Here is a 230,686-nt window from a genome sequence, read left to right on the forward strand (position 1 = left end):
ACTGTGGATACTCCGCACGATTCAGGTAGGTGTGGACTGAAATGTAGCTCTGCTCACCAACCTTGTCCAACAGGCTCTGCACTGCAGCGGCCAGCGTGTCACCCTGTACGTCAAAGCCGTAACTGGTCACTGCGACCCCTTCAACCGCAAAGTCCGCTGCCTTGGCAGCGACGGGAGAGTCCAGCAGTGCGCGAGCGGCAATCTTTGCGCTCTCGACGTTTGGCTGGTCAAAGGGATTGATGCCCTGAAGGTAGCCGGCTATTACCGTGGCATACTCCCAAAGCAAAAATAGCTCTCCGAGGGAGCCTTCAAATGCGGCATCCTCAGAACCAGAAATTTCCGCTGCAAAACTGATTGACAGAGTGTCAGCCGGAATATTTGCGAGCTCCGGAGCGCTCTTGGTAACAACAACCGGCAACACACCTTTTTGCTCTTTTCCGGTCGATTCGGCAACCAGCTGCTCGGCCCAGTCACCAAATCCACCAAGCTGATCGGTTTCGATTAGGAACTTGTCCTTGAAGCCCTGAGGGCTTGGTGTTTTAGCCAGCAGCGCTCCCAGCCAGAGGCCGGGGTTGTCCAGTGAATCAGAACCTAGAGTGCTGGAAATTTGCTGGGCAGCTGCAAGCAGTCCCGCAATATCTGCTCCGGCTAATCCCGAGGGGACAATGCCAAATGCAGTCAGCGCGCTGTAACGTCCGCCAACGTTTGGATCTGCATTGAAGACTCGGTAGCCCGCTTCTCGGGAAGCTTGGTCCAGTGGCGAACCGGGATCGGTGACGATGACAATTCGATCCGTTGGTGAGATTCCGTTTGCTCGAAAGGCTGTTTCAAAGGCCCGTTTTTGACTGTCGGTCTCTACCGTCGACCCAGACTTCGAAGAGACTACGACCGCGGTTTTCTCTAGGCTTGTCAGAGCTGCCGCCACCTGATCTGGAGCGGTAGAGTCTAGGACTACGAGCTCGACCCCAGCAGTCTTGGTGATTACCTCTGGCGCGAGAGAGCTTCCACCCATACCGCAAAGCACGAATCTGCTGATGCCCTGGTTCCGAAATTCATCTCTAAGTTCGAGAATTTCTGGTATCAGGGCAACGGAATCCTGTGCGGAGGTTACCCATCCGAGGCGTATTGAGGCCTCGGACTCAGCGGCCGGCCCCCAGAGTGTGTGGTCCTTGGCAGCGATTCTCGAAGCAATGTTTTGCTCGACCAGTGATTCAACGACAGCCGTCAGGGCGGCGTGGTTGCGGGTAGCTAACTCAAACTTCACTTAGCTGCCTCCAGGGCAGCGGCCACGAGGTCCACCAACTCGCCCCAGGAGACAATGAATTTTTCAACGCCCTCTTTTTCCAACAGGGCGGTTACCTCGTTGAAATCAACTCCGGCCGACTCCAGTTCGGCCAAAAACTCGTGGGCCGAAGGGATGTTGGGCGTTATGGAATCCGAAGGCACAACCCCGTGGTCAGCGGTAGCCATGAGAGTCTTCTCCGGCATGGTGTTGACCAGATTGGCAGCCACAAGTTCGGTGACATAAAGCGTGTCTGTAAGAGCAGGGTCCTTCACCCCGGTAGAAGCCATTAGCGGGCGCTGCAAACGTGCTCCCTTAGCTTCAAGTTCTCGCCACTCTTGGGTCGCAAAGCGGTTCAGGAAAAGCTCGTAGGCAAGCCTGGCATTTGCTAGGGCCGCCTTGCTCTTGAGTTCAGGCTTTCCAAGAAGCTCAAGCCTCTTGTCCACTTCGGTGTCTACGCGGGAAACAAAGAATGAGGCGACCGAGTGAATCTTGTTCAGATCATGACCGTTGGCTGCTGCCTGGCGAAGTCCTTCAAAGTAGGAGTCGATAACTTCGTTGTAGCGCTCAACCGAGAAGATTAGGGTCACATTGACGCTGATTCCCATGGCAGTCACGGCGGTGATTGCCGGTAGCCCAGGCTTGGTGGCCGGAATCTTGATCAAGACGTTTTCTTTGCCAACCAAGGCGAAGAGTTCTTTGGCCTGGGCAATCGTTGCTTCGGTGTCAAAAGCGAGAGTCGGCTCGACTTCGATTGACACTCTTCCGTCCACACCATTTGATTCGCGGTAGAGATCTGCAAACAGGTCGCAGGCATCAGAAACATCCTTTGAGGTGATGTTGGCAATAGCCTGACTAGCCGAGGAACCGGCTTTCGCCTCTGCGGCGATCGCCGGGGAGTAGCTCGCACCCTTGAGAGCACCAGCGAAAATGGTCGGGTTAGTAGTTACGCCCCGAACCGAGTAGTTGGAAATTAGATCCTTGAGATTGCCGCTCTGCAGGCGATCGCGTGAGAGGTCATCCAACCATGCCGAGACTCCGGCAGCGGTTAGATTTGAAAGATTTTGGTTCACGTTTACTCCTAGATCAGATTCTTTGCGGCCGCAACAATTGCGTCGGTGGTGATTCCAAATTCGCGGTAGAGCGTTGCGTAGTCTGCGCTTGCTCCATAGTGGTCAATACCGATGGAGACTCCGGCATCGCCAACGTACTGACGCCAGCCCGAGGTAAGCCCGGCCTCAACGGAGACCCTGGCCTTCACGTTCGATGGGAGGACGCTCTCACGGTACTCAGCGGACTGCTCGGCAAACCACTCCAGGCAGGGAGCTGAAACCACGCGGGCAGCAATTCCAGCCGCCTCTAAAGATTCGCTCGCTGAAACAGCCAGTGAGACCTCACTGCCGGTTGCAATCAAAATCACATCCGGGGTCGCTTTCGACCCGGCCTTCAGCACGTAGGCACCCTTAGCAACTTCGGAGGCTGGGGCGAAGACTGAGCGGTCGAATACCGGGAGGTTCTGACGGGTCAAAACAATTCCACTGGGTCCACTCTTGCGCTTTAGCACCTCAAGCCAGGCATAGGCGGTTTCGTTCGCATCCGCTGGCCTGACGACAGAAAGGTTTGGGATAGCCCGAAGAGCGTTCAGGTGCTCAATCGGCTGGTGAGTTGGGCCATCCTCACCCAGGGCAATTGAATCGTGAGTCCAGACGTAAATCGCCGGGACGCCCATCAACGCTGCTAGCCGAACCGCAGGTCGCATGTAGTCCGAGAAGACAAGGAAGGTTCCGCCGAAAACCCGGGTATTTCCGGAGAGGGTGATGCCATTGAGGATTGCTCCCATCGCGTGTTCACGAACACCAAAGTGCAATATCCTGCCGGCCTTGGTTGGAGTCCAGTGGGCAACCTGCCACTTTGCTGGAACAAAGGATCCGCCACCCTCGATGGTGGTGTTATTCGACTCGGCAAGGTCTGCAGAGCCACCCCAAAGCTCGGGCATGACCTTAGCTATGGCATTGATGACCTTGCCGCTGGCTGCACGAGTTGCGATTTCGGTGCCGGATTCAAATTCAGGCAGGGCGCTCTGCAAGTTCTCCGGGAGAACACCTTCTTGGAGGCGCTTTAGGAGTTCAGCCTGCTCCGGGTTAGCGGCCTGCCAAGCACTGAAACGCTGGTCCCAAGCACTTCTAGCCTGTGCTCCGCGCTCCACTAGCTGGCGGGTGTGAGAGATTACCTCGTCAGACACCGCAAAGCTGGTCTCGGGGTCAAAGCCCAGTGCAACTTTGAGACCGGCTAGTTCCTCAGCGCCGAGCTTTGAGCCGTGAATTTTTCCGGTGTTTTGCTTCGAAGGTGAAGGCCACCCAATTATGGTTCTCAAGGTGATTAGCGTGGGCTGATCCGTGTTGGCTTTGGCTGCCTCAATGGCTTGGTGCAGAGCGGCAACGTCTTCTTTGTACTCGCCGCCCGCGCGCCAGTTCACCTCTAGAGTCTGCCAGCCGTAGGCGCGGTAACGCGCTGCCACATCCTCGGTGAAGGAAATGTCAGTGTCGTCCTCGATGGAGATTTGATTCGCATCGTAAATGACTACTAGGTTGCCCAACCCCAGGTGCCCAGCCAGTGACGCAGATTCTCCGCTGACGCCCTCTTGAACATCGCCATCGCCAGCGATGACGTATACAAAGTGGTCAAAAACAGACTCACCCTGCTTCGCCTCTGGGTCAAGCATTTCACGCTCAAAACGAGCGGACATGGCAAAGCCGGTAGCCGAAGCCAAACCCTGCCCCAGTGGGCCAGTGGTAATTTCCACACCCTTGGTGTGTCCAAACTCTGGGTGACCCGGAGTCAGCGAGCCCCAGGTCCTCAGTGCCTTCAGATCCTCAAGTTCGAGCCCAAAACCACCCAGGTAGAGCTGGTTGTAAATGGTCAACGAGGAGTGCCCCGCTGAGAGAATGAAGCGGTCTCGACCGAGCCAACGATCATCTTTAGGATCGTGGCGCATTACCTTTTGGAACAGCAGGTAGGCCGCTGGCGCAAGGGAAATTGCAGTGCCGGGGTGGCCATTGCCAACTTTTTCGACCGCGTCCGCAGCCAAAACTTTGGCGGTTTTTACCGCCAGATCATCAATCTCGTTCCATTCCAACATGAGGTAAATGCCCAATTCTTAATCGTTTTTAGGGGGATTGACGTGGCGGCGGTGCCTACGCGAATTGGGGAAAGTCTACAACGAATTGGGGTTTTCACCCCCGCCGATTACACTTAACCAAGAAATGGCATCAGATACCAAAATCCCCGCAAATCCAAGCTTTGGTTCAAAGCTCAGGGCTTACTTTGCGCTAACCAAACCGCGGGTTATCGAACTGCTGCTGATCGCCACTGTCCCCACCATGATCCTGGCTGCCAATGGCATCCCATCGCTTTGGCTGATATTTGCAACTTTGATTGGCGGTTCACTCTCGGCGGGAAGCGCCAATGCCTTCAACTGCTACATCGACTCAGACATCGACAAGGTGATGGGGCGAACTAAAAACCGACCACTTGTCACCGGAGAACTCACCCAAACTGAGGCATACCGCTTTGCCTGGGCGCTGGCGATTATCAGCACCCTCTGGTTTGGCCTACTCATCAACTGGCTAAGCGCCGCGCTATCGGTTGCGGCAATCCTGTTCTACGTTTTTGTTTACACGCTCGGCCTGAAGCGCCGCACGCCCCAAAACATAGTGTGGGGTGGGGCAGCTGGCGCTATGCCGGCGCTAATCGGATGGGCAGCCGTGACCAACGAGGTTTCGGCTGCTGCGTGGGTGCTTTTCTTGATTGTTTTTCTCTGGACCCCGCCTCACTACTGGCCCCTCTCGATGCGCTATCTCGAGGACTACCGTGATGCCGGAGTTCCGATGCTCCCGGTGGTGGCTAAAAATGAGATCGTAGGCCGCCAAATCATTCTTTACGCCTGGGCGTATTTCGCAGCTTCTCTGCTTTTGATTCCAATTGCCTCGATGGGCCTCATTTACATTGTTGTGGCGGTGATCTCCGGGCTTTGGTTCGCTATCGAGTCACACAGGCTTTACGCCGAGGCTAGAACCTCAATCCCGAAGAATCCGATGAAACTTTTCCACTTGTCAATCACCCACCTGACCCTGCTGTTTTTGGCCATCGCGGTGGATCCGCTAATTCACCTCTAGCGTTTGATCTCGGCCAAACGGGCTAGAGCTTCATCACGCTCTCTGGAGTGATCCAGAATCGGTGCAGGGTAGCCTTGCGAAAGACCGTCAATAAGCTTCCATGGCTCGTGGACCGCGGCTCCCGGAATGTGCGCAAGCTCCGGAATGTACTTTCTGACGTAATTTCCCTCGGGGTCAAATTTCATACCCTGAAGCACGGGGTTGAACACTCTGAAATAGGGGGAGGCGTCTGTTCCGCAACCCGCAGTCCACTGCCATCCGTGAGCATTTGAGGCGGGATCAAAATCAGTAAGCCAGCGCTCGAACCAGCTTGCTCCAACCTGCCACTCGATGTGCAGATCCTTCACCAGGAAACTTGCAACAATCATTCGGGCCCGGTTGTGCATCCAGCCCGTCGTTGCAAGTTGGCGCATCGCTGCATCAACAATTGGGTAACCCGTTCGCCCCTCATACCAAGCCTGAAGCCCGGCATTGGCCTCAGGAGAGTCGTATCGCAGGTTCGCAAAGCGCGGTTCGTAGTAATCGGTGAGAGTGTGGGGGTTGTTGAAAAGCACGTCGGCATAGAACTCTCGCCAGGCTATTTCCTTGCGAAAGACTTCGGTTCCGGGGCCAGACCCGATGCGAGCAAGAATCGTTCTGGGATGAATTTCACCGTGAGCAAGAGCATGGGAAAGGTGTGAGGTTCCCGAGAGGTCGGTCCGGTCTCTCCCAGTGTCGTATCCGGAAAGGGCTCGATTGACAAATCGCTCGAGAGTGCTAAGCGCAAATGCCTCTGAGGCTCGAATCTGAAAAGGTGCAGGGCCCTGGGGCTTAGGAAGATCTCCATCACCTGCCAGCCAGTTCACGGCAGTCACATCCAGTTGCAAGGGCCTAGGGTGAGGCTGCATCAACCACCTTTTGAAAAACGGCGTGTAGACCCTAACCGCTGTTCCGTCATCTTTTCTGATCGTTCCAGGGGGGACCACGTAATTGCTTCCGACCAATTCGAGTGCGATGCCAGCCTCAAACAATTTCTCAGCCACCGCCGACTGTTCCAACATCGAAGTTGTGTCAAAACCCCTTGTGGCGATTACTCGACTAGCACCAACGCTGCGGGCAAACTCCACCACGTTTGCCTCAGCACCACCCAGCCGGATGCTGAGAGACCCGCCAAGGGTTTGGCGAAGGGATTTGACGGATTCGAGGAGTGAGTGCTGGCGAATCGGAGAGAGAGAATCAAAATCCGCTGGGAAGGAAAATACTGCTGCCAGCTGATCCTGACCGGCGAGCTCAACAGCTCGGTTCAGGGCCTCACTGTCCTGTGTTCTCAGATCCCTGCGGAACCAGTAAACGCTGGTCATCGATTAATTCTTCTAGCGCTCAAAAGCTGGAAGGTTAGAAGAGCACTGAGGCTTGCGGCACCAAACATGTGTATGCCAACCAAAAGCGCCGGCACTCCCATCCTCGCCTGCGCAACTCCAATAAGTGCCTGCGCAATGCTGAAAAGGACTGTTAGAAGCAAAATTCGAGTGGCAAGATCCCGCCAAAGAGACCGAGATACCAACCACTGTGAGGCAAGTTGCGCCAAGAGAAGTGCGAGCAGCACGTAGCCGGGCCAAGCGTGATAGTGCTGCCAAACTTCGAGATCCAAGCCGTTTCGAGGCGTATCAATGTTTCCGGCGTGTGGCCCTGCCCCCGTCACCACGACTCCCATCAAAATGGTTACAAAGCCAACAGCGAGCGTTGGAATCGCTAGCCAACGGTTAATGGATGCGATCTCGCCGAGAGGTTTTGGCAAGGCCCGCCACACCAGCAGGGCAGCGATGCCAATCAGAACCGTTGAGATCACGAAGTGCAGTCCAACAATCCAGGAGTTGAGACCGGTTAGCACCGTGATACCTCCCACAACGGCCTGGGCAATGATGCCAAGACCCAGCAGAAACGCTGGGGTTACCAGCCCGCCCAATTCGACCGCCCGGGCGGTGACCACGATACGTAAGGCACTGAGCAGCATTCCGGCGGCTGAAATTGCAAGGACTGAGTTGGTGATCAAACCAAAGCCGAGTGTCGCCTGCAGCCCAAGCCCCACAACAAGCAGAATCGTGAAGCCAAAGAAGCTAAAGGTTGGGAAAATCAATCGGTCTTTGGCCGGGTGCAGGCGAACCAAAGTGGCATAGGTGAGAAGTGCGATAACCAGAAGCACAAATGTCAGCAGCCGATTGCCAAATTCAATGATGCCGTGGAACCCCATCTCCGCTGTGGTTACCAGAGATTCCTCGGTGCATTTTGGCCAGGTGGGGCATCCCAGTCCGGACGCGGTCAGGCGAACGGCCCCGCCGGTGACCACAATAAGAATTTGAGTGACCAGCGAAAGCCAAACGTAGAGCCTGACCCGCTTGTTGCCGGTCAGGACATCGAACCAAAGGGACTTTAGAAGCCGCAATTTCACTCCAACTTAGGTAAACCTAATCAGTTGCCAGCAAGCACCTGCTGATAGCCTGTGCTGGCCAAGCACAATTCTCCCATCGCTTTTGGGTGAGGGAATACCAACTAACCGGCTGGGTTGAATTGTTTGTCGCAGGAGGAACATGTCAGAGAAAATCATTGACCGACCAGAGCTAGATGAGCTGGGAAACTACGAGTTTGGGTGGTCCGACAAGGACGATGCCGGGGCCGCCGCCAAGCGCGGCATCAATGAGGACGTCGTAAAAGACATCTCGGGCAAGAAGGACGAGCCGCAGTGGATGCTCGATCGTCGCCTGAAGGGCTACGACTTCTTCCTAAAGAAGCCAATGCCATCCTGGGGCTCAGACCTAAGCGGCATCGATTTTGACAACATCAAGTACTTTGTTCGCTCAACCGAGCGCCAGGCCCAGAGCTGGGAAGACCTACCGGACGACATTCGCCAGACCTATGAGCGTCTGGGGATTCCCGAGGCTGAACGCCAGCGCCTAGTTGCCGGTGTGGCAGCACAGTATGAATCCGAGGTGGTTTACCACCAGATTCGCGAGGACCTTGAGGAGCAGGGAGTTATCTTCCTAGACACCGACACTGCCCTGCGGGAGCACCCTGAGATTTTCCAGGAGTACTTCGGAACCGTTATTCCTGCCGGAGACAACAAGTTCGCCGCCCTAAACACGGCCGTCTGGTCAGGTGGATCATTTGTTTACGTGCCCAAGGGAGTAAAGGTTGAGATTCCGCTGCAGGCCTACTTCCGCATCAACACCGAGAACATGGGTCAGTTCGAGAGAACTCTGATCATTGCGGACGAGGATTCTTACGTGCACTACATCGAGGGTTGCACCGCGCCGATTTACCAGTCGGATTCGCTGCACTCCGCGGTGGTGGAGATCATCGTGAAGAAAAATGCGCGAGTTCGCTACACAACTATTCAGAACTGGTCGAACAACGTTTACAACCTGGTAACCAAGCGCGCAATCGCTCATGAGGGAGCCACCATGGAGTGGATCGACGGAAACATCGGTTCCAAGGTCACCATGAAGTACCCCTCGGTGATTCTGGCTGGCGAGTACGCGCGCGGCGAAACCCTATCGGTCGCATTCGCGGGAGAGGGTCAGCACCAGGATGCCGGCGCAAAGATGATTCACCTTGCCCCGCACACCACCAGCTCGATTGTCTCCAAGTCAATTGCGCGTGGCGGAGGCCGCACCTCATACCGCGGCGAAATCCGAGTAAACCCGGGAGCACACCACTCAGCGAACACGGTTCGCTGCGATGCGCTTTTGGTCGACACAATTTCGCGCTCAGACACCTACCCAGCCAACGACATTCGCGAGGATGATGTGTCCATGGGCCACGAAGCAACCGTTTCGCAAATCTCGGCCGAGCAGCTGTTTTACCTGCAGTCCCGAGGCATGCCGGAAGACGAGGCCATGGCCATGATTGTTCGAGGATTCATTGAGCCAATTGCCAAGGAGCTCCCTATGGAGTATGCCCTTGAGCTAAACAAGCTCATTGAAATGCAGATGGAAGGGGCTGTGGGTTAATGGCGCAGCACGGAATTAAAGAGCACTCGCACGGCGGAAACATCCCAATCCAAACCCGAAGTGAGCGCCAGCGCTCCACATCCGTTAGTGATTTCGCGGAAGTTTCCAAGCTTGACGAAATCTGGCGCTACCTGCCCGCGGAAAAACTGCGTGGCCTAGGCGATTTGGTCATGGGGGAGCAGTCTGAATCTGGCGTTGAGTTGAACCTTGCCGAAGGTATTTCGGCCAGGTGGGTTGATTCAACGGACGCAGCCGTAGGAACTGGAGGCCTGCCGGAGGACCGTGTTGCAGCAGCAGCCTGGACCAATGCCTCAAAGACTCTTTTGATTGAGGTTCCTGCTGAACTAGAGTGCGCAGAACCCTCTTTCATCACGATTCGTGGCGAAGGCCCTGAAGCTAAGGCGCTTCACCTGGTGATCCGGGTTGGGCACCACGCCCGCGCCACGATCGTATTGGACCACGTTGGTGTCGGAGTCCTCGGCGAGAACGTTGAGCTGGTTCTAGATGCCCAGGCCCAGTTAAACCTGGTCACCATCCAGGAGTGGGAGGCCGGTTCAAGCCACATCTCCGCTCACTTTGCCAAGCTGGGTAGAGACTCCAGCTTGAAGCACACCGTGGTGTCTTTTGGTGGAGACCTAGTCCGGGTTACTCCTTCGGTTGAGCTTTCCAGCCCGGGGGCCGAAGTCAACATGTATGGCGTTTACCTGGCAGACACCGGTAACTTCTTTGAGCACAGACCCTTTGTCGATCACATCGCCGAGAACTGCGTGTCGAACGTTGCTTACAAAGGTGCGCTGCAGGGCAGGGGTGCTCACACCGTATGGGTTGGAGACGTTCTAATTCGTGAGAGCGCAACTGGCACCAGCACCTATGAGCTCAACCGCAACCTGCTGCTAACCGATGGCGCCAGAGCTGATTCAGTGCCAAACCTTGAGATCGAAACTGGAAAGATCGAAGGTGCGGGTCACGCCAGCGCCTCAGGTCGTTTCGATGACGAGCAGCTGTTTTACCTGCAGGCTCGCGGCATCAACGAGACCGCAGCCAAGAAATTGGTGGTCCGCGGCTTCCTCTCCGAGGTGATTCAGAAGATCGAAATCCCAGCCATCGAAGAGCGTCTAGTGAAGATCATCGAGGCTGAACTAGAGAAGGTTGGTGCCTAATGGCCCTCAGAATTTGCGCACTGGAAGACATTAAGCCCGGAAAATCCTTGCGAGTCAGGGTCGGCGAGGAAGCCATCGCCATCGTCCGCACACCAAGCGGTGAGGTTCGAGCCATCAACGACAAGTGCTCGCACGGAGAGATCTCGCTCTCCGAAGGCTTTGTGGATGACAAGACCATCGAGTGCTGGGCACACGGCGCCAAGTTTGACTTGGTGACGGGCCACCCGCTTAGCCTCCCAGCCTATGAGCCGGTAGCTGTTTACGAAGTGCTCATCGAAAACGGCGACATATTTCTAGAAATCGAAGCGTAAGACTTACCAAAGGAATCCCCATGTCAAAACTTGAAATCAAAAACCTCCACGTATCAGTTGCAACCGAGCAGGGCGCCAAGCAGATTCTGCGCGGTGTTGACCTAACCATCCAGTCGGGGGAGACCCACGCTGTTATGGGTCCCAACGGTTCTGGAAAGTCAACCCTGGCCTACTCCGTAGCCGGTCACCCCAAGTATGAGGTCACCGACGGTGAGATTCTGCTCGATGGTGAGAACGTTCTGGAGATGAGCGTTGACGAGCGAGCTCGCGCAGGTTTGTTCCTTGCCATGCAGTATCCGGTTGAGGTTCCTGGAGTATCAGTTTCAAACTTCCTGAGAACTGCCAAGACCGCGCTAAGCGGCGAGGCTCCAGCGCTTCGCCAGTGGGTTGGTGACCTGAAGACCGCCATGAACAACCTGCGCATGGACCCAGACTTCACCGAGCGCAACGTCAACGAGGGTTTCTCCGGTGGCGAGAAAAAGCGCCACGAGATCCTCCAGCTGGAGCTGCTCAAACCCAAGATCGCAATTTTGGACGAGACCGACTCGGGCCTAGACGTTGACGCTCTAAAAATCGTCTCCGAGGGCGTAAACCGGGCAAAGACCAACACCGACCTCGGCGTCCTGCTAATTACTCACTACACCCGAATCTTGCGTTATATCCAGCCAGACTTCGTCCACGTCTTTGTGGCCGGCAAGGTTGCTGAGCAGGGCGGGCCAGAGCTGGCAGAGCGCCTGGAGGCCGAGGGTTACGACCGCTTCTTGAAAGCCAATGTATGAGTGAGCCCAAGGACCTGAGCGCCGAGCAGTTTGATCGCGTCATTGACGCGATGAAGAACATCATTGACCCGGAGATTGGTGTCAACATAGTCGACCTGGGCTTGGTGTATGGGCTTCAAGAGTCCGATGACGGGGCTTTGCTGATCAACATGACCCTGACATCGGCCGGCTGTCCGCTGACCGACGTAATCGAGGAGCAAACCGCCGACGCCCTTGATGGGGTAGTGGAGGCTTTCCGAATCAACTGGGTGTGGATGCCACCCTGGGGTCCTGAGCGAATCACCGAAGATGGCCGCGAAATGATGCGGGCAATCGGATTCTCAATCTAAAAGAAACCCCAGGGCCTAAGGCCCTGGGGTTTTATCTTTAGCTGAACTTATCTAATCAGCTTCCAGGCCAGCGGCAGCAGAGCGGCCGCGGCAATCGCTTTGATGACATCACCAAACACAAATGGCAGGACTCCGCCGACAATGGCCTGGGGGAGAGTTAGGCCAAGGGAAATCATTAGCCCTGATACTCCGAGCGCGTAAATGACGATGGAGGCACCTGCAAACACCAAGGCTAGTTTCCAAGGGCTCTTGGTCAATCCGCGATTAGCCGCAAAACCCACCAGGGCACCGGCCACCACAAAGCCAATCAGGTAACCAGCGGTTGGTAGAACTCCGGAGAGGGTCTTTGCCGCTGCAAACACTGGCAGTCCCGCAGCTCCCATGGCAAGGTAAGTCGCCATTGACAGGGCTCCGCGACCTGCACCCAAAGTGGCGCCCACGAGCAAAACGGCAAAGGTTTGCAGCGTCATTGGCACCGGAATCATTGGAATCTGAATCTGCGCTGCTACGGCTGTCAGGCTAGCCCCGGCCATCACCAGGGCGAAGTTGTTGATCAAAGAGCGCGGAACAAGCCGGTCAGCGAGGGTGGCTGCAATAGTCATTCATTTTCCTTCTGAGTAAGTCATGAAATTCTATTGGTTTGCATCCTCAAACACCGCGTCATCATCCGCCTGGGTTTGCCGCCTAGTCTTTGGTGCTCGCAGACCCTGCTCCTCTTCCCTAATCCGAAGCTCGTTGCGGTAGGTCCAAAACAGAGCCGCGAATGCCATGATTCCAAACAGCAGCCACTGCAGTGCGTAGGAGAGATGGTTACCCTCATCAAGTGAAGGTTTCGGCATGGGAATCGGTAGAGCCTCGCTCGGGGGAGACTCGGTGACGAGGCGACCGTAGAACCTGGTTTCCAGATCCAGGTTGGTATTTAGGTCGGCTATTTCACCCAGGTCAATTGAGGCCAGCTGCCCAGCCACAGCTCCGCGGTTCAGGTCTGCCTCACCAGCCCGAAGCCTCACTTCGATTTCCGTTACCAAGGAGCTGGGCTTGGGATTGGAAACCGGCTCGGTAATTTCAGACCCGGCGGGCAGCCAACCCCGCTCAATCACGAACACTTCGCCCTGAACGCTCTCAAACAGCGCCAGCTGCAGGAAGCCTGGGGAACCAGAAAGCGGACGATTTCTCACCAGCAGGACAGAATCTTCGATGTAGCCTCCGGAGATTTTGGCCCTTCTCCATTCGGCTACCGGGTTGCCCGAGCTGTCAAACTCCCAGCCAAGCTGTTCGATTAATAAGGCGGGGGCGTCGTAATTTTGCATCACTAGTTCGATCTTGGCTACGCGCTCTTCGCGCCTAGAAAACTGCCACCAGCTCAACAGAGTGGTGACCAGGGCAAACACAGTTACGAGGACCACCCACGGGGCCCATCGCCTGAAATTTGCGCTATTCAATCTCTACAACTCCCAAAAAGAACCCTCGGGTCGTTAGATAGTCAACCAGAAAAGATCGGTGCTCATCACAAGCCCCCCAAGACTTCGTTCTGCTCTCGGGGTGGATCTTTGGATTTCTCCAGCTGATTAGGTGCGTAGCACTCTCAGCGCAACCGGCTCGCGAACACTTATTCATCGTCCACGATGCGAATTTGACTTTGGGAAATAGAAAGTTTGGGGGCGGTGATTTCCGTTGATTTCTGGCTCGGAGTTCCACCCTGGGCATTTGCTAGAACAACGGCGAAGTAGGGCAGGAAGATAGCCAGGGCGAAGAAGATCCACATCAGAATGCCGGTGGTGAACACTCCAGCCACGATGCAAACCATCCTCACGCTCATGGCGATGGTGTATTTGCGCATTCTGATCTTGCGCTCATCATCCGGGGAAATGTCGAGCGAGGTGGCACTCTGCCGTTTGGCCATGTGTCTTCGCCTCTTTCTGATTGCCATTGCTAGGCTTTGGTATTCATAACGCGCAAACCTCAATGGTATTCCCGCAAGGAGCAAAGTTGGAGAATCCAAGAACCGTACTTGTTACAGGTGGAAACCGCGGCATTGGATTCGCCATAGCTGAAGAATTTGTAGCCTCTGGTTACAAGGTTGCGGTCACCGCAAGAAGCGGAAGCGGCCCTCAGGGGTCGCTCACCGTCCGTGCGGATGTCACAGACGGTGAATCGCTGGATGCCGCTCTGGCCCAGGTTGAGTCTGAACTGGGGCCAATTGAGGTCTTAGTTGCAAACGCGGGGATCACCAAAGACACCCTGCTGATGCGCATGACCGACGAGGAATTTGAGAGCGTGGTCAACACCAACCTCTCCGGGGTTTTCAGAGTACTCAGGCGGGTCACCAAGGGAATGATCAAGGCTAAATTCGGCCGAGTAATTCTCATTGGCTCAGTAGTTGGGCTTCTCGGAAGCGCAGGCCAGGTTAACTACGCCGCAACTAAGAGTGCACTGGTTGGCATGGCGCGCTCGGTCACTCGCGAGCTCGGTGGTCGAAACATCACGGCAAACGTCGTCGCCCCGGGTTTTATTGACACCGACATGACAGCTGAGCTAACCGAAGAGCTGCAGGCAAGCTACCGGGCAAAGATTCCAGCCGGCCGCTTTGCTGCCCCGAGTGAAGTTGCAAAGGTGGTTCGCTGGCTAGCCTCGGATGAGGCTGCCTACATCTCAGGTGCGGTAATTCCGGTTGACGGTGGCCTAGGAATGGGCCACTAGGTAGTAACTTTTTCCATAATCGAACTAGGAGAGAACAATGGGAATTTTAGAGGGCAAGAAGATTTTGGTTACCGGCGTTCTCACCGAGGCCTCGATTGCATTTTCAGCAGCGAGGCTTGCGCAGCAGGAGGGCGCTGAGGTCCTGCTGAGCTCCTTCGGGCGGATGCTGCCAATCACCCAGAAGATTTCCGAGCGCCTTCCAAAGCCAGTTCAGGTTATTGAGCTTGATGCCACCAACCAGGAGCACCTTGACGCGCTGCCTGGTGCAATCAAGCAGCACCTGGGCTCTCTAGACGGTATCGTCCACGCCATTGCTTTCGCCCCGCAGACCGCTTTGGGGGGAAACTTCCTGGAGACCCCCTGGTCGGATGTTTCGACTGCCGTCGAGGTTTCCGCATACTCCCTGAAGTCCATCACGACTGCCTGCCTGCCAGTTTTGAACAACCCGAGCTCGGTCGTTGGGCTGACTTTTGATGCAACCGTTTCATGGCCGGTTTACGACTGGATGGGAGTCGCTAAGGCGGCTTTTGAATCCACCTCCCGATACTTGGCCCGCTACCTGGGCGATCGTGGGGTTCGCGTGAACCTGATTTCGGCAGGTCCGCTTCGCACCACCGCGGCCAAAGGAATTCCAGGATTTGCAACTATGGAGGAGCTTTGGACTGGTCGGGCCCCACTGGGTTGGGACCTCACCGACACCGAGGCGGCGGCCAAGGGTCTGGTAGCGCTTTTGAGCGATTGGTTCCCGGCCACCACCGGTGAAATGATCCACGTAGACGGCGGTCTCCACTCCACCGGAGCCTAGAGCGGCAACAGCGGAATAAGCTTTGAAAGATCGCGCTCATTGAGCGCGATCTTTGCTTTCTCCTGGACAATCGGCTTTGCGCAGAATGCGACCGATAGAGCAGCAACCTCCATCATTCCCAGGTCATTGGCTCCGTCGCCGACGGCCATAGTTTTTTCGATGGGGACACCTAGCTGCTTGGACCACTCGAGCAAGGCCTCGGCCTTGGCGGCTCGATCAATAATCTTTCCAAGAACTCTTCCGGTTAGCCTTCCCTCCGAAACCTCAAGGGTATTGGCGCGTTCGAAATCGAAATTCAGGGCTTTCTTGACTGGCCCGAGCAGCTGAATAAACCCGCCGGAAACAGCAGCGGCTTTTCCTCCAAGTTCATGAATTGCTTCGATGAGCTCGCGAGCGCCGAGGGTTGGCGTGAGCTCTTGAGCAACCTCTGCCAAAACGGATTCCGAAAGCCCCTGCAGGGTCGCCACGCGCTCTATCAGACTCTGCGCGAAATCTAGCTCCCCGCGCATCGCTCGCTCGGTTACCTCAGCGACCTGATCTCTGGTTCCAGCGCGCTCGGCCAGGAGTTCAATTGCTTCCTCATTGATCAGGGTCGAATCAACGTCGAAGACCACTAAAAACTTTGTCAAGGCTTAACCAAGAGCCCCTTGGCGACAACGGTAATTCCCGAGTCGGTGACGGTGAAACCGCGCTCTAGGTCGCGCTCCTTATTCACTCCAATACTTGCCCCATCGGAAACCACAACATTCTTATCCAGGATTGCCCTGCGGATAGTGCAGTCACGCCCAATCTGAACATCATCCAAAAGGACGGAGTCGGTGATTAGAGACCTGGAGGAGACCCTTACGTTGGGGGAGAGCACCGAGCGGTCCACAACTCCGCCGGAGACCACAACACCAAGGCTCACAATCGAATCCTGAGTCCTGCCCTGGTTGCCCTCTGAGTCGTGAATGAACTTTGCCGGCGGCAGGTTGATTTGCTGGTTGTAGACCGGCCAGTCCGAGTTGTAGAGGTTGAAGATCGGCATGGTGGAGATGAGGTCCATGTGCGCGTCGTAATAAGAATCTATTGTTCCAACATCGCGCCAGTAGGACTTATCCCTGGCAGTAGCACCCGGAATCTCGTTGAAGGTGAAGTCGTATGCACCGGCAGACCCTTTGGCCACGAAATAGGGGATTATGTCTCCACCCATGTCATGAGATGAATCTGCATTCTCACCATCTAACTCAATCGCCTCAATCAGGCTCTGAGCGTTGAAAATGTAGTTTCCCATTGAGACCAGGGCTTGGGTTGGGTCACCAGGAACGGGATGGGGGTCACTGGGCTTTTCTCGGAAGGCGCTGATCTGGGTGGGGTTACCGTCATCCACCTCGATAACACCGAACTGTGTTGCCAGCGAGATTGGCTGCCTAATTGCAGCAACCGTAGCTTCCATGCCAGAGTCGATGTGAGATTGGAGCATCTGGTCAAAATCCATCCGGTATACGTGATCGGCACCCACTACGACAACGTAATCTGGTCGCTCATCGCTCAAAGCGTTCATGGACTGCAAAATTGCATCGGCACTGCCGGTGTACCAGCGCTTTCCCAGTCGCTGCTGAGCAGGAACCGAAGCAACGTACCCACCCAACAGAGGCGACATTCTCCAGGTTTGAGAGACGTGCCTGTCCAGCGAATGCGACTTGTACTGGGTTAGCACCACAATTCGCCGCAATCCTGAGTTGATCAGGTTAGACAGAGCAAAATCAACCAGGCGGTAACTTCCCGCAAAGGGCACTGCAGGTTTTGCGCGATCAGCTGTCAAAGGCATCAAGCGCTTACCCTCGCCCCCAGCGAGAACCATTCCAAAAACTCGAGTGCGTCCCATAGCCAAATGTTAGTTGTTTGCAAGGCGCAGGACACTAGCATTTCGGTATGCGTGTGGATTTCGTTACCAAAGAGTACCCGCCAAACATTTACGGGGGAGCGGGTGTGCATATCACCGAGCTCGTAAGGGTTCTCCGAGGGCAAATCGAAGCAAAAGTCCACGCCTTTGGTGATCCAGTGAGTGAGCATGACACTTTTGGCTACCCGGTTCCCACTGGTTTTCAAAGTTCTAACTCAGCCCTGCAAACTCTTGCCGTTGATCTATCGATGATTGATGCGATTCAAGGTGCGGATTTGGTCCACAGCCACACCTGGTACGCAAATTTTGCGGGCCAACTCAGTTCAATGCTGCATGGAATTCCCCACGTCATAACCGCACACTCGCTGGAGCCGCTGCGCCCGTGGAAAGCAGAACAGCTTGGGGGAGGGTATGCGGTCTCGTCTTTTATCGAGCGCTCCGCCTATGAACAGGCAACGCGAATTGTTGCCGTATCCAACGGCATGCGAAACGACATTTTGAAGGCATACCCAGATCTCGACCCAGACAAAGTTGAGGTGGTCTACAACGGAATTGATTCCCAAAAATGGCAGCCGCTGCAGGACCCGGATTCAGTCCGGGCTCTCGGCGTCGATCCAGACCAGCGCTCAGTGGTGTTTGTGGGCCGAATCACCCGTCAAAAGGGTTTGCCATACTTCCTGCGAGCTGCCAGCAGTCTACCGGCAGATGTTCAACTGGTTTTGTGTGCCGGTGCACCAGACACTCCGGAAATCAAGGCTGAGGTCGAACACTTAGTCTCTGAGCTCTCAAAAACCCGCTCCGGGGTGGTTTGGATCCCCGAGCACTTGCCGCAGGCAAAGCTGGCCGCCCTGCTAAGTGCTGCGGATGTCTTCGTCTGTCCTTCGATCTATGAACCGCTCGGCATTGTGAATCTTGAGGCGATGGCCTGCGGCGCTGCGGTGGTTGCTACCGCAACGGGGGGAATTCCTGAGGTGGTCGTTGAGGGCGAAACTGGCTGGCTAGTTCCGATAGAGCAGCTTCAAGATGGCTCAGGGACACCGGTTGACGAAGCTAAATTTATTGCCGACTGGTCCGAGACACTAAACCGTGCGCTCGAGTCCAATCAGCTGAATAAATTTGGTGAGAGCGGCAGGAAACGCGCTGTGGCGGATTTCAGCTGGGAATCCATTGCGACTCGCACCATCGAGGTCTATAACCGAGCGCTGAAAAGCTAGGCTGTTGGCGATGTCAACTGTTATCGACCTGCAAAATGTGAGCATTGTTCGCTCGGGAAAACCAATTCTTGACTCGGTGACCTTCGCCGCATCTTCCAGTGAGCGCTGGGTGGTTCTCGGTTCAAATGGCGCCGGCAAAACCACCATGCTCCGCGTGTGTGCGGCCCAAATCCACCCCAGCAGCGGTCAAGCGACGATTTTGAACCAGCGCCTGGGTGAGGTCAACGTTTTCGAGCTCAGAACCCGAATCGGTTTTGCCTCTTCCGCGCTAGCGAATCAGATTCCAAACAGCGAGAGCGTGCTCAATGCGGTTATGACCGCCTCTTACGGCGTTACCGGCCGCTGGAACGAGGAGTACGACAGCATTGATGAGCGTCGCGCGATGCGGGTGCTGCGCGAGTGGGAGCTAGAGGATTTTGCCCAGCGGGCGTTTGGCACGCTTTCGGATGGTGAGCGCAAGCGAGTGCAAATTGCTCGCTCGGTCATGACTGATCCCGAAATGATGCTGCTGGATGAGCCGGTTGCCAGCCTTGACCTAGCTGCTCGCGAGCTAACTCTGCGCCTTCTCTCCGGGTATGCCACCTCTGGAGCTGCCCCCGCCATGGTGATGGTCACCCATCACCTGGAAGAGATTCCAGCGGGGTTCACCCACGCGCTTTTGCTGCAGGATGGCAAGATTTTGGCTCGCGGTGAAATTGGAGCGACCCTCACCAGCGAGGCAATCTCTGAGACTTTCCGCTTCCCCCTTCGGGTTAGCTACCAAGACGGTCGCTTTTCGGCGACCGCTGCCTAGACTTCCACAGCAACAACTGCTAAGCTTTCCCGCTGTTGCTCTTTAGCAAGCAGAATTCACCAAGAAGGACATCATGAAGGCTGAGATTCACCCAACCTACGAGCCAATCGTTTTCCGCGACCTGGCATCGGGAGTTTCTTTTCTAACCCGCGCCACCGTCACCAGCAGCAAGACCATCGAGTGGGAAGACGGCAAGACCTACCCGGTTTACGACGTGGAAATTAGCTCAGCGAGCCACCCTTTCTACACCGGAAAGCAGCGCATCATGGATGCCGCAGGTCGCGTAGAGCGCTTCAACGAGCGTTACAAGAACTTCAGCTAATCCTTGATTGGCCAACCCAATTCCGCCTGGTAATCCGGGCGGTTTTGCTTTTTAAGCCACTGGGCAAAATCCAGGCTCTGCTCGTCTGACCAAATCACCTGGGCGCTGTGAAGTGCTGAGATTTCCATGTCTAAATCCGGGAACTTAGTGGCCTGCCGCTGCGCCAGCAAGCCCGCTGCCACCGCATCGGCCGTTGAATTGTGAGCGTCCTTTAGCTCCACGCCGTAGTCCTGACAGAGCGCCGCAAGAGTGCGCTTTCCACTTCGATACTTCATCATGGCCCTATCTAGGACCAGCGGGTCAATAACTGGGGCTGGGTCAAGCGGAGTGATTCCGTGACGAATTGCCTCAGACTTCAAAATGGTGAAGTCAAAGGGGGCGTTGAAGGCAACCAGCGGCATTGATTTATTTAGTTCTCTTAGTTTTTCAACGATTTCGCTGATTGCCGGCCCCGGTGCAACGCCTTGGGCGGCCGCAATTTCATTGGTAACACCGTGAACCGCACTTGCGGCGGCCGGGATGTCTACGCCTGGATTCAAAAGCCATTCATCTAGCGCCGTGGTGAGGCCATTGGAGTCGAGCACTGCAACACAGGCAGTGACGATACGAGACTGTCTTAGATCAAGACCGGTGGTCTCGAGGTCAAAAACCGCCAACTGTTTACTCCAGCTTGGCCGGCTGGGTTCAAAATCAAAATCTAGCAAGGCACTCCTTTCGCTCAGGATACCCCCGGTGACCCAAACTCCTAGACTGGAGACATGCCCCTGTCAAAAACTTCAACCAGACACCTTTTCGGTCTGGCCAAGGCCAGGGGCAAAAGAGAGAACCTGGCCGGCACGGCGCTGTGGCGTTACAGCACATCCAACCCCAAGGGCAAAATCCTGCTCATTCACGGCTTTCGGGGAAATCACCTCGGGCTAAGTGCGATCGCTGCTGCTCTTGAGGAATACGAGGTTCTAATTCCGGACCTACCTGGTTATGGCAAATCCGAGGAGCTTTTAGGTTCGCATGACCTAAAGAACTATGGTCGTTGGTTAGCAGACCTCTATTCAGAACTGGATCCTGAGACCATGGTCCTTGGGCATAGCTTTGGTTCGTTGGTGGTTGGCTCGGCGATTGCCCAGGGCATGAGTCCTGCAGCAGTAATTCTGCAAAATCCAATCACCGCCCGCTCCAGCGAACAGAAGGATTTACCCAATCGAGTGGCCCGCTTCTTTTACCGGGCCGCACTGGGCCTTGGTCCTGTTGGCTCTGCGCTACTGCGGAGCTGGTTGGTTGTGCGGGTGATGTCAATCGCGATGGCAACAACTTCGAATCTTCGCTTGCGGAGCCTGATTCATCAGCAGCATCACCACCACTTCTCGAATTACCGCTCTGACCGGGTCGCTCACGAGGGGTTTATGGCCGCCTCATCGGGAAATGTCTTGGATTACGCGCAGTGGTTGCAAATGCCGGTTTTACTTATTGCGGGTGAAGGGGATTCAATTGCGCCACTGAGAAACCAAGTGTTGGCGCATCAATTAATTGCCGGATCAAAATTGGTGGTTATCCCAAAGGTTGGTCACCTCACGCACTACGAGACCCCGATTGAGGTTGCGGTGGCGGTTGATGAATTCGCGAGCAAGCTGTGACAAAGCTGTGTTTTGACGCTCGTTTCATAAAACCTGAGCACCCGGATGGCATTTCTCGTTTCAGTCTCAATCTGATCGCTGAACTGGCAACGATGTGTGAGCTGACAGTGCTGATTAGCTCCCCGGAAGTTGCGGCCAAGATGCCTGCCGGAGTGAAGATGATTCAGCTTCCAAATCCCACAAGTGCGCTGGAGGTGCTAACCGCACTGAAATTGAATCGAGCAGGGGTGAAGGTTGTTTTCAGCCCGATGCAAACCACCGGGTCGCTTGGCAAAAAATTCAAGTTGATTCTCACCCTGCACGATCTGATTTACTACCGCCACCGCACTCCACCGAAAGAATTCACTTGGGCAATTCGAGTCCTTTGGCGGCTCTACCACCTAACCTTTTGGCCCCAGCGGCTGGTGCTCAACGGTGCTGATCACGTGGTGACGGTCTCAGAGACCACAAAGCGGCAAATGCTTCAGAAACGGCTCACCGAGCGGCCGATTTCGGTCATTTACAACTCCGCCTCCGGAGCGATTGAATCCCGGGCGTCTTCGAATCACGAAAGCCAGCAGCTTAGCTACATGGGAAGTTTCATAGGTTACAAAAACGTTGAGACGCTGATTCGCGGAATGGGTCTCCTGCCCGATCTAACTCTGGTTTGCCTCTCTAGAATTTCCGACCAAAGACGCAATGAATTGCAAAACTTGGCGGATCAGGTCGGTGCCAAAGTCGAATTCCGAAATGGCGTGAGCGACGAGGAATACAACTTTGAGCTTGAACGCTCGCTTGCCTTGGTGAGTGCATCCAGGGATGAGGGTTTTGGAATTCCTGTGGTTGAGGCGCTTGAGCGCGGGATCCCGGCCGTGATATCCGACATTGAAATCTTTGAAGAAATCGGTGGGGCAGCTGCACTGCGTTTTAGTCAAGATTCAGCACAGGAGTTTGCAAGTCAAGTTAGAAAACTCCAGGATCAGCAGGTCTGGATGAAGCGGTCCGCCCTGGCTATTGAGCAGGCCAGAAACTTCTCTTGGAAAAAATCAGCCGAGCAGTTACTTGTAATCGCCCGGCAGCTCGGAGCCTAGAGACTCTGGAGCCCAGCCGTCTACGCTCCATGCTCCAGAGTGCCGGAAAATGTGGAGTGAGGCATTTTGCAGTCGCTCGCCCGCGGGGGGAATCTTGCCCTGGGAAACTTCGTTTAGGACAAAACGAATAAGTGCCCCGTGAGAAACGGCCAGGACACGACTACCCGCGTATCGGATTTGGATTTCTTCAAGCAGCCGTAGCGAGCGTTCCTTCATTACCAACTTCGAATCAGCTCCGGGGATGTCTTCCAACTGGGCGTAATGGTGCTGCCACTGCTCGTAGGTCATTCCCTCGCCGACCCCGAAGGAGCGCTCCAAGAGCAGCGGCTCCTCGATAACTTCGCCATGCCCCAAAACCTCCGCAACTATTTGAGCGGAGTGCTTGGCCCTGCCGAGCGGTGAGCTCAAAATAACGTCCCAAGCGCCCGGAAGGCTGCGAGCCGCTAAAGAAATCTGGGCAATACCGGCCTCGTTCATGGGGATGTCGGTGGTGCCCTGCAGGCGTAGGTCGATGTTCCAATCGGTTTGACCATGGCGCAGCAGCCCTAAAACGGTGTTTGTCATCTGAGGATAAGTTCCAATACTTCTGAGGTTGAGGCGTTGATTTTGACATCTGCCAACAGGTCTGCTCGTGTTTCACCGAGATTGACAATCACGATGGGTAGATTCAGTTTCTTGGCGGCCTTCACCAACCGAAGCCCGGAGTTCACAGTCAGTGATGTCCCGGCAATCAGCAGCCCCTCAGCCTCACTGACCCAGCGGCCAGCTGTTTCGACCCTTGCGGTGGGGACTTGCTCACCGAAAAAAACTACATCCGGCTTGAAGTGCGAGCCACAGCCGGCGCAATTTGGGACTCGAAAGTTCTGCCCCACTTCAACCTCAGCATCGCCGTCGGGCGTGAACTCAACGTTCTGCTCGCGAGTAACATTTGGGTTCAGGTTTGCGATTCGAGCATCAAATTCGGAGCGGGAGAGTATTTCGCCGCACCCGGTGCAAATCACTCGGTCTAGTCGACCGTGAAGCTCCAAAACGGATTTAGAGCCAGCCCGCTGGTGCAGCCCGTCCACATTCTGAGTGATTAGGTTTTCCACCTGGGCGCTTTTGGCAAGGGCGAAATGCCCTTGGTTTGGATTAGCTAGGGCAACTCGACTCCACCCAACAAAGGAGCGAGCCCAATACCTAACTCGATTTTGCTCGGATCCCATAAATTCATCGAAGGTGAGAGGGTGGCGCGCAACTCTGCCGGCTCCGCGATAGTCAGGAATGCCGCTGTCGGTTGATATTCCAGCCCCGGTAAGAACGCAGAGCCTTTTGCCGGCAAGAACTGCCCTGGCGTGCTCGATCCCAAATTCAACTGCGGGGGAGAGGGAAGTGGTCACCGGGCGAGTTTACTCGCCCGGGGCAAATGATTTGGTGTCCGAAAGGGGACTTGAACCCCTACCTCCTAACGGAGACTAGCACCTCAAGCTAGCGCGTCTGCCATTCCGCCACCCGGACCTGAGAATGAAGAAGACCCTGGGGGCTTCCGCATCGAACCCATAATCTAGCACGAACTGTTTGGGCAAACCAGCCTCAGGTGCTTGGTAATCGGTTATTTCGGCGGTAGCGTAAAGCCCATGCAAGAAGACGCAGCCGTAGCACTGAGGCAATTCATCGCCGCTTTAGAGCGTCACCTGGATGCGTGCGCTACCAAGCGCCCGGGTTCCGACCAGGAAATTCAAGAGGCTTACGATCAGGTGGCGTCCACTTTTGAAAAGTATGAGGACCTGCTGGAATCCAGCTACTCCGAATACCTGCCAATTGTTGCCGAGGATGAATGAGCCCCTTTGAGGCTTTGCTCCTAGGACTTATCCAGGGGCTAACTGAGTTTCTACCAATCTCCTCGTCGGCCCACGTTCAAATTGCGCAGGAGCTTTTGGGTCTGAGTTCCCTAACCAAGCCGCAATTGACCGCCTTCATTGCGACCATTCAAATTGGAACCGAACTCGCCGTGGTCACTTACTTTTTCAAGACGATTCTTGAAGTTTTGAGGGCTTTCTTCAAAAGCGGGCTGCAGCCTTTTTCGAAACAGCCCCCCGAGGCCCGCCTCGGTTGGCTGATCATCATCGGAACCCTACCGATTGTGGCGCTGGGACTGGCCTTTCAAGACCTGATTGAAAACCAATTGCGGCAGCTTTGGATTATCGGAACCATGCTGATTGGCTTTGGGCTGTTGCTGGGTGTTGCGGACAGATTTGCAAAAAAGACCAGAACCATTGAGCAACTGGACCTTAGATCCGGTTTGGTTTTTGGGTTGGGCCAAGCATTAGCGCTAATTCCCGGTGTCTCAAGATCGGGCGGAAGCATCACGGTTGGGTTGATGATGGGATTCACTCGTGAGGCAGCAGCCCGCTACAGCTTCTTGCTGGCAATTCCTGCCGTCCTTGCAGCTGGAGGCTACCAATTCGCCAAGTCCTACGCTGACCTGCCCGCTGATCTCCTTTTGGCAACGGCAGCTGCCACAGCAGTGAGCTTTGTGGTCGGTTACGCCGTCATTGCTTGGCTTCTTAGGTACCTGGTAAAGGGCTCCTACCTACCATTTGTCATCTGGCGCGTAGTCGTGGGTTCGCTAATCCTTCTGGGACTCTGGGCCGGGGTGCTCTAACCCTCTCCAGCGCCGTCCTTGCGTTCTTTGAGGTACTTCTCAAATTCCCTTGCCAGCGCATCGCCCGAAGCCTGTTCGCTATCCAGTTCGTCGCGTTGCTTTTCAAGCTGAACCACGTAGCTAGCCATCTCCTCATCACCTTCGGCGGCATCATCGATGGAGCGCTCCCACTCAAAAGCCTGCTCCGCGAGCTTGGAGGTGTCAAAAGACGCTCCAATCAGGGTTTGCAGCTCCGATAGGAAGCCCAGGGCGGCCTTTGGATTGGTGGTGTTGTGGACGTAGTGGGGAACAGAACCCCAGAGTGAAAGGACCGGAATACCCTCTGCCTCAAAGGTCTGTGCCAGCACAGTCAGAATGCCGACCGGACCCTCGTATCGAGAGGGTTCAATGGCAAATAGCTCTTGTAGCTGGGAGTTCTGACTGGACTTGAAAATCGGCATGGGCCTGGTGTGGGGGACATCAGCCAGCATGCAACCGAGCATCACGACCGCGTCAATTTCTCGATCTTGCACCATCTCGAGTATCTCGGCGGCAAAACTCAGCCAGCGCCTAGAAGGCTCGGAACCCATGAGCAGGTAGAGCCGCTCAAGGGTAGGGTTTTTCTCAATGGCCTCAGGTTCGGCCTGCATAAATTCGGCACCGGGCCAGGACAGCACGCGGTTGCCGTCGACATCAAACTCGATCATGGGTCGAGAAAACTGAAAATCGTAGTAATCCTCGGGATCTACTGCGTCCAGGGTCACCGCTGAAATTTGATCGGCAATCGCTTTGAGAGCACCGGATGCACCCTCGGTGGCATCATTCCAGCCCTCAAAAGCAATCAGTAAAACTCGACCGTGCAGCAAATTTCTCCTAAGTGATAATCACAAACTCTATTTCACCCTCGACAACTAGACTTTAGGCCAATGTCGCAAATCAAGTTTCCAAAGGCCGTGCTGTGGGATATGGATGGCACTCTGATCAATTCCGAGCCCTACTGGCTGCTCAGTGAATCAAACCTAGCCAGCGACTACGGAAAATCTTGGACCCAAGAGCACGGGCATGAACTAATTGGAAAGTCTCTGTACGACTCCTCGGCAATACTGAAGGAGAGATTGAACATCCAGGACCTCTCGGTCCAGGAGGTCATTGACCGCCTGACAAACGAGGTCATCTCAAAACTTCAGGGGGCATTGCCGTGGCGACCTGGAGCGCTTGAGGCGCTGATGATGCTTCGTCAGGCTGGCGTAAAGACCGCCTTGGTGACCATGTCGATGCGACGCATGGCCCTAGCTGTGGTTGATCAAATCCCATTTGAAGCATTTGATGTGGTGGTAGCCGGGGATGACGTTAACCTTGGAAAACCGCATCCGGAACCATATCTCAAGGCGGCACAGCTGCTGGGCCTTGAGGCTAGCGATTGCGTGGCAATTGAAGATTCCGTTACAGGCCTCAGGTCCGCTGAGGCAGCGGGATGCATTCCAGTAGGAGTTCCGAATCTGATGGAACTTCCAGAAACTGGACGCAGGGTAATTTTGCCTAGCCTGGTCGGATTAGACCTCAAGTGGTTGGAGTCATTGGCGTGAGTATTTTTCAAATTGGCGACAAGGTCCAGCTAACCGGACCTGGCGGAAGGTTGAACACCATCCAGCTTGAGGCAGGTGGCCGCTTTGGCACTCACAAGGGAGACCTGCTGCACGATGTAATCATCGGGAAACCCGATGGCTCGGTAGTTGCAAACCAAAATGGCGTCGAGTACCTGGCGCTTAAGCCTCTACTGACCGACTATGTGCTTTCCATGCCGCGCGGCGCGGCAATTGTCTATCCGAAAGATGCCGGCCAGATTCTGGTGGAAGGCGACATATTCCCGGGTGCAACTGTGATTGAAGCTGGAGTTGGCTCTGGTGCGCTCTCAAGTTACCTGCTGCGCGCGGTGGGGGATAGCGGCAGGCTGCTGTCTTTTGAGCGAAGAGAGGAATTTGCTCAAATCGCTCAGGCGAACGTCACCAATCAGCTCGGAAAGCGCCCTGAAAATTGGACGGTTACCATCGGAGATCTTCAGGAGGTATTGCCACAGGTGGTTCGCTCAGCAACGGCCGATCGAGCAGTGCTGGACATGTTAGCCCCGTGGGAGTGCGTTGACGCGGTCTCACAGGCTCTGAAGCCGGGCGGTCTGCTAATTTGCTATGTCGCCACCGTCACCCAGCTTTCGCGCACAGTTGAGGAAATCAAGAATCACGGTGGCTTTACCCCGGCAGTAGCCTGGGAATCAATGGTCAGGGGCTGGCACGTCGAAGGCCTGGCGGTTCGGCCGGATCACCGCATGATCGCACACACTGGCTTCCTACTGACGGCCAGAAGGCTCGCTCCGGACACAGTTCTCCCGCAGTTCAAAAACAAACGAGCGTCAAAAACCGATTACTCGGATGAGGATTTTGAAACTTGGTTGCCGCAAGCCATCGGGCAGCGACCAATCAGTGAGAAAAAACTGAGAAAAACCGTTCGGAAGGTCACCAAAGAGGCCGCCGAGCGAGAGAATTAGAAGCCGAAGTAATCGAAGGACTCCCACTTGCGCAAACTCATCTCGCTTTCTGCCGTCGCCCTGTTGCTAACAGGTTGCGCATCGACCGCCGAAGAGCCAGTCGATCCAGCTAGTTATGCAGCCATGAGCGCAGGCCTAACGGCCAACTGCGAGGCCTTTACTACCGGCGATGCCGTCAAGCAAATCAAAGTCAGTGGCGATTTTGGCGTCTCACCAACCGTGGAATTCCCAACTCCGCTATCTGGCACCGGGGTTGAAACCGCGGTTGTCTTTGAGGGAAATGGTGGAGCAGTGGTTGGCAACCAGCGGGTTGCGCTGCACTTCACCGGCTACAACGCTGCAACTGGTGAGCAGTTTCAAGGTAGTGAATTCGGAACCGAAGACTACATAATTCAGGACATCGTCGAGGGTGGCCTACCAGACTTCTGCTCAGCTCTAAGTGGAGTCCAGGTTGGTTCAAGGGTGGCAGTTCTTTTGGATGCCGAGAACGCGCACCAGAATGCCGGAGTGGAATCGCTGGGCATTGGTCCAGAAGATGGCATCATCTTCATCTTTGACGTGGTAAACGCCTACCTTCCCAAGGCGGTGGGGGAGGCAAAAGCCCCTGAAGCCGGTCTTCCGACCGTGATTTTGGCTCCAGATGGCCAGCCAGGAATTCAAATTCCCGCCAGTGATGCTCCAGCCGAATTCAAGCGCTCAGTTCTTACAGAAGGCGCTGGGGAGGCTATTGCCATCGGAGACACAGTTGTCGTTCACTACAGCGGCTGGACCTGGCAGGGCGAGCAGTTTGATTCCTCCTGGACTTCGAAGGCACCCGCTTCATTCACCGTGTCCTCTGACAACCTCATCGAGGGCTTTGTTCAGGCCTTGGAGGGTGTGAAGGTTGGCTCCCAGGTGGTAGCAGTGATTCCATCTGAGCTCGGCTATGGAGATGCTGCACAGGGTTCAATTCCAGCTGGATCTACTCTGATCTTTGTGATTGACGTTCTGGGCAAGGAGTAGCGGTTTGATCGGGGGAGGGTCATGGCAAAGCAATCACCTGCTGAGCGCCTCTTCACACTGACCTGCTGCCTGGTAGCAAGCCCCCGCATTGGCCTTAGCAAGCAAGACATCTACCGAGCTGTGGCCGGGTATCAAGCCGCCACCAGCGACGAGGCTCGCGATCGAATGTTTGAAAGAGATAAGCAGGTCCTTCGCGAGGCCGGAGTTCGGTTGGAGGTTCTCGAGAACGACAGTTTTGACGAGACCGACCAATCCCGCTATCGGATAGCCAAATCAAGTTTTGAGTGGCCAAAGGGGCTGGAGCTATCTTCGAAAAAGCTTCAGCTTTTGGAGCTGGCGGCTAAAGCCTGGAACAGTCAGCTTCTTGAGGCTCCTGCCCAACAGGGTCTCACTCGACTCAAGTCCTTGGGATTGATGCCGGCCGAGAGCGACCTGAGGCCCTTTAGCCCGAGGCTCTTGGCCCGCCATGCCAGCTTTGCCCCGCTAGCCGCCGCCATTTCGAACTCGGTCCAGGTGGTTTTTGAGTACCAAAAACCAGACGGTGAACTCTCCACCCGTAAGGTTTCACCTCTAAAACTAAGGCAGCTAGAGGGGCAGTGGGTGCTGCTCGGGCTGCACAATTCGCAAATCAAGAATTTCTTGCTTCGTCGCATTTCCTCCAGCGTTACGACACTTCCGGTTGCTGCCGAAAAGGTTGACCAAGTCGCCCTAGGTCAAGCCGAACAAGACCTGAAGGATTTCGTCAGCGGAAACCTGGCAGTTATCGAGGTGGTTCCAGACACGGAGGCAGCCGTCATTTTCAAACCAAATGACGAAGGACTGGTAACCACAACCTTTATGGATGAGGCTCTGTTTGCTGAGGACCTCATGGAGTTTGGCTCTCAGCTCAGGGTAATTTCTCCAGAGAGCTTGCAGCGCAGAATCAAAAATGGACTGAAGGCGGTGGTTAGAGCACATGCCTAAGCAGGAACTAGACGGTGAGGAGCTTTACCAATTGGCCTTGGCCATAGTTGGACTGGTCTTGAAAACCTCTGATCTGACCGTTTCTGATTTGGCCGATCACTTCTTGGTGAGTGAAAAGGTTGTCGTGAAGGCCGTCAGGGCTATCGCCAACAGTGAGGACCTGGATCGCTACCAAACGCACTTTTATGTTGACGAAGATTCCCTCGAGAAGGGGTTGGTTTCATTCGGTTTAGGTCAGGGCTCTCTGGAGTCACCTCCGGTCATGAGCCACGAGCAACTCGCGGCTATCACGATGGGGTTGGAGTACTTGAGCTCGCTTCCAGAATTCAGTGAGAACGAAGACCTGCTCGAACTGAGAAAACTCATCGGTTCTGGTGACACCGTCCCGGTGCAAGCGGGTCCTAGGGTCCAGGCCGAACAAGTCCATCAGCTGCGCGAAGCTGTGGTGAACCAGGTTCGCGCAGAGTTTTCCTATGTAAATCAAACCGGCAAGCGCTCGAGGCGCGTAGTCGAACCTTTACGAATTGACCTAATCGGCTCCAAGCACTACTTACGGGCCTTTTGCCTCACTACCAACGAACTTCGCTCCTTCCGAATCGAGCGGATGACGGAGCTCGCCTTATCGAGCGAGAGCGTTTCCGAGCAGAGCAAGGCTCTAGAGGTCCCCGACGAGGTCTACGGAAACGGTGGTGGAGTTGCGGTTAGTTTGTCGGCCAGCGAATCTGCGGCGGAAATATTCTGGAACTTCCCAGTGGTGGGTGAGGTAAAACGCACGGATGCTGGTCTGGAGGGTGAGATTTTGGTGGGTTCACTGCCGGCCCTTGCCCGACACGTCGTCCGGTACGGCGGGGCAGTGCGGGTTTTATCACCCCAGGCCGCCAGGGATCTGGTGAGAGAATTTGCGCTGCAATCCCTTGGTGAAGCAGGAGTAGGGGAGGAGTGAGCGTGAGCGGCTGGATCTCTCTGCTTCTGATCCTTGGGGCACTTTACGCACTTGTCTTGATTTGCTACCGGCTGGTGCTGAGTTCCAAGCAGCTGCTCGGTGAAATTCAAGTGCTGAGGTCCAAGACTGAATCTTTGAAACAGGTCGAAGAGCTGCCCTTCGTGACTGCTCACTTCAATCGCGCCGACGAGCTCGGTGAACTGTTAGCAAAGCGTGAGCAATACCGCAGGGCCAAGCGTCACAGGGCAGAAGATAGACGGCGTAAACTAATCCAACACGTGCAAGACCTAGATTTAGACAAGAGGTAAACCATGAGACTTCAGGGCTGGGAATGGATCATTATTCTGGCGATCATTTTGTTGCTCTGGGGTGCCCCTAAGCTCCCAGGTTTGGCGAAGAGCATGGCTCAGTCCATGAGGATCTTCAAGAAGGAAATCTCCACTGAGGCGCAGCCTAAGGTCAAGGAGCCAGTCGAGGGCGAGAAGCAGCAAGACTAATGGTGCGGCGCAAAGACAAACAGCGCCGCATGTCCCTTGGCTCTCACCTTCGGGAGCTCCGCATCAGACTTTCCTGGTCGGCAGGCTTCATTGTTCTGGGGACAGTGGCCGGATGGTTCCTGTTCGACCCAGTTTTTGCCTTCCTGCAGCAACCGCTTCTGGAGGTAACCAAGGCTCGCGGTATCGAGGCAATCGTCAACTTTGGAACAGTGGTTTCTGCTTTTGACCTGAGAATTCAGGTTTCGATTTTCCTGGGCGTCATCATCACCGCACCATTTTGGCTTTACAACGTTTGGGCATTTGTCGCACCCGGCCTCAAGACCAAAGAAAAGCGTTTTTCGCTGGGATTCATTTTCACTTCGGTGCCGTTGTTTTTGTCGGGGGCTTATCTCGCCTGGTCTTCGCTACCGAGCTTCGTTGTCGTTCTAATCGGCTTCACTCCCGAGGGTAGCTCGAACGTTATAAGCGCGAGTGAATACGTCCTGTTCGCCATCCGAATTCTGCTGGTTTTCGGACTGGCCTTTGTGATGCCCGTGCTGCTGGTGCTTCTGAACTTTGCAAATTTGCTTACCGGAGCCGCGATCCTCAAGGGTTGGCGGTTGGCAGTTTTCATAATTGCCTTCGTTTCCGCCCTCGCCACCCCAACCGCAGATCCGATGTCAATGTTCTTGCTAATGGCACCGCTGAGTTTTCTGTACTTTGTGGCGGTTGGTGTCTCCGTGCTGAATGACAAGCGAAGAGCCAGGCGCGAGGCGAAACTCCTTGCCGAAGAACCAAGCATTGAGTGAACTGAGCCCATCCGAGCGTTATCGGAAAGCAAAGGCGTCCCGGAAGGACAGCGAACTTTCCAAGTTCACGGAGGGTCTCAAATTTCCGCTCGACCCGTTTCAAGAGGAGTCTTGCCGAGCTCTTGAGCGGGGATCCGGTGTTTTGGTGGCAGCCCCGACCGGTGCTGGAAAGACCATAGTCGGCGAGTTTGCAATTCACCTGGCAGTCTCCAGCGGGCAAAAAGTCTTCTACACCACACCGATCAAGGCACTGAGCAACCAAAAATTTCAGGAGCTCACCAAACGCTATGGCAAAGAGCGCGTGGGTCTGCTGACCGGTGACACCAATAACAACTCCGAAGCCCAAATAGTGGTTATGACCACCGAGGTGCTTCGAAACATGATTTATGCGACCTCCACCTCACTGCGGGATCTCGGTTATGTCGTCATGGACGAGGTTCACTACCTTGCGGACCGCTTCAGGGGCGCGGTTTGGGAAGAGGTAATTCTGCACCTTCCCAAGGACGTGAAGGTGGTCTCGCTCTCTGCGACCGTCTCAAATGCTGAGGAATTTGGTGCCTGGTTGGCTGAGGTAAGAGGCAACACCGAAATTATTGTTTCCGAACACCGACCAGTCCCGCTTCACCAGCACGTATTGCTGGGGGATGAACTCCTGGAGCTTTTTGACCCGAGTTCCAAACAGCTCCATGTCAACCCGGAGCTTGCTCGCAAACACCACGCCCGGTCTAGAGGGCCCATAAAAAGTTCTGGGAAATGGGGCGGGGGGAGTTTCAAGTCTGATCCAAGAAATCGAAACCAACTCAATTTCCCCAAACTAGACAAGCCTGAAGTGGTTGAAATGCTCGCAGAAGGTGAGCTGCTGCCGGTTATTTTCTTCATCTTTTCAAGAGCCGGCTGCGAAAAAGCGGTTGAGGCCTGTCGAAGAGCAGGGCTAAGGCTTACCTCGCGCGAGGAGCAGCTTCAGATTCGGGCTATCGTCGATGAGCGCTGCGGCTCTATCGCAGATGAGGATCTCGATACCCTCGGCTATTTTGACTGGCTGGCCTCGCTGGAGCGAGGCTATGCCGCGCATCACGCAGGCATGTTGCCAGCCTTCAAAGAAGTAGTTGAAGAGCTGTTTTTGAAAAAGCTTGTTAAGGCAGTCTTTGCGACTGAGACGCTTGCGCTGGGAATCAACATGCCGGCTAGAACCGTTGTATTGGAGCGCCTGGACAAATTCAATGGCGAGTCGAGAGTGTCCATAACGCCGGGGGAGTACACCCAGCTCACTGGAAGAGCCGGGCGCCGCGGCATTGACACTGAGGGTCACAGCGTAATTCTCTGGGGGGCTCAGCTAGACCCAAACTTGGTTGCCGGTCTGGCGTCCAAAAGACTTTACCCGCTGAACTCATCTTTCAAGCCCACCTACAACATGGCTATCAATCTCACAGCTGCCTTCGGCGCCTCCAGGGCTAGCGCGGTGCTGGAGAAGTCCTTTGCCCAGTTTCAGGCCGACCGGTCAGTGGTTGGCTTGGCGAGGACCATCTCTGAGAAGCAGGAGTCGCTTGAGGGCTACGAAGAGTCAATGCAGTGCCACCTAGGGGATTTCGTGGAGTACTCGGCGATGCGCAGGGAGCTCAGTGACTTAGAACGAGCTGGGACACAAGAGCGCGGTCGCGCCGGCAAAGACATGCGGCAGTCAAAGTCGATTCGACGCTTGGACAGTGAAATTGCAGAGCTGAAAAAGCGGATGCGGGCACACCCCTCGCACGGCTGCGCTGATCGTGAGTCCCACGCCCGCTGGGGCGAGCGATACCAAAAGCTCCGCAAGGAGATTGATGCAGCGGTAACCCAGATTGAGTCCCGCACCAACCAAGTTGCCAAGACCTTCCAGCGCATTTGCCAGTTGCTGACCGATCTTGATTACATGCGGGAAGTTGATGATGATCTCGAGGTCACCTCCAGCGGAGATTTGCTGGCAAAGATCTATGGCGAGCGCGATTTGCTAATTGCCCAGTGCATCAACCGCGGAGTTTGGAAAAACTTGGATGCTGCCTCGATGGCTGCCATGGGAATGGCGTTGGTTTACGAGGGTCGGCGAGATGAGGGAGATTACGAGCCCAAGCTCCCCAAGGGTGCCTTTATTGTTGCACTGGAGCAAACTGAAGAAATTCAGCAGGAGCTTTTAGAGCTGCAGACCAAGTATCGGCTTCCCAAGGAAACGGCGCTGGAGCTTGGGGCCTGCTGGGCTTTTTATCGCTGGGCTTCGGGTGGTCGCCTAGATGACGTGTTGAAGCTTTCAGGACTACTACCGGGAGACTTTATCCGCTGGGCAAAACAGTTGATTGATTTCCTGGATCAGGTTGCAAAAGCCGGAGACCCAGAACTAAAGGTCCTTGCTCAGGCTGCCACCGATCAGGTCAAGCGCGGCATCGTTGCCTACAGCTTCTACATTTGAGTTTTAGGCTGGAGGGATGATCAAGCAACTGGTTTGGAGATTGCCGCTGGCAATCGCCGGGGGCCTGGTGGGTCTTTGGATATTCCCCACCGAGCAGATCTGGATCCTTGCACCACTAGTCCCAGCCCTGATCCTGCTGGCAACGCTGGGACTTGGTTTTACTGGTGCAACTTCGCTTGGATTTATCGCCGGTCAGGCTTTTTACATTTCTCACATTGAGTGGTTATCGCTCTACCTGGGGCCAATTCCCCTGATTGCCCTGAGCACCCTGATGTCGATTTATTTTTCTTTAGGGGTAGGGCTCACAGCCTGGCTGTTCAAAAAAATGAAGCCCAAGCGTCGCGGCTGGATAAGTTTTTCTCTGGCGGCAGCCTCTATCTGGACGCTGCGCGAATGGATTGGCTCAAATTTCCCCTACGGCGGCTTTCCCTGGTCGAGACTTGGGATGTCACAGGCCAATGGCTGGTTCGCCAACTATGCGTGGTGGGGCGGCATTTCAGCCATCAGCTTCGTTATCGCCCTTCTCGGGTCACTGATTGCAGTGCTGGTGCTGAGCAAAGGTTTGCCGCGGGCAAGCCGGCTCGCGACATCAGCAATAGCTGGGTTTTTGATTGTCGTCCCGGCGCTTACCCCGCTCACCTGGGGGCTTGAGCCAGCTGGGCAAATTACCGTTGCAGCCGTTCAGGGAAATGCGAATGCAGGGCTGTTTTCAAACCTCTCGCGCGGAACGATTTTGCAAAATCACCTTGATGCCACCTACCAGAATGTGCCTCAGGATTCCAACCTTGACCTGATCGTTTGGCCGGAAAATGCATCTGATCTCTCGCCGCTAACCTCTGCTGCTGCCAGGGCCGAAATAGAAAAACTGACCGAGTATTACTCGGCTCCACTGGTATTCGGCACCATCACCTCCCGAGGTGAGGAGATTTTCAACTCAACCCTGCTCTGGGAACCTGGGGTTGGACCAACCGATTACTACGACAAAAAACGACCGGTGCCATTCGCGGAGTATGTGCCAGACCGCGAGTTTTGGAGGCAGTTTGCTCCAGATTTGATTGACCTGGTCGCCAGGGGCTACTTGTTTGGTACAAGAGATGGCATCTACGATATTGACTCATTCTCAGCCGGAACTCTGATTTGCTTCGAAATCGCAGAGGATGACATTCCTAGAGGGTTGGCGATTGAGGGGGCTCAAGTGATCCTGTCTCAGACCAATAACGCCGATTTTGGCTACAGCGATGAAACCTATCAGCAGGCAGCAATTGCCAAATTGCGAGCTATCGAAACCGGACGTGCGGTGGTGAACATTTCAACGGTTGGCCTGAGCGCGATTTACCTGCCGGACGGCACTACTTTGGATCAGGTTCCGTGGTTTGAGCCTCGTGCCATGGTGCAAGAAGTTCCACTTTTTGACGGTTGGACGCCGGCAACTTCGTTTGGAATCTGGTTCGATGCCCTCAACGCATTGGCTGCTGTTATTGCTATCGGGGTCGGGTTGTTTAGGCGGTCTCGTTGAAAACGCTCGTGATGATGCCCACCTACAACGAAATTGAGACTCTTGAGGCCTCAGTGGTGAACCTGCTCGAGCACAACCCAGGCCTTGAGGTTGTTGTGATTGATGACAATTCACCTGACGGAACCGGGGAACTTGCAGCTCAGCTAGCCGGTGGCGACAAGCGAATTCACGTTTTACATCGCTCTGGTAAGGAGGGTTTAGGCAAGGCATACCTGGCGGGATATGAGTTTGGTCTTGCCTCGGGCTTTGATTACCTAGTGCAGATGGACGCCGATGGCTCACACCGCCCTCAGGATCTCCCAGCGATGCTTTCTGCCGCTAAGAATTTTGACTTGGTAATTGGGTCCAGATGGATCATTGGGGGAGCGGTGTCCAACTGGCCCTGGTATCGGCAGGGGATATCGCAATTTGGCAACTGGTATGCCGGGGCAATGCTTGACCTAGGAGTTGCAGACCTTACGGCGGGCTTCCGCGTCTATTCAGCAAACCTGATCAGACGGATGGACCTGAGAGAGATTCAGGCTCAGGGGTACGGATTTCAAGTTGAGATGACAATAAAGTCGGCTGCCGCCGGGGCCAAAATCTGTGAGGTGCCGATTCTTTTTGTGGAACGTCAAAACGGAAGCAGCAAGATGACGCTCCGAATCGTTGTGGAGGCATTCCTGCTTGCCACAAAATGGGGTATTCAGCGGATAACTAGGCGCTGAGTCTTCCCTTGGCGCGACGCTCACGCATCTGCGCCAACATTTCTTCCAGCAACTCTTCCAGCTCTTCGCGAGAGCGACGCTCCAGCACCATGTCGTAGTGACTGCGCTTCTCGTCTGCAGAAATGCCAGTGACCTCGACCGGCACTCCAGCCTCTTCGCGGATGCCTATGGCAGCGCACTGATTGCACTCCCAAGTCTGGGGAAGCTCGGCCTCCAAGGAGAAAACGACGTTGAACTGATGGTTCGCGGCGCAGCGGAAATGCGCGGTCTGACGCTTGGCGAATTCAACACCAGATTCATTTTCAAGCGACTGAGCTCCCAGTCGCATACCTCGCATAGTTTCTGCCATGTCTCAGGGCAACAGGACTCTGGCTCGAGTGATTCCCTGGCCGCAGCGATTCCCAGCTATTTACCAGAGTTTGATCTGGTCCACTCGATCAGAGACGATGCCTGATGCACCTAGGGCGACGAGCTGGTCAGCTTGATCTTGAGAATTTACTGTCCAGAAGTGGACCTCTAGGCCGGCGTTTCGAAGCCGCCGCACAAAACCTGCGGTGGCCAATTTCAGGGGACCCTGGGTCGGAGGGATTTGGAGTGCGTTCAGGCCTCGAGCTACCCTTCGGAATCCGAGGCCAAAAAACCAATGGGAAACAAGCAGCTGGATCACCTCTTTCATCGAGGCTGAAGTTGCAACCGGCTGCTCCAGCAGACGCAGAGTGCTGAGCCTTCTCCGGGAGGAAAAACTCGAAACAAGAACTCGATCGTGGGCATTTAGCCGGTTTATTACCTCGGCAGTGGGGGAGACAGCCCCCTTTGATTTCACGTCGAGATTTAATTTGACATCCGGAAACCGGACAAGAGCTTCCTCCAGGGTGGGGATCGCTGAGCCGTTAGTGAGGCGGACTTGACTCACCTCTTGGTAGCTAAGTTCGGCGATTTTCATGGGCAAACCTGCAACGCGACTGAGATCATCGTCATGAAACAGCAGCGCCACACCGTCGGAGGTGGCGTGCACGTCAGACTCAATGTGGGTTGCCCCGTGCTGCAGCGCCTGAGCAAAAGCCTCGAGGGAGTTTTCATCGATTATCGGGCTGTGCTGAGAAAGTCCTCGGTGGGCTAAAAGATGAGGTCGTTCCGTTTGAAAGTAACTCAGAACCTCGGTCGTCAACTCAACCCCTAATGTTGTGCTGTGGCCAAGTCTAATTTTCTAATCCGGTTTGCAACGCTCAATCTCGGGCTGTTCATTTTTGGAATTGGAATCGCGTTCACAGTTCATCCGGAAATTGGACTGGCTCCCTGGGAAGTTTTTGCCCAGGGAATCTCTAAGCAACTTGGGATCACTATTGGCCAGGGAACCATCGTGGCAAGTGCCATAGTTCTGGTGCTCTGGATACCCCTCAAAGTCAAACCGGGCATCGGGTCTGTCCTGAACGCCATCCTGCTCGGTGTTTACGCTGACTGGGCCTTGGGCTGGATGCCGGAGCTTGATGGCTATCTCATTCGCTTGGTCTGGTTCATCTTTGGCATGGTGACGATCGCGTTTGCGACCGGTCTCTACATCTCGAGCAACATGGGCAAGGGTCCCAGAGACGGCCTTAATACTGGGTTGGCAAAAAGTTTTAAGCAGCCATTTTGGAAGGCGCGCACAGCGGTCGAAATAGTTGTCGTGACAGTTGGGTTTTTGCTCGGAGGGCAGGTTCGAGAGGGAACTTTGGTATTCGCACTGCTAATCGGATACCTCAACCAGTTGGGTTTGAGGATTTTTGGCTTGGTGGATGGCAAGGGGAAGATGTGAGCCGCGTTAGACACCGCAGAGCTACCAGAGCACTTATTAGGACTCCCGAAAATCGGATATTGCTCTTTCTCTCACATTTCCCACCTGGTTCCGGCTTGGAGCCACAGTGGGTTTTTCCCGGCGGAGGCCTCGAGGAGAATGAGACTCCCATTGATGGGATCCTGCGCGAAATTTACGAGGAAACGGGGCTCAGCATCAGCCCAGGAGATCTTGTCGACCTAGAAACAGTAATCCAGCACCCGATTCCAGACACCAGGGAGTACGACACCGGTGAGGCTCATTTCTTCGAGCTTTTAGTAGCTCAGAGTTTTGAGCCCTCGAGTCAGTTCTGGACCGATGATGAGCACCGCGACACCGTGATGCATCGCTGGTGGTCGCTCGAGGAAATCTTGGCTGAGCAACCCTGGATCGGGCCAGAAGGAGCAATTGAATTGCTAACTCTGAGGCTCAGGGGCTAGGCCAGCCACTTCCAGCACGCCATTGATAAAGCCGATAATAAACATTATGTCAACTAATTGAAATCTACCGCTCCCTTCTTTTGAGTTTTGGGTGCGTTACTTAGTTTGGGTGGCCCTTGACCACTCGACCAGCTTGGAGTGACTGGCGCCAGATTCCAAGGCTTGGGCGGCCTTGGCTCTGGCTGACTCCAGGCGGTCGGTAAGTGAAACGTTTATCAGTGCGGGTGTTTTTGCCAGCTCGTAGGCAGCAATTCCAGCAGCTGCGTTGAGCAGCACGACATTCTTGATCGCTTGATAGTCCCCCGCTTGCTCGCCCTCGAAAAGCCTCGCGGCTACCTCGGCATTAAATTTTGCATCTCCGCCGAGAAGCTGGTCCAACTTGGCCAATGGCTCAACGAATTCACCTAGCACGTGCTCAGAGACTTCACCCTGCGAAACCTGCCATACCTTGGTTGGGGAAGTAATGGACATTTCGTCGAGACCGTCCTCTGAGCGGAAAACCAGGGCGGTTCTGCCGCGATTTGCCAGTTCCTGGGCCATCAGCGGCGCGATTGCCGCGTTTGAAACCCCAAGCGCCGTTGCAATTGGTTGAGCCGGGTTTGCCAGGGGTCCCAGGAAATTGAATGTGGTAGGAACCCCAAGCTGCTTGCGAATGGGTGCAACGTGCCGCATCGCCGGGTGAAAAACCGGAGCAAAAAAGAAGGTGATTCCCACTTCACGGAAAACTTCGGCAACCTGAGCCGGTGCCAGGTCCAGGCGGATACCAAGAACTTCGAGCATTTCAGATGATCCGGTTTTCCCCGATGCGGAGCGTGAGCCGTGCTTCAAAACTGGAATTCCTGCTGAGGCCACGACCACAGAGGCCATCGAGCTTATGTTGACAGTTCCGACCAGGTCTCCCCCGGTTCCTACGATGTCCACGGCATCACTGCCAGTGTCAAGCAAAACTGCATTTTCAAGCATGACGTCTACCAAACCGGCAAGCTCCTCGACGGTCTCCCCCTTCGAGCGCAGCGCCATCATGAACGCTCCGATCTGTGCCTCAGAGGCATCCCCGGCCATGATCTCGCGCATTGACCACTGAACGGCGGATCTAGAGAGGTCCTCCCCCGCCAAAAGGTCAGAAAGTACCGTGGGCCAACTAGAACTTGTCATGCCAGAAGCATAGCCAGCCACTAGCTGGGATTCAGTCCAAAAAATAAGCAAAATCAGGGTTGAAACTAGCCTTGAGATCGCGAGAATTGGGATAAACTTGAGGCATGTCTGCAACCACTTTGCCTGCCGCTAGCGCTGCGGTGATCAATAGGCCCAACTCGACCAGCGTCGGCACCATCGTCTGGCTTGGCAGCGAGGTTATGTTCTTCGCTGGGCTTTTCGCGATGTACTTCAGCCTGCGCGCTGGAGCTCCTGACCTGTGGGCGCACGACACTCAAATCTTGAACGTTCCATTTGCACTGATCAACACCCTGATCTTGGTGGCTAGCTCATTCACCGCCCAGTTTGGAGTATTCGCGGCCGAGCGTCTGCAGGCTTACCGCACTGGCTGGTCGCCATCCAAGTGGGGCATGGTTGAGTGGTTCTTCCTTACCTACATCATGGGTGCCATTTTCGTCGCCGGACAGGTCTGGGAGTATGCGACCTTGGTGAGCGAGGGTGTTGCCCTCAACTCGAACTCCTATGGTTCAGCGTTTTACATCACCACTGGATTCCACGCCCTGCATGTGACCGGCGGTCTAATCGCGTTTCTACTAATCATCGGCCGTGCCTACGCTGCCAAAAATTTTGGTCACAAAGAGGCGACCAGCGCCATCGTGGTCTCCTACTACTGGCACTTCGTTGACGTGGTTTGGATCGGTTTGTTTGTCGTCGTCTACATCTTGAAATAAATGGAGAAATCATTGAAGCAGGAAAAACCAATGCGTCGTAGGCCATGGGCCCTCGGCTTCGTGCTGTTCCTAGGCCTGGTGATGACCGGCGGTGGCTACGCAGCTGCCACTAACGTCGTCCAGTCCGAGGTGGCCTCTGCAGACGTGGTTGAGGAGGGACGCAAACTCTTCCTCGCAAACTGCGCTACCTGCCATGGCTCGAATGGCGAAGGTGCAATTGGTGGCCCCAGCCTGATTGGTGTAGGTGCTGCCTCCGTCGACTTCCAGGTTGGAACTGGCCGCATGCCCGGACAGGCGTCGGGCCCACAGCTTTACAAGAAGCCGGTGCAGTTCACCGAAGAGCAGATTTCTGCAATGGCGGCTTACGTAGCGTCGCTAGCACCAGGGCCAGCTATTCCAGATGCCGAGTATCTAGACGGTAATGGTGACACCACCCACGGCGGAGAGCTCTTCCGAATCAACTGCGCCATGTGCCACAACGCGGTTGGCGCCGGAGGTGCCCTTACCGAAGGAAAATTCGCACCGAGTCTTGAAGGTGTTACCGCAAAGCACGTTTACGAGGCCATGGTTACCGGTCCTCAGAACATGCCAGTGTTCAACGATGCCAACCTGACTCCTGAGGACAAGGAAGACATCATCACCTACCTCAAGTACATCGAAGAGAACGGTTCCGTTGGAGGATTTGAGCTCGGCTCCATTGGACCCGTTGCGGAGGGACTTTTCGTCTGGATCTTTGGGTTGGGCTTCATCATCGCAATCACTGTTTGGCTCGGCGCCAAGGCTAACTAGGAGAACTTGAATGAGTGACATTGAAAAGGCCTACCCTGCCGGACTCGCGACGAACATTCAGCGTCCAATTGCGGACCCTGGAATCGAGCCGCACCGCGAGCGTCTGACCGACAAGAGCGCAAAGGCTGCCAAGAACGCCGAACTTCAGGTGTCCGTGATGTTCGTGGTTTCGGCCATCGGTGCCTTGATTGCAATTTGGGGATTCTTCGCGTTCCCCATAATCGATGGTGACCTGAGCGCAACTCGAAACAACGCCCTGTGGATGGGTGTTGGCATGGCGCTTTCACTTCTTGGAATCGGTTTCGGTGCCGTGCACTGGGCAAAAACCCTGATGCCTGATCACGAAGTCTCTGAAGATCGCCACCAGGCTCGCTCGACTGACGAGGCTCGAGCCAAGGCTATTGAAATTATCAAGACCGCTGACGCTGAGTCGGGTTTCACCAGGAGAAACCTCATTCGCCGCTCGCTCTACGGTGCGTTGGCCATTTTCCCAATTCCTGCACTCGTTATTTTTGGTGACCTTGGACCAGAGGTCGGTGACACCTTGAAGCACACGATGTGGAAAAAGGGAACTCGCCTGACCAAGGATCCAACCGGAATCCCAATCAAGGCCTCGGAAGTCACCATTGGTTCTGTATTCCACGTTATCCCTGAGGGGCTGAACGAGTCCGAGCACAAACTTGAGGAGAAAGCCAAGGCTGCTGTCCTTCTCGTCCGCGTCAACCCAGGCGAACTAAACGAAGATCCAGCAAAGGCTGACTGGAGCTACGACGGTATCGTCGCCTACTCAAAGATTTGCACGCACGTAGGATGCCCCGTGGCACTTTACGAGCAGCACACACATCACTTGCTTTGCCCATGTCACCAGTCGACTTTCGACCTGGCAGAGCACTGCAAGGTTGTCTTCGGCCCCGCCGCAAGACCTCTCCCCCAGCTGCCAATTGCAGTTGACGCTGAGGGTTACCTCGTCGCTCAGAGCGACTTCCTTGAGCCCGTAGGGCCATCATTCTGGGACATAAGGCAGTAACTAAATGACTACTACTCAACAGAAGTCCGGCGGTTTCTTGGCTGGAACAGCTAACTACCTAGACGAGCGCCTCAGCGTCGGCGTTGTCCTGAAAAACTTTGGCCGCAAGGTGTTCCCGGACCACTGGAGCTTCATGCTCGGCGAAGTGGCCATGTACTCCTTCGTGGTGCTGCTGATTTCGGGCACCTTCCTGACCTTCTTCTTCCAACCATCAATGGCGGAGGTGCACTACCACGGCAGCTATGCCCCGCTGAAGGGTGCGGAGATGTCAATCGCCTACGCCTCATCGCTGGACATTAGCTTTGACATTCGTGGTGGACTGCTGATGCGCCAGGTTCACCACTGGGCAGCTCTGCTTTTCGTAGCAGCTGCTGGATTGCACATGCTCCGAGTGTTCTTCACCGGTGCCTTCCGCAAGCCTCGTGAGTTGAACTGGCTCGTCGGATTCTTCCTGTTCCTGGCCGGAATGGGTGCTGGTTTCACCGGTTACTCACTACCCGACGACCTGCTCTCTGGAAACGGTCTGAGAATCATTGACGGAATGATCAAGGCAATTCCATTCATCGGACCTTCTGTGTCTTCGGGACTATTCGGTGGAGAATTCCCTGGCACCGAGATTGTTGCAAGACTCTACAGCCTGCACATCATGATCATCCCTGCGGTGATTATTGCCCTGCTTGCTGTCCACTTGATGATGGTCATCATCCACAAGCACACCCACTACCCAGGCCCAGGAAAGACCGATGCCAACGTGGTTGGCTACCCGCTGATGCCCGTTTACGTGGCAAAGGCTGGAGGTTTCTTCTTCGTGGTATTCGGCGTGATCATGATCATCGCGGCTACCTTTACCATCAACCCAATCTGGAACTACGGTCCTTATGACCCATCACCAGTTTCCGCCGGAACCCAGCCTGACTGGTACATCGGCTGGCTGGACGGTGCCCTTCGACTAGCTCCTTCGCGCTTGGATGTAGAGCTATTCGGCATCGTGCTTCCATTCGGAGTTCTGCTGCCATTGGTGGTCTCACTTGCCTTCCTGGCAATCGTCGCGGCCTACCCATTCGTTGAGAAGTGGGTCACCGGAGACGACAGGGAGCACCACGTGTTGGACCGTCCTCGCAACGCACCAACTAGAACCGCTCTTGGAGCTGCCGGCGTTACCTTCTACGCCGTTCTGTGGGCTGGCGCTTCTACCGACCTGATTGCCACCAACTTCCAGATGTCTCTCAACCACGTTCTAGTAGCGATGCAGATCCTCACGATCATCGGACCGGTCATCGCCTTCTGGATCACCAAGCGAGCATGTATTGCGCTGCAGCGTAAGGACAGGGAGATCGCCCTGCACGGTCGTGAGACCGGTCGCGTGGTACGACTCCCCCACGGCGAGTACATTGAAGTTCACGAGTCGGTTGACAAGTACGAACTTTGGAAACTGGTTGACTTCAAGGATTACCAGCCAACCATGGCAAGACCAAACTCAAAGGGAGTTATCACGGTTTCTGCCCGACTACGTGCTGCACTGTCCAGCTTCTACTTCGAGGACCGCATTGCGCCGGTCTCCCAGGCAGAGTACGAGCTGGCCCATGCCGATCACCACGCCCCCGCCGTTGAGGAAAAGCCGAAGCGAAAGCCTCGCGCGGTAGCGGCTAAGTAGAGCCATCAAAACTAAACCCCTCAGGGAATCCCTGAGGGGTTTAGTCATAAACGTGGAGATGGGGGGAATTGAACCCCCGTCCATTGCAAAGAGACTGGCTCTTCTACGGGTGTAGCTTCATTAGGCGTTCTACTCGGCTTCCGAATTTGTCTGAAGCAACTACTCGGACAAGCCCAGCCTCAGTAAAAGTCCCAATTGAACCTGAGACGCGTTCAATCAGCAAGATTTCTAAATGACGTCTGGGTCTAGGACGAAATCAAACCTAGTCAGACGGACTTCGGGGCTAGCTTAGGCAGCTAGGGCGAAGTCGGCGCGCTTTGTATTGGCACCTATTTTTTTACACAGATCGTTTACGAGATAACTGTGCATCCTCGACCCGCTTCATCCACTCAAAACCTTGCAGTGTCGAAACCGATCATCCCCTTGTTTAGTTTTGAAGCAACCCTTGGCAGCTAGCCAAGCATCAAATCATAACAGGAGTAATGAATGGAAGCTGAGATTATCCTGCATTCAAAACTTGAGCGGTGGATAAAACTGTAGCAAATTCCCCGTTGAGGTTAGCCGCAGTGACCTGCATGATTGTGGCGCCAGGGATTACATTCCCCTCAGGGTCAACCCGATCAAAAGCCGTTGTTGCATCCAGGACGAAGTCGACCTCGTACCCTAGGTTTCCAGCCATGCGAGCAGTCGTCTCACAGCAAAAATTAGTGGTTATTCCGCAAATGACGAGCTTTCGAAAATTTCTCCTGCTGAGCCAAAGATGGAGATCAGGAGTTCCATAAAAGGCGGAATTTACAGACTTTTGAATAACAACGTCTCTGGGGCCATCTAGGGAAGGTTCCAAAACATTTCCAGGGCTACCCGGGAAGAGAGGTGAGTCAGGATTCTTGGAATTGTGCTTCACCATGACAATAGGCAGGTTTTTCGAACGCCATAGAGCTACAAGCGCCGAGATGTTGTCTAATGCTGCAGGGTTGGCACTTCCTCCCCAAAATTTAGTATCTCTAAACCCAACCTGGGCATCAATTACCAGAAGTACAGGGTCCCTTGACAAAGATTCCTAGTGCGCGTGAGCGCCGCGGCTGTACTCGTAAACGAATCCAACTATGGCAACTACAGCTAGAGGGAGGGCAATAAAGAACATCCACCAGCCCACGGCCAGGGAGGCAAAGGCTAAGGCGCTGGAAGCACCCAGCATCAAGGGCCACCAGCTCCATGGAGAGAAGAAGCCGACCTCACCGGAATCATCCTCGATGTTTCCCATCAGGTTGTCTTCAGGCAGAAGAGCAGAACGCTTGGCTCCGGACCAAAGGTAGTAGGCGATGAAGACCGACAGGATTATCAACAGGCCGATTGCTGCCGTTCCGATGGGTTCGATGTAGCCCCATTCAAGGTAGCTCCATACCCCATAGGCAAGAGTGGCGATGGTGAAATATGCCGCCATGACCAGCAGGACCCTGACGTTGGTAATCATTAGATGCGCCCCTCTTTGACGTAGGACTCTTTAGCTTCAGGTGAGGCGTACTCTGGGTGGTTCATGTCGAAGGCAGGAGACTCCGAACGAATCCTCGGAATCGAGTGGAAGTTGTGACGTGGGAATGGTGATTCAGTAGCCCACTCCAGTGAACGTCCATAGCCCCAAGGGTCCTTCAGTTCGGTCTTCACGCCGTTGCGAGCGGTGATGAAAACGTTCCATAGGAACGGAATCATTGAAATCGCAAGGATTGCTGCCCCAAGAGTCGAGATCAGATTCATCTCGGTAAATCCATCTTCAGGAAGGTAGGTTGCGTAGCGACGTGGCATGCCAAGTACACCGAGCCAGTGTTGAACAAGGAAGGTTGTGTGGAAGCCAATGAACAACAACCAGAAATGAATCTTGCCCAAGGTCTCGTTCAACATCTTGCCGGTGAATTTTGGCCACCAGAAATAGAACCCTGCGAACATTGCGAAGACTACTGTGCCGAAGATCACATAGTGGAAGTGGGCAACCACGAAGTAGCTGTCAGAGAGGTGGAAGTCAAGTGCTGGTGAAGCCAGGATTACGCCAGTCAAACCACCGAACACGAAGCTGACCAAGAAACCGAGGCTCCATAGCATCGGAGTTTCAAACGTGATCGAACCCTTCCACAACGTACCGATCCAGTTGAAGATCTTCACACCGGTTGGAACGGCGATGAGCATTGTCGTAAAGGCGAAGAACGGAAGTAGCACCTGACCGGTGACATACATGTGGTGAGCCCAGACGGTCATTGAAAGCGCTGCAATAGCAATCGTCGCGTAAACCAGAGTCTTGTATCCAAAAATCGGCTTGCGACTGAACACTGGGAAAATCTCCGAAACAATTCCGAAGAACGGCAGGGCGATGATGTAAACCTCAGGGTGCCCAAAGAACCAGAACAGGTGTTGCCAGAGCATTGCTCCGCCGTTTTCTGGATCAAAAATGTGGGCTCCGAATTGACGGTCGGCACCAAGGGCAAACAGCGCTGCGGCCAGTGGCGGGAAGCACATGATGATGAGGATGGAGGTTACCAGGGTGTTCCAGGTGAAAATTGGCATGCGCCACATGGTCATACCGGGAGCCCTCATGGTGATGATGGTGGTGATGAAGTTAACGCCACCCAGAATGGTTCCGAAACCGCTCAGTGCGAGGCCGAAGACCCACAGGTCTCCACCAATTCCCGGCGAGAAGGTGGTGTTAGAAAGAGGTGCATAGGCGAACCACCCGAAGGATGCGGCTCCCTGAGGAGTGAAGAACCCGGAAACTGCGATGAAGCTTCCGAAGTTAAAGAACCAGTAGGCAATTGCGTTCAAGCGCGGGAAGGCCACGTCAGGGGCACCGATTTGAACCGGCATCAGCACGTTCGCGAAGCCCGCAAAAAGAGGAGTCGCAAACATCAGAAGCATGATTGTTCCGTGCATGGTGAAAAGCTGGTTGTACTGCTCCTTGGTAGCTACAACCTCGAGACCTGGAAGCGCTAGCTGGGCGCGTATGACCAGGGCCATGACTCCACCGATCAGGAAGTACATGAAGGAGGTGATGAGGTACAGGTAGCCGATTTTCTTGTGATCAGTAGTGGTTAGCCAATCAACAAGAATCTGCCCCTTTGAACGCTTGGGCGTGAAACTCATTGGGTTGGTAACTGGAGGAGTTAGTGTCGTTGCCATTTTCCTTATCCCCTTGCCTCTGGGTTGCCGCCGGGAAGATTTTGATTTCTGTCGTACTCATAGGAGAGCTGTCCAACGTTGCCTTTGGCAGCGAGTTCAGCGATGTGTGCCTCGTATTCGGCCTCTGAAACGACCTTGACCTGGAAAAGCATCATGGAGTGGTACTCGCCGCAGAGCTCTGCGCATTTACCCGCATAAGTACCTTCCTTGGTCGGAGTGAAGTACATGTGGTTGGTTCGGCCCGGGAACATGTCTTTCTTGTAGAGGAAGTCAATTACCCAGAAGGAGTGAATTACATCGCGAGCGTGCAAGTCAATTTGAACGGTTTTGTTAACCGGCAGGTAAAGCGTTGGCAGGGTCTCCGAGATGTTCTCTTCCTCGCCAGTGAATTGGGCCTGAATACCCGAGAAGTAGACGTTCTCGTCCACGTAGTTGAAGTCCCAGCTCCACTGCTTTCCGATAACCCCGATAGTGACATCAGGGTTCTCAGTCTTTGCCTCGATGGCCTGCATGTCTCTGGCGGTAAATGCGAAGAATCCCATAACCAGGATCAGCGGGATGACGGTAAAAAGAGTCTCAATCGGCATGTTGTAGCGCAGCTGGGCTGGCATTCCAGTCTCACCCTTGCGGCGACGATAAACAACTAGCGCCCATGCCATCAGAGCCCAGGAAAGCAAACCCACTAGCAGCAATACGATCCACGAAGTGGTCCAGAGCCCAATGATTCGATCAGTGTGGTTGGTTACACCAGAGGCATCTGGGAGATAGCCGCGCTGAGCCTCAGGGGTGCAACCCGCGAGCAGCACGGCGCTAGAGGCCAAAATGGCGGCGGCCGAGAAACGACGTCGATTCTTACTCAATGAAACATCCTTCGGGCATTGCAGTATTGGCTAAATTCTAATCCCAAAGGCTCTTGAAAACACCGAGGTTTTGGGCTTTTTAGCTAAAAGAATCGCCACATGCACAGCTGTTCGCTGCGTTTGGGTTGTCAATTGTGAAACCTTGTTTTTGAATTGAGTCCTCAAAATCGATGGAAGCACCGTCAAGGTATGGGACGCTCATCGCGTCAACTACAACCTCTACCCCGCCAAAATCCACCACAGCGTCCATTTCTTCGAGTTGCTCGTCGAAGAACAGCTGGTAGATGAGCCCAGAGCAGCCACCCGGTTGAACGGAAACCCTCAAGCGCAAATCATCCCGACCCTCAGCCGACAGAAGAGTCTTAACCTTGGATACTGCAGTCTCCGTGAGAACTACACCGTGCTTTGTTGCTTCAGTCATTTTTGCCTCCGTTATCAAGTTTAACGTTTATTTGCCTAAACGATTCCCATGAAGAAGCAGTAGCGCTTCCGACACCATCGCCCTCTGCAGGGTTGGCAAGTGCTGTGACTCATTGGGTGAATGAGCCCGGGAATCTGGCTCCTCAACCCCTGTCACCAAAATTTGAGCCTCCGGGAAGCGCTCTGCGAACGTTGCGATGAAGGGGATCGAGCCGCCAATTCCAAAATTCACGGACGGTTTTGGCCATACTCTCGAGAAAATCTCATGGGCTGCCTCGCTGGCCCAGCCCTCGCGGGCAAGGTATCCGGGACCCTGTTCGGCGTGGCCGAATTCGATCTTTGCCCCGAAAAGAACGTTTTTCTCTAGGTGCTCTCTGAGCCGTCCAAGCGCATAGGTTGGATCTTCTCCCGGAGCGATTCGGAGTGAAACCCTTGCGGTGACCTGTGGTTGGGCAGTATTCGAAGAGGTTGCGACAGCCGGGGTGTCTAGGCCAATTACAGTGACCGCCGGCTCTCCCCAGGTGTGCTGAAGCAGGGACTTACTGCCCAACGGACTCACACCACCAAGCAGACCCGCCTGCTTACGGAAAGTTTCCAAGTCGTAGGGTAAGTCAGCGACTGGGACAGAGTGCAAACCCGCAACAGCGACGTTTCCTTGGTCATCGACCAAGGTGGCCAAAAGCTTGATCATTACGGTTGTGGCATCTGGTAGCGGACCCCCAAACATGCCGGAATGAACTGCGTGATCGAGGGTCTTGATTGTGAAAGTCTGGGAGACCACTCCCCTGAGGCTGGTGGTCAGGGCCGCAGTGTCCTCGGTCCAGTTACCGCTATCGGCGACGATGATTAGATCCGCCTGAAGCTCTTCCAGGTTGTCCTCCAGGAAACTATCAAAAGATTCTGACCCCGCCTCTTCCTCGCCCTCGATGAACAGAGTCACGCCGAGATCTGGATCTGAGCTCAGTTGCTGGAGAGTCTTAATGGCGTAAAGGTGGGTGACAATACCGCTTTTGTCATCCGAGGCGCCGCGCCCAAAAAGCCGGTCACCAACTCTGGTTGCGGTAAAGGGTGGGGTTTCCCACAGTGACTCTTCTCCAGGGGGTTGAACGTCGTGGTGGGCATAGAGCAGAACGTGCGGCTTTCCATTTTTTGCCGAGCGCCTCGCCAACACAGCCGGCGAACCCGCTTCACCATTTGGCTTGTTTGAACGAGTGACCTTGACCCAGTCAAAAAAATCTAGTTCTTCAAACAGGGCTGCAACCGTCTTGGCCGAGATCTCTAGCTGTTGCGGGTCAAACGCAGGCCACGCGATGCCCGGTATTGCGACGAGGTCACTCAGTACCTCAAGCGCGGACTCAAAGTTGTCTGCCACAAATGCCTGGGCCTCGGGCTCCAAGGTGTGGTCCAAGGGTAAGTTGTGCGGTGCCATGCCGCTAATCTAGTGGCATATCCTGAAAGGTGACGATGTCGGAATCACAGAGCCCAGAACCAGGCAAAAAAGGCCGCCCCACTCCCCCTAGAAAGCTCCAGGAGGAGGCGAGGAAGAAGCCTTTGGTTGGTGACCGAAGCAAAGAGGCTAAGGCCGCAGCCCGCCAAAAGGTTCGTGAGGAGCGCAACAAGGCTCGTGAAGGCATGATGGCCGGCGATGAGCGCTACCTGACGCTGCGAGACCGTGGACCGCAACGCCGCTATGTGCGGGATTTGGTAGACGCGAGATTCACCGCTGGCGAACTTGTGCTTCCGTCTCTGTTTTTGGTCGTTTTGGCGACCTTCATCGATTCCTACACCGTTCAGCTGGTGACGCTATTCGCGATGTGGGGACTGTTTGCCGTAGTGGCGATTGACGCTTGGTTTGTTTCTCGCATGGTGAAAAAGCGTGCGGCTAAGAAATTCGGTTCCGACAAGCTCGAGGGTGGCCTTGGCTGGTACGGGGCAATGCGCTCCATCCAGATGCGATCACTAAGAATCCCTAAGCCCCAGGTCGCTCGCTTCACCAAGCTAGAAAGGTAATACCAATGAAACACCGCTACCTTGGGGATTCAGGTTTCAAAGTCTCCGAAATTATTTACGGAAACTGGCTCACCCATGCCTCGCAAATCGCGGACGAGGCTGCCATTAGCACCGTGCGGGCGGCTTTCGACCACGGTGTGACTACTTTTGACACCGCCGACGTTTATGCCAACCAGGCTGCGGAAACGGTTTTGGGCACTGCGCTCAAAGGCCTTCGCCGGGAGGGATTGGAAATTCTAACCAAGGTCTACTGGCCAGTTTCCGAAAAGGGCCCAAACGACACTGGATTGAGCCGAAAGCACATCATGGAGTCCATAAACGGTTCCCTGAAGCGGCTGGGAACCGATTACGTCGACCTCTACCAGGCTCACAGATTTGATTACGAAACCCCGCTCGAGGAAACCATGCAAGCGTTTGGCGACCTAGTGCGGATGGGCAAAGTCCTCTACGTCGGTGTCTCTGAATGGAACGCCGAACAAATCCGCGAGGGACAACTCTTAGCGCAGCAGCTTGGATTCCGGCTGATCTCCAATCAGCCGCAGTATTCAATGCTGTGGAGGGTTATTGAGGAGCAGGTAATCCCAACTTCCCAAGAGCTTGGGCTGAGCCAGATTGTCTGGTCCCCCATGGCCCAAGGTGTTCTAACCGGCAAGTATCTTCCCGGAGTTCCTGCCCCGGCCGGTTCCCGCGCCGCCGACCCTGAGCTCTCATCAATTATTGAAAAATTTATGAGCGATGAAACCCTCACGGCCGTGCAAAAGCTAAAGCCGCTCGCTGAAGAGCTCGGCGTCAACATGGCGCAGTTTGCGATTGCCTGGGTCCTTCAGAACCCCAATGTGGCAGGCGCGATTGTCGGAGCCTCAAAGCCCGAGCAGATAATCTCCAACATCGAGGCTTCCGGGGTCGAAATTCCGGCAGAAATCATGGCCAAAGTCGACGAAGTTTTGGGTGAATTGATAGAACGCGACCCTGCGAAAACCAAAAGCCCCGAGGGGCGCCTCTGCTAGTGGAGGGATCTCGCAAGTCTCGCGGGCCAAAGTGGACCACCATAGATAAAACCGGTGTAAACCTGGACCAAATCAGCGCCTAGTTCGATTCGCTCTTTGGCTTCCTGCGGATTGCTCACTCCGCCGACGGAAATTATGGTGAAACCAGGACCGAGCTGACCTCTTGCGGCTACCAGCATCTCTTTGGCGCGCGATGCTAAGACCGGCCCGCTCAGGCCACCGACCTCCTTTAGAACCTCAGAGTTGCCAACTCCATCCCTTCGAATGGTGGTGTTGGCGAGAATCACCCCCGCCAACTTCAAATCTCTAACCAAGTTCAGTGCGGCAATGAAGTCTTCATCAGCAAGGTCGGGGGCCAATTTGAGCAAAACCGGCTTCCCCAGAGACTCCTCAATCACCGCCTCAAGAATTGGGCGGAGTGTTTCAACCTGCTGCAAATCCCGAAGTCCCGGCGTGTTCGGTGATGAGACATTGACTGCGAGGTAATCAGCGGCTTGGGCAACTAAACGAGTGCAGGTGCGATAGTCATCCGCAGCCGCCGAGGCCTCAACCCATTTGTTCTTACCAACGTTGATGCCGATTACAGGGAGGGGTACGTTTTCGGCTCGAAGCCTGAGCACTCGATCAGCGATGACGGCAGCCCCGTCGTTATTGAATCCCATGCGGTTTATCAGTGCGTTGTGTTCTGGGACTCGGAAGCTTCTGGGTTTTGGGTTGCCCGGTTGCGGCAGCGGTGTCACAGTTCCCAGCTCAACGTGCCCAAATCCAAGGGCGTGCATAGGGCGGACCAGCTTGGCGTTCTTATCGAAACCGGCTGCCAAACCAAGGCGATTATCAAACTCCAGACCCATCACGGAGAACTTGGAATTTGCAGGTCGAGGTCTAATGATTCTCAGCTTGAAGGCTAATTTCAGCACCTTCTCACCGATCTGGTGGGAGAGTTCGGGGTCGAGCGGTTTGAAAAACAAATTGAAAAGTAGCCGATACATTAGTTGTCCCGGAGCTCGCCAATGGCCTTTTCGAAGTCATCCAGAGAATCCCAAGCCTGGTACACCGAGGCAAATCGCATGAATGCGACGTGGTCCAACTGCCGCAAAGGTTCGAGGATTGCAAGGCCGATGTCCTGAGCCTCAATCGAAGCAGCCCCGCTGGAGCGCAGGGTCTCTTCAACCTGCTGCGCGAGCAACGCAAGATCTGCGTCGGTGACAGGTCGCCCCTGGCAAGCCTTGCGAACACCAGAAACTATTTTGTCTCGGGAGAACGCTTCGGTGACACCACTTCGCTTGGTGACCATAAGGCTTGCGGTCTCAAGGGTTGTGAAGCGTTTTTGACACTCTGGACATTGGCGGCGTCTTCTGATAGCTGAGCCATCATCCGAGGTTCGGGAATCAATAACCCTGGAATCAGCATGCCGACAAAATGGACAGTGCATCAGCTCTCCTCCGCAAAACGGATGCTAGCCGCAGCTCCATGAGCACTGAGACCCTCGGCATTTGCAAAAGCAACCAGCTGATCTGTGACTTCTAACAAACCGCCTCGGTCATAGCGAATGACCTGCTGTGGCCTCAGGAAGCTGTGGACACCAAGACCCGGTCCAAACTTGGCCTGCTCGCTGGTGGGCAACACGTGATTACTCCCCGCGATGTAGTCACCAAGGCTCACTGGAGAAAACTCACCCATGAAAATTGCTCCCGCATTGCTAATTTGGGCTAGCACAGCTTCATCGTTGGCTGTGTGAATCTCCAGGTGCTCAGTCGCGTACTCATTGGCAACGGAAATTGCGTCCGCGAAATTGCTCACAACGGCAATTGCAGACTGCTGCCCGGAGAGAGCGGCCATAATTCGCTCGCGGTTGGCCAAATTGGGAACTTGCTTCTCTAGCTCGATCTGGACAGCCCTTGCCAACTGGTGAGAATCAGTCACAAGCACAACGGCAGCATTCTCATCGTGCTCCGCCTGAGAAATCAGGTCAGCAGCGATGCTCCTAGGACTTGACGAACTGTCCGCCAGAATCAGAATTTCTGTAGGTCCAGCCTCGGAGTCGATGCCGATTTTCCCTCTCAGGGCTCGCTTTGCAGCGGCAACGTAGATATTTCCCGGCCCGGTCACCATGCGAACCGGTTTGAGATCAATCTCAGGAACACCGTATGCAAAGGCCGCAACAGCGCTGGCCCCGCCAATTGCGTAAACCTCAGTGACGCCCAGCAGGGCTGCGGTGGCGAGAATTGAAGGATGCAGTGAGCCATCAAAATCTTTTTGGGCGGGAGAAGCGATTGCGATTCTAGGAACCCGAGCCACCTGGGCGGCCACCGCATTCATGATCACGCTCGACGGGTAGACAGCTTTTCCACCAGGGACGTAGAGTCCGACGGAATCGACCGGTACATAGCGCTGCGCAACCTTTGCCCCCTGGCCAAGCTCCACCTCAAACCCCTCTGGCAGTGCGGCCTCTGAAACTTTCCTGACCCGTTCAATTGCGGTCTCAATGGCTGTTTTGAGTGCCGGATCAATAGCGTTGAGTGCATCAGATAGCTGTGCCTCGCTAACCCTGAAGCTTTCGGGTATCACCCCGTCGAAGGCTTGTGCATGGCGTTTCAAAGCGACTAAAGACTCCGTTTGAACCTCGTGAATTAGGGGAAGCACACTCTCCAGCGCGGCCGAAACGCTGACACTGGCTCTTGGCAGCTTTTCCCTCACGAGCTCTTGGGTAATTGGGCCCTCAAGTTCAACTATGCGCACGATTCCTCGGTTTTCAGGGGAAGAAGTATGCCCTAACCTTATCGGGAGATGAGTCAAGAAAACCTAAACTTCACCGCGTTCGGTTCAGATGCGCTGCGAGCCACATTCCGTTTACACGCTTCCGGTGTCGCGATAATCACTTCGCACACGGAGTCCAATGAGCCAATTGGCTTTACTGCCACCTCCGTCACCTCGTTGGGTTCTACTCCCCCGCTGGTTTCGTTCAACATCGCTCGTGGTTCATCAAGCTATGAGCATCTGATTGTTGGCCGAAAGGTTGCCCTCCACACGCTCTGCGCCAAAAACCTAGAGCTTGCTCAACGAATGGCCGGGCCGAAGGAAAACCGTTTTCTGCAGCAGGATTACGTTCTAGAAGACTCGCTACCAATCTTCCCGCAGGCCAGCGGCGTTCTAGTTGGAACGATTCGGCAGCGAATTGAAGTTGAGGCCAATGCCGTGGTCATCTTAGACATTCTTCGCGGCACCGAGGGTAATCAGGATGCCCGCCCACTGCTTTACTACCGTCGCGGATACCTAACGGCGACCGAACGCCTAGCTGATAACGACTAGCTGACCGAATCTTGGCCCATGAGGGCCTTAATTTCGCCGAACAGGTCGTGACCGACCGCAACGCGCTGGGGCAGCAAGAAATGTTTTGATTCGCCACCGTTTTGGAGCCGAATTTGAACCTCAACCGGACCTGGGTGTCTCCCGAGAATCTCTGTTAGCTGCTGAAGTCTGGTTTTGGTGGCGAGAGCCTCTCTGACCTGGATCACGACAACACCACCCTGCTCTCGGCCGGCCTCGAGCACCTCGATGGAAAAGGCCTGAAGCATAATCTCTTCATCGCGGCGCGAAACACGACCGCGCACCGAAACCGTTTGGTCAGCCCTCAAGAGCTCCTTGTTTTCCAGGTAGGTCTTGCCCATGAACATGATGGAAATCTCGCCGGAAAAGTCCTCTACGACCACTTGGCCATAGGGATTGCCACTGGTGCGGGCTACCTTGTGCTGCACCTGAGTGATAAGCCCTGCGATCGTGACGGTTTCGCCGTCCTTTATGGCACTTTCTTTGAGTGCGATAGTTCCCATGTCCGAATGCCGAAGAAGCAGCGCCTCCTGCCCGGCCAGCGGGTGATCAGAAACATACAGCCCAAGCATTTCGCGCTCGTGGGCCAGTAAATCTCGCTTGGTCCACTCGGGGAGATTTGGAATCGGAATCATGGCCGGATCCTCATCGAAGAATCCGCCAAACAGGTCCACCTGGCCACTGAGTGCTTGACGCTTCAGAACCGCAGAAGAATCGATGGCCTCCTCGTGAATGGCTATCAGAGCGCGCCTGGTGTGTCCAAGCGAATCAAAGGCCCCCGCTTTAATTAGCGATTCGACCACCCGCTTGGTCGCGGCGTGAGCTGGAACCCGAGTTAGGTAATCCTGGAAAGATTCAAACTTGGCGCCCCTGCGAGCCTCAACGATGGAATCGACCACGTTGCGGCCAACGTTGCGAACTGCCTCCAAACCAAAGCGGATATCATCGCCGACCGCGGCAAAGACGCCGATGGACTGGTTCACATCTGGCGGCAGGACTCGAATACCCATGCGTCTGCACTCATTGAGGTAAACCGCAAGCTTGTCTTTGCTATCCCCGACCGATGTAAGCAGCGCAGCCATGTACTCGGCAGGGTAGTTGGCCTTCAGGTAGGCGGTCCAGTAGCTCAAGACTCCGTAACCTGCCGAGTGCGCCTTGTTGAAGGCATAATCAGCAAAAGGAAGCAGAGTGTCCCATAGGGCGGTAATAGCGGATTCGCTAAATCCACCGGCCTTCATCCCCGAACTGAAAATCTCGAACTGCTTCTCCAGTTCTTCCGGCTTTTTCTTACCCATCGCTCTTCGGAGCAGGTCCGCTTGACCGAGTGTGTAGCCAGCGACCTTTTGAGCTGCTGCCATGACCTGCTCCTGATAAACAATCAGGCCGTAGGTGGGATCCAAAATTTCACTCAGCGGTTCCGTCAGCTCAGGGTGAACACCTTCGGATTGCTGGAGGCCATTTTTGCGCTGGGCATAGTTGATGTGGGAGTTCATTCCCATGGGGCCGGGTCTATAAAGGGCAATAACGGCCGAGATGTGCTCAAACTCTGTTGGCTTTAGGAGCCTAAGCAGTTGGCGCATAGCATCGCCATCAAGCTGAAACACACCTAAGGTGTCGCCCCTTGAAAGCAGCTCGAAGGTCTTCTCATCGGCGTTTAGATCCAGGGTCTCCAGGACTACGTTTTCCGAACGGTTGCTCCGAATGTTTTCCAGGGCATCGTCGAGAACCGTGAGGTTTCTCAGGCCCAGAAAGTCCATCTTCAAAAGGCCCAGTGATTCACAGGGTGGCTGGTCAAACTGGGTAATTATTGCGCCATCCTCTTCGCGCTTCATGATTGGGATGACATCCATCAGTGGCTCGGCGGACATGATCACACCGGCGGCATGAACGCCCCACTGGCGCTTCAGCGACTCCAGGCCCTGGGCTAGATCGAATACCTTCTGGCTTTCCTCATCGGTGGCCAAAATTTCACGAAACTCGGCAGCCTCGGAATAGCGCTCTGCTGATGGATCTATTAGTTCATTGAGCGAAACGTCGCGACCCAAAACCATCGGGGGCATTGCCTTGGTCAGCTTCTCACCAACCGAGTAGGGCATTGCGAGGACTCGGGCGGCATCCTTGAGGGCCTGCTTCGCCTTGATGGTTCCAAACGTGACGATTTGCGCCACTCGGTCATCACCATACTTTTCCGTGACGTAGCGAATGACTTCGGGGCGCCTGCGGTCGTCAAAGTCAACATCGATATCAGGCATCGAAAGTCGCTCTGGGTTCAAAAACCGCTCGAAAATAAGGTCGTGCTCAAGAGGATCAAGCTCTGTGATGCCCATGGCGTAGGAAACCAGGGATCCAGCTGCTGATCCTCGGCCCGGACCGACCCTGATGCCCTGATCCCTCGCCCAACCGATAAAGTCCGCAACCACCAGGAAGTAGCCGGGGAATCCCATCTTGTCGATCACTTCAATTTCGTACTTCGCCTGCTCACGATGCTTTTCCGAGAAGCCATTTGGGAAACGGCGCTGCATTCCCCGCCAAACCTCCTTTTCAAACCAGCCACTCTCCGTCTCCCCCTCTGGGACTGGAAAGCGCGGCATGAGGTCGCGTTTTTCGAAGTCAACCTGGCAGCGCTCCGCAATCAAGAGCGTGTTGCTCGCAGCCTCTGGCACCTCTTTGAAAATTTCCCGCATTTGCTCGGCGGACTTTAGGTAGTACTCCTGCGACTCAAACTTGAAACGGTTTGGGTCGTACAGATTCGAGCCAACCTGGACACACAGCAGAGCGTCGTGAGCAACCGCATCCGCTTGCTCGGTGTAGTGCAGGTCATTTGTTGCAACCAGCGGAAGATTCAGCTCTCTAGCGAGTTTCAGCAGATCATCCCGAACCCGTTTCTCAATGGCCAGAGAGTGATCCATGAGCTCCACAAAGAAGTTTCCCTCTCCGAATAGGTCTCTAAATTCAGCTGCGGTTTCCACCGCCTCCTTGTACTGACCAAGCCGCAATCTCGTCTGCACCTCGCCACCTGGACAACCGGTGGTGGCAATCAAGCCTTTGCCGTACTTCGCCAGCAGTTCACGATCCATGCGCGGCTTGAAGTAGTAGCCGGACAAATAGGCTTCGGAGGAGAGCCGAAATAAGTTCTGCATTGAAGCGTTATCGGTCGACCACATGGTCATGTGGCTGTAGGCGCCGCCACCGGAGACGTCGTCGTCTCCGCCATCTCCCCAGCGCACCTTGGTTTTCTCCCTGCGTGAACCAGGTGCTAGGTATGCCTCAATGCCAATGATTGGCTTGATTCCCTGGCTGGTTGCCTGCTTCCAGAACTCGTAGGCGCCATGGGTGTTCCCGTGGTCAGTCATCGCGATCGCAGGCATTCCAAGGCTCACTGCCTTGGCAATCAGCTGCTTGATTCGAGCTGCCCCATCGAGCATGGAGTATTCGGTGTGATTGTGCAGGTGGACGAACGAATCGCTCATTTACCTGCTCTTTCCATGGGAGAAACTACAGCCTAAAACCGAAAGGTGACTTCCCTGAGACGGTCTAGGGCGAGTTTCAAATCAGTCGGATACTCGCTTTCAAACTCTAGCTCCGCACCGCTTATCGGATGCTGAAATCCCAGTTTGACCGCGTGCAGCCACTGCCTGTCAAGACCCAACGCGCTAGCCAGCTTTGGATCTGCCCCGTAGAGCGGATCCCCAACCAGCGGGTGGCGGAAATGAGACATGTGGACCCTGATCTGGTGGGTCCTGCCAGTCTCCAAGCCGATTTCCAGAAGGGCGGCAGCCGGGAGCATCTCGATGGTCTTGTAATGCGTCACGGACGGCTTTCCATCCGGAGAAATGGTGAATTTGTAATCGTGCTTGGTGCTTCGGGCGATTGGCGTGTCGATAGTGCCCTGCAAGGGCTCCGGGTGACCCTGCGCCAAGGCGTGGTAGGTCTTCTGCACGTTACGATCCCTGAAGGCTTGCTTGAGGACTGAATACGCCCGCTCAGACTTAGCCAAAACCATAAGTCCACTTGTGCCAACATCCAGTCGCTGAACTATACCCTGACGCTCTTGGGCCCCTGAAGTAGATAACTGAATACCGCGGGCTAAAAGCACCCCCGGCACCGAGGGTCCAACAAACCCCTGTGAGGGATGAGAAACAACCCCGCTTGGTTTGTCGATAACCACTATGTGGTCATCTTGAAAAATAACCTTGAGCTCTCCAACGTCCTGAGCAACAACTTCTAGCCCCGACACTTTCTCAACCAGCAGCACTTCAATAACATCGGTTGCTTGTAAGCGGTCCGATTTTCCGACACTTGCCCCCTGGCGCAGAACCTCGCCCGCTTCTAACATCTCGGCGGCCTGCGTGCGGCTGATGCCCAGCATTTTTGAGATTGCCGCATCAGCCCTTTGGCCAACTACGGCGTCTGGGACTGGCAAAAACTTACTCTGCACGTCCGCCTCCAAGTTCATCCCCCAGCAGGGTTCTCAAAATGGCGAGGCTCACCCCAATCACCAGGAACGAGTCTGCGATGTTGAAGATAGGAAAGTTGAACGGTATCTGGATGAAATCAACGACGTGGCCATTTAGGAAGCCTGGTTCTCTGGTGAGCCGGTCAATCAGGTTTCCTGCGGCTCCCCCGAGGACAAATGCTGAAATAACGCTCCAAACCAAAGTCTTAGCCTTGGGGCCAAACCAAATTAGAACCAGCACGGCAATAATCGCGATTATTGCCAGCACCCAGGTTGCACCGACTCCCAGCGAGAACGCCGCCGAGTCGTTGAACGCCAGTCGAAATTGAACAAGTTCACCGATGAATGGCTTAGAAAATCCGGGTTGCAAGAATGCGATTGCTAACTCTTTGGTCAACTGATCAAAGAGAATGACCACTAGGGCAATCGAGAAGAAGGCAATTTTGCGCGCGCTAGTCGCGCTCACTTGCTTTTTCGTCTTCCTCTTCCTCTAACTCTTCGAGCTCAGGCTCCGACACGGCCAGCAACTCGATCTGCGCAGCAGCTTCCAGTGGCTGTTCAAAAGACTCTTCACGAATCAGAGTGGTTAGCTGCGACTCAATGTATTCACGCAGACGACCACGGTAGTCGTGTTCGAAGATTCTCAGTTCGTCAATTGTGTTTTCAATAGCCTTGCGGTCCAGTTCAAGCTGACCGATGATTGCCCGCGCAGTGGCCTCGGCGTCGCGGACCAAACGAGCAGCATTTTCCTGGCCGTCACGAATGAGCTGGTCGCGCTTAGTTAGTCCTTCGCGAACGTGCTCCTCGTGTAGCTTGCGAGCAAGCTCTAGCAGACTGTGGGAGTTGTTGGCATCAGCGGCGCTTGGAATGGCCGCTGCGATTACCGGAGCAACTGGGAAATCCTGAACCGGAGGCATTGCCTCACTGGACTTGGTCTGTGCGGTTTCAAGGCGCTGCTTCAGCTCATCGTTTTCGGTCGCGATGCGACGGAGCTCAACTACCACCTCATCTAGGAAGTCGTCTACCTCATCTTGGTCGTATCCCTCGCGGAATTTTACGATTGTAAATCTCTTGTTGACCACTTCTTCGGGCGTCAGCGCCATTGTGAACCTTCCTGACAGAGCGCAAAAGCGCTCCCACTATGTTATGGGTGTTAGAGCGCTCGAGCAAAGCCTTGAGCAAAAAGGACTGCCAATAGCAAGAGGGTCCAAGCGAGATCCAATGCGACCGGGCCAAATCGCAGCGGGGGAACGAATCGCCTCACAAATTTCAGTGGAGGGTCCGTAATGGTGAAGGCAAAATCAACCACCGGCATCAGGATTCCCGGAGGGCGCCAAGAGCGGCTGAAGCTCATTACAAGCTCGACGATAAATCTCGCAAACATGGCGTATACGAAGAGTTGCAGGACCCAATAGAGAAGCTGCCCGAGGATTGTCATTATTAGTCGAGCAGGTCCTGAGTTTCATCCTCAGACGCGTCAGCATCGGTTACCGCGACGTGGGAGGGGCTAAGCAGGAATACCTTTGGGGTTACTCGGCGCAATCCACCCTCGAGTGCCTCTTTGAGGCCGAGCATGAAGTCGAGCATGCGCTTTGCATCAGCTTCGCTCATGGCACCAATGTTTACGATTACAGGCACACCCTGTCGGTAGTTTGCCGCAACCTCTTTAGCATCCGCGTAGGACTGAGGGTCGAGTGTGATGATCTCTGACATGTCGGAAGCGCGACGCGGGCGTGATGCGACCGGTCTGGGCTTTGCTGCCGAGCTCTCTGGTCGCTGAGGTTCCGTTGAACCAAAGCCAAAAAACGTCATTACTGAATTAGTAAGGCCCATGAAATCTCCTTAGATTGCCTCAAGACTAAGCGGTTGGGACTCTAGGACCCGTTATTGCAGAGCCAACGCGAATGTGTGTCGCTCCCATTTCAATGGCAATTTCGAAGTCCTCACTCATTCCCATCGAAAGAAATCGCGCTTGGGGAGCGACTTGCAGCAGTATCTGTTGGGAATTCAACGCTCTATCGAAATCAATCCTTGGATCAACCCCAAGCCCAGCCACTGCCATTAGGCCGAGTAGCTCAAAGTTCTCAAGCTGCAAGACCGCGGACGCCAAAGCCTCTAAATTCTCCGGGAGCACTCCCCCTCGGCCAGGATCGGAGGTGAGATTCAGCTCGATAAAACCAGAAATTTGCCGGTCCAGTTTGGGAAGCTGCTTTGCAAGCTCCGCGACCAAAGATGGCCTGTCAACTGAATGGATTACATTCGCGTACTGCAAAACCGATTTCACTTTATTGCTCTGCAGCTGACCAACAAAATGCCAGGTTGGATTGGAATCTGGGCGCGAAGCACTTAGTTCAAACGCCTTGGGTTTTGCTTCTTGATCTCGATTTTCTCCAAATTGCCTGTGCCCGAGATCTACCAGCTGCTCAACCAGGGTGACCGGATGATTTTTGGTGATAACGATGAGCTCAACTTCACTGGTACTTCTCCCAGAAACCGAACAGGCACTGGCCATTTTGGCCAGCACCTGCTCGTAACGGGTTGGGAGATCTATCAACGGAAGAATTCAGGAAGGTCTAGGTCATCCCCAAAGCTTCCTGACTGGCTTGTCGGCTTGGCCGAGACAAGCTCCTGGTCTAGAAGCTCGGAAGAAGATGGCAGGGCCAGGTCCTCAACGAGGCCATCGGCCGACTCAGCCGGGACAAGCGCATTGTGAGGGGCAGCCTCAGCTGGCAAAGTAGCTGCTGCTGGGGCCTCAAACTTGCGATAGGTAGGCTCACCACCGTCGAAACCTGCGGCGATAACAGTAATTCTGACCTCGTCACCGAGAGTGTCCTCAATGGTGGCACCAAAGATGATGTTGGCCTCTGGGTGGACCGCCTCCTGGACCAGACGAGCTGCATCGTCAATCTCGTGAAGGCCAAGGTCTGAAGCACCCTGAACCAGAAGCAGCACGCCGTGGGCACCCTCGATTGTTGCCTCGAGCAGCGGGGATGAAACAGCGATTTCAGCGGCACGCACTGCACGGTCTTCACCCTTGGCTGTACCGATACCCATGAGGGCGCTTCCCGCACCCTGCATTACGGACTTGACATCGTTGAAGTCGAGGTTGATTAGCCCTGGAATGACAATCAGGTCCGAAATTCCCTGGACTCCGGCGCGCAGCACGTCATCGGCTGTGATGAAAGCCTCCAGTGCGGAAATCTTCTTGTTGGACATCTCAAGTAGGCGCTGGTTTGGAACCACAATCAAGGTGTCAACTTCAGCGCGAAGCGCACGAATACCCTCTTCGGCCTGCACCGCACGACGCTTACCCTCAAAATTGAATGGACGAGTGACCACGCCCACGGTCAGCGCTCCAAGGCGCTTAGCAATTCTGGCCACAACCGGTGCTCCACCGGTACCGGTGCCACCGCCCTCACCGGCGGTGACGAAAACCATGTCGGCACCCTTCAGTGCTGACTCAATCTCAGACTCGTGCTCCTCGGCAGCGCGACGACCAACCTCTGGGTCTGCTCCGGCTCCCAGCCCGCGGGTGATGTCGCGGCCGATGTCCAACTTCACGTCCGCATCGCTCATTAGAAGCGCCTGAGCATCGGTGTTGATCGCGACAAACTCCACCCCGCGCAACCCGGACTGCACCATGCGGTTAAGCGCATTAACGCCACCGCCACCCACGCCAACAACCTTGATTACTGCCTGATAGTTAGGTGACTGCGCCACGATGCTCCTCCTTGTGAAAACTCTCAAGTTAAGGCTGAGGCTTAACCTTTTGAAGAGTTTTCAAATTGCGCCATGAAGGTAGGCCTGATTGCCCCCCTGAGGCCCCAAGCACTCGGGCGTGTCGCAAATGTTTGCTTAGTAATTTGGATAGGTGACCACGGGAGCATTTGGCGAAGAGACGTCGATGGTGACGTTGTTTTTCAAACCGGTGGCAATAAGCGACTGAAGCACCTCAGATTTCAACAGCGCCTTTTCAGTGTTGCCCCAAATTACCTTGATGTCTGTCTTTTTTAGCACCAGCCTGGTGGTTTTCTGCTCCGAGACCTCGATGGAAAACACCTGCTTGTAGGTGTTTACTGGCAGTGACAGCAGCACCTCGACAGCGGTCTCAAACTTGGGGTCTTTGGTTGGGTCCCCTGCGAGCCGCATGTACGGGTAAGAATCCCCGGCTGCAGCTTCAGAGATCTTCACCCCGGCTGCGTCGTAAAGATAATTCTTGCCACCGCGCAGCAGGGTAACCACCGGCTGCCGCTCCCTGACCTTGACCGTCAGGGTGTGCGGGGGTTCGGCCTGTAAAGCGAAGGTTTCAATCAGTGGAAAGTCCGAGAGTAATTGAGCAACCTGGTCCTGGCTCACTGTGGTCAGCGGTTTTCCAACCAGCTCCTCCATGGCACCCATTACGGCCGAGGCTTTTATGCGTTCATTGCCCACAACTCGAATTTGCTCAATCGCCAGCATGGGCGTCACGAAGGTAGCGACCACAACCGACATCAAAATCACGGGGCCCCCAACAGCGAGGATTCGAGCCCAGATGGCAAATCCCGAAAGTTTGCGCTTGGTTTTCTGGTCTCGGTTGCGAACTGCCTTGATCCGCTTTACCTCGCGACCTAAAAGTTCGCGCTCTGGCTTTTTCAACTATTCCTCCAGCGCGGCAAGCAACTGCGGAACCATTCGGTAGACATCACCGCAACCCATGGTGATGATGAAATCTCCGGAAGAAGCAAGTCTGGCCGCGACCGCAGGAGCATCATCCCAATTTGGCACGTAGTGCATCCGAGATTGATCGGCAAAGCGGTCGGCAATCAGTGCGCCGGTGACCCCAGGTTCCGGATCTTCACGAGCCGCGTAGATATCCAGGCATACCACCTGGTCACTCATCGCTAGAACCTCGGCAAATTCCTGCTGGAATATCCTCGTTCTGGAGTAAAGGTGTGGCTGAAAAACTGTAATCAGCTTGCCCTCACCGACCACGGCCCTGGCCCCCTGTAAGGCTGCGGCTACCTCGGTCGGGTGATGCGCAAAGTCGTCGTAAACCCGTACTCCCCGCACCTGACCGTGCAGCTCAAATCTCCGCTGCGTGCCGGAGAAGGGCTGTACGGCATCGCAGGCCTGGGCAAAATCAAACCCCAAGCCAACCAAGACGGCTACAGCACCAGCGGCATTCAGGGCGTTGTGGTGACCGGGGACACTCAGTTCCATCTGGTGTTCAAGGTCCCCAAACTGCAACTTGAATGAGACCTTAGGGCCCGAGCTGTCCAAAGCCACAACTCTCACGTTCGCAGACCCAGCAGTACCAAAACTTAGAACGTTGGCATGAGTGAGACGTGAACGAACCCTGGTGGCGCCAGGATCGTCAGACGAAATTACGACCAAGGACTCTGCCGAGTCGGCAAACTTCACAAATTCGCCCTCGAACGCTTCAAGAGAGCCAAAGTGGTCTAGGTGATCTGGGTCGACATTGGTAATTAGCGCTACATCGGTTTTGTAGTGCAGGAAAGAACTGTCAGACTCATCGGCCTCAATCACAAAAAATTCTCCGCTGCCAAAATCAGCAGATGCGCCAAGCTCCTGGATCACTCCCCCGTTGACAAAGCTCGGGTCAGCACCAAGGCGATTCAAAGCCGTAATAACCATTCCGGTGGAAGTGGTCTTGCCGTGAGCCCCCGCAACCGCAATCAAGCGACCACGCGAGGCAAGGTGAGCCAACAGGGCAGAGCGGTGCAGAATCGGTAACCCACGCTCCTGGGCCAACAGCAGCTCAGGATTAGTTGGCCACAGAGCGCTTGTGACCACAACGGTGTCCGGATTGCCAAGATTTTCTGCCGCATGGCCAATGTCAATCTCAGCCCCGAGATCCCTCAGGGCCTTTACGTTAGCCGTGTCTCGGAGGTCAGAGCCCGTAACCTTGTGGCCCATACCTAGTGTCAACCTGGCAATGCCAGACATCCCGCTTCCGCCAATTCCAATGAAATGAACTGTTCCAAGGTCGTCGGGAATGGGCTGGGTATAGTCAGGCTTAATCACGGTTATTAGTATTCACCGCATCGAGCACAAGCTCGCGCAGCCTCTCTGTGGCATCTGGAATTCCCACCGATTTGGCAGCCTTTGCCATTTGCTCAATGGTGGCTCTGTGACTAATGACCGGCACCACATCTGAAAGAACGTAATCCGGGGTGAAATCGGCATCGCTCACAATTTTTCCACCTCCAGCTTCAACGACGGTCAGTGCATTGAAGCGCTGCTCTCCGTTCCCAACCGGGTAGGGCACGTAAATCGCGGGTAGCCCACATGCGGCAAATTCACTCACTGTGCTGCTACCTGCACGAGAAATGGCCAATGTGCTGGCCGCAATCGCGACATCCATCCGGTCGCAATAATTCATCCGGACGTAGCCCTTGGTTGCAACCGGCTCAAGGCCAGCGCGATCCCCCACAATGTGCAAGACCTGTATGCCGGCTGCAGAAAGTTGATCAAGTGAGGCAATGACTGTTTCGTTGATACTTTTTGCGCCGAGCGATCCGCCGGTCACTAAAAGCGTTGGCAGGACCGGGTCCAAACCCAATTCGATTCTGGCCTGGCCCTGGTCATACCCGATGGCAGACTGAACAATCTCCGGGCGAATTGGCATGCCCGTAATTGCCGCCTCTCCCAAGTTGCTGTTCGGGAAAGCAACCGCCACGTGCTTGGTGAGCTTGGCACCAAGCCGATTGGCGATTCCAGCAAGCGCATTGGCCTCGTGAATCACCAGCGGCTTGCGAGCTAGAAAAGCCGCAACATAGGCCGGAGCCGAAGCGTAGCCACCAAAACCCACCACAGCATCAATTCGGTGTCTGCGGATCATCCCCAAAACCTCAGTCGTGGCAACCAGAAAACGAATAGGAAAAACTAGAGCCGCGAGGGTTAGCCGGCGAGGAAAAGGCAACCTAGCAATGGTCAAGAGCTCGAAACCGCGTTCGGGGACCAATCGAGATTCCAGACCCTCCTTGGTTCCCAGCGTGACGACGTGGTGATCCAGGCCTCGGAGTGACTGTGCGAGGGCGAGCATAGGATTTACGTGGCCGGCGGTGCCGCCCCCGGCCAGCAAAAAGCGGGTCATCGCCTTCTGCCCAGGTTAGCTACTCGGTCACGCTCCACAGCAAGCACCACTCCGATTGCGCCCAGGGTAGCGATCAGCGAGGACCCACCGGCAGAAATCAATGGCAGCGGGACACCGAGCACAGGGAACAGCCCCACCACAACGCCCATGTTGATAAAGCCCTGCATCACGATCCACAACATCACACCGATCACGATGTTTCTATTGAATGAGCTGGTCTGAGCCTGTGCGATGGCAAAGAGCACCATACCCATGGTGAAAAACAGCAGCACCACCATCAGCGCGCCAATCAGGCCCAGCTCCTCGCCAATGATGGCAAAAATAAAGTCATTTTCAACCTCTGGGATCCAGCTCCACTTGAGCTTTGACCGCCCAAGTCCGGTTCCGAATAGCCCCCCCGACGCAAGAGCCCAAGTTCCGTGTTCAAATTGCCAGCGCACCCCCATCGGGTCCGCTGCATCTGGGTTTAGCCAGGCATCAAATCGAATTCTTCGCGATGACGAACTCATCACCAGAACAGCACCCAGCACGGCACCACCGGCGGCTAGTCCAGCCCAAATGCCCGGATTCAATCCAGCAAACAGCACTACACCCATCATCATGATGACCATGACAATTCCGGTACCCATGTCGCGTCCGGCAACAGCCACCAATCCGATTGAGATGGCTGAGAAGCCAGCAACCCTGGTCCAAATTTGCCTGTTGTAAAACGGATCTCGATCATCCAGCTGAGAAAGCTGCAGTGCGACAAAAATGACTAGCGCGAGTTTTAGAAACTCAGAGGGCTGAATCGAAAACGGACCAAGGTCAAGCCAGTTTCGGTTTCCATTGATGTCCTGACCAAAAATAACCGTCGCCACCTGAGCGCCGAGTGAAACATACAAAAACAGTTGGGCAGCACGCCGGTAAACCTCCATGGGGATGTTGGATGCCACCAACATGCCCACAAGCCCAATCAGGGCAAATCCACCCTGACGGAAGAAAGTACTACCGGCATTTGAAGTCGTCTTGAAGGCGTCCACCGCCGAAGCACTAGCAACCATCACCAGACCAATGGCCACGATGAACAGGGTTAGCCCCAGGAGCCAGAAAAATAGCTTGGATTGAGCGTGAAGCCTTGGGGCAAGGGCGGTTTTCAACGTTGTCATGAGCCGGCTAGCTTTCTAACCTCAGCCTGAAACTTCAACCCACGATCCGCGTAGTCGACAAACTGATCCATGGACGCTGCGGCTGGGGCAAGCAAAACAGTGTCTCCCGCCTGCGCCAGCGAGGCTGCCGCTTCTACCGCTTCAATCATGACATCCGCTCCCGAGATGACCCTAACTGGAAGCATCGGTAAAACCTCAGCAAACAAGGCTTCTAGGATTTGCGTGTCTTTTCCGATCACCACCGCCCCGCGGAGTTTGGAACCGAATTCCTGAACTAGTGGCTTTGGATCGACCCCCTTGAGCAAACCGCCAACAATCCAAACCACTGAGTCAAACGCGGCCAGGGAGGCTGCAGCCGCATGAGCGTTGGTTGCCTTTGAGTCATCTATGAAGTCGACTCCTGAAACCCGAGCAACCAACTGAATTCGGTGCGGAGCCAACTTGAATGAAGTGAGGGCTGATCTTATTTGATCTGACTCAACGCCGGCGGCTCTCGCCAAAGCGGTGGCGGCGGCTACGTTGGACTTGAGGTGCTTGCTGACCACACCGATTTGTCCAATTTCATCGAGAGTCGCAATCTCTTGAGCGCTTTTCTGTCGATCGTCAATAAAGGCACGGTCAACCAAGAATTCCTCGACAAAACCGATTGCGGCCACGGGTGGAATCTGAGTGGTGAAGCCAATGGCTCTGCAGCCTTCAATCACGTCGGCATTTTCAGCCGCTTCAAGGGTCTTTGAGTCTTCCAGGTTGTAAACGATGGCAATTTCGGTGTTCTCAAAGACCTTTGACTTATCTGCAAAGTAGCTATCAAACGACCCATGCCAGTCAATGTGATCGGGAGCCAGGTTGAGAAATGCGCTGGCTAGGGGCTGGATCGAGCCCATGTAGTGCAGCTGAAAACTGCTCAGCTCAACGACCAGAAAATCAAAACCGTCAGGATCTCGCACCGCATCAAGGATCGGATTACCTATGTTTCCGCAGGCAACTGCTCGATAACCGGCCTCGTTGAGAATGTGGGTGGTTAGCTCGGTGGTCGTGGTTTTTCCGTTGGTTCCGGTAATAGCAATCCACTTGGCAACCTTGGAGGTTTTGTCCCTCAGGCGAAAAGCCAGGTCAATGTCAGTTAGCAGTTCGACCCCCTGCTCTTCGAGCAGCTTCACTAGAGGGTGACTGGGTGCAAAGCCGGGTGATACGACTGCAAAATCAAAACTTCGCTCAGCTGCTGTGAACTGTGCCGGCTGATCACTGGCGACCAGCTCCGCGCCAATGACATCTAGTAGGTTGCGGAAGTGTTCATCGGCATTTGCAGCAAAAACAACTACGGAGGCCCCAAGCTCAACCATGGTGTCTGCAACCGAGAAGCCGCTTTTTCCAAGGCCTAAAACTGCCACCTGCAGATTGGCCCAGTCATCGTGCCAGCTGCGCTGCGAAATCATATTCCGTAGATCCACTCCACGTAGAACAGCCCGATTCCAGAAACCACGCTTAGTGCGGCGATGATCCAGAAGCGAACCACAACGGTCACCTCAGCCCAGCCCTTGAGTTCAAAATGGTGGTGCAACGGGGACATCAGGAACACCCGTTTTCCTGTCCCAGTGCGCCACTTGGTTAGCTTGAAATAGGTGCGCTGGATCACCACAGAACCGGTGACAATGACAAAGATCCCGCCGATTAGAACCAAAAGCAGCTCGGTTCGAGACACAATCGCCAGGGCGGCAAGGGCGCCGCCAAGGCCCAGAGACCCGACATCGCCCATGAAGATTTGAGCCGGAGAGGTGTTCCACCAGAGGAACCCGACACATGCGCCAACAATCGCGGCGGCGACAACTGCCACATCCAGCGGGTCCCTGACGTTGTAGCAGGAAGCTAAGTTCTCAGTAACGGTGGAGCAACTTTGGTTGAACTGCCAAAACCCGATCACCACGTATGCACCGATGGCCATTATCGCCGAGCCGGAGGCCAAGCCGTCTAGGCCATCAGCGATGTTCACACCGTTTGAGGCGCTTGTTACCAAAAGCGATATCCACGCTATGAACAGCCCCATGCCAATTACCGAACCCCAGATGAAGAGATCAATCGGTAAATCACGGAAAAGTGAAATCGCGGTAGATGCTGGAGTGAGCCCGTCTTCGTCTGGAAAACCCAAAGCCAGGACGGCAAAAATGACAGCAACCACGACCTGCCCTGCAATCTTTGCCCAACCGGTCAGCCCGAGGCTTCTTTGATTGCGGACCTTGATGTAATCATCAATAAACCCAACCAGCCCAAGGCCGAGCATCATGAAAATAACCAGCAGGGCTGACATGGATGGGTTCTCCCCGTTTATCAGCTTTGAGACAAAGTATCCGACGGTTGCAGCGGTCAAAATTACTATTCCACCCATGGTTGGAGTGCCCCGTTTGGTGTGGTGAGCCTTGGGGCCGTCGTCACGGATGAATTGACCCCACTGCAGGTTTTTGAAGAGCCAAATGAAACCCGGGGTGGCAAAGAGTGAGATGAACATGGCTATGGCGCCAGCTGCGAGCAGAGCTCTCATTTCAATCCTGCCAATTCATCACCTAAAAATCGCAATCCAGCCACGTTGCTGGATTTAACCAGCACCACGTCGCCGGCGACTAGCTTGCCAGCAATGACCTCAAATGCTTCGCTGACAGTCTGAGAAAAATGAGATTCCCCGTCCCAGCTGCCCTCCTGCATCGCTCCCATGTGGATTAGCTTGGCTTCATCACCCACCACGTATAGCTGGTCAATGTTGTAGCGGACCACCAGTCTCCCCAGCTGATCGTGAAGCTCATTGCCGTATGGTCCGAGCTCGGCCATTTGACCCAGCACTGCGATTGTTCGGTGGCCCTGTCGCCCAATCGTGGCAAGTGTCTGAAGAGCGGCCCGCATCGAATCCGGGGAAGCGTTGTAGGCATCGTTGATGACAAAGACGCCATCTGGGCGCTGAATCAGCTGCATCCTCCAGCGCTCTGCGAGCTCCATGTCACTTAGTGCCCGCATGGAAATTGTTCGTGGGACCCCCAGCTGCTCCGCTGCCGCTAAAGCTGCAGCTGCATTCATTGCCTGGTGCTCGCCCAAAATCTTCAGGCGAAGCAATTGGGCGTCTCCATCGGGGAACTTCATTTCGATGTCGGTGCCGGCCAGCGACAAGGTCACTCTCCCGATCTCGAAGTCTGCCCCATTGTCAAAGCCAAACGTCACTTTGTTTACACCGGGGCTTGGCTCAAACTTAGAAACGATTGGGTCATCGGCGTTCAAGATCGCCACTTTGGTGATGTGCGGCATTAGCTCGCGTTTAATCTGCGCGGTTATGTCAACCGAGCCAAAAGCTCCCGCGTGGGCGAGACCTACCTTTAGTTCGATTCCTATTTCCGGCTTGCACCAGGAGGCCAGTTTCTCAATTGACCCGATACCGGCGGCCCCCATTTCCAGGACCAAGTACCTGGTGTCAGGTTCCAATCTCAAAACTGTTATTGGCAGCCCAACCTCATTGTTGAAGGAATCCCGAGGGGCAACAGTCTTGCCAACCCGACTCAAAATTGCCGCCAGCATGTTTTTGGTTGATGTCTTGCCGTTTGATCCGGTGATTCCAATTACCTGGAGGTCACCAATTGCCCTGACTCGCCTTAGCACCTCGGCAGCCAAGTCCCGCAGGGCCAGAACCGTGTCCTCAACCTGGATTTGAGCTATGGCGGCATCCGCTCTGGGAGTTGAAACAATCGCAAGGGCAGCGCCACGAGTCACAGCATCGGGCAGGTAGCGATGCCCGTCATCGTGCTCCCCCAGCTTGGCAAAAAAGACATCTCCGACACCGATGTTCCTGGAATCTGTGTCGCAGACACCACTCACCACATCTTCGGGATTGCCCGAAACAATCCTGCCGTTTACAGCCGTGGCTATCTCAGCCAGTGAAAGTTCAATCACGCTCGACGGCCCTTCTAGCGATTTCAATCGCATCAAATGGAACCTTGGTTCCAGAAATCTCTCGATACTTCAGGTGTCCCGGCCCACACCAGAGCACCGCCGAATCCTCACTTGTGAGCTCGATGGCCTTCGCTATCGCAGCTTCAGGGTCGGAAATCTCGAAAAGCCTCCCACTGTCCATAATTTTTTGGGCCGTTGAGACCAGCGTTTCTCTAATTGCCGCCGGGTCCTCATCTCGAGGGTGCTGGTCGGTAATTATCAGCGTGCTGGCCTTCGCGCCAGCCTCAGCCATGGCCGCCCGTTTGCCCTGGTCACGATTTCCACTGGCTCCGAGCACAACGGTAAGACTTGGATACCTTGAGGCAATCTCTTGAACCGCAGCCTCAACTCCCGCTGGGGTGTGTGCGTAGTCGACAAAGACGGCGGGCTTTTTTTCACTCACTCGCTGCAGGCGCCCTGAGACATTCAAATTGGCATTTGAGACTGCGGAGGACAATGCATCGACATCAAAGCCAGCCTCCAGCAGCATCACGACTGCAACCACAAGATTCTTGGCCATCAAGGCACCGCCAGTGAAGCTAAAAACTCCGGTCTGCTTGCCGGAAATTGATAGCTGCTGCCCCGTGAAACGGTAACGGTAATCCCCGCCTTCGCCAATTGTGACAATCGGGATCTGGCACATAGTTATCAGCTGCGCGGCGTAAGGATCTTCGTTGAGAATCACCCCGGATTTCGCGAACTCAGAGGTAAACAGCCTGGCCTTCGCCACCAGGTACTGGTCCATTGACCCGAAATCATCGAGGTGGTCCCTGGAGAGGTTGGTAAAACCCACAGTTTCGAACAAAATGGCATCCACCCGATTTCGAATCATTGCCTGGGCGGAAACTTCAATGACCGCAGCCATCTGCCCGGCGGCTCTCATCTCCGCGAGCATCTTGTGCAGCTGGGTGACCTCGGGTGTGGTTAGCTCACTTCCGCGAATCTCATTGCCTACGATGCGATTCGTGGAGGCGCTCAAGCCGCAAGAAACTTGCAGTTGGGTCAGAATTTGCTGAAGGTAGCTGACCGTTGAGGTCTTACCGTTAGTTCCAGTTACCCCAAAAAGCCTCATGCCAGCGGTCCTGGTGCCGTAAAGCTCCCCCGCAATCTCACCCGCAACCTGCTTGGGGTTCGGATGGATCAGGGTTGGAAAATCTCCGGTTGGGACGTGGTGCTCGTCGGTTAGCACCGCTACGGCTCCGGCGGCTCTTGCCCGCTCAAGAAATTCAATGCCATGGGAGCGCTCTCCCTCGGCAGCGATGAATAAATCTCCCGGCACTATCAGGCGTGAGTCAAGTTGAACACCAGAGACAAGGGTGTGAAAGTAATTGGAGCTCAGGCGAAACTTACGCGCCAGTTCGCTAGTTTCTAGGCTCAACTTCGCCCTGCGATCCAGATGGTAGGTCAGGTGAAAGTGTCGTTGAGGGTGGGACTCGATAACTCTTGAGGGCTTGAGACATGATCGCCTTGAACGGCCCTGTCGCCTTGAGGGAGTTACTAACACCCTGTCCCTTATAGATTGTCACCCCAACCACAAACTTGGGGTTTTCCGCCGGGGCAATGCCATAGAAGGAGATCGCGAATTGGGAGCCGTAGCCACTGCCATCTTTGATCTGTGCGGTACCGGTCTTACCAGCCACTCGGTAGCCCTCCACAGCGGCATTCTGGCCCACACCCCCAAACTCGACAACCTTTTCCATGAGGTTGATGTTCAGTTTCGCGGTTGACGCATCCAGCACACGGGTGGCCTTTTGGGTGGGGGCGTACTCGATAGTGCCGTCTTCGCTCATGCAGTTCTCAACCAAAATTGGGTCCAGCCTGACCCCACCGTTTGCCATTGCCTGGTAGGCGTATGCCATCTGGATGCCGGTGACCGAAATTCCCTGACCGTAGGTCGTGGCGTAGTTGGTCATCTTGTCCCAGTCCTCGTAGTTGTGCAGAATTCCCTGGGACTCCCCCTCGAAGTTCAGAGCGCTCTCGGAACCAAAGCCAAATTTTTGCAGGTAGTTGTAACGGGTCTTCTTGTCGATCTTCACGCCGAAGTTCGACATTCCCGTGTTCGAAGAGTAGCGCAGCACTCCGCCGAGGGTGAGGTTGAATTTCTCGTGACCAAAGCTGTCTTTGATCCAACCACCTGGAAAGTCAAGGCGCTGATAGTCCGGTGCCGGCACCGTGTCGTAGGCATCAGCAGTGCCAGTGTCCAAAACCATGGCAGAGGTTAGCGCCTTCATGATGGAGCCAGGCTCGAATGCCGCCTGGAAAATCTTTGAACCGCGATTACTGGCATCAGAGGCACTTGGGTCATTGGGGTCGACAGTTGGCGCTTCAGCAGCAGCCAGCAATTTGCCAGTTTCAACTTCCACCACGACAGCCGAGGCCCACTGGGCTCCAAGCTCGTTGACGGTGTCAGCCAGGACCTGCTGGGCAAAAAACTGCAAATTTGCATCAATCGAGAGGTTCAGGGTCGAACCATTTTCGGTGGGCTGAGTCACCACGTTGGAAGTCGGGATTCGAACCCCTTCGGCACTTCGCTCAAAGGTCTCCTGGCCATCGACTCCGGCCAAACAGGTGTTGTACTGGCGCTCTAGGCCGGCAAGCGGAACTCCATCCGAACCCACAAAACCAATCAGATTGCCTGCCACTGCACCGTTTGGATAGAGCCGGTCGGCAAAGGGATCAAAGTAGATCCAGGGGATGCCGAGTTCCTTTATGTCGTTGTAGGTTTGGGCATCAACTTTCTTGGCTAGGTTTGAGTACTCAGAGTCGCCCTGAAGTTTTAGCATCAACTCTTCAACACTCAAACCCAAAAGTGGCGCCAGCTCCATGACTATCTGCTCAACCGTGCGCTCTGTTCGAACTCCGTCTACGGTCTTGAAGACACTGCCAACATTCTTAGGGGCGGCATTAACGTCGTAGCGAAAAACAGTCCGAGCCAGCACCTGACCGTTTGCATCCCGAATTTCACCGCGAAGTGCAGTAAGGGTTTGAGTAACCGAACGCGATTCCAGAGACTCGGCCTGAATTTCTTGGGCCCGAACCAGCTGGTAATCGACCAGCCTCCACCCCAAGGCTAATACCAAAACTACGAGCAGCATGGCGAAAATACTCAAGCGCCTAGAGAGCTTTGCGTGAGTACCCATGGCGGCCTATCTGGTTGGTGAAGCTGGAATTTCTCCCGCTTGCAAAGTTACGACAGGTTCGCTGCTTTGCTCAGTTTCGACACCCGCAGAGACCTCAGCAGAGGCAACAGTGGCAGCACTGAATTCTGAAACGGTACCCATGGCGGAGTTTGCTACCAGGTTGCCGCTGGCAACGGCAGCGGTTGCAGGGTCGGCAGGCTTTGGCTTTCCGTAAACCTTGTCAGACTCGATGTCCAGTAGCACGGAGGCTGGGTTGGCAACCATACCCAAACGGTTAGCGGCATCGGCAAGGTTTTGCGGGGATGCTAGCGAGTCGACCTCCTCCTGAAGAATCTGGACTTGGGTGGCGAGGTCTCGCTTCTCAATCTTGAGGCTGCGAAGCTGGTAGGCGTCCTGAGTGAGAATCATGTTTAGAACCAGCTGCCCAATCAGGACAACCACGATCCCAATCACGAAGATCAATCCCGCTGTCATGTTGGGACGCAGGCTCCTTGCCTCTCGCTGGGAAACCATGTAAACAGCCATTATTTTGCCTCCAGTTTTTCTGCCGCCCGAAGCCGTGCCGAGGCAGACCTTGGGTTTTTCTCCAGTTCAAGTTCCGTGGCGCGCTCCACGCCGCGGGTGACAATCTTCAAAATTGGTGCGGTGCCGGGGAGCTCTATTGGCATCTCAACCGGAGTGGTACTTGTGGCGGCCGCCTGGAGGGCTTCTTTGACAATCCCGTCCTCCAGCGAGTGATAGGACATCACTACAAGGCGGCCACCAACAGCTAGCGCAGCGATTGCCTGGGGCATGGCGTCCTCAAGCACTGAAAGCTCGTCGTTCACTGCAATTCGTAGAGCCTGGTAAATCCGCTTGGCTGGGTGACCGAGGGTCTTGCCAGGGATGACTGGAACCACCTCCGAAACCAAACGGTTTAGCTGGACACTGGTCAAAATTGGGGTAACCTGGCGGTCTTTTACGATTCGTCTTGCAATCGGACCGGCAAATCGTTCCTCACCGTACTTGCGGAAAATTCTGGTCAGTTCAGCCTCGTCCAGGGTGGCGAGCAAGTCAGCTGCGGTCTTGCCGCTCGTCTGATCCATGCGCATGTCTAGCGGCGCATCCTGGGCATAGGCAAAGCCTCGGTCAGACTGGTCCAGCTGCATGCTGCTAACGCCAAGGTCCATCAAGATTCCGTGCACCTCAGAAATGCCGCGCTGCTGCAGAATTTCGTCAATCTCGTCGTAGCGCGCGAAAGCCGGCAAAAATCTGGTTCCGAACTCGGCTAAACGCTTGCTGGCCAATTCAATGGCTACCGGGTCCCGGTCAATTCCAATCACCGTGAGGTTTGGGAACTGGCTCAGCATCGCCTCGGTGTGACCACCAAGTCCGAGAGTGCAGTCGATAGCAACCGGATTCTGGCCCTGAAAACCGGGTGCTAGCAAATCCAGGCAACGCTGCAGCATTACCGGCTGGTGAAGCTCTGCGATGGTCTGATTCATAGCATTTCCGCTGTCTGGTCCCTACCCTTCGGTCCTTGTCCGTTTGTGAGCTTGGTTTTCACTTGATCCGGCTTATGGGAAGGAAGTCGGAGCACGGCCAAGGACCGAAGGGCAGGGGCTAGAACAATCCCGGAATCACCTCCTGCGCTTGCGAGGCGAATCCTTCTTCATTTGAAGCGAGGTAGGTCTGCCAGGTTGCAGCGTCCCAAATTTCAGCTCGGGCACCAACGCCGATAATTACGAGTTCCTTGCTCAGGCCTGCGTACTCGCGAAGCAGCTGAGGAAGCAGAACTCGACCCTGGCGGTCAACTGATTCGTCACTGGCTCCGGAGAGAAAGACGCGCAGATAACGCCTCGCCTCCTCGTTGGTGACTGGCGCCTGTCGGATCTTCTCGTGGACCGAGGCAAATTCTTTTGCCGAAAAGACGTAGAGACAACGCTCTTGGCCGCGAGTGATGACAATGCCGTCTCCAAGCTCGTCACGGAACTTGGCAGGAAGGATGATGCGGCCCTTGTCGTCCAGCTTGGGCGTGTGAGTACCAAGTAGCACTTTGCACCCCTTCCCAAGCAATTACCTCCACTTTACTCCACTTTGCTCCACTTTGCTTGATTTAGGCGTGTTTTTTATCACGTTTTGAGCAAGATTTTGAAAAAAGAAAAACCCCGCCGAGGCGGGGTTTTGAGAGGCTTTAGCTACTCGTTACCAAAGCGCTGATTCCAGCGATCTTCGAAGAAGTTGGATTTTTGGCCGGGCTCAATTTTCGGAAGCTCGGGCAGCTTGAAATTAGCGCTCGCGACCACCAGGCCGATGAGCATGACCAGGAATGCTACGACCCCAAAAAAGGCCACCTGCAAAACAACTGCCAAGATCAAAAGGCCCAGGCCTGCAAGAAAGACCAGGACTCCGGCAACTAGTTTTCCGGCTGACTGATTGGTCCCACCGGTGCTTCTAAGGGTCTTGGCTAGGTCAGCATCCTGAGCGAGCAGGTTGCGCTCCATCTCTTCGAGCAGTTTTTGCTCGCGTTCGGAAAGTGCCATGTCTGACTCCCATCTTTCCCAATTGTAAACAGCGAAGCCAAAGTAGGCTATCCCCCATGTCTCAAGAAATCCTGTTAAATCTTGTACAGCGGCACCTGAATGACTACTGCGATGTCAAGCGCAAAGAGCTGCTAGAAATTTCCGAAGACCTGGGTCCAATAATGGATTTCACGCAGGATCTTCTCGAGGGCGGAAAGCGATTCAGAGCCCTGTTCGCCTTTTGGGCATGGGCTGGGCAGCGAGCTGAGCCGGTAGAACCTGAGGATCTCAAGGCTGAAGACCCCATCATCGCCGTGGCATCTGCTCTGGAAATGTTCCACGCTGCCGCTCTAGTGCACGATGACCTGCTTGATCAATCCGATACTCGCAGGGGCAAGCCAGCGATTCACAAGAGATTTGAAGTACTGCACAAAAATCACGGCTATGCCGGGACGCATGAGCGATTCGGGGTGGCAGGTTCGGTGCTGGTTGGGGACATGATGCTCTCCTGGTCCTCCGAGCTCTTTGGTGAGGCACTGCTGCACTCAATCGGCGAGGACGCAGAGGCACGTTGCCGCTCCGAGTTCTCCAAAATGCGCTTTGAGGTAATGGCTGGACAATACCTGGATGTGCTGGAGGAAAATGCTGCCCCTATGCGAGAAAAATCCGAGGCAGTTGCCAGGGCAAATCGAGTCATGCTCTACAAGACCGCAAAATACAGCCTCGAGGCTCCCCTGCTGATTGGCGCCGCCTTGGCGGGCGCCGGGGCGGACAAGCTAAAGGGCCTAAGCGACTTCGGGATTCCGCTCGGAATGGCCTTTCAGCTCAGGGACGACATTCTCGGGGTATTTGGTGATCCCGCCGTGACGGGCAAGCCGGCGGGTGATGACCTGCGGGAAGGAAAGCGAACCGTTTTGACCGGGCTTACCCTTGAGGCCTTGCCAACTTCCGTTGCAAACATCTTCGAGGAGCTGCTAACCAGCGGCGAAATCGACGAGAGCCAGCTCGCCTTCATGCGAGAGAGCATTGAGGAATCCGGAGCACTTGCTAAGACCGAGAAGCTAATCCAGGAATACTCCGATCGGGCCATTGCCGCCCTCGCTGAGCTTGAAATTTCAGATCAGGGTAGAGAAATGCTGGCACGACTTACCGAAGCGGTTATCAAGCGCAGCAAGTAGTTAGCCCAGCGTTTGGGCGGCTCGTCTCACCGGGGCCTTGTGGCCCTTGATCAGCTCATAGATCGGAATTGCACCTAGTTCAGCATTGTGCTGGTAGAGCCATTCAATGGACTCCTCGTCACTCATCCCGTTGTCGTGGAGGAGAATGAGGGTGCCTCGAATGCTGGCCAGCGGCTCTCCATTTTGAATCAGGTGAGCAGGGACCATTGGCTGTTTGTCGCGACGCACGCTGAAGAGCACGTACTCCTCAATCAGCCTGCGCACTTTTGAAGCCGAAACGCCAAGCTGCTGCGCCACCTCATCGATGGTTAGCCAAGAGTCAACGCCATTGAGTTCCACTGCTACCGTCTCTGAGTCTGTACGAGCTGTTCGGCAACCAAGAAGGCCAACTCAAGTGATTGCATGTGGTTTAGGCGAGGATCACACACTGACTCGTAGCGCTCCTCCAGGGTTGCCTCATCGATCATCTCTGAACCCCCCAAGCACTCAGCAACATCATCGCCGGTTAGCTCAACGTGAAGACCACCGGGGTGGGTGCCGAGTTCGCGATGAACCTCAAAAAAGCCCATTACCTCATCCATGACGTCCTCGAATCGTCGGGACTTGTAGCCATTTTTAGTGGTTATTCCGTTGCCGTGCATCGGGTCGGTGATCCAAAGCGGCTGAGCTCCGTGATCGCGGGCTGCTGCAACTAACTTGGGCAACTCCTCGCGAATCTTGCCGGCGCCCATCCGAGAGATGAAGGTCAGCCTGCCCGGCTCACGGTTGGGGTCAAGAATGTCGATCAGTCTTTGAACATCTTCGGGCTGAGTGGTTGGACCGAGCTTTACCCCGAGCGGGTTTCTAATTCTGGAGAAGAAATCAACGTGAGCACCAGCAAGCTGCCGTGTGCGCTCCCCAATCCAAATGAAGTGACCGCTGGTCGCATAAGGGGTGCTGGTTCTTGAATCAATTCGAGTTAGGGGGCGTTCGTAGTCAAAAAGCAGGCCCTCGTGAGAAACGAAGAACTCAGTGCTGCGAAGCTCTGCAGAATCCACCCCACAGGCCTCCATGAACCTCATGGCGCGATCGATATCACCGGCAATGGACTCGTACTGCTTGTTGGCTGGGTTGTCGGTGAAGCCCTTGTTCCAGGCGTGGACCTCGCGGAGATCCGCAAACCCACCGGTGGTAAAAGCGCGAATCAGATTGAGTGTGCTCGCGGAGGTGTGGTAGGCCTGCATCAGACGATTTGCATCATTCCGCCTGGATTGCTCAGTGAAGTCGTAGCCATTGACGGCATCGCCGCGGTAGGCCGGCAGCGTTACACCATCACGAGTTTCGGTGTCGGAAGACCTGGGCTTGGCAAACTGTCCAGCCATCCGGCCCATTTTGATTACCGGCAGTGAAGAGCCGTACATCAAGACAACTGCCATCTGCAAAACGGTCTTGATGCGGTTGCGAATCCGATCCGCGGTGGCATCCACAAAAGTCTCAGCGCAGTCACCACCCTGAAGCAAAAAGGCCTCGCCTCTGGCTGCAGCAGCCAGGCGCTCGCGCAGCGTGTCGACCTCCCCGGCGAATACCAGCGGTGGCTGGAGGGCAAGCTGCTGTTTTACATTTGCAAGCTCATCGAGGTCGGCCCAGGTCGGCTGCTGCTTCGCCTCGAGGTTGAGGTAATTGTCTAATCCAAAATCAGTCACGTGTTTCCCTTTTTACCTAGGCGGCCTTAGCCATTCGACTCTTAACTGTAGAGGCGTAGACATCCTCATACTCCTGTTTGCTCAGCTGCATAATCGAGTAAACGATTTGGTCGGTCACCGCGCGCAGCACCGCGCGCTCCCCCTCCATGCCTGCAAAGCGAGAGAAATCCAGTGGCTCACCGATAACTACTCCGACTCGGCGAATCTTTGGATACTTGGAGCCAATTGGTTGGACCTTTTCGGTGTCAATCATGGCGACTGGAACCACCGGAACCCTAGCCTCCAGCACCATTCGGGCGATGCCAGTGCGGCCACGGTAAAGCTTGGCATCGGGCGAACGAGTGCCCTCCGGGTAAATCCCCAGCAGTAACCCACGCTCTAGGACTCCAAGTCCGGTGTTGAGCGAGTCTTCAGAGGCTTTTCCGCCGGAGCGGTCGATTGGCAACTGGCCGGTGGAGAGGAAAAACCAGCGAATCAAAGCTCCCTTAATTCCCTTGCCCGTGAAGTAGTCACTTTTGGCAAGAAAGGTCACTGGGCGGCGAACCTTGAGCGGCAAGAAGATTGAATCGGAAAATGACAGGTGATTGGAGGCCAAAATGGCGCCGCCAGAGTTGGGAATGTTTTTTGCCCCGCGCACCCAAGGGCGAAACAAAATTTGCAGAATGGGGCCGAGGATGAAGTTCTTGATTATGAAGTAAGCCAATTTCCGCTCCAGTCCTGAGAACTAAAGCTTAGCGAGAGACTCGCGAGCCAGGTCCGCAGCGCCGATAACACCGGCTTGATTTGTGAAAGCAGCAGTCACGATTCGGGCCTCCGGCCTAAATCCCCGGGCTGGAAGGTCTCCTAAAAATCCCTCTCGAATGGGGTCAAGAATCAAATCCCCAGCCTCCGACACTCCCCCGCCGATCACGTAGACCTCAGGGTCGAGCACTGCGGTGATGGTTGCCATTGCCTGACCCAGGTAGCGGCCGGCGTCTCTGAAGATGCCCAGCACGGCAGGATCTTGCTCCAAGAGCGCGGCGTAAACCTGCTGCCCGCCGAGCTCGCCGTCGCGCTCCTTTAGTTCTCGAAGGCGCTGCCCTGCAGGCCCGGCACTACCAGCGAGCTTACGAGCGGCTTTTACTACCGCGGTTCCTGAGGAATACTGCTCAACACATCCCTTGCGACCGCAGCCACACTGCTTTCCGTCCTGAACCACCCTCACGTGACCAAGCTCACCGGCCATGCCAAAACCGCCGCGACGAAGTTTGTAGTCGGCCACTACGGCGCCACCGACGCCGGTGCCCAGGGTGAGCATGACCATGTCCTTGGTGTTTTTCCCGGCTCCGAATTTGTATTCAGCCCAGCCCGCAGCGTTGGCGTCGTTCTCGATGACAATTGGCAGGTCAAGGTGCTGCGCCAAACGATCTCTGAAAGGCTCATTGCGCCAGTTCAGGTTGGGCGCGTAAAGGATTGTGGACTGGTTTGCGTCAATAAACCCCGCAGCCGCGACACCCGCTCCGACTACCTTTTCTTTGGCGTGCGAGGAGACATCACGAATTAGGTCTACGACAGTCATCACCATCAAATCAGGGTCCTGGGCAGGAGAAGGAACTCTCGCCTCGTAGATGATTTCCCCGGACTCGCTGACAAGTGCACCAAGAATTTTAGTTCCGCCAATGTCTACGCCCACCGATAGCAAAAAATCCTCAAATCCCCGGGTTCACCAGTGGCTAAATTTTAGGCGCACTCCGGGTCGTTATAAAAAGAAAACAAAAAGTTAACGATGACGGTATTGGCCCAAAAAATGTTCGATTAGAGTGTTTCAAACTCAAGAATTGGGAGAAACAATGACGTTTTACGATGTTCCACTCAAGGTTGAATCTAACCCCAGCGAAAACGCTACAGATTTGCTGATGCAGCGTGTGGCCAAGAACCCCGATCACCCGCTATTTTCCCGCCAGAATGCTGACAAGTCCTGGCGCAATGTCACCTCAGCCGAGTTCCTCTCCGACGTCAGGTCGGCTGCCAAGGGCTTAATTGCCGCCGGCATTACCCCGGGCCAGGCAGTGGCAATCATGTCTAAGACTCGCTACGAGTGGACAGTTATTGACTTTGCAATTTGGTTTGCGGGAGCCGTTACCGTGCCAATCTACGAATCGAGTTCCCCCTCGCAAATCGAATGGATTCTCTCTGACTCAGACTCAATTGCCCTGTTTATTGAAAATGACGAGCAGCTCGAGCGCGTAAACCAGATTCGCGGAAACACTCCAAAGGTGACCAACGTTTGGAAGATTGACAGCAAGGAATACGCCGCGCTCAACCAGTCTGGTGAGAGCGTCTCAGACGAGCAGCTTGAAAAAGCTCGCACCAACGCCCACATCACAGACCTCGCAACCATCGTCTACACCTCGGGAACCACCGGTAACCCCAAGGGCTGCGAACTAACCCACAAGTCTTTGGTGGACCACTGTAAAAACGCAGCCGCCGAGCTTCCCGAAATTGCCAACGACAAGCAGCACTCGCTGATCTTCCTTCCTCTGGCACACATTCTGGCTAGATACGTGTCGGTACTTTGTGTTTACGCGGGAATCCGAGTGGGTCACCTGGGTGACACCAAGGCTGTGGCGGAAACCCTGCCGACTTTCAACCCAACCTTCCTGCTTGCAGTTCCAAGAGTTTTCGAGAAGGTTTACAACGGTGCCGAGCTGAAGGCTGAGGCAGCTGGCAAGGGCAAAATCTTCCGCGCTGCCGCCGAGGTTGCCATCGAATACTCCAAGGCCCTAGACACCAAATCGGGTCCAGGTTTTGCGATCAAACTCAAGCACGGTGTCTTCGACAAGCTGGTTTACTCCAAGCTTCGTGCTGCGATGGGTGGACAGGTGAAGTACGCCATCAGCGGTGGAGCTCCTTTGGGCGCTAGGTTGGGACACTTCTACCGCGGAATCGGCCTGATCGTCCTGGAGGGCTACGGTCTCACCGAGACCGCTGCCGCTGCCGTAATTGGGCGTGTCAGCTGGCAGAAGATTGGGAAGGTCGGCCGCGCCCTGCCGGGAACCGGTATCAAGATTGCTGATGACGGTGAGGTCTGGCTTCGCGGCATCAACGTGATGCGCGGCTACTGGCGCAACGAGGCCGCTACCCGCGACGCATTCGTAGAGGACTGGTTCCGCACCGGCGACATCGGTGAGCTTGATGAGGACGGCTTCCTCACCATTACCGGCCGCAAGAAGGAAATCCTTGTTACAGCCGGAGGCAAAAACGTAGCCCCAGCACCGATCGAGGACCCGCTACGCGCGCATCCACTAATTGGCCAGGTCGTAGTAATTGGAGACGCCAAGCCTTACATCGGAGCTCTGATTTCACTTGACCCTGAAATGGTGCCGGTATGGTGCGCGAACAACGGCATCGCCGAGAAGCTGACTCTTGCCGAGGCCGCCAAGCACCCGAGAATCAAGGAAGAAATCACCGCTGCAGTTGCGGCCGTGAACACCAAGTTCTCAACCGCTGAGCAGATTAAGCAGTTCGAAATCCTTGACGTCGAATTGACCGAAGCCTCAGGACACCTGACACCCTCGTTGAAGATTAAACGACCCAAGGTGCTGGCAGACTTCGCTCTGCACGTGGAGAGAATCTACAGCTAGTTCAAAAACCAGCTCTGTTGGCGCAAGTTCGCGAAAGCGAGCTTGCGCTCTTCAGTTAATAACCGGTCTAGATAAAGCTTGCCTTCGAGGTGATCGCACTCGTGCTGCAGCGCCTGAGCCAATAGCCCCTCACCCTCGATAATTACCTCGGAGCCGTCAAGCTGCAGGCCTTTCGCCTTTGCCCTTGGGTACCTCGGGGTTTTATGCCACAGACCCGGCACGGACAGGCACCCCTCCTCAACCAGCTCAACCTCGCCCGAGAGTTCAACAATTTCGGGGTTTATCAGGTAGCCAATCACGCCGTCGACGTTGTAGGAGAAGGCTGCCAGGCCAACTCCAATTTGAGTTGCGGCCACTCCAGCTCGACCGGGTAAAGCTGTGGTGTCAAGCAAATCCTGAATCAGAGTCTCAGCCGCGCGAAGGTCTGTAATTTTTTGAGTTGGAGTTTTGAGGACAGGATCGCCGAAGAGGCGAATTTCTCTAACGCTCAAGGCTCAATCCATCAATCACTAAAGCCGCCAAGTCACGAGCCGCCTGCTTGGTGGCTGGGCTAAGGCGGTCAAAGTTTATTTCGGCTCCGGCAGCCAAAACTGGATCGTAGGGAATCCGCACCACTGCCCTCACACGGGTGGCAAAGTGAGACTCGATTTCGTCAATCTTGACCAGGTCGGTTCCGAATGTTGCCGTATTGAGTGCGACAACAGCATCTTTGACGAGGTCCGAGTAACCGTTTGCTTCGAGCCACGTGAGGGTCTCGCTTGCAAGCTTGGCCTCATCAATCGATCCTCCCGAAACAATGACCAGGGAATCCGCGCGCTGCAAAACCGCCCGCATCACGCTGTGGACAATTCCGGTCCCGCAGTCAGTCAACACCACCGAGTAGTAGCGCGAGGCGATGTCTGCAACCACGTTGTAATCACCCTCGTCAAATGCTTCGGAGACCATCGGGTCGGTGTCCGAAGCCAGCACGTCAAGCCGCGTTACATCCCGAGAGACATAGTCCGAAAATACTTTGAAGCCGTTGATGGAGCTGGCCTTATTGACCACATCCCTGACAGTTTTTTCTGTCCCGCGCGGAACTCGCTCACTAAGGGTCCCGCGGTCAGGGTTAGCGTCAATTGCAAGAATTCGATCTTCTCGAACTTTGGCCAAAGCCATGCCAATCAAGGTTGTGACCGTCGTCTTCCCCACGCCACCCTTGCGAGTGAGAATAGGAACAAACCTGGTGCCACCGGGAAGCGCTTGGCCAATGCGGCGATCTAGCGCTTTTCGAGCCAAAACCTTGGAGTTGTCCCCCAGATTCAACGCCCCAAAGGTAATTCGATAGACGGCCCGCCGACCAAAAGTCTCTGGAATTCCCTTGGGTCGAGCCTTGTCCTGCAAGAGTCGGTCGGAGGTTAGCATGGAGGCTGGTTCTGGCTCATCGAAGACCGGTGGTGAAATGGTAACTGAGCTGGTCTCGGACAACACCTGAGCTACCGTCGACGTCTGCGGATCTAATTCAAGTTCTGAAAAGTCTGTGGCTTCACCCGAGGAATAGTCCCGCTCCGGAATCTCTGCCATCGACTAACCAATCACCGCAATCAGATCTCCACCTTCGACCGGCGTTGGACCCGATACCCCCAGGCGCTGCACCACTCCGGCAACACTCGAAGTAATGCTCGCTTCCATTTTCATCGCCTCTATGGAGGCAATCACCTGGCCAACCTGAACCTGCTCCCCTACAACCACCTTTGCAGTCACAACACCGGTGAAGGGAGCGGCTACGTGAGCGGGGTTTGATGCATCGGCTTTCTCCGCGCTGGTCACCGCCACCTGGATGCTGTGATCGCGCACCGTCACTGGACGAAGCTGCCCGTTCAGTTTCGCCATGACGGTTCTGAAACCCTTGGGGTCAGCCTCGGAGATGGCCTCGAGGCCGACAAACAGCTGCAGTCCCTTTCGGAGCTCTACCACGTGTTCCATTTCAGAATCCAGGCCGTAGAGGTAGTCCAGGGTTTCAACGTTGTCCAATTGACCGTAGAGGTTTGAAACACGCTCAAATTCCTTGGTGGGTGTTGGGAACAGAAGCCGATTCAAGGTGGCTCGCACTGACTTTGATTCGCCAGACTGCAGGGTGGCCAGGTCCTCATCAGACACAGGAGTGACCGAGATGTCTACCTTTTTGCCAGCGAGGACCTTGGAGCGGAAAGGCTCTGGCCACCCTCCCGGCAGATCGCCCAGTTCGCCCGCCATAAAGCCCACAACGCTGTCTGGGATGTCGTAATTCTGGGGGTTTTGTTCGAAGTCGGCAGGGTCAGCGCCAACGGCAACCAGGTGCAAGGCGAGATCTCCGACCACCTTGGAAGAGGGTGTGACCTTGGGAGGGCGTCCTAAAATCCGGTTGGCCTCGGCATACATCTGCTCAACAAGCTCAAAGCGGTCCCCGAGCCCCAGTGCGATTGCCTGCTGTCTGAGGTTAGAGAGCTGGCCGCCTGGAATTTCGTGACGATAAACCCTGCCGGTGGGCCCCGGGAGGCCAGATTCGAATGGAGCGTAGACCTTGCGCACGGCTTCCCAGTAGGGCTCCAGGTCAGTGACCTTTTGCAGGTCAAGACCTGTGTCTGCTGCAGTATCCGCGAGCGCCGCAACTAAGGCTGAAGCCGAGGGTTGAGAGGTGGTTCCAGCCATCGGCGCACTGGCCACGTCTACCGCGTCCACCCCAGCCGATACGGCTGCCAATAAGGTTGCGAGCTGACCTCCGGCAGTGTCGTGGGTGTGCAGGTGAACCGGGAGGTCGAAACGCTCCCTGAGTGCGCTCACAAGCATACGGGCGGCTTCTGGGCGAAGCAGCCCTGCCATGTCCTTGATCGCAAGGATGTGAGCACCAGCGTCAACTATTCGCTGAGCTAACCCCAGATAGTAGTCCAGGGTGTAGAGGTCTTCTTTGGGATCAAGCAGATTTCCGGTGTAACTCATGGCGACTTCAGCCACCGCTGTGCCAGTCTCTCTGACCGCCTTGATTGCAGGGGTCATTTGATCAACGTCGTTGAGCGCATCAAAAATGCGGAAGATGTCCACACCGGTCTTGGCTGCCTCAAACACGAATGCCCTGGTTACCTCCTCGGGATAGGGGGTGTAACCAACTGTGTTTCGACCCCGAAGCAACATTTGAATGCAGAGGTTGGGTAGCGCCTTGCGCAGCTGTGCTAAACGGTTCCAGGGGTCCTCTCCAAGAAAGCGCAGTGCGACATCGTAGGTAGCTCCACCCCAGGCCTCTACTGAGAGTAGCTCTGGGGTCATTCTCGAGACATAAGGTGCGGCAGCAACCAGGTCCCTGCCCCTCACCCGTGTGGCCAGCAGGGACTGATGGGCATCCCTAAATGTCGTGTCGGTAACCCTGACGGTCTTCTGGTCACGCAGCCACTTCGCAAAACCTTCCGGTCCAAGCTGCTCCAAAAGTTGCTTGGAACCATCCGGAGCCGGGGTAAAGATGTCAATGCCAGGAAGCTTCAGAGATGGGTCAGACTTGCCCTCTCTGGTTCCGTAGGGCTTATTTACAGTTACCTCTGCCAACCACTGCAGCACCTTAGTGCCACGGTCTTGCGATGGCTTGCCCCTAACCAGCTCTGGACGTTCGTCGATGAAGTGCGTGGAAAGCTCTCCCGAGGCGAAGGTTGGATCCGCGAGCACTGCCTGCAGGAAGTTGATGTTGGTTGCAACGCCTCGGATTCTGAACTCAGCGAGAGCGCGCTTGGCACGGTCAACCGTGGACTTGAAGTCCCTGCCACGTGTGATGAGTTTCACGAGCATGGAGTCAAAGTGAGGTGAGACCTCGGCACCGGTGGTTACGGTTCCGCCATCCAGGCGGATACCTGCACCACCCGGGGATCGGTAGGTTGTGATCATTCCGGTGTCTGGGCGGAACCCAGCGGCGGGATCCTCAGTGGTGATGCGGCACTGCAGGGCAAAACCGTGCGGCTTGATTTGGTCCTGCACAAGGCCAAGTTCTTCAAGGGTAGCCCCGGAGGCAATCCTCAACTGTGATTGAACCAAGTCGACATCCGTGACTTCTTCGGTTACGGTGTGCTCAACCTGGATTCGAGGGTTCATCTCGATAAAAACATGCTTACCCGCGTTTGGACCTACGGTGTCGATCAAAAACTCCACGGTGCCGGCATTTTGATATCCGATTTCCCGCGCGAATGCGACTGCATCCCGGAATAGCTTTTGTCTCAGGTCGTCATCCAGCAGCGGTGCCGGAGCAATTTCCACAACCTTTTGGTTTCGGCGCTGGATGCTGCAGTCGCGCTCGTGCAGGTGAATTATGTTTCCGTGCATGTCTGCCAGGATCTGAACTTCGATATGCCTGGGGCGAATTACTGCCTGCTCCAGGAAGACCCTCGGGTCTCCAAAGGCACTTCCCGCCTCTCTCATTGCTGCGTCGAGTGCATCCGGCAGCTCACTGGCCTGGTTAACCTTGCGCATGCCGCGGCCGCCGCCGCCGGCAACTGCCTTAACAAACAGTGGGAAGCCAATCTTTTCGGCCTGCGGGATCAGTTCTGCGGGTTGATCAGATGACTCGGTTGAAGCCAGCACCGGAACCCCGGCTCTTATGGCCGCTGCCTTCGCGTTGACCTTGTCTCCGGCTAGCTCGAGAATTTCAGGCCCTGGACCAACAAACGCTATGCCTGCCTCGGCTGCCGCCCTCGCGAGGTCAGGGTTCTCCGAGAGAAATCCGTAACCCGGGTAAATAGCATCGGCACCGCACTGCTTGGCGACTCGGATGATCTCTGAGACGGAAAGGTAGGCGCGAACCGGAGAGCCGTCGGCGTGAATCTCGTAGGCCTCATCTGCCTTTAGGCGGTGAACCGAGTTTCGATCCTCAAACGGATAAACCGCAACTGTCGAAGCACCGGCCTCATAGGCCGCACGAAAAGCTCTAACCGCGATCTCTCCGCGGTTGGCTACGAGAATTTTTTTAAACATCTAACCTCACTGAAACGGTGGGGTGCTTCGGCGAACCCGACAGATAAAAAGGTAGCCTATCCGAGTGCAAGTTCTCAGTGTTAGCTCCCTAAAAGGTGGCGTGGGTAAAACTACCGTCGCCCTTGGCCTGGCCTCGGCTGCCCTGAACAAGGGTTTGAACACTCTTTTAGTCGATTTGGACCCGCAGTGTGATGCAACCAGTGGATTGGGGGCGGTTAGCGACTTCGGCACATCGGTGGCCGAGGTTCTTCAGTCGCCAAAGATTGCGAATATTCGACGGGCTATCGTGCCCTCGCCCTGGAACAAAGGTTCCCGCGTGGACGTCATGGTTGGTTCACCGAGGTCCCTGCTTTTAGACAATCCGGCCCCCACGGTCTCCGACGTTTGGAAACTGGAAGAGGTACTGGCCCAGCTCGAAGACGAGTATGACCTGGTCATAATCGACACCCCGCCGAGCATTAATGCCCTGACCCGTACGGCCTGGGTGGCCTCGGACCGAGTGATTTTGGTCACCGAACCCTCGCTCTACTCGGTCATTGCGGCCGATCGAGCTCGCAAAGCAATCGCCGAAATCAGCGCAAAACTGACCCCGAGGCTGCAGCTGCTCGGAGTGGTGGTCAATCGTCTTAGACCTCAGTCCAATGAGCACGACTATCGAATCAAAGAGCTCCGCGAAATGTTTGGCGAGCAGCTGCTTATGCCGTTTTTCGAGGAGCGAGCGGCAATTCAGCAGTCAACCGGAGCTGCCCGCCCTATTCACGCTTGGCCAGCCGAGGGTGCCGCTGAAATTGCTAAGGGATTTGACTGGCTTCTAGCGGGAGCCCAATCAGACATGGAGCTTGGCGCTGAGCGCAGAGAGCGAGTCGGGATCGTGGGTCGAGCCCTGCGTGGCCGCTCAAACCCAATTGCAGAATTCATACCGATGGAAGATGCCCCGCAGTCCAGGGCTGAAAACAAGAAGAAGCGCTGGTTTAGGCGCTAGGAGATTTTGCGAGCTCGCCTTGCGGCCAACTCGTCGTGAATGTTGGCCTCTTCAGCGGCGAAGTCAACCAGGGTAGCCTCTACTTCGCGCAGAACTCTTCCAACTGCAATTCCGAACACTCCCTGACCCTGGCCCAGTAGGTCAATGACCTCGTCCTGAGAGGTGCAGAGGTATACCCTCGCGCCATCCGACATCAAAGTTGTGTTTGACAAGTCGCTCATGCCTGCCGCTCTCAACTGCTCGACGGCGAGGCGAATTTGCTGCAGCGAAACACCGGTGTCCAGCAGGCGCTTCACCAATTTCAAAACCAAAATGTCACGGAAAGCGTAGAGGCGCTGTGACCCAGAGCCAGTTGCGGTCTGAATCGAAGGAATCACCAATCCGGTTCTATCCCAGTAGTCCAACTGCCGGTAAGAGATGCCGGCCGCAGCTGCAGCGGATGCACCGCGGTAACCGATGTCCTGCGCTGGCAGTCCATCGGTGAAAAGCATTGGTGCCTGGAACTCCATGCTCATTCTCCTTGCGGTTGACTAGCGTTAAGTCTGCCTTCAACCTGAGGTTTATGGTTTATCCACAGCTTCGGCGTGTCGGATTAGCCGTCGATGGAGTCAATAACCTCAGAAATTAAGTGAGACCGGATGGCGCCAAAGCGCTCGGCAATCTCTCTGGCCATGTGCCCGGCACGAGCGGCAGAGTCGGGAGCGCGCTTGCGCAGAATTGGCTCGGTAACCCCGGTGATAATCCCAACTTCTCGCTCAGTTGCTGACTTCAGGCCGCGCAAGTGACGCGGCTGAATGCCGAACTGCTCAAGCCCAACTAGCGCAAATGCGATCTCCACCTCGTGGGAGGAATGCGGCTGAGCTCCAAATAGCCCAAGTTCGGCACCCTCTCGAAAAGCTGCGTCACTCAGGCCCGTTTCAAGTTTCAGTTGAGCCGTTGAGTAGCGTTGACCCTTTCTCAGCGAGGCTGGAGAGGTGGCCGGCAATAGCGGCTGCCTTCCTGCATCGAGCTCAGCGAGGTAGTCCTTGATGACCCTAAGCGGTAGATACTGATCACGCTGCAGGGTGAGAACAATTCGCAGGCGCTCGATTTGGGTCTCCGAATATTTCCGGTATCCAGAATCAGTGCGATCAGGTGTGATCAGCCCCTGATCCTCGAGGAAGCGAAGCTTTGAGGGGCTCAAATCAGAGAATTCTGGCTTTAGTACCGCCAAAACCTGGCCGATCGTGTAAAGCCTGAGGTGATCTTGAAGTTTCCGGACCGAATCCATTTTCAACGGTCCTTTTCGGATGCAAAAAATGTCATGTGGAACTTTCCAATTAGTACTTCATCGCCATGCTGCAGAGGTGAGTCATCGACTCTTTTGCCAGCCACGTAACTTCCGTTCATCGAACCAAGGTCTACGACCTTGAAGCTAGTGCCAGAGCGAATGAACTCCGCGTGCTTTCTGGAGACCGTGACGTCATCCAAAAAGATGTCTGCATTTGGGTGCCGCCCAGCGACTGTGATGTCCTGGTCCAGCAGAAAACGAGAGCCGAGGCCCGCTCCCTTGCGGACTATTAGCAAAGCTGATCCCGAAGGCAAGGCGGAAATGGCGTTGGACTCTTCGAAGCTTAGGGAGTCAATAGAAGCAGGAACCAAGTCCTCCGAAAAGCGAGCGGTGTCTTCGCTATCGAACTGTTCCCTGGCCATCTTTGCCTCCCCTTGAACCTAAATGCTAGAGGATTTTTTTAGCGCCGAAAACCAAATCTCTCACTTGTTTGACGTAAATAAAACCTGCCAGCCAATAAAGACCGATTCCCCAGTAGGCGAAGGCCCACGCCAGGGGCAAAACAATGAAATCAGCCGCTGGCCAGAGATCTGCCAGCAGCAGCAGTGGGAGGGCGTAAAGCAGCGCGAAAGTTCCGGCTTTACCCAGGAAGTGAACGGGCAGTGGACCGTAACCGTGGGTTGCAAGAATCGGGTAAACCACCAAAAGCATGACGTCGCGTCCGATAACCGCTACCGCCAACCAGGCGGGAATGTTGCCGTTGATCACTAGGCCAATCAGGCTGGAAAAAATGTACAGCCGATCTGCAGCCGGATCTAAAACCCGCCCAAGTTCGGTGACCTGATTGAATCGCCTTGCAATCTGACCGTCCAGCCAGTCCGAGAACCCCGCAAATGCCAGCACTCCCAGAGCGGAATACAGGTAATCGTTTAGCAACAACCACAGGAACACGGGAACCAAAATGAGCCGAAGAATGCTAAGCATGTTCGGGATGCTTTTTAGCTCTTGCTTGAGGCCCATAGCGCGAGTCTAGCGCCGCGGGTGCGCTAGACCAGCTGAGCTCGCCTCAGCACTTCAGAAACATTTTTGTGCTCGTTAAAGGCATAGAGGTGAATTCCAGGGGCGCCGCCTTGGGACAGTTCGGCAACCAGGTTTGCCGCCCAGCTGATGCCAATCTCAGTTCGCTCCGAGGCATCCTGAGCTGCTGCCAGAGAAGCAGCTAGTTCGACTGGCTCCCGCTCCCCCGTGAGCTCTAGAACCCTGGCCAGTCGCTTGTGGGAGATGATTGGCATAATGCCGGGGATGATCGGGATAGTCACACCGGCTTCTCGGGCTAAAGTCACAAAGTTGAAGTAATCGCTGGCATAGAAGAACAACTGAGTGATGGCGAAATCTGCTCCTGCATCTTGCTTTGCCCTAAGGGCAACCAGGTCCGCGCGATTTGCACCTGACTCGGGATGCCCGTTGGGGAAAGCGGCTACCGCGATTTGCTTGGCTCTGTCTTTCGCTGAAGATCGAATTAGAGACACCAGCTCGTTGGCAGTTTTTAGCGAGTCGGTAGGAAGTTCGGATAGCCCAATTGGCAAATCGCCCCGAAGCGCCAAGAAATCTGTAATCCCTGCCTGCAGGAACTCGCCAATGACGGAATCGAGTTCTGTTTTTGAAGTCCCGGCACAGGTGAGGTGAGCCAGCGCGACAGCGCTGGTGTTCTCATTGATGTACTTTAACACTTCGATTGAACCAGAGGTGTCCGTGCCACCGGCACCAAAAGTGACAGAGATGAATTTAGGGCCCAGCTCACCAAGCACATCAATGGCCTCGTACAGGGCGGGAGCTGACTCCGGATTGCGAGGTGGGTAAACCTCGAATGAAATTGGTGTCGACAAATTAGTTCTCCGCTTAGCTGTCGCCCGCGGGGCTCCGCGTCGGCATAATGTCGGGCTGGCGGGATTTGAACCCACGACCCCTTGACCCCCAGTCAAGTGCGCTACCAAGCTGCGCTACAGCCCGCTGTCCTAAGACCCTAGAAGTCTAATCGGCCAAAGTCGTCAAAGCAGTATGAAGGCTAATTGAGGCTGTAACCAAGTGAAACAAGGTTTGCCGTGATCGCATCGGCTGAATTCTTGAGTTTAGCCTGCTCGGCTGCAGTCATAGCTAAGTCGAGTGGACGAACGGCCCCACTTCGGTTGACGATGGTTGGCACCGATAGTGCAATGCCAGAAATGCCGTGGTAGCCGCTGAGGACCGAGGAAACCGGAAGGATTTCATTGGAATCGCTGAGGATTGCACTGGCAATTTTCGCGGCGGATAAACCAATAGCGTAGTTGGTGGCACCTTTGCCCTGAATAACTCGGTATGCGGCGTTTTTCACCTCGAGTGCGATCTGCTCAAAGTCCTCAGCACTCAAACGGCTACCGTCTGCCAATCGCCAGTCTGCAAGGGGAATTGGGCCAACTCTCGCTTGAGACCAGAGGGCAAATTCGCTGTCGCCGTGCTCCCCGATGATGTAAGCGTGAACCGATGCCGAAGCAACGCCAAGTCGCTCGGCTAAGAGCCATCTCAATCGGGCCGAATCCAGGACGGTTCCCGAAGCAAAAACCCTGGCCGGTGGCAGACCGCTCAGCCGCTGGGCGACAGTGGCCAGAACGTCGCAGGGATTGGTAACCAGGATGAAAATTGCCTCTGGTGAAAGATTTAGCAGCTGAGGCATTAGATTCTGCAGAATCGCAGTGTTTGTTCCCGCCAGGTCGAGCCTGGACTGGCCAGGCTTTTGCTTCGCACCGGCTGTGATGATAACCAGATCACTGCCCGCGGTTTCCTGGATGTCACTGCCGCCGGTGATTCTTGAGGCGCCTGTGTAGAGAGTTCCGTGAGCGAGGTCCAGAACCTCTGCCTCAACCTTCTCGGTGGCAACGTCGTAAAGCACAACGTGATTTGTAACCTCTTGAATCAGCAAAGCGTAAGCAGTCGCGCTTCCAACGGCACCCGCACCAATGACCGAGATTTTAGACATTTACTTTCCGCGCTTACGTTTCTCTCGAACTCGAACTCCAATTTCAATTGGAGAACCCTCGAAGCCGTAGGTCTCACGAAGCTTACGAATTATGAACCTGCGGTAACCGGCTTCAATGAATCCAGTGGCGAAAAGAACAAATTTGGGCGGGCGAGAGGCAGCCTGGGTGCCGAACAGGATTCGAGGCTGCTTTCCGCCTCTAATCGGGTGTGGCGTTGAAGCCTGGAGCTCCTGCAGGAATGCATTGAGCTTTCCGGTTGGAATTCTGGTGTCCCAACTCTCCAGCGCGAGTTCCAAAGCTGGAACCAATTTCTCAAGATGCCTTCCGGTGGCAGCCGAGATGTTGACCCTGGGTGCCCAGTCGACGTGAGCAAGGTCCCGTTCGATTTCCTTCTCCAGGTAGATGCGACGTTCGTCGTTGAGAATGTCCCACTTGTTGAATGCCAATACCAGCGCGCGGCCAGAGTCCAAGGCCAGCTGAACAATTCGAATGTCAGCTTCGCTAATTTCATCAGAGACATCGAACAGCACTACCGCAACCTCTGAGCGCTCCAGGGCAGCTGCGGTGCGCAGGGAAGCGTAGAAGTCAGCACCCTCAACGCGATGCATTCGCTTGCGGATACCTGCGGTGTCCACAAAGCGCCAGATCCGACCGGCAATTTCAACCTGCTCGTCAATAGGGTCACGAGTGGTTCCCGCCAGTTCGTTCACGACGGCACGATTGGTTCCGGTGGCCTTGTTTAAAAGCGAGGACTTCCCCACGTTTGGACGCCCAATCAACGCAACTCTTCTTGGTCCGGTGAACTCATCGTCGGCGACGGCAGATTTCTCCGGAAGCACCTTCATCGCAGCGTCGAGCAGATCCGCCACTCCCCTGCCGTGCAAGGCTGAAACCGGGTGAGGTTCACCCAGCCCCAAACTCCAGAGTGCGTGAGCCTCGGGCTCAAGGTGCGCGTCGTCTATTTTGTTTGCCACCAGAAGCACTGGTTTTCCCGACCCGCGAAGCATTTTTACCACTCGCTCATCGGAAGCGGTAGCCCCAACCAGGGCGTCAACAACGAATAAAACCGCATCTGAGAGATCCACCGCAATTTCAGCCTGCTGAGCGACAGAGGCGTCAATCCCGAGGGCATCGTGCTCCCAACCGCCAGTGTCCACAAGGGTGAAGGGGCGGCCATTCCAATCCGCACGGTAGGAAACTCGGTCTCTGGTGATTCCGGGCTTGTCCTCGACCACCGCCTCTCTTCTTCCGAGAATTCGGTTTACAAGAGCGGATTTTCCGACATTTGGCCTGCCGACAATGGCTAAAACCGGTGGGGCCGGTCTGTAACCGTCACTGAATTCCTCATCAAGCTCCAGTTCCAGAAGTCCGTAGTCTTCCTCATCGAGCTCATACTCCCCCAGCTCCTCACGCAGCACCTGGGCTTGGGCCACCGCAAGCTCGGGATCAAATTCATCTGCCATTTTGGGCTGCCTCCACAAGACCTATTACCGCTTGAACGCTCTGTTCAAAATTTAAATCGCTGGTGTCCACCAGGGCTACCCCATCGGCCGGGGTAAAGAACTCGACCACTTTGGAATCGGATGCATCTCGAGCCTTGAGACTTTCCGCAGTTTCGGTTTGTTCAAGTCCGCGCCTAGCGAGCCTAACGGATTCACTGGCGGTGAGGAGAATTCGCACCTGGGCATCCGGTGCCACGACCGTGGTGATGTCTCTGCCTTCAACCACGATACCGCTTTGAGTGCAGGTTGAGATGCGGCTGCGTGCGTCGCGGAGTTGAAGCTCTCGAACCTCGGGATCCCGGGCAATCGCGCTTACTGCCCTGGCTGCCACCTCACCCCTGATATCAAGGGTTATGTCCCGCTCTCCAAGAAGCACCTGCTGAGAATCGGGGTTTAGGGAAATTTGATAGTCAAAGCTCTCGAGAAGTTCTGGTAGAGCAGCCCCGCTTAGCGAGTGCAGCGCAAAGGCTCGATAGCCAGCTCCCGTGTCCAGGTACCCAAAGCCCAGGCGACGCGCCACCTCTTTGGAGACGCTGGACTTACCAGACCCGGCAGGACCGTCAATTGCAACCACAAAACTTGCCACTAAACCAGCCGCCATCCATTGGCCTGAAGTTTCTCGCTCAGTAGAGCCGCAACCTCGGGAACGACCTGCATTTCGACCAAACCAATCGGGGCTCCCGGAGAGTGCTCAAGGTTGATGTCCTCAAGGTTCACGCCAATTTCACCGATGAAGGTAAGCAGCGCCGCTAAGGCACCGGGAGCGTCTTCGATGACAGCCGTGACGATTTGATAGCTGCTTCCCTTTCCGCCGTGCTTTCCGGGAATCCTAGACACTCCTGAGTTTCCAGCGGTCAATAATTTGTGAATTTCAGCCAGCGCACCCGGTTTGGCAACGTCTTCCATGGCGGCAGAGAGATGTGCCAGGTCGGAACCCAACTGCTTCAGCAGTCCAGCGACAGCGACGGAGTTTTGCTCCAGAATTTGAACCCACAGATTTGGATCGCTCGCTGCGATTCTCGAGGTGTCTCGTAGCCCTTGACCAGCCAGTGAAAGCTGCCCCTCTTCCCCGAAAACTAGTCGAGCTGCAAGCAGCGATGAGACCAACTGGGGCAGGTGAGAGACCAGGGCAACGGCTTCGTCATGCTCTGAAGCAGACATCTCTACCGGAAGTGCTCCGACCCGAAGGGCCAGATCCCTTACCGCATCCAAAGCTTCAGGTTTGGTCTCTGAATCCGGAGTGATAATCCAAGGGCGCGCGTAGAAGAGGTCTGCTCTACCTGCTGATGGGCCACCCTTTTCCCGGCCCGCCATGGGGTGGGAGCCGATGTAGCGGGAGTGATCCGCAGGAGACAGGGCTGATACCGCCTTTGAGATTTGACCCTTGACCGAAGCAACATCGGTGACAATCGCCTTCGGATGTTGTCTTAGCTGCTGAGTCACCACCGAAGCAGTGACGTCCGGCGGAACGCAGACAACGACGATGTCGGGTTCAGAACCCGAGATGGAACCGGCACCGTAATCAACCGCCAGGCGCAAATTCGCCGGGGACTGATCCTCAAGAGTTGCCCCAATACCCTGCCTTGACAACGCCAAACCAAGGCTGGTCCCCAAAAGACCAACCCCGACAATCTTGACTGCGGGAGATGTCACTGCGCTATGTCTGCTCGAAGGGCTTTGGCTCCACGAAGATAAACGTGCTTAATCTCGGAGCGGGAGAGCTTAGTGTCGGCGTGCATCATGAGTCGAATGACTCTGGGCATCGAACCGGCAACCGCCATTTCTACCGAGCACATCAGTGGCACATCGCCAAGCCCCAATTCCCTGGCGGCCAAGGCTGGGAATTCACTCACCAGATCGGGAGTCGCCGTGAAGTAGATCGAAATCAAGTCGGCGATGTCTAGATTGTTTTCGTGCAGCACCTTGGTCACAAGCTCTGCCGTGGACTTCAACAGGTGCGAGCGCTCATCCTGGTCGAGTTGAATCGCGCCTCGAATCGCCCTCACAGCCATTAGCGCCTCTTTCCAGTCTCAGCTTTCCCGGCAGCCGCCTGCATCAGGAGGCCAACCTCCAGTTTACTAAGTTCCTTGAATTGACCTGGTTTGAGGTTTCCCAACCGGATCGGGCCAAAGCTCTTTCGCACCAGATCCAAAACCGGAAAGCCAACCGCCTCCAGCATTCTGCGCACTACTCGGTTTTTCCCAGAGTGCAGGACAATCTCAACCAGAGAGGACTGCTCGTTCTGGTCTAGCACGCGAGCGTTATCCGCCTTCGAAATACCATCTTCGAGCTTCACGCCCTCCATCAGGCGCTGCATCTCGACCCTGGTGATCTTGCCGCGGACCTTTGCCACGTAAAGCTTTTCTACCCCAAAAGACGGGTGAGCCAGTGCATTCGCTAGCTCGCCGTCATTGGTCATCAGGAGCAAGCCGGTGGTTTCGGAGTCCAATCGCCCAACATTGAAAACGCGCTCGTAACCGATGAAAAAGTCCGCCAGACACTTTCGCCCGTTCTCATCTGCCATGGTCGAAACCACACCCTTGGGCTTGTGAAATGCGAAATACACCCGATCTGGGTCGAGCTGAACCGGCCTGCCATCAACCTGAACCTGATCGGCCTCAGGGAAAATTCGAGTGCCGAGTTCCTTGACGACTTTGCCGTTGACGCGAATCCGCCCCTTGACGATCATCTCCTCCACTGCTCGGCGAGATGCGACGCCGGCAGCAGCCAGCACCTTTTGCAGGCGAATGCCCTCTGAATCAGTCAATGTCATCCTGTCCGGGTAGGTATGGGCTAATGGCCGGTAGCTCATCAATCGAATTAATGCCCAGCACTTCAAGCAGCAGCTCAGTGGTGCCAAACATAGAAGCACCAGACTCAGCATCTGTGTAGAGCTCCGTGATTAGACCCCTTGAGAGCAAGGTGCGAACCACGGAGTCTACATTGACACCTCGAATCGAAGATACCTGACCGCGTGAAACCGGCTGGCGATAAGCAATTACTGCCAAAGTCTCGAGAGCTGCCTGAGAAAGCCTGGCCGGGTTTTCGTTGGCCACCAGTAATTTGACTGCCCAGTCGTGCTGGGGGCGGACATAGAGTCTCCAGCCACCTGCAATCTCGCGCAGCTCAAAACCTCTACCGAGGCCATCGTGGGCCTGATCGTAATCTCGCTGAAGGGCCTCCAGCTCAGCTTTCACTGAAGCAATCGGGACCTCGAGGGCTCCAGCAAGCGTCACCAAACTGATCGGGGTCTCTGCAACTGTGAGAATCGCCTCTATCGCGCCCCGCAGGGCGAGGTCAGTCGGCATAATCTGCTCCTAGCAAACTCAGGCTATCCGCTGCAAAGCCCTTATCCTCCCAGACCACGACAAAATCCGCGAATGGGTCCTGCTGACTAAATCCGACTGCCCCTACCCTGTAGAGCTCCAAGAGCCCGAGAAATCGAGCAACCAGCTCACCGCGCTCCTTGCAATCGGATATCAAGTCTCTGAATGACATGCTTCCGGCGGCACGCAATCGCTGCACCATAATGCCGGCCTGCTCTCGAATGGAAACTTTTGGCGCGTGCAGGTGTGTCAGTCCAACACCGGGAATCTCCCTTGGGGCAAATGCCTGCTGGGCAATCTGCACGAATTCTGAAACAGAGGTCTCCCAGCTGAGCTCGGGGCGAAGATTTCTAAATCTTTCTTCGAGGCGCACCTCCCTGGGGATCCTGCTCGACTCAATTTCCAGCGCAGTTCCGAACCAGCTGGCAATTTCCTTGAAGGCTCGGTACTGAAGCAGCCTCGCAAACAGCAGATCTCTTGCCTCCAGGAGGGCGACATCCTCAGCATCCACCACCTCTCCCTGCGGGAGAAGTGACGCAATTTTCATGTCCAGCAGCGTTGCCGCCACAACCAAAAATTCAGAAGCGCTTTCTATCCCAGCGTGCTCATCCAGCTGCTTCACATAGGTCAAAAAATCATCGGTGACCTTAGCGAGCGAAACGGTGGTGATGTCTAATTCGTGCTTGCCGATTAGGCGTAAAAGAAGGTCGAAAGGACCGTCAAAATTTTCTAGCTGAAGGCGAAAATCAATGTCCGATTCAAGCTGCACAGCCACGGCTCACCAGCTCCCTAGCCACCCTGCGGTAGGCCTCGGCGGCTTCTGAGCTGGGGGCGAATGAGGTGATTGGCTTCCTGGCAACGGTGGCGTCAGGAAACTTTACGGTGCGGGCGATGGCGGTGCCAAAAACCTTGCCCTCAAATGCCTCCTGCAAGCGTTCCAAAACCTCTCGAGAGTGCAGTGTCCTGGCGTCGTGCATGGTCGGAATCAATCCATCGAGCTGAAGCGAAGGGTTAGTCCTGGCCTTCACCTTGTCTATTGTCTGAACCAAAAGCGCAACTCCCCTGAGCGCAAAGAACTCTGTGGCCATTGGAATCAGCACTCCGTGAGCTGCCGTCAGGGCGTTTACCGTGAGCAAGCCCAGGCTTGGTTGGCAATCAACAAAAATGACGTCGTACTCGTCCTTCACCTTGTGCAAGATGCCGTCGAGAACTCTCTCCCTGCCCATTTCGGTGACCAGGTTCATTTCCGCTGCCGAAAGGTCAATGTTGGCTGGGATGATGTCTAAATTCTCCAGCTCGGTGCCCTGAATCGCATCGTGCGGATCCATGGTCACATTCATCATCAAGTCGTAGATGGTTGGGGCGTCCTGGTAGTCAGCCGCCAGGTTTACGGATAGTGCACCCTGCGGATCAAAATCCACGACCAGAACCTTGCGGCCGTACTCGGCGAGGGATGCTGCGAGATTGATGGTCGTCGTGGTTTTTCCAACCCCACCTTTTTGATTGCACATCGCAATGATGCGGGCCGGGCCGTGACTTTTCAGCTTGCCCGGAACTGGGAAATCCTTCTGAGAGAGATTCACCGTTGCCTCCAAGTAATTATCTCCATAGCCTACCGCCGTGCACGCGGGTGTGCAGACGAATAAACCTCTCTGAGGGTTTCAACCGTCACCAGCGTGTAGATCTGCGTGGTTGCGACCGAGGCGTGGCCCAAGAGTTCCTGAACGACGCGGACGTCAGCGCCACCCTCAATTAGGTGGGTGGCGAAACTGTGCCTCAGCGAATGCGGTGAGACCTCTAACTGGCAAGCGGATCCGGCACTCTGAATAATTTCCCAAATGCTCTGCCGAGACAGTCTGCCACCTCGCTGATTCAGAAACAGTGCTGAATTTCCTGCCCTGGCACTCAGTAACGGTCTAGCCCTCACCAAATAGGCATCAATTGCAGCTCTCGCGTAAGAACCAATTGGGACAAGGCGCTCCTTGCTACCCTTGCCCCTAATGCGCAGCCAACCGGGTTCTGAAAGTTCGTCCAGGTCCAGCCCAGAGACCTCACTGACACGGGCGCCACTGGAGTAAAGCAGTTCTAAAATTGCGCGATTTCGGATTCTCAGTGGATCTGCCACTTCGTCGTCCGGCTCAGGGCCAACTGCGGTCAATAGCTCGAGAACCTGCTGCTGGGAGAGCGCTTTTGGCAAGCGCTTCGGTAACTTCGGGCTTCGGACCTTGCCGGCAGGGTCATCCAACCTAAGGCCCTCGAGCAGCAAGTACTTGTGGAACCCCCTGACCGAGGCCAAAATTCGAGCCATTGAACTGGCGCGCAACCCGATCGAATTCAAATCAATCAAAAACTGCTCTATCTGAGGTTTTGAAGAGAGCAGCACATCACTCTGGTTCTGCTCCAGAAACGCCAGATACCGATCTAAGTCGGATCGATATGCGGCAAGGGTGTTTCGACTCAAACCACGTTCAACGGTGAGATGCCGCAGATATCCAGCTAGCGGCTCCACTTACTACTCCTCGAAGAGCTTTTGTTGTTTTTGGCGTTCCAGGGCGGCCTGAATCAGTCCGTGGAAAAGCGGGTTGGGCTTTGTTGGCCTGGATTTGAATTCAGGATGTGCCTGGGTTGAAACGTAGTAGGGGTGAACCGATTTTGGAAGCTCAACATACTCCACCAAGTGGCCATCAGGAGAGGTTCCTGAAAAGACCAACCCGGAGGCAGCGATTTGCTCGCGGTAGTGGTTATTTACTTCGTAGCGGTGTCGGTGCCGCTCGTGTGAGGTTAGAGATCCGTAAACATTTGCAACCTGAGAGCCTGGAAGCAGCGAGGCCTCATAAAGACCAAGGCGCATTGTGCCACCCATGTCGCCCGCCGCCAAAACATCAACCTGCTCCGCCATGGTGGCGATCACCGGGTGAGCGGCTCCTGGTTCAAATTCACTCGAGGTGGCACCTTCAATACCGGTGACATTTCTGGAGTATTCAATGACCATGCACTGCAGGCCCAGGCAAAGTCCCAGGGTGGGGATTTGGTTCTCTCTAGCGAAACGTAAGGCACCCAGTTTGCCCTCGATGCCGCGAATTCCAAAGCCTCCAGGCACGCAGATGGCATCGAGATCCGACAGGTTGTCGCGAGCGCCGGATTCAGTCTCGCAGTCATCGGACTTAATCCAACGGATGTTTACCTTGGTGCTCTCGGCGAAACCTCCGGCCCTGAGTGCCTCGGTCACAGAGAGGTAAGCGTCCGGGAGGTCGATGTACTTTCCTACCAACCCAACCGTAACCTCGTGTTTGGGGTCATGAACAGCAGCCAAGACCGGTGACCAGTTGGACCAATCCACCTCTGAGGCACTCAGGCCAAGTTTGCGGATGATGTAGCTGTCCAGGCCCTCACTGTTTAGCACCTTTGGGATGTCGTAGATAGAGGAAGCATCGGCTGCCGTAACAACTGCTTCCCTATCCACGTCGCACATCAGTGCAATTTTGTTTTTAATGGAATCTGGAAGCTCACGGTCGGAGCGGCAAACGATGGCATCGGGTTGAATTCCGAGCGAGCGAAGCATGGCAACGGAGTGCTGGGTCGGCTTGGTCTTCAGTTCACCGGAAGGCTTGAGATACGGAACCAGTGTGACATGGACAAAGAAAACATTGTCTCTGCCAACGTCCTGCCTGACCTGCCTTGCTGCCTCCATAAATGGCTGTGACTCGATGTCACCAACGGTTCCACCGATCTCAGTGATAATGACGTCAGGAATTGGCTCCTGGTTGGCCTGAAGTCGCATTCTGCGCTTGAGCTCATCTGTGATGTGCGGAATCACCTGCACGGTGTCACCCAGGTACTCACCGCGGCGCTCTTTGGCTATAACCGTGGAGTAAGCCTGACCCGTGGTGACATTGGCAGCCGCATTCAGGTTGATGTCCAAAAAGCGCTCGTAGTGACCAATGTCCAGATCCGTTTCGGCCCCGTCGTCTGTGACAAACACTTCGCCGTGCTGGAAAGGGTTCATGGTGCCGGGGTCAACATTTAGATACGGGTCGAGCTTCTGCATCACCACTCGGAGCCCGCGAGCTCTGAGTAAATTGCCAAGAGATGCGGCAGTGAGTCCTTTGCCCAGTGAAGAGGCAACACCGCCGGTGACAAAGATGTGTGAGGGATTTCCAGAGCTTGAAGCCATGGAACTTCAATTTATCAGTCCGCCGCGCTCATTTTCCCTGCAACACGAAAGTTGTGCTCAAAGATTCAAAAGTTCTCGAGCGTGGAGCAGCGCGGCGGCTGAATTTGGGTTGCCAGAGAGCATTCGAGCGATCTCGGTTATACGCTCATCCCCGCTGAGTTCGCGCACCGAGGACGAGGTAATGCCACCTTCGGAATCTTTGGCGACCTGTATCTGGTGATCCGCCAGTGCGGCAACCTGGGGTAGGTGAGTCACCACAATTACCTGCGTTTTTTCTGCAAGCTTCTTGAGGCGCTTCCCTAGTTCTAGAGCGGCCTGACCACCAACTCCGGCATCCACCTCATCAAAGATCATGGTGGGCAGTGGTCGATTAGCCACCAGCACCAATTCGATGGCGAGCATTAGCCTCGAGAGTTCTCCGCCCGATGCGCCTTTGGCTAGTGACCTTGGTTCACTGCCGGGGTTTGCAATCAAAAACTCGACGCGGTCGAGGCCGCTTGCTTCGAGAATCTCCACCTGAGTTACTGATATTGAGAATCGAATCCCGGACATCGCTAGCTGACCTAGTTCACTCAGTACTTCGGCGCTGAGTGACTCAGCTGCCGAGGACCTAGCCTTACCTAACACGGCTGCTGCTGCGTAAGCCTGGGATTCCAAGGCAGCTAGTTGGATTTCAAGTTTTTCAAGCTGTTCGTCTGAGCTATCCAGGTCTAAAAGTTCATCGTGATAATGGGGCAGCTCCAAGGTGAGAGTGGAGATTGTTTTGCCACTGCGTCGCTCCAGCGCCACCAGTGCTTGCTTTCGAGCCTGCAGGGCTTCGAGCTGAGCTGGATCGGCTTCAAGATCCAAAAGGTAGGAGGAGAGCCTGGCCGAAATTTCCGAGCCGATGGACACCACCTCCGCAAGCTCCTCGCCCATTTTTCGAAGTTGTGGATCGCTAGCTGTTTCAAGGGTCTTGCTGGCCTGCCCCATGAGCATCAGCCCTGTCGGCCCATCCTCTGAGGACAGCAGTTCGTGAGCGCGAGCTGCGGTTAGTTGCAGCTGTTCGACATTGCTCAATCGATTAAGCGCCTCTTCAATTACTTCCAGTTCGTTGGGCTCGGGAGCTAGCTCTTCGATTTCCCGAACTAGCATGCGAAGCTCTTGAAGGCGAACTTGATCCTGACCCGATTTGGACTGCATGCGCTCCAGACGCAGTTTTAGCTCTCGAAACGCCTCAAAACTTTGCGAAAATGCGGCCTTTGCGCTGAGAACTGGCTCGCCGCCGTATTCATCTAGTGCATCACGCTGGGCCGAGGCCGAACGAAGTCGCTGCTGATCTGATTGACCGTGGACCGTAACCAGCGCCTCTGAGATGCTGGCTAAAGTCCCGGCTGGAACCGCGGCTCCGCCCAGGGCGGCGCGAGATTTTCCATCGGTGCTAACCGAACGATTCACAATTAGGACTTGATCCTCAATCACACCTCCGCAGTCGATAACCTGCTGGGTGAGGGTAGGGTCAGAGATTCGCCAGCTGCCCTCAACAAAGAGCTGTGCTTGTCCGGTCCTAACTTGACCGGAATCGGCTCGAGCCCCTATCAACAGGCCCAAGGCATTGAGCACCATGGTCTTTCCAGCGCCCGTTTCCCCTGTTAGTGCGGTAAAACCGCTTGAGAGTTGAAGTTGGGCGGATTCAATCACGCCCAAATTTCGGATGCCGATTGACTCAATCACTTTGAAACGTCTGGGCCTCTCCAGCCTGTGACCGGGAGTGAGAACTTTTTCACGAGACGATCCGAGAAAGGCTCATCACCCAGGACCACCATCGGCACAGACTGCTCGGACTGCCGAACTTCAACTCTTGCACCAGGCCCCAAGTCAAAGGTTCGGCGCCCATCGCACCACAAAACGCCAGTTCCGCTGCTGCGCTTCAACACCTCAATGGCTAACTCAGTCTTGGGTCCGACCACCATTGGCCTTGCAAACAGTGCGTGAGCACTCAGTGGGATCATGATCATGGCTTCGACATTCGGCCAAATAACCGGTCCGCCAGCGCTGAACGCATAGGCCGTTGAGCCGGTCGGGGTAGACACCAGAACGCCGTCACAGCCAAAGGATGAAACCGGCCTTGAGTTGACCTCGACTACAACCTCTAGCATTCGCTCGCGAGCACTTTTTTCAACCGTGACCTCATTTAGTGCCCAGCTGCGAAAAGTCTCTTGACCCTCGGAGGTCACAACGACATCTAGACACAGTCGGTCGCGGACCTCATATTTCCTGTCGATTAGCGCCTGAAGTGCTTGATCGATGAAATCCTCCTCGGCCTGAGCCATAAACCCAACGTGACCGGCGTTGACCCCCAAAATCGGAACCCTAGTGCCGCGGAGAATCTCAGCGGCTCGCAGGATACTTCCGTCGCCACCGATGACCAGCGCGACCTCAATTTCATCGTTCTCGCCATGCGCCGGGGCTGGAATCTCAAGCCCCAGCTTTTGCATTTCGTGAAAGTCGTGCGTGTCCAATCGGACTTCAATGCCGTGGCTTTGCATAAATTCGCAGGCGTGAGTTACCAGCTGGGCTTTGTCGCTCGTGCGAGCCGAGGTCACAACCAGAACGGTCCGACTCATTTATCCCTCTTTGCCAGTTTGGAAATCTCCTCAGACCATTGTTGCCGATTTTCTCCACCTTGTGGACTTATCCACAGCAAGTATTCGGTGTTCCCGTGAGTACCCCGAATACTGGACTGCACCAGACCCCGGATGCTGAAACCCAATTCGGCGGCATAGTCCACCACCTGCTCAATGGCTCGGCGACGCTCTCGCCAGTCCGTGACAATCCCAGAGGCATTCAAGGAGTGCTTTCCCACTTCAAATTGAGGTTTGATCAAAAGCACCATTTCAGCTGCGGGCGCTAATTCTTTCAGTTGGCTCAATACGAGCGTGAGAGAAATAAAGCTCAGGTCGGCGACCACCAGGTTGAACTGGTGCTGATCCCCAGAAATCTCTCGCAGCTTCTCAGGGGAAAGCTCTCTAAGGTTGCAGCCTTCTATGTTTATGACTCGAGCATCGGCCCTCAGCTCTTGAGCAAGCTGGTCATGCCCGACGTCGATAGCAACCACACCGGTTGCGCCCCTTTCAAGAAGCACCTGGGTGAAACCACCGGTTGAGGCACCGGCATCTAGACACCAACCGGTTGGTTGAATTTTGAATTCAACCAGAGCATCGGCGAGTTTTTGCCCGGCCCTGGAAACGAAATCGGGTCCATCGGCCAGGGAAAGCAGGTCACTCTCAAGAATTTTTTGCGCAGGTTTGCTGGCAACCTTGCCGTTGACTAAAACTCGAGACTGTTCAATCAAGGAAGCGGCGTGGGAACGTGATCTCGCCAAAGAGCGAATCACCAGCTCAATGTCTAGGCGTTCAGACACTAGGAGAGAAGCTTTTCTAGCTCCGCAACAACCAGCTGCAAACGCTCGATTTGCTCCTCGGTGGAAAGCTGGTCGATTCCGGCCAGCATCTGCTCTATGTCCACAACGTTCCTATTCGTAGAGTGCTGCTTCAACATCCAACCCGTAGATCGGGATTGGCGAATTCCAGATTACCTGGCAGGCTGCCCTGAGGGCGTTGAGGGATCTAGGGTCACCAGAAACCAGCAAGACTTTGGTTCCGATGAGCTGAACTTCCTCCCTACCGAATTTCACGCCTGAGCGCGTGATTTTAGGTTTTGGGTAGTCCTGAAACAGCTCTTTGAGGTCTCCCAAAATGTAGGTGGGGCGCTCATCTGGCTTGGCCGCTAGGAGCTCCTTCCTTGTAGCAATACCCGTCATTACACAAGCGGTGTCAATGCCAAAACCAACTCCCCCCTTGATGTCGGTGTCGATCCGATCGCCTATCATCAAGGGTTTTTTGACGCCTAACTGTTCAATTGCGGATTCAAAAATCGGCCTGAAGGGCTTGCCTGCAAAATCAGGCAATATCCCAACTGCGGTGTGGACAGCGGAGACCAGCGTTCCATTCCCTGGCGCTATCCCGTCCTCCCGAGGAATGGTCCAATCCTGGTTGGTTGCTATCCAAATTGCTCCTCGCTGAATTGCATATGATGCCTCAGCGAGCTGTCGCCAGCCAACCTCGGGGCTAAAGCCCTGGATGACCGCCACCGGCAGCTCGCTGGCACTGTCAACCACAGTAAATCCGGCCTCGCGAACTTCAAAAATCAATCCCTCGCCACCAACTACGAGAACCTTTGACCCCGCTGGAATGCGGGTCGCAAGCATCTTCACCGCGGCGCGAGCCGAGCCAACCACGTCATTGGGAAGTGCTGACAATCCAAAACCTTGAAGTTGCTGCGCGATAGCCTCTGGTCTTCTCGAGGCATTGTTAGTCACGTAGCCGATTTTTACGCCCTGGCGCTGCGCGAGATTGATGCTTTCGACTGCGTGGTCTACAGCCTTCGAACCAAGGTAAACCACCCCGTCCAAATCCAACAGCAAAGAGTCATAGCCCTCAACGAGATTGGCCACGGTTACCCCTCGGCTTGAAACCACCACCCGGCTTGGACCGGTCAGAGAAGTTTCCTCCTGATCGACCGCCACGATCCGGGAACTTTCGCTCGGGCTTTCCGCCGGAATCTGGGCTATAGGGGCGGCGTGGACGCTCACCGGCTGCTGAATCAGAATCTGTCTTTGGGCGATAGGGCCGTTCGGGGCGATCCCCCTCGGGGCGCTTTCGGAAAGGCTTGTCGCCATCGCGCCTGGCGCGCTGAGAATCCCCGGCGGAGCCACGCTTGTCTAGAAAACGCTTTGCTTTGTCGACCTTGGCCTGCTTACTCGCCTCCATCTGCTCGGAAGACGGGATCACAATTTCCTCGAACAGCTCAAAAACCTCGCCGTCGGCGTTATCCAAGGCCTGCTGGGCGCGATCGGCTAGCCGCTCCCACTCATCGGCATCCTGCCCGAGCTCCCGAAGCACTTCGGCGTAACTGCGAAATAGAAGTGGGGACTGTGGATACACAGTCTTAGGAGAAAGTTCAGGTATCTCAAGCTCTTGCTTGGCCTGTTTGGCTTGACCAAGGTCCAACCTCGCTCCCGAAACAACAATTGCCAAATTGATCCTGACACCGACTGGCAATTTAGCGCGATCAATTCCGGCAATCGCCTCTAGGGCCTTCTCAGGTCGGCCCATGCCCCGCTCAGAGTCAACTATCAGAGGTAGCTGATCGTTTGAACCGGTGAGCCGGCGGTGGGTAAGTAACTCTCTCAGAGCGAGAGCAAAATCTTCAGTTTTATAGGCGGTAATACCTAGGGTTTCGTGGACAATTGCCAGCCTCCCGGCCCTTCTCGCGGCAGCCTGAGCGTGCTTGTGAGCAAGCTCCGGGTCTTGATCGATCAGCAAACTGACCATGGCCAAATGACGCGCGGTCATTTCGGCATTTTCAGCAGTGAGGGTCTTCAGCTGGACCCGAGCGCCCATGTCAAGGTCTTCAGGTGTTATTTCGGACGGGATTAGAGGGGATTTCTCAACGTCTTTGTCCCTAGCAACCCGCTGCTGCCAAACCGGGCGCTCACCTTCCTGGCGAGAACCGCGGCCCGCAGGCCCTTCTTCTTTGGCCTGAGGCCTTGGTCTTCTGGATTCCATCTGTCTTCCTTGAAGATAGCTTAAATAGAAAAGGCCACCCCATAAGGAGTGGCCAATTCTAAAGTAAGTCCGGCGGTGTCCTACTCTCCCACAAGGTCCCCCTTGCAGTACCATCGGCGCTGAGAGTCTTAGCTTCCGGGTTCGGAATGTGACCGGGCGTTTCCCTCTCGCTATGGCCGCCGAAACACTATTGAGTTATGTGAATCGAAGATCATTCTTCGGTTCTCGACCATACCTCGAGAACCACACAGTGGACGCAAGCACAAATTTGAAGTTGTATCAAGTTATCGGGCTATTAGTACGGGTCAGCTCCATGCCTTTCAGCACTTCCACATCCCGCCTATCAACGCAGTAGTCTAGCTGCGGCCCTCTCGACATAAAGTCATGGAAATCTCATCTTGAAGCAGGCTTCCCGCTTAGATGCTTTCAGCGGTTATCCCTTCCAAACGTAGCTAATCAGCGGTGCACTTGGCAGTACAACTGACACACCAGAGGTTTGTCCAACCCGGTCCTCTCGTACTAGGGTCAGGCCTTCTCAAATTTCCTGCGCGCGCAGAGGATAGAGACCGAACTGTCTCACGACGTTCTGAACCCAGCTCGCGTGCCGCTTTAATGGGCGAACAGCCCAACCCTTGGGACCTACTACAGCCCCAGGATGCGACGAGCCGACATCGAGGTGCCAAACCATGCCGTCGATATGGACTCTTGGGCAAGATCAGCCTGTTATCCCCGAGGTACCTTTTATCCGTTGAGCGACAGCGCTTCCACAAGCCACTGCCGGATCACTAGTCCCGACTTTCGTCCCTGCTCGACTTGTCAGTCTCACAGTCAAGCTCCCTTGTGCACTTACACTCGACACCTGATTACCAACCAGGCTGAGGGAACCTTTGGGCGCCTCCGTTACTTTTTAGGAGGCAACCGCCCCAGTTAAACTACCCACCAGGCACTGTCCCGGAACCGGATCACGGTTCGCGGTTAGATATCCAGGGTGACAATAGTGGTATTTCAACAATGACTCCACCTGAACTAGCGTCCAAGCTTCTTAGTCTCCCACCTATCCTACAAATGCCACACCGAACACCAATACCAAGCTATAGTAAAGGTCACGGGGTCTTTTCGTCCTTCTGCGCGTAATGAGCATCTTCACTCATAGTGCAATTTCGCCGAGTTCGTGGTTGAGACAGCTGAGAAGTCGTTACGCCATTCGTGCAGGTCGGAACTTACCCGACAAGGAATTTCGCTACCTTAGGATGGTTATAGTTACCACCGCCGTTTACTGGGGCTTAAATTCCTAGCTTTGCATTGCTGCTAACCAGTCCTCTTAACCTTCCAGCACCGGGCAGGCGTCAGTCCGTATACATCGTTTTGCAACTTCGCACGGACCTGTGTTTTTGATAAACAGTCGCTACTCACTGGTCTCTGCGGCCATACAGCGCTTTTGGAGTAAATCCATACACGCCTCAGGCCCCCCTTCTCCCGAAGTTACGGGGGCATTTTGCCGAGTTCCTTAACCACGATTCTCTCGATCTCCTTAGTATTCTCTACCTGACCACCTGAGTCGGTTTGGGGTACGGGCAGCTAGAACCTCACGTCGATGCTTTTCTTGGCAGCATAGGATCACCCACTTCGTCCTTGCGGACTCATCATCAGATCTCAGGCTATGTGAGAGACGGATTTGCCTATCTCTCGCCCTACATCCTTAAACGGGGACAACCATCGCCCCGCGGAGGCTACCTTCCTGCGTCACACCTGTTAATACGTTAACCGCACCAGCATAGGGTCGTAGGCTCCACTACCTCATCCACCCGAAGGTCTCAAAAGCAGCTTCAGCTACTTAGCATTACTGGATTAGTTTGGGCGGTTCTTCGCCGGTACGGGAATATCAACCCGTTGTCCATCGACTACGCCTGTCGGCCTCGCCTTAGGTCCCGACTTACCCAGGGCGGATTAGCCTGGCCCTGGAACCCTTGGTCTTCCGGAGTGCGGGTTTCTCACCCGCATTTCGCTACTCATTCCTGAATTCTCACTCGTGTGGCATCCACGGCTGGATCACTCCGCCGCTTCGCTCGCCACACGACGCTCTCCTACCCATCTGTACGCCTGGATCTTGCGACCTAGCAATGTACAAATGCCACAACTTCGGTGACTTGCTTGAGCCCCGTTATATTGTCGGCGCGGAATCACTTGACCAGTGAGCTATTACGCACTCTTTTAATGGTGGCTGCTTCTAAGCCAACATCCTGGTTGTCTATGCAACTCCACATCCTTTCCCACTTAGCAAGCGCTTAGGGACCTTAGTTGGTGGTCTGGGCTGTTTCCCTTTCGACTACGAAGCTTATCCCCCGCAGTCTCACTGCCTTGTTCTCACTCTCTGGCATTCGGAGTTTGGCTGACGTCAGTAACCTTGTAGGGCCCATCGGCCATCCAGTAGCTCTACCTCCAGAGAGAAACACAAGACGCTGCACCTAAATGCATTTCGGAGAGAACCAGCTATCACGAGGTTTGATTGGCCTTTCACCCCTACCCACAGCTCATCCCCTCCATTTTCAACTGAAGTGGGTTCGGTCCTCCACGACGTCTTACCGTCGCTTCAACCTGGCCATGGGTAGATCACCTCGCTTCGGGTCTAGGACCTGCGACTGAATCGCCCTATTCAGACTCGCTTTCGCTACGCCTTCCCCTCACGGGTTAAGCTCGCCACAGATCACTAACTCTCAGGATCATTCTTCAAAAGGCACGCCGTCACCAGAACAAGCTGGCTCCGACGGATTGTAAGCACACGGTTTCAGGTACTATTTCACTCCCCTCCCGGGGTACTTTTCACCTTTCCCTCACGGTACTTGTCCGCTATCGGTCAATAGGTAGTATTTAGGCTTACGAGGTGGTCCTCGCAGATTCGCACAGAATTTCACGGGTTCCGTACTACTTGGGATACTCCTCAAGCTGAGGCAGCGTTTCGACTACGGGGTTCGCACCCTCTGTGACTGGCCGTTCAAGACCATTCGTCTACACTGCTTACATACTTGTGCTGATCGGCAGATCAGCGTAGAAGTCCCACAACCCCAAACATGCAACGCCTGCCGGCTATCACACATGCTTGGTTTGGCCTCTTCCGCGTTCGCTCGCCACTACTAACGGAATCACTTTTGTTTTCTCTTCCTGTTGGTACTGAGATGTTTCACTTCCCAACGTTCCCTCTATCCCGCCTATACATTCAGCGGGAAGTAACCAGATCGAGTCTGGCTGGGTTTCCCCATTCGGACATCCTCGGATCAAAGTCTGCTTATCGACTCCCCGAGGCTTATCGCAGATTGCTACGTCCTTCTTCGGCTCCTATTGCCAAGGCATCCACCGTGTGCTCTTTGAAACTTGACACACAAAGAAGATCTACCACGTATAAATACGTGACAAATCGTCGACCTGGATAAATCCAGGTCTAAAGATGCTCGCGTCCACTATGTAGTTCTCAAAGTACGGGCGGTTTCGCATTCGAAGATCTCTCTTCTCAATACGAACCTGACCATTATGAGTCAAACTCGAAATGGCCCCTGGGGATCGTTTCCGATCTCCAAGGACCCAACAGCGTGCTGAGGTTTGCGTTCATCCCAGGAGTTCCAGCCTTGCGGCGTACTATCCAAGAGATTTCTACTTGCTCCAATGTGATGTTCCACCCATGAGCTAACCAGCTGCAGAACATTTGCCTGCAGGTGGCTCTCTATGAAGAACCGAAGTTCTTCGAGATGCTCCTTAGAAAGGAGGTGATCCAGCCGCACCTTCCGGTACGGCTACCTTGTTACGACTTAGTCCCAATCACCAATCCCACCTTCGACGGCTCCCTCCTTACGGTTAGGCCACCGGCTTCGGGTGTTACCGACTTTCGTGACTTGACGGGCGGTGTGTACAAGGCCCGGGAACGTATTCACCGTAGCGTTGCTGATCTACGATTACTAGCGACTCCGACTTCATGAGGTCGAGTTGCAGACCTCAATCCGAACTGAGACCGGCTTTTTGGGATTCGCTCCACCTTACGGTATTGCAGCCCTCTGTACCGGCCATTGTAGCATGCGTGAAGCCCAAGACATAAGGGGCATGATGATTTGACGTCATCCCCACCTTCCTCCGAGTTGACCCCGGCAGTATCCCATGAGTTCCCACCATTACGTGCTGGCAACATAGGACGAGGGTTGCGCTCGTTGCGGGACTTAACCCAACATCTCACGACACGAGCTGACGACAACCATGCACCACCTGTATAGAGACCTTGCGGGGAGTACATTTCTGCACTTTTCCTCTATATGTCAAGCCTTGGTAAGGTTCTTCGCGTTGCATCGAATTAATCCGCATGCTCCGCCGCTTGTGCGGGCCCCCGTCAATTCCTTTGAGTTTTAGCCTTGCGGCCGTACTCCCCAGGCGGGGTGCTTAATGTGTTAACTTCGTCACGGACCACGTGGAATGTGGCCCACAGCTAGCACCCACCGTTTACGGCGTGGACTACCAGGGTATCTAATCCTGTTCGCTCCCCACGCTTTCGCTCCTCAGCGTCAGTTACGGCCCAGAGAAGTGCCTTCGCCATTGGTGTTCCTCCTGATATCTGCGCATTCCACCGCTACACCAGGAATTCCCTTCTCCCCTACCGCACTCTAGCCTGCCCGTACCCACTGCAAGTCCGAGGTTGAGCCTCGGAATTTCACAGCAGACGTGACAAACCGCCTACGAGCTCTTTACGCCCAATAATTCCGGACAACGCTTGCACCCTACGTATTACCGCGGCTGCTGGCACGTAGTTAGCCGGTGCTTTTTCTGCAGGTACCGTCACTTTCGCTTCTTCCCTGCTAAAAGAGGTTTACAACCCGAAGGCCTTCATCCCTCACGCGGCGTTGCTGCATCAGGCTTTCGCCCATTGTGCAATATTCCCCACTGCTGCCTCCCGTAGGAGTCTGGACCGTGTCTCAGTTCCAGTGTGGCCGGTCACCCTCTCAGGCCGGCTACCCGTCGTCGCCTTGGTGAGCCATTACCTCACCAACTAGCTGATAGGCCGCGAGCTCATCCTTGACCGAAATTCTTTCTTCCCCGCTGGATGCCCAGCGAGGAAAGTATCCGGTATTAGCTACAGTTTCCCGCAGTTATCCCAGAGTCAAGGGCAGATTGCTCACGTGTTACTCACCCGTTCGCCACTAATCCGCCGGAGCAAGCTCCAGCTTCATCGTTCGACTTGCATGTGTTAAGCACGCCGCCAGCGTTCGTCCTGAGCCAGGATCAAACTCTCCGTAAAAATTGTTTTCCCTGCAAGCAGGGAAGTTTTACGAACACCCCGGAAAATTGGGGTGATCAATTTGATTTGGCTTTTGAACTGTCAACTGACAATTCTTTGCTTTGTATCTTTATCCAAAAGGAATCTCTGCCAGACCGAAGTCCAGCCGAGGTTTTTGGCATCGACATTGTGCACGCTGTTGAGTTCTCAAAGATCGGATGCTTCTGGCTTTCCCTCTCGGGTCATCTCCAGAGCAACTTCTCAAGCCTACCGAATCTTCTCCGACTGTCAACCCCTTGTTTCCAAGGAATTTCCCGTGGTTCTTTTCGAGAGACCTAAATCCTAGACCGCAAAAACTAGGGCCACAAGGGCCAGTTTCTTGGTCGAAGATTGTTGTGACTTGAGCCGGCTATCTCTTCGGATTCTGCCAAGCTTTGGACAACTCGGTAGAGCTTAGTCACGATTGTGTAACCGTGTCAAATCGAAGTCGATATTGGCGTGTTTGCCTCTATTTGACGAAGAAGACGCCCGCTAGGGACTTCTTGCCGCGGGCCAAAACAGCGGCATTTTTACCAAGCGAATCAGTAACTTCAGACTCTTCGGTATCAACCTTCACCTTGTTGACACTGACACCACCCTGGGCAATTGCCCGCCTCGCCTCGGACTTGGACTCACAAAGACCGGTAGCCACTAGCGCGTCTACCACCGAAATTGAGGTTCTAACCTCAATGTTGGGCAGCTCTGCCAGAGCGCCTCGCAGAGCCGATTCCTTCAGTTCTGCAAGTTCACCAGATCCGAACAGTGCCAAGGAAGCATCCCTGGCGGCCTCGGCATCTGATTTTGAATGAACCAGTTCGGTTACCTCGAGGGCCAGCCTGCGCTGCGCCTCTCGCTTGAATGGTTCATCCCGAACGAAATCCTCGTAGCGAGAGATTTCCGCGCGGGTCAGAAATGTAAAGACCTTCAGGCGATCAATCACATCTGCATCATCGGTGTTGAGCCAGAACTGATACATGGCGTAGGGGCTGGTGAGCTCCCCGTCCAACCAAATGGCGTTGCCCTCACTCTTGCCAAATTTCTTACCGTCTGAGTTTGTGATCAGCGGTGTTGCAATCAGGTGGACGCTCTTTCCCTCCACCCGATGAATTAGATCTGTTCCGGAGGTTAGGTTTCCCCACTGGTCACTGCCACCGGTTTGCATAACGCAGTCGTACCTTCGGTAAAGCTCAAGGAAGTCGAGGCCCTGCAGAATTTGGTAGCTGAACTCGGTGTAGCTGATGCCGCTGTCCGAGTTCAAGCGGGCGGACACGGCGTCCTTAGACAGCATCTTGCCGACCCGATAGTGCTTTCCAACGTCCCTTAGAAAGTCCAAGGCCGAGTAGTTCTGAGTCCAATCCAGGTTGTTTACGAGCCGAGCAGGGTTGCTCCCCGAGTAGTCCAAAAAGCGCCTTGTTTGATTGGCCAATTTTTCGACCCACGCAGCCACGGTCTCTCGATCGTTCAGGGTGCGCTCCGCGGTTGGCTTTGGGTCCCCGATCAAACCGGTGGCTCCGCCAACCAGAGCTAGTGGATTGTGACCGGCCAGCTGAAGACGCCGCATGGTCAGTAGCTGGACTAGGTTTCCGAGGTGAAGCGATGGAGCAGTGGGGTCAAATCCGCAGTAGTAGGTGATTGCACCCAGTGAAAGCTGTTCCCGAAGCGATTGCTCGTCAGTTGAAAGCGCAACCAACCCGCGCCATTTCAGCTCGTCGATGATGTGGTCAAAAGAATCATCGTTTCGCTGGGCCGCCAGGGTCTCTTGAGTAGCCACTAGTTCTTCTTTCTCGGAGAGATTTTGCGCAGCGAAAGTAGTTGATCCAAGACCCGAGGCAGGGCGGTTCCCGCCAGACCTTCGCGAGAGGCAATCGCCTGAGTAACGGACATAACCTGTCGGACCTCGGGCTTGAGGCTCACAGAGACCTCAGCGAGTTGAGCGTCGCTCAACTCGTGAAGCTGGAGTCCTTGCTGCTCACATAACTTCACCAGCTCACCGGTTATTTCGTGGGCCTGCCGGAATGGCACGCCCTTCTTGACCAGCCACTCCGCAACATCCGTTGCCAATGAGAATCCCATGGGAGCGAGCTCCTCGAGCCGCTCTCGATTGAATTTCAGAGTCGCAATCATTCCAGTGAAGGCGGGGAGCAAAAGCAAGAGATTGTCAACAGAGTCAAATACCGGCTCCTTGTCCTCCTGGAGATCGCGGTTGTAACTCAGAGGAAGCCCCTTGAGGGTTGATAGCAGACCTGCATGGTTGCCGATCAAACGACCCGACTTACCCCTGGCCAGCTCCGCAATGTCAGGGTTTTTCTTCTGAGGCATGATCGAAGACCCGGTGGAAAAAGCATCGTCGAGCTTGACGTAGCTGAATTCGTAGGTTGACCAAGCAATTATTTCCTCGGCAAATCTGGAGAGGTCAATCGCAATCATCGCGGAAATGAAGCTGAATTCGGCCACCACATCCCTGCTTGCGGTCGCATCCATGCTGTTCTCCAACACGTCAGCAAAACCAAGGTCGCTTGCAACAATCAAAGGATCAAGGCCCAGTGTGTTGCCCGCGAGTGCTCCCGAGCCATACGGGGACCGGTTCGCCCTCTTTCGCCAATCCTCCAGCCGCTGCAGGTTTCGAACCATGGGCCAGGCGTGAGCTAGAAGGTGGTGAGACAACAGCACCGGCTGAGCGTGCTGAAAATGAGTGCGGCCAGGCATAGCAACGCCAACGTGCTCTTCGGCCTGATCCAGCAGCGCTCCGATGTAATCGATCAGCTGTTCAGAGATTCGATCAGAGGCGTCAAGCAGGAAGGAACGTATGAGAGTTGCAATCTGATCGTTTCTGGATCGACCCGCGCGAATCTTTCCCGCCACATCTGGTCCGGCAATTTCAATTAGGCCCCGCTCCAAAGCAGCGTGAACATCCTCCTCGTCAGGGCGCGGCTTGAAAGCTCCGCTGCTAACCCGTTTACTCAATTCGGCAATCGCTGATTCGAGAATTTCAAGCTCCGCGCCATCGAGCAGGCCAGCTGCGTGCAGAGCCTTTATGTGCGCACTGGTTCCCTTGAGGTCATAGCTAGCCAAGCGCCAGTCGAAGTGAGTGGAGCGAGAAAGTGCAGCGAGGGCGTCATCGGGACCGGAGGCAAACCTGCCGCCCCACAGGGAATCGTTGCTCTGCGCCATTTCTCTCCTTCAAACATTGCAAAGTGTACCTAAAGCGTTGTTCGGCCACCGAAGCCTCAGTCGTCAAAGCCTGGGATTGATATTCACTTCTGTTTTGAAAGCCACAGCATCAGCGCCTTTTGCGCGTGGAGTCGATTCTCGGCTTCGTCCCAAATTCGCGACTGAGGGCCATCGATTACATCCGCACTGACCTCGTAACCACGATAGGCGGGCAGGCAATGCAAGAAAATCGCCGACTTCTTAGCCTTCTCCATTAGCTGCTGATTCACTGTGTAGGCAGAGAAGGTTTCCAGGCGCTGCTGCTTCTCAGACTCCATACCCATCGAGACCCAGGTGTCGGTGGCCACCACATCCGCATCCGCTACCGCGAGCGCCGGATCCTCAAACACGGCTACGCTTTGTCCGAATTCCGACGCGATTGCCCTGGCTCGTTCCAGAACCTGCAAATCGGGCTGGTAGCCAAGTGGGGCTCCGATTGAAACGCTCATTCCCGCAAGCGCGCATGCCACCAAATAGCTATTCCCCATGTTGTTTGCAGCGTCTCCGATGTAGGCGAGCTTCAAACCCTTGGTTTGACCAAATTCTTCTCGAATAGTCATCAGGTCAGCCAGTAGCTGGCACGGGTGCCACTGATCGCTCAGAGAATTGATCACCGGAACTTTGGAAAAGCTTGCCATCTCCTCAAGGCCGGACTGCTCGTAGGTCCGCCAAACGATTTGGGCAACCTGTCGATCCAAAACCCTCGCCGTGTCAGCAATCGATTCCTTTTTACCCAGCTGAGAAACCCCATAATCGATTATCAGCGGGACTCCCCCGAGATCTGCGATGCCAGCGGCAAACGAAACCCTGGTTCGAGTAGACGTCTTGTCGAAAATCACCGCCACCGTTTGCGGGCCAGCAAAAGGCTTGTGGGCAAAGCGATCTTTCTTGAGCTCCAGGGCTAGGCGAAGCACCTCATCCTGCTCGGTCGGCGTCAGGTCGTCATCCTTCAGAAAATGCCTGGTCATGCTAACTCCTACCTAACTACCTGGGTACCGACACCGGACTTGGTGAAAATCTCTAGCAAAATACTGTGCGGCTGGCGCCCATCAATGATGTGCGCCTTTGGGACTCCCCCATCGACCGCCGCCAGGCAAGCTTGCATCTTGGGAATCATCCCTGACTGCAACCTTGGTAGCAGGTTGCGCAATTCGGTTGATCCAATCTCTGAGATCAAAGAATCTAAGTTAGGCCAATCTGCATAAAGTCCGGCGACATCGGTAAGAACCATGAGCTTCTCAGCCCCGAGCGCAACCGCCAAGGAAGCTGCGGCTAGGTCTGCGTTCACGTTGAGCAGCTCACCCAGCACAGTTGGTGCCACGGTCGAAATCACGGGAATCTGACCGGCATCCAAAGCTTGCAGGACACTCCGAGGATTCACTGTTCGGACCTCTCCGACCAGCCCTAAATCAACCTCGCCGTCAGGGGTTTGGGCTTTCACCACCTCGGCGCGGAAAAGATTGTCATCCTCGCCAGAAAGAACACTGGTTTGCGCGCCGGCCTCCTCGATGAGCCTTGCTAGATCCGCGCTCACCTGGTTTCTGAGCACATCTCTGACAACCTCAATGGTTTGAGAATCCGTGTAGCGAAAGCCGTGCCTAAACTCACTCGGGATTCCCAACTCCGCCAGACGCGCAGTGATTTGCGGACCTCCGCCGTGCACGACTACAGGCCTGATACCGACGTAGCGCAGATAGGCCATGTCTTGGGCAAAAGCCTGCTGAAGCGCCTCATCGACCATGGCATTTCCACCGAACTTCACCACCACAATTCGACCGTGAAATTCGCGCAGCCAATCCAGTGACTCGATCAGGGTCTCTGCCTTGATGCGAGCCAGTGCCTGGTCGCTCTGCTGCGGAATCATCAACTTGAGTAAGCGCTGTTCTCTTCTACGTATTCGTGGGTAAGGTCGTTGGTCACAATTGTCGCCTCTTCTGTCCCCGAGTTCAGGTTCACCTGAATGTCTACCCGACGCCCCGCTAAATCAATCTCGGATCGATCGGCCGCGGGCTGACCATGGCTCGAAACCAAAACGCCGTTGATACTCACGTCAATGTTGTAGGGGTCAAATACCGCAGCTGTGGTTCCGATGGCAGCAAGAATGCGCCCCCAGTTCGGATCATTGCCGTAGATGGCAGCCTTGAACAGGTTGTTTCGAGCGATCGCTCTGCCGACTTCGACGGCATCTGGCTCGCTCTGAGCACCAAGTACTTGAATGTGAATATTGTGGGAAGACCCCTCGGCATCGTCCAGTAGTTTGAGTGCCAACTCTTTGCAAACCTCTGTCAGCAGCATTTCAAATTCCGCATACTCGGCCTTCAATAGTGAGGCCCCAGAGGCCATCAGAGTGACCTGGTCATTGGTTGACATGCAGCCATCGGAATCTAAGCGATCAAAACTAACTCGGGTGGCAGCCCTGAGGGCTTGATCCAACTCCTGGGCAGTCAGTTCGGCATCGGTGGTGATGACCACGAGCATGGTTGCAAGGCCCGGGGCTAGCATCCCAGCCCCCTTAGCCATTCCGCCTACCCTCCAGCCGGATACGCTCTCTCGGGCAGCTCGCTTGGGAACCGAGTCCGTAGTCATGATCGCCAAGCTGGCATCCTCGCCACCAGTTGAACTCAACTCAGAAATCGCCGCAGTCACGCCGTTGAGCAGTTTGCTGCGATCCAGCTGCTCTCCAATCAGACCGGTGGAGCAGATCAGAACATCAGAGCTGGATATCCCCAGCTGCTCGGCCACAGTCTCGGCGGTTGCATGGGTGGTTTGGAAACCTTGGGGGCCGGTGTAACAGTTGGCCCCGCCGGAGTTCAAGGCTATGGCTGCAACCCGGGAGTCCCTGATCACTTCTTTTGACCAGAGAATTGGGTTGGCTTGGCACCGGTTCGTCGTGAACACCGCCGCTCCCAACTGGATTGGTCCGCGGTTTACCACCAGGGCGAAATCCTTGTTGCCGGAGTTCTTGAGTCCGCAGGCTACCCCAGCGGCCTCAAAGCCCCTGGCGAAGGTCACACTCACGGCGCCACCGCCCCGAACATCAAGCCCGAGGTTTCTGCCAGCCCCAGCGCCAGGTTCATACTTTGAATTGCAGCGCCGGCGGTGCCCTTAACCAGGTTGTCGATTGCCGACACCACAACTACCCGCCCAGTGTGCTGATCGAAAGCCAAAGAGATTTGAACATTATTGGACCCTAAGACGGCTGCTGTGGTGGGGAGCTGGTCTGAGAGCAGCTGGATAAATGGCTCATCCGAGTATGCATCCTGATAAACCAGTTTTAGAGTCTCAAAATCGAATTTATCCGCAACCCGAACAGTGTTGACCGCCAGAATTCCCCTGGATATTGGAACAAGCACCGGGGTAAAGGAAACACTAGCTCTCACTCCAGCAGCCTTGGTTAGGTTCTGCTCCATCTCAGGGGTGTGGCGATGAACGCCTCCAACACCGTAGGCGCGAGCCGAACCCAGCACCTCACTCGCCAATAAATCGCTCTTGAGAGCCCTACCCGCACCCGAGGTGCCAACCGACATCACCGACACGATGTCGGTCGGATCAAATAGCCCAGCAGTGAGCCCAGGAGCAAGAGCGAGGGTAAGAGCCGTGACATTGCAGCCCGGAACTGCCACTCTCTTCTGATCGCGAAGCCTCCCCCGCTGCTTCCCGCCTTCGGCGAGGGTGAGCTCTGGCATGCCATAGGTCCAGGTGCCGGCGTGCGGGGTTCCGTAAAACTTCTCCCATGCTGAGGGGTCCTCAAGCCTGAAATCCGCACCACAGTCCAAAACTAGGGTGGAATCCGAAAGGGTTTTAGCCACCTCGGCGCTGGTCGCGTGCGGCAGGGCCAAGAAAACTACATCGTGGCCGGCAAGATTTGCCTCGTTAGTTTCAACCAGCAATCGATCAGCAATCGCGGGCAGGTGAGGGTGAAGCGAGCCAAGGCTCTGGCCGGCGTTGGTATTAGCGGTCACTGCCCCCAGTTCTAACTCGGGGTGCTGCAAAATCAATCGCAGCAGCTCCCCACCCACGTAACCGCTAGCACCTGCAACTGCAACTCTGTATGACATTTACGACCTCAGACTCGCGCCGTATTTTTGAGCGGCGACGGCTACACCAGCATCCCTGCTAGCGCTGGCCTCAGCCTGAGTGAGGGTTTTGTCGATCGCTCTGAATACCAGGCTGAAGGTGACCGACTTGGTGCCCTGAGGAAGTCCAGGACCTACGTAAAGATCCACCACTTGAATCGACTCCAGTAACTCACCTGCACCCTCAGATATCGCTGCAGCCAAATCGCCGGCAACCACATCCTGGCTTACCACCAGAGAAATGTCTTGGGTTGCGGCCGGCATAACCCTGAGCTCACTGGCCTGCAGCACGCTGGGGGCAAGCTGGTGGAGCGCATCAAGATTCAACTCGAACACCCCGATTCGCCGCGGGAGGTGGTATTCCTGTGCAATTGCTGGATCCACTTCACCAACTAGGCCGATTTCTGTACCCAAAACCATGATCCTGGCACTTCTGCCCGGGTGAAGACCCTGGACCGGCTCCTGATGAATCTCGTGACCGAGTCCGGCAGCACGAACTACCTGTTCGACAGCCATAAGAGCCTGCGGGAAGCCGGCTTGGACTGGCTGCTGGCCTGGACCTTGGGGGATCCAGTCCCCGAACATCAGCCCAGCTATGTGTCGGGGCTGAACCGGGATAGCGGCTTTCAAAGCTGCTAGAACTTCTTCCGATGGGCGGGCGTTGCCGACAGGGAGTTCCAAAACTGGTTCAGCAGGTGCCGGAAGGAAAACGGAGCCCTCTTCAATTAGCGCAACAGAACTCGCGCCCCGGGAAAGGTTTCTGGCCGCGGCGGAGAGAAGGCCTGGTAAAAGACTCAATCTCAGCTGAGGAAAGTCTGACTGAATCGGGTTTTCGAGAGCAACCGCCTCAACTGAGGAGAAAGCCCCGTTCTGCTCGGAGGAGCAGAACGGATAGTTCAATACCTCCACAAAACCCGCGCCCGACAGTCCGTTCAAGACCCTGCGGCGCAATTGCTGCCTTGGGGTTAGGCCTCTACCCGGAGGGGCCACGGGAATGCGCACGGGGATCCGGTCGTATCCAACCAGGCGAGCGACTTCTTCGACCAGGTCGGTCTTGTGCCTGAGGTCAGGTCTCCACGAAGGTGGAGTAACCGCAACCGCATCGTCATGAACCCTAAGTTCGCAACCAATCTGGTGCAGCACGTCCAAAATCTGCTGGTTTGGGTAATCGACCCCCACGAGCTCGGAGGCGAAGGTAAATGGGAGTTCAATTTCCACCGGCGGCTCATTGAGGCTGTAGCTGGATCCAACACCCGACAGCTCTCCCCCAGCTAATTCGATCAGCAGCTGGGCAACTCTGGCCGCCGCATAGGGGCCAACTTCACGGTCCACACCACGTTCAAATCGCTTGGAAGCCTCGGAGGGAAGTTTGTGTCGACGAGCAGATCGGGCAATCGAAATGGGGTCGAAAACCGCGGCCTCTATCAACACGTTTTTGGTGGTCTCAGACACTTCGGTTCGGGCCCCGCCCATGACTCCGGCCAAACCTATTGGTCCCGCCTGGTCGCAAATCAAAAGATCTTGCGGGTGAAGCTCGCGATCTTTTTCGTCGAGGGTGACAAGCCGCTCGCCCATCTGAGCTCTGCGAACCGTTATCCCGCCGACCAGCTTGTCAGCATCGTAGGCATGCAACGGCTGCCCTAGCTCCAGCATCACGTAGTTTGTGATGTCGACGGCAATTGAGATTGACCTCATGCCAGCAAGCTTTAGCCGGTTTGCCATCCAGCCTGGAACCTTTGCCGTTGCGTCAATTCCCCGCACTTCTAAGGTGGTGAATCTCGAGCAACCCTGAACTCCGTGGATTGGTGCAGTGTCGGTGACGACAACCTCAAATCCCGCAGCCTGCTTGGGGTTCACCCTTGAAATCGGATCGGTGAACTTCACGCCTGAGGCGTGAGCGTACTCCCTGGCAATACCTCGTATTGATAGGCAGTAACCACGATCTGGAGTGACATTAACCTCGGCAGCCGATTCGTTCAAGCCCAAAAGCTCTAGAGCATCTGTGCCCACCTCTGGGTCAAGCCCAAGAGTCTGCAGCCGAAGAATGCCCTCGTGCTCATCAGAGAGGCCCAGCTCTCTGGATGACGCAATCATGCCATCTGATACGTGACCGTAGGTTTTGCGTGCTGCAATTTCAAATCCACCCGGAAGTGCCGAGCCCGGGAGCGTGACAACAACTTTGTCACCCTCAAAAAAGTTTCTAGCTCCGCAAACAATTCCGTTTACGACACCCGGTGCAACCTCAACCTGGCACCAGCGAATGGTCTTGCCATTAGCCTGGGGCTCCTCGACGAATTCAATAACTTTGCCGACGACGATGGGCCCTCGGATATCCCCGCCGTGGGCGCCTTCTTCTTCAAGGCCAACCTTCACCAACTCCGCCATTACGTCATGCGGCGTGGCATTTGGCTCTAATTCAACGTATTCAACAAGCCAGCTCAGAGGAACTCTCATTAGATCACCGTTCCAAACTGCTGAGAAAAGCGAATGTCCGCCTCAACCATGTCGTGCATGTCCCTTACCCCGTTGCGGAACATCAGGGTGCGCTCAATTCCCATGCCAAATGCAAAGCCCGAATAGACCTCGGGGTCAATTCCAGCTGCCTTGAGCACATTCGGATTCACCATGCCGCAGCCGCCCCACTCAACCCAGCGGGCACCACCCTTTGCCCCGGGGTGCCAGACATCCAGCTCCGCAGACGGTTCAGTGAAGGGAAAGAAGCTCGGGCGAAGGCGAATCTTTGCCTCGGGGCCAAACATCACCCGAGCAAAATGCTCCAAGGTGCCCTTTAGATCCGCCATGGTCAAACCCTTGTCAACGGCAAGGCCTTCGACCTGATGAAAAACCGGAGTGTGGGTCGCGTCTAGTTCGTCAGTCCTAAATACTCGACCCGGGCACAAAACATAAACTGGCAATTCACGCTCAAGAAGAGAGCGGACCTGCACCGGTGAAGTGTGAGTTCTGAGCAGCAGGTGATTTTCAACGGGAGCGACAAAGAACGTATCCTGCATGGCCCTTGCGGGGTGATCCGGGTGGAAATTCAAAGCATCAAAATTGAACCACTCGTTTTCCAGCTCTGGGCCATCTGCGATTTCCCAACCCATGCCGACGAATACATCGCTAATTGAATCCATCAGGAGTGAAAGCGGGTGCCTGGCTCCAACAGGAGCTACCCTCGAAGTTGCAGTTAGGTCTACTCGCTCGTTGGCCAAGGCCTGCGCCTGGGCAATTGCCTCAAACTCTGCCTCTTTTTCCTCAAAGGCTGCCATTAGCTCAGCGCGGGCAGCACCCACTAGCTTTCCGGCTTCGGCCTTTTGGTCATTTGGAAGGTTCTTAATCTGAGCGTTGAGCCTGGAAAGAGGAGATCCCTCTCCAATTACCTCGGCCTTAATCGCCTTGAGAGCCGAGAAATCTGCAGCTGTCTGCAAGCTCGCTAGGGAGCTGGCTAAAGCTTCGCTGACGATCTGGGCGTTGAGTAGTTCGGACACCCGCACAAGTTTAGTGATTGGCTTGAAGTTTGAAGGCGGAGGCATACAGGCAGACTGATGCCGCAGTCGCAAGATTCAAGGACTCCGCCTCTCCGTAAATAGGCAGTGCCACTACCTCATCCACCAGCTCTAGCAGCTCCTGCGATACCCCTTGGGCTTCGTTTCCAAATATCCACGCCGTAGGCCGGGTCAAATCCAGCTCAGACGACAAGATGCTTTTCCCCCCGGCGCTGGCGGCAAAAACCTGAACACCGGAGGCCTGTAGAGATAGGACAACCGCTCTGGACTCCGCCTCAATAACACACGGAACGTGCAGGATGCTGCCCGCTGTCGCTCTCACAACCTTTGGGTTGTAGAGATCGACGCAGTCGCGACTAAAAATTACCCCGTCGGCCCCAGCCGCATCGGCGGCCCGAAGCACCGTCCCGGCATTTCCTGGGTCTTGGACCCGGTCCAAGATGGCGATAAGGCGTGGGGATGAATCGATCAAATCTGAGAGCTCAACGTCGAGCTGACCGACAACGGCAACAACGCCCTGAGGTGTTTTGGTGTCGGACAGTTTCTCCATGGCCCGCTGGGATGTCACCACCACAGGAACTTCCGCAGATCCCAGTTTTACAAACTCAGCGTCGTAGCGCTCCAATGCAGCCTCGGTGGCAAACACCTCTCGCGCCAAACTCGGGTCACGTGCGAGTTCCTTTAGACCCTGCGGACCCTCAAGCAAAAAGAGCCCGGTTTCAAACCGGGCGTCTTTTTGTTGAAGTGCAGCGACACCCTTTACCCTCGCGGATTTGGGGTCGTCAAGCATTAGCTTGCCTTTTTGGCGTTCACGTCCTGAGGCAGCGCAGCCTTTGCCGAAGCAACCAGCGAGGCAAAAGCCTTTGCGTCGTGGATTGCCATGTCGGAGAGGATGCGGCGGTCGACCTCGATGCCGGCCAGGGCAAGCCCCTGGATGAAGCGGTTGTAGGTCATGCCGTTCAAGCGAGCTGCCGCGTTGATGCGCTGAATCCAAAGGCGACGGAAGTTACCCTTGTTCTTGCGACGGTCGTTGTATGCATAGACCAGCGAGTGCAGCAGCTGCTGCTTGGCCATGCGGTACAAGCGTGAACGCTGACCGCGGTAACCGTGTGCACGCTCCAGCGCTACGCGACGCTTCTTCAGCGAGTTGACGGCGTTTTTTACTCTTGCCATTTCTTACTCCTTATTGTTCGAGCGTCGGCTAGCGGCCGAGCTGGGTCTTTAGCTTCTTGAAATCTGCGGCGGACACTACCTGGTCCTGGTTCAGGCGACGGGTGCGCCTGGATGACTTGTGCTCCAGGTTGTGGCGCATGTTGATCTGCTGCTTCATCAGCTTGCCGCTGCCAGTAAAGCGGAAACGCTTTTTGGCGCCCGAGTGGGTCTTCATCTTCGGCATGATCTCTCCTTATTTCTCTTCAGTTGCCTTAGCCTGTTCGGCTTTAGCCTGGGCCTTTTTAGCTTCGGCCCTTGCCTCTGCCTTGTTCCTAAGCGGACCTATCACCATGACCATGTTGCGGCCATCGATCGAAGGATTCGACTCCACAGAACCAAATTCAGTGACGCCTTCTGCAAGTCGCTGAAGCAACTTCACGCCCATCTCTGGACGTGACTGCTCGCGACCACGGAAAACAACCATGACCTTGACCTTGTCGCCGGCTCCGAGGAATTTTCGAACCTGTCCAACCTTGGTTCCGAAGTCGTGATCGTCGATCTTCAGACCGAAGCGAACCGTCTTCAAAACGGTGTTGACCTGGTTCTTTCTAGCTTCGCGAACCTTTTGCGCCGCCTCGTACTTGAATTTGCCGTAGTCCATAACCTTGCAAACTGGAGGGACTGACCCCGGGGCAACCTCAACTAAATCAAGGTCTGCCTCGCGGGCCATTCTCAAAGCCTGGTCGATTGAAACAACGCCAACCTGTTCTCCGGATGGTCCAATGAGTCGAACTTCGGAAACACGAATACGCTCGTTGATGCGCGGATCGCTGATAACTAGCTCCTTAGGTACCGTTTAGCTCGCGCAATGCGCGCAAAAGTCTCAAACGCTCAAACCCGGATACCTTTTAGAGGCGGTAGACAGGTGGGAATGTAATCCACTTTCACTGAGCAGTTGCTCAGAGCCTCAGGTAGCCTAGCAGAGCCAAGTAGGTTTTGAAAGAGGAATTTTGTCCGAGGAATACACCCGCGATATCGCAGAAGTCCCTGCCGTTGAAATCATCAACACCGCAGCGGTCCACCTAATGAGCGCGGCGGCCGTGCAATGCGGCCTAGCAGAGGACCAACCGGCAGATCTGGATGAAGCACGCAAACTGATTACCGCATTAGCTGGCTTGGTAACTGCCGCGGCGCCAGAAATTGGCGATCACCACGCTCGCCCACTCAGGGACGGATTGCGCTCACTCCAATTGGCATTCCGTGAGGCCAGTTCCTACCCGGACGAACCAGGCAAGGGGCCCGGCGAAAAATACACCGGGCCGGTCAATTAGCTCTTAGACCGCGGCAAGCTGCAATGCAACCGAGTCAACAAGTTCAATAAAGCGCCGGGTCTGAACCTTGCTGTTGAACTCTTGAACTACACCCTGAAGCTGATTTGCGCTCAGCCCGGGCATGATCCCAAGCCGCACCAGCAATTCCTCTCTTGCCAGATCAGAGCTGGGATCACCGTCCAAAAGCTCCACTGACGCAATGAAGTCAATGCCGGAGACCGCCTGACTCACCAAATCAGCCACCTCGGCGCTGTTGTGAGGAGCCACCCAGTCAAGACCCTGAGCCAAAGCAGCAAGAGCCGGTCTTCGGATTACGAACGCTGCGCCGGCTGGGTCCAGCACAACGCGCTCATGACCCTCTGAAGCTGCGGCCAAGGCAACTTTTTCAGCCGAAACGGGCACGGGACGAGCCTTTTGATTCCACCTGGACATTTCTGCCACTGAGCTAAAGGCAGGAATCGCAGTTTTTCCATCCGGGGTGCTAACAGCGACTATTGCCAGGTCTGCACTTTTATCAACCCGCTGACCGTGCGGACCCACCTCGCCCTCACCAAGTTCTGCAATGAGCGGAATCAATAGCCTTTGTCCAGACAGGGCCCGGATCAGCGACTCTTTATCAATTGGTGCTTGTCCGAGAAGGCCGGAAATCTGCTCCGGGGCCCTTCCGTCATCACCTGACCACTCATTGGATTGGAACTGCCGCCCTTCCCAGGGCACGCCCGCAGAGTCGTGAAAGCGATCATGCATCAGGAGTTAGCAATCTCCAGGGCCTCAATGAGTGTGAAACGGCCCGCGTAAAGCGATTTGCCCAGAATTGCGCCCTCTAGACCCAGAGGCGCCAACGCCTTTAGGTCGCGAATGTCCTGTAGTGAGGAGATACCCCCCGAGGCCACCACCGGCTTATCGGTCCGATCCATTACCTCTTTGAGAAGATCTAAATTCGGCCCCTTCAGGGTGCCATCCTTAGTCACATCGGTGACCACATAACGAGCGCATCCCGCGGCCTCAAGTCGCTCCAGGACTTCCCACAGGTCCCCGCCCTCCTTGGTCCAGCCCCTGGCAGCCAAAGTGTTGCCCCTCACGTCCAACCCAACAGCAATTTGGTCTGAGTATTTTGCTATTACACGCTCGGTCCAGTCTGGATTCTCCAGCGCTGCGGTGCCGAGGTTCACACGTGTCGCTCCCAAAGCGATAGCCGCCTCTAAAGACGCATCGTCTCGAATGCCCCCGGAAAGTTCTATTTTCGTTGCCCCTGCAGCTGCGACGACCTCCGCAATGACTGCCCGGTTCTCCCCTCTTCCAAAAGCAGCATCAAGGTCCACCAGGTGAATCCACTCGGCACCTGCTTGAATCCAGTCCATTGCCGCATCAAGCGGGTGACCAAAATCCTCTTCACTGCCAGCGACGCCCTGGGTCAGCCTGACGGCCTTTCCTCCAGCCACGTCAACTGCGGGTAGTAATTCAAGTTTCACCAAGTTCTCCTAGAGGGTTTCGATCCAATTTGACAGAAGTTTGAGTCCGGCTGGGCCTGATTTCTCTGGGTGAAACTGGGTCGCACTCAATGGCCCATTCTCCACGGCGGCCAAGAATCTCTCACCGTGCTCGCTCCACGCCAATGAAGCAGGGATGAAAGGAGGTCGAATGTCCAATTGCCACTGCTTGGCCGCATAGGAGTGCACAAAATAAAACCGCTCCCCCTCGATATCACTAAACAAGGATGAGTCTCCATCTGGCTCCACGATGGACCAACCCATGTGGGGAAGAATTGGGGCCTCAAGCATTTCGACCACCCCTGGCCACTGCCCAAGTCCCTCAGTTTCAACACCGTGCTCGACCCCGTGCTCGAACATCACCTGCATTCCGACGCAGATTCCCAGAACCGGTCTTCCCGCAGTGAGCCTCTGATCAACTAAAGATCCGGCTTGAAACTTATTGAGCTCCCGCATCACGGCTCCAAAGGCCCCAACACCGGGAAGAAGCATCCCATCAGCCTCTAACAGCCGCTTTCTATCGGAGGTCAACTCAACCGCAGCTCCCGCTTGCTCTAGGGCGCGGCAAACAGAGTGGACGTTACCGCTTCCGTAATCCAGAACCGCGACCGTTTTGGTCACAGACTTCCCTTAGTGCTTGGGACACCACTGACTCGCGGATCGATCGCCACCGCAGCGCGAAGTGCCCTGGCAAGTGCCTTGAATTGTGCTTCCGCAATGTGGTGAGGATCGCGGCCAGCTAGGACATTGACATGCATAGTCAGCCCAGCGTTGAAGGCGATTGCCTCAAAAACGTGGCGAACCAGCGAGCCTGTGAAGTGACCGCCGATTAGGTGGAATTCGAAACCAGCGGGCTCGCCCGAATGCACTAAGAATGGCCTTCCAGAAACATCCACCACCGCCCTGGCTAAGGCCTCATCAAGCGGAACTGTTGCATCCCCGTAACGCCCAATACCCGCCTTATCACCGAGGGCTTGCTTCAGGGCCTGACCGAAAACAATGGCGGTGTCCTCAACTGTGTGGTGAGCATCAATCTCTATATCCCCCCTGGCAGCGACCCTTAGGTCAATCAGTGAGTGCTTTGAGAGGGCGGTGAGCATGTGGTCGAAAAAAGGAACTCCCGTGTCTATGTGTGACACTCCGCTGCCGTCCAGATTGAGCTCGAGCTCAATTGATGACTCGCTTGTTTGACGAGAAAGCTTGGCAATGCGATTCATGAACGCCTCTTCGTTGGGATTTGGACCAGTTTAGCCCAGTAGCGGCTCGAGCTCACGGAGAAGTTTTGTCGTCTCAGCCTCTGTTCCTGCAGTAATGCGCAAGGTTCCTGGAATTCCCACATTCCTGACGATTACCCCGGCAGAGAGCAAACCATCAAAAACTGCTTCAGGGTCATTGAATCCAGCCACTAAAACAAAATTCGCACTCGACCTGTATGGCTGCAGACCAAGGTCCCTCGTGCGCTCGATGATTCGGTCGCGTTGGACCTTGATGCGCTCGACGTTTTCCAACATTCGATCCGCATGTCCTAGGGCAGCTCGAGCGGCCGCCTGCGTCAGGGCGGAGAGGTGGTAAGGAAGTCTGACTAGCCTCAAAGCGTCAACCACCGCTCCGTCGGCAGCGAGATACCCCACGCGCGCTCCAGCAAATGCAAACGCTTTGCTCATGGTTCTGCTTACAAGTAATCTCGGACGTCCGGGAAGCAGCGATATGGCACTCTCGCCGTCGTTGAACTCCGCGTAAGCTTCGTCCACCACCAAAATTCCCTCGAACGAATCGTATGCAGCCCTAATTACCTCAAGGGAGATAGGGGTACCAGTTGGGTTATTGGGGTTGCACAAAATCACAAGCCCAGGTTTTGCCTCCGAAATCGCGTTCGCGACGTAACCCGGCGAAAGCTCAAATTCCGCTTCACGTGGCAACTCGCGATATGGCGTAAGTGTCAGCCTGGCGATGTTTGGGTACATCGAGTAAGTGGGCCCGAAACTCAGCGCCAAAGTCTGAGGTCCCCCAAACGCCTGAAAAACCTGAGTTAGCACTTCATTAGACCCGTTAGCAGCCCAAAGGTTTTCAGAGCTCAGATTGAAGCCGAGATACTTGGCGAAAAGTGAACGAAGCTCAACGAACTCACGATCTGGGTAGCGATTTAGACTCATAACCTCGGCGGCTAGTTCCTTGACAATGTCAAGTGCAACAGATTCTGGGATCCCGAAGGTGTTTTCGTTTACATTCAGCTGAACTGGCACGGCCAACTGTGGTGCCCCGTAGGGTTTCTGCCCCACTAGATCGGGGCGAAGGGGTAGGTCTTCTAGGCTGCTCACCAGCAAAGCCTACCGATGTGAACTAGGGAAGAGCGATCTGCTGGCCCGGTTCTAGTTCGCTTGAAACTAAGGCGTTCATCAAAACAACATCAGCGATCCAATCTCGTGGATCCTGCGAGCCTGCGTGCTGTTCAGCCAGCGACCATAGCGAGTCTCCAGGTTGCACTGTTACATAAACGAGCTCCCCTGGAGTTTCGTTTCCTGCAACCGAACCGGAAATTGATGCAAAGGAGAAGCTAACTGCAAGCGCCAGGATTGCGATTCCGCGAAAGAGCCTGCGAGGGTTGGTCAAGCGGTAAGAGGTAACTACTGACATGATCTCCATCACTTTCCTGTTCGATTTTTTGTTTCGAACATTTGTTCTAAGTATAGAAACTTTTCCGGCAATTTCAAGATTTTCTTTTGAATATCTCGAAAATGTGTTTGGTTATTCGTAGTTATACGAATACAGTTTCGACAGAAGTAGTGAAACAGGGGCCACTGACATTTTTGGAGGGCGCATGGAAAACAGCGAACTAACGGACGTTCAGCAGCGAATTCTCGAGGTCATCCGGGATTCGATGAATAGACGGAACTACGCCCCCTCGATGCGCGAGATTGGCGAGTCGGTGGGCCTTAGCTCTACCGCCAGCGTTTCGCACCAACTCAACAAACTTGAACTTCTCGGTTTCATCAGCCGCGACCCTCGGCGGCCTAGAACCATTGACCTCTTGGGCTCTGAAAGCCCCTCAGGTGAAATCATTAGGGCAGACGCGGCAATGGTGCCTCTAGTGGGTCGAATTGCCGCTGGAGGACCAATCACGGCGGAACAAAACGTTGAAGATGTGTTCGCTCTCCCCCGGCAGCTGGTCGGGCAGGGCGATCTTTTCCTGCTCAAAGTCGTAGGAGAGTCCATGATCGACGCAGCTATTTGCGACGGAGACTGGGTCGTCGTTCGTCAGCAGCAGTCTGCGGAAAACGGAGACATTGTTGCGGCGCTGCTAGAGGATGAGGCCACAGTAAAGACATTCAAGCAGCGCGATGGACACACCTGGCTGCTTCCAAGAAATTCAGCATTCGAACCAATCCTCGGAGACCATGCCGTGATTCTCGGCAAGGTAGTTGCCGTCCTCAGGACTGTTTAGCCTCTTCCAGCTCCGCTGCTAGGTCTGGCTTCACAAAGGCGTGCAGTTTCGTGCCAGCCTCCACGTAGTCTGTCGATACCACGCGCCCCGCTAGGTGAGCCCTTGAAACCAAGTCACCTCGGCTGTAGGGGACGACTCCTACGAACTCGATGTCTGGCTTTGGCAAACTTGCCGCTATTGCAGTTTCTAGCTCGGCAATTCCCAGACCTGTTCTGGCCGAGACCAAGAGTGAGCCAGGAACCAGGCCCCTGAGCCTAATCTGGTCTTCCTCCGAGACAAGGTCGGCCTTATTGAAGACAATCAACTCGGGAATAGCAGAAGCCTCCACTTCCGCCACGACCTCGTGGACAGTTCTAATTTGACCCAGGACGTCTGGATCGGTGGCATCAACTACATGGACGATCAAATTGGCGTGTGAAATTTCTTCGAGCGTTGAGCGAAAAGCCTCAACCAGCTGATGCGGCAGCTGCCGGACAAACCCTACGGTGTCGGCAATTGTGTACTGCCTGCCATCTGGCGTCTCGTGCTGTCGAACCGTGGGATCCAGGGTCGCAAACAGGGCGTTTTCGACCAAGACTCCAGCTTTGGTGAGGCGATTCAAAATTGAGGATTTACCCGCGTTGGTATATCCGGCTATTGCCACCTGCGGAACATTGGACTTCTGACGTTGTGACCGCTTGGTGTCCCTAGCACTCTTCATGGCGGCAATGTCCCTACGAAGTTTCGCCATTTTGGTGTTGATGCGGCGGCGATCTAATTCAATCTTGGTTTCACCCGGGCCCCTTGAGCCGATTCCCATTCCACCGGCCGCCTGACCTCCAGCCTGGCGCGACATAGATTCACCCCATCCTCGCAGTCGAGGAAGTAAGTATTCGAGCTGAGCCAGTTCAACCTGCGCTTTTCCTTCGCGGCTTTTCGCATGCTGAGCAAAGATGTCCAAAATAATTGCGGTGCGGTCCACCACTTTCACCTTGACCACATCTTCGAGAGCACGGCGCTGGGACGGCGCCAATTCGGCATTGGCGATTACCGTGTCAGCGCCAAGGGATTTGACTAAATCGTGAAGTTCTTTAGCCTTGCCTTTGCCAAGGTAAGTTGCTGGATCCGGCATGGAGCGTCGCTGAAGCAAACCGTCTAAAACATCAGCCCCAGCCGTCTCGGCGAGAGCAGCCAGCTCCCTCAGAGAATTTTCAGCGTCCGTCAGGGTTCCGCTCCCCCAGGTTCCAATTAGGACAACTTTCTCCAAGCGAAGTTGTCGGTATTCGACATCGGAGATGTCTTGAAGCTCGGTCGAAAGACCAGCAACCCTTCGTAACGACTCCCTAGCCTCAAGATCAAGCTGATCCCCGTCGAATTCATTGCGCGGAGCAGCGGCTCCCCTCCTGAGAATGCGGTCTAGCGTCGATTCTTTTTCCATGTTCGTTAAACCCTATGCCTGTTATAGGTTTGCTCCATGTCCCAGGAGCACTATTTCAGCGCCGAACCAAAAGGCCCCTCTCAAACTCGGGAGGTTTCCTTCACAGTTGCGGAGCGCCAATTCACCGTCCAAGCCTCTTCTGGAACTTTCAGCGCAACCAGGCTCGACCCAGGCACTTCAGTCCTACTGAGCTACAGCGAGGAGTTTCCCGACGAGGGCAACGTGCTGGACCTGGGATGTGGCTGGGGTCCAATCGCACTCAGCATTGCGGCAATAAAACCACAGACAAAGGTTTGGGCGCTAGACATAAATCAGCGGAGCCTAGATTTGGTTCGCTCTAATGCCAAGCGTTTGGGCCTTGAGAACGTCACCCCTAGCATCGCTGTCGACATTCCTGAAGACGTTGAGTTTTCAGCCATTTGGTCAAACCCACCGATTCGAATCGGCAAGGCTGCACTCCACGAACTGCTGACCACTTGGCTGCCCCGTCTCGAAATTGGTGGCCGAGCCATGTTGGTAGTCCAAAAACAACTCGGCTCGGATTCCCTTTTGAAGTGGATTCAGGAAGAGTTCCCTAACTTCACCGCGACCCGATTCTCAACCGACAAGGGTTATCGAATTCTTGAGGTCACTAAAGACTAAAAGTGCCCGTAAAGGTCAGCTCTGCCGGTCCAGAAATGGCCACATGCTCGCCGTCTTGGGTTGGGAACATCCTCACCCCAACCTCACCCCCGGGAACCTTTACCCTCCAGAAATTTTGACCGTTGTCAGCCCAATGCCTAATTGCCAAAGCGGCAGCCGCGATTCCGGTGCCGCAGCTCAACGTTTCTCCAACACCTCGCTCGTGCACTCGCATTGAAATGCTTGCCACGCCCTGAGTAATCAATGGGTCATCTAGCACGACGAACTCCACATTCGCTCCGCTTCTAGGTGCGGGCTCAAGAGTCGGCGCCAAATGTAGTTGAAGCCCTTCAAGTTCCGCCATGTCCGCTAGCGCGACGACCACGTGTGGATTTCCCAGGTTGAGCCCGAGGCCGGGCCTGGCTACCGAGAGTCCGGAAGTCCTGACTAAAAATTCCCCTCCGTCTACCTTCCACCTACCTAGGTCGACCGCGAAACCAGTCGCCGTAGCCGTAACATCCTTGATTCCAGCCCGGGTAGCAATTGGGAGTGTGCTGCCGTCAACGATTTCCGACAAACCCCGTGTGATCAAGTATCTCGCGAAGACTCGAATTCCGTTCCCGCACATCTCTGCCTTAGAGCCATCGGCATTGCGGTAATCCATGAACCATTCCGCGGCAGGCTCATCGTTCAGCAGGTGTGCCACCTCGCTGTTTTCAGTGCGTGTTACAAAAATCAGACCATCGGCCCCAATACCAAAGTGCCTGTCGCAAATCTGGGCGATAGCCTCTTCGCTCAAGTCCATGACCCCATCGAAGTCATTGATCATCACAAAGTCGTTGCCAGTGCCGTGTCCTTTGGTGAATTCGATGTTCATACCGAAAGCCTAATAACCTGGAGGGCTCGATCCACCAATCCCGGGCCATCATCCAACCAGTGGATTCGCCTATCCCTGCGGAACCACGACATTTGCCTGCGTGCGTAGCGATTAGTTAGAGCAATAGTCCCCTCAATGGCCTGATCTTGGGAAAGCTCGCCCATGAGCTGCCGAATAGCCTGGTCATAACCAATCGCACGCTTTGCAGTCCGGGAGAGCGGCGTCGTGGCCAACAGGCCACTAACTTCATCCACTAACCCTTCCTCCCACATCTGATGCACTCGCTTTCCGATGCGTTGCTTGAGGACGTCTCGCTCTACAGAGATTCCTATTTCAATGGTGGGAACCCAAAATGCCTGCTCCGGAAGAGTTGAGGGGTAGGGGTTACCAGTGATTTCGATGACCTCTAGAGCCCTGATCACTCGCCTTTTGTTTTGGCTGGGTATTTTCGCAGCGGTAACCGGATCCAGCATCCCAAGGCGAGTGTGCATGGCTAGCGCACCGACCAGTTCACACTCTGCCTCCAAGCGCGCCCGTAAGTCGGGATCGGTAGGCGAGAAATCTAATCCGTCCAAAGCCGCAGAAATGTAAAACATGCTTCCGCCCACAAACACCGCAATGTTTCCCCGCGCTTGAATTTCCAAGACTTTACTTCTGGCTATTTCCTGATACTGCAGGGCTGACATCTCATCACTGGGCGAAAGGACGTCAAACAGGTGATGGGGAAACTGCTGTCGGGCAACCTCAGGGAGCTTCGCGGTGCCGATGTCCATTCCTTTGTAAAGCTGCATTGCATCGCCGTTTATGATCTCAACCGGGCCACCAATTTTTCCCAGTTCGGACGCTAAGTCAAGGGCGAGCTGAGACTTACCAGAGGCAGTGGGGCCAACAATGGCGAGGACTTTAGAGAGCACTCTTCGGCCTGATTTGAATACCCAGGGAGACCTTCCCAGAACCAGGTGTGGGCACCCCGCAACTCTCCAGTTCCCTACGGTCGTGAGCATCGCCTCCGCGGGTCCGGCGCAGACTGTAATTACTCTCAGGACCCAAATCGGCAACCAGGTGGTACGGGGCGGCCTGAGTAATTTTCACCGAAACGACATCTCCGGGACGGGGCCGAGCCTCCCCTTCAGGAATCTCAAAGTGGACCAATCGGTTGTCTCTCGCTCTTCCTGAAAGCCTTTGGGTCTGGGCGTCTTTTCTGCCCTCTCCGGTGGCAACCAAAACCTCGACGGTTTTTCCGATTTGTTTCTGATTTTCTTTCCAGGCAATGTCGTTGACCAGAGCCAATAGCCGCTCATATCGTTCTTGAACAACTTCCTTTGGAAGTTGTTCGGGAAGCTCAGCGGCTGGTGTCCCCGGCCGCTTGGAATACTGGAATGTGTAAGCGGCGGCAAACCTAGATTCAGCGGCAACGCGAAGTGTCTCCTGGAAATCCTCTTCGGTCTCCCCGGGAAATCCAACGATTATGTCTGTAGTGATAGCTGCATCGGGAATTGCCGCCCTGACTCGGTCAAGAATTCCTAGGTATTTCTCACTTCGATAGCTTCGCCGCATCTGCTGCAGAATTCGGTCAGACCCTGACTGCAGTGGCATGTGAAGCTGGGGCATCACGTTGTGAGTCTCTGCCATGGCAGCGATAACGTCATCCGTGAAAGCGGCAGGGTGGGGAGAAGTGAAACGAACCCGCTCCAGCCCATCAATCTGACCGCACGCCCGCAAAAGCTTGGCAAAGGCGCCCTTGTCACCAAACTCGACACCATAGGTGTTGACGTTTTGCCCCAGAAGAGTTACCTCAATCGCGCCGTCGTCAACTAGGGCTTGAACCTCCGCGAGCACCTCCCCCGGCCGGCGATCCTTTTCCTTACCGCGAAGCGATGGCACGATGCAAAAAGTGCAGGTGTTATTGCAGCCCACAGAAATGGAAACCCAACCTGAGTAGGCAGATTCCCGCTTAGCGGGAAGTGTCGAGGGGAAAACCTCGAGTGATTCGAGGATCTCTACCTCTGCACTCTTGTTGTGGCGGGCACGCTCCAGAAGAACCGGCAAGGAGCCCATGTTATGGGTTCCGAAGACCACATCAACCCATGGAGCCCGATCCAAGATTGAATCCTGATCCTTTTGGGCCATGCAGCCACCCACAGCGATCTGCAGCCTGGGATTTGCTTGCTTCTTAGGAAGCATGGTGCCTAGGTTGCCGTAGAGCTTGTTGTCCGCGTTCTCCCTCACCGCACAGGTGTTGAAAACCACCACATCCGGTTCGTCGGTCTCGGCCTTGAGATATCCAGCTGCCTCCAGCAAGCCAGAAATGCGCTCACTGTCGTGAACGTTCATTTGGCAGCCGTAGGTGCGAACCTGATAGGTGTAAGTCATAACCAGAGGGATTTTACCCGCAGTTATTCGATTTCACGCATGACGGAAAGAGCGAGCGAGGTTGAGAATCCTCGGCGAGCTAAAAAGCCAAGCATCCGGCGCTGTCGAGTCTGGGGGTCTAGTCCTTGCAGTCGAGCGGCTCTTTTCTTGACCAGATCCCTCACCAGCTCAAGCTCAATCTCTGAAGATACTGGTTCTAGAGCTTGTTCAATCAGGTCTGGAGCAACGCCTTTTTGACTCAGCTCCCGCGCCAAAATCCGCTTTGATTTTCCTCCGGCTGACATTCTTGAATTGACAAATGCCCTTGCAAAAGCGGCATCGTCAATAAGCTGTGCCTCCTGAAAGCGATCTAAAACCCGCAAGGAAATTTCCGAGGGAATCTCCCGTTTCTCAAGGACCTGAGCCAACTGATGCCGGGTTTTCATAGACCTAGAAAGCTGATGAAGGAGAATGTTCTTTGCCCGCTGCTCTAGCTTTTCGGGGCTGGGTTCACTAGGCATCGTTGGCGGCCTTGGCGACCACTGGGGCCTCCTCAGCTGGCAAGTCTGCTACTGCCCTTGGCACCCCAATCCCCAATTTCACCTTGATTTTGTGCTCAATGGTGTTCGCGACCTCGGGGTTTTCCTTGAGATAGCGACGCGAGTTCTCTTTACCCTGGCCAAGTTGCTCACCGTCGAAGGTGTACCAAGCACCGGACTTTTTCACTACCTCGTGCTCAACACCGAAGTCAATTAGACCGCCCTCACGGGAAATGCCCTCACCAAACATGATGTCAAACTCAGCCTGGCGGAATGGCGCTGCCAGCTTGTTCTTTACGACCTTGACCCTGGCTCGGTTTCCTACGGAATCCTGACCCTCTTTCAAGGTCTCAATACGACGGATGTCAAGCCTGACTGAAGCGTAGAACTTGAGTGCTTTTCCTCCAGATGTGGTCTCTGGGGAACCGAAAAATACTCCGACCTTCTCACGCAACTGGTTGATGAAGATCGCGGTTGTTTTGGTGTTGCTCAGGGCACCGGTTAGTTTGCGAAGCGCCTGCGACATCAATCGCGCCTGGAGTCCGACGTGAGCATCGCCCATCTCGCCTTCAATTTCTGCCCTTGGTACCAGAGCAGCAACAGAGTCGATGACAATGACGTCGATGGATCCCGAACGAATCAGCATGTCGGTAATTTCCAGGGCCTGCTCACCAGTGTCCGGCTGACTGACAAGAAGCGCATCAATGTCGACACCGAGCTTTTTTGCATACTCTGGGTCCAGCGCGTGCTCGGCGTCGATGAATGCCGCGATCCCGCCTGCTCGCTGGGCATTTGCAATGGCGTGCAGCGCAACCGTGGTCTTTCCAGAAGATTCAGGACCGTAGATTTCTACAATTCGACCCTTCGGCAGGCCTCCGATTCCAAGCGCAGCGTCCAGAGCGATTGAGCCGGTAGGAATCGCCTCGATTGGAGCGCGCTCCTCGGTGCCCAGGCGCATCACGGAACCCTTACCGAACTGGCGGTCAATTTGCGCTAGAGCTGTCTCTAGAGCTTTCTCTCTATCGGATGGACTTGGCATAGTTTCCTCTTCTGTCGGGTCTAATCAAAAGCTATTGGTGCCGTGAGACATTTTTGGTAAACCGCAATAAATCTGTGGAAAACCTTTGCTTTTCACTTACCTACGAGAACACTAAACGTTCGAACAAAATTTCGAATGATTTAGTCGGCGTGTCTTTTTCGCGCCGGTGCAACGCTCCAGCGCTCTTTTGGTACGCCCTGCTCCTTGCAGATTGCGAGCCAAATGGCTTTGGGGTCTTCCCCTTGAACAATTAGCTGCTGGGGTGTTTGATCTCGGAGCTCAGTGAGCCTGATGTCTCTGAGTAAGACCTCGGAAAATTGAGTGCCGAATTCCTCGCGGAGTAGCTCTTGAAACTGGCTGAGTCTCAAAATTTAGACTGGAGCAATCCAGCTTCAGTGACAAACGCGTCCGGCACGGTGTCGGGGATGTAAGTGTCGTCTAGGTAAATACCCTCTACCGAAGCAACGCGCTCTGAAACTTCTCGCATGACAACCGACAGCGGCACTCCAAGCGCCTCAGCAACTGATGACAAAATCTCGGACGAAACTTCCTTTTGGCCGCGCTCGACCTCGGATAGGTAGCCCAGAGCCACAGATGCCTTAGCCGCGACCTGACGCAACGTCTGCCCGCGACGAAGTCGGTGTGACCTTAGAACATCACCGATTTCCTGCCTGAGTAGTACCAATTCATTTCCTCCTGGAAGCTAACCTAGCGGCTTGCTGCGACAAAGTTAGCGTTCGCTTCTGAAAGTTTCCTGACTATAAACCAGAAACCAGCTGGATTTCATCCCCGAGGGCGGCGATGGCAGCCTCGGTTGCCCGGGCTCGGACTTCGGAGCGATCACCGTCAAAATGAAAAGCAAATACTTTTTCACCTAGCTCAGAGGACAAGCCAATGTAGACCGTGCCAGGCAAACGAAGACCAATCGACTCTGGGCCTGCGACACCAGTGGTGGCCAGGCCAATTGTCTTCTCGAACGACTCGGAGGCTTTTTGCGATAACCGTTGCCTCACACCGTGAGCCATTTGCGCGACCACCTCGGGGTCCACTGCACCCTGCTGCTGAATCAACGACTGGTTGACACCAAGCATTTGGACCTTAATCGCATCCTGGTAGCTAATAACCCCGCCGAGGAAGACTCTGGATGCACCCGGAAAGTCCACAATCGCAGCGCAAACCTGACCCCCGGTCAGAGACTCGGCTATTGCCAGCCTCAGTCCTGCAAGGTGGCAGCGCTCTACCAAATTCATCGGGCTGGCCTCAGATACTGCAAACCCGTGTACCAGGTCACTGCAACCGAAAAAACAATTACCGCCTGGGTTAGCGAGCCCCACCAGGAACCAAGTCCGTCAAATGGAGCAACTGCCATCGAGACACCAATTATTTGTATGACTGTCTTGAACTTGCCGCCGCCCGAGGCAGCAATCACTCGACGCTTTGCCACCGCTAGACGGTAAAGGGTGATGCCAGCTTCGCGAATCAGAATCAGAATGGTGGCCCACCACGGAACGGCATCCTGAATCGAAAGTGCGATCAAAGCGCCGGAAAGTAATGCTTTGTCTGCGATGGGGTCCAGAATTTTTCCGAGGTTGGTGACAAGGTTTCGCCTGCGAGCGATAGCTCCATCTATACCGTCTGTGGAGGCTGCAAGCACAAGCAGCACCAGGGCGAGCATTCGCTCGGCGAATGACTCCCAACCGGTGAGGATCAGCCACAGCACCAGTGGAACCATGAGAATCCGAAGCGAAGTTATTAGATTCGGAGTTTGACGGTAAAAAAAGGATCTAGAAGTCATCGCGTCGCCCAGTCAGCTGCCAGGCGTCTTCGTCACCTTCATCGGCAGGGTCGCCCTCAACCACTGCAGTGGTATGCCCAGAGAGTCGGGCAAGGAGCTGAGGCAACTGGTCTGGCTTTACTAGAACATCCCTGGCCTTCGAGCCCTCGGATGGGCCAACCACTCCCCTAGATTCCAAAAGGTCCATCAGTCGCCCAGCTTTGGCGAAGCCAACCCTGAGCTTTCGCTGCAGCATAGAAGTTGAACCAAATTGCGAGTTCACAATCAGGTCTGCTGCTGCAAGCATAAGTTCAAGGTCATCACCCACTTCACTGTCAATCACCTTGGATGATTGCTGGGCGGTTACGTCGCTTCGGTAGTCAGGTTCCATCTGCTGCTTCACATGTGCTACCACTCGCTGCAGCTCATCCTCAGAGACCCAGGCACCCTGGACTCTGACCGGTTTGTTTGAGCCCATCGGGGCAAACAGAGCATCTCCCTGACCAACTAATTTTTCAGCACCGGGTTGATCCAAAATCACCCTGGAGTCGGTCACGGAAGAAACCGAGAAGGCCAAACGGGAGGGGACGTTTGCCTTGATCAGACCGGTAACCACATCCACCGAAGGCCGCTGGGTTGCTAGCACCAAGTGAATTCCAGAAGCACGAGCGAGCTGGGTGATGCGAACAATCGAATCTTCCACATCTCTGGGAGCCACAATCATGAGATCCGCAAGCTCGTCCACAACCACCAGAAGGTAGGGGTAGGGCTGAAGCTCTCGCCGGGAATTCTCAGGCAGTGAAACCTCGCCCGCAACAATTGCTCGATTGAAATCATCAATGTGCTTGAAGCCAAAGCTGGCTAAATCGTCGTAGCGAGAATCCATCTCCTTCACAACCCACTGCAGCGCTTCTGCAGCCTTCTTGGGATTTGTGATGATGGGCGTAACTAGGTGCGGAACACCTTGGTAAACCGAGAGCTCCACACGCTTGGGGTCGATCAGAACCATGCGGACCTCGGATGGCTTGGATCGCATGAGGATGGAGGTGATCATCGAATTCACGAATGAGGATTTACCTGCACCGGTAGCACCAGCTACTAAAAGATGGGGCATCTTCGCCAGGTTTGCGACCAGGTATCCACCCTCTACGTCCTTGCCGACTCCGATGGTTAGTGGGTGCGCGCTGGCTGCCGCGTTTTTGCTCCTCAGCACATCTCCGAGCGACACGGTTTCGCGATCGGTGTTTGGGATCTCAATGCCGATTGCACTCTTGCCTGGAATTGGGGCCAAAATTCGAACCTCGTTGGAGGCGACCGCGTACGAGATGTTGTTGCTCAAGCGCGTCACTGCCTCCACCTTGACGCCCGGGGCCAATTCCACTTCGTAACGTGTAACCGTTGGGCCGCGCTGAAACCCAGAGACCCGCGCCTCGACATCAAATTCCTTGAAAACGTCGTTGATGGCAGCAACAATCTGGTCGTTCACCTCAGTTTTTGCCTTCGGCGCCGTTCCGGGGGCCAGCAAATTTAGTGCGGGCAGAACGTATGCCCTATTGCTGCGCTGCGGAGATTTCGGGGCTGCATCGACCACATCAATCGGTTCGGTAACCCCCTCCTCGCCCTGCATAAAGGCAAGATCAGAAACTGGATCGCTTACCTCGACCTCAGGGTAATCAGGCTCGAGGTGCTCATCGACGAAGTCATCTATGGCTTCAACCACGGCTGTTTCAAAGGCTTGCTCCTTTGACTCCGGCTTATTCCACCAGCTTGACTTCTTCCCATCAAAGGCGTCGATTACATCAGTTTTCTTGGCTCCGAAAAGAAATTCGTAAAACTGAGTGATCCGAACTTTTATTTGATTGGGGGGAGTTCCGGTCATGATCAAAATAGAAACCAAAACCAACAAGCTCAGCGCCGGGACCGCACCCCAAATACTCAACAGGCTCAGCAGTGGTCCGCCGACCAACCAGCCAAATAGCCCTCCTGCCTGGGCTAAGCCCAGGGGCCCCTCAACGTTGGGACTTGGTGCGCCGCCAAAAATGTGGAAAAAGCCAGCGGTAACGCTCAGAAACATCCAGAATCCGACGGCGAATCTTGAGCTGTCTCGAACCGATGCCGGGTGTCTAAAGAGGTAGATGGCATAGACCAGGAAGACTGCCGGCAGCGCCAGTGATACCAGACCGAAAAGCATTCCAAAGGTGTAGGAGTGCACAGCGTTGGCCCAGGGTTCGCGAATCAGGAACCATGCAAATAGAGCCCCGAAAACGGACAGCAAAAATACAAAGAATGGGGCTCCGTCACGGCGCTGATCCTCAGCGAGTTTCTCAGTGGAGAACGCCCTCACCAAACGCCCCAGGAGGTGAGCGATGCCCATGTAGCTGGAAACCAAAACTTTGGAAAACGTCTGGCCGCTACCGGTGCTCCGCGCAGGTTTCCTGGCCGGGGTAGCCGCGCGCGATTTGCTCGGCCTTCTGGGAGGCGGGGTCTTTGAAGCCATGGGACAAAGCTAGCAAGCTGGTGCGGGAAATGGATTTAGGCAGGGCGGGAGGAGTGCACAACGATTGGGATGATCATTGGCTTTCTGCGGTGAGCTTTGGCAACCCAACCGCCGATTGTGCGCCGAATCACCTGCTGCATCGTGTAGGTATCGCGAATACCCTCTCGAGCCGCAGCCGCAAGGGCCTTTTGAATTTCCGGAAGGATGTCGTCAAAGACGTGGTCCTCCTCGGCGTAGGCCCTAGCTCTAATCTCCGGCCCCTCGACCACTAAACCTGTCTTGGGATCAATGACGGCAAAGATCGAGATGAAGCCCTCGGCCGCCAGAATCCTGCGGTCCTTTAAATCTTCATCGGTGATCTTTCCCACGGTCTTGCCGTCGACGTAGAGCATGTCGCACTTGACCTGCCCGACCACCTTCGCCACCCCAGCGGCCAGGTCTATGACTGCTCCATCCTGAACCACCAGAACCTGCTCCGAGGGGACCCCGGTCTGAATAGCAAGCTTTGCATTGGCATGGAGGTGCCTAGACTCCCCATGAATTGGAAACACGTTCTTGGGCTTCAAGATGTTGTAGCAGTAGAGCAGCTCCCCCGCCGCTGCGTGGCCCGAAACGTGCACCTTTGCATTTCCCTTGTGCACCACGTTGGCGCCTAGTCGAACCAGGCCGTCAATCACTCGGTAGACCGCATTTTCGTTTCCCGGGATTAGAGAAGAGGCCAATAGGACCGTATCCCCCTCGCCGATCACAATTCGATGATCCTGATTGGCAATTCTCGAGAGGACCGCCATGGGCTCTCCTTGGCTACCGGTGGACATCAAAACAATCCGATCATCAGGAAGCTCATCAATGTCATTTAGGTCAACGATCAGACCCTCGGGGACGCGAAGATAACCGAGCTCCGATGCGATGCCCATGTTGCGAACCATGCTGCGACCGACAAAAACCACCCGGCGACGATTAGCGTGAGCGGCATCTAGTACCTGTTGCACGCGGTGAACGTGTGAGGAGAACGAGGCGACGACAACCTTGCCCGGAGTTTTACTGATGACGCTCTCGATTACCGGGCCAATGTCGCGCTCCAACGGGGTAAAGCCCGGGACATCGGCATTGGTGCTGTCGACCATGAACAGGTCAAGGCCCTCCTGGCCAATCTTGGCGAATGCCCTAAGGTCGGTAAGTCGCCCATCAAGTGGTAGCTGGTCCATTTTGAAATCACCGGTGGCCAACACGGTTCCTGCCGAGCTTCTAATGATGACCGCGAGTGAGTCTGGAATCGAGTGATTTACTGCGACAAATTCAAGTTCGAATGGGCCGAGGCGCTCAACCTGACCCTCCTTCACCGTGTGGGTGAAAGGGGTAATTCGATGCTCTTTGAGTTTTGCCTCAGCCAACGCAAGGGTGAGCTTGCTTCCGAGGATTGGCAAGTCTTTGCGCATCCCCAAAAGGTACGGCACCCCACCGATGTGGTCCTCGTGACCGTGAGTTAGGACTACGCCAACGACGCGGTCCAGCTTGTCCTCTAGGTAGTTCAGGTCAGGAAGGATTAGGTCCACGCCGGGCTGGGTTTCCTCCGGAAACAGCACACCGCAATCCAGCACCAGAATTTGCGAATTAATTTCAAACACGGTCATGTTTCGACCGATCTCCCCAATTCCGCCGAGGGGAATGATTCTCAGGACATCCGGCCTGAGGCTCGGTGGTGCTTTCAACTCCACTAGCGAGTGGTTCCAGCTACTTTGGGCAGGGCACCGCCGGCAGCGGCATTTCGGTCTGGGCGGAAGTTATCAAAACTCAAGCCTGGAACGCTAACCACCTGGTCAATGCCGGATTCGATGGCTGCCGCCTCGTGATCCTCTGGGCCAACCAGTGGCAAGCGAACCCTGGGCGAACCAATTTGGCCCAGGCCGTGCAGCACATACTTGGCTGCGACCGTCCCGGGAACATGGGTCATGATGGCGCGCTGCAGGGGCTCCAGGGCGTTGTGGACTTTCAGTGCGGAGTGGAAGTCGTTGGCATTGGTCGCATTCACCATCTCGCGATAGGCGTGCGGAGCGATGTTGGCTGTCACACCGATTAGGCCGGTGGCTCCAATTGAAAGGTGAGGCAAAACATTGCTGTCATCACCTGAGAAATACATCAGGCCAGTCTCAAGCATCAGGCGCGAAGCCTGAGCGAGGTCACCTTTGGCGTCTTTGATCGCAACCACGTTGGGGTGCTTTCCGGCTCGGTGGAAAGTGTCATAAGAAATTGCAACTCCGGTTCGCCCTGGGATGTCGTACAGGATCACCGGAAGATTTGTTGCATCGGCGATGAGCCTGAAGTGAGTCAGGATTCCGGCCTGCGTCGGCTTGTTGTAGTAGGGAGTGACAATCATGACACCGTCGGCTCCCGCTTTTTCACTGGCCTTGTAGAGCTGAATTGCGTGTGCAGTCTCGTTGGAGCCACCGCCGGTAATGATCTTGGCGCGGCCACCAGATACCGACTTGCCCACCTCGACGAGCTTTATCTTTTCCGCATCGGTCAGCGTAGAGGTCTCTCCGGTAGTGCCGGTGACGACAACGCCGTCGGCACCGTTGGAAATCACGTAGTCGATGTGACGCTCCGTGGCATCCCAATCAACCTCGCCCTCGGGGGTCATGGGGGTCACCAGAGCGACCAGTACCTGACCAAATAAATCTCGCTGTTGCACCATTCCCATAGCCTACCTGCCGACTCAAATACTTAGAAAGGAGTAGCCTTTTGATTCATGCGCCAAAGACGGTCAGTAAAGCCCTGGACCGCGCACACCATTCGAAATTTACTGGCAGGTCTCACAGTCGCCGTAGTGGCCCTTCCGTTGGCTCTGGCATTCGGAATAGGTTCAGGATTGGGTGCAGAAGCAGGTCTAGTTACAGCAATAGTCGCGGGCGTGCTGGCTGCAGCATTCGGGGGAAGTAAGTATCAGGTCTCTGGGCCTACCGGCGCCATGACTGTCATATTGATTCCAATTGTTGCCAGCTATGGCCCGGCAGCAGTGCTGCAAATAGGCCTGATGGCCGCTGGATTCTTGATTATTGCTGCAGCCCTGAGGCTCGGGAAACACATTCATCGCCTTCCCACCTCTTTGATTGAAGGCTTCACTGCCGGCATCGCAATCGTGATTGCCCTGCAGCAGGTTGCCTTTGTCCTCGGCGTTGAACTGGAAGCGAATCAGCACATCTGGGAATCGGTGGTCGTTGAGGTGCGAACCTGGCTCGAGCAACCAGAGCCAACCGCTCTCTTGCTTGGAACACTGGTCGTTGTAGTCAATATTTTTGGGGCGAACCGTTGGCCCAAACTCCCTCTCGCGCTAATTTCAGTTTCAATGGCCACACTGGTGACTCAAGCCTTAGGTCTTGAGATGCAGCAAATCGGAGAACTACCAAGCGGGCTTGGCAGCCCGAATTTTGACTTTTTGACCTCAGGTAACTGGCTCAACCTTTTACTACCGGCCCTTGCAGTCGCCTTCCTGGCGGGCCTGGAGGGTTTGCTTTCGGCAAAAATTGCAGATCGGCTGGCTCGAGACGATTCGCACAACCCAGATAGAGAACTGCTTGGGCAGGGTCTGGCAAACATTGCGGTCCCGTTTTTTGGCGGGGTTCCCGCAACCGCGGCGCTGGCGAGAACGGCCGTGAATGTTAGAGCGGGTGCGACCAGCCGAGTCGCCGCGGTGAGCCACGGGATATTTCTTCTGATTTTTGTGCTGTTGCTATCCGAGTGGATTTCGCTGATTCCACTGGCAGCTCTGGGCGGAGTGCTGATAGCCACCGCCTACCACATGGTCCGAATTGAAGAGCTGGTAACTACAGCAAGGACTTCCCGGCTCGACGGGTTTGTGCTGGTGACAACACTCGTCGCCACTGTGATGCTGGATCTCATCAGCGCACTCGCGATTGGGCTGGTCCTCTACCTGAGCCTAAGAAAAACCAAGCTCAGCGAGCGAAAAATTCCAATTGACTTCGAAGAGACCCTCGGGGACTAAGGGGCGACGCGACCGTTTGCGTTGAAGGATTCGTAGGTTAGCGGCATTAGCTCGGCCCAGTAGGTTTCCATCTGCTCCGCAACCATCTCGATCTCTCGCTGCGGGAACGACGGGAAATGGGTGCCCTCGCGCTGGGTTCGCAGCGATAGGAAATTCATCAGTGCCCTGGCGTTCATGGTGACATACATGCTCGAGTAAATGTTCAGTGGAAGCACAATTCGCGCCACCTCACGTGCCACGCCGGCCTCCAGCATCCGCTGGTAGGCCTCATAAGCCGACCGGGTGACCGCCATGGTCTCTTGCTGCACAAGTGCAGTCTGTTCTGCGGTGCCGTCCTGAAACTCGTAGTGACCGGGCTTTCCAACCTGAATCAGCTTGCGCTCAGGACCCGGGACATAAAAGACAGGCCGCAGCTCACGGTAGCGGCCAGACTCCTCGTTGTATGAGGCGATACGGTGCCGCATGAACTCGCGAAATACAAAAATTGGCGCCTGAACATAAAAGGTCAGCGAGGTGTGCTCAAACGGTGATCCGTGACGATCGCGCATCAGATAGTTGATCAAACCCTTGTCGCGCTTGAGGGTGTCAGCGTCGGCAGCCCTGGCAGATTCCAGCGTCTGCTCTCCCTGGGTTGATACCCGAGCGGCGAATAAGACATCCGCGTCGTTTGCCGAAGCCTTGATTAGCTCGACGGTCATCTCTGATCTGAATTCGATTTCGCTCACAGTGCTAAAGCCTAGAGCAGGCAAAAAGTAAAAAAGCGCAACACTCCGCAACGGCAGGGGTCGATGACTTAGCCTTTGGGAGTGGAAATTTCAGGGATCTGGCTTGTGGCAGCTTTAGTGGGCTTCGCAACCCTGACTGGCCTGCTATTTCGCTCCTTTCAGGGGAAGGGACGAACCGTTGAATCCGCTGAGCAAATTGACCTGGCCCGTCTCGGGGCCCAAAAAAATGGTTTCCCCGTCGAGCAACTTGGGAAAAAAGCAACTCTGCTGCAATTTTCAACTGAGTACTGCGGCCAATGCCCAGGAGTGAGACGGGCACTATCACAGCTGGAGTATCGAATTGGAGGGGTGCTGCACGCCGAGGTGGATATCACTGAACGCCTCGACCTAGCAGCACACTTCAAAGTGTCACAAACCCCTACGGTCTTTATCCTTGACCCCAAGGGGAAAATAAGATTTAGGGTTTCCGGGGTTCCCAAGCCCGGCATTATTCAGCAGGAACTGGCAAAACTAGGAGCAAAATGAGCAACAACCTGATAGACCCCCGTGGCCCAAGATTCGGAGCGGCCATCACCAGCGTGATTTCGCTGACAGCCTTCTTCCTGGCGACCTCAGTTTTTGGAGGACCGCAAATCGCCTACTGGCTAATCCTGCTGCTAACCGTTCTTTTTAGCTGGAGCGTAATTTCGCCACCCACCCACCCTTACGCCAGCATCTTCAAATCACTCGTTCGACCCAGACTCCGCCCTCCAATTGAGTTGGAAGATCCGCGCCCCCCGCAGTTTGCCCAAAAGGTTGGACTGGGCTTCGCCCTGTTTGGAACGCTAGGTGGAATTGTGTTCGGTGGCTGGGCCATCACTCTGAGCGCGGGCTTCATTTTTGTTGCGGCGTTTCTGAACGCAGCTTTCAACTTCTGCTTAGGCTGCCAGATGTATTTAGGGCTTAGAAGGGTCGGCATTCTCAAAAAGTGAGATGGCCTTGCGAATTGACTTTCTAGCTAATTTGCGATCGCCCACCGCTTCGTGTGCCTCTCCGAGGCGGAACCAGAGCTGCCAGTCGCCAAGGTTTAACCCAACAGCTTCCTTGATTCTCTGAAACTCTCGCTCGGCGCTCTCTTTGGTTGCCCTACCGCTGGGCCTAAGCTCTAGCTCCAGCGGCGGTAGCTGATTCAACCTGGAGAGTTTTTGAGCGGCTAGGCCGAAGCGAATTTCAATCAGGATTGCCCAAATGGCAAATCCGGGCAAAACCAGCATTGCAGCGCCCATCGCTTTCGCCACCCAATTTGGATCAAGCAGCAGCAAGACACCTTTTTGTCCAAGCAGCAGGGCATAAAGCCCCGCAAATAACGCCATGACGCCAACCCAGATTTTTGTGGACACTAACTATTCACAACCTGATCCAAACCAATGGTTAGGCCCTTGGCACCAACCGCGAACTCCAAAGCCAACCGAATGCCGTTCGAGTAGGCGCGATGCGTCAAGACATTGTGCGAGATTGTGAGGGTCTCATCCGATGCACCGAATACCACGTCTTGCTTGGCAGAAATTCCAGCCAGTCGCACCGAATGAATCGGAACTCCAGCAATCACCTCTCCCCTGGCAGCCTGGTCAACGCCGGGAATCAACCGTGATGGAAGCCCCTGTCGAGCATGAGCAATCTGCTCGGCGGTGCGAACGGCAGTTCCCGAAGGTGAGTCAACTTTTCCGGCGTGGTGGGCCTCGATAATTTCCACCTGGTCGAAGTACTTCGCTGCCATTGCAGCAAACTGCGTACCGAGCATTGAACCTATTGAGAAATTGGGGATTACCACTGCGGCTGCCTCAGGGTTTACGGAGAGCAGTTTCTTCACTTCCATCAGTTTCAACTCAGACCACCCGGAAGTGCCAACCACAACCTTCATTCCACTGGAAATCGCAAATTCCACCACCGTAGGGCTCACCTCTGGAAGCGTGAAGTCAATCACAACGTCTGCGCCGAGCATCTGATCAAGACTCGATGAGGAATTGAGGGCGGAGTGAAGCTTCAGGTTTGCATCCGCATCAATAAGTTCAAGGGCAAGCTGGCCCATTCGGCCGGTGGCTCCGACAACGGATACGGAAATCATGCTGATAAACCTATCAAGCCAGAGCTTCAAGTGACTCGAGACCCTCGCCGACTGCAATTAGTGAGCTTGGGCTGGAGAGGATATCCTGAGCGACCTGCTGAATCTGGTCCAAAGTCACCGACCTAAAGCGTTCCATAACCTCGCCAACAGAAAGGTATTCGCCTGTTCCAATTTCTGCGGAGAGCAATCGATTCATTCTGGCCAGGCTGCTCTCATAGCGCAGTGCTAGACCCCCGGTGATATTGCCAAGTGCTAGGTCGTATTCCGCCTTGGTTACCCCACCTTGGGCAAGCTCGGTAAAGATCTCCCACATCAGCTTGGTTACTGCCACGGCATTATCAGGTCCGGTTCCTGCATAAATGCCGAAGTAACCGGCATCTGAGTAACCTTGCTGATAGCTGTAGGTGGAGTAAGCCAAACCGCGCTCCTCGCGAATGCCCTGGTAGAGCCTGGAGGACATGCCGCCTCCCAAAATGGTATTCATCAAACCAAGTGCGTAGCGGCGCTCATCGTTGCCCCTAATGCTCTGAAAACCAAGTAGCACGTTAGCCTGCGCGACATCCTTTTCGACCTGGCGGAATTTAACTGAGCTACCTAGGACTGATGGCTCAAGACTTCTTCGCTGCGCTGGGAAAGACCCTGAGAGCCAGCCAGCTCGAGCCAGTTCAGCCTCCACCAGAGCCACAACCCTCTCGTGGCTCACTCCTCCGGCAACGGTGATAACCAAGTTCTCGGGTCGATAGTGCAGTTTGTAGTGGGCAAATACCGAATCCCTATCCACCGCATTGATTGTCTGGTTGGTTCCGCCGATTGGCCGGCCGAGCTCATGAGATCCGAGCAGCGCCTCGGCGAGAGCCTCATGGGCAACATCCTCGGGGTCATCCTCGTTCATCGCGAGTTCTTCAAGAATCACGGTTCGCTCGGTTTGAAAGTCCGAATCATCGATGCGTGCAGAGGTAAACATGTCAGTCAACACATCAAGTGCAAGCGGCAGAGCCGCGTTCTGAACCCTTGCGTAGTAACTGGTGTACTCCTTGGCAGTCGCCGCGTTTGCTGAACCACCAACAGAGTCAAAAGCTACCGAAATATCCTTTTGCCCCATTCGGGCTGTGCCCTTGAAAAGCAGGTGCTCGAGAAAGTGAGTGGACCCGAAGTGGCCTCCGGTTTCATCCCTGGACCCCACTGCGACCGAAGCTGCCACTGCAACCGAAGGTGCGCCGGGCACTTCCTCGGTGAGAATGCGAACACCGCTGGGCAGCACAGAGCGCGAAACTCTGGCTGCCTCAGCGGTGAACGATAGGGACTTATTCAGTTCGAAGAGCAAGGCTTACTCGGCTTCTGAAGCGCTTTCTTCGCCCTCTACAACCGGGGAGAGCGATAGCTTTCCACGGTCATCGATCTTGGTGATTTCAACCTGAAGCTTCTGGCCCACCTCGAGAACATCCTCGACGTTCTCAACACGCTTGCCACCGGAGATCTTCTTGAGCTCTGATACGTGCAGCAGTCCGTCCTTGCCAGGCATCAACGACACGAAGGCACCGAAGGTAGCCAGCTTGACTACGGTTCCGAGGAAACGCTCACCAATCTCTGGGATGTGAGGGTTGGCAATAGCGTTGATGGCTGCCTTGGCTGCCTCCGCACTCTGGCCGTTGGTGGCGCCGATGTAGACCGTGCCATCGTCCTCGATAGAGATGTCTGCTCCAGTGTCCTCTTGGATCTGGTTGATCATCTTGCCCTTTGGTCCGATGACCTCACCGATCTTGTCGACCGGAATCTTCACTGCAATCACGCGAGGGGCATATGGGGATAGTTCGTCTGGCTCATCGATAGCCTCGAGCATTACGTCGAGGATAAAGGTGCGAGCCTCCTTGGCCTGAGTTAGCGCTCCGGCTAGGACAGATGCTGGAATACCATCCAGCTTGGTGTCCAGCTGGATAGCAGTCACAAATTCACGGGTTCCGGCAACCTTGAAGTCCATATCTCCCAGTGCGTCCTCCGCACCCAAAATATCGGTCAAAGCCGCGTACTGCACCTTGCCGTCAACAGTGTCGGAGATTAGACCCATTGCGATACCGGCCACTGGCGCACGCAGCGGCACTCCAGCGTTTAGCAACGACAGGGTTGAAGCACAAACCGAGCCCATGGAAGTTGAGCCGTTAGAACCGAGCGCTTCAGAAACCTGGCGAATTGCATACGGGAAGTCTTCGCGCTTTGGAAGCACCGGAACCAAGGCGCGCTCTGCAAGAGCACCGTGACCAATTTCGCGACGCTTTGGTGAACCAACGCGACCGGTCTCTCCGGTTGAGTAGGGAGGGAAGTTGTAGTGGTGCATGTAGTGCTTTGAGGTCTCTGGGGTCAGGGCATCTAGCTGCTGCTCCATCTTCAGCATGTTCAAGGTGGTGACACCAAGAATCTGGGTCTCACCGCGCTGGAAAATAGCCGAACCGTGAGTGCGCGGGATAACCGCAACCTCGCAGTCCAGTGGACGAATGTCACGCAGGCCACGACCGTCGATGCGGATGCCCTCTTTGAGGACACGGGTGCGCATGACCTTCTTGGTCACAGACTTGTATGCTGCTGAGAACTGAGCCATCTCAGCCTCGGAAAGAGTTGCAGACAGCTGCTCCTTAACCTTGGCCTTCAAAGTGTCGTCAGCCTCCTGTCGGGACTGCTTGTCAGCAATCTGGTAGATCGAGACAAGTTCAGTCTCGGCCGCACCTGAAACAGCTGCGTAAACCTCATCCGAGTAGGGCAGGAAGACCGGGAACTCCGCGGTTGGCTTGGCAGCCGACTTGGCTAGTTCAACCTGAGCGCGGACCAATTCCTTGATGAAGGGCTTGGAGGCCTCCAGGCCCTGGGCTACAACCTCTTCGGTTGGAGCAATCGCACCGGCAGCAATTAGGTCCAGGGAGACTTCGGTGGCCTCAGCCTCAACCATCATGATTGCCACGTCTTCTTTGCCATCTTCGATGACAACTCGACCGGCAACCACCATGTCGAACACAGCGTTAGCTAGCTGGGAGTGCTTCGGGAAGGCAACCCACTGCCCATCAATTAGAGCAACACGAACACCGGCAACTGGTCCGGAGAATGGCAGTCCAGCAAGCTGAGTAGACATTGAAGCTGCGTTGATCGCAACAACGTCATAGAGCTCATCCGGCTCAATCGACATAACTGTGACTACTACCTGGATCTCATTGCGCAGACCGTCAACGAACGATGGGCGCAGTGGACGGTCAATTAGGCGAGCGGCCAAGATGGCGGCAGTGGAAGGGCGACCCTCACGACGGAAGAATGAGCCTGGGATTTTTCCTGCGGCATACATGCGCTCTTCAACGTCAATTGTCAGAGGGAAAAAGTCGAACTGATCCTTTGGCTGCTTGGATGCAGTGGTCGCCGAGAAGAGCATGGTCTCCTCGTCGATGTAGACGGCTGCGGATCCCGCTGCCTGCTGGGCTAGCCTGCCGGTTTCAAAGCGCACAACGCGCTTGCCGTGCTTGCCATTGTCAATGATTGCTTCTGCGTATTTGATTTCTGGGCCTTCCATGGCCACTCCTTCTTTTGTTGCGCAGCAAATTCGGGGAATTCTCCCCTGATGCATGCTGGAGGTAGGCCGATCGGCCTAAATGAAGTGCTGGTCGTCAGTAAAAGCACCTGGGGACAATGGACCCAGATAATTCCACCGAGGACCCGCCTTCGCTTCCTCTTAGCTAAAGCCTAACAACCAAATGGCAAAAACCCTAGGAAATGCAAAGCCCCCACTCGATTGCGCGAGAGGGGGCTTTGGGTAAATTTCAGTTATCGGCGGAGTCCGAGACGCTCAATTAGGGAGCGGTAGCGGCTAATGTCCACGTTCTGAAGGTAGCCGAGTAGACGGCGACGCTGACCAACCAGCAGCAGTAGTCCACGACGTGAGTGGTGGTCGTGCTTGTGGTCCTTCAGGTGCTCGGTGAGGTCTGCGATTCGGCGGCTCAGCACTGCAATCTGCACCTCTGGGCTACCGGTGTCGCCCTTGGTGATGGCGTACTCCTCGATGATCTGGGTCTTTACCTTAGGGTCTAGAGCCATATGCTGTTCCTTCCAATCGCTGCGCGGCGCCCTGAACCCAGTGTTCAAAGCTCTCTTTATCCGCGGCCGTTTCACGGCAACCCGAGAATTCTAGGGGGAATTGCAAGTTTTGGCTAGGCCGTGGTTCCCTCATCGCCCGGCGCTAGCGGGGTCGGCTCAACGTACTTGTTACCGTCGTAAAAGGATCTAGTCGGTTTGAGCGTAAAAATCACGTGAATTACAAACACGGCAAATCCAAGTGCAAAAATCGGTGCAATCAGAAAAATTATGGTCATCCAGCTCTCCGGCGGCAATTCTGCGCCGGTTGGAACGTCATCGGTGTAGAAGCTCCAGGCAATTACCAGTGAGCCGATGATTGCAAAAATGGAATACGCAATAGGGACCAACAGCAGGTAAAGCCACTTAGCGCTAAAGCCGGCATCATGAAAGCGCCTGGCGGTGATGGCCAAACCAGGGACAAACAGAACCAGGTTGGCGATGTTGGTCAGCGGGGTCGGCTGGGTGACAACCGAGTTCAATACCTCTTGCCAGTCCTCGCTAGCAGGCGTAACCGGTGGCCATATCACGGACTCCAATGTTCCAAGTACCAGGCCCAACAAAATCACGAAGAGGACCCAGTACCAGAACTCTGCCCTGGTGGCACGTCCTCGAAAGTTTACGTAATTGCGGAACCCAGAGGAGATTGCATCGAAAAAGGTCATGGCTTAAACCTACTCCCCGAGAATGTCTCTTGCTTTGGCCACATCTTGAGAGATCTGGTCTATAAGCGCATCCACACTCTCGAACTTTGCCCAGCCGCGAACCTGAGCTACAAAAACCGCCGTTACTTCCCTACCGTAGAGGTCGAGGTCGTCCCTGCCGATCACGTGGGACTCCAGCAGTCTCGGGACCTCAGCCACAGAGTCATTGGTTCCTACGGAGTGGGCCGCAGGATAGCGATTTTCACCGTCTACGAGGTAACCGGCGTAAACGCCATCGGCGGGAAGGTAGCCCTCGGAGGACCGTGAAAAATTTGCGGTTGGAAACCCAAACGTTCGACCCAGTTTCTTACCGTGTTCGATTAGGCCACTCACTTCATGTTCACGACCTAGCATCAGGGCGGCTAAATCGACTCGCCCCTTGTCCAGAACAGCTCGAAGATCGCTGGAAGAAATCTTCCGGCCAGCCAAAAGCACGTGAGGAACTTCCCTCACCCTGAATCCAAGAGCCATGCCCAGTTCCCGCAGCGTTTCAATGTTTCCAGCCCCGCCAGCGCCAAAGGTGAAATCCTCACCGACAAACACCATTTTGGTATTCAGGGGAACCAGGTGACGCTCGGCAAATGCGAGCGGGCTCAGGCCTGCAAGCTCCGAGGTGAACTCAAGATTCAGAAGCACCTCTACGCCCGAGTGATCAAGCAACTGGCTCTTTTGACCTGCTCCCGTGATGGGCTTTGGGCAGTTTTCCGGATCAAACAAAGCAAGCGGGTGACGGTCGAAGGAAATGACGGTAGGAACCAGTGCTGACTCATGTGCATAGTCGACCAGCTCATGAAGCAGCTGCTGATGTCCGAGGTGGATACCGTCGAACTTGCCGATCGCTACAGCACTCGACTGAAACTCTGCTTCAAACTGCTGGGGATCAGTTATCTGAAACACTTCGCCTTCTCAGCCAAATCAAACCCAGCACGGGCAAAACCAGCGGCACGTAACCGTAGCCGGCCCCAAAGTTCGACCATACCGAAGGGTGGGCGAACAGCTCTGGAAGTGCATAACTCAGCCCACCAACCGCGATGACACCGATTAGTTCAAACCAAACCGTAAACCGAGCGATAAGGGGCCAGGGCCGATCGCTTTTGGCTAGAGAAATTGTCGCCAAAACATAAACAGCAGCAGACAGAGCAGACAGCGAATAGGCAACAGGAGCTTGGTCAAACTCGGTCAGCAGTTGAAAAGCTGCCCGAGCTGAAGCTGATAGGGCAAACACTCCGTAGATTGCGATTAGAAGGGTGCCAACACCCAAAGACCTTTTAGCCACCGCTATAGGCTACCGAATTTACTCGGCCTCCGAGACCGCCTCAGGAGTTGGCAAGCCCTGGGCTACCACTGCTGCTGATGCGATGCGCACCTCTTCAGACAAGAAGCCCAAAGTCGATGCTCCAAGGAGCCCTTGGCTGTCTTGGCGAACCAGGAACCTGCCGGCTGCGCGCTTCAACAAGGTGTCCTCACCGCAGAGACTCATGATCAGAGGGAAGGCTGCCGCGTATGGAGCACCGGCATTTTCCTGTCCGGCTAGAGCAATGGCCTCTTTCTCCGGGTCATAGTTAGCAGTGACGCTGGTCTCACTCTTGACAAAATCAAACTGAGTGGCTGCGAAGGTCAGCGATTCCAGGCTGGGTTCGACGGAGTTGCCTTCGGCGTCGACAACGTTTGCCAAAGTCATGCCCGAGTAGAGAGCTTCGGACAGTGCGATGAGGGCAATACCGCCCTCCGGAAGTTCAAAAATTGAGTCTTGCTGCTCTGACTCATCGGGCTGCAACAGGCTAAATGTAGTTCCGGTTCCAGCGATTTGAGCAGTCCAGTTCTCCATGGCAGTTATGGCAGCCTGTGGGGACGCAGGAGAAACCTCAATAGGTAGGTCACTGAGAATTAGGTCGGGGTTTGCCTCTGCAATAGCTGGATCTGACCAGTTGGTGATAGTGCCGGAGAAGATTCCTTGCACCGCCTCTGCGGTTAGGTTCAAGAGGAAGGCCTCAGAGTTCATGAAAACGACGGCGGCCCCATCCATCGCAACCGGAACCGTAGTGAACGGGGAGCAGGGCTCGTAGGCTTCGCGGGCAATGACGATGTCTGCGCCTTCTACGGCTGCGCCTGGCTCAATAGACATTGCAGATTCACAACCGGTAGCGACTAAGTCGGCCCACTGGTAGCTGACATCGGTGACCAGTGTGGGGGCTGCGAGGGCAACATTGCCCTCCTCACAGTTGTAGCTGCGCTCGGCAATCTCCACCAGCACGGAATCAGGAATTGGTGGGTCACAGGCCGTCAGGGTCAGTAGCACCACTGAGGCGAGGACGGAAGCTGATAGAGCCTTGCGCATTTTGTTTCTCTTTCTAGTAGTAGAGGGAGTGCCTGCTAACAGACACTCCCTCTCAACTTAGTTTGTTACTTAGTCGATCGTCGCAACTAGCTTGTTGGCGTTGGAAAGGAACTTGCCGGTGAAGGCAACGTAACCCTTTGCAGCGGCCTTTGCAGGTGCACAGGTGTTCAGCATGTAGTCGAAGAAGCCACGAACTGCATCTGCCTTGGCAGTACCGTTCTTGGTTGGAGCCATGCCGTAAGCAACTAGGGTCACAGAGTATCCACCAGCTACCTTCTTGTTGTAGTCGAATAGCACCGCGCCGTTGGACTTCATGGACTGAGCCGCTAGGAACTTAGCGGAGGCTGCAACAGTTGCCTTCACGTACTGACCAGCACCGTTCTTGATGGCAGCGATGCCGAAGTTGGTGGTCAGGGTGTCTGCTAGGTCGAAGTAACCGATCGAGTAAGGCAGAGTCTGCATGGTGTTCTTGACACCCTGGCTCTTGTCACCGGCAGTACCGAAAGTCTTGCCAGCAGCGGTGGTCCAGACGTCGTTGACCTTCCATGGGGAGCCAACTACCTGCTTCATCCAGTTGGAGAAGTTGTTCGAGGTGCCGGAAGAGTCCTTACGGTAGACCACGTTGATGGTCTCGTTCGGTAGCTTGACACCCTTGTTTAGGTCAGCAATCGCCTTGTCGTTCCACTTGGTGACTTCACCTAGGAAGATCTTGCTCAGGGTTGGACCGTCCAGGCGAAGTGCCTTGAGCTCAGGGACGTTGTAGGCAATTGCGATTGGGCCTGCGATTACTGGAACATAAGTGAAGTTCTTAGGTGCTCCAGAGGAGTACAGCGAGTCAGAAGCTCCGAAGTTAGTGGTTCCGTTTGCGAACTGGGTCTTACCAGTTCCCGAACCGGTTGGGTTGTAGGTAACGCTGTGCTCGGTGTAAGCAGAGCGGCACTCGTTGATCATTACGGCTGCGTATGAGGATCCGCTACCGGTGATGGTCTCGCCTGCGTTTGCAGCTGGAGCCAGAATAAGGCTGGACAGTGCAATTGCGGAGGCAGCCATGATTGCAAGAGGCTTGCGCATGTTTTTTCTCCTTGTGTGATGTCACGTGACTCCTTTAGCCAACGTGATGGAACTTAACTTCGTCTAGTAACCGTCTTACGGGTTGGCGAACGAAAGGTTAATGAATGATTAACCGAAGTGACCGTTTACGTAAGCGTTGGTGCGCTCGTCAATTGGCCCATGGAAGATCTTGTCGGTGGCACCAAATTCAACAACGTGACCCGGCTCTCCATCCTCCGCTAGGAAGAATGCGGTCTGGTCTGCGATTCGCTGCGCCTGCTGCATGTTGTGAGTCACGATGACAATGGTCATCGACTCCTTCAACTCAAGAATGGTCTCCTCGATACGGCGTGTGGAACCTGGGTCAAGCGCTGAACAAGGCTCATCCATCAGCAATACCTCTGGCATCATCGCGAGTGAACGAGCAATGCATAGACGCTGTTGCTGGCCACCGGAAAGCGAGATAGCTGGCTCGCCTAGGCGATCCTTAACCTCGTTCCACATAGACGCTCTGCGCAGTGACTCCTCAACCAGCTCGCCACCACCCTTTTCTATAGAGCGGCCCGACAGCTTCAGGCCCGAGAGAACGTTCTCTTTGATGGACATGGTTGGGAATGGGTTTGGCTTCTGGAAAACCATGCCGATCTTCAGCCTGACGTTGACCGGGTCGGTCCCTGGCTCGTAGATGTCATCACCGTCCAGCATGACTCGTCCAGCAAAGCCCGCAGAGGGAATGAGTTCGTGCATGCGGTTTAGGGTGCGAATAAAGGTGGACTTTCCGCAGCCCGATGGTCCAATCAGTGCTGTGACCTGGTTGCTTGGGAATTCGAGGTTCACGTCTTTGAGGACGTGTCTCGAACCGAACCAGACGTTTACGTTGTCAGCCCTCAAGTGTGATGCGACGCTCATTATTTTTTGCCTTTCTTTGCAGAAGGAGTCGAGTTGGAGGCCAACCTTGCGGCGGCGAAAATTACACCAACGAGGATCATGATGACCAGAGCCGCACCCCAGGCGCGGTCAACGGCGTAGTCATATCCCAGGTTTACGTTCTGGTAGAGGTATGTGGGTAAGGAGGACATGCCGCCAGCGAAGATGTTCAAGTTAGTTTCGTTGGCATTGAAAGTGGTCAATAGCAGAGGAGCTGTCTCACCAATAACACGCGCAATGCCCAAGAGCATCGCGGTGATAATTCCCGAGCGAGCAGCTGGCAAGGTCACCATCAGGAAAGCCTTGTAGCTTGGGGCTCCAAGCGCGAGGGCTCCGTTCCTAAGCTCCTTGGGCACAAGTCGCAACGATTCCTCGGCCACTCGGGCAACGGTGGGGAGCATCAGAGGAACCAGCGCCAGGGAGCCTGCGTAACCGGCGAACTGCGAGTAACCCGAGGCAATTAGGGCCGCGTAGATAAACAAACCGGAAACCACAGATGGAAGACCGGACATAGCCTGAAGCAGGGTTCTGATGAATCCACGGCTCTTGCCCTGGGTCTCCGTGATGTAAACGGCGGTTAGCACACCAAGCGGAACAGTGATGACCGTGGTCAGGCCAACAATCATCAGAGTTCCCAAAATTGAGTGACCCACACCACCAAAGCTAAGGTCCGAAGTCGGCGCCACGTAGCGGTTGTTTTGATAGAAAAAATGCGGGCTTAGCGCCTGGGAGCCGGCCTGAATTACTGACCACAGGACTGAGATCAGCAGCACGAGAACGAAGAAGGACAGGAACAAAGTCACGACTACCAGCAAGCCATCCAAGATTCCACGTCGGCCGTAGCCTACAAAACCAGCGAAGCCGCCTCCGACTATCTGCAGGGGGAGGAAAACAAGAAGCAACACGACCATGAAGTCCCAGCCGGTTGCAAAGAAAACCAGTGAGGCGATGGCCAGTGGGATCACGGAACCGGCAATCATGGCAATTCTCAGACCCGCGGAAATCTTGCTCCATGGAGCTGCGTTCTTCGGCCTCTCGACGGCAGTTACAAAACTCACTGTGCTTTCCTCCATGGCTGGGCCTTTGCCACGATGAAGGAGGCAAGGGCGTTTACAATCAGCGTTACGACGAACAGCACCACACCTGCCGCCATTAGACCCTCGACTTCTTGAGCGTTGGCCTCACCGAACTTGGAAAGAATCAGGGACGCTACGTTTCCACCCTCTGGCTCCAAAATCTGAGCCCAGTTGAAACGGTCGAAAACCAGGTTCAAAACGAAGTAGATTGCAACGGTCTCACCCATGGCTCGACCAAGTCCCAGCAGTACACCACCAACGATTCCAGATGCGGAGGTTGGGAGAATCACCTTGCGGAAGGTCGACTCAGCGTTTCCTCCAAGCGCCAACGAAGCTTTGATGACTTCGTGGTCCATCTGGCTGAAGATTTCTCGCGTTACCGAGGCGATAATCGGAACGATCATGGTCCCCAAAACCAAGGCTGCAATGAACGGAGAGTTTAGGTAGTTACCCTCTTCGTGGGCGAAAATTGGGATCCAGCTCAAGCCACCGTTCAGCATTTCCGCCCAACCAGCCGCGACCGGTGAGAACACCATCAAGCCCCACAAACCAACGACAACGGAAGGGATTGCTGCGAGCAAGTCAATCAAAAGAGTTGCAATCTTTGAGAGCGACTTTGGAGCCAAAAACTCAATGAAGTAGGCGATGGAAATTGCTAGGGGAACAGCATAAGCAACGGCCAGAGCAGCGATTAGCAGCGTTCCGTAAAGCATTGGACCAATGCGCATCAGAATTGGGTCTGTGGAGTTATCCCAGCCCGCACCCGTAACGAATGCGAGGACTCCCTGCTCTGCGAATGCCGGCCAGGCGCGACCCAGCAAGAACACCAGAACCAGCAGAATGATCACAATCGCCGAGTAGGCCGCTGCGTTTGCTAGGCCAAAAAAGATCTTGTCGGCGAGCAAAAAGGGCTTTGCCTCAAGGCGTCGCGGTTTAGCAACGGGCTGCTCAGTACTCATGCCCTCAAGAGTGGAGTCAATTGATTGAATTTAGTGAAACAGTAAGTAAACGACTGGTGAACTGCTTTTGATGTTCAAGCAAATGTTGCGGGGACTCCAGTCCAAATCTGCTGCATTCGAACCAGCATCACCACAACAGTCAGGACGCCGGCCCCAAGCACAACGGTAGACCAGCGACTGCGCTCAACCAGAGCCCATATCATCGCCGCAACTGGGACAAAAATAGCCACCAGCAGATAGCCGAAAAACTCCCAGGTGTCGACCACGGCCCGCTGTCCCAATACCACCAAGGTAATGGAGGCGATCAGCTGCATCAGAAGCCCAAATTCACTCACTGCCGTAAGCGCCAGTGAGAACCCTGAGGGTCGGCGACCAATAAGGCCAAGCAGCACCAGTAACAACCCGGCCCCAAGGCCAAACCAGACCTGCGCCAAATACCACCACTCAAGCACTAAATACCTCCGGGAAGACCACCATAGATTTGTGCTGTGACCCGGCAGGTTCCAAAATGGCCAGCAGATCACCCTGCCAAAGACCTGCAAATGTCCCAGAACTGCCAGCTGAAATCCTCTTGCCGTGAACGACATCCCTGGCCTGATTCGCATTGAGTTCAATCAAGGGAAATACTTCACGAGCTGCATCCACCAAAGAAAGTGGATGAATGTCGCCATCCAGTACTGAGGCGTCTTTCACGTCAAAGTTTCCGATTTGGGTTCGCCGAAGGGCTCGAAGGTGCCCGCCTACTCCCAGGGCGACTCCGATATCTCTAGCCAGCGCTCTGATGTAGGTCCCGGAGGAGCAGTGAACCTCGACGTCAAACTCGATAAGACCGGAGTCATGCCGAATATTTGAGGTGAGATGAAAGTCAAAAATTGTTACCGGACGAGACTTGAGTTCGACCTCATGCCCCTGTCGCACCAAATCATAGGAGCGCTTGCCATCAACCTTTATCGCGCTAACCGAGGATGGCACCTGAGAGATGTCACCCCTGAGCAGGGCGATCTGGGATTGAATGTCTGCCTCGCCAAGGTGCGAGGCGTCAGCCGAAAAAACAATTTCACCTTCGGCATCATCAGTATGGGTGGCCTGGCCAAGACGAATCGTCGCGCTGTATCTCTTATCCGAACCTGAGATAAATTGCAAAAGTTTGGTGCCGCTGTCCACCCCGAGGACCAACAGACCGGTTGCCATCGGGTCCAACGTTCCCGCGTGACCTATCTTTCGGGTCCCCATAATGCCGCGCAGTTTGGCAACGACATCGTGCGAGGTCCAGCCCGGTTGCTTATCGATCAGCACCAGAGACCCGGCCACTAGTCCTCCAGGTTTTTAGGCTTGATGTAGGGGTCAGCTTCGCCGGCCGGTTGGGCGTTTTTGGAAAGTTGCTCAACCTCTTTATCCCTGCGCTTGGCCTCCGCTAGAAGATCAGCGAGGGCACCTGCGGATGCCGGCATCTCATCGTGAACCAATTCGATAGTCGGTGTCACCCTGATGCCCAACTGTCTGCCGATGGCTCCGCGAAGTTTTCCCTTGTTGCGCTCCAAAATTTCCTTGGACTGCTCCAACTCCTCTGTCCCGCCAAGCACCGTGTAAAACAGTCTTGCCTGCGTGAGGTCGGGAGTTACCCGGACATCGGTTATGGTTACAAATCCCAGATCCGGATCCTTCACAACTTCAACCAGTGCCTCGGCTGCGAGGACCTTGATGCGCTCCCCCAGCCTTCGAGCACGTGCGTGATCAACCACTAGACCCTCGGCTTCTCGACCATCTCGTAGGTTTCAATAACGTCATCCACCAGAATGTCGTTGAAGTCACCCAGTCCGATACCACACTCGTAGTCGGTCTTGACTTCGGTCGCATCGTCCTTGAAGCGCTTGAGCGAGTCGACCTTTAGACCTTCCTTGATCATGACGCCATCGCGCAGCACTCGGGCCATGGCGTTGCGTCGAATCAAACCGGAGCGCACATAAGAACCAGCAATGGTTCCAAACTTCGAGGACTTGAAGATCTCTCGAACCTCTGCGGTACCCATTTGCTTCTCTTCGTACTCTGGCTTGAGCATGCCCTTGAGCGAGCTCTCAATGTCGTCCAGCGCGTTGTAGATGACGCTGTAGAAACGAACGTCGACGCCCTCGCGGTCGGCACGCTCCCGGGCTTTGTTGTCGGGACGCACGTTGAAACCGATGATGACCGCAGAGTCCACGGTTGCCAGGTTGACGTCCGACTCGGTAATTGCACCAACACCGCGGTGAATGATGCGCAGCTGCACTGAATCGTCCACGACGATCTTGAGCAAGCTGTCCTCCAGAGCCTCAACAGCACCGGAAACGTCACCCTTGATAATGAGGTTGAGTGACTCGACCTTGCCCTCTTCAAGGGCCTTGGTGAAGTCTTCAAGCGACATCTTCTTGCGCGTCTTGGCAAGCAGGGCATTGCGATCGGCAGCCTCGCGCTTTTCAGCAATCTGGCGAGCTTGACGCTCATCTTCTGCAACCACAAAGGTGTCTCCAGCGCGAGGCACCGACTGAAGTCCCAAAACCTGAACAGGTCTGGATGGGAACGCCTTTTCAACAGCCACGCCATTCTCGTCAAACATGGCACGAACGCGACCGTGAGAGCTTCCAGCCACAATCGCATCTCCAACCTCAAGGGTTCCAGACTGAATCAGGACTGTTGCTACCGAACCACGACCGCGGTCTAGGTTGGCTTCAATGGCTACGCCTCGAGCATCCTTGTTAGGGTTAGCCCGCAGGTCTAAGGCCGCATCAGCGGTCAGCAAGACCGCATCGAGCAACTGCTCGATGCCCATGCCCTTCAAAGCTGAGACGTCAACGAACATAACGTCGCCACCGTATTCCTCGGCCACCAAACCAAACTCGGTTAGCTGTTGGCGAATCTTGGCCGGGTTGGCACCTTCTTTGTCGACCTTGTTCACGGCGACAACGATTGGCACCTGGGCAGCCTGGGCGTGGTTCAGCGCCTCAATAGTCTGAGGCATGACGCCGTCATCCGCCGCTACCACCAAGATGGCAATGTCTGTCACCTGAGTACCGCGAGCACGCATAGCGGTGAAGGCTTCGTGACCCGGGGTGTCAATGAAGGTGATGGCGCGCTCAATACCCTCGTGCATGGCGTGAACCTGGTAGGCACCGATGTGCTGGGTGATGCCGCCGGCCTCACCTGCCACGACATTGGCGTTTCGAATCGAGTCAAGCAATTTGGTCTTACCGTGGTCAACGTGACCCATAACGGTTACAACCGGAGGCCTTGGAAGTAGATCCTCGTCATCCTCGTCATCGATATCGGTTGAAATGTTGAGACCGAAGCCCTCGAAGAGCTCGCGCTCTTCGTCCTCTGGAGAAACCACCTCAACCTTGTAACCCAGCTCGACGCCGAGAATCTGGAAGGTGTCCTCATCAAGCGATGCGGTGGCGGTTGCCATCTGCCCAAGGTGGAACAGCACGGTGATCAACTGACCAGCGTTTGCGCCAATCTTGTCGGCAAAGTCCTGGATTGAAGATCCCCTGCGAAGACGAACCACTGTGGTTCCGTCGCCGCGAGGCACCATCGCACCGCCAAGGCTCGGAGCCTCTCTCTGCTCAAATTCTTCTCTCTTGGTTCTCTTCGACTTTCGGTTCTTACTCTTTGAACCACCCTTACCGAAGGCACCTGCGGTGCCAGCACCGCGACCAGCTCGGCCCGCTGGTCCTGGACGGCCCGGAGCACCAGCTGATGGAGCACCGAATCCAGGAGCACCGCCCGGGCGAGGTGAACCAAAGCCTGCTCCCGCAGGTCTAGGCGCACCGCCGGGACGAGGAGCTCCACCGGGGCGGGGCGCGCCAGCTGGACGCGGTCCACCCTGACCCGGCCTTGGGGCACCGCCGGGGCGAGGACCGCGGCCCATGCCCTGGTTGGAACTGAAGGGGTTGTTACCAGGGCGAGCCATTGGGCGAGGAATGCCCATGCCCTGGTTGGAGCTAAAAGGATTGTTTCCGGGGCGAGGAATGCCCTGCAGCGGTGTTGGAGCGGAAGCAGCCGGAGCTGCAGGAGCCGCCGGGGCTGCTGGTGTCGCTGGTGTCGCTGGTGCAGCGGCTGCCGGGGCAGCGGGAGCTGGAGGCTTCGGAGCCGCTGGGGCTGGGGTTGCCGCTGGAGCTGCTGCTTCTGGCTTTGCTTCGCGCTTGGCAGCTGGCTTCTCGACCTTAGGGAAGGCAGCGCGCAGCTTTGCCGCTACCGGAGGGGTGATGGTGGAAGAACCACCTTTGACATACTCACCAAGCTCTTCAAGCTTGGATAGAGCGATCTTGGTGTCAATGCCAAGTTCTTTTGCGAGGTCGTATACGCGTGGAAGCGCCACTTATTTCTCCTGTTCAGGGCCTCCCTGAACAGGCAGGCCTTAGTTGTGAGTGGGTCTCATTTCGAGGTACTCATCGTGTTTCCAGCATCATTTCTTGCCTGTCTGTGCCAGGCCTCAAATTCGGTGATGACCACCGAGCCCAAGGCTTTTGTGAACCCATTTCGAGAAATTGCCAGCTCCGCACATTGGAAGTGAAACCAAACTCCCCTGCCGAGAAGACTTTTTTGGTCATCCGGAACAAGGAGCCCGTTTTGACTAACAGCACGAAACAAGGCGCTTCTCGAATCGCGTCGGCGACAGCCAACGCAGGTTCTTGTTGGCTCCATACTAGGCCATGGGACCAAGGAGCACTAGCCCTCGAGGATCGAATCGGGCTGAATGTCAATCTTGGCGCCGGTTAGCTTGGCGGCCAATCTGGCATTCTGACCCTCTTTGCCGATCGCTAGCGAGAGCTGGAAATCCGGGACCAGCACACGGACTGCCTTGGTTGCAGCGTCGATGACAAAGGCGTCGGAAACTCTTGCGGGAGACAGTGCGTGGGCAACGAAACGAGCCAAATCTTCGTTGAAGTCCACGACATCAATTTTTTCCTCGTTGAGTTCCGCAGATACCGCTCTCACTCGCTGGCCCAACTCGCCGATGCATGCTCCCTTGGCGTTGATTCCTGGCTCCTTGGCGATGACCGCGATCTTGGTGCGGTGTCCGGCCTCCCTTGCCACAGAGGCAATCTCGACTTGACCGGAGGCAACCTCGGGAACCTCTAGGGCGAACAGTTTTCGCACCAGACCCGGGTGAGTTCTTGAAACGGTAATCTGAGGTCCGCGCGGTCCCCGCTGCACCGAAGTTACATAGACCCTGATTCGGGTGCCGTGCGCGTAATTCTCCCCGGGAACCTGCTCCTCCGGAGGCATAAGAGCCTCAATGGAGCCCAGGTTCACATAGACCATGTTTGACCTAGAGCCCTGCTGAATTACACCGGCAACGATATCGCCCTCGCGCCCCTTGAATTCTCCGAGCAATCCCTCGTCGGCTATCTCCCTCATGCGCTGGGCAATAACCTGCTTGGCCGCATAGGCAGCAACCCGACCAAAGCCCTCTGGGGTGACATCTTTTTCGCCAATTTGCTCGCCCGACTCATCAAGTTCGGGGGCTAGCACGGTAACGTGTCCGGTTTTGCGGTCGAGCTGAGCCCTCGGGCCCTTGGCGTGATCTTGAGAATTCTTGAGATAAGCGGCCAAAATCGCGGCTTCGATGATGTTTACCAAATCATCGAATGGAATCTCTTTTTCACGCTCTAAAAGGCGTAACACCGAAATGTCGATGTCCATTTGCCGCTCCTTGTGTTCTGTTATGACCGCGCAGCCATTAGCTGAGCTACTGCAGATTCTAGCTTTACCTGGACGCGCTCGCCGCTGCGTCTATTCCACAGCTCCACCTCGCCATCTGCTACCCCGCGGCCGCAGATGATGATCCAAGGGACACCAATTAGCTCTGCATCCGCGAACTTGACCCCGGGGCTGACCTTTTGGCGATCGTCTAGCATGGCGGAAAGTCCGAGAGCTTCAGCCTCAGCGGCCAGCTTCTCGGCAGCTAGGAAAGGCTCTTCGTCCTTGCCTGCGGCAATGATGTGAACATCTGCGGGGGCGACTGCCTCCGGCCAGATCAGGCCGTTGGTGTCATTATTAGCCTCGGCAATTACCGCGACCAATCGAGTCACTCCGATTCCATAGGAGCCCATGGTAACCGTCACGAGCTTGCCATTTTCATCTAGCACCTTGAGATCCAGCGCCTCTGCGTACTTGCGGCCGAGCTGGAAGACGTGACCGATCTCTATACCGCGAGCAAGCTCGAGAGGCCCCGAGCCATCCGGGGCCGGGTCTCCGGCTCGAATCTCGGCAATATCTGCAATGCCGTCCGCCTCAAAGTCTCTGCCGTAGGTGAGGTTCCAGACATGGTGCTGGTCCACATTTGCACCGGTAATCCATGCGCTTCCCCTGGCAATTCTTGGGTCGAGCAGATAGCGAATACCGCTTGCAGCCTTCTCACCGAGGAACTGAGCCCCGGCTTGAACCGGACCGATGTAGCCCTTGACCAGCTGCGGGAACTTAGCGAAGTCTGCCTCCGTCGCAGCCTCGACCTCATTGGGGCCAAACCATGCCTCGGCGCGCTTCTGGTCAACCTCGCGATCTCCAGGAACACCGACCACAACCAGCTCTCGCTTGCCCTCCGGTGAGGTGAGTGCCAGCACCACATTCTTCAGGGTGTCAGCAGCGCTCCACGGACCTGATGCCCTGGGGTGAGCTTGATTTGAGTAGTCAACCAAGGTGGCAATGGTTGGGGTGTTTGGGGAAGGGTGGGTTTCAGCGGCTGGATTCTTAGAGCCGTCAACATCCGCCGCAACTGCAAAGCGCACAGCCTCAACGTTTGCGGCAAATCCGCCCGGTGAGCGAACAAAGGTGTCCTCGCCGATTTCTGAGGGGTTTAGAAATTCCTCAGATTTTGAGCCGCCCATGGCACCGGCATCTGCCTTAACAACTGCATACTCAACACCAAGTCGCTGGAAAATGCGCTCGTAGGCATCACGCTGCGCCTGATAGCTAGCGGCCAAACCCTCATCCGAAACATCAAAGGAGTAGGCGTCCTTCATTACAAATTCACGTCCGCGAAGCAGGCCCGCCCTAGGTCTTGCCTCATCTCGGTACTTGTTCTGAATCTGGTAGATACACAGCGGCAGGTCTTTGTAGGAGGTGTAAAGGTCCTTCACCAAAAGGGTGAAGACCTCCTCGTGAGTTGGGGCAAGCAGGTAATCGGCCTTTTTGCGGTCCTGAAGCCTAAAGAGATTGTCGCCGTATTCTTCCCAGCGACCGGTGGCCTCGTAGGGTTCGCGTGGCAGCAGGGCTGGAAAGAAAACTTCCTGCGCTCCAGCATTGGCCATCTCTTCGCGCACAATCTTTTCGATCTTGGCCTTGACCATCAGTCCCAGTGGCAGCCAGGTAAAAATACCCGGCGCGTTCTTGCGAATGTATCCAGCTCTCACCAAAAGGCGGTGGCTATCGACCTCAGCATCAGCTGGATCTTCTCGAAGCGTGCGGAGAAATAGTGAGCTCAGGCGAATAGGCATGGGCTCAATGTTAGCTACTTGTCAGCGACCATTACCTGAGCTGTACCAAGAATGCTGGGGTCCATCTCCGCTGCAATTCGGTTTGCCTCTTCGATCAAAGTTGCAACAATCTCACTCTCGGGAACGGTCTTGACGACCTCCCCCTTCACAAAGATCTGGCCCTTGCCATTACCCGAGGCAACACCAAGATCCGCTTCTCTGGCTTCGCCGGGACCGTTCACCACACAGCCCATGACGGCAACTCGGATCGGAACGGTCAAGTGCTGCAGTCCCTCGGTCACATTGTTTGCAAGGGTGTAGACATCGACTTGAGCACGCCCACAGCTCGGGCAAGAAACAATCTCCAGCTTTCTTGGGCGAAGGTTGAGGGACTCGAGGATCTGAGAGCCGACCTTGATTTCTTCAACCGGCGGGGCTGAAAGGGAAACTCGAATGGTGTCGCCGATACCCTTGGCCAGGAGGGCGCCAAAGGCAACGGAAGACTTGATGGTTCCCTGAAAGGCCGGACCCGCCTCGGTTACCCCAAGGTGAAGCGGCCAGTCTCCACGCTCCGATAGCAGCTCATAGGCCTTCACCATGACAACTGGGTCGTTGTGCTTGACAGAAATTTTGAAGTCGTGGAAGTCGTGCTCTTCGAACAGGCTCGCCTCCCAAACTGCAGACTCAACAAGAGCCTCAGGGGTGGCCTTGCCGTACTTCTCCAGAAGACGTGGGTCCAGTGAGCCAGCATTGACGCCGATGCGAATTGAAACTCCCGCGGCTTTTGCGGCCCTGGCAATTTCGCCAACCTGGTCGTCGAACTTGCGAATGTTTCCAGGGTTCACACGGACCGCGCCACAGCCGGCATCAATTGCTTGAAACACGTACTTGGGCTGGAAGTGGATGTCCGCGATGACTGGAATCTGAGAGCGCTTCGCGATGATGGGAAGTCGATCGGCGTCATCCTGAGAAGGAACCGCCACGCGCACAATGTCGCAGCCGGAAGCCGTTAGCTCCGCAATCTGCTGCAGGGTCGCATTCACATCGGTGGTTGGAGTGGTGGTCATGGACTGCACGGAGATGGGGGCATCGCCACCGACCGCAACCTTCCCCACCATGATCTGGCGGGTCTTTCGGCGCGGAGCCAAAGTTGGTGGAGGAGTTTTTGGAAGACCAAGGTTTACGGCTGGCAATGTTGTCCCTTCATACTGCCCACAAGCATAAACAGCTCAGCTGAAACTTTGTTCCTAGCCCAGCGAGATTGGATTGAGTATGTCGGCCAGGATCACCAAAATTCCAACGGCTATTAAGACCAGCCACATCGAATACGCCAGCGGGAGAGCTTTGGCGTTGTCAATCGCACCGGGGTCTGCTTTGCCCAAAATCCGGTAGGTGCGGCGCTTGATTGACTCGTAGATTGCTCCCAGCACGTGACCGCCATCGAGCGGTAGAAGCGGAATCAAATTGAAGGCGAACAGCGCGAGATTAAGTGACCCCAGCAGCATCAGCAAAGTGGCAAGTTTGGATTCCAGGGGGATGTTTGCAGATCCAACCTCCCCGGCAATCTGACCCACTCCAACAATGGAGACCACTCCAGCTGGGTCTCGCTCGCTGAAACCCAAGGTGGACGCCGCTACCGCCCAAACCTCCTGGGGCAATCGCAGAATGAAATCAAAGGTTGATCTTGTGGCATCAAATGCATAACTCGTCGCTTCGGTGAGCGGCAAGGGGACATTTTGAGGCTGAAGTATTACACCGATCAGCGGGCGAAATTCGGTGATGGGAGCTCCAGCCTCATCGCGCTGAACCTCCCCGTTTTGGGAGTAAACCGGACGCTCGGTGAAAATAGGGGTCAGCGTCACAAACACCAGCTCATCCCCGCGCCTCACCTCAAGCGTTGAGCTGGCACCCAGATTCTGATTGAAGCCGTCAATAATCTCTTCCCACTGGGAGACCATCTGCCCGTTGACGCCCACCACCACATCGCCGGGCATTAGACCTGCCTGGGCAGCCGGAGACAGCGGCGCTTCCGAGGGGCAATTACCTTCGATGTCAACCTCTGTGCACTGAGCGACCCCATCGATAGTGAGGCTGTTTTGCATAGTCCCAATGCCTGCGAGCGCCGAGACTATAAGCACGAAGCCCAGGATCAGATTCATAACGGGTCCGCCGAGCATGACGACGATTTTCTTCCAGGGGCTCAGTTGATGGAATTGACGACCATTATCTGATTCGGAAATCTCTTCGCGCTCAGCATTACGGGCTTCTGCAATCCAGCGCGCGAAAGGTCCCCTGGCTGGTTTTTTCTCGGGTGGGAACATGCCGGTCATCAAGATGTAGCCGCCAAGCGGAATCGCCTTGATGCCAAATTCCGTCTCACCCCTGCGCCAAGACTTGACCGTCGGACCGAACCCAACCATGAATTGCTTGACGCGAACATTGAAGTATTTCGCCGGTAGGTAGTGACCCAGCTCATGAAGGCCGATGGAAAGCGCTATGCCGACAACTACCACCAGGATTCCGGCGAGGTAGGAAATTACGTCAAGCATTCCTCAAGGCTAACCCAGGGCGGAGACTTAGAGATTTGCTATCAGCGAATCTGCAGTAACCCTGGCCCAGCGCTCCGCTTCCAAAACCGCTGCAAGACTTAGCTCTGCGGTTGGCACATGTTGGGAAACACATGACTCAATCACATCGAAGATTTGGTCAAATCGAAGTGCTCCCGCATGGAAAGCCTCAACAGCCTGCTCGTTAGAGGCGTTATAGACGGCCGGGAAGGTGCTGCCAGCCATGCCAACCTCACGAGCTAGCCGGAGAGAACCGAACACCGCCTCGTCTACCGGCTCAAATGTCCAGGTGTGGGATTTGGTCCAATCCACAGCCTGAGCCACTCCCGCCAAGCGCTCCGGCCACATCATTCCCAGCGCTATCGGAAGTTTCATGTCAGGTGGGGAGCACTGGGCAATCACAGACCCATCCACAAACTCAACCATTGAGTGCACAACAGACTGCGGGTGGACGGTTACCTCGATACGCTCAAACGGGACGTCAAACAGTAGGTGGGCCTCAATCACCTCCAAGCCTTTGTTGACCAGCGAGGCTGAATTTGTGGTCACCACCTTCCCCATGTCCCATGTTGGATGCCTAAGAGCCTGAGCGGGCGTTACCTGGGCAAGTTGAGCTTTGCTGAAGCCTCGGAACGGCCCGCCCGACGCGGTGAGGATTAGCTTTTGCACCTCCGAATTTTTACCTGCGAGCATCGCTTGGGCAATGGCGCTGTGTTCTGAATCAACCGGGACAATTTGTCCGGGTTTTGAAAGCTGCTTTACCAGCGGTCCGCCCACAATCAGGGACTCTTTGTTCGCTAGCGCCAGGGTCCTGCCCCGCTCGAGGGCCGCCACTGTAACCGCAAGGCCCGCAGAACCGGTCATTCCATTGAGCACCACATCGCAACTTTGACTTCTAACCAGAGCTGCCGCTGCATCGGGACCGACTGCCATTTTTGATTCGGTCAACCCAAACTCTTCAGCCTGAGCTCGCAAAAGGTCCAGATTCCTAAAGCCGCTGAGGCCGACTACCTTGAGTCGATCGGGGTTGGCACGAATCACTTCCAGTGCCTGGGTCCCAATCGAACCTGTCGAACCGATAACAATGACTTCGCGCATGACTGAAAGCTTAGAACTACCCAAGAATCTTGAGTGAACTTGGCTTCTCCTGACGTCCTCTGAAATTAGACTTAGGGCATGAGCCTTGAGCAAAAAAGAATTCTCGTCACCCCTATTCCAGGTCCAACCTCCACCAAGATGCAAGAGCGTCGCAAGGAAGTAATTGCGGCTGGTGTGGGAACCCTGCTGCCGATCTTCATCGATGAGGCCCACGGTGCCATCATGAAGGACGTTGACGGCAACCAACTGATTGACATGGGTAGCGGCATTGGCGTAGTGACCATCGGTCACACCAACCAGCGCGTGGTCGAAGCAGTGCAAAATCAGGTTGCGAAGCTAACCCACACGCTCTTCACAGTTGCCCCTTACGAGCCTTACGTTCGAGTTGGTGAGCTTCTCGTCAAGCACGCTCCAGGAAACTTCAAGAAAAAGGCCGCATTCTTCAACTCAGGTGCCGAAGCAGTTGAGAACGCCGTCAAGATTGCTCGCAAGGCGACTGGGCGAACTGAAATTGCAGTATTTGACCACGCCTACCACGGCCGCACCAACCTCACCATGAGCATGAACTTCAAGATGCACCCCTATGGCACCGGCTTCGGTCCGCTGGCGGGAAGTGTCCACCACGCGCCCATGAGCTACCCGTTCCGAGATTCAGAGGGAATGACCGGTGAAGAAGCGGCAACTCGGGCAATTACCTACCTGGAGAAGCGGGTGGGAGCCACCCAGCTGGCAGCAGTTTTCATTGAACCAATCCAGGGTGAGGGAGGATTCATCGTTCCAGCCCCCGGCTTCCTCAGGACCCTGGGATCCTGGTGCCGCGCCAACGGCATCGTCATGGTTGCCGATGAGGTGCAGTCGGGTATTGCGAGAACTGGCAAGTGGTTTGCCTGCGAGTGGGAGGAGGGCTTCGAGCCAGACCTGATCACCGTTGCCAAGGGAATCGCCGGCGGCATGCCGCTGTCCGGTGTAGTCGGCAGAGCCGAGATTATGGACGCCTCGCACGCGGGTGGCCTTGGAGGAACCTTTGGAGGCTCCCCCACCGCTACCGCTGCCGGAGTGGCAGTGCTTGAGCAGCTGGAAGAAGGTGGCTGGCTCGAGCGAGCATTAGAAATTGAAGCGCTCCTTTACTCAAGATTGAATGATCTGAAGTCATCGCACCCCGTTATCGGCGATGTAAGAGGCAAGGGTGCAATGGTTGCCATTGAACTGGTGGAACCCGGCACCAAGAAGCCAAATCCCCCTGCCGTAGAGGCTTTGGTGAAGCACTGCCACGAGAATGGTGTGCTAATCCTGAATGCCGGAACCTACAACAACGTGATTCGGTTCCTTCCTCCACTCGCCATCACTGATGAGCTGCTTACAGATGCTCTAGATGTGCTCGCTGCCGGTTTGGCAAAGTTGGCATAAACCCCTTAGTGTGGCTGAAGGGGCTCAGATGAGCCCCTTTTTGGAATCAAGTCAGAATCGAAGGTGATTCATCGTGCAGGCCTACGGCGACAGAGAGCGCCTAGACAACCTTTTTAGGGAAGAGAACAACCGCTACATCCTCACCCACCCGGCATCTCGTGAGAACCATGAGAAGGCCCTGGGTCCAATGGTTGAGGGCGTTCCGATGATCTGGATGTCCAAGTGGCCAGGACCATATCCTGTCTACGTGGAGCACGCCAAGGGCGCTCACTTCACCGACGTGGATGGCAACATGTACACCGACTTCTGCCTTGGTGACACCGGCGCAATGTGCGGACACGCTCCAGACCCAACCGTCAAGGCTGTTCAGAACCAGATTGCCAAGGGTTCGACTTTTATGCTTCCCACCGAGGATGCAATTGCCTCAGCAAGTTTGCTGGCCGAGCGCTTCGGTCTGCCGAAGTGGCAGTTCACCCTCAGTGCAACTGATGCCAACCGTCACATGCTTCGCTACTCCAGGCACGTCACTGGACGTTCCAAGATTGCAATCCACGACTACTGCTACCACGGCACCGTCGACGAAACATTTGCCGTGATGGACGATGCGGGAAACACAGTTCCCCGCAGGGACAACGTTGGAAAGCCGATCGACCTCAAAGAAACCACGGTGGTAATTCCATTCAACGACCTTGAGGCGGCTGAACGGGCTTTCGCAACCGGTGAGGTGGCGGCCATGCTTATGGAGCCGGCCCTCACCAATATCGGCATTGTGCTCCCCCAGCCCGGATACCTCGAGGGCATGCAGGAGCTGTGCCTGAAGTACGACGTGATTTGGATTCTGGATGAAACCCACACCATCTCGGCTGGCCCCGGAGGTATGACCAGGAAGTACAACCTTCAGCCAGACGCTGTAGTTCTCGGCAAAACAATTGGCGGTGGAGTACCGGTTGGTGCATTTGGCCTGACCCAGGAATTGGCGATGCGAATTGCGACCTCTACGAACCTGGAGTCGATCGACATTGGAGGCGTTGGTGGCACACTGGCAGGAAACGCTTTGTCCATGGCAGCGGTGAGGGCAACCCTCTCAGAGGTTTTGACCCCGAAAGCTTTCGAGCGAATGGAAAAACTTGCCGAGCTGTGGGTTGCAAATGTTCAGCAGGTAATTGATGAGTTCGAACTGCCCTGGCAGGTTTCAAGAATTGGTTGCCGCGGCGAGTACAGCTTCCGAGCTACCGCTCCGATCACCGGCCGAGAGGCAGCCGATGCTGATGACTTTGAATTGCAGCAGTACCTGCAGCTTCACGCCATTAACCGCGGCATCCTGATGACTCCCTTCCACAACATGGCCTTGATGTCACCGGCTACAGATGAGGAAGATGTTGCTCATCACCACGCGCACTTCCGCGAGGCAGTCGAAGCTCTATACAGGGACTAGGAACGAAGCTTTTTAGCTCTCAGGCTTGCCCTGACCTGCACCACCATCACGATTGCGATCGCAATGATGAACACCAGCGAGCCAATCACGTTAGCCTCCGGTGGGATGCCCCTGGCTGCTGCGGTGTAGACGAACTTGGGGAAAGTGGTCTCGGGTCCTGAGTTGAATTGCGTGATGATGAAATCATCAAAGCTGAGCGCGAACGAGAGCATCGCCGCTGCCATGATTCCAGGCAGCAGCAATGGGAAAGTTATTCTCCAAAAAACCTGTCTGGCATTGGCGTAGAGGTCGCGTCCGGCCTCTTCAAGTCTTGGGTCAAGCGTGGCAACTCTCGCCTTGACCGTAACCACCACAAAGCTAAGGGTGAACATCACGTGAGCAACCACGATGGTCCAAAAACCTTTTGAGATCCCAACGTTCAGGAACTGAGCAGCCAAGCCAGCTCCCATGACAACCTCTGGGGTTGCCATCGGCAAAAACAGCAGGAGGTTGGTGGCGGCGCGCCCCTTGAATTTATAGCGTCCCAGTGCAATTGCGATGGCAGTACCCAGGGCGGTGGAAATTAGTGTGGAAATGATTGCAATGGCAACAGAATTTCCAAACGCCTCACAGACCACCGGCTGGTCGCACATGTTTAGCCAGTTGTCGAAGGTGAACTCTTTCCAGACAATGTTGGACTTCTCCACCTTGTTGAAGGAGAAAACAAAGGTGTAGGCGATCGGAATGAGGGTGAAAATAAATGCCAGTGCAACGTAAGTCGGCAGTAGGTACTTCCCCAGCGAAAACTTCACAGCAGGTCCTCTGTTCCACTCTTGCGGACATACATCGAGACCAAGATCACAATTGCTGCCATCAGCATTACTGACAGAGCTGAAGCCGTTGGGTAATCCTGAATGCGGAAGAAGTTTGCCTCAACTACGTTTCCAATCATGGCGGTGTCGCTGCCTCCGAGGAAGTCGCGAGAGGCCGAGACGTAGTCTCCGGAAATTGGGATGAAGGTCAGCAGGGTTCCTGAAATCACACCTGGGAGTGAGAGCGGGAAGGTTATCTTCCAGAAGGTCTTGGCAGGGTTTGCATAGAGGTCTGCTCCGGCCTCGACCAACCTGATGTCCAGGCGCTCAAGTGAGGTGTAGATCGGTAGGGTCATAAATGGGATGAAGTTGTAGGTGAGACCAGCGATCACGGCAAAGTCGGTTCCAATGATGTACTGCCCCTCGGCCAACAAACCTAGCGATGAGATGAACTGTGTCACCGGTGACTCATTGGAAAAGATTTGCTTCCAAGCGAAGGTCCTCAGCAAAAAGCTGATGAAGAACGGAGCGATGACAAGGGTCAGTAGCAGTGCCTGCAGCAGTGGCTTATTTCTGGCTTTCACACCGATGAAGTAGGCAATTGGGTAGCTGATCAGAAGGGCCATTAGGGTTGCGACCAGCGCGTAGGCAAAGCTGCGCAGGATTTGCGGCAAATACTGGTCCACGGCATAGGCATAATTTGAAATTTGCACCGCGTAGTCATACATCCCGATTTCCCCGGTCATCGAGGCAGTCTTAAGCGAGGTGATAACCAGCGAAACAAAAGGCGTCAGGAAGAACAGCCCCAGGTAAATCATTCCGGGGGCCAGCAGAATAAACGCAACCCTAGAAGAGTTTGTTAGTTCAGTCTTCTTTGCCGATGAACCCTGACCCAGCGCTACAAATGCCAAGGCCTACTCCTCGTCGTTATCTGCCTTGAGTGGCAGATCGCTCAGACCAAAGGCGTGCTCAACCTTCCAGCTGACCCAGACGTGCGCACCGAGTTCTACAACCGGGCTCTTGCCCACGTTCTGGGCAAATACCGTGATGTCACCAAATCCAGGAACGTCAATGAGGTACTGGTTTGAAACACCGGTGAAACGGATGTCGATAATCTCCCCGGGTCCAACCAGGTTGTGGTCAGAGTTTAGATCTGGCTTCTCCTCGTGGAAGGTCGCCTTCTCAGGACGAACTCCAAGCGCTACCTTTCCGGAGTGCTTTTCACTGCGAGCCTTGGGGGCTGCGATGCGCTGGCCGTTGCAGCTAATCGAAATGGTGTTCGAGTTTTCCTCAACCACCTCGCCGACAAAAATGTTGGACTGCCCTAGGAACCTTGCAACGAATGCGGTTTTTGGCCGGTCGTAAAGGGCTTCTGGAGCGCCCATCTGCTCAATCTGACCGCGATTCATTACCGCTACGGTGTCGGCCATATCCATGGCCTCCTCCTGGTCGTGAGTGACGTGCAGGAAGGTAAGGCCGACTTCCATTTGGATTGCCTTGAGCTCAACCTGCATTTGCCTGCGAAGCTTCAGGTCCAGCGCTCCCAGAGGCTCATCAAGAAGGAGCAGGGCTGGGCGATTCACCAGGGCGCGGGCCAAAGCCACCCGCTGCTGCTGACCTCCGGAGAGTTGCTGAGGCTTGCGCTGAGCTAGATGCTCTAGCTCGACTAGGGCGAGCGACTCGGTGGCCTTCTTGAGAGGCTCCGCGACCTTGCGCTGACGAAGGCCGAAGGCCACGTTCTCCAAAATCGTCATGTGCGGGAAAAGCGCGTAATTCTGAAAAACGGTGTTGACCGGGCGCTCGTGAGGCTTGGTGGCGGTAACGTCCTTGCCACCGATTAGTACTCGACCTGAGGTTGGTTCCTCTAAGCCGGCAACAATACGAAGCGTTGTAGTTTTTCCGCAACCCGAAGGCCCCAGCAGGGCGAAGAACTCGCCCGCTGGGATCTTCAGATCGAGATTTTCAATTGCCGTAAAGCCGGGGAATTCCTTGCGGATTCCTACCAGCTCTAGGTCCTGACCCCTGGCTACGAAGTCAGTCGCCACCTATGCGCCCAGCAATACGTTTTGCCACGCGGTAGCGAAGCGCTGCTCCTCCTGGCCGGTTAGGGCGCGGAAGGTGTGAACATTCGCCAGGAACTCCTCCGATGGGAAGATCAGTGGGTTCTCGGCCAGCTCAGGGTCGAGCTTCATCATCTCTTCCTTGGCGCCAACCACTGGAGTTACGTAGTTCACGTAGGCAGCGAGCTCCGCGGCGTTCACTGGGTCGTAGTAGTAGTTGATTAGAGCTTCTGCGTTCTTCTTGTGAGCCGATCCCATAGGAACCACAAAGGTGTCAGCGGAGATGGTTGAACCAGTGTCTGGAATAACAAATCCGAAGCGATCTTCCTCAACCTCGAAGTTCAAAATCGTGGTGTCTCCAGACCAAGCAAGGGCCACGATGATGTTGCCGTTTACCAGGTCCTCACCGTAGGAGTTGCCCTTGATGTTGAAGATTTGACCGGATGAAACCTGAGCCGCGATGAACTCTACAGCTGCGTTGAATGCATCCTCGGTCAGCGAGTTGGGGTCGGTGATGTCAACGCCCTGGCTCAGCAGGGTTAGACCAACCGAGTCGCGCATTTCCGAAATCAGACCAACGCGGCCCTTCAGCTCTGGAGCCCAGACATCTGCAATCGAGGTTGGGGCATCCTTGCCGGTTGCCTCCTTGTACATCGCCTTGTTGTAGACGATGCCACCGATGATGCCCTGGTAGGGAACGCTCAAGGTGCGCTCTGGGTCGTTGGCGTTGCCGAGATAGGCAGGAGCCAAGTTGGCCACCTTGTTTGGCATGTTGGCGTTATCCATGGTCTGGAGGTAGCCCAGACCGATCATGCGGTCCGCCAACCAGTTGGTCGGGCAGGCAACGTCAAATCCTGGGTCGGTGCCAAGCGCTAGCTGGTCCTTTACCTTTGCGTACCAGGTGTCGTTGTCATCGATTTCCATCATGTACTCGACCTTGATGCCAGACTGCTCGGTGAAACGGTTCAGAGTTGGGTAGGAACCGTCATCCTCGCCATCCATGTAAAGCGGCCAGTTGTGCCAGACCAACACCTTCTCAGAGTCCGAAAGGTCTTCAGCAGGAGTAAGGGCACTCTCGGTACCGCTGGAACATGAGGCCAGAGTCAGAGCGGTTGCGGTTCCACCCAGGCCAAGTAGGGCTGCACGACGTGAAAGCATCTTGCTTCTTGCCATCTGCACTAGCTGACGCATCATTGGGTCTTGAGGAAGGCCTTGATTCATTTCAATCTCCTACTTTCCACCGATTCCTAGTCAGTGGTTCATTTACCTGATCATGGACTTAGCTAGCGGGGGCACCGAAGCAAGGGAAAGTTTGTCACAAAAACCCACCCCTTGGGACCATGAAACTTATTTTTTACCTTCAGTCTCCGATGTAGCTCATGACGTGCTTTAAGCGGGTGTAATCCTCGAAGCCGTAGTGGGAGAGATCTTTGCCGTATCCGGAGTGCTTAAAGCCACCGTGCGGCATCTCTGCAACCAGCGGAATGTGGGTGTTAATCCAGACCGCACCGAAGTCCAAGTGCTTTGCAAAGCGCATGGCCCTGGAGTGGTTTGATGTCCAAACCGATGAGGCCAACCCGTACTTGACATCGTTGGCCCACTTCAGTGCCTGGGCATCATCGGTGAACTTCTGAACGGTAATAACAGGTCCAAAAATCTCGTCCTGGATATGCTCATCGGTCTGTTTCAAACCTGAAAGCACGGTTGGCTCCATGAAGTAACCCTCGGTTCCAATCTGGTGGCCACCGGTTTCGATGCGAGCGTGATCTGGGAGGCGGTCAATGAATCCCTTTACCCGCTCAAGCTGGTTGACGTTATTTACCGGACCAAACAGGATGTCCTCTTCACTCGGCTTTCCGACCTTTGCCGATGCCTTGACTTCGGCAATCAGGTGGACCATGAACTCGTCATATGCCGATTCCTGAACCAGCAATCGAGTTGCCGCTGTGCAGTCTTGACCCGCATTGAAGAAGCCGGCGGCAACAATGCCCGCTGCTGCCTTGGCGAAATCTGCATCAGCAAAAACGATTACCGGTGCCTTGCCACCGAGCTCCAGGTGAACACGCTTGAGGTCATTAGCGGCAGACTTTGCCACCTCCATTCCGGCACGCACGCTACCGGTGATGGAAACCATCTGGGGAATGCCGTTTTCAATCATGGCTCGACCGGTGTCGCGGTTTCCGGTTACCACGTTGAACACTCCCGCTGGCAGGAACTCAGCTGCAATCTCAGCAAGCAGCAGGGTTGATGCTGGGGTCGTATCAGAAGGCTTCAGCACGATGGTGTTACCCGCTGCGATAGCCGGGGCAAACTTCCAAGTCGCCATGTTTAGCGGATAGTTCCAAGGGGTTACCTGACCAATCACACCAATGGGCTCGCGTCGGATCATTGAGGTGTGGTCACGAAGGTATTCTCCGGCCGAGCGCCCCTCGAGGTTTCTGGCAGCTCCAGCAAAGAAACGAATCTGGTCAACCGACGGCATGATCTCGTAGTCAACCAAGGTGCTCAGTGGCTTGCCGGTGTTCTCGGACTCAATCTCCGCGGCCTCTTTGGCGCGAGCCTCTAGGGCATCTGCAATTCGGAAAAGCGCGAGCTGGCGCTCGGAAGGTGTGGTTTGACCCCACTCCTCAAAAGCTTTTTGGGCCACCTCGAAGGCAGCGTTAACATCCTCGGCTGAGGACACTGCGGCGTGCGCATAGACCTGACCAGTAGACGGATTGATGACATCGCTGGTTTCGCCAGAGGCCGCAGCTACGCTCTGGCCGCCGATGAAATTCTTCAGTTGCTTGATTGACACAGCAATAACTCCTCGTTGAGCGGTTTAGGTTTTGACTCTAGACCGAAAAAGTGCTTTTCAACATCAAAATTTGCAAACTCAACCGATTTCGTGCTGTTGACTGAATTTTTCTTCGAATTTCTATGAGTTTGGACTGTCCCACACCATACTTGGAGCCATGTCAAGAATGCTAAGAACCAGGCAATCCCAACTCGATGAAGTGTCTAAGCAGATCATTGAGCAACTTCAGCAAGATGGCCGGCGCTCATATTCCGAAATAGGCAAGGTTGTAGGCCTTTCAGAGGCGGCAATCCGGCAGCGCGTGCAGAAACTTACGGAGTCGGGTGTTATGCAGGTTGTTGCCGTCACAGACCCGATGCGCCTTGGCTTTAAGCGCCAGGCCATGATTGGAATCAAGTGCATGGGAAACGCCACAGATGTCGCGGAGGCGCTGACCAAGTTTGCTTCGGTCGACTATGTCGTCCTGACCGCCGGCAGCTTTGATGTCCTGGCCGAAGTGGTCTGCGAGGACGATGAAGACCTGATTCAGCTCCTCAATTCGCAGATTAGAGCACTCCCAGGAGTAATCTCTTCTGAGACCTTCGTTTACCTGAAGCTGCACAAACAGTTTTACAGCTGGGGAACTCGCTAGGGAACCAATAACGACGTAGTTAGAAGTGATAGAGATGGCTAAAGAAAAAAGCCAGAAGAACCCGCTTGCCAAACTCTTTGGCGCGAAGTCCAAGCCTGGGAAATCAACCCGAGCACCTCTGGCTCTGCTAGAGGCAAAGGCCAAGGGAAAGACAATCTCCGATAAGGAGCTGCAACGCAGCGCTAAGGATCACCTTTGGTTGCACTTCACCCGCCACTCCCCCTTCCAGACCGGTGACATGCTCATAATCGAACGAGCCGAGGGTCACTACCTTTTCGACTCAAAGGGGAACCGTGTGATTGACGGTCTCAGCGGCCTATTTGCTGCCAATGCCGGCCATGGTCGCCAGGAGCTTGCCGATGCAGCGGCGAAGCAGATGGTTCAGCTTGATTTCATGCCGCTGTGGGGGCTTGCCTATCCGGGTGCAATTGAATTGGCGGAGCGCTTGCTCAGCTACGCCCCAAAAGACCTAAACCGAATCTTCTTCACCACTGGCGGTGGCGAAGCTGTTGAAACCGCTTGGAAAATCGCAAAGCAGTATTTTAAGCTGACCGGAAAACCAACCAAAACCAAAGTCATTTCCAGGATGACGGCTTACCACGGAACAAGTCACGGGGCTCTTTCGATCACCGGAATTGCAGCCATGAAGGCCGTATTTGAGCCGCTGGTTCCCTCAACTATTCGCGTTCCCAACACCAACTGGTATCGGAACTCCCACCTCCACGAGAGCGAGGAAGCCTTTGGAATATGGGCTGCCAACCGCGTTGAAGAGGCGATATTGATGGAGGGACCTGACACGGTTGCCGCTATCTTCGTGGAACCAATTCAGAACTCGGGCGGCTGCTTCACGGCCCACCCTGCCTACTACAAGCGGCTTCGTGAAATTTGCGATAAGTACGATGTGATTCTGGTCGCCGATGAAACTATCACCGGCTATGGCCGCTCCGGCGAGATGTTTGCGTGCCAAAGGTACGGAATTGAGCCCGACATGATGATTACAGCTAAGGCAATCACCTCGGGGGCGCAACCCCTGGGCGCGTTGTTTATGAAGGAGAAATTCTTCGAGCCCTACAAAGAGGGAACCACAATCCTGCCTCACGGCTACACCTTTGCGGCCCATCCGGTTGCCTGCGCGGTTGCCTTGGCAAACCTGGACATCTACGACAGAGAAAAGTTGGTGGATAACGTCCGAACCAACTCACCGATCTTCCGTAAGACACTGGAGAAGTTGTACGACCTCCCGATTGTGGGTGATGTGAGAGGCGATGGCTACTTCTTCGCCATCGAATTGGTCAAAGACCAGAAGACCAAAGAGACCTTCACCAAAGCTGAGTCAGAGAAGCTCCTCAGAGGGTTTTTGAGTAAGGCCTTGTATGACGCTGGTCTTTATGCCCGTGCTGATGACCGAGGCGATCCTGTTGTTCAGGTTGCTCCTCCGCTGACGATGGGTCCCAAGGACTTCGATGAAATGGAGCGCATAATTCGCCAGGTCCTGAAAGAGGCGTGGAAGCGAATCTAACATCCTCATCTGATTTGTAATCTGAGCGGGCGGGTGAAAAAGAGACGAGCTTGCCTTGCTTTCCGGCCACAAAGACAGCGCCGTTTACTGACAGGGATTCGGCGGTCCGATTCCAAGTTTCAGAGTGCGCAGGGCTCAGTTCCACACGTAAACCAAAATTTAGTGAATCCCGCTGGTCCAAAAGCCACGGCTGCTGGGTGACCAGAAGCGCCTGCATCTCGAGCATTGACCCGATTCTGACTATGTCCAAGACTTGCTCAAGAAACTCAGGTTCTCTAATGGATCGCTCAAGAGCGTCAAAGATTATTAGCAAAGGTTCGCTAGCACGTTGCTGAGACCGGCGCTCAATTTCGCTGCTCATGCGCTCTAGAAAGGCCGATGGGTGCAAAGCTTTTGTAGCAAAGCCGTAGGAGGGGGACAGCCTTTGAGGAAACTCCGTCACCAGCAAGACCTCGCCCTGAAAAGTGCCACCGATTTCACGTGCCAGAGTGGTCTTACCGCTTCCGGTCGGCCCGACTACCAGCCCGTGGAAAACAACATGGTTCAGCGGGTTTGTTATAAATTCTCCGGAATCAAGTTCGAACAGCGACCCCGCCGGCATATCCCGTCGAGCCTCATCATCGGTGGGCAAAGCCTCGGACTGGGCGGATATGGGACTGCTAATAATTTTTCGCCAGACTCTCGAAAAGTTATCAAGGGCAATTTTCGTCGCCAAACCCTGGCGCGCTGATCTAGCTCGCTTAGCCCTCAGGATGAGAGCTGTAGCCACCAGCACCAGTGAGAGGGTCGTTAGGGCGAATATCAGAGTAAGAATGTCCATCCGCCAAGGATTGCGCCCACCGTCTCGGCTAATGAACCACGAAGAGAAATTGTGGATAACTAGTTATGCACAATTTCTGACTGTGTCGTTTTCGCTCAAATACGATTCGCCATACTTTAGCCATGGACTCAATTTTGCAGGCAAGCGTAAGTTTTGACTCTCCACTGGGTCGACTGAGGGTGGGAGCAACCACCAAGGGCCTAAGTGCAGTGGACTTCGTCAGTCATACTGGCGGGCCGTTGGACTTCAGTGGGGACCCAACCGCCCGCGAACACTGCCTGGCTGCTCGCGACTGGCTGGAGCGCTACTTTGAGGGAGAGCAAAACCCCTATGGGGGCTCTCTAGATTTGCAGGGAACTGTTTTTCAGCAGGAGGTATGGGCTCAGATCAGCCGTGCGGGTTTCGGGGAGACGCTAACCTACGGCGAAATTGCTTCCTCCATAATGCGGCCCTTGGCCTCAAGGGCTGTTGGGGCAGCCGTGGGAGCAAACCCGGTCCCCCTCGTTATTCCCTGTCATCGCGTTCTCGGTTCTGGAGGGAAAATCACCGGTTATTCCGGAGGGGAAGGCATCCCCACCAAACAAAAGCTTCTCAAGCTTGAGGGAATCGAATACCTGGCATGAGTCACACCAGGGTGCACAGTGACGGGATTGAGCGTTGCAACTGGGTAACTAATGACCAGATTTACATCGAATACCACGATCGCGAGTGGGGCACGCCAAACCGCAATCACCAGCAACTCTTTGAAGCGATATGCCTGGAGAGTTTTCAAGCGGGGTTGAGCTGGTTGACCATTCTGAAGCGCCGCGAAGGGTTCCGAAGCGCATTCGAAGGTTTTGAAGTAGATGTGGTGGCTCAATTCGATGAACTGAAAATCGAATCACTCATGCAGAATCCAGAAATCATCAGAAATCGGGCCAAAATTCAGTCAGCAGTAAAAAATGCACGAGTTGTCCTAGATCGCCAAATTGACCTGGTTGAGCTTGTTTGGAGATTCGCCCCAGACCCTATTGCTAAGCATCCAGAGACTTTTGCATGGAGAGCCACAAGTGCTGAGTCCGACGCCCTAAGCAGGGAGCTGAAAAAACTGGGGTTTAGCTTCGTTGGTTCCACCACAATGTATGCCCTGATGCAGTCCAGCGGTTTGATTCAGGACCACGCTCCCGGTTGTTTTCGCAATTTGTGAAATTATTGCGTCGTTGAGCACACCTCAACCATGGGAGACAAATGACTGAACAAGAATTCAACGAACTTTTCCGAGCGCAGCAAGCGGAGCTGACACGCTTCACAACCCGACGCGCGCCAGTGGAGGACGTAGAGGATTTACTCAGTGATTTGTTCGCTCTAGCCTGGCAAAAGCGTGACCTCATCCCAAGGGGCTTGGAGCTCCCCTGGCTCTATAAGTCTGCAAGATTTTTGATTTCCAACCACAACCGGAAGCAGGCGGGACGGCGAATAATTCTTTCCACCCTGCGGGAACCAGAGTGTGCGCCGAGTGCCGAATCGATCGCCCTCGCCGACGTCTCCCTGGCCGCTGCCTGGAAACGGATAGCTCCGAGGGAGCAGGAAATCATCTCGCTGTGGGCCTTTGAGGGCCTGGAGGTAGCCGAAATCGCAACCGTGCTCGGTAGGAGCAAAAATGCGATTGCCATTGCCCTAAGCCGCGCAAAAAGCCGACTGGCCCAAGAACTTGAAATTGAAAATAACTAGGATCTGGTGACACATTATGGATATGGATAAAGAACAAGAGCTTCGCCATCGAATCGCTAACGCAGATCCCGCGCAGGAAGTTGCCCTGCCAGAAAACCTCTTTGATCAAGCTCGGTCTCGAAAACCTCAGAGGCAGCCGAACCCTCGCTCCCTGCAAATTGGAATTGGCGGGATGGCACTGGCGTCCCTAGCTCTAGTTTCAGCTCTGACAATCCCGCAGCTGCTAAAACCGGCTCCACTTTTCACCCTAGCCGCGGGTGGCTCCAGTATCAATGCAGCAGCAGAGACCGCACAGATGGCAGCTGACGCCAAGGCGACCATGTATTGGCCTGGATACATTGAGTATCAGCACACCGCCGACGGGCTATCCGATCAGGGCGGAAAGGGAAAGATTTATCAGGCCCAACTGGTTGGTGCGCCGACTCAGATCCTAGAAAAGCTGATGGCCTACTTCGGCGTTTCTGGCGAGATCAAGCGTGATGAATGGGCCACCGACCTTTACCCCAGTTACAGTGTCCAATCTAAAACTGGAACCGTTGAGACATACCTGAGCATCTACTGGTCAGGCACTGGAAACTGGAACTACTCACAGTACGACTCCAGCCTCTGGGCCTGCAGTGCGACGGAATCTTCCGACTCTGAGAACCAAACGGAAGTTTGTGAGAGCCCTAAACCAACCCCTGAACTCATTCCAACCAAAGAGGAGATGGAAAGCCAGGCCAGAGCCATTTTCGAGGGCCTTGGTGTTACAACAGCCGGCCTCACCTTCAAATCCTTCAGGGATGATTGGGGCGGTTCAGTTTATGCAGATATGAGCCATGAGGGCATGACACTTCCAGTGGCTCTCTCCGTCGGCTGGGATTCACGCGGAGAAATTTCATTTGTCTCGGGAGCTAGCTTTGAGATGGTCGAGCGAGGAGAGTTCAACACAGTCTCTCCGCTAGAAGCTATGAATCGCATTAAAGCCGGCTCCTGGTATGGCTCTCCCCCATCCAGTTACTACGAGAACCAAAGTGTTGGAATCGCACGCGATTCTGCAATTGCGACCGAGGACATTGCTACCGAGGCTGTGGAAGCGGTCGACTCCATCGCTGTGGACGAACCAGCTCCGGACACTCCAGTTGAACCACAGATTGTGCAGTTAGTCGTCAACCGATCCGAGGCCGCAATGCTCGGAGTTTGGGACAGCGTGGGAGGTTTCTGGCTGGTCCCCGGCTACGTGCTGTTCAATGACCAGGGATGGTTCGACTCGATTATCGCCCTGGAAGAAGGCGTCATTGAGCTTCCAAAGTACGAGGAAGTAATGCCTTTGATTGAGCCAGCTCCCCTAACCAAGGAGGACTAAAAGCCCTCTGGGACACTCAGTTCGATCAAATCACCCAACTGGCGGGCCGAAAGGCCTGCCAGTTTTGCTATCTCCGGGATTTGCTGGGCGGACTCCAAGTTGTTCTCTAGGGCGGCCCTGACGAATGCTCCTTTAGCCTTCTTGTTGAAGTGGTTTAGAGCTTTTCCAGATTTGGCATCCAGCACCTCAACAAAATAGCTTTCACGATCTGGAATTGGATTTAGCGCTGCGTAGCTTTTGGAACGCATATCCAGTATTGGTCCAATCATTCTTGGCCAAACCGCTTCGTGGGCCTGCTGCCAAAGCTTGGCCAGATTCACCCCTGGAACTTTCGCTCCGGCTGAGAATCGATAATAGGGAATATGCTCTGAGGCGGGCAAAAGTCCGAACAGGGCCGACTGAATAAACAAATTAGTTCTGACGCGCTGCTTGGCAGAGTCCGAAAGGGTTTGGTAGTCAAGGGCGTCGTAAAGCGTCCCGGTGTACCGCTCAATGGCGGGCATTGTTGGCGCCTGCATCAAATTTCGCATTGCGAGCAAATCTGCCTCGGGATTTTTACCCAACTTCAGGGCTGCAATCGCTTTGGTTTTCGATTTCAGCTCGCGACTTAGCTTCTGAATCAGTAGGTCCCTCGCAGGGTCGAGGGCCGCCCAAATGATGGCCTGTCTATTCATAGAAATGCCAACGCCGCCAGAGCGTTTCGTCTCTGACGGCGGAAGCAGAATAAGCATTAGCTGACCAGCGTTGCGTCCCTAACAACCAGGGTTACTGTGTCGGACTCAATCGAGAGGAATCCGCCCTGAGTGGTCTCGGCCACAACGGGCTGGCCCTCAGCCAGGGAGATTCGAATCTGGCCGGGAACCATGATCGCAAGCATTGGCTCGTGACCTGACAGCAAACCGATTTCACCCTCGGCGGTCTTAGCGACCACCATGGTTGCTGAGCCTGACCAGATCTTGCGATCTGCGGCCACTAGGTCTACGTTCAGCTCTCTTGCCACTACTTCAGATCCTTCTGGATTCGGTCGTAGGCCTTCATGACGTCGTCAATGCCACCGCAGTTGAAGAACGCCTGCTCTGGAACGTGGTCTAGGTCACCGTTGGCAATCATCGAGAAGCCCTCGATGGTGTCCTTCAGCGGAACGGTTGAACCTGGCACCGAGGTGAACTTGGTCGCCATGTAGGTGTTCTGAGATAGGAACTGCTGGATGCGGCGAGCGCGGGATACGGTGATCTTGTCCTCTTCGGAAAGCTCCTCGACACCCAGAATCGCGATGATTTCCTGGAGCTCCTTGTTCTTCTGCAGAATCGCCTTCACGCGGATTGCGGTCGCGTAGTGATCTGCCGAAATGTAGGCAGGGTTCAAAATACGTGAGGTGGAGGTTAGCGGGTCTACGGCTGGGTACAGACCCTTGGCAGCAATCTCACGGCTTAGCTCAGTGGTTGCGTCCAAGTGAGCAAAGGTGGTTGCTGGTGCTGGGTCGGTGTAGTCGTCGGCAGGAACGTAGATTGCCTGCAGTGAGGTGATGGAGTGACCGCGGGTGGAGGTAATTCGCTCCTGCAGTAGACCCATCTCATCGGCCAGGTTTGGCTGGTATCCCACGGCGGAAGGCATGCGGCCCAGCAGCGTGGAAACCTCAGAACCTGCCTGAGTAAAACGGAAGATGTTGTCGATGAACAACAGCACGTCCTGACCCTGAACGTCGCGGAAGTACTCCGCCATGGTCAGTGCCGACAGTGCGACGCGGAGACGGGTCCCTGGTGGCTCATCCATCTGGCCGAAGACCAGCGCGGTCTTCTCCAAAACGCCGGCTTCCTTCATCTCCTCGATTAGGTCGTTACCCTCACGAGTACGCTCACCAACACCAGCGAATACAGAAACACCATCGTGGTTTTCGGCTACGCGGTAGATCATTTCCTGGATTAGAACGGTCTTACCAACACCGGCTCCACCGAAAAGACCGATCTTTCCACCCTGAACGTAAGGGGTCAGTAGGTCGATGACCTTGATGCCGGTCTCGAACATCTGGGTCTTGGACTCAAGCTGGTCGAAGGCTGGTGGGGTGCGGTGGATTGGCCAGCGCTCGGTAATCTCAACACGGTCACCTGGCTCTCCATTGAGGATCTCACCGATAACGTTGAAAACTTTGCCCTTGGTCACATCGCCAACCGGCACCGAGATTGGTAGCCCGGTGTCGTGCACGATACCACCGCGGACCAGGCCGTCAGTTGGCTTCAGCGCGATGGCGCGAACCAGATCATCACCAAGGTGCTGAGCAACCTCAAGAGTCAGGGTTGACTTCTGGTCACCGAAGGCAATCTCCGTGGTCAGGGCGTTGTAGATGTCAGGGATAGCGTCGTGCGGGAACTCGATGTCCACCACCGGTCCGGTGACTCGCGCGATACGACCCGTTGCTGTCTTTGTGCTCTCGGCCATTTTGCTTTCTTTCTCTTAGTCCTCGTTAACCGTTGCCAACGCGTCTGCGCCACCAACGATTTCCGAAATCTGCTGGGTAATTTCTGCCTGGCGGGCTGCGTTTGCCAGGCGGGTGTAGTTCAAAATCAACTTGTCTGCGTTGTCAGTGGCGCTCTTCATCGCCTTCTGACGGGCAGCGTGCTCAGCTGCAGCCGACTGCAGCATCACGTTGTAGATTCGGTTTTCGATGTAGACCGGGAGCAAGGCGTCTAGAACCTTGTCTGCCTCTGGTTCGAACTCGTAGAGCGGAAATACCTCGTGCTCCGCAACAGCCTGCTGCTCAACGACCTCGAGTGGTAGTAGACGGGCCGTCTTGGGCTCCTGAATCATCATCGAGACGAACTCATTGCCCACCAAGAAAATCTCGTCAACGCCACCCTCTTCGGTGGATTTGCTGAATAGCGCCAAGAGTTCGTTGGCAATAGAGGTAGCTGTCTCAAACTGAGGCAGGTCGGTGCCGCCGGTCCAGTCCTTGATGAATGGACGGCGACGGAAGTTGAAGTTACCAACTGCCTTGCGACCCACCAGGAAATATACGACCTCTTGACCCTGAGCCTTCAATCGCGCGGTCAGGGCCTCCGCCTCCTTGAGAACTCCGGAGGAGAAGGCACCAGCCAGACCGCGGTCGGAGGTGAAGATAACAACGGCAGAGCGAACCGGATTCGCGACTGCCCGAGTCAGCGGGTGATCGATGTTGGCGTGGCTGGCCACAGCCGACACAGCGCGAGTTACGGCACGGGTGTAGGGGGTTGAGGCAGCCACGCGCTGCTGAGCTTTTTGGATTCTCGATGCCGAGATCAGCTCCATAGCACGGGTAATCTTCTTGGTCGTCTTGGCAGACTTAATTTTCTGCCGGTAGACCCGAAGTTGCGCACCCATAATCTAAACCTTTACCTGTCTATCGCTTCTGAATGACGATCTGCTCTTGGCCAACCTCAGAGTCGGCTAGCGGAGCTACCTCTTCCTTGCCGGCCTTGACCAGTGGCTCACCGGTGTGAAGCTGGAACATCTTCTTGAAGTGCTCAATTGCTTTCTCGAGCTCCTTGACGGTGTCGTCCTCGAGCTTTTCGGTCTCGCGGATCACAGTCAGGGCGCTGGTGTTGCGCTTGAGGTAATCCAGGAACTCACGCTCGAAGCGCAGCACGTCCTGAACAGGAACCTCGTCTAGCTTTCCAGTGGTTCCAGCCCAGATCGAAACGGTCTGATCCTCTACTGGGTAAGGAGAGTACTGAGGCTGCTTTAGAAGCTCGGTCAATCTTGCACCGCGCTCCAGCTGCTTGCGGCTAGCTGCATCCAGGTCGGACGCGAACATCGCAAAAGCCTCCAGCGAGCGGTACTGAGCAAGCTCAAGCTTCAGAGTTCCCGAAACCTTCTTGATGCCCTTTACCTGAGCTGCACCACCAACACGAGAGACCGAGATACCGACGTCGATAGCTGGTCGCTGGTTAGCGTTGAACAGGTCGGACTGCAAGAAGATCTGACCGTCGGTGATTGAAATCACGTTGGTCGGAATGTATGCGGAAACGTCGTTTGCCTTGGTCTCAATGATTGGAAGTCCAGTCATCGAGCCGGCACCGAACGCGTCCGAAAGCTTTGCACAGCGCTCGAGCAGGCGGGAGTGCAAGTAGAACACGTCACCTGGGTATGCCTCACGACCTGGTGGGCGGCGAAGGAGTAGCGAAACTGCACGGTACGCCTCAGCCTGCTTGGAAAGGTCATCAAAAATGATTAGGACGTGCTTGCCGCCGTACATCCAGTGCTGCCCAATTGCGCTACCGGTGTAAGGGGCGAGGTACTTGAAGCCCGCTGGGTCAGACGCAGGAGAAGCCACGATGGTGGTGTACTCCATGGCGCCAGCCTCTTCTAGAGCAGCCTTCACACCAGCGATGGTGGAACCCTTCTGGCCAATGGCTACGTAGATGCAGCGAACTTGCTTGTTCACATCACCGGAAAGCCAGTTGTCACGCTGGTTGATGATGGTGTCAACGGCAATCGCGGTCTTACCGGTCTGACGGTCACCGATGATCAGCTGACGCTGTCCGCGACCCACTGGAATCATGGCGTCAATAGCCTTGATGCCGGTCTGCAGTGGCTCGTGAACGCTCTTGCGGTCCATTACACCAGGAGCCTGTAGTTCTAGAGCACGGGTTCCCTCAGACTTGATTTCACCGAGACCATCGATCGGAGCACCCAGTGGGTTGACAACGCGACCCATGAAACCGTCACCGATTGGAACGGATAGCACCTCACCGGTGCGGTAAACCTCCATACCGGCAACGATTCCGGTGAACTCACCAAGAACAACGACACCGATCTCACGCTCATCAAGGTTCAACGCCAGCCCCAGAGTGCCGTCGGCAAATCGCAGCAACTCGTTGGCCATTGCACTTGGCAGTCCCTCAACGTGCGCGATGCCGTCGGCCGCGTCGATGACGTATCCGACCTCTTGCTTGTCAGCACCTTGGGGCTCAAAGGACGAAACGAAGTCCTTCAGGGCATCCCGAATCTCGTTCGGGCTGATCTTGAGCTCTGACATTGGTTCCTCTGCTTCTTTATGGGTTAGTTCAGTTGCAATCTTGCTTGCTTTATTTTGGTGAGAACGGTGGCGTCGATGACCTCACCGTTCACAGCGACGTGAACGCCGCCTACTACATCTTTTGAAACTTCGACGTTGAGCTGAAGCTTGCGCCCGAAACTCACTGCCAGGGCGGCTCCCAATCGGTTTAGCTGCTCGGAGCTGAGCGCCTTTGCCACCGTGATGTGGGCAACTGACTCGCTTGCAACCTCAGCCAACCAGTTTGAATACTGCTCCAAGACCGCAGCAAAACGCTTCACAGCGTGACTCGCAACCGCCTCTGAGGCCAGCAGCGCAGCGCTCTGCGAGAACTTCCCTGAGACCAGCGCCGCTACCAGAGCCTGCTTCTGATCTACGGAAGCTCGAGAGGAGCTGAGTGCCAGCTCCAGCTCAGATTCACTTGCAATGACCTGCTGAATCTCAAACAGTTCATCCTGCAACTTGTTTAGGTCGGTTGAGGCGTTGGCCACGACACGGACAGCCAGCTGCTCGGTCACCTTGGGAAGGTCCCTGGTGGCACTCCAGCGGAGCTTGACCAAAGTGTTCACCAATCCCAGGGCTTGGGGTGACACCTTGGAACCAAATACCGATGCGACCACTTTCTCCTTGCTTGCTACCGCGGCGGAAGGATCCGTCAGTAGTGAACGCAACTGCGCGCTCTGCTGCAAGGCACCGGCCACGGCAAATAGCTCCTTGGCGGTATCAATGGTCAAGCCCGAAAGTGAAGCGAGCGCTTGCTCCGCTGCAATCTTGGCTGCTCTGGTACTGGATGCCACTTGTTGTTACGCCCTCTTGCCCTCTAGCTCTGCGATGAAGTCGTCGACAACCTTGTTGGCGACGGCATCCTCTTGAAGCTTCTGTCCGACAATTCTGGAAGCCAGCTCAATTGCGAGCTCACCTATCTCGGCGCGCAGAACACGCTGAGCGATTTCCCGCTCTGCCTCGAGTGAGCTCTTGACGGCCTGCTGTAGGCGCTCTGCCTCCTGGGCTGCTTGCGACTTCATCTCCGCCAAGATTGCGGCACCCTCAGAGCGTGCCTCCTCGCGGATGGATGAAGATTCACTGCGCAGCTTCTCCTGCTCGGCCTCAACCAAGGCAGTGCGCTCCTCGGCAGCCTTCTGGGCAGCCTCGGCCTCAGCCAGGCGTCCCTCGATTGCCTTAGCGCGCTCGTCGAGCATCTTCTTGAATCCAGGGAGAACCTTGAACCAGAAGAAGGTCAGCAGAACAACAAAGACAACCGATGACCAGGTGATGTCATACCAGGCCGGAATCAGCGGGTTCGGCGCCTCGGCGCCCTCCTCCGCTGCGGCGGCAAGAATCCTTGAAATCATCGTTTACCTTTTGCTTATACGAAGATGAATGGGGTGGCTAGACCGATCAGGGCTAGAGCTTCGGTGAAAGCGATACCTAGCCACATGGTGACCTGGAGCTTTCCAGCTAGCTCTGGCTGACGAGCGATCGATTCGATGGTCTTGGATACAACCAGACCTACACCGATGCCAGGGCCGATAGCGGCTAGGCCGTAGCCAACCACTGCGATGTTGCCGGATAGTTCGGCGATGTTTACTGCGTCCACTTGATTTCCTTCCGTGGGGTTTATTTAGTGTTCGTCTGCCAATGCCAACTGGATGTAGACAGTGGTCAGAAGTGTGAAAACGTAAGCCTGCAAAACTGCAACAAGGATCTCGAAGAGAGTAAAGGCAAAACCGAACAGGAATGTTCCCGCTCCAAAGAGTTTGAAAAGCCCATCGGCCTCAAAGAAGAAGAACTGAGTTGCTGAAAAACAAAGCACCAACAATAGGTGACCGGCAATCATGTTCATCAAAAGTCGAAGAGCGAGAGTCACCGGGCGCAGAATGAAGGTTGAGAGGAACTCAATCGGGGTCACCATCACGTAGAAAGCTGGTGGCACCCCGGCTGGAAACAGCGAGTTCTTGAAGAACTTGATACCGTGACGCTTGATACCGGCGTAGATAAAGGTCACGTACGCGGCCAGTGCCAGCACGAGCGGCAAACCGATTACGGAGCTTCCTGCAATGTTGGCGAACGGGATGATTCCTGTGATGTTCATTCCCAGAACCATGAAGAAAATTGTTGTGAGAAGCGGCAAGAAGCGGTCGCCGTCTTTCTCGCCGAGCTGATCGTGGGCGATGTTCTTGCGAACAAAATTCAGCGCCATCTCACCCAGCAGCTGGAATCGCCCTGGAACGACGTTGCCGGTGCGGACTGCCTGCTTGAACTTTCGAGTCCAGAGCCAGAACAAAACCAAAAGCACAGACAGGACAATCAGGCGAATCATCATGATTCGGTTGATGGCGAAAATGGTGCCCTCGAAGGCCACGATCTCTGGGTAGAACTCCATGATCGAAGGTGGGTGGAACCCGCCTTCTTCGGCCGCAAACAGAGTCAGTGCACTAAACAGCTTCATACTCCTGGCTTGGGCGGCGTGAAAAACCCCGCTGGTTGTCGTTGGAATTCTTGAAAAGTTTATAGGAGGAATTCAACTAATTATTCCCGTAACCTAAAAATCTCAACGAGTTAAGAGATGGTTGGGATTCTAGATTTCAGAACCAGCCAGGAATCAATTCCCAGCCCGCCTAAAACACTCACCACGATAGTGAAAAACAGCGTTGGACCATGAACAAACTCAGCCCGCTGCAAAGCCCCCATCGCGATGGCAAACAAAACAATTTTCAACAGCCAACCACCGAGGACCATGCCGTAAAAACCTGCGAGTGGAAGTTTGGCCCCCACCAGCACGCTCAACACCGTCAAGGCCATAAAGGTGAAAGCAATGACAGACCCGAGCGCTGCTGTGAGAAGTCCTTCCAACCCGGCAAAAAGGTACCCCGCAGCGCCACCGACCAAAAGCACGGCGGCAACAAGTAGAGCGGAGAGTTTTAGAACCCTGCCAAAGACTTGCGCTGAACTACTTGCCACGAACGGCCCTCCTGAATTTGTAGATCTTCTTGAAAACCGGCCAGTAGGTATGCATTAGAGCGACCAATAACCAAAAGCCAAAGATAACCATCACCGGGGGGAAATCCAACCAGAAGAACAAAAGCAGTGTTACAGACACCAAAGCCGTCCAATGGTAAAAAACCAACACCGCACCCTGGTGCCCGTGACCTAAATCCTGAAGCTGGTGGTGAATGTGCTCTCGGTCAGCTGCAAACGGAGACTGACCCCTGCGAAGACGTCGCACCACCGCTAGCAGCAGGTCAAGCAGCGGAAGGATCAGAATCAAGACCGGTAGGGCCAGCGGAATCAACGCGGGCAACAGATCGTTGCGGGTCACAGTTGCCGGATCGATGCTGCCGGTGACGGTAATTGCACCAACCGCCATGAGAAGCCCCAGCAGCATGGCCCCCGAGTCCCCCATAAAGATTTTTGCAGGTCGCCAGTTGTGCGGTAAGAAGCCCAGCACCATGCCCAAGACAATTGCCGCCAGCAGACCTGCAGTTGAGAAGTAGTTGGTGGGAGATGTTTGCTGGGCAAGCAGGTAGGTGTAGACAAAAAATGCCAGCGTGCCTATTCCAACTACTCCGGCCGCCAGGCCATCCAGGCCATCAATGAAGTTCACGGCATTCATGATGAGAACCACAACAAACACCGTGGCAGCCAGCGAAACTCCAAAGCTGCCAACCGTGATTCCGCCAATCGGCAGCGATACGATCTGTATTCCAGAGGATGCCAAAATCCAGGCAGCCCCCATTTGACCGCCCATTTTGGCAGTCCAGTCAAGCTCAATTAGGTCATCCAGCAGCCCCACGATGATGATCACCCCGGAGGCCAAAACGACGGCCCAAATTGGACCGGGATTGAGGAATATCGGTTCAAACCAACCAAAGCTTGCGGCTGCCAAAACACCGACCAAAAGCCCGATAAACATCGCCACCCCGCCGATGCGGGGTGTTGGAGACTTGTGAACATCGCGTTCTCGGATCGCGGGGTGAATATTGAACCTTTTTGCAGTCCACCTAACCGCAAAGGTTGAAAGGTAGGTGACCAGGGCCGTGATCAGAGCGACTAGGAAATAGGCTCTCATCTAGCCGACCTTGAGCTCCAAATCCCCAATGACACTTTGAATTCGGTCAAGAGAAATTGCTCCCTTGCGCAGCACGCGAATTGGTTGACCATCCCTAACCTGGCTGAGATCCAAAATGGTTGAAGCTTCGCCCTTCGGGCTGGCCCCAGCATCCAGGTATGTGGCGACTTTAGCGCCAAAGTAATCGACTGCCTGTTGTGCGTTCACGGCAGCAGGTTGGCCTGTGAGGTTTGCGCTTGAAACAGCTAGCGGGCCGACATCTTCGAGCAGAGCGAGAGTTATTTTGTGATCTGGGACGCGAAGTGCAACAGTTCCCTTAGTGTCACCCAAATCCCACTCCAGAGTGGTTTGAGCCTTGAGAACCATAGTCAGAGCCCCGGGCCAAAATGCCGCTGCAAGCTGGTTCGCAACCAACGGTAAATCGGCCGCCAGTGCAGACATGGTCTCGACCTTAGGAATCAAAACTGGAGGTGGAGAGGTGCGCTCGCGACCTTTTAGATTCAGCAGCGCCTCAACCGCCTTGGCATTGAAAGCATCGGCAGCGACTCCGTAAACAGTGTCGGTCGGAATTACCACCACCTCACCGCGACCAAGACCAACCTTGGCCTGGCGAAAGCCGGTGAGCAAGTCAGTGTCGACTGAGCAGTCGTAAACCCGCATCTGTGCCTCGCTATCTCACCGCTGTGATGGTTCTAAATCTAAAGGTCGCATCTTGGAACGCTGAAACTCTCTGCCAACCGTCCTCCAATAGTAATTGACGGATGGCATTCGATTGACCGTCGGCATGCTCTAAAACCAATAGCCCTCCTGTGCGTAGCAGTGCAGCAGCGACACCGGAAATATCTCGGATCACATCCAGGCCATCCGGCCCCCCGTAAAGAGCCAGAGCGGGGTCAAAGTCTCGCACCTCAGGATCAATCGGGACGGCATCATCCGGAATGTAGGGCGGGTTTGAGATAACCACGTCCATAGTCCCCACTAGATCCCCCACCACCTGCTGCATTGCACCCAAGCGCAGTTCAATTTCCGGTGCCAAAGCCTCGATGTTTCTGGCTGCGAAGGCGTGAGCCTCAGGCGAAAGCTCAACCGCATAGACCTTGGTTTGAGGCGCCTCTGTCGCCATAGCAATGGCGATGGCACCAGAACCGGTTCCTAGGTCAATCGCCCTGCCGGGACTTGGAAGTAGTTTTAGGAAGTCAATGGCGTATTGCACCACCTGCTCAGTTTCAGGTCGTGGAATGAATACCCCGGGACCCACGGCAAGCTCAACTGATCGAAAAGGTGCTGTGCCCGTGATGTGCTGCAGCGGCTCGCGTTTTACACGGCGCTCCAGAGCCGCGTTAAAGACAAGCAGCTGAACGTCAGTTAGGCCAAAATCAAAGGTAATTCGGGTGAAAAGTTCAGACCTATCTACCTGCAGGCAGTGACAGAGCAACCAGGTCGCATCGGCCTGCGGGGAGGGAACCCCGGCTAAGGTGAGCTGGTCAGAAGCAAAGGCGAGCGCCTCAACGAGCTTCACTACTCACCCTGAAGTGCCGCGAGTCTGGACTCTTCGTCAAGTTTGATGCAGGACTGGACAATCGGCTCCAGCGCACCATCCATTACCTGATCAAGGTTGTAGGCCTTGTAGCCGGTTCGGTGATCGGCAATGCGATTCTCTGGAAAGTTATACGTGCGAATGCGCTCGGAGCGATCCACGGTTCTGACCTGTGACTTGCGAGCCGCTGACTGCTCAGCCTCAATGGCCTCCTGCTGAGCAGCCAAGATGCGAGCGCGTAGCACACGCATGGCAGCCTCTCGGTTCTGCAACTGAGATTTTTCATTCTGCATCGAAACCACGATGCCGGTCGGCAAGTGGGTGATGCGCACTGCAGAGTCAGTGGTGTTGACAGACTGCCCGCCAGGGCCTGATGAGCGGAAAACGTCGATGCGAATATCGTTTTGACTGATCTCCACTTCCTCGGGTTCATCAACCTCGGGGAAAATCAATACTCCCGCAGCGGAGGTGTGAATTCGGCCTTGGGTCTCCGTTGCCGGCACACGCTGAACTCTGTGAACTCCACCCTCAAATTTCAGGTGCGCCCAGACTCCCCCGGCTGGGTCGGTGCTCGTGGATTTGATTGCCACCTGCACGTCCTTGATCCCACCGAGGTCAGACTCGGTCCGGTCTAGGATTTCAGCCTTCCAGCCCTTGGACTGCGCGTAGTGGATGTACATGCGAAGCAGGTCTCCGGCAAACAGGGCTGACTCGGCGCCACCCTCACCGGCCTTGATCTCCATGATTACGTCTCGACCATCATCTGGATCTCTCGGAATCAACAGGCGGCGAAGTTTCTCGTTAGCCTCTTTGAGCATCGCCTCAAGGTTCGGTAGCTCCTCGGCAAAGGCCTCGTCCTCTTTGGCCAATTCCTTGGCAGCAGCCAGGTCCTCGGTGTACTGAATCACATTAGCTTCGGCAGACATGATTGCGGAGAGCTCGGCGTAACGACGGTTTAGCTTCTTAGCCAGAGCTGGATTGGTGTGTACTGCCGAGTCGCTCAGTTGCTCTTGCAAACTTGCGTGCTCGGCCCTGAGGCCTGCAAGCGAATCGAGCAATTACTCAGCGTCACTCTCTTGTGGCACAGGCATTGACTTCTCTAGCTTCAGCAGGAACTCGACGTTTGAGGCGGTGTCCTTGAGGCGAGAGAGCACAAGCTCAAGAGCCTGCTGCTGCTCAAGACCAGCAAGAGCACGACGTAGCTTCCAAATGATCTTGGTCTCCTGAGGGCTCATCAGCATCTCTTCGCGACGAGTTCCAGAGGCGTTGATGTCTACCGCTGGGAAGATTCGCTTGTCAGCCAACTGACGCGATAGGCGAAGCTCCATGTTTCCAGTTCCCTTGAACTCCTCGAAAATAACCTCATCCATCTTGGATCCGGTCTCAACCAGGGCCGTGGCAAGGATGGTTAGCGACCCACCGTGCTCGATGTTTCTAGCCGCTCCAAAGAAGCGCTTTGGTGGGTAAAGTGCCGAGGAATCGACACCACCGGAGAGGATTCGACCAGATGCTGGGGCACTGAGGTTGTAGGCGCGGCCCAACCTGGTGATGGAATCCAGCAGCACAACGACGTCGTGGCCAAGCTCAACCAAGCGCTTTGCACGCTCAATAGCAAGCTCTGCAACGGTGGTGTGGTCATCAGCTGGACGGTCGAAGGTCGAGGCAATAACCTCACCCTTCACGGTGCGCTGCATGTCGGTAACTTCCTCGGGACGCTCATCAACCAGGACAACCATGAGGTGAACCTCTGGGTTGTTGGTCGAGATAGCGTTTGCAATCGCCTGCAACACGAGAGTCTTTCCAGCCTTCGGAGGCGAGACAATCAGTCCGCGCTGACCCTTACCGATTGGGGCAACCAGATCAATAATTCGGGTCGAAAGTTTTTTGTTGTCAGTCTCGAGGCGAAGCCTGGTGTCTGGGTAAAGCGGGGTTAGCTTGCCAAACTCAACGCGAGCGGCCGCTTCCTCCATGGTCTGTCCGTTGATGGAGTCAACGCGCACCAGCGCATTGAACTTCTGGCGCTGGTTGCCCTGCTCCTCGCGGGGTTGGCGAATTGCTCCGACAACAGCGTCACCCTTTCGCAGGTTGTACTTCTTGACCTGGCCCAAAGAAACGTAGACGTCGTTTGGACCTGGGAGGTAACCGGAGGTACGCAGGAACGCGTAGTTCTCCAGGACATCGAGAATTCCAGCCACTGGGACTAGAACATCATCCTCGGTGATTTCTGGCTCTTGCTCGTCCTGGTTTCCACCGCGACGACGGTCACGGTCACGGAAGCGGCCACGACGGTTTCTACCGCCGCGGCGGTCATCATCGCGCTCGTTGCGGTTGTTGTCTCGGTCAGAACCTCTGGTCTCGCGATCTTCGCGACCCTCGGTGCGCTCTTGACGCTCTGGCTGAGACTCAGCGGCTGGTGCTCCAGCACTTTCAGTCTTCTCAGCAGCACCCTCGGTGCGGGCTGGACGGGTGCGGCGGCGAGGAGCTGCCTTCTCGCCAGCCTCTGCCTTGGGGGCTTCGGAGCTGGCCTCAGTCTTTGGGGCCGAAGCTGCAGCATCGGTGGAAACTTTTGCGCTGGTTGCGCGACGGGTTCTTTTTACAGGTTGTTCCTGCTGGATTTCATCCATTGGTATTACTCATTTCTTGGCGGCATTCATGCCTGATTTGATAAGAAAACTTGAAGAATGCAGTGGCGGGCTTTAGACGCCTGATCCAGACTGCCTCTCAACACTAGCACCTTTGAAGTCAACTGCAAGCGGCAGTGCTTTCCATGTTGAAAACTCGCGCTCAACAAACTTGATGGCTTCGGCTCGCTTCGCAGGGTCATCCTCGAGCACCAGTACCGAAGGTCCAGCACCTGAGACCACGGCCGGGTGCCCCTTGGCACGCAGTTCCTCAATCAAGCGACTGGTTTCAGGCATGGCGCTGGCCCGATAGTTCTGGTGGAGGCGATCCTCGGTGGCAGCAAAAGTCAGCTCGGGGCTTTGCGTCAAAGCAGCCACCAGCAGCGCGGAGCGGGAAACATTGAATACCGCATCGGTGTGTGGGACAGATTCCGGCTGCAGGCTTCGGGCCAGCTTGGTTGACATTTGATTTGGCGGAACCAGCACCAGCGGCGAGATACCGCGGTGAACACTTAGCTTTTTGTGGTGCGGTCCGGTCTCGTCTTTCCAGGCGATGGTCAGACCACCAAACAGAGCGGGTGCGACATTGTCGGGGTGGCCCTCGATTTCAGTGGCAAAATCCAGAAGTTGCTGCTCAGTCAGCACAATCTCCGGCTGCAGCAGTCCAGCGGCAAGCATGATGCCTCCGGTGACAGCAGCTCCTGAGGAGCCCATACCGCGACCGTGGGGGATGTTGTTGTGGCAAGTGATACGAAGTGGCGGAAGGGTTTTTCCCATTCGATCAAAAACTAGCTTTAGGGTGCTGAAGATGAGGTTGCTCTCATCGGTTGGAATGTCAGCTTCACCCTCGCCGACAATCTTGATTTCAAGCCCCGAGGAGATTACCTCTGCCTCGTACTGGTCGTAAAAGCTCAACGCCATACCCAAAGTGTCAAAACCAGGACCCAGGTTTGCACTGGTCGCTGGAATCTTGACTATTACGCGAGTCACTTGTTTCGCTCCAGCCCGAGCACTTCGGCAACCGAAGCGGCAGTTGCGGAGACCTTCTTTGGCTTGATCTGACGACCGCGGTCGTCCTTGAGGGCCCAGTCTGGATCCTTTAGGCCGTGGCCGGTAACGGTAACGACTATGGAATCAACCTTCGGTAGCTCACCCTTGAGCTTGGCCTTGTAAAGACCAGCCGCTCCAGTGGCGCTGGAAGGCTCAACGAATACGCCGGTTTCTTGCGACAGGAACCTGTGCATCCATAGAATTTCACGATCGCTAACTGCCCCAAAGGCACCACCGGTGTCTCGCTTTGCCTCTTGCGCCAGATCCCAGGAGGCTGGGTTACCGATCCGAATAGCAGTAGCGATGGTCTCCGGCTTTGCAACCGGCGAACCCTTCATGAATGGTGCCGCACCCTCGGCCTGAATACCGTAGAGCATCGGCAGCTTGGAAATCCGTCCAGCATCGCGATCCTCGCGATAGCCGAGGTGGTAGGCGGAAATGTTTCCGGCGTTGCCAAGTGGCATGGCGTGGAGATCCGGTGCAAACCCAAGCGCATCAAAAACCTCAAACGCGGCAGTCTTCTGACCCTGCAGGCGATCCGGATTCACGGAGTTCACCAAGAACACCGGGTAGTTCTCACTGAGCTCTCTGGCCAGGCGAAGGCAATCGTCAAAGTTTCCACGAACCTGAAGAATCTGCCCTTTGTGGGCAACTGCCTGAGAGAGCTTGCCCCAGGAGATTTTTCCGGCTGGAACCAAGACGACCGCCTGCATGCCTCCGGCAACAGCGTAGGCAGCAGCAGCGGCTGAGGTGTTTCCGGTGGAGGCCGCGATTACAGCCCTTGCGCCCTTGCCCTTGGCTTTAGAAACCGCAGTTGTCATGCCGCGGTCTTTGAAGGAGCCGGTTGGGTTCATGCCCTCGTATTTCAGGTGAACGCTACCGACATCCAGGAGTTTCGCCAGCGCCGGAGCCGCAATGAGTGGAGTTCCGCCCTCACCCAAGGTGACGATTGGATCGTCCTGGGTAAAAGGAAGTCGATCAAAGTATTCGCGAATCACTCCGCGCCACTGGTGAGCCATTTAGATTCCCTCCACTCGTATCACCGAGTCAACGTTTTGAACTGCAGCATTTGATCGCAAATCAGCCACGACCGAGTCCAAATCTCGCTCGCTGGCCTCATGGGTTGTGATGGTAAGCAGGGCACCCGAGTCCTTACCGGCTGGGTTCTGATCGACGGTCTCCACACTCACCTCGTGGTTTGCAAAGACGGTTGCCACCGACGCCAAAACTCCGGGTAGGTCAGTGACGCGGAGTGTCACCTGATAGCGGGTGGTCACCGCCTGCACAGGAAGAATCGGGAGGTTGGCATGCACTGAATCGGCAAGACCAGGACCGCCTGCAAGGTGGCGCTTGGCAGCCCCAACCAAATCGCCCAGCACCGCAGAGGCAGTCTGAGTTCCACCGGCACCTGCCCCGTAAAACATCAGCTGCCCGGCGCTCTCGGCCTCAACGAAGACCGCGTTGTAGGCACCCCTGACTGCAGCCAGCGGATGCTCTTCAGGAATCAGCGTGGGGTGGACTCTGACGGCAATTCCCTCAGGTTGGCCATCGCTCGCCGGAATACGCTCGCAAATTGCCAAAAGCTTTACCGCGTAGCCAGACTCCCGAGCGGTTTCGATCTGCAGGGCCGTCACCTTGGTAATGCCCTCGCGATAAACCTGCTCGACCGGAACCTCGGAGTGGAAGGCGAGCGATGCCAAAATGGCCGCCTTGCTAGCCGCATCAAAGCCCTCGACATCAGCGGTGGGGTCAGCTTCTGCGTAACCCAGGTCCTGCGCCTCCCTGAGCGCGTCCTCGAAGCTAGCACCGGTGGATTCCATGCGGTCCAAAATGAAGTTCGTGGTTCCGTTGACGATGCCCATGACCTTGTTGACTTTGTCGCCAGCGAGAGACTCGCGCAGCGGCCTGATGATTGGAATCGCTCCACCTACGGCAGCTTCAAAGTAGAGCTGAGCACCAAGCTGCTCGGCAAGATCAAAAAGCTCGGGACCGTGGGCAGCAATCAGAGCCTTGTTGGCAGTAATCACATCAGCTCCGCTGTTGAGCGCCATACGAACGTATGATCTGGCAGGCTCAATGCCACCCATCAGCTCAATGACCAAGTCGGAAGATTCAATGAGCGCCTCGGCGTCAGTGGTGAAGAGGTGGCTGGGCAGATTCCCCTCGCGCTTGGAATCTAGATTCCGCACCGCGATTCCGGTCAGTTCAAGCTCTGCACCAACGCGCTGGGCCAACTCCTCTTTATTCTCAATCAAAAGTCTTGCAACCTGAGAGCCCACAGAGCCCGCTCCCAGCAGCGCAACACGAATTGGTCGGTATGCGGTTTGCATTTATTCGGCCCTTCCGCCTTGGTAGCCAGCATCCCGGCTCAGCAAATCCTGTTCAGTTTCAGCCCGGATTAGAAGTGAGCTGTTTCCTGATTTGACCGCAACCATCGCAGGCCTGGTCAAAAAGTTGTAGTTAGAAGATAGCGAAAAGCAGTAGGCGCCGGTGGCAGCAACCGCGAGTATGTCGTTTACCGCCACATCGCTGGGGAGATACTCGTGGCGCACCACAATGTCTCCAGACTCGCAGTGCTTTCCAACCACGCGCGAAAGCGCCGGGGTTGCCGAGGAAACTCTTGAGGCAATCAAAGCCGAATATTCAGCCTGATACAGCGCAGGTCTGGCGTTATCGCTCATGCCGCCGTCAACACTCACGTACTTCCTAGTTGCCCCAGCACCCGACTCAGAAACTGAGACGTCCTTGATCGTTCCAACCGAATAGAGCGTGATGCCGGCCGGTCCGGAAATCACTCGTCCAGGCTCGAAAGCGAGTTTTGGAACGGCGATACCTAGCGCTGAGCACTTGTCGGCCACCGCTTTTGCAATTCGCGTGGCCATCTCGGCGATAGCAAGTGGGTGGTCTGCCTTTGTGTAGGAGATGCCGAATCCACCGCCCAGGTTTAGCTCTGGAACCTCTCCCCCGGCAAGGAGCTGGGCATGGACATCCAAAAGGCGCTCTGCAGCAGCCAAGAATCCATCAACCACAAAAATCTGCGAGCCAATGTGAGAGTGCAGACCCAGGAATCGAAGGTGGGAGTGTGATCGAATCTTGGCAACGAGGTCAGGAACATCGCTGAGAGCCACTCCAAATTTTTGGTCTTCCCGCGCGGTCGCCAGATGCTCATGCGTGTGAGCGTGAACGCCAGAGTTCACCCGAAGTCGAACTGGCTGAATCTTGTCTTGTGCTCCGGCAACTGAGGCGATGCGTTCAATTTCAATTTCTGAGTCGATGACGATGGCGCCAACGCCGTAGGCGATAGCCCGGCCAATCTCCACGAGGGATTTGTTGTTGCCGTGCAGTCCGATACGCTCGCCCGGCATACCGGCAGCAATCGCAACGGCAAGCTCGCCCTGGGTCGAAACATCAACAGCTAGTCCGGCTTCATTCACCCACCGCACCACGTCAGTTGTCAACAGCGCCTTCGAGGCGTAGTAGAGCTTTGAGGTGGTGCCAATCTTGTTTGCCGCATCGCTGAAAGCTCGCTTGGTGCTGAGCAGTCGCGCCTCAAAGTCTTCCTGATCCACAACGTAGAGCGGTGATCCGTAGTTTCTAATCAGGTCGGATACCGCCACGCCGCCAACGGTCAGCTCCCCGTGCTGGTTTCGCCTGGCAGTTCTGGGCCAAATCTTCTGGTCAACGGCGTTCAGGTCACTCGGTGGAGTCAACCAGGCTGGGGCAAGTGGGTTTTTCATCTACATCCTCTCCGGTGCGCTCACGCCAAGGAGGTGAAGACCGTTGGCTAGCACAACACCCGCGGCGTTGTTGAGCCAAAGCCTGGTTCGATGCACACTTTCGACACTTTGCTCTCCAAGTGGGGTTACTCGGCAGTTGTCATACCAGCGGTGGTAATTGCCAGCAACCAACTCGAGGTACCTTGCTACGCGATGGGGCTCCCGGAACTCTGCCGCTTGTGCAACCACCCGGGGAAACTCACTGAGGGAGGCCAGAAGTTCTGATTCTGAAGCGTGACTGAGCAGTTCCGGCAGGAACTCGGTGTCATCAACACCCAGGGCGAGCGCATTCTTGGCAACCTGCTTGGTTCGCGCATGGGCGTACTGGACGTAGAACACTGGATTGTCATTGGTCTTTTTGCTCAGTTGCTCCAGGTCAACGTCGAGGGACTGGTTGATTGAACTTCTTGCCAGCGCATACCGCGCCGCATCGACACCTACCGAATCAACCAGGTCTTCCATGGTTACCACGGTTCCAGCCCGCTTCGACATCCTTACCGGCTCACCATCTCTGACCAGGTTCACCATCTGCCCGATCAAAATTTCCATGTTCAAGCCGGGGGTGTCCCCAAAGGCTGCGCAGAGTGCCATCATGCGCGGGACATAGCCGTGGTGATCGGCTCCGAGCATGTAGATGCAGCGATCAAACCCGCGTGAGCGCTTGTTCTGGTAGTAGGCGATATCTCCTGCGATGTAGGCGGCGTCTCCGTCGCTTTTTAGGATCACTCGATCCTTGTCATCCCCAAGCTCAGTGGATCTGAGCCAGACTGCACCTTCAGACTCGTAGATGTGACCAAGCTCGCGCAATCTTGCGATGGACTTTTCTACCTCGCCTGATTCATAGAGCGAGTTCTCGTGAAAATAAACGTCAAAGTCGACGCCAAAATCGTGCAGGGACTGACGAATCTGCTCAAACATCAGCTCGACTCCGGCAGCCCGGAAGACCTCTTGGGCTTCGCTTTCAGGCAAACTCAGTGGATCGATGCTGCTTGAGGCCAACACCTGATTTGCAATTTCTTCAATGTATTGACCGGAATATCCGTCGTCGGGAGCCGGCTCTGCCTTAGCTCTTGCAAGTAAGGACCTAGCGAACCGGTCAATTTGAGCACCGTGGTCGTTGAAGTAATACTCCCGGGTAACCTCAGCACCCTGCGACTGGAAGATTCTTGCTAGCGAGTCGCCGACTGCAGCCCAGCGCGTGCCGCCCAAGTGAATTGGACCGGTTGGGTTAGCCGACACGAATTCGAGGTTTAGTTTGACTCCGCTTAGCGAATCTCCCCGCCCGTAGCCAGCTCCAGCGAGCACGATCTCTTTTGCCAGAGCACCGGTTGCGGAGTCTGAAACAAAAAGATTAATAAAGCCAGGTCCTGCAATCTCAACCTTTTCAACCCCATCAACCTTTGCCAGTTCACCAACCAGCAAATTAGCGAAATCCCTCGGGCTCAAGCCGGCCTTTGACCCGAGCTGCATGGCGACGTTTGTGGCCCAGTCACCGTGATCCCGATTCTTAGGGCGCTCCACCACGACAGATTCTGGAACATCAACAACTACAACCCCAGCGGAGACCAGGCGACCAATGCTGGCTGCGATGGCTGCGGATAACTGCTCTGGGTTCACTTGGTTCCTGGCTTTTCTGGCGCGAAAATACGGAGTTTGGATTTCGGCGGTGAACCTAAATCATACCCTTTGGGCCTTTTGCGACCTAGTTTCTTCTCAACCAAACCGCCGAGTTAGCTGGCAGCAAACCTGCGGTAACAGGGGCACTGGACACCAAGACCTCCCCCGCTGGAATGGCAACTGGCTCATCCGAGAAGTTGGTGAAACAGACCCAGGATCCAGGGCGCTCGAAGGCCATTGTCCCCTGGGGGGACTCCAGCCAGTTGAGCACTTCCTCGCCCTGAAGCTGTTTACGCAGAGCCAGGGCCCTGCGGTAAAGCGAAAGGGTTGACTCAGGCTGCTGCTCTTGCACGACAACGGAGTACTCGCCGAACCAGCTGGGCTGAGGAAGATGGGATCCGCCGGCTCCAAAGCCAAAGGACGAACCAGACGGCTCCCAGGGCAGCGGCACCCGGCAACCGTCACGACTTTTGAATTTACCTTCGCCCCGAAACCACTGCGGGTCCTGCATCTGCTCGCTCGGGATGTCTAGAACATCTGGCAGTCCCAGCTCCTCGCCCTGGTAGAGATAGCTGGAGCCGGGCAGGGCGAGCATGGTAAGGGTTGCGGCCTTCGCTCTTGCAAGACCTTTTTCTAGATCAAGCTTTGGATCTAGCCGGTTTTTCACGTACCAGTTGTTTTCGTCGGCGAATGTTACGCCGTCTTTCCCGGCGGGGATTACCAGACGGGTGACGTGCCGAATCACATCGTGGTTAGACATGACCCAGGTGGTCGAAGACCCAGTCTGCTGAGCAAACTGCAAATTCTTGTCAATCACCTGGCGGAAGGTTCTTGCCTCCCATTTGGCGGTCAATAGGTCAAAGTTGAATGCCTGCCCAAGTCCGTCAAGCGATGCATAGGGGGGCCTGCGATGGGGGTGAACCCAGGCTTCAGCGACAGCAACCCTTGGCGGATCGTACTCGTTAAAAAGCTTGCGCCAGGTTTTATAGACCTCGTGAACTTCATCGCGATCAAACAGCGGATCGCTGCCATCATCCTTCATAACCTCTAGGTCATAAGAGGAGCGTGATGGGAGCGGATCCAAGTCCTTGATCAGGGCATGGGCGACGTCAATTCTGAAGCCATCGACACCTCGGTCAGACCAAAACTTGAGGGTCTTGAGAAAGTCCTCGCGTACCTCAGGATTGGACCAGTCAAAATCTGGCTGCTCCTTGGTGAAAAGGTGAAGATACCACTGGCCATCCGGTGTCCTGGTCCAGCCCTCTGGGCCAAAATGGCTCGATAGATCAGATGGTGGCAACTCTCCATCGACTCCCCTGCCATCTCGGAAGATGTATCTTGCGCGCTCGGCGGATCCCCTTGGAGAGCGCAGCGCCTGCTGGAACCAGATGTGCTGGTCGGAAGAGTGGTTGGGAACAATGTCGACAAAAATGCGAATTCCACGCTGATGCATCGCTTCCACCAGATCGTCGAATTGTTCGAGGGTTCCAATCCGAGGGTCGACATCTCGATAATCCGCAACGTCATAACCGCCATCTGCGAGGGCAGAGGGGTAAAACGGGGAGAGCCAAACCGCGTCGATGGAGAGTGATGAAAGATAGTCGGCCTTGGAAATGATTCCCTTCAAATCACCAATTCCATCGGCATTGGAATCCGAAAAGCTTCTGGGGTAGATCTGGTATACGACGGCCTGACGCCACCAATCAGCTGGACCAGATAGTTGTACCGATGAGGACAATTGCAACTCCTTGAACTAACACCTAGCAAATCTCAGGGGGCCTCGAATGCTAGGCTACCGTTGTCCCCGCCCCTATAGCTCAGGGGATAGAGCACCGCCCTCCGGAGGCGGGAGCGCAGGTTCGAATCCTGCTAGGGGCGCAAACCCCTAGCCCTTCACCGAACCAGCCAGCAGGCCTCTCACGAAGTAGCGCTGCAGGGCAAAGAAGACCAGCAGCGGAACAACCATCGAAACAAAGGCTCCCGCAGTCAACAGCTCCCAACCAGAACCTCTGGTGCCAACCATTTCAGCCAAGCGAATGGTCATTGGCGCAACTTCTTTTGCACCGCCACCGAAGGTGAGACCAACCAACAAGTCGTTCCAGACCCAAAGGAACTGGAAGATGGCAAAGGATGCGATAGCTGGAACAGACAGCGGAAGCACAATCTTCGAGAACAGCGTGAACCAGCCTGCGCCGTCGACACGTGCTGCTTCAATTAGCTCCCTTGGAATCTGACTCAGGAAGTTGTGCAGCATAAAAATTGCAAGCGGCAGTCCAAATATGGTGTGGGCGATCCAGATCGGGATGTAAGTCCCAGTGATTCCGAAGTCCGGAATGATGGTCACATCCCCGATAACCAGGCCCTTGGCGAAAAGCTGAAGGAGAGGAATCAACGTCAACTGAAGTGGAATTACCTGCAGGGCAAAGATGCTAAAGAAGATAAACTCTCGACCCTTGAACTCAAACCAGGCCAGCGCATACGCCGCAAAGACCGCGAGAGTGATCGGGAAAATAACAGCTGGCAGAGTAACCGCCAGTGAGTTGAAGAAAAACTGGTAAAGCGGCGGGTTGGTGGTTGATCCCTCAAAAAGCACCTGTGTGTAGTTGTCGAAGGAAATGTTGGGCTGCACAAAGAACGTCCACCAACCGGAGTTGTTGATGTCCTTCTCTGGCCGAATCGAAGTAACCAGAAGCCCGAAGGTTGGGATGGTCCAAAGAATTGCGATCACCCAGGCGGCAAATGCCGCCCATGGAGAAGAGAAGATGTTTTTTGCCTGCGCCCTAACGCTGGTCTTTGCTGCTGCAGAGGTCATTAGCGTTCCGTCCTCTCTAGGCGAAGCTGTCGAATGTTGTAGACGATGATCGGAATGATTGCCACGAACAAGATGATGGCTAGCGCTGAACCCTGACCGTAATTCATCTGTCGGAAAGACTGGGAGTACATCTCGTTTGCAATCACGTTGGTCTGGAAGTTTCCACCGGTCATCGTGCGAACGATGTCAAACACTTTGAGGGTTCCAATGGTGATGGTGGTGAGCACCACCACGATGGTCGCCCTAATCATAGGAACCGAAACAAGATAGAAGCGGCGCCATGGCGTTGCGCCGTCCAGCATGGCAGCCTCAGTAACTTCATCCGGGATATTCTTGAGTGCGGCTGAGAGCACTACCATCGCGAAACCAGTCTGAATCCAAATCATCACGAGAATCAGCAGGAAAGTGTTCAGCGGGACTTCGAGCAACCAGTTGGGCGGCGTCAGGCCAAGAGCCTTGAAGATTGCTGAGAAAAGACCGATGTCTGGCTTGTTGTCATTCGGCTGGTAGTTGTAAACGAATTTCCAGATGACACCGGCTCCCACAAACGAAATAGCCATCGGCATAAAAATTAGCGACTTGATAACCGCTGGTCGCTTCATGCGGTCGGTCATGTAGGCGATGCCCAGACCAATCAACGTCGAAAGGGTTGGAACGGTTACAACCCAAATCGCGGTGTTTGTCAGAACGACAGTAATCTCCGGGATAGTGAACGCCCAGATGTAATTGTCAAAACCAACGAAGTTTTCAGACTTCTTATCCATGAAGGACAGAATCAAGGTGCGGATGGCCGGGTAGATCAGGCCAACCAGAAGAAGCAGGGATGCCGGAACCAAGAAAACCAGGTACTTCAGCCACTCTTGTGCCTTCACAGAGGCGCGAGAAGCGAGCAGGAAAACCAAGAAGATTACCGCAGCGAAGCTGACCAAGGCCAGTGCCAACAACGAGAAGTTTTCCGCGATGATGTCCGCTGGAGTTTTTCTTGCTGAGTGAAGTGCAAGTGCAATCATGTTTCGAATCCTAACAACCTTCTAAAGAGCTGTGGGGCCCGCCTTCGACGGGCCCCACAGTCATTTATTTAGCTAGTTACAACGTTGGCTAATTAGTAAGGCCAGGTTGAGTAGATAGCTTCTAGAACAGCAGCGTCGGACTTGTCCTCAGCTACCCATGCGGTCATTTCCTTCCAGAACGAACCTGCTCCAACCTCAGCTGGCATCACGTCGGAGCCATCGAAGCGGAAGGTAGATGCGTTCTGCAGGATCTCAACAGCAACCTTGTTTACTGGGTCTGCAACGTTTGCAGTGTCCAGTCCAAGGTTGGCGGAGAACCAGCCACCCAGGGCGGCCTTCTTGTTGTTCCAGTCAGGAGTGGTTAGGTAGTGGTGCACAGCGTGTACCTCTGGACGGTCAGCGAAGATACCAACGAACTCGCCACCACCAAGTGCAGGCTTGTTGTCAGCCGAGACACCTGGGAAGTAGAAGGTGGTGATTCCACCCTCAGTGGTGGTGTCCTCTGGGGACACGATGGTTGCACCGTAGTCAGCGGCAAGGATGCCACCGATGAAGGATGCCTGACGGTGCATTGCACAGCTGCCGTCAACTAGGCCAGCGCCACCCTCCTGGAAGGTGGTGGTAGCGATCGAAGCAACGTCACCAACGTAGGCAGGGTTCTTCAGAATCTTGCCAGCCTCAGCTAGAACTTCAGCAACCTTAGGGTCGTTGAATGGAAGCTCACCGGAAACCCACTGGTCGTAGGTTGCAGCGTCCTGGAAGCGAAGCATTAGGTCTTCCATCCAGTCAGTTCCAACCCAACCGGTTGCGTCACCGGAACCGAAACCAACACACCAAGGCTGAACATCGCCAGCAGCGGCAATGGTGTCAGACAGAGCTAGAAGCTCTTCCCAGGTGGTAGGAATTGCCCAGCCGTTGTCGGCAAAGGTCTTTGGCGAGTACCAGACGAAGGACTTCACGTTTGCGCCCAGTGGGGTGCCGTAGAAGGTGCCGTCAACGGTTCCGTAGACCTTCCAGTCTGCGGTGTAGTTCTCGTCAACCGAAGCTGAAGTTGCGTCGTTGGCGGGTACTAGACCGTTGCCAGCGAACTTAGCCAATAGACCTGGCTGTGGGAAGATCGCCATGTCAGGAGCGGTGCCACCCTCAACGCGAACTGGAATCTGAGCCTCAAACTCCTGGGTTCCGTTCCAGTTGATGGTGATGCCGGTGCACTCCTCAAACTCAGCGAGGGACTCGATGAATAGGGAAGCCTCAGGGTCAATGATGGTGGTGTACATCTCAACCTCGGTGCCCTCGTTGCCCAAGTAGGCCTCGTAAGCAGCACAAGTGTCAGAAGTGGTGGAGTCAGTGGTCTCGCTGGCAGTCTCTTCAGCTGCAGGCTCGCTGCTTGCGCAACCAGCCAAAACCAAAGAAGCCGCAACGGCAGTAGCTCCAAGAGCCACTACACGACGACGTAGTGTTGACATATTTTTCCTTTCGAAATCAGCCATCGTTGGCTGAACCTCACACGATAGGAGGGTCCCTCCAGAATAAAAGAGGGACTCATTGATTTCCTACTGCAAGCGATTACATTACGATAACAATGAGGTATCAGGTTGCCTGTGTGGCCAATTTACAATTTTTACAATTGAAATTGCACCGTTACATAACTACCGCGATGTCAGCAGTGAAGCCAGTTGCTGGAGCGCCATGGCCCGGTGTGAGAATGAGTTTTTTACCTCGGGTTCCAGCTCTGCAGCGGTCACGCTAAAGCCCTGGGGTATGAAAATCGGGTCGTAACCAAATCCGTGCTCACCGCTAGCCTGCGTCGCAATTTTCCCCGGCCAAACTCCGGTAACCGAAACCTCCCCGGCATCATCAACCAGGGCCATGGTGCAAACAAATGCAGCAGCTCGATTTTCTTCAGGAATATCAATGAGCTGAGCCAAAAGTAGGTCGCGGTTGGTCTTGTCGTCTCTTCCCCCCGACCAGATTGCAGAGAAAATGCCCGGGGCACCCCCCATGACCTCAACTGCGATTCCCGAGTCGTCGGCAAATGATGGGGCCCCGGTCGCCGCAAAGGCTGCCCGAGCCTTAATCAGAGCATTCTCCAAAAAGGTACTTCCGCTCTCAACGGGCTCCTCACCCTTGTGCATAAGGATTTCGACATCAGCGCCGCGAGCGCGGAGAATTGCCTCGACCTCCTGGGCTTTGTGCTGGTTCCCGGTCGCGAAGTAGAGCTGCATTACCGAAGGTCCAAGTCTTCGCCTAATGCCTCACGTTGCATCTTGCTCAGCTCAAGGTTTGCCTGCAGCGCAAGTTCCAGTAGTCGATTCAGTTCGTCACGATCAAATGGCTCAGCCTCAGCCGTTCCCTGGACCTCAACGAAAAGCCCACGGCCGGTCACTACAACGTTCATGTCGGTATCAGCGCGTACATCTTCAACGTAGGCAAGATCTGTCATCGCAACTCCGTCAATGATGCCCACCGAGACTGCCGAAACAGTGTCAATCAGTGGCTTGGCGCTCTTAGCGATGTAGCCATTTTTCTTGGCCCAAGCGACAGCGTCGGCAAGCGCTACGAAGGCACCGGTGATGGCCGCGGTTCTGGTGCCACCATCGGCCTGCAAGACATCGCAGTCCAGCACGATTGTGTTTTCACCAAGCTGTTTGACGTCAATGACCGCCCTCAATGAGCGACCTATCAACCTAGAAATTTCATGGGTCCGGCCACCGATTTTTCCCTTTACAGCCTCGCGCTCACTTCGGTCATGAGTAGCTCGAGGGAGCATCGAATATTCGGCTGTAACCCAACCTTCGCCCGAGTCTTTTTTGAACCTGGGGACCCCCGGGGTGAATGAAGCATTGCAGAGCACCTTGGTGTTACCAAAAGAAACCAAGACGGAACCTTCCGCATGAATTGTGAAGCCGCGCTCAATTTTGATTTCCCTGAGATCGTGCGCCTGACGGCCATCTGCTCTAGTCATCTAAGACCTTTCGTTGTAGGTGTCTAACACCCGAAACTTCGGGTCCCAGAAATCGCTTGGCCAAAACCTCAAATTCCGCAGCATCGCCGGTGGCATAGAACCGGAAGCTTGGCTTGCTGCCCTCAGGAGCAAGCAAGTCGTGTTCGGTCAGTACCCGAAACACATCCTTGGCGGTCTCATCAGCGGAAGAGACCAGATTGACCCGGTCCCCCATCACATAGCTCAAGGCCGCCTGTAAAAGTGGATAGTGGGTGCAACCGAGAACCAGGGTGTCAACCCCGGCATCTTTGATTGGCTCTAGATACTCTTGGGCCGCAGCCAACAGTTCTGGGCCAGATGTGACGCCAGCTTCAACGAAATCAACAAACTTGGGGCAAGCCACCGACGTGATTTCAAAATCTACCGCGGCAGCGAAAGCGTCCTCGTAGGCCCTGGACGTAATTGTGGCAGTGGTTCCAATTACCCCAACCTTGCGATTGCCGCTGGTGCCAACAGCCTTACGGACAGCCGGCTGAATCACCTCGATGACCGGGACTCCGAGGCCTTCGGTATAACGCTCTCGAGCATCTCGCAAGACTGCAGCCGAAGCGGAGTTGCAGGCAATCACCAACATTTTCACGCCTGAGGCAACCAGCTCGTCCATTACCTCCAGCGCCAATCTGCGCACCTCGGAAATCGGCTTGGGGCCGTATGGGGAATTTAGGGTGTCACCAACGTAGGTAATGGATTCATTGGGCAGCTGATCGATGATTGCTCTGGCCACCGTTAGGCCACCGACGCCCGAGTCAAATACTCCGATTGGTCTGGAATCCACGCGCTAAGTCTAGGGTGAGCTTTCACTAGGCTAAGAGCGTGTCTACCGCGCTAATGACCGATCGCTACGAGCTGACCATGGTTCAAGCTGCCCTGCGATCAGGCAAAGCTGACCGGCGTTGCGTCTTTGAGGTGTTTGCCCGCCAGCTTCCAGCTGGCAGACGTTACGGCGTAGTGGCTGGAACTGGAAGAGTGCTCAGTGCGCTTCAGGAGTTCACCTTCACCAGCGCAGAGCTCGATTTTCTAGCAAACCAAAATGTCGTGGATGAACCAACACTCAAGTGGCTAAGTGATTACCGGTTCAGCGGAGACATTTCCGGTTATCGCGAGGGTGAGCTCTACTTCGGAGGCTCCCCCGTAATGAGCGTGGAGGCGAGCTTCGCAGAGGCGGTACTCCTGGAAACCCTAATCCTTTCGATCATGAACTACGACTCGGCCGTGGCCTCCGCGGCAGCCAGAATGAAATCAGCAAGCGCCGACCGAAAACTCATCGAAATGGGCAGCAGAAGAGCCCACGAGGTTGCCGCAGTGGCGGCGGCCAGGGCTGCAGTGATTGCAGGTTTTGATGGAACCAGCAACTTGGAAGCGGGCCGAGACTACGGGCTTGAAACCTTTGGCACCTCCGCGCATGCCTTTACCCTTCTGCACGATTCTGAGGAAGAGGCCTTCAAGGCTCAGTTGGATTCAATGGGAAATCAAACGACGCTTTTAGTTGACACCTATGACGTGAAAATGGCGGTTGAGCGAGCCGTTCGGCTAAGCGAAGGCAAGGTTAGGGCAGTTCGTCTTGATTCCGGTGACCTTTCAAGCACAGCCGTTGAGGTGCGCAAACAGCTAGACGATCTGGGTGCACATGAAACAAAAATTACCGTCACCAGTGACCTTGACGAATACACCATCGCGGCTCTTGCCGTTGCACCGATAGATAGTTACGGGGTGGGAACCTCACTCGTCACTGGATCTGGATTCCCAACCGCAGGCTTTGTCTACAAACTCGTTGCTCACTCAGATGGCGAGGGCTGGCATGACGTGGCGAAGCGGTCGAAGGCAAAAACTAACCGCGGTGGGAAGAAGTTTGCCGCGCGGCAACTGGAAAGCGGAATTGCCAAAGCTGAACTCATCTCTGACCATCTTCCCGAGGGAAGACCGCTCCAAACTCAACTGGTTTCAGGCGGTCAAATCGATACGCGCTTCATCGGTAGCGAGGGTGTAAAGAGAGCCAAGGAGCATCACGCAGCCGCGATTACTGAACTTCCAAGTGGGGCACTGCGCCTCTCCAAGGGCGACCCGGCCATCCCGGTCGAATTTATTTAGCTTCGTCCTCTGATGGCTTGAAACCCTCATAGATTTCCTTGCAGGTGGGGCAGACCGGAAATTTCTGTGGGTCTCTGGATGGAACCCAAACCTTGCCGCAGAGTGCTTCGACCGCACTGCCCAAAACTGCCGATTCTACGATTTTGGATTTCTTTACGTAGTGGGAGTAGCGCTCCTGGTCACCCGGATCTAAATAGGTTTTTTCCTCGAGTTGAGTGCCAAATTGTGACTCGGTCATAGGTTTTAGTTTAGGTCTGCGGCGTCGCCGAGGGTTACCTGAAAAGTCAATCGCTCGCTTGAGCGAATTACTTCAACTTCAACCGCCGCTCCAGCAGGCTCGGCTCTAACCAGGGCAGTTAGATCAGATGCTGATGCAACCAGCTCTCCGCCAAAACGGACCACGATGTCGCCAGCCCGAATCCCAGCCGACTGGGCTGCTCCCCCATCTGTGACGTCTTCAACATAAGCTCCGGTTGAGAATGAGGAATTCTCGGCCGTGTTGTCGCTAACCATCGCCCCGAGCAATCCGTGGGTCGCAGATCCGGTCTCGACAATTTCTTGAGCTATACGCTCCGCGGTGTTAGACGGTATGGCAAAACCAACTCCGATGCTGCCTGATTCGGCATTTCCAGCGGTTGCGATTGCAACGTTGATTCCAATTAGTTCACCCGAAGAGTTCACCAATGCACCACCCGAGTTGCCCGGATTGATTGCAGCGTCGGTCTGAATCACCTGCAGTGAGATTGGTGCGGTCCCGGTGCCGTTCCAGAACTGCAACCCGGGGTTCTCGCTCACCTCACTGCTCGCAACCTGAATGGTTCGGTTTAGAGCGGAAATGATCCCCTGAGTAACGGTGGACGAAAGACCCAGCGGAGCTCCAATTGCCACCACATCCTCGCCGACATTTAGGGAGTCCGAATCGGCAAACGCAATCGGCTTCAGACCGATCGCATCAATCTTTAGAACTGCAAGGTCATAAATCGAGTCATAGCCAACTAGCTCGGCGGGATACACCTCACCGTTCCAAAGCTGGACCGTGATGTTTGCCTGATCGGTTAGGCCGCCGAGCGTTACCACGTGAGCATTGGTCAGGATATAACCGTCCTCGGTGAGCGCCACTCCAGAGCCCGAACCTGAACCACTGGCGTCCTCAACTCCGATGGTTGCAACCGATGGTGCTGCGTTGGCTGCTGCTCCAGTGACCCAGTTGACCTGCTCGGTGTTGTTTACGACAACAGGTGCTGGCTGGGAAATAGCCAAGTAGGAAAGAGTGAATGCGGTAGAGCCGATAATTCCTCCAACCAGGGCCGCAGCCATGGTGAGGGTTGCAATACCCAGGGCACGCAGTGGCCTGCGGCTACGCTTTGCGACCAACGGCTCGGGCGCCCGATAGGGCGGGTTGAAAGTGAACTGATTCTCCCCGGAACGATTCCACTCAGACATAAGTTTCCTTTCGCTGCTCTCGCAAAAGTATGCGAGGCGATGCTGGAGATTTTCTCAACCTTGTCTGAGTTTATTCTGAGGAGCTAGTCGACCAGCAGTGTCCTCCTGGGAAGTTCGATGACTTTCACGCTGAGCGTATTTGATCCCAGCTCCCAGCTGGCCGCCCCGACAACCCACTGCGAACCTGAAATCCTGTAATCCACGCTGTAGCGGACAAAGGCTTGCGCTCGGTAATCGCCGATGTCGGCAAAACTTTTAGCAGTTTCGAATCCTGACTGGGAGGCTCCGTCCGAGAACTCCCAGCGGGCGTTGGTCGCCCTAAATCTGATCTGAGCGGTTTTCCCAAGCAGCTCCCCTTCAAAGTCCAGATCGTTTCCAGAAACCAAAAATCGTGCAGGGTCATCAAACTCAATATCGTCCCCCGGCTCCCACCAGGCATAAGGTCGGTTGGAAATGGCCGTCAGGCGATCTTCAAGCTGCTCAGAGAGAGACTTCACTCGAGGTGCTGAGCCCGCAGAAACTTCGTCCCCCAGACAAAGTCTCGAATTTAGCGGCACCCACGCCTCAATGATTGTGATGGTTGGAATATCAATCGTGCCATTGGCATAAAACTGACAGAGCTCCATGGCCTGCTCGCCAGAACCTGAATTGGCCTCACTTTCACGGGATGTGGATTCCTCACCCGCACATAGAGAAAATTCACCAGCGCTACCTCCGGGGCAACCGCAGGAGCCAAGAGCCACCGAAGTAATGTCGCAACTTGTCGCCAAAATAAGCGGAATGATGAGTTCTAACACGGTGCTCCCGTGGGATTCAAACTAGAAATACGCTTCCCCTGCGGGGTGTCGTCAAGCCAAATCTCAACGCGTTGCGGAGCAACGGGTTCGCCTAAATCAACTTGACCCATGGCATCGAAGAATTTGATGTCCGATACGTCGAGGCAGGCGATGAGTGCGCGAGGAGTCAGCTGCTGAAGAATTTCAAAGCGAGCCCGCCCGACCTGCCGATAACCAAGTTCATCTAGCTTCTCTCTCGCCGCCTCACTGGCCGCCAGGGCTTCCCCACTGAGGACAATTTCAGCACTCTGGGACAAAGCCATGGCCGCGTAATCTTCCAGCGACTTCTCTTGCGCGGTCTGGCTGGAGCAGCTTGTCAGCAATAGCAGAAGTGGCAAAAATCTCATGCCGAAAAGGTAGTCAGATTCAGAATTTGGCGCCGAGAGTTATCCACAAGCAAAAACCCCTTGGTTTCCCAAGGGGTTTTCTATTGGTTGCGGGGGCAGGATTTGAACCTACGACCTCCGGGTTATGAGCCCGGCGAGCTACCGAACTGCTCCACCCCGCGGCGAAGTTCAAATCCTAGCAGATTCGTGACTACTCTGCCAAGAGCTCCAAAGCCTTCTCGATGGCAGCGGAGAGCTTCTGATCGGCCTCCCCGAACTTGGTCCAGTCGCCCTCGGCCAAAGCAGCCTGCTTCTCCTCAATGGCCTGACGAGCCTGCTCGAGCAGACCTGCCAACTCAGGATTGTCAGAGACAACCGGGGAAGATGTGCTGGCTCCAGGATTCACAGTCGTGGAGTCCCCGGCATCGACACCAGAGTTTCCACCGAACAATTTGTCCAAGGCTTCATCGAGGGTGTCCTCGAAGGCAATTTGATCTCCGAATGCGACCAGAATTTTCTGCAGCAGCGGATAGCTGGTTTCGCCGGTGGACTCAATGTAAACCGGCTGCACGTAGAGCAAGCCGCCACCCACCGGAAGCGTGAGCAGGTTTCCGTTTAGCACTCGAGTCGAACCTTGCCGCAGGATGTTGAGCAGCGAAGAAACGTTGCTGTCTGCGTTGAAGTTGTTCTGAACCTGACCTGGGCCGGGGACAATCGTCTCTCGAGGCAGGTTCAACAGGGTCAGCTTTCCGAAGTCTTCACTCACCGCCCCGGCCTTGCTTCCCGCATCTGCATTTGCAATCAGGTATCCGGTGAGCACGTTTCGAGCGGTGTCACCTGTGGACTGCGGAATGAAGGTTGAGTAGAGCGAGAAAGAGCTCTGAGTCTCGCCGGGTGCCTGCAGAGTCAGGTAGTAGGGCGGCTGCAGTGTTCCCAGGCCGTTGCCTTCCACCGGGTCATTCGGAGTCATCCAAGCATCCTGCTGCGAGTAGAACGAGCCGGCATCTGAAACGTGGTATCGACCCAGGATTGAGCGTTGCGCCTTAAAAAGGTCGGCAGGGTAGCGAACGTGGGCCATCAAGTCCCCGCTCATTTCACTCTTAGGCTGAACCGTGTCTGGGAAGACCTTCATCCAGGCCGCAAGAATTGGATCAGTCTCATCCCACGCGTAGAGGTCAACCGAACCGTCATACGCGTCCACAGTCGCCTTCACAGAGTTTCGGATGTAGTTAACACTCGTGGCGCCTGAACCAAAGGTCTCGGAGGCTGAATCCAGCTTGGCAGCGAGGAAATTCTCCACGTTTGAGTATGGGTACTGGTTGGTGGTGGTGTAACCATCGATGATCCACTTGATTCGACCATCGACAACCGCGGGGTAAACCTCAGAATCCAGGGTTAGGTATGGTGCAACCTCCTGCACCCTGGTTGCAGGGTCACGGTTATAGAGAATTTGCGAATTGGAATTGATGGCATCCGATAGCAGAATCTGCTCGCTTTGGAACTTCAGAGCGTAGGCAACGCGAGTCATCAGATCGCCGAGCTTAGGGCCGCCATCACCCGAGAATGTGGTGTAGGTCTCGTTCTGACCGTCCTCACCGGCGGGGAAGTCAAATTCCAAAGGCTCCGCACCCTCGGCTGCGCCAACGATTGAGTAGGCAGGCGAGTTCGCACCGAAGTAAACCCGAGGTTCAAAGTCACCCAAAGCCCCAACGCTTGGAATACCGGACTGCAGGAACAGTGGCTTACCATCGCTGTCGCGCTTATTTCCATAAGCGGCAACTAGACCAAATCCGTGGGTGTAGACAATTGTTGAGTTGTACCAGGACTGCGAGTCGCCAAGACCTGCCTGGTTCAACTCTCGAACTGCCACGACGGTGTCCTGCACCTGGCCATCAATCAGGTAGCGGTCAATGTGCAGTCGGTTTGGGAAGCTGTAGTACTGGCGGTACTGCTCTAGCTGCCTAAAGGCATCTGAGACCAGTGCCGGGTCAAGAATTCGAATTGATGCAGTGGTCTTTGCGTCATTGCGCAGGGCACCAGGCTCAGCGACCACCTTTGCGTCGTACTCGACAACCTCTACCTCGTCTAGGCCGTAGGCCAGCTGGGTAGCGTCAATGTTCTTTTGCAGGAAGGGGCTTTCCAGGGTTCGCTCATTTGGAACCACCTGGAAGGTCTGAATCAGCCAAGGGTAGAGGCCCCCGAGGACGATTGAGCTGACCACCATGAGCGCGGTTCCGATGATTGAGATGCGCCACTGTCCGATGATTGCAGTTACTAGGAAAAGCGCCGCTACAGCAACTGAAATCAAGGCGAGAATCTGAAGACCCGGAATTATGGCGTTGGCAGCGGTGAAGTTCACTCCGGTGAACAGCGGGCCGCTCGCAGTCACGGTAGCGTACTGATCCAGCCATATGCTCACACCCTGAAGGGTTAGGTAAAGCGCCACTAGAACCGATAGCTGAACTCTGGCTGGTTTTGAAACCTTTACCTCGCGCCCGGTGATTCGAATTCCACCGTAGATAAGGTGGACAGCTCCGTTAATCAGACCAGCCAGCAGCACCGCGCCCGAAAGATATCCCACGGCAAAAGTCCAAAATGGCAGCTGGAAAACGTAGAAGCCGACGTCCAAACCGAAGTGAGCATCGGTGGTTCCAAAGTTTGAACCGGTCAAAAACAGGGCAATGGTCTCCCACTGCCTGGAAGCTAACAGGCCACCAAAAATTCCAACCACGACCGGCAGGCCAAAGCGCACGAGCTTTCCAACACCTTCGATCATCTGCTGATAGGCCTGGAAGGGCGAGGCTTCAGGTAGGCGAAGGTATACGGGTCGGTTGCGCCACGCGAGCGCTAGACCAATTGCCACCAGCAGGGTCATAACCAACCAGCCCACCAGGAAGCTGACGACCTGGCCAGCAATCTCAGTCAAAAACACAACCTCAAAATCCAGCTGTCTAAACCACAGCCAGTCCGTGTATGCCCCAGCGGCACTGAATAGCACCACGGCAATGACCGCAATAATGCTGATTGCCACTGAAAAAGGCGAAGGTTTTCTTATCGGTCGTCCTGGAACATTGGTCATGGTCATCTCCTACGGTGCGCAGCTAATCTCGGGCACGGTACCCGAGTCTTCAAACTCGGCAATAGCTGCGAGCGCCGAGTCTAGGTTTTCAACGATAACAACAGAAAGCCCTTCGGGAATCTGCCCAATAACTTCGGAGCAGTTACCCTCGGGGGCGAGGAACAGGGTTGCCCCGGCATTCCTAGCCGCAATCATCTTTAGTCCGATCCCGCCAATTGGTCCGACCTCACCGTTTGCGCTGATGGTTCCAGTGCCGGCGATGTGGGTGTTTGAGGCCATGGACCCCGGAGTTAGCGAGTCGATGATTCCGAGGCTGAATATCAAACCGCCTGAGGGTCCGCCAACATCACCAAGCTGGAGATTGATTTCAACCGGGAAGTCATAGGTGTATCCCACCATTGCGCCCAGGTAATAGGAATCGTCTTTCAACTCTGGAGTTATCGGCACATCTAACTCTTTGCCATCGCGCGAAACTTTGAGAATGACTTCTCTTCCCTCGGATGCTTGTACCGCGGCACGCAACTCCTCGTAGGTGGCAACAGGAACCGAGTCCACCTGGAGCACAAAATCAGCCGCCACCAGCTTCTTAGAGGCCGGGGTGTCTGCAATCACAGAGGCCACATAGAGCTCTCGGTCGAAGGTGTAACCAAGCTCGCCAAGTGCAGCCGCTATGGCGTCTTGCTGCGAGACCTCCATCTGCGCGGAAGACTCTGCCCTCACCTGCTCGGTCGAGAGGTTGGGAGGATAAACCTCATCTAGGGGCAACACCACCTGGTTGGGGTCTAACCAAGCCACCAATACCTGAAACCAACCCGGGTTTGATTCCCGGTTGCCCAGTAGTGAAACGGTAGTAATGTCCAAACGCGTTTCACTTTCAAAAATCTCGGTGTCCGTTGAACTGATCACCGGCTCGGAGTCAATCTCGCCCATGACGTTGAAGACAGCTCCAGGCCGCTCAATTACATACCCGGACGGCAGGAGCATCAAAGACCCAATGCTGAAAAGCAGCAGCGTCGTTATTGCAAAGCTGGTGCGCCTGCGCTTTGGGTTATTGCCGTTGAAAAAAGTCATTGGGTCAATGCTAAGTTGCCTGGAGCAGACCAGAGCCAACGACCTAACGCCGTGGGCGAACACAGCGCTTTCGCAGCAAATTTTCAAGCGTTGCAAGCTAATTAGCGATAGCGTCAAGAGCTGTCGAAAGGGACGACTTGGACGAACAAAATAGCCGGGAAGAACTGGAAAAACTTCTCAAGCAAATGTTTGAGTCAGGCCAGTTAAACCCTGAGGAGTTGGCCAAGGTGGCGGGTGCGAGCATGAGCCCACAACTGATGGGTCAACTTTTCGAACAGGTCCGCGCGATGATGTCCGATTCCACGGGACCCGTGAACTGGGAACTGGCAACTAAAACCGCCACCGATCTGGCAACCAAGGAGCAGCGCGAAGCCAGCTCGAACCTGACCGGGGAGCTCCAGAAGGCCTTTGAGATGGCAGCTCTGTGGCTCTCCGAGGTGACGGAGTTTGCCAATTCGGAAACGCCCAAGCAGCTCACAAGAAAACTATGGGTGCAGGACTCGATTCCACTTTTCCGTGAGCTTGCGGAACCAGTGGCAACTTCGATGTCCAAGGCTCTGAGTGAAAACCTCAGGGGGACGGTGCCGGAAGAGCTGGCGGGGATGATAGGCCCCGCGAGTAAGTTCCTGCAAAACGCTGGAGCCGTGATGTTTGCCGCTCAACTTGGACAGGCCGTTGGCAAGCTTTCCCAAAACGTTCTCTCCAGCACTGAGATTGGACTCCCACTGAGTAGTCGCCCTGGGTTTGTAACCCAGAACCTCGAAGCGTTTCTCTCTGAGCTTGAGGTGCAAAAAAGTGAAATGCTGATTTTCCTGTGCATTCGCGAGCTTGCCACCAGCGCCCTCTACGCAAGTAACCGCTGGCTGAGGGAGCAGCTGATCACCCAGGTCAGGGAATTTGCCGCAGGCTTGAGGGTAGATCTAAGTTCCATCCAAGAATTAGCCGCCCAGGTCGATCCATCAGATCCCAGCACCTTCCAGTCCGTTATTGAATCCGGTGCGCTGATTACCCCGAGAACTCAAGAGCAAGAGACCGCTCTCGAACGGATTGAACTGCTGCTCGCACTCGTTGAGGGATGGGCTGATGCCGTTAGTTTGCAAGCTGCCAGCCGGCTCCCCTCGCATGGCGCCCTCATGGAGGTGCTCCGCCGGCACCAAGCGGTCGGGGCTGCTCAGAAGACATTTGCAACTCTGTTGGGGCTGGAACTCAAGCCGAGACTGCAGCGCGAGTCAATGGCGATGTGGCAACAGGTCCGCTTATCTCTGCCACTGGCCAAGGCCGATAGCCTGTGGAGCCATCCAGATCAACTTCCAAATGCTCAGGAAATTCAGAACCCGGAGCTCCTAATCAGTCGCATCAATGGTTCCGACGACGACCTGGACCAGGAGCTTCGCAACCTTTTGGGTTAGACCTGTGGAAAGTGCCGAGCAGGATTTTTTCGAAAACTCCAAGCTTGGGACATGGCCAAACAAATCAATCCCTCACTGGCAAGAATTTGGCAGGATCACAACCAGCGCCGCTACGGAGCCACAACCAGTAACTTGGTCTCGGTGAACTCGGAGGCCGAGCATCGTGCTTTGGATTTGCTCGAAACCGGACTCACCAATGCACAGTTTGAAAACCTAGACGTGCTCGCGAAGATTGAGCGCCGAGACCTTGACCCCCTGCTCGCGCGGTTAGGGCCTCTGCTGACCCACACCTCACACTTCCTACCTGAGCTGAGCGCACAAGAGGTCGAGCAGCGCTTCGCTGAGATTCTTCGGCTTTACTCAACCGGGGTCCAGGATCCCGCGCGGCTGATGAAACTACGAAGTTCGCAAACCATATTCGTCTCTGACCTCTCGGTCGCCGGCCTCATCGCCACCAGAGCGCTGTTCACCATCGGATTCGGAAGCGTCATTACTTTTGATGCCACCAGGGTGAGAAGTAAAGACACCGCAGAGCTCGGATATCCCGCGGAACTGATTGGCGCAACTAGGCATCAGGCAGCCTGCCAACTGCTTGGGAAAACCAAGAGCGAGCTTCGCCTGCACACCAGGAGGGGCGAAGGGCTTGAGGCTGTTTCAGCCGGGCTCCTTCTAGACAACGATGTCGTGGATCCTGAGCTCTATCAACCTTGGATGAACCGCGAAACCCCGCACATCGCCGTCTGCTTTACAGAGCTGGGGGCAAGCGTTTCTCAACTTGTTCTTCCTGGCCAAACAGCCTGCTTGGCCTGCAGCGAAGTAGAGAAGATGGACCGCGACCCCGACTGGGTCAAGGTCGCCACACAGCTAAACCAGTTGGATCGAAATTTTGCTGATTCGAGTTCACTTTTGACCTCACTCGGGCTCGCTATTCAACGAATTGCCCTGCAGTTGGCCGGACAGGAAGTTAGCGGGGGTGCCCTGGAATACCAAGCAAAAACCGGTCAGGTTGTAGAGCTTGAACCAGTGACTAGAAATTGCGGCTGCCGCTAGAGCAGCTTGAGAAAACTCGACCTTTCACGATCGCTGATGTAGCTCATTGTGAGCTGATCGCAAGCCCTGGTGATGGCAACATAAAACAGGCGCCGCTCCTCGGCCAACTGAGCTTCAGTCTTGGCGTGTGAAATAGGGAACCAGCCCTGATTCAAGCCGCAAAGGTAAACAGCGCGCCACTCCAAACCCTTGGTGGCATGGACTGTGGCGAGGGTAATGGCCTCCCGAATCGGTTCATCGCCTGAGCGCTCCCGCTCCCCAAGCTCTCGAACAAATTCATCCAGCGAGGGGCTGCCCAGCTCATCAAATATCTCCATGAACCAATTTAGATTGCGCCACTTCTCAGACTTGGACTCCTGAGAGCTCCAACCCAGCTGGCTGAGGATCTCACTGAGCAACATGAATAGTGGTTGCGGCTGGGTGGATATCTGAAGTGCCCGAATGGCCAGCATTGCCTTCTGCACCTCAGGAATGCGGAAAAATCGACCCGCGCCGCGGACCTGAACCGATATTCCAAGAGTGCCCAGCTCGCGCTCGATTGGCTCCAACTGAGAGTTGATGCGAGAGAGAACTGCTATGTCACTGGGTGCCCAGCCCTCAGCCAGCGACTTCGCGATGCCGGAGGCAATTCGTTTTGCCTCTGCGCTGGCGCTCGCCGCCTCAATTACGACTGGGCTCGTTAGCTCTCCCCTGACCGGCTCCAGATTTCTGGTGGAAGCCACCGAGTTTGCACTGGCAACAATTTCAGAGGTTGAGCGGTAGTTTCGATTCAGTTCGAAAATTTCAGCGTTCGGGTAACGTGAGCCAAAACCGGTGAGGAACCCCGCATCAGCCCCGGCGAAACCGTAGATTGCTTGCCTGGGGTCTCCAACGACGCACACATCTTCGCGCTCGCCCAACCAGGTTTCGAGCAGGGCCTGCTGCAGCGGCGAAATATCTTGGTACTCATCCACCGTAAAGAACCGATATTGCTGCTGGACGTGCTCCAGCATCCGATCCTCACTCCTCAGAAGTCCGAGGGTTAGAGTCAGCACGTCTTCCCAATCGGCCAGGCGCTTCTGCTGCTTATAGTTCGAGTAGGCCTCCAAAACAGTTACAAATCTTTCCGGAGAGAAACCAGCGATGACGCCGCGTTCACGCTCTAGGTATTGACCAGGTGAAACCAAGCTGTAGCTCACCAACTCGATTTCAGCAGCCAGCTCCCTAAGCTCCTCATCGCGAAGTTCAAGCCGAAGCTCGCCGAGAACCTCCCTCAGTGCCGGGAGCTTGTTGGTCAAAAGTTTGGGAGGCAAACCGCCGGTGAGTTGAGGCCAGAAAAACTGCAACTGCCCCAGGGCCGCTGAGTGAAAGGTTCGAACCGCCACCTCAGTGACGCCCAGGGAGCGCAGTCGGGAACGAAGTTCACTGGCGGCACGATTGGTATAGGTGAGGGCAAGTATCCGATTAGCGGCAAAAACTCCTCGATCGATTCCGTAGGCGATGCGGTGTGAGATGGTTCTTGTCTTGCCGCTACCCGCTCCAGCCAAAATCCCGACTGGCCCCCGAAGTGCCTGGGCAGCCTCACGCTGTTGCTCATCAAGGCCAGCAAGTAGTGGGTGACCGACTGAGTCTTGGCTCATCTGCAATCCTTTGGGTTCGCGTGGCATTGCCGCCAGAGCGCAACAAGAGCGTCTAACCTAAACGGTGTGGGACGACCTGCTCTGATTTTAGCTGCACTGGCAGCCGACGCCGCGCCTGGAAAAAACTTTAGGCACTACCTCAAAATTACCGACAACCCGGACATCGAGGTGTTGCGTCTTTGGGACGCCGAGGGCCAAAGCTATGAGCTTAAAATGCCCGCTAGCGCCGCCGGAATCACAGAGTTAGCGACCGAGATCACCGTGTTGCAAGCCCTGAACCAGGCCAAACTTAGTCTCCCGTTCGCTATCCCTAACCAAGTCGGTCAAACTCAAGATTTTGATGGGCAGCGAGCCGTGCTTTTCACTCTTCTCGGAGGCAGCTCTCCAGATCTCTCAAGACTGGGGCCTGGGGCATTTTCAAAGTCTTTCGCTGAAGCAATGGCCTCGCTACACAATTGTGAAACCCAGCCAATCATCGAAGCTGGTTTGCCCAGTTACGATGCGACCACCGTCCTGCACCACAAGGTTCAGGAGCTTGATCGCATGGCCGCCACCGGTCGCATTCCAGCCGCGCTTTTGAGCCGCTGGGAAACCGCCCTGGAAGACATCGGACTTTTCCGCTTCCACCCAACCCTGACTCACTCAGCAATCAACTCGGAGGCCGTGCTGGTTGAGAACCAGCAGGTTGTTGGCATTACTGGGTTCAATGCTTTGTGTGTCGGCGACCCCGCCGAAGACTTCCGCTGGTTAGCCTCGGGGGCTGTCGCATCGACCCTAGATGACGCCCTGCTGCATTACCGCGCGGCCAGACCTCAAGCAGATGAGAACCTGGCCCAGCGCGCGATTCTTTATTCCGAACTGGAATTGGGATCCTGGCTACTTCACTGCCTGAGCATTGGTGACGCCGAGCAGATAAAGCAAGCAGAAGATCTCCTCAATGACCTGAAAGAAAATCTTGAGGCGGGAAATCTCAAGGAGCTAACCGCGACCAGCTTTGTTGGCCTAGCTGTCGCCAGCAGCATCATTCCGCAGGCAATGCCAACCCAACCGATCGAAACCCTCTCCCCATCAGCATTGCAAGAAGAAGTTGAAGAGCAGGATCAGGACGCCCCTGCCGATGACCTAACCCAAGCTGAGCCGACTGAGACTACCCTCGACGAGCTGTTCTAGCTTTCGTCAACGCTTCGACTAGTTCCGCCTCACTAGGCAGTCGACTGGGCATTACCTCTTTTGCATCACCGGCAAAATAAAAACAGGCCTGAACGCGCTCGACACCAACCTGCAGCCATTTCGATAGAGCAATGCGGTAGAGGGCAAGCTGCATGGCGCGTGCCTCGAGCAAAGCTGGATCGGTCGGAGAATTACCCGACTTCCAATCCACGACTAAAAATCCGAGTTCGGTCTCGAACACGGCATCGAGCTTGCAAACTACAACTAGGCCATCTAGCACGATCTCGATGCTCTGCTCTACAAACTTTGGTTCAAGCGAAGCGAATCGACTCTGCGCAAAGTTCTTGACTAGCTGGTCATCCAAGTCAATGTCAACTTCATCACCGAGCAGCCAGTCCTCAATCAAAGCGTGAAAGTCCGTGCCGGCTTGGGCTGAGGCAGAGAAGAGGCCGGGCATCGGTCTCACTAGCGACTCGGCAAATTTTTCTGGTTCCGCTATCAGCCGCATCAGCGCTGAGGCAGAAAGCCGGCGAGGGAATGCTGAGGTCGGCCTGGAGGCATTTCGCTCGCGCTCCTCCAGCAGGAGTGCAAACTCGGTGAAGTTCTCAATGCGAGCGGGCTCAGCCGCTGAGACTGCCGCTGCGCCTTGAGCTAGAGCATCACGCTTTTCTCCCAATGGGTCAAAAGGCCAGATTTTGATTTGGGAATTTCCTGAAGCCGGGTTAACCGGATCTGGCTCAGGAATTTCAATTGTGTTGCGGCACAGACCTGACTCAAGAAGTTCAACAAGGAATCCAGAAATGGGCCGCGGTTTTTTAAGTCCGGGTTTGTAATAGGAGGCGGTCAGGTGAAGCTCGCGTTTGGCCCGGGTGAACCCTACGTAAGCAAGTCTGCGCTCCTCAATTAGGTGCTTGGCTCGATTTTTGTCTTGAAATTCGTCAAATAGTTTTTTTAGTTCACCTTGAGTCTGAGTCGTTTGGAAGGCAAATTCGGGCAGTGCCTGAGAATCGCCTCTGAGCGAGAAGGGAACTTTGCCACTTGCCAACCAGCCTTTAGCCCCACGACCTTCAATTGGAAAGCTTCCCTGGTTCAGCTGGGCTATGGCCACCACATCCCACTCCAGGCCTTTGGCGGCATGGATGGACATGATTTGTACCACTCCCTGCTTTGCTCCCGACCTGGGGAGCTCAAAGCTCTCCCTTTGCTTGGCGTGATCCAACCAATTCAGCATGGATCCCAAGGTTGGTCGCAGGGCTGCCTGTTCGAACTCTGCGATGCGCGCGATGAAAGCTTCCAGGTTCGAAAGCGGGTTGACTGAGGTGCCAGCAGAAAACAGTTCGATGTCAATTTCGAGCTCCTTGACGATGCTCCACGCGAGTTCAGAGAGCGGAATTGAAACCCTGGAGCGCATTCTGCGAATGACTTGCGCAGCAGCTATCAACCTTGATCTCCCTGCATCGGAGAAGTTTCCAATTTCTGAATCCCGGCACAATTCATCCAACGCCTCAACAATGGTGACCGGCTGCGAGGCGACCACCTCGTCTCTCACTCTTGAGAGGAACCTTGCTAAATCACCCAGAGCTGCTAAATCTTTTGCACCAACTCTCCATTTTGGCCCCGCCAAAAGTCGCATCAACTGAGCCCCGGCCTCCGGTCGCTCAATAACGCTCAGGGCGGCAATTAGGTCCATTACCTCTGGAAGTTCAAGAAGCGAGGAAAGCCCGCTGACCTCGACCACCAAACCTCGCTTGGTGAGGGCTTCGGAAAGTTCTGCCATGGATGCCTTAGTCCGTGTCAGCAAGGCTGCCGAGGTGTTTTCATCGACTCGCTCCATAAACCACTGAGCCAGCGCCGCTGCCTCCTCTGCCTCGGTCTGGTAAACCGCCGCCGTCACCTGATCGTCATGCTGAGGTTTTCCTGCCTCGAGCGTTACCGGAGCTAACTCGGGTTGACTCAAGTTCAGAGCATGGGCTGTGGCATTTGCCGCAGCAACTACCGCTGGGCCTGAACGCCATGATTTGGAAAGTGTGAAAGTAACCGGCCGTGGACTGCCAAAGTCTTGGTGAAAGCCGGTCAAATTTCGACTGCTGGCTCCGCGCCAACCATAAATTGCCTGGTTTGGGTCCCCCACCGCAAGAACCGACTTACCAGCAAACAGCCTTGAAAGCAGCTTGGTCTGAATAGTTGAGGTGTCCTGGTACTCATCCAGTAAGACAAATCGATGCTGATGCTCGAATGGTTTTTCCAATGCCTTGAGGGCAAGTGCTACCTGATCGGCGAAGTCAACCAAATTTCGTTTGGACTTTAGAGAGCGATACTCCTCGGCCAAATCGGCGAGCAACTGGTTTTGCCCCGCTGATGCCAAGAGGTCCTCTGTGTAAGCAAAGCGCTCCATGGAGCCGCTGGCATTCTTCGGAAGGCCAGAGACATGATCGATGAAAAATTGCAGGTGCTGATTCATCGACTCGGCGGAAATTTGGTTATCGGTCAGCTCGGATGCGAGGGCCAAAACCAAGTCAATCAGATGAGACTTGGACTTCTCCCAGTCCTCGAGTCGAGCGTGAGTCTCTAGGTTGAGTGACCGCACCAGCTCATCCGCCAGAGACACTGAGGCTGCCTCGGTCAGCAGGGTTGCATCCTGCTCAAATCCAACGGAGAGGGCCAACCTCCGGAAAATATCATTACCAAATGAGTTATAGGTTGCGATGTAGGCGGGTGAGAAATCCTGCTCCAGGTCTGCTGGCCAAAAATCAGTTTCCCGAAGTCGATACAGAGCCTGATTGACGCGGGCCGAGAGCTCAGCGGCAGCCTTCCTGGTGAAGGTGAGTCCTAGCACCTCGTCTGGCCGAGCCAACGAGTTGGCCACCAGGTAAAGCACCCTGAGGCTCATCAGCTCAGTCTTTCCGCTTCCGGCTCCGGCGATGACAAGGGCTGGGGAATCGAAGGGTGCCCCTTCGATGACGGCCCGTTGCTCGTTGGTCAGGGTGTGCTTGGAGACCAGTGCGTAAATTTCATCAGCGGAAAAATTAGCCACCGGTGATCACCTTGCCAATCAGCAGTTGGCAATTTCCGGCCTGCAGGCAGTGAGAGCTGACGTTGGCTGCAAACCTCGCGGCCCCGGCCTGCTGCTCGACATCCGCAAGCAGTTTCGTGATCTCAGATTCCAGTTCTTCAGTGAGCGGAGGCTGCTGCAGGACCTTGAGTTTTTGCTCTCCAACCGAGACGATTTTTGCTCCGGCAAGCTCATGTCCCAGCTCGCGCATTGCCAGTTGATAAACCGCGAGTTGGCGATGGCCGGAGACTTCGGCCTGCGAAGGAGTCCTCCCTGTTTTCAGATCCACGA

226 protein-coding genes, 4 tRNA genes, 3 rRNA genes, 1 other RNA gene and 2 pseudogenes (2 of these 236 running past the window's edge) are annotated in these 230,686 nt (G+C 55.1%); 57 read left to right on the plus strand and 179 right to left on the minus strand.

Going from position 1 to position 230,686, the window contains the following annotated elements; all coding sequences use genetic code 11:
• The 3 genes in view from HRU87_RS03820 to tkt are tightly spaced (at most 8 nt apart) and all read right to left on the minus strand, a layout consistent with a single transcriptional unit that may run on beyond the window.
• Positions 1–1,264 carry the 5' portion of a glucose-6-phosphate isomerase gene (locus HRU87_RS03820; RefSeq protein ID WP_173493613.1) on the minus strand. 311 nt of this gene lie to the left of the window's left edge, so 1,264 of the gene's 1,575 nt are visible here — the first part of the coding sequence; it begins with the start codon at positions 1,262–1,264; its stop codon lies beyond the left edge, outside the window.
• Positions 1,261–2,355, minus strand: coding sequence for a transaldolase (gene tal / locus HRU87_RS03825; protein ID WP_173493614.1), 1,095 nt, complete (start codon positions 2,353–2,355; stop codon positions 1,261–1,263). Before tal ends, HRU87_RS03820 begins: the two co-directional genes overlap by 4 nt.
• 8 nt (positions 2,356–2,363) lie before the next feature.
• Complete coding sequence (gene tkt, locus HRU87_RS03830; RefSeq protein ID WP_173494255.1) at positions 2,364–4,421, minus strand: transketolase; 2,058 nt, start codon at positions 4,419–4,421, stop codon at positions 2,364–2,366.
• Between the two features lie 124 nt (positions 4,422–4,545).
• Here tkt and HRU87_RS03835 point away from each other — a divergent pair, with 124 nt between their 5' ends.
• Positions 4,546–5,457 carry a heme o synthase gene (locus tag HRU87_RS03835; protein WP_173493615.1) on the plus strand — a complete coding sequence of 304 codons (912 nt, stop codon included), beginning with the start codon at positions 4,546–4,548 and terminating at the stop codon, positions 5,455–5,457.
• Here the strand turns inward: HRU87_RS03835 and HRU87_RS03840 are convergent.
• Complete coding sequence (locus tag HRU87_RS03840) at positions 5,454–6,797, minus strand: cryptochrome/photolyase family protein (protein ID WP_173493616.1); 1,344 nt, start codon at positions 6,795–6,797, stop codon at positions 5,454–5,456. The two genes, HRU87_RS03835 and HRU87_RS03840, sit on opposite strands and share 4 nt — an antisense overlap.
• Positions 6,794–7,846 (minus strand): COX15/CtaA family protein, encoded by a 1,053-nt coding sequence (locus tag HRU87_RS07150; protein WP_425483687.1) that lies wholly within the window; start codon positions 7,844–7,846, stop codon positions 6,794–6,796. Before HRU87_RS07150 ends, HRU87_RS03840 begins: the two co-directional genes overlap by 4 nt.
• A gap of 178 nt (positions 7,847–8,024) precedes the next feature.
• Here HRU87_RS07150 and sufB point away from each other — a divergent pair, with 178 nt between their 5' ends.
• Positions 8,025–9,443 carry a Fe-S cluster assembly protein SufB gene (gene sufB, locus HRU87_RS03850; protein WP_173493617.1) on the plus strand — a complete coding sequence of 473 codons (1,419 nt, stop codon included), beginning with the start codon at positions 8,025–8,027 and terminating at the stop codon, positions 9,441–9,443.
• On the opposite strand, the pseudogene HRU87_RS07225 reads toward sufB, so the two are convergent.
• Positions 9,440–9,547, minus strand: a pseudogene (locus HRU87_RS07225) (hypothetical protein); the annotation flags it as partial. The gene sufB and the pseudogene HRU87_RS07225 sit on opposite strands and share 4 nt — an antisense overlap.
• 66 nt (positions 9,548–9,613) lie before the next feature.
• Here HRU87_RS07225 and sufD point away from each other — a divergent pair.
• From sufD to HRU87_RS03870, 4 genes are read left to right on the plus strand one after another with little or no spacing between them, the layout of a single operon-like run.
• Complete coding sequence (sufD, locus tag HRU87_RS03855) at positions 9,614–10,603, plus strand: Fe-S cluster assembly protein SufD (RefSeq protein WP_425483688.1); 990 nt, start codon at positions 9,614–9,616, stop codon at positions 10,601–10,603.
• Positions 10,603–10,914: a non-heme iron oxygenase ferredoxin subunit gene (locus HRU87_RS03860; RefSeq protein ID WP_173493619.1), complete on the plus strand. Its 312-nt coding sequence runs from the start codon at positions 10,603–10,605 to the stop codon at positions 10,912–10,914. The genes sufD and HRU87_RS03860 overlap by 1 nt, the downstream gene beginning before the upstream one ends.
• Before the next feature lie 20 nt (positions 10,915–10,934).
• Entirely contained in the window at positions 10,935–11,693 is a 759-nt protein-coding gene (sufC, locus tag HRU87_RS03865) for a Fe-S cluster assembly ATPase SufC (RefSeq protein ID WP_173493620.1), read from the plus strand.
• Positions 11,690–12,022: a metal-sulfur cluster assembly factor gene (locus HRU87_RS03870; protein WP_173493621.1), complete on the plus strand. Its 333-nt coding sequence runs from the start codon at positions 11,690–11,692 to the stop codon at positions 12,020–12,022. Before sufC ends, HRU87_RS03870 begins: the two co-directional genes overlap by 4 nt.
• Positions 12,023–12,069: 47 nt before the next feature.
• Here the strand turns inward: HRU87_RS03870 and HRU87_RS03875 are convergent, their stop codons facing one another.
• The 3 genes from HRU87_RS03875 to HRU87_RS03885 form a co-directional block, all read right to left on the minus strand.
• The gene (locus HRU87_RS03875; RefSeq protein WP_173493622.1) at positions 12,070–12,624 is read right to left on the minus strand and encodes a biotin transporter BioY; all 555 of its coding nucleotides are present in this window, start codon (positions 12,622–12,624) and stop codon (positions 12,070–12,072) included.
• Between the two features lie 30 nt (positions 12,625–12,654).
• Positions 12,655–13,464, minus strand: coding sequence for an SURF1 family cytochrome oxidase biogenesis protein (locus HRU87_RS03880; protein ID WP_484463051.1), 810 nt, complete (start codon positions 13,462–13,464; stop codon positions 12,655–12,657).
• A gap of 167 nt (positions 13,465–13,631) precedes the next feature.
• Entirely contained in the window at positions 13,632–13,925 is a 294-nt protein-coding gene (locus tag HRU87_RS03885; RefSeq protein WP_173493624.1) for a DUF3099 domain-containing protein, read from the minus strand.
• 62 nt (positions 13,926–13,987) lie between these two features.
• Here HRU87_RS03885 and fabG point away from each other — a divergent pair, with 62 nt between their 5' ends.
• Positions 13,988–14,722: a 3-oxoacyl-ACP reductase FabG gene (gene fabG, locus HRU87_RS03890; protein ID WP_173493625.1), complete on the plus strand. Its 735-nt coding sequence runs from the start codon at positions 13,988–13,990 to the stop codon at positions 14,720–14,722.
• 37 nt (positions 14,723–14,759) lie between these two features.
• Complete coding sequence (gene fabI, locus HRU87_RS03895) at positions 14,760–15,527, plus strand: enoyl-ACP reductase FabI (RefSeq protein ID WP_173493626.1); 768 nt, start codon at positions 14,760–14,762, stop codon at positions 15,525–15,527.
• Here the strand turns inward: fabI and serB are convergent.
• Together serB and glgC are read right to left on the minus strand one after the other, a co-directional pair.
• Complete coding sequence (serB, locus tag HRU87_RS03900; RefSeq protein ID WP_173493627.1) at positions 15,524–16,156, minus strand: phosphoserine phosphatase SerB; 633 nt, start codon at positions 16,154–16,156, stop codon at positions 15,524–15,526. The two genes, fabI and serB, sit on opposite strands and share 4 nt — an antisense overlap.
• On the minus strand, positions 16,153–17,394 hold the full coding sequence (gene glgC, locus HRU87_RS03905; protein WP_173493628.1) for a glucose-1-phosphate adenylyltransferase: 1,242 nt from the start codon (positions 17,392–17,394) through the stop codon (positions 16,153–16,155). Before glgC ends, serB begins: the two co-directional genes overlap by 4 nt.
• A 47-nt stretch (positions 17,395–17,441) precedes the next feature.
• Here glgC and glgA point away from each other — a divergent pair, with 47 nt between their 5' ends.
• From glgA to HRU87_RS03920, 3 genes are all read left to right on the plus strand, one after another.
• A complete protein-coding gene (glgA, locus tag HRU87_RS03910) occupies positions 17,442–18,626 on the plus strand; it encodes a glycogen synthase (RefSeq protein WP_173493629.1) in 1,185 nt (394 codons plus the stop codon).
• 10 nt (positions 18,627–18,636) lie between these two features.
• The gene (locus HRU87_RS03915; RefSeq protein ID WP_173493630.1) at positions 18,637–19,419 is read left to right on the plus strand and encodes an ABC transporter ATP-binding protein; all 783 of its coding nucleotides are present in this window, start codon (positions 18,637–18,639) and stop codon (positions 19,417–19,419) included.
• Between the two features lie 73 nt (positions 19,420–19,492).
• Entirely contained in the window at positions 19,493–19,741 is a 249-nt protein-coding gene (locus HRU87_RS03920) for a type B 50S ribosomal protein L31 (RefSeq protein WP_173493631.1), read from the plus strand.
• Here HRU87_RS03920 and HRU87_RS03925 read toward each other — a convergent pair.
• The gene (locus HRU87_RS03925) at positions 19,738–20,445 is read right to left on the minus strand and encodes an exonuclease domain-containing protein (RefSeq protein WP_173493632.1); all 708 of its coding nucleotides are present in this window, start codon (positions 20,443–20,445) and stop codon (positions 19,738–19,740) included. The genes HRU87_RS03920 and HRU87_RS03925 overlap by 4 nt on opposite strands.
• A gap of 54 nt (positions 20,446–20,499) precedes the next feature.
• Between HRU87_RS03925 and HRU87_RS03930 the strand changes: the two genes are divergently transcribed.
• Together HRU87_RS03930 and HRU87_RS03935 are read left to right on the plus strand one after the other, a co-directional pair.
• Positions 20,500–21,372, plus strand: a complete 873-nt coding sequence (locus HRU87_RS03930) for an alpha/beta fold hydrolase (RefSeq protein WP_173493633.1) — start codon at positions 20,500–20,502, stop codon at positions 21,370–21,372.
• Complete coding sequence (locus HRU87_RS03935; protein ID WP_173493634.1) at positions 21,369–22,442, plus strand: glycosyltransferase family 4 protein; 1,074 nt, start codon at positions 21,369–21,371, stop codon at positions 22,440–22,442. Before HRU87_RS03930 ends, HRU87_RS03935 begins: the two co-directional genes overlap by 4 nt.
• On the opposite strand, the gene HRU87_RS03940 is transcribed toward HRU87_RS03935, so the two are convergent.
• From HRU87_RS03940 to HRU87_RS03950, 3 genes are all read right to left on the minus strand, one after another.
• Positions 22,410–23,006, minus strand: a complete 597-nt coding sequence (locus HRU87_RS03940; protein ID WP_173493635.1) for a histidine phosphatase family protein — start codon at positions 23,004–23,006, stop codon at positions 22,410–22,412. The two genes, HRU87_RS03935 and HRU87_RS03940, sit on opposite strands and share 33 nt — an antisense overlap.
• A complete protein-coding gene (locus HRU87_RS03945; RefSeq protein WP_173493636.1) occupies positions 23,003–23,821 on the minus strand; it encodes an NAD-dependent protein deacetylase in 819 nt (272 codons plus the stop codon). The genes HRU87_RS03940 and HRU87_RS03945 overlap by 4 nt, the downstream gene beginning before the upstream one ends.
• Positions 23,822–23,853: 32 nt before the next feature.
• Positions 23,854–23,939: transfer RNA gene (locus HRU87_RS03950), tRNA-Leu, on the minus strand.
• Between the two features lie 119 nt (positions 23,940–24,058).
• Between HRU87_RS03950 and HRU87_RS03955 the strand changes: the two genes are divergently transcribed.
• A complete protein-coding gene (locus tag HRU87_RS03955; RefSeq protein ID WP_173493637.1) occupies positions 24,059–24,262 on the plus strand; it encodes a hypothetical protein in 204 nt (67 codons plus the stop codon).
• Positions 24,259–25,086, plus strand: a complete 828-nt coding sequence (gene uppP / locus HRU87_RS03960) for an undecaprenyl-diphosphatase UppP (RefSeq protein WP_173493638.1) — start codon at positions 24,259–24,261, stop codon at positions 25,084–25,086. Before HRU87_RS03955 ends, uppP begins: the two co-directional genes overlap by 4 nt.
• Here uppP and HRU87_RS03965 read toward each other — a convergent pair.
• Positions 25,083–25,931 carry a PAC2 family protein gene (locus tag HRU87_RS03965; protein ID WP_173493639.1) on the minus strand — a complete coding sequence of 283 codons (849 nt, stop codon included), beginning with the start codon at positions 25,929–25,931 and terminating at the stop codon, positions 25,083–25,085. The genes uppP and HRU87_RS03965 overlap by 4 nt on opposite strands.
• 60 nt (positions 25,932–25,991) lie before the next feature.
• Between HRU87_RS03965 and HRU87_RS03970 the strand changes: the two genes are divergently transcribed.
• The 11 genes from HRU87_RS03970 to HRU87_RS04020 are packed head-to-tail and all read left to right on the plus strand — an operon-like array spanning position 25,992 to position 36,460.
• Positions 25,992–26,651 carry an HAD family hydrolase gene (locus HRU87_RS03970; protein WP_173493640.1) on the plus strand — a complete coding sequence of 220 codons (660 nt, stop codon included), beginning with the start codon at positions 25,992–25,994 and terminating at the stop codon, positions 26,649–26,651.
• The gene (locus HRU87_RS03975; RefSeq protein ID WP_246247185.1) at positions 26,648–27,607 is read left to right on the plus strand and encodes a tRNA (adenine-N1)-methyltransferase; all 960 of its coding nucleotides are present in this window, start codon (positions 26,648–26,650) and stop codon (positions 27,605–27,607) included. Before HRU87_RS03970 ends, HRU87_RS03975 begins: the two co-directional genes overlap by 4 nt.
• Before the next feature lie 27 nt (positions 27,608–27,634).
• Entirely contained in the window at positions 27,635–28,609 is a 975-nt protein-coding gene (locus HRU87_RS03980) for an FKBP-type peptidyl-prolyl cis-trans isomerase (protein ID WP_173493642.1), read from the plus strand.
• Between the two features lie 21 nt (positions 28,610–28,630).
• Positions 28,631–29,572 carry a helix-turn-helix transcriptional regulator gene (locus tag HRU87_RS03985; RefSeq protein ID WP_173493643.1) on the plus strand — a complete coding sequence of 314 codons (942 nt, stop codon included), beginning with the start codon at positions 28,631–28,633 and terminating at the stop codon, positions 29,570–29,572.
• Complete coding sequence (locus tag HRU87_RS03990) at positions 29,565–30,515, plus strand: helix-turn-helix transcriptional regulator (protein WP_173493644.1); 951 nt, start codon at positions 29,565–29,567, stop codon at positions 30,513–30,515. The genes HRU87_RS03985 and HRU87_RS03990 overlap by 8 nt, the downstream gene beginning before the upstream one ends.
• Before the next feature lie 2 nt (positions 30,516–30,517).
• Positions 30,518–30,823: a hypothetical protein gene (locus tag HRU87_RS03995; protein WP_173493645.1), complete on the plus strand. Its 306-nt coding sequence runs from the start codon at positions 30,518–30,520 to the stop codon at positions 30,821–30,823.
• 3 nt (positions 30,824–30,826) lie between these two features.
• Positions 30,827–31,012, plus strand: a complete 186-nt coding sequence (gene tatA, locus HRU87_RS04000; RefSeq protein ID WP_173493646.1) for a twin-arginine translocase TatA/TatE family subunit — start codon at positions 30,827–30,829, stop codon at positions 31,010–31,012.
• Positions 31,012–31,800, plus strand: coding sequence for a twin-arginine translocase subunit TatC (tatC, locus tag HRU87_RS04005; protein WP_173493647.1), 789 nt, complete (start codon positions 31,012–31,014; stop codon positions 31,798–31,800). Before tatA ends, tatC begins: the two co-directional genes overlap by 1 nt.
• Entirely contained in the window at positions 31,739–34,237 is a 2,499-nt protein-coding gene (locus HRU87_RS04010) for a DEAD/DEAH box helicase (RefSeq protein WP_173493648.1), read from the plus strand. The genes tatC and HRU87_RS04010 overlap by 62 nt, the downstream gene beginning before the upstream one ends.
• A gap of 16 nt (positions 34,238–34,253) precedes the next feature.
• On the plus strand, positions 34,254–35,753 hold the full coding sequence (gene lnt / locus HRU87_RS04015; RefSeq protein WP_173493649.1) for an apolipoprotein N-acyltransferase: 1,500 nt from the start codon (positions 34,254–34,256) through the stop codon (positions 35,751–35,753).
• Positions 35,750–36,460 carry a polyprenol monophosphomannose synthase gene (locus tag HRU87_RS04020; RefSeq protein WP_173493650.1) on the plus strand — a complete coding sequence of 237 codons (711 nt, stop codon included), beginning with the start codon at positions 35,750–35,752 and terminating at the stop codon, positions 36,458–36,460. Before lnt ends, HRU87_RS04020 begins: the two co-directional genes overlap by 4 nt.
• On the opposite strand, the gene HRU87_RS04025 is transcribed toward HRU87_RS04020, so the two are convergent.
• Together HRU87_RS04025 and HRU87_RS04030 are read right to left on the minus strand one after the other, a co-directional pair.
• Positions 36,450–36,809 (minus strand): RNA polymerase-binding protein RbpA, encoded by a 360-nt coding sequence (locus tag HRU87_RS04025; RefSeq protein ID WP_173493651.1) that lies wholly within the window; start codon positions 36,807–36,809, stop codon positions 36,450–36,452. The genes HRU87_RS04020 and HRU87_RS04025 overlap by 11 nt on opposite strands.
• 60 nt (positions 36,810–36,869) lie before the next feature.
• Complete coding sequence (locus HRU87_RS04030; RefSeq protein ID WP_173493652.1) at positions 36,870–37,628, minus strand: glycerophosphodiester phosphodiesterase family protein; 759 nt, start codon at positions 37,626–37,628, stop codon at positions 36,870–36,872.
• A 21-nt stretch (positions 37,629–37,649) separates the two neighbouring features.
• Here HRU87_RS04030 and HRU87_RS04035 point away from each other — a divergent pair, with 21 nt between their 5' ends.
• Together HRU87_RS04035 and HRU87_RS04040 are read left to right on the plus strand one after the other, a co-directional pair.
• Positions 37,650–38,255, plus strand: coding sequence for a YczE/YyaS/YitT family protein (locus HRU87_RS04035; RefSeq protein ID WP_173493653.1), 606 nt, complete (start codon positions 37,650–37,652; stop codon positions 38,253–38,255).
• Positions 38,252–38,713, plus strand: coding sequence for an NUDIX domain-containing protein (locus HRU87_RS04040; protein ID WP_173493654.1), 462 nt, complete (start codon positions 38,252–38,254; stop codon positions 38,711–38,713). The genes HRU87_RS04035 and HRU87_RS04040 overlap by 4 nt, the downstream gene beginning before the upstream one ends.
• A 96-nt stretch (positions 38,714–38,809) precedes the next feature.
• Here HRU87_RS04040 and trpD read toward each other — a convergent pair whose 3' ends face one another.
• Positions 38,810–39,868 carry an anthranilate phosphoribosyltransferase gene (trpD, locus tag HRU87_RS04045; protein WP_173493655.1) on the minus strand — a complete coding sequence of 353 codons (1,059 nt, stop codon included), beginning with the start codon at positions 39,866–39,868 and terminating at the stop codon, positions 38,810–38,812.
• Between the two features lie 104 nt (positions 39,869–39,972).
• Between trpD and ctaE the strand changes: the two genes are divergently transcribed.
• From ctaE to qcrB, 4 genes are read left to right on the plus strand one after another with little or no spacing between them, the layout of a single operon-like run.
• Positions 39,973–40,599, plus strand: a complete 627-nt coding sequence (ctaE, locus tag HRU87_RS04050; RefSeq protein ID WP_173493656.1) for an aa3-type cytochrome oxidase subunit III — start codon at positions 39,973–39,975, stop codon at positions 40,597–40,599.
• A 12-nt stretch (positions 40,600–40,611) separates the two neighbouring features.
• Positions 40,612–41,388 (plus strand): cytochrome bc1 complex diheme cytochrome c subunit, encoded by a 777-nt coding sequence (gene qcrC / locus HRU87_RS04055; protein WP_484463053.1) that lies wholly within the window; start codon positions 40,612–40,614, stop codon positions 41,386–41,388.
• A gap of 10 nt (positions 41,389–41,398) precedes the next feature.
• The gene (qcrA, locus tag HRU87_RS04060; protein WP_173493658.1) at positions 41,399–42,415 is read left to right on the plus strand and encodes a cytochrome bc1 complex Rieske iron-sulfur subunit; all 1,017 of its coding nucleotides are present in this window, start codon (positions 41,399–41,401) and stop codon (positions 42,413–42,415) included.
• Between the two features lie 4 nt (positions 42,416–42,419).
• Positions 42,420–44,069, plus strand: a complete 1,650-nt coding sequence (qcrB, locus tag HRU87_RS04065; RefSeq protein WP_173493659.1) for a cytochrome bc1 complex cytochrome b subunit — start codon at positions 42,420–42,422, stop codon at positions 44,067–44,069.
• A 50-nt stretch (positions 44,070–44,119) separates the two neighbouring features.
• On the opposite strand, the gene ssrA is transcribed toward qcrB, so the two are convergent.
• The 7 genes from ssrA to HRU87_RS04100 all read right to left on the minus strand — a co-directional run bounded on the left by ssrA (position 44,120) and on the right by HRU87_RS04100 (position 49,943).
• Positions 44,120–44,492, minus strand: a transfer-messenger RNA (tmRNA) gene (gene ssrA / locus HRU87_RS04070).
• Positions 44,493–44,568: 76 nt separating this feature from the next.
• A complete protein-coding gene (locus tag HRU87_RS04075; RefSeq protein ID WP_173493660.1) occupies positions 44,569–45,123 on the minus strand; it encodes a cysteine hydrolase family protein in 555 nt (184 codons plus the stop codon).
• 6 nt (positions 45,124–45,129) lie between these two features.
• On the minus strand, positions 45,130–45,543 hold the full coding sequence (locus tag HRU87_RS04080) for a cytochrome c oxidase subunit 4 (protein ID WP_173493661.1): 414 nt from the start codon (positions 45,541–45,543) through the stop codon (positions 45,130–45,132).
• Positions 45,543–47,198: an aa3-type cytochrome oxidase subunit I gene (gene ctaD / locus HRU87_RS04085; protein ID WP_484463054.1), complete on the minus strand. Its 1,656-nt coding sequence runs from the start codon at positions 47,196–47,198 to the stop codon at positions 45,543–45,545. Before ctaD ends, HRU87_RS04080 begins: the two co-directional genes overlap by 1 nt.
• Before the next feature lie 41 nt (positions 47,199–47,239).
• Entirely contained in the window at positions 47,240–48,094 is an 855-nt protein-coding gene (gene ctaC, locus HRU87_RS04090) for an aa3-type cytochrome oxidase subunit II (protein ID WP_173493663.1), read from the minus strand.
• A 79-nt stretch (positions 48,095–48,173) separates the two neighbouring features.
• A complete protein-coding gene (gene erpA, locus HRU87_RS04095; protein ID WP_173493664.1) occupies positions 48,174–48,515 on the minus strand; it encodes an iron-sulfur cluster insertion protein ErpA in 342 nt (113 codons plus the stop codon).
• Positions 48,516–48,542: 27 nt separating this feature from the next.
• Positions 48,543–49,943, minus strand: a complete 1,401-nt coding sequence (locus tag HRU87_RS04100; RefSeq protein ID WP_173493665.1) for a M20/M25/M40 family metallo-hydrolase — start codon at positions 49,941–49,943, stop codon at positions 48,543–48,545.
• 35 nt (positions 49,944–49,978) lie between these two features.
• On the opposite strand from HRU87_RS04100, the gene HRU87_RS04105 reads away from it, so the two are divergent.
• Positions 49,979–50,524: a DUF3043 domain-containing protein gene (locus tag HRU87_RS04105; protein ID WP_173493666.1), complete on the plus strand. Its 546-nt coding sequence runs from the start codon at positions 49,979–49,981 to the stop codon at positions 50,522–50,524.
• A gap of 5 nt (positions 50,525–50,529) precedes the next feature.
• Positions 50,530–51,531: an aldo/keto reductase family protein gene (locus HRU87_RS04110; RefSeq protein ID WP_173493667.1), complete on the plus strand. Its 1,002-nt coding sequence runs from the start codon at positions 50,530–50,532 to the stop codon at positions 51,529–51,531.
• On the opposite strand, the gene HRU87_RS04115 is transcribed toward HRU87_RS04110, so the two are convergent.
• Genes HRU87_RS04115 through hisD form a run of 3 tightly spaced genes read right to left on the minus strand, consistent with a single transcriptional unit; the run spans position 51,528 to position 54,270 of the window.
• Positions 51,528–52,520 carry a quinone-dependent dihydroorotate dehydrogenase gene (locus tag HRU87_RS04115; protein ID WP_173493668.1) on the minus strand — a complete coding sequence of 331 codons (993 nt, stop codon included), beginning with the start codon at positions 52,518–52,520 and terminating at the stop codon, positions 51,528–51,530. The two genes, HRU87_RS04110 and HRU87_RS04115, sit on opposite strands and share 4 nt — an antisense overlap.
• Entirely contained in the window at positions 52,520–52,963 is a 444-nt protein-coding gene (nrdR, locus tag HRU87_RS04120; RefSeq protein WP_173493669.1) for a transcriptional regulator NrdR, read from the minus strand. The genes HRU87_RS04115 and nrdR overlap by 1 nt, the downstream gene beginning before the upstream one ends.
• Positions 52,963–54,270, minus strand: a complete 1,308-nt coding sequence (gene hisD, locus HRU87_RS04125; protein WP_173493670.1) for a histidinol dehydrogenase — start codon at positions 54,268–54,270, stop codon at positions 52,963–52,965. Before hisD ends, nrdR begins: the two co-directional genes overlap by 1 nt.
• 48 nt (positions 54,271–54,318) lie before the next feature.
• Between hisD and HRU87_RS04130 the strand changes: the two genes are divergently transcribed.
• Positions 54,319–54,840, plus strand: a complete 522-nt coding sequence (locus tag HRU87_RS04130) for a flavin reductase family protein (RefSeq protein ID WP_173493671.1) — start codon at positions 54,319–54,321, stop codon at positions 54,838–54,840.
• Here HRU87_RS04130 and dnaE read toward each other — a convergent pair.
• The 21 genes from dnaE to HRU87_RS04235 all read right to left on the minus strand — a co-directional run bounded on the left by dnaE (position 54,837) and on the right by HRU87_RS04235 (position 77,186).
• Positions 54,837–58,328 carry a DNA polymerase III subunit alpha gene (gene dnaE / locus HRU87_RS04135; protein WP_173493672.1) on the minus strand — a complete coding sequence of 1,164 codons (3,492 nt, stop codon included), beginning with the start codon at positions 58,326–58,328 and terminating at the stop codon, positions 54,837–54,839. The genes HRU87_RS04130 and dnaE overlap by 4 nt on opposite strands.
• Before the next feature lie 32 nt (positions 58,329–58,360).
• Positions 58,361–59,296, minus strand: coding sequence for an RluA family pseudouridine synthase (locus tag HRU87_RS04140; RefSeq protein ID WP_213086376.1), 936 nt, complete (start codon positions 59,294–59,296; stop codon positions 58,361–58,363).
• On the minus strand, positions 59,286–59,780 hold the full coding sequence (gene lspA / locus HRU87_RS04145; RefSeq protein ID WP_173493674.1) for a signal peptidase II: 495 nt from the start codon (positions 59,778–59,780) through the stop codon (positions 59,286–59,288). The genes HRU87_RS04140 and lspA overlap by 11 nt, the downstream gene beginning before the upstream one ends.
• Positions 59,767–60,417: a DivIVA domain-containing protein gene (locus HRU87_RS04150; RefSeq protein ID WP_173493675.1), complete on the minus strand. Its 651-nt coding sequence runs from the start codon at positions 60,415–60,417 to the stop codon at positions 59,767–59,769. The genes lspA and HRU87_RS04150 overlap by 14 nt, the downstream gene beginning before the upstream one ends.
• Before the next feature lie 50 nt (positions 60,418–60,467).
• A complete protein-coding gene (locus HRU87_RS04155; protein ID WP_173493676.1) occupies positions 60,468–60,752 on the minus strand; it encodes a YggT family protein in 285 nt (94 codons plus the stop codon).
• Positions 60,753–60,754: 2 nt separating this feature from the next.
• Positions 60,755–61,147 carry a cell division protein SepF gene (locus HRU87_RS04160; protein WP_173493677.1) on the minus strand — a complete coding sequence of 131 codons (393 nt, stop codon included), beginning with the start codon at positions 61,145–61,147 and terminating at the stop codon, positions 60,755–60,757.
• A gap of 25 nt (positions 61,148–61,172) precedes the next feature.
• Positions 61,173–61,868, minus strand: a complete 696-nt coding sequence (locus tag HRU87_RS04165; protein WP_246247190.1) for a YggS family pyridoxal phosphate-dependent enzyme — start codon at positions 61,866–61,868, stop codon at positions 61,173–61,175.
• The gene (gene ftsZ / locus HRU87_RS04170; protein WP_173493678.1) at positions 61,865–63,034 is read right to left on the minus strand and encodes a cell division protein FtsZ; all 1,170 of its coding nucleotides are present in this window, start codon (positions 63,032–63,034) and stop codon (positions 61,865–61,867) included. Before ftsZ ends, HRU87_RS04165 begins: the two co-directional genes overlap by 4 nt.
• Positions 63,035–63,169: 135 nt before the next feature.
• Positions 63,170–63,949, minus strand: a complete 780-nt coding sequence (locus tag HRU87_RS04175) for an FtsQ-type POTRA domain-containing protein (protein ID WP_173493679.1) — start codon at positions 63,947–63,949, stop codon at positions 63,170–63,172.
• Positions 63,950–65,338: a UDP-N-acetylmuramate--L-alanine ligase gene (gene murC / locus HRU87_RS04180; protein ID WP_173493680.1), complete on the minus strand. Its 1,389-nt coding sequence runs from the start codon at positions 65,336–65,338 to the stop codon at positions 63,950–63,952.
• Positions 65,331–66,410 carry an undecaprenyldiphospho-muramoylpentapeptide beta-N-acetylglucosaminyltransferase gene (gene murG, locus HRU87_RS04185; RefSeq protein WP_173493681.1) on the minus strand — a complete coding sequence of 360 codons (1,080 nt, stop codon included), beginning with the start codon at positions 66,408–66,410 and terminating at the stop codon, positions 65,331–65,333. Before murG ends, murC begins: the two co-directional genes overlap by 8 nt.
• The gene (locus HRU87_RS04190) at positions 66,407–67,558 is read right to left on the minus strand and encodes an FtsW/RodA/SpoVE family cell cycle protein (RefSeq protein ID WP_173493682.1); all 1,152 of its coding nucleotides are present in this window, start codon (positions 67,556–67,558) and stop codon (positions 66,407–66,409) included. Before HRU87_RS04190 ends, murG begins: the two co-directional genes overlap by 4 nt.
• Positions 67,555–69,009 carry a UDP-N-acetylmuramoyl-L-alanine--D-glutamate ligase gene (gene murD / locus HRU87_RS04195; protein ID WP_246247193.1) on the minus strand — a complete coding sequence of 485 codons (1,455 nt, stop codon included), beginning with the start codon at positions 69,007–69,009 and terminating at the stop codon, positions 67,555–67,557. Before murD ends, HRU87_RS04190 begins: the two co-directional genes overlap by 4 nt.
• Positions 68,991–70,094, minus strand: a complete 1,104-nt coding sequence (gene mraY, locus HRU87_RS04200) for a phospho-N-acetylmuramoyl-pentapeptide-transferase (RefSeq protein ID WP_173493684.1) — start codon at positions 70,092–70,094, stop codon at positions 68,991–68,993. Before mraY ends, murD begins: the two co-directional genes overlap by 19 nt.
• On the minus strand, positions 70,091–71,485 hold the full coding sequence (locus tag HRU87_RS04205) for a UDP-N-acetylmuramoyl-tripeptide--D-alanyl-D-alanine ligase (protein ID WP_173493685.1): 1,395 nt from the start codon (positions 71,483–71,485) through the stop codon (positions 70,091–70,093). Before HRU87_RS04205 ends, mraY begins: the two co-directional genes overlap by 4 nt.
• Positions 71,478–72,902, minus strand: coding sequence for a Mur ligase family protein (locus HRU87_RS04210; RefSeq protein WP_173493686.1), 1,425 nt, complete (start codon positions 72,900–72,902; stop codon positions 71,478–71,480). The genes HRU87_RS04205 and HRU87_RS04210 overlap by 8 nt, the downstream gene beginning before the upstream one ends.
• Complete coding sequence (locus HRU87_RS04215) at positions 72,886–74,664, minus strand: peptidoglycan D,D-transpeptidase FtsI family protein (protein WP_173493687.1); 1,779 nt, start codon at positions 74,662–74,664, stop codon at positions 72,886–72,888. The genes HRU87_RS04210 and HRU87_RS04215 overlap by 17 nt, the downstream gene beginning before the upstream one ends.
• Before the next feature lie 6 nt (positions 74,665–74,670).
• Complete coding sequence (gene ftsL, locus HRU87_RS04220) at positions 74,671–75,189, minus strand: cell division protein FtsL (RefSeq protein ID WP_173493688.1); 519 nt, start codon at positions 75,187–75,189, stop codon at positions 74,671–74,673.
• The gene (gene rsmH / locus HRU87_RS04225) at positions 75,189–76,148 is read right to left on the minus strand and encodes a 16S rRNA (cytosine(1402)-N(4))-methyltransferase RsmH (RefSeq protein WP_173493689.1); all 960 of its coding nucleotides are present in this window, start codon (positions 76,146–76,148) and stop codon (positions 75,189–75,191) included. The genes ftsL and rsmH overlap by 1 nt, the downstream gene beginning before the upstream one ends.
• A 118-nt stretch (positions 76,149–76,266) precedes the next feature.
• Complete coding sequence (mraZ, locus tag HRU87_RS04230; protein ID WP_173493690.1) at positions 76,267–76,698, minus strand: division/cell wall cluster transcriptional repressor MraZ; 432 nt, start codon at positions 76,696–76,698, stop codon at positions 76,267–76,269.
• A gap of 143 nt (positions 76,699–76,841) precedes the next feature.
• Entirely contained in the window at positions 76,842–77,186 is a 345-nt protein-coding gene (locus HRU87_RS04235) for a DUF3040 domain-containing protein (RefSeq protein WP_173493691.1), read from the minus strand.
• 56 nt (positions 77,187–77,242) lie between these two features.
• On the opposite strand from HRU87_RS04235, the gene HRU87_RS04240 reads away from it, so the two are divergent.
• Positions 77,243–78,343, plus strand: a complete 1,101-nt coding sequence (locus HRU87_RS04240; RefSeq protein ID WP_173493692.1) for a polyprenyl synthetase family protein — start codon at positions 77,243–77,245, stop codon at positions 78,341–78,343.
• Here HRU87_RS04240 and HRU87_RS04245 read toward each other — a convergent pair whose 3' ends face one another.
• Genes HRU87_RS04245 through HRU87_RS04260 form a run of 4 tightly spaced genes read right to left on the minus strand, consistent with a single transcriptional unit; the run spans position 78,344 to position 81,697 of the window.
• A complete protein-coding gene (locus HRU87_RS04245) occupies positions 78,344–78,682 on the minus strand; it encodes an Rv2175c family DNA-binding protein (protein ID WP_173493693.1) in 339 nt (112 codons plus the stop codon). It abuts the gene before it with no gap.
• Positions 78,683–78,684: 2 nt separating this feature from the next.
• Positions 78,685–80,025, minus strand: coding sequence for a class II 3-deoxy-7-phosphoheptulonate synthase (locus tag HRU87_RS04250; protein WP_173493694.1), 1,341 nt, complete (start codon positions 80,023–80,025; stop codon positions 78,685–78,687).
• Positions 80,026–80,041: 16 nt separating this feature from the next.
• Positions 80,042–80,728, minus strand: coding sequence for a lysophospholipid acyltransferase family protein (locus HRU87_RS04255; protein WP_173493695.1), 687 nt, complete (start codon positions 80,726–80,728; stop codon positions 80,042–80,044).
• A 21-nt stretch (positions 80,729–80,749) separates the two neighbouring features.
• On the minus strand, positions 80,750–81,697 hold the full coding sequence (locus HRU87_RS04260; RefSeq protein WP_343035102.1) for an ROK family glucokinase: 948 nt from the start codon (positions 81,695–81,697) through the stop codon (positions 80,750–80,752).
• Positions 81,698–81,854: 157 nt separating this feature from the next.
• Between HRU87_RS04260 and HRU87_RS04265 the strand changes: the two genes are divergently transcribed.
• On the plus strand, positions 81,855–83,648 hold the full coding sequence (locus HRU87_RS04265; protein WP_173493697.1) for an AMP-dependent synthetase/ligase: 1,794 nt from the start codon (positions 81,855–81,857) through the stop codon (positions 83,646–83,648).
• Here the strand turns inward: HRU87_RS04265 and HRU87_RS04270 are convergent.
• Genes HRU87_RS04270 through HRU87_RS04280 form a run of 3 tightly spaced genes read right to left on the minus strand, consistent with a single transcriptional unit; the run spans position 83,645 to position 88,616 of the window.
• Positions 83,645–84,139 carry a peptide deformylase gene (locus tag HRU87_RS04270; protein WP_173493698.1) on the minus strand — a complete coding sequence of 165 codons (495 nt, stop codon included), beginning with the start codon at positions 84,137–84,139 and terminating at the stop codon, positions 83,645–83,647. The two genes, HRU87_RS04265 and HRU87_RS04270, sit on opposite strands and share 4 nt — an antisense overlap.
• Positions 84,129–85,211: a MinD/ParA family ATP-binding protein gene (locus tag HRU87_RS04275; RefSeq protein WP_173493699.1), complete on the minus strand. Its 1,083-nt coding sequence runs from the start codon at positions 85,209–85,211 to the stop codon at positions 84,129–84,131. Before HRU87_RS04275 ends, HRU87_RS04270 begins: the two co-directional genes overlap by 11 nt.
• A 3-nt stretch (positions 85,212–85,214) precedes the next feature.
• Positions 85,215–88,616 (minus strand): pyruvate carboxylase, encoded by a 3,402-nt coding sequence (locus HRU87_RS04280; protein WP_173493700.1) that lies wholly within the window; start codon positions 88,614–88,616, stop codon positions 85,215–85,217.
• A gap of 64 nt (positions 88,617–88,680) precedes the next feature.
• Here HRU87_RS04280 and HRU87_RS04285 point away from each other — a divergent pair, with 64 nt between their 5' ends.
• Positions 88,681–89,598 (plus strand): ParA family protein, encoded by a 918-nt coding sequence (locus tag HRU87_RS04285; RefSeq protein ID WP_173493701.1) that lies wholly within the window; start codon positions 88,681–88,683, stop codon positions 89,596–89,598.
• Here HRU87_RS04285 and HRU87_RS04290 read toward each other — a convergent pair.
• The 37 genes from HRU87_RS04290 to infC all read right to left on the minus strand — a co-directional run bounded on the left by HRU87_RS04290 (position 89,595) and on the right by infC (position 126,562).
• Positions 89,595–90,113: a MerR family transcriptional regulator gene (locus HRU87_RS04290; RefSeq protein WP_425483681.1), complete on the minus strand. Its 519-nt coding sequence runs from the start codon at positions 90,111–90,113 to the stop codon at positions 89,595–89,597. The genes HRU87_RS04285 and HRU87_RS04290 overlap by 4 nt on opposite strands.
• A 77-nt stretch (positions 90,114–90,190) precedes the next feature.
• Complete coding sequence (ftsR, locus tag HRU87_RS04295; RefSeq protein WP_173493702.1) at positions 90,191–90,868, minus strand: transcriptional regulator FtsR; 678 nt, start codon at positions 90,866–90,868, stop codon at positions 90,191–90,193.
• Between the two features lie 2 nt (positions 90,869–90,870).
• Positions 90,871–91,290, minus strand: coding sequence for an FHA domain-containing protein (locus HRU87_RS04300; RefSeq protein WP_173493703.1), 420 nt, complete (start codon positions 91,288–91,290; stop codon positions 90,871–90,873).
• 25 nt (positions 91,291–91,315) lie between these two features.
• A complete protein-coding gene (locus HRU87_RS04305) occupies positions 91,316–91,888 on the minus strand; it encodes a CDP-alcohol phosphatidyltransferase family protein (RefSeq protein WP_173493704.1) in 573 nt (190 codons plus the stop codon).
• A 26-nt stretch (positions 91,889–91,914) separates the two neighbouring features.
• Entirely contained in the window at positions 91,915–92,754 is an 840-nt protein-coding gene (locus tag HRU87_RS04310; protein WP_173493705.1) for a methylenetetrahydrofolate reductase, read from the minus strand.
• Between the two features lie 50 nt (positions 92,755–92,804).
• Positions 92,805–92,878: transfer RNA gene (locus tag HRU87_RS04315), tRNA-Pro, on the minus strand.
• Positions 92,879–92,933: 55 nt separating this feature from the next.
• Positions 92,934–93,881, minus strand: a complete 948-nt coding sequence (locus HRU87_RS04320; protein WP_173493706.1) for an L-lactate dehydrogenase — start codon at positions 93,879–93,881, stop codon at positions 92,934–92,936.
• A complete protein-coding gene (gene der / locus HRU87_RS04325; protein ID WP_173493707.1) occupies positions 93,882–95,345 on the minus strand; it encodes a ribosome biogenesis GTPase Der in 1,464 nt (487 codons plus the stop codon).
• Positions 95,335–95,985: a (d)CMP kinase gene (cmk, locus tag HRU87_RS04330; protein ID WP_173493708.1), complete on the minus strand. Its 651-nt coding sequence runs from the start codon at positions 95,983–95,985 to the stop codon at positions 95,335–95,337. Before cmk ends, der begins: the two co-directional genes overlap by 11 nt.
• On the minus strand, positions 95,970–97,037 hold the full coding sequence (locus HRU87_RS04335; RefSeq protein ID WP_173493709.1) for a prephenate dehydrogenase: 1,068 nt from the start codon (positions 97,035–97,037) through the stop codon (positions 95,970–95,972). Before HRU87_RS04335 ends, cmk begins: the two co-directional genes overlap by 16 nt.
• Positions 97,034–97,396 (minus strand): chorismate mutase, encoded by a 363-nt coding sequence (aroH, locus tag HRU87_RS04340; protein ID WP_173493710.1) that lies wholly within the window; start codon positions 97,394–97,396, stop codon positions 97,034–97,036. The genes HRU87_RS04335 and aroH overlap by 4 nt, the downstream gene beginning before the upstream one ends.
• A complete protein-coding gene (locus HRU87_RS04345; RefSeq protein ID WP_173493711.1) occupies positions 97,396–98,157 on the minus strand; it encodes a pseudouridine synthase in 762 nt (253 codons plus the stop codon). Before HRU87_RS04345 ends, aroH begins: the two co-directional genes overlap by 1 nt.
• Positions 98,144–98,692 carry an SMC-Scp complex subunit ScpB gene (scpB, locus tag HRU87_RS04350; RefSeq protein ID WP_173493712.1) on the minus strand — a complete coding sequence of 183 codons (549 nt, stop codon included), beginning with the start codon at positions 98,690–98,692 and terminating at the stop codon, positions 98,144–98,146. The genes HRU87_RS04345 and scpB overlap by 14 nt, the downstream gene beginning before the upstream one ends.
• Positions 98,682–99,485, minus strand: a complete 804-nt coding sequence (locus HRU87_RS04355; RefSeq protein ID WP_173493713.1) for a segregation and condensation protein A — start codon at positions 99,483–99,485, stop codon at positions 98,682–98,684. Before HRU87_RS04355 ends, scpB begins: the two co-directional genes overlap by 11 nt.
• Positions 99,469–100,293, minus strand: a complete 825-nt coding sequence (locus HRU87_RS04360; RefSeq protein ID WP_246247196.1) for a ParA family protein — start codon at positions 100,291–100,293, stop codon at positions 99,469–99,471. The genes HRU87_RS04355 and HRU87_RS04360 overlap by 17 nt, the downstream gene beginning before the upstream one ends.
• Positions 100,294–100,322: 29 nt before the next feature.
• The gene (gene xerD, locus HRU87_RS04365) at positions 100,323–101,219 is read right to left on the minus strand and encodes a site-specific tyrosine recombinase XerD (protein ID WP_173493714.1); all 897 of its coding nucleotides are present in this window, start codon (positions 101,217–101,219) and stop codon (positions 100,323–100,325) included.
• Between the two features lie 3 nt (positions 101,220–101,222).
• On the minus strand, positions 101,223–102,884 hold the full coding sequence (gene pyrG / locus HRU87_RS04370; RefSeq protein ID WP_173493715.1) for a CTP synthase: 1,662 nt from the start codon (positions 102,882–102,884) through the stop codon (positions 101,223–101,225).
• 57 nt (positions 102,885–102,941) lie between these two features.
• Entirely contained in the window at positions 102,942–104,597 is a 1,656-nt protein-coding gene (gene recN, locus HRU87_RS04375) for a DNA repair protein RecN (protein ID WP_173493716.1), read from the minus strand.
• Complete coding sequence (locus tag HRU87_RS04380; RefSeq protein ID WP_173493717.1) at positions 104,594–105,490, minus strand: NAD kinase; 897 nt, start codon at positions 105,488–105,490, stop codon at positions 104,594–104,596. The genes recN and HRU87_RS04380 overlap by 4 nt, the downstream gene beginning before the upstream one ends.
• Positions 105,487–106,287, minus strand: a complete 801-nt coding sequence (locus HRU87_RS04385; RefSeq protein ID WP_173493718.1) for a TlyA family RNA methyltransferase — start codon at positions 106,285–106,287, stop codon at positions 105,487–105,489. The genes HRU87_RS04380 and HRU87_RS04385 overlap by 4 nt, the downstream gene beginning before the upstream one ends.
• A 111-nt stretch (positions 106,288–106,398) precedes the next feature.
• On the minus strand, positions 106,399–107,379 hold the full coding sequence (locus HRU87_RS04390) for an HAD-IIA family hydrolase (protein WP_246247198.1): 981 nt from the start codon (positions 107,377–107,379) through the stop codon (positions 106,399–106,401).
• Positions 107,363–108,493 (minus strand): hypothetical protein, encoded by a 1,131-nt coding sequence (locus HRU87_RS07160; protein WP_246247201.1) that lies wholly within the window; start codon positions 108,491–108,493, stop codon positions 107,363–107,365. Before HRU87_RS07160 ends, HRU87_RS04390 begins: the two co-directional genes overlap by 17 nt.
• Positions 108,494–108,560: 67 nt before the next feature.
• Positions 108,561–108,677, minus strand: a 5S ribosomal RNA gene (gene rrf / locus HRU87_RS04395).
• 91 nt (positions 108,678–108,768) lie between these two features.
• A 23S ribosomal RNA gene (locus HRU87_RS04400) occupies positions 108,769–111,868 on the minus strand.
• Positions 111,869–112,244: 376 nt separating this feature from the next.
• Positions 112,245–113,765, minus strand: a 16S ribosomal RNA gene (locus tag HRU87_RS04405).
• The 16S, 23S and 5S rRNA genes sit together here, the layout of an rRNA operon.
• A gap of 487 nt (positions 113,766–114,252) precedes the next feature.
• Complete coding sequence (gene tyrS / locus HRU87_RS04410) at positions 114,253–115,554, minus strand: tyrosine--tRNA ligase (protein WP_173493720.1); 1,302 nt, start codon at positions 115,552–115,554, stop codon at positions 114,253–114,255.
• Positions 115,554–116,954 carry an argininosuccinate lyase gene (gene argH, locus HRU87_RS04415; RefSeq protein ID WP_173493721.1) on the minus strand — a complete coding sequence of 467 codons (1,401 nt, stop codon included), beginning with the start codon at positions 116,952–116,954 and terminating at the stop codon, positions 115,554–115,556. The genes tyrS and argH overlap by 1 nt, the downstream gene beginning before the upstream one ends.
• Positions 116,955–117,037: 83 nt before the next feature.
• Positions 117,038–117,961 carry an ornithine carbamoyltransferase gene (gene argF / locus HRU87_RS04420; RefSeq protein WP_173493722.1) on the minus strand — a complete coding sequence of 308 codons (924 nt, stop codon included), beginning with the start codon at positions 117,959–117,961 and terminating at the stop codon, positions 117,038–117,040.
• Positions 117,962–117,969: 8 nt separating this feature from the next.
• Entirely contained in the window at positions 117,970–118,857 is an 888-nt protein-coding gene (gene argB / locus HRU87_RS04425; protein WP_173493723.1) for an acetylglutamate kinase, read from the minus strand.
• A complete protein-coding gene (gene argJ / locus HRU87_RS04430) occupies positions 118,857–120,011 on the minus strand; it encodes a bifunctional glutamate N-acetyltransferase/amino-acid acetyltransferase ArgJ (RefSeq protein ID WP_173493724.1) in 1,155 nt (384 codons plus the stop codon). The genes argB and argJ overlap by 1 nt, the downstream gene beginning before the upstream one ends.
• Positions 120,008–121,051, minus strand: a complete 1,044-nt coding sequence (argC, locus tag HRU87_RS04435) for an N-acetyl-gamma-glutamyl-phosphate reductase (RefSeq protein ID WP_173493725.1) — start codon at positions 121,049–121,051, stop codon at positions 120,008–120,010. The genes argJ and argC overlap by 4 nt, the downstream gene beginning before the upstream one ends.
• Entirely contained in the window at positions 121,052–123,523 is a 2,472-nt protein-coding gene (gene pheT, locus HRU87_RS04440; protein WP_173493726.1) for a phenylalanine--tRNA ligase subunit beta, read from the minus strand.
• A complete protein-coding gene (gene pheS / locus HRU87_RS04445) occupies positions 123,523–124,602 on the minus strand; it encodes a phenylalanine--tRNA ligase subunit alpha (protein ID WP_173493727.1) in 1,080 nt (359 codons plus the stop codon). Before pheS ends, pheT begins: the two co-directional genes overlap by 1 nt.
• The gene (locus tag HRU87_RS04450; protein WP_173493728.1) at positions 124,568–125,365 is read right to left on the minus strand and encodes a TrmH family RNA methyltransferase; all 798 of its coding nucleotides are present in this window, start codon (positions 125,363–125,365) and stop codon (positions 124,568–124,570) included. The genes pheS and HRU87_RS04450 overlap by 35 nt, the downstream gene beginning before the upstream one ends.
• On the minus strand, positions 125,365–125,748 hold the full coding sequence (gene rplT / locus HRU87_RS04455; RefSeq protein ID WP_173493729.1) for a 50S ribosomal protein L20: 384 nt from the start codon (positions 125,746–125,748) through the stop codon (positions 125,365–125,367). Before rplT ends, HRU87_RS04450 begins: the two co-directional genes overlap by 1 nt.
• 28 nt (positions 125,749–125,776) lie before the next feature.
• Positions 125,777–125,971, minus strand: a complete 195-nt coding sequence (gene rpmI, locus HRU87_RS04460; RefSeq protein ID WP_173493730.1) for a 50S ribosomal protein L35 — start codon at positions 125,969–125,971, stop codon at positions 125,777–125,779.
• Between the two features lie 9 nt (positions 125,972–125,980).
• Complete coding sequence (infC, locus tag HRU87_RS04465; RefSeq protein ID WP_173494259.1) at positions 125,981–126,562, minus strand: translation initiation factor IF-3; 582 nt, start codon at positions 126,560–126,562, stop codon at positions 125,981–125,983.
• A 175-nt stretch (positions 126,563–126,737) separates the two neighbouring features.
• Here infC and HRU87_RS04470 point away from each other — a divergent pair, with 175 nt between their 5' ends.
• Positions 126,738–127,058 carry a DUF1844 domain-containing protein gene (locus HRU87_RS04470; protein WP_173493731.1) on the plus strand — a complete coding sequence of 107 codons (321 nt, stop codon included), beginning with the start codon at positions 126,738–126,740 and terminating at the stop codon, positions 127,056–127,058.
• A gap of 3 nt (positions 127,059–127,061) precedes the next feature.
• Here HRU87_RS04470 and HRU87_RS04475 read toward each other — a convergent pair whose 3' ends face one another.
• From HRU87_RS04475 to HRU87_RS04500, 6 genes are read right to left on the minus strand one after another with little or no spacing between them, the layout of a single operon-like run.
• Complete coding sequence (locus tag HRU87_RS04475; RefSeq protein ID WP_173493732.1) at positions 127,062–127,805, minus strand: SseB family protein; 744 nt, start codon at positions 127,803–127,805, stop codon at positions 127,062–127,064.
• Positions 127,805–128,530: a bifunctional 1-(5-phosphoribosyl)-5-((5-phosphoribosylamino)methylideneamino)imidazole-4-carboxamide isomerase/phosphoribosylanthranilate isomerase PriA gene (priA, locus tag HRU87_RS04480; RefSeq protein WP_173493733.1), complete on the minus strand. Its 726-nt coding sequence runs from the start codon at positions 128,528–128,530 to the stop codon at positions 127,805–127,807. The genes HRU87_RS04475 and priA overlap by 1 nt, the downstream gene beginning before the upstream one ends.
• A 9-nt stretch (positions 128,531–128,539) precedes the next feature.
• Complete coding sequence (gene hisH / locus HRU87_RS04485; RefSeq protein WP_173493734.1) at positions 128,540–129,169, minus strand: imidazole glycerol phosphate synthase subunit HisH; 630 nt, start codon at positions 129,167–129,169, stop codon at positions 128,540–128,542.
• Positions 129,166–129,765 (minus strand): imidazoleglycerol-phosphate dehydratase HisB, encoded by a 600-nt coding sequence (gene hisB, locus HRU87_RS04490; RefSeq protein ID WP_173493735.1) that lies wholly within the window; start codon positions 129,763–129,765, stop codon positions 129,166–129,168. Before hisB ends, hisH begins: the two co-directional genes overlap by 4 nt.
• A 30-nt stretch (positions 129,766–129,795) precedes the next feature.
• Entirely contained in the window at positions 129,796–130,866 is a 1,071-nt protein-coding gene (locus HRU87_RS04495) for a histidinol-phosphate transaminase (RefSeq protein WP_173493736.1), read from the minus strand.
• Positions 130,867–130,888: 22 nt separating this feature from the next.
• Positions 130,889–131,191, minus strand: a complete 303-nt coding sequence (locus HRU87_RS04500; RefSeq protein ID WP_173493737.1) for a LysM peptidoglycan-binding domain-containing protein — start codon at positions 131,189–131,191, stop codon at positions 130,889–130,891.
• 175 nt (positions 131,192–131,366) lie between these two features.
• Between HRU87_RS04500 and lexA the strand changes: the two genes are divergently transcribed.
• Positions 131,367–131,990: a transcriptional repressor LexA gene (gene lexA, locus HRU87_RS04505; RefSeq protein ID WP_173493738.1), complete on the plus strand. Its 624-nt coding sequence runs from the start codon at positions 131,367–131,369 to the stop codon at positions 131,988–131,990.
• Here the strand turns inward: lexA and hflX are convergent.
• Complete coding sequence (gene hflX, locus HRU87_RS04510) at positions 131,977–133,407, minus strand: GTPase HflX (protein WP_173493739.1); 1,431 nt, start codon at positions 133,405–133,407, stop codon at positions 131,977–131,979. The genes lexA and hflX overlap by 14 nt on opposite strands.
• A 36-nt stretch (positions 133,408–133,443) precedes the next feature.
• Between hflX and HRU87_RS04515 the strand changes: the two genes are divergently transcribed.
• A complete protein-coding gene (locus HRU87_RS04515; protein WP_173493740.1) occupies positions 133,444–134,049 on the plus strand; it encodes a class I SAM-dependent methyltransferase in 606 nt (201 codons plus the stop codon).
• Here the strand turns inward: HRU87_RS04515 and dapF are convergent.
• From dapF to dapA, 12 genes are all read right to left on the minus strand, one after another.
• Positions 134,039–134,905: a diaminopimelate epimerase gene (dapF, locus tag HRU87_RS04520; protein ID WP_173493741.1), complete on the minus strand. Its 867-nt coding sequence runs from the start codon at positions 134,903–134,905 to the stop codon at positions 134,039–134,041. The two genes, HRU87_RS04515 and dapF, sit on opposite strands and share 11 nt — an antisense overlap.
• On the minus strand, positions 134,902–135,819 hold the full coding sequence (miaA, locus tag HRU87_RS04525; RefSeq protein WP_246247204.1) for a tRNA (adenosine(37)-N6)-dimethylallyltransferase MiaA: 918 nt from the start codon (positions 135,817–135,819) through the stop codon (positions 134,902–134,904). The genes dapF and miaA overlap by 4 nt, the downstream gene beginning before the upstream one ends.
• On the minus strand, positions 135,809–137,278 hold the full coding sequence (miaB, locus tag HRU87_RS04530) for a tRNA (N6-isopentenyl adenosine(37)-C2)-methylthiotransferase MiaB (protein ID WP_173493743.1): 1,470 nt from the start codon (positions 137,276–137,278) through the stop codon (positions 135,809–135,811). The genes miaA and miaB overlap by 11 nt, the downstream gene beginning before the upstream one ends.
• A 23-nt stretch (positions 137,279–137,301) precedes the next feature.
• Positions 137,302–137,778, minus strand: a complete 477-nt coding sequence (locus HRU87_RS04535) for a regulatory protein RecX (RefSeq protein ID WP_425483682.1) — start codon at positions 137,776–137,778, stop codon at positions 137,302–137,304.
• Positions 137,771–138,835 (minus strand): recombinase RecA, encoded by a 1,065-nt coding sequence (gene recA / locus HRU87_RS04540; RefSeq protein ID WP_173493745.1) that lies wholly within the window; start codon positions 138,833–138,835, stop codon positions 137,771–137,773. The genes HRU87_RS04535 and recA overlap by 8 nt, the downstream gene beginning before the upstream one ends.
• Before the next feature lie 140 nt (positions 138,836–138,975).
• Positions 138,976–139,203 (minus strand): DUF3046 domain-containing protein, encoded by a 228-nt coding sequence (locus tag HRU87_RS04545; RefSeq protein ID WP_173493746.1) that lies wholly within the window; start codon positions 139,201–139,203, stop codon positions 138,976–138,978.
• Positions 139,200–139,520 (minus strand): helix-turn-helix domain-containing protein, encoded by a 321-nt coding sequence (locus HRU87_RS04550; RefSeq protein WP_173493747.1) that lies wholly within the window; start codon positions 139,518–139,520, stop codon positions 139,200–139,202. Before HRU87_RS04550 ends, HRU87_RS04545 begins: the two co-directional genes overlap by 4 nt.
• Positions 139,521–139,593: 73 nt before the next feature.
• Positions 139,594–140,085, minus strand: a complete 492-nt coding sequence (locus HRU87_RS04555; RefSeq protein WP_173493748.1) for a CinA family protein — start codon at positions 140,083–140,085, stop codon at positions 139,594–139,596.
• Positions 140,082–140,630 carry a CDP-diacylglycerol--glycerol-3-phosphate 3-phosphatidyltransferase gene (gene pgsA, locus HRU87_RS04560; protein WP_173493749.1) on the minus strand — a complete coding sequence of 183 codons (549 nt, stop codon included), beginning with the start codon at positions 140,628–140,630 and terminating at the stop codon, positions 140,082–140,084. The genes HRU87_RS04555 and pgsA overlap by 4 nt, the downstream gene beginning before the upstream one ends.
• Positions 140,620–143,106, minus strand: a complete 2,487-nt coding sequence (locus tag HRU87_RS04565) for an FtsK/SpoIIIE family DNA translocase (protein WP_173493750.1) — start codon at positions 143,104–143,106, stop codon at positions 140,620–140,622. Before HRU87_RS04565 ends, pgsA begins: the two co-directional genes overlap by 11 nt.
• Before the next feature lie 35 nt (positions 143,107–143,141).
• Entirely contained in the window at positions 143,142–144,824 is a 1,683-nt protein-coding gene (locus HRU87_RS04570) for a ribonuclease J (RefSeq protein WP_173493751.1), read from the minus strand.
• Positions 144,824–145,801 carry a 4-hydroxy-tetrahydrodipicolinate synthase gene (gene dapA, locus HRU87_RS04575; protein WP_173493752.1) on the minus strand — a complete coding sequence of 326 codons (978 nt, stop codon included), beginning with the start codon at positions 145,799–145,801 and terminating at the stop codon, positions 144,824–144,826. The genes HRU87_RS04570 and dapA overlap by 1 nt, the downstream gene beginning before the upstream one ends.
• 54 nt (positions 145,802–145,855) lie before the next feature.
• On the opposite strand from dapA, the gene HRU87_RS04580 reads away from it, so the two are divergent.
• Complete coding sequence (locus HRU87_RS04580; RefSeq protein ID WP_173493753.1) at positions 145,856–147,109, plus strand: SulP family inorganic anion transporter; 1,254 nt, start codon at positions 145,856–145,858, stop codon at positions 147,107–147,109.
• Here the strand turns inward: HRU87_RS04580 and thyX are convergent.
• Positions 147,106–147,807: an FAD-dependent thymidylate synthase gene (gene thyX, locus HRU87_RS04585; protein WP_213086412.1), complete on the minus strand. Its 702-nt coding sequence runs from the start codon at positions 147,805–147,807 to the stop codon at positions 147,106–147,108. The genes HRU87_RS04580 and thyX overlap by 4 nt on opposite strands.
• A 108-nt stretch (positions 147,808–147,915) precedes the next feature.
• On the opposite strand from thyX, the gene HRU87_RS04590 reads away from it, so the two are divergent.
• Together HRU87_RS04590 and HRU87_RS04595 are read left to right on the plus strand one after the other, a co-directional pair.
• Complete coding sequence (locus HRU87_RS04590) at positions 147,916–148,359, plus strand: TlpA family protein disulfide reductase (RefSeq protein WP_173493755.1); 444 nt, start codon at positions 147,916–147,918, stop codon at positions 148,357–148,359.
• Entirely contained in the window at positions 148,356–148,805 is a 450-nt protein-coding gene (locus HRU87_RS04595; protein ID WP_173493756.1) for a DUF4395 domain-containing protein, read from the plus strand. The genes HRU87_RS04590 and HRU87_RS04595 overlap by 4 nt, the downstream gene beginning before the upstream one ends.
• Here the strand turns inward: HRU87_RS04595 and HRU87_RS04600 are convergent.
• From HRU87_RS04600 to dxr, 23 genes are all read right to left on the minus strand, one after another.
• Positions 148,770–149,213 (minus strand): hypothetical protein, encoded by a 444-nt coding sequence (locus HRU87_RS04600; RefSeq protein WP_173493757.1) that lies wholly within the window; start codon positions 149,211–149,213, stop codon positions 148,770–148,772. The two genes, HRU87_RS04595 and HRU87_RS04600, sit on opposite strands and share 36 nt — an antisense overlap.
• Positions 149,213–149,938: a 4-hydroxy-tetrahydrodipicolinate reductase gene (gene dapB, locus HRU87_RS04605; RefSeq protein WP_173493758.1), complete on the minus strand. Its 726-nt coding sequence runs from the start codon at positions 149,936–149,938 to the stop codon at positions 149,213–149,215. Before dapB ends, HRU87_RS04600 begins: the two co-directional genes overlap by 1 nt.
• A 13-nt stretch (positions 149,939–149,951) precedes the next feature.
• Positions 149,952–151,262 carry a M16 family metallopeptidase gene (locus tag HRU87_RS04610; RefSeq protein WP_173493759.1) on the minus strand — a complete coding sequence of 437 codons (1,311 nt, stop codon included), beginning with the start codon at positions 151,260–151,262 and terminating at the stop codon, positions 149,952–149,954.
• A gap of 3 nt (positions 151,263–151,265) precedes the next feature.
• The gene (locus HRU87_RS04615; RefSeq protein WP_173493760.1) at positions 151,266–153,485 is read right to left on the minus strand and encodes a polyribonucleotide nucleotidyltransferase; all 2,220 of its coding nucleotides are present in this window, start codon (positions 153,483–153,485) and stop codon (positions 151,266–151,268) included.
• Between the two features lie 251 nt (positions 153,486–153,736).
• Entirely contained in the window at positions 153,737–154,006 is a 270-nt protein-coding gene (rpsO, locus tag HRU87_RS04620; RefSeq protein WP_173493761.1) for a 30S ribosomal protein S15, read from the minus strand.
• A gap of 113 nt (positions 154,007–154,119) precedes the next feature.
• The gene (locus HRU87_RS04625; protein ID WP_173493762.1) at positions 154,120–154,707 is read right to left on the minus strand and encodes a DUF805 domain-containing protein; all 588 of its coding nucleotides are present in this window, start codon (positions 154,705–154,707) and stop codon (positions 154,120–154,122) included.
• Between the two features lie 9 nt (positions 154,708–154,716).
• Complete coding sequence (gene ribF, locus HRU87_RS04630) at positions 154,717–155,643, minus strand: riboflavin biosynthesis protein RibF (protein ID WP_173493763.1); 927 nt, start codon at positions 155,641–155,643, stop codon at positions 154,717–154,719.
• A complete protein-coding gene (locus HRU87_RS04635; protein ID WP_173493764.1) occupies positions 155,627–156,022 on the minus strand; it encodes a hypothetical protein in 396 nt (131 codons plus the stop codon). Before HRU87_RS04635 ends, ribF begins: the two co-directional genes overlap by 17 nt.
• A gap of 18 nt (positions 156,023–156,040) precedes the next feature.
• Positions 156,041–157,084, minus strand: a complete 1,044-nt coding sequence (locus HRU87_RS04640; RefSeq protein WP_173493765.1) for a substrate-binding domain-containing protein — start codon at positions 157,082–157,084, stop codon at positions 156,041–156,043.
• Positions 157,085–157,153: 69 nt separating this feature from the next.
• Positions 157,154–158,155 (minus strand): substrate-binding domain-containing protein, encoded by a 1,002-nt coding sequence (locus HRU87_RS04645; protein WP_173493766.1) that lies wholly within the window; start codon positions 158,153–158,155, stop codon positions 157,154–157,156.
• A gap of 108 nt (positions 158,156–158,263) precedes the next feature.
• Complete coding sequence (gene pstB, locus HRU87_RS04650; protein WP_173493767.1) at positions 158,264–159,043, minus strand: phosphate ABC transporter ATP-binding protein PstB; 780 nt, start codon at positions 159,041–159,043, stop codon at positions 158,264–158,266.
• Positions 159,043–160,119, minus strand: a complete 1,077-nt coding sequence (pstA, locus tag HRU87_RS04655; protein ID WP_173493768.1) for a phosphate ABC transporter permease PstA — start codon at positions 160,117–160,119, stop codon at positions 159,043–159,045. Before pstA ends, pstB begins: the two co-directional genes overlap by 1 nt.
• The gene (gene pstC / locus HRU87_RS04660) at positions 160,116–161,096 is read right to left on the minus strand and encodes a phosphate ABC transporter permease subunit PstC (protein WP_173493769.1); all 981 of its coding nucleotides are present in this window, start codon (positions 161,094–161,096) and stop codon (positions 160,116–160,118) included. Before pstC ends, pstA begins: the two co-directional genes overlap by 4 nt.
• Positions 161,097–161,170: 74 nt before the next feature.
• Positions 161,171–161,548: a hypothetical protein gene (locus tag HRU87_RS04665; RefSeq protein ID WP_173493770.1), complete on the minus strand. Its 378-nt coding sequence runs from the start codon at positions 161,546–161,548 to the stop codon at positions 161,171–161,173.
• Positions 161,541–162,407, minus strand: a complete 867-nt coding sequence (truB, locus tag HRU87_RS04670; RefSeq protein WP_173493771.1) for a tRNA pseudouridine(55) synthase TruB — start codon at positions 162,405–162,407, stop codon at positions 161,541–161,543. Before truB ends, HRU87_RS04665 begins: the two co-directional genes overlap by 8 nt.
• Positions 162,407–162,838, minus strand: coding sequence for a 30S ribosome-binding factor RbfA (gene rbfA / locus HRU87_RS04675; protein WP_173493772.1), 432 nt, complete (start codon positions 162,836–162,838; stop codon positions 162,407–162,409). The genes truB and rbfA overlap by 1 nt, the downstream gene beginning before the upstream one ends.
• The gene (gene infB, locus HRU87_RS04680) at positions 162,838–165,447 is read right to left on the minus strand and encodes a translation initiation factor IF-2 (RefSeq protein ID WP_173493773.1); all 2,610 of its coding nucleotides are present in this window, start codon (positions 165,445–165,447) and stop codon (positions 162,838–162,840) included. The genes rbfA and infB overlap by 1 nt, the downstream gene beginning before the upstream one ends.
• Before the next feature lie 56 nt (positions 165,448–165,503).
• On the minus strand, positions 165,504–165,773 hold the full coding sequence (locus HRU87_RS07230; protein ID WP_173493774.1) for a YlxR family protein: 270 nt from the start codon (positions 165,771–165,773) through the stop codon (positions 165,504–165,506).
• A gap of 24 nt (positions 165,774–165,797) precedes the next feature.
• Positions 165,798–166,775, minus strand: coding sequence for a transcription termination factor NusA (nusA, locus tag HRU87_RS04690; protein ID WP_173493775.1), 978 nt, complete (start codon positions 166,773–166,775; stop codon positions 165,798–165,800).
• A 20-nt stretch (positions 166,776–166,795) separates the two neighbouring features.
• Positions 166,796–168,568: a proline--tRNA ligase gene (locus tag HRU87_RS04695; protein WP_173493776.1), complete on the minus strand. Its 1,773-nt coding sequence runs from the start codon at positions 168,566–168,568 to the stop codon at positions 166,796–166,798.
• A gap of 14 nt (positions 168,569–168,582) precedes the next feature.
• The gene (ispG, locus tag HRU87_RS04700) at positions 168,583–169,740 is read right to left on the minus strand and encodes a flavodoxin-dependent (E)-4-hydroxy-3-methylbut-2-enyl-diphosphate synthase (RefSeq protein WP_173493777.1); all 1,158 of its coding nucleotides are present in this window, start codon (positions 169,738–169,740) and stop codon (positions 168,583–168,585) included.
• A 54-nt stretch (positions 169,741–169,794) separates the two neighbouring features.
• A complete protein-coding gene (locus tag HRU87_RS04705; RefSeq protein ID WP_173493778.1) occupies positions 169,795–171,096 on the minus strand; it encodes a M50 family metallopeptidase in 1,302 nt (433 codons plus the stop codon).
• Positions 171,097–171,123: 27 nt separating this feature from the next.
• A complete protein-coding gene (dxr, locus tag HRU87_RS04710; RefSeq protein ID WP_173493779.1) occupies positions 171,124–172,212 on the minus strand; it encodes a 1-deoxy-D-xylulose-5-phosphate reductoisomerase in 1,089 nt (362 codons plus the stop codon).
• A gap of 78 nt (positions 172,213–172,290) precedes the next feature.
• On the opposite strand from dxr, the gene gabT reads away from it, so the two are divergent.
• The gene (gene gabT, locus HRU87_RS04715; RefSeq protein ID WP_173493780.1) at positions 172,291–173,619 is read left to right on the plus strand and encodes a 4-aminobutyrate--2-oxoglutarate transaminase; all 1,329 of its coding nucleotides are present in this window, start codon (positions 172,291–172,293) and stop codon (positions 173,617–173,619) included.
• A gap of 73 nt (positions 173,620–173,692) precedes the next feature.
• A complete protein-coding gene (locus tag HRU87_RS04720) occupies positions 173,693–175,054 on the plus strand; it encodes a transaminase (protein WP_173493781.1) in 1,362 nt (453 codons plus the stop codon).
• Here HRU87_RS04720 and HRU87_RS04725 read toward each other — a convergent pair.
• From HRU87_RS04725 to HRU87_RS04745, 5 genes are all read right to left on the minus strand, one after another.
• Complete coding sequence (locus tag HRU87_RS04725; RefSeq protein WP_173493782.1) at positions 175,051–175,845, minus strand: ABC transporter permease; 795 nt, start codon at positions 175,843–175,845, stop codon at positions 175,051–175,053. The two genes, HRU87_RS04720 and HRU87_RS04725, sit on opposite strands and share 4 nt — an antisense overlap.
• A complete protein-coding gene (locus HRU87_RS04730) occupies positions 175,842–176,756 on the minus strand; it encodes an ABC transporter permease (RefSeq protein WP_246247208.1) in 915 nt (304 codons plus the stop codon). The genes HRU87_RS04725 and HRU87_RS04730 overlap by 4 nt, the downstream gene beginning before the upstream one ends.
• A gap of 3 nt (positions 176,757–176,759) precedes the next feature.
• Positions 176,760–177,890: an ABC transporter ATP-binding protein gene (locus HRU87_RS04735; RefSeq protein ID WP_173493783.1), complete on the minus strand. Its 1,131-nt coding sequence runs from the start codon at positions 177,888–177,890 to the stop codon at positions 176,760–176,762.
• Entirely contained in the window at positions 177,891–179,126 is a 1,236-nt protein-coding gene (locus tag HRU87_RS04740; protein WP_173493784.1) for an ABC transporter substrate-binding protein, read from the minus strand.
• Between the two features lie 139 nt (positions 179,127–179,265).
• Positions 179,266–180,702 carry an aminobutyraldehyde dehydrogenase gene (locus HRU87_RS04745; RefSeq protein ID WP_213086377.1) on the minus strand — a complete coding sequence of 479 codons (1,437 nt, stop codon included), beginning with the start codon at positions 180,700–180,702 and terminating at the stop codon, positions 179,266–179,268.
• 157 nt (positions 180,703–180,859) lie between these two features.
• On the opposite strand from HRU87_RS04745, the gene HRU87_RS04750 reads away from it, so the two are divergent.
• The 6 genes from HRU87_RS04750 to HRU87_RS04775 all read left to right on the plus strand — a co-directional run bounded on the left by HRU87_RS04750 (position 180,860) and on the right by HRU87_RS04775 (position 186,727).
• Positions 180,860–181,333, plus strand: coding sequence for an Lrp/AsnC family transcriptional regulator (locus HRU87_RS04750; protein ID WP_173493785.1), 474 nt, complete (start codon positions 180,860–180,862; stop codon positions 181,331–181,333).
• 34 nt (positions 181,334–181,367) lie between these two features.
• On the plus strand, positions 181,368–182,852 hold the full coding sequence (locus HRU87_RS04755) for an aspartate aminotransferase family protein (RefSeq protein WP_173493786.1): 1,485 nt from the start codon (positions 181,368–181,370) through the stop codon (positions 182,850–182,852).
• 942 nt (positions 182,853–183,794) lie between these two features.
• A complete protein-coding gene (locus HRU87_RS04760) occupies positions 183,795–184,295 on the plus strand; it encodes a methylated-DNA--[protein]-cysteine S-methyltransferase (RefSeq protein ID WP_173493787.1) in 501 nt (166 codons plus the stop codon).
• A complete protein-coding gene (locus tag HRU87_RS04765; RefSeq protein WP_173493788.1) occupies positions 184,292–184,858 on the plus strand; it encodes a DNA-3-methyladenine glycosylase I in 567 nt (188 codons plus the stop codon). The genes HRU87_RS04760 and HRU87_RS04765 overlap by 4 nt, the downstream gene beginning before the upstream one ends.
• Positions 184,859–184,899: 41 nt before the next feature.
• Positions 184,900–185,382, plus strand: a complete 483-nt coding sequence (locus HRU87_RS04770; protein ID WP_173493789.1) for an RNA polymerase sigma factor — start codon at positions 184,900–184,902, stop codon at positions 185,380–185,382.
• Between the two features lie 22 nt (positions 185,383–185,404).
• The gene (locus HRU87_RS04775) at positions 185,405–186,727 is read left to right on the plus strand and encodes a hypothetical protein (RefSeq protein WP_173493790.1); all 1,323 of its coding nucleotides are present in this window, start codon (positions 185,405–185,407) and stop codon (positions 186,725–186,727) included.
• Here HRU87_RS04775 and HRU87_RS04780 read toward each other — a convergent pair.
• From HRU87_RS04780 to HRU87_RS04880, 21 genes and pseudogenes are all read right to left on the minus strand, one after another.
• Entirely contained in the window at positions 186,724–187,458 is a 735-nt protein-coding gene (locus HRU87_RS04780) for a YaaA family protein (RefSeq protein WP_173493791.1), read from the minus strand. The genes HRU87_RS04775 and HRU87_RS04780 overlap by 4 nt on opposite strands.
• Positions 187,458–187,727, minus strand: coding sequence for a F0F1 ATP synthase subunit epsilon (locus HRU87_RS04785; RefSeq protein WP_173493792.1), 270 nt, complete (start codon positions 187,725–187,727; stop codon positions 187,458–187,460). The genes HRU87_RS04780 and HRU87_RS04785 overlap by 1 nt, the downstream gene beginning before the upstream one ends.
• The gene (gene atpD / locus HRU87_RS04790) at positions 187,727–189,163 is read right to left on the minus strand and encodes a F0F1 ATP synthase subunit beta (protein WP_173493793.1); all 1,437 of its coding nucleotides are present in this window, start codon (positions 189,161–189,163) and stop codon (positions 187,727–187,729) included. Before atpD ends, HRU87_RS04785 begins: the two co-directional genes overlap by 1 nt.
• Positions 189,164–189,178: 15 nt before the next feature.
• On the minus strand, positions 189,179–190,081 hold the full coding sequence (locus tag HRU87_RS04795; RefSeq protein ID WP_173493794.1) for a F0F1 ATP synthase subunit gamma: 903 nt from the start codon (positions 190,079–190,081) through the stop codon (positions 189,179–189,181).
• A 19-nt stretch (positions 190,082–190,100) separates the two neighbouring features.
• Entirely contained in the window at positions 190,101–191,738 is a 1,638-nt protein-coding gene (gene atpA / locus HRU87_RS04800) for a F0F1 ATP synthase subunit alpha (RefSeq protein WP_173493795.1), read from the minus strand.
• A 23-nt stretch (positions 191,739–191,761) separates the two neighbouring features.
• Positions 191,762–192,553, minus strand: a complete 792-nt coding sequence (locus HRU87_RS04805) for a F0F1 ATP synthase subunit delta (RefSeq protein WP_173493796.1) — start codon at positions 192,551–192,553, stop codon at positions 191,762–191,764.
• Positions 192,554–192,559: 6 nt separating this feature from the next.
• A complete protein-coding gene (locus HRU87_RS04810; protein WP_173493797.1) occupies positions 192,560–193,108 on the minus strand; it encodes a F0F1 ATP synthase subunit B in 549 nt (182 codons plus the stop codon).
• A gap of 14 nt (positions 193,109–193,122) precedes the next feature.
• On the minus strand, positions 193,123–193,353 hold the full coding sequence (atpE, locus tag HRU87_RS04815; protein WP_173493798.1) for an ATP synthase F0 subunit C: 231 nt from the start codon (positions 193,351–193,353) through the stop codon (positions 193,123–193,125).
• Between the two features lie 24 nt (positions 193,354–193,377).
• Positions 193,378–194,205, minus strand: coding sequence for a F0F1 ATP synthase subunit A (gene atpB, locus HRU87_RS04820; protein WP_173493799.1), 828 nt, complete (start codon positions 194,203–194,205; stop codon positions 193,378–193,380).
• A gap of 110 nt (positions 194,206–194,315) precedes the next feature.
• A complete protein-coding gene (locus HRU87_RS04825; RefSeq protein WP_173493800.1) occupies positions 194,316–194,717 on the minus strand; it encodes a Cg1360 family ATP-synthase-associated protein in 402 nt (133 codons plus the stop codon).
• Positions 194,707–195,825, minus strand: coding sequence for a glycosyltransferase family 4 protein (locus HRU87_RS04830; protein ID WP_173493801.1), 1,119 nt, complete (start codon positions 195,823–195,825; stop codon positions 194,707–194,709). Before HRU87_RS04830 ends, HRU87_RS04825 begins: the two co-directional genes overlap by 11 nt.
• Positions 195,826–196,485, minus strand: coding sequence for an L-threonylcarbamoyladenylate synthase (locus HRU87_RS04835; protein ID WP_173493802.1), 660 nt, complete (start codon positions 196,483–196,485; stop codon positions 195,826–195,828).
• Between the two features lie 10 nt (positions 196,486–196,495).
• The gene (gene prmC, locus HRU87_RS04840; protein ID WP_173493803.1) at positions 196,496–197,344 is read right to left on the minus strand and encodes a peptide chain release factor N(5)-glutamine methyltransferase; all 849 of its coding nucleotides are present in this window, start codon (positions 197,342–197,344) and stop codon (positions 196,496–196,498) included.
• Positions 197,344–198,420 (minus strand): peptide chain release factor 1, encoded by a 1,077-nt coding sequence (prfA, locus tag HRU87_RS04845; RefSeq protein WP_173493804.1) that lies wholly within the window; start codon positions 198,418–198,420, stop codon positions 197,344–197,346. Before prfA ends, prmC begins: the two co-directional genes overlap by 1 nt.
• Positions 198,421–199,647: pseudogene (gene rho, locus HRU87_RS04850) on the minus strand (transcription termination factor Rho); the annotation flags it as partial.
• Positions 199,648–200,058: 411 nt separating this feature from the next.
• Positions 200,059–200,973: a homoserine kinase gene (thrB, locus tag HRU87_RS04855; RefSeq protein ID WP_173493806.1), complete on the minus strand. Its 915-nt coding sequence runs from the start codon at positions 200,971–200,973 to the stop codon at positions 200,059–200,061.
• Entirely contained in the window at positions 200,970–202,052 is a 1,083-nt protein-coding gene (gene thrC / locus HRU87_RS04860) for a threonine synthase (protein WP_173493807.1), read from the minus strand. Before thrC ends, thrB begins: the two co-directional genes overlap by 4 nt.
• On the minus strand, positions 202,053–203,363 hold the full coding sequence (locus HRU87_RS04865; RefSeq protein ID WP_173493808.1) for a homoserine dehydrogenase: 1,311 nt from the start codon (positions 203,361–203,363) through the stop codon (positions 202,053–202,055).
• On the minus strand, positions 203,364–204,770 hold the full coding sequence (lysA, locus tag HRU87_RS04870) for a diaminopimelate decarboxylase (protein ID WP_173493809.1): 1,407 nt from the start codon (positions 204,768–204,770) through the stop codon (positions 203,364–203,366).
• On the minus strand, positions 204,771–206,426 hold the full coding sequence (gene argS, locus HRU87_RS04875) for an arginine--tRNA ligase (RefSeq protein WP_173493810.1): 1,656 nt from the start codon (positions 206,424–206,426) through the stop codon (positions 204,771–204,773). It abuts the gene before it with no gap.
• Between the two features lie 85 nt (positions 206,427–206,511).
• The gene (locus tag HRU87_RS04880; RefSeq protein WP_173493811.1) at positions 206,512–208,164 is read right to left on the minus strand and encodes a glycoside hydrolase family 13 protein; all 1,653 of its coding nucleotides are present in this window, start codon (positions 208,162–208,164) and stop codon (positions 206,512–206,514) included.
• 68 nt (positions 208,165–208,232) lie between these two features.
• On the opposite strand from HRU87_RS04880, the gene HRU87_RS04885 reads away from it, so the two are divergent.
• A tRNA-Arg gene (locus HRU87_RS04885) sits at positions 208,233–208,304 on the plus strand.
• Positions 208,305–208,311: 7 nt separating this feature from the next.
• Here the strand turns inward: HRU87_RS04885 and HRU87_RS04890 are convergent.
• The 6 genes from HRU87_RS04890 to murI form a co-directional block, all read right to left on the minus strand.
• Positions 208,312–209,238: a carbohydrate ABC transporter permease gene (locus HRU87_RS04890; RefSeq protein WP_173493812.1), complete on the minus strand. Its 927-nt coding sequence runs from the start codon at positions 209,236–209,238 to the stop codon at positions 208,312–208,314.
• Entirely contained in the window at positions 209,238–210,248 is a 1,011-nt protein-coding gene (locus tag HRU87_RS04895) for a carbohydrate ABC transporter permease (RefSeq protein WP_173493813.1), read from the minus strand. Before HRU87_RS04895 ends, HRU87_RS04890 begins: the two co-directional genes overlap by 1 nt.
• A gap of 92 nt (positions 210,249–210,340) precedes the next feature.
• Positions 210,341–211,714 carry an ABC transporter substrate-binding protein gene (locus HRU87_RS04900; RefSeq protein WP_173493814.1) on the minus strand — a complete coding sequence of 458 codons (1,374 nt, stop codon included), beginning with the start codon at positions 211,712–211,714 and terminating at the stop codon, positions 210,341–210,343.
• A gap of 183 nt (positions 211,715–211,897) precedes the next feature.
• A complete protein-coding gene (gene rdgB, locus HRU87_RS04905; RefSeq protein WP_173493815.1) occupies positions 211,898–212,473 on the minus strand; it encodes an RdgB/HAM1 family non-canonical purine NTP pyrophosphatase in 576 nt (191 codons plus the stop codon).
• Positions 212,473–213,213, minus strand: coding sequence for a ribonuclease PH (gene rph / locus HRU87_RS04910; RefSeq protein WP_173493816.1), 741 nt, complete (start codon positions 213,211–213,213; stop codon positions 212,473–212,475). The genes rdgB and rph overlap by 1 nt, the downstream gene beginning before the upstream one ends.
• Entirely contained in the window at positions 213,206–214,027 is an 822-nt protein-coding gene (gene murI, locus HRU87_RS04915) for a glutamate racemase (protein ID WP_173493817.1), read from the minus strand. The genes rph and murI overlap by 8 nt, the downstream gene beginning before the upstream one ends.
• Before the next feature lie 38 nt (positions 214,028–214,065).
• Between murI and HRU87_RS04920 the strand changes: the two genes are divergently transcribed.
• On the plus strand, positions 214,066–215,340 hold the full coding sequence (locus tag HRU87_RS04920) for a nicotinate phosphoribosyltransferase (RefSeq protein WP_281359123.1): 1,275 nt from the start codon (positions 214,066–214,068) through the stop codon (positions 215,338–215,340).
• Here HRU87_RS04920 and HRU87_RS04925 read toward each other — a convergent pair.
• The 7 genes from HRU87_RS04925 to HRU87_RS04955 form a co-directional block, all read right to left on the minus strand.
• Positions 215,333–215,578 carry a DUF3039 domain-containing protein gene (locus HRU87_RS04925; RefSeq protein WP_173493818.1) on the minus strand — a complete coding sequence of 82 codons (246 nt, stop codon included), beginning with the start codon at positions 215,576–215,578 and terminating at the stop codon, positions 215,333–215,335. The genes HRU87_RS04920 and HRU87_RS04925 overlap by 8 nt on opposite strands.
• Before the next feature lie 5 nt (positions 215,579–215,583).
• Positions 215,584–216,783 (minus strand): S1C family serine protease, encoded by a 1,200-nt coding sequence (locus tag HRU87_RS04930; protein WP_173493819.1) that lies wholly within the window; start codon positions 216,781–216,783, stop codon positions 215,584–215,586.
• A gap of 83 nt (positions 216,784–216,866) precedes the next feature.
• On the minus strand, positions 216,867–217,580 hold the full coding sequence (locus tag HRU87_RS04935; RefSeq protein WP_173493820.1) for a hypothetical protein: 714 nt from the start codon (positions 217,578–217,580) through the stop codon (positions 216,867–216,869).
• Positions 217,574–217,966, minus strand: a complete 393-nt coding sequence (locus tag HRU87_RS04940) for a hypothetical protein (RefSeq protein WP_173493821.1) — start codon at positions 217,964–217,966, stop codon at positions 217,574–217,576. The genes HRU87_RS04935 and HRU87_RS04940 overlap by 7 nt, the downstream gene beginning before the upstream one ends.
• 84 nt (positions 217,967–218,050) lie before the next feature.
• A tRNA-Met gene (locus HRU87_RS04945) sits at positions 218,051–218,127 on the minus strand.
• Between the two features lie 29 nt (positions 218,128–218,156).
• Complete coding sequence (locus tag HRU87_RS04950; protein WP_173493822.1) at positions 218,157–221,024, minus strand: UPF0182 family membrane protein; 2,868 nt, start codon at positions 221,022–221,024, stop codon at positions 218,157–218,159.
• Between the two features lie 9 nt (positions 221,025–221,033).
• Positions 221,034–222,095 (minus strand): YlbL family protein, encoded by a 1,062-nt coding sequence (locus HRU87_RS04955; RefSeq protein WP_173493823.1) that lies wholly within the window; start codon positions 222,093–222,095, stop codon positions 221,034–221,036.
• Between the two features lie 185 nt (positions 222,096–222,280).
• On the opposite strand from HRU87_RS04955, the gene HRU87_RS04960 reads away from it, so the two are divergent.
• Together HRU87_RS04960 and HRU87_RS04965 are read left to right on the plus strand one after the other, a co-directional pair.
• Positions 222,281–223,504 carry a zinc-dependent metalloprotease gene (locus HRU87_RS04960; RefSeq protein WP_173493824.1) on the plus strand — a complete coding sequence of 408 codons (1,224 nt, stop codon included), beginning with the start codon at positions 222,281–222,283 and terminating at the stop codon, positions 223,502–223,504.
• Between the two features lie 51 nt (positions 223,505–223,555).
• A complete protein-coding gene (locus HRU87_RS04965) occupies positions 223,556–224,554 on the plus strand; it encodes a hypothetical protein (protein WP_173493825.1) in 999 nt (332 codons plus the stop codon).
• Here HRU87_RS04965 and HRU87_RS04970 read toward each other — a convergent pair.
• A complete protein-coding gene (locus HRU87_RS04970; RefSeq protein WP_173493826.1) occupies positions 224,551–226,173 on the minus strand; it encodes an ATP-dependent helicase in 1,623 nt (540 codons plus the stop codon). The two genes, HRU87_RS04965 and HRU87_RS04970, sit on opposite strands and share 4 nt — an antisense overlap.
• A 66-nt stretch (positions 226,174–226,239) precedes the next feature.
• On the opposite strand from HRU87_RS04970, the gene HRU87_RS04975 reads away from it, so the two are divergent.
• Positions 226,240–227,343, plus strand: coding sequence for a phosphotransferase (locus tag HRU87_RS04975; protein WP_173493827.1), 1,104 nt, complete (start codon positions 226,240–226,242; stop codon positions 227,341–227,343).
• On the opposite strand, the gene HRU87_RS04980 is transcribed toward HRU87_RS04975, so the two are convergent.
• Positions 227,321–230,377 carry an ATP-dependent helicase gene (locus tag HRU87_RS04980; protein WP_173493828.1) on the minus strand — a complete coding sequence of 1,019 codons (3,057 nt, stop codon included), beginning with the start codon at positions 230,375–230,377 and terminating at the stop codon, positions 227,321–227,323. The two genes, HRU87_RS04975 and HRU87_RS04980, sit on opposite strands and share 23 nt — an antisense overlap.
• Positions 230,370–230,686, minus strand: the 3' end of a protein-coding gene (locus HRU87_RS04985) for an ATP-dependent DNA helicase (protein ID WP_173493829.1). It continues 2,545 nt past the right edge of the window; only the last 317 of its 2,862 coding nucleotides appear in the window; the start codon falls outside the window, past its right edge; its stop codon occupies positions 230,370–230,372. Before HRU87_RS04985 ends, HRU87_RS04980 begins: the two co-directional genes overlap by 8 nt.

The organism is Aquiluna borgnonia (assembly GCF_013283855.1).
Lineage (GTDB): Bacteria > Actinomycetota > Actinomycetes > Actinomycetales > Microbacteriaceae > Aquiluna > Aquiluna borgnonia.

Bases quoted from the DNA above. Each gene is read 5' to 3' on its own strand.
- dapF (WP_173493741.1), bottom strand. From the start codon at position 134,905: ATGAACATCGAATTCACCAAAGGACACGGCACTGGCAACGACTTTGTG.
- argH (WP_173493721.1), bottom strand. From the start codon at position 116,954: ATGGCGCAGAGCAACGATTCCCTGTGGGGCGGCAGGTTTGCCTCCGGT.
- HRU87_RS04100 (WP_173493665.1), bottom strand. From the start codon at position 49,943: ATGGCACCGCACAACTTACCCTTGGACCACACCTTGGAGCCCGAGGCC.
- HRU87_RS03970 (WP_173493640.1), top strand. From the start codon at position 25,992: ATGTCGCAAATCAAGTTTCCAAAGGCCGTGCTGTGGGATATGGATGGC.
- HRU87_RS04080 (WP_173493661.1), bottom strand. From the start codon at position 45,543: ATGATTACCAACGTCAGGGTCCTGCTGGTCATGGCGGCATATTTCACC.
- HRU87_RS03930 (WP_173493633.1), top strand. From the start codon at position 20,500: ATGCCCCTGTCAAAAACTTCAACCAGACACCTTTTCGGTCTGGCCAAG.
- uppP (WP_173493638.1), top strand. From the start codon at position 24,259: ATGAGCCCCTTTGAGGCTTTGCTCCTAGGACTTATCCAGGGGCTAACT.
- pyrG (WP_173493715.1), bottom strand. From the start codon at position 102,884: ATGGCTTCAAGCTCTGGAAATCCCTCACACATCTTTGTCACCGGCGGT.
- HRU87_RS04280 (WP_173493700.1), bottom strand. From the start codon at position 88,616: ATGTTTAAAAAAATTCTCGTAGCCAACCGCGGAGAGATCGCGGTTAGA.
- aroH (WP_173493710.1), bottom strand. From the start codon at position 97,396: ATGGCTGTGAGGGCGATTCGAGGCGCGATTCAACTCGACCAGGATGAG.
- HRU87_RS04810 (WP_173493797.1), bottom strand. From the start codon at position 193,108: ATGATTTCAAGGATTCTTGCCGCCGCAGCGGAGGAGGGCGCCGAGGCG.
- HRU87_RS04780 (WP_173493791.1), bottom strand. From the start codon at position 187,458: ATGCTTATTCTGCTTCCGCCGTCAGAGACGAAACGCTCTGGCGGCGTT.
- HRU87_RS04275 (WP_173493699.1), bottom strand. From the start codon at position 85,211: ATGGCAGAGATTCCGGAGCGGGACTATTCCTCGGGTGAAGCCACAGAC.
- rplT (WP_173493729.1), bottom strand. From the start codon at position 125,748: ATGGCAAGAGTAAAAAACGCCGTCAACTCGCTGAAGAAGCGTCGCGTA.
- HRU87_RS04345 (WP_173493711.1), bottom strand. From the start codon at position 98,157: ATGACATTGACTGATTCAGAGGGCATTCGCCTGCAAAAGGTGCTGGCT.
- HRU87_RS04970 (WP_173493826.1), bottom strand. From the start codon at position 226,173: ATGAGCCAAGACTCAGTCGGTCACCCACTACTTGCTGGCCTTGATGAG.
- HRU87_RS04960 (WP_173493824.1), top strand. From the start codon at position 222,281: ATGTTTGAGTCAGGCCAGTTAAACCCTGAGGAGTTGGCCAAGGTGGCG.
- HRU87_RS03940 (WP_173493635.1), bottom strand. From the start codon at position 23,006: ATGACAAACACCGTTTTAGGGCTGCTGCGCCATGGTCAAACCGATTGG.
- HRU87_RS04150 (WP_173493675.1), bottom strand. From the start codon at position 60,417: ATGGCGCTGACGCCCGAAGAAGTGGTCAACAAGAGATTTACAATCGTA.
- pgsA (WP_173493749.1), bottom strand. From the start codon at position 140,630: ATGACTTCTAGATCCTTTTTTTACCGTCAAACTCCGAATCTAATAACT.
- atpA (WP_173493795.1), bottom strand. From the start codon at position 191,738: ATGTCAGAGCTCAAGATCAGCCCGAACGAGATTCGGGATGCCCTGAAG.
- argF (WP_173493722.1), bottom strand. From the start codon at position 117,961: ATGACCAGGCATTTTCTGAAGGATGACGACCTGACGCCGACCGAGCAG.
- argB (WP_173493723.1), bottom strand. From the start codon at position 118,857: ATGATTCCGCAGCAGAGCGACCAGGCACTGGCTCGCATCAAGGCAGAG.
- rph (WP_173493816.1), bottom strand. From the start codon at position 213,213: ATGACTAGAGCAGATGGCCGTCAGGCGCACGATCTCAGGGAAATCAAA.
- HRU87_RS04300 (WP_173493703.1), bottom strand. From the start codon at position 91,290: ATGGCCAGGGAACAGTTCGATAGCGAAGACACCGCTCGCTTTTCGGAG.
- HRU87_RS04965 (WP_173493825.1), top strand. From the start codon at position 223,556: ATGGCCAAACAAATCAATCCCTCACTGGCAAGAATTTGGCAGGATCAC.
- HRU87_RS04580 (WP_173493753.1), top strand. From the start codon at position 145,856: ATGCGCCAAAGACGGTCAGTAAAGCCCTGGACCGCGCACACCATTCGA.
- pheS (WP_173493727.1), bottom strand. From the start codon at position 124,602: ATGCCTCCGCCTTCAAACTTCAAGCCAATCACTAAACTTGTGCGGGTG.
- rpmI (WP_173493730.1), bottom strand. From the start codon at position 125,971: ATGCCGAAGATGAAGACCCACTCGGGCGCCAAAAAGCGTTTCCGCTTT.
- tatA (WP_173493646.1), top strand. From the start codon at position 30,827: ATGAGACTTCAGGGCTGGGAATGGATCATTATTCTGGCGATCATTTTG.
- murG (WP_173493681.1), bottom strand. From the start codon at position 66,410: ATGACCCGCTTTTTGCTGGCCGGGGGCGGCACCGCCGGCCACGTAAAT.
- HRU87_RS04265 (WP_173493697.1), top strand. From the start codon at position 81,855: ATGACGTTTTACGATGTTCCACTCAAGGTTGAATCTAACCCCAGCGAA.
- HRU87_RS04190 (WP_173493682.1), bottom strand. From the start codon at position 67,558: ATGACAACGTTGAAAACCGCCCTTGCCCCAAGGCTTCACGCTCAATCC.
- fabI (WP_173493626.1), top strand. From the start codon at position 14,760: ATGGGAATTTTAGAGGGCAAGAAGATTTTGGTTACCGGCGTTCTCACC.
- pstB (WP_173493767.1), bottom strand. From the start codon at position 159,043: ATGAGCGTCGCATCACACTTGAGGGCTGACAACGTAAACGTCTGGTTC.
- HRU87_RS04565 (WP_173493750.1), bottom strand. From the start codon at position 143,106: ATGGCTTCAAAGACCCCGCCTCCCAGAAGGCCGAGCAAATCGCGCGCG.
- HRU87_RS04705 (WP_173493778.1), bottom strand. From the start codon at position 171,096: ATGCTTGACGTAATTTCCTACCTCGCCGGAATCCTGGTGGTAGTTGTC.
- HRU87_RS04500 (WP_173493737.1), bottom strand. From the start codon at position 131,191: ATGGAGATCATGTCAGTAGTTACCTCTTACCGCTTGACCAACCCTCGC.
- HRU87_RS04750 (WP_173493785.1), top strand. From the start codon at position 180,860: ATGTCAAGAATGCTAAGAACCAGGCAATCCCAACTCGATGAAGTGTCT.
- erpA (WP_173493664.1), bottom strand. From the start codon at position 48,515: ATGACTGAAGCAACAAAGCACGGTGTAGTTCTCACGGAGACTGCAGTA.
- gabT (WP_173493780.1), top strand. From the start codon at position 172,291: ATGAGCCTTGAGCAAAAAAGAATTCTCGTCACCCCTATTCCAGGTCCA.
- HRU87_RS07160 (WP_246247201.1), bottom strand. From the start codon at position 108,493: ATGGAATCCAGAAGACCAAGGCCTCAGGCCAAAGAAGAAGGGCCTGCG.
- HRU87_RS04900 (WP_173493814.1), bottom strand. From the start codon at position 211,714: ATGTCAACACTACGTCGTCGTGTAGTGGCTCTTGGAGCTACTGCCGTT.
- thrC (WP_173493807.1), bottom strand. From the start codon at position 202,052: ATGGCTCACCAGTGGCGCGGAGTGATTCGCGAATACTTTGATCGACTT.
- dxr (WP_173493779.1), bottom strand. From the start codon at position 172,212: ATGCGCGAAGTCATTGTTATCGGTTCGACAGGTTCGATTGGGACCCAG.
- hflX (WP_173493739.1), bottom strand. From the start codon at position 133,407: ATGGAAAAAGAATCGACGCTAGACCGCATTCTCAGGAGGGGAGCCGCT.
- lexA (WP_173493738.1), top strand. From the start codon at position 131,367: ATGGAAAACAGCGAACTAACGGACGTTCAGCAGCGAATTCTCGAGGTC.
- HRU87_RS04640 (WP_173493765.1), bottom strand. From the start codon at position 157,084: ATGCGCAAGGCTCTATCAGCTTCCGTCCTCGCCTCAGTGGTGCTACTG.
- HRU87_RS03835 (WP_173493615.1), top strand. From the start codon at position 4,546: ATGGCATCAGATACCAAAATCCCCGCAAATCCAAGCTTTGGTTCAAAG.
- HRU87_RS03915 (WP_173493630.1), top strand. From the start codon at position 18,637: ATGTCAACTGTTATCGACCTGCAAAATGTGAGCATTGTTCGCTCGGGA.
- glgA (WP_173493629.1), top strand. From the start codon at position 17,442: ATGCGTGTGGATTTCGTTACCAAAGAGTACCCGCCAAACATTTACGGG.
- HRU87_RS04830 (WP_173493801.1), bottom strand. From the start codon at position 195,825: ATGAGAGCCTATTTCCTAGTCGCTCTGATCACGGCCCTGGTCACCTAC.
- HRU87_RS04940 (WP_173493821.1), bottom strand. From the start codon at position 217,966: ATGAGATTTTTGCCACTTCTGCTATTGCTGACAAGCTGCTCCAGCCAG.
- HRU87_RS04950 (WP_173493822.1), bottom strand. From the start codon at position 221,024: ATGACCAATGTTCCAGGACGACCGATAAGAAAACCTTCGCCTTTTTCA.
- ctaE (WP_173493656.1), top strand. From the start codon at position 39,973: ATGTCTGCAACCACTTTGCCTGCCGCTAGCGCTGCGGTGATCAATAGG.
- HRU87_RS03985 (WP_173493643.1), top strand. From the start codon at position 28,631: ATGGCAAAGCAATCACCTGCTGAGCGCCTCTTCACACTGACCTGCTGC.
- miaB (WP_173493743.1), bottom strand. From the start codon at position 137,278: ATGACTTACACCTATCAGGTTCGCACCTACGGCTGCCAAATGAACGTT.
- HRU87_RS04290 (WP_425483681.1), bottom strand. From the start codon at position 90,113: ATGAGCATGGAGTTCCAGGCACCAATGCTTTTCACCGATGGACTGCCA.
- HRU87_RS03885 (WP_173493624.1), bottom strand. From the start codon at position 13,925: ATGGCCAAACGGCAGAGTGCCACCTCGCTCGACATTTCCCCGGATGAT.
- HRU87_RS04765 (WP_173493788.1), top strand. From the start codon at position 184,292: ATGAGTCACACCAGGGTGCACAGTGACGGGATTGAGCGTTGCAACTGG.
- atpB (WP_173493799.1), bottom strand. From the start codon at position 194,205: ATGAAGCTGTTTAGTGCACTGACTCTGTTTGCGGCCGAAGAAGGCGGG.
- sufB (WP_173493617.1), top strand. From the start codon at position 8,025: ATGTCAGAGAAAATCATTGACCGACCAGAGCTAGATGAGCTGGGAAAC.
- HRU87_RS04890 (WP_173493812.1), bottom strand. From the start codon at position 209,238: ATGACCTCTGCAGCAGCAAAGACCAGCGTTAGGGCGCAGGCAAAAAAC.
- dapB (WP_173493758.1), bottom strand. From the start codon at position 149,938: ATGATTTCCGTATCCGTTGTCGGAGCCACCGGCCGAATGGGCCAGCTT.
- dnaE (WP_173493672.1), bottom strand. From the start codon at position 58,328: ATGAGCGATTCGTTCGTCCACCTGCACAATCACACCGAATACTCCATG.
- HRU87_RS04515 (WP_173493740.1), top strand. From the start codon at position 133,444: ATGTCCCAGGAGCACTATTTCAGCGCCGAACCAAAAGGCCCCTCTCAA.
- HRU87_RS03840 (WP_173493616.1), bottom strand. From the start codon at position 6,797: ATGACCAGCGTTTACTGGTTCCGCAGGGATCTGAGAACACAGGACAGT.
- trpD (WP_173493655.1), bottom strand. From the start codon at position 39,868: ATGACAAGTTCTAGTTGGCCCACGGTACTTTCTGACCTTTTGGCGGGG.
- nusA (WP_173493775.1), bottom strand. From the start codon at position 166,775: ATGGACATCGACATTTCGGTGTTACGCCTTTTAGAGCGTGAAAAAGAG.
- HRU87_RS04155 (WP_173493676.1), bottom strand. From the start codon at position 60,752: ATGACAATCCTCGGGCAGCTTCTCTATTGGGTCCTGCAACTCTTCGTA.
- fabG (WP_173493625.1), top strand. From the start codon at position 13,988: ATGGTATTCCCGCAAGGAGCAAAGTTGGAGAATCCAAGAACCGTACTT.
- HRU87_RS04305 (WP_173493704.1), bottom strand. From the start codon at position 91,888: ATGGGCCTCAAGCAAGAGCTAAAAAGCATCCCGAACATGCTTAGCATT.
- HRU87_RS03875 (WP_173493622.1), bottom strand. From the start codon at position 12,624: ATGACTATTGCAGCCACCCTCGCTGACCGGCTTGTTCCGCGCTCTTTG.
- hisB (WP_173493735.1), bottom strand. From the start codon at position 129,765: ATGAATCGCATTGCCAAGCTTTCTCGTCAAACAAGCGAGTCATCAATT.
- HRU87_RS07230 (WP_173493774.1), bottom strand. From the start codon at position 165,773: ATGGAGCCAACAAGAACCTGCGTTGGCTGTCGCCGACGCGATTCGAGA.
- HRU87_RS04625 (WP_173493762.1), bottom strand. From the start codon at position 154,707: ATGACCTTTTTCGATGCAATCTCCTCTGGGTTCCGCAATTACGTAAAC.
- HRU87_RS04450 (WP_173493728.1), bottom strand. From the start codon at position 125,365: ATGCTTGACGACCCCAAATCCGCGAGGGTAAAGGGTGTCGCTGCACTT.
- thyX (WP_213086412.1), bottom strand. From the start codon at position 147,807: ATGACCGTCGAGCTAATCAAGGCTTCGGCAAACGACGCGGATGTCTTA.
- HRU87_RS04235 (WP_173493691.1), bottom strand. From the start codon at position 77,186: ATGGCACTTTCCGAACGCGAGCAAAAACTGCTCGAAGAGATGGAGCGC.
- nrdR (WP_173493669.1), bottom strand. From the start codon at position 52,963: ATGCACTGTCCATTTTGTCGGCATGCTGATTCCAGGGTTATTGATTCC.
- HRU87_RS04695 (WP_173493776.1), bottom strand. From the start codon at position 168,568: ATGCCTATTCGCCTGAGCTCACTATTTCTCCGCACGCTTCGAGAAGAT.
- HRU87_RS04380 (WP_173493717.1), bottom strand. From the start codon at position 105,490: ATGAGTCGGACCGTTCTGGTTGTGACCTCGGCTCGCACGAGCGACAAA.
- HRU87_RS03860 (WP_173493619.1), top strand. From the start codon at position 10,603: ATGGCCCTCAGAATTTGCGCACTGGAAGACATTAAGCCCGGAAAATCC.
- HRU87_RS04895 (WP_173493813.1), bottom strand. From the start codon at position 210,248: ATGATTGCACTTGCACTTCACTCAGCAAGAAAAACTCCAGCGGACATC.
- HRU87_RS04930 (WP_173493819.1), bottom strand. From the start codon at position 216,783: ATGTCTGAGTGGAATCGTTCCGGGGAGAATCAGTTCACTTTCAACCCG.
- rpsO (WP_173493761.1), bottom strand. From the start codon at position 154,006: ATGGCTCTAGACCCTAAGGTAAAGACCCAGATCATCGAGGAGTACGCC.
- qcrB (WP_173493659.1), top strand. From the start codon at position 42,420: ATGACTACTACTCAACAGAAGTCCGGCGGTTTCTTGGCTGGAACAGCT.
- HRU87_RS04130 (WP_173493671.1), top strand. From the start codon at position 54,319: ATGAGTCAAGAAAACCTAAACTTCACCGCGTTCGGTTCAGATGCGCTG.
- HRU87_RS04925 (WP_173493818.1), bottom strand. From the start codon at position 215,578: ATGACCGAGTCACAATTTGGCACTCAACTCGAGGAAAAAACCTATTTA.
- HRU87_RS04025 (WP_173493651.1), bottom strand. From the start codon at position 36,809: ATGGCAGAAACTATGCGAGGTATGCGACTGGGAGCTCAGTCGCTTGAA.
- HRU87_RS04160 (WP_173493677.1), bottom strand. From the start codon at position 61,147: ATGGGCCTTACTAATTCAGTAATGACGTTTTTTGGCTTTGGTTCAACG.
- HRU87_RS04760 (WP_173493787.1), top strand. From the start codon at position 183,795: ATGGACTCAATTTTGCAGGCAAGCGTAAGTTTTGACTCTCCACTGGGT.
- pheT (WP_173493726.1), bottom strand. From the start codon at position 123,523: ATGAGAGTTCCTCTGAGCTGGCTTGTTGAATACGTTGAATTAGAGCCA.
- HRU87_RS04740 (WP_173493784.1), bottom strand. From the start codon at position 179,126: ATGAATCAAGGCCTTCCTCAAGACCCAATGATGCGTCAGCTAGTGCAG.
- HRU87_RS03870 (WP_173493621.1), top strand. From the start codon at position 11,690: ATGAGTGAGCCCAAGGACCTGAGCGCCGAGCAGTTTGATCGCGTCATT.
- HRU87_RS04320 (WP_173493706.1), bottom strand. From the start codon at position 93,881: ATGTCTAAAATCTCGGTCATTGGTGCGGGTGCCGTTGGAAGCGCGACT.
- pstC (WP_173493769.1), bottom strand. From the start codon at position 161,096: ATGAGTACTGAGCAGCCCGTTGCTAAACCGCGACGCCTTGAGGCAAAG.
- ctaD (WP_484463054.1), bottom strand. From the start codon at position 47,198: ATGAGTTTCACGCCCAAGCGTTCAAAGGGGCAGATTCTTGTTGATTGG.
- HRU87_RS03920 (WP_173493631.1), top strand. From the start codon at position 19,493: ATGAAGGCTGAGATTCACCCAACCTACGAGCCAATCGTTTTCCGCGAC.
- rsmH (WP_173493689.1), bottom strand. From the start codon at position 76,148: ATGAATCAGACCATCGCAGAGCTTCACCAGCCGGTAATGCTGCAGCGT.
- mraY (WP_173493684.1), bottom strand. From the start codon at position 70,094: ATGAGAGCTCTGCTCGCAGCTGGCGCCATAGCCATGTTCATCTCACTC.
- recA (WP_173493745.1), bottom strand. From the start codon at position 138,835: ATGCCAAGTCCATCCGATAGAGAGAAAGCTCTAGAGACAGCTCTAGCG.
- scpB (WP_173493712.1), bottom strand. From the start codon at position 98,692: ATGCCGACTGACCTCGCCCTGCGGGGCGCGATAGAGGCGATTCTCACA.
- lnt (WP_173493649.1), top strand. From the start codon at position 34,254: ATGATCAAGCAACTGGTTTGGAGATTGCCGCTGGCAATCGCCGGGGGC.
- qcrA (WP_173493658.1), top strand. From the start codon at position 41,399: ATGAGTGACATTGAAAAGGCCTACCCTGCCGGACTCGCGACGAACATT.
- HRU87_RS03990 (WP_173493644.1), top strand. From the start codon at position 29,565: ATGCCTAAGCAGGAACTAGACGGTGAGGAGCTTTACCAATTGGCCTTG.
- cmk (WP_173493708.1), bottom strand. From the start codon at position 95,985: ATGGCGGCTGGTTTAGTGGCAAGTTTTGTGGTTGCAATTGACGGTCCT.
- rdgB (WP_173493815.1), bottom strand. From the start codon at position 212,473: ATGCAGCTCTACTTCGCGACCGGGAACCAGCACAAAGCCCAGGAGGTC.
- HRU87_RS04615 (WP_173493760.1), bottom strand. From the start codon at position 153,485: ATGGAAGGCCCAGAAATCAAATACGCAGAAGCAATCATTGACAATGGC.
- dapA (WP_173493752.1), bottom strand. From the start codon at position 145,801: ATGGTGCAACAGCGAGATTTATTTGGTCAGGTACTGGTCGCTCTGGTG.
- HRU87_RS04010 (WP_173493648.1), top strand. From the start codon at position 31,739: ATGACAAGCGAAGAGCCAGGCGCGAGGCGAAACTCCTTGCCGAAGAAC.
- HRU87_RS04775 (WP_173493790.1), top strand. From the start codon at position 185,405: ATGGATAAAGAACAAGAGCTTCGCCATCGAATCGCTAACGCAGATCCC.
- HRU87_RS04110 (WP_173493667.1), top strand. From the start codon at position 50,530: ATGAAACACCGCTACCTTGGGGATTCAGGTTTCAAAGTCTCCGAAATT.
- sufD (WP_425483688.1), top strand. From the start codon at position 9,614: ATGGGGGAGCAGTCTGAATCTGGCGTTGAGTTGAACCTTGCCGAAGGT.
- ftsL (WP_173493688.1), bottom strand. From the start codon at position 75,189: ATGGCTGTTTACATGGTTTCCCAGCGAGAGGCAAGGAGCCTGCGTCCC.
- HRU87_RS04865 (WP_173493808.1), bottom strand. From the start codon at position 203,363: ATGCAAACCGCATACCGACCAATTCGTGTTGCGCTGCTGGGAGCGGGC.
- HRU87_RS04645 (WP_173493766.1), bottom strand. From the start codon at position 158,155: ATGCGCAAGCCTCTTGCAATCATGGCTGCCTCCGCAATTGCACTGTCC.
- HRU87_RS04240 (WP_173493692.1), top strand. From the start codon at position 77,243: ATGTCTCAAGAAATCCTGTTAAATCTTGTACAGCGGCACCTGAATGAC.
- HRU87_RS04475 (WP_173493732.1), bottom strand. From the start codon at position 127,805: ATGCATGATCGCTTTCACGACTCTGCGGGCGTGCCCTGGGAAGGGCGG.
- tkt (WP_173494255.1), bottom strand. From the start codon at position 4,421: ATGTTGGAATGGAACGAGATTGATGATCTGGCGGTAAAAACCGCCAAA.
- HRU87_RS03955 (WP_173493637.1), top strand. From the start codon at position 24,059: ATGCAAGAAGACGCAGCCGTAGCACTGAGGCAATTCATCGCCGCTTTA.
- der (WP_173493707.1), bottom strand. From the start codon at position 95,345: ATGGCAGATGAATTTGATCCCGAGCTTGCGGTGGCCCAAGCCCAGGTG.
- HRU87_RS04755 (WP_173493786.1), top strand. From the start codon at position 181,368: ATGGCTAAAGAAAAAAGCCAGAAGAACCCGCTTGCCAAACTCTTTGGC.
- HRU87_RS04595 (WP_173493756.1), top strand. From the start codon at position 148,356: ATGAGCAACAACCTGATAGACCCCCGTGGCCCAAGATTCGGAGCGGCC.
- HRU87_RS04215 (WP_173493687.1), bottom strand. From the start codon at position 74,664: ATGGGTACTCACGCAAAGCTCTCTAGGCGCTTGAGTATTTTCGCCATG.
- HRU87_RS04105 (WP_173493666.1), top strand. From the start codon at position 49,979: ATGTCGGAATCACAGAGCCCAGAACCAGGCAAAAAAGGCCGCCCCACT.
- HRU87_RS04770 (WP_173493789.1), top strand. From the start codon at position 184,900: ATGACTGAACAAGAATTCAACGAACTTTTCCGAGCGCAGCAAGCGGAG.
- glgC (WP_173493628.1), bottom strand. From the start codon at position 17,394: ATGGGACGCACTCGAGTTTTTGGAATGGTTCTCGCTGGGGGCGAGGGT.
- sufC (WP_173493620.1), top strand. From the start codon at position 10,935: ATGTCAAAACTTGAAATCAAAAACCTCCACGTATCAGTTGCAACCGAG.
- HRU87_RS04795 (WP_173493794.1), bottom strand. From the start codon at position 190,081: ATGGGTGCGCAACTTCGGGTCTACCGGCAGAAAATTAAGTCTGCCAAG.
- atpD (WP_173493793.1), bottom strand. From the start codon at position 189,163: ATGGCCGAGAGCACAAAGACAGCAACGGGTCGTATCGCGCGAGTCACC.
- HRU87_RS04115 (WP_173493668.1), bottom strand. From the start codon at position 52,520: ATGTATCGGCTACTTTTCAATTTGTTTTTCAAACCGCTCGACCCCGAA.
- HRU87_RS04555 (WP_173493748.1), bottom strand. From the start codon at position 140,085: ATGAATTTGGTAGAGCGCTGCCACCTTGCAGGACTGAGGCTGGCAATA.
- HRU87_RS04535 (WP_425483682.1), bottom strand. From the start codon at position 137,778: ATGCCTAGTGAACCCAGCCCCGAAAAGCTAGAGCAGCGGGCAAAGAAC.
- tatC (WP_173493647.1), top strand. From the start codon at position 31,012: ATGGTGCGGCGCAAAGACAAACAGCGCCGCATGTCCCTTGGCTCTCAC.
- argC (WP_173493725.1), bottom strand. From the start codon at position 121,051: ATGTCATACAGAGTTGCAGTTGCAGGTGCTAGCGGTTACGTGGGTGGG.
- lysA (WP_173493809.1), bottom strand. From the start codon at position 204,770: ATGAAAAACCCACTTGCCCCAGCCTGGTTGACTCCACCGAGTGACCTG.
- HRU87_RS04835 (WP_173493802.1), bottom strand. From the start codon at position 196,485: ATGCGGGTTTACGACTGCTCAGTCGACACTGACTTGCTCACCGGCTTT.
- ftsR (WP_173493702.1), bottom strand. From the start codon at position 90,868: ATGGATTCGGTCCGGAAACTTCAAGATCACCTCAGGCTTTACACGATC.
- HRU87_RS04955 (WP_173493823.1), bottom strand. From the start codon at position 222,095: ATGACTTTTTTCAACGGCAATAACCCAAAGCGCAGGCGCACCAGCTTT.